Genomic DNA, 226759 nt, shown 5'->3' with positions numbered 1-226759 from the left:
GCAACAAGCGATAACCCGCCTTGCCGAGATAATTCGACACAGCCTGCCCCAGATAACCCGCCGCACCGGTCACGATGGCCACTTTGCCCAGCATACGCCCCTACTCCTTGCATGTGTGTGTTGCCGGTATTCTGACATGAAAGCCCCATGACCAAACGGGTACCCCCGACAAGTTGCACCCCTATTCAGGCCATCGATAAAGCGGGCCTTGCGACCGTCAAACCTGACAAGCACAGTCAGGAGACACATCATGGTCAGCGGTTTGATATTTGGATTGGCAAGCTTGTTTGCGCCACAGGCAGACCTTCCACAAGTGGCCTCGGTCCAGCATGAACTGGCCATCTACGCACAGGATTTTTCACTGGACCCGCAACGGGTGTATGTGCGCAACGCCTCTTTCAAAAATCCGAGCCCGTTTCTGACCAGTGGTGCCAGCGCGTCTTGTGTGGTCTACATCAATGACAACGGCGATTCAAGGCGTGTGTGGTCACACATGCTCGATGGCGCAGATTCAAGTCTTCAACAGGCGTTTGCCACCTTTTCGACCGGGCATGAGCTGACCCATTGCCTATTGGCAGAACCAGGCCAACGCGTGGCCAAGCGGGAATCGCTTGAACGGTTTCTGGGCGTTCGGTTCAAAAACAACGTGCAATTTGAGGAAACCTATGGAGACTTGGTGGGCCTGGCTTTTTTGAAGCAGCAAGACCCGGAGCACTATCAGGCTGTGTTTGACCGGTTGAAAGACATTCGCCAGGAATTTGCAGACCGCGACCCGGAACACGACAGTTCCGCCTTTTTGAGCGAGGAAAACAGCGTATTTGCCAGTCAGCTGGCAGCCAGAAAAACCACGGTGGCGGTGGCAAGCAACCCCTGAGGGTTTGAATAACAGCCACAGAAAACAGAAAAGGCACCCCGAAGGGTGCCTTTTTTTCGCCCAAGGGGTCGGAGGCCCCTGAACAAAAATAAACTTACACTGGCAGACCACCTGTGGGTGGGTGCAGCAATACGTCTGTAACAGGCGACAACGCACTGCTGGAAATCGGCAGATGGGCCGAATTCACTGCTGACAGCAATTGATCAGCCACAGGAGTCAAGCTAGGCAGGTTGGACAAAGGCAAGGAGCCCAGCGCCGATGGATCCGTTGGCAAGCCACCTGCGGCCAGATTGGTCACCGTGTTGATAACGGGATCCAGCGGGAAGGTTGGTGCTGAGCCGCCGACTGAACCCGTCAACAGATCGCCAACGGGTTGCAGAACCGCATCCAGTGGCGTACCAGTGGTTGGCAGGTGACCAAAGTCGGGCAAACCAGACGGCAAACCGCCTGACAAGCCCCCACCCAGCGAGCTGGAAACCGTGGCCAGTACACCATCCAACGGTGTGCCGGTGGTAGGAAGATGACCAAAATCGGGCAGACCAGATGGAAGACCTGAAGGCAGACCACCACCGAGCGCGCCAGTCACTTGCGACAACACACCATCCAGCGGTGTGCCAGTGCTAGGGATAGAGCCGAAGTCGGGCAAGCCGGATGGAAGACCTGAAGGCAGACCACCACCGAGCGCGCCAGTGACTTGTGACAGCACGCCATCCAGCGGTGTGCCAGTGGAAGGCAGACCGTCGGTGGGCAGTCCGGATGGCAGACCACCGCCCAGTGCATCAGTAACCTGGGCCAAAACACCGTCCAGAGGGGTGCCAGTAGCGGGCAGACCACCCGTGGGCAGGCCAGAAGGCAAACCGCCGTCCAAAGCAGCAATCAAAGGATCGGTCACAGGATGCAGAGCCGTGAACACCTGATCAAGGCCTGCCGCCAAGGGCTGGCTTGCCTGTGGCAGCATGGATTCGCCGGTGGCCAGTGCTTGCATGACGGGGTCCAAAACGGGTGCCAGTGCCTCGGAACCCTGTACCAAACCAGCATGCAACTGGCTTAGCACTGGATCCAGTGCGGTAACCGCCTGATTGACGCCAGAGGCCAGTTGCGGGCTGACCATGTCGAGGCCTGAGGCCACGTTTTGAGCAATCACAGACAGATTGACCGGCAGGTCGGGCAAACCGGCGGCCACCATGGCTGTGCTTGAAGTACCGATCAGCGGATCAAGCACGGGCTGAAGCGCATTGTCAACCGCAGTGGTTACTGGTGTCAGGCCAGAATCCAGAGAATTGGTCACTGGGGCCAGACCGTTCAGTGTGGCGGTCAGGTTGTCGTTGACAGGCTGGGTGACGGGATCAAGTGCAGAGGTCACGGGTGCGGTTTGAGCCAACACGGGGTCGAGACTGCTTGCAATGGGATTTAATGCGGTCAAAGGCTGATTTGTTACCGCGTTTACAGGGGCCAACGCACTGTAGGTTTGATTCACGGTGGGCGACGTGGCACCTGTTGTGTCAGCGAGCGAGCTCACAACGCCCGGAGTCGCAGACGAACCGCTGGTTGAAGAGTTGGTGGAGCTGCCACCACTGGAGCCATTGCTTCCGGACAGTACGAATGCCGCGCCGGCCAACGCACCCAATGGGCCGGCTGCGCCGCCACCGGCCAGTGCTGCAGCGCCGAACAGGCCAAACATGCCGCCACTGGCCACTGCCACTGCTGGATTGTCGCCCTGTTGAGTCACCTCAAAATTGCCTTCGGCCACGTTGAACTGGCCACCCTGTGCACCATCGGCCAAAGTGGCTGTCGAGTTGGGCTGGAGAATGCCTTCTGTGGCGGACTTGCCATTTGTGGCAGGGAATTCGATGTAGGCTGAGCCGTCTGCCCCGGTGTGAACCGTGTCTCCGGGCAGAATTTTGTCGCCTTCTTTCAGTACTGCTTTTTCTCCGTTGGCGTGGGTCACTGTGACCTCGCCCAATACGCTTTTGATTGTTCCAGTAATATTAGCCACAGTGCATTCTCCGACAATGGTGTGTGATTTTCAAAAGTTGGCAATTTGCCCTTGTGAGAGTTTTACCGACAACGCTAGCGCTTTGGATGCAAAAAAAAGCCTTTATTTAACTATTGTTAACAATAAATGTAGGCACTTTTCTGCTGGTCTTTTCAAACCATTTTCTTGACGCAAGCCCTACCTGCTCTTTTTTTGTAGGGGATCACCATTTTGAGTGATGGATTGTAACTCTTTTGAGGGGGAAATTAGAGCAAACCTACCACTTCAATTGGCGAATCGCGAGTTCTTTCATGATTTCCTCTGCGCCACCCCCAATGCTCATGACTTTGGTTTCGCGGTAAATCCGTTCCGACTTGGTACCGCGCATAAAGCCCATCCCGCCTAGAATCTGCACCGCTTCACCGGCGCAATGCTGCATGGTTTGGGTTGCCATGTTTTTAAGCAGACAGATGTCAGCGATCAATTGGTCAGAGATGTCACCCCGATCAATCCGGGCCAGCGTGTCGTCAAACCAGGCCTCGGTCGCGCGAATTCGCATGCGCATGTCGGCCAGTTTGTGTGCGATGACCTGATGATCCATCAGGCGTTTGCCAAAAGTCTGACGGTTCTGGGCCCAATCCAGTGCCTCTTCAAAACAGACACGGGCAAAGCCGACGCTGGCGCCACTCAACATCAGCCGTTCGGTGTTGAAGTTTTCCATCACAATGCGAAAGCCCTTGTTTTCAACACCCACCAGGTTGCTGGCTGGCACCAGCACATCCTGAAAATGCAGGGCAGCCGTGTCAGACATCCACCAACCCATTTTCTTCAATGGGGTGCGCGTAAGGCCTTTGCTGTTGCCCGGTACCATGATGACCGAAATGCCTTTGGCACCCGGCTCGCCCGTGCGAACGGCCACGGTCAGCCAATCTGCCCGCACGCCACTGGTGATAAACACCTTTTCGCCATTGATGCGGTAATGGGGCTGGCCCTCCACCTGCACCAGGTCGGCGCGGGTTTTCAGGTTGGCCACATCCGAGCCACCGGTCGGCTCGGTGATCGCAAGGGCACTGATCAACTCGCCCCGCAACACAGCAGGCGCGATGGACTGCACCAAGGCCTCACTGCCATGGTTGATCAAAGGGGGCAGGCCAATGTTGTGAGAAAAAAGCCCCGCCAGCAAACCACCCGAGCCGGCCTTGCAAATCAAGTTGCTCAGTTTCAGTCGATCTGCCAGCGAACACTCAAAGCCCCCCAATTCTTCCGGATAGCCCAAGCCAAGCAGGCCAAGCTCTCCGGCAGTGCGGTACAGCGACTTGGGAAATTCACCCGCCTCATCCCAATCATTGATGTGGGGGGTAATTTGTTCTTTGACGAACCGCTCCACGGAGTTGAAGAAGTCTTCCATCATTTCACCTCGACGAGTTGAGCCAGTGTTTGACCCATGTTCATTTGTTGACCCACCTCAACCAGAATTGAATCCACTGTTGCATCCGAACGCGCAGCGATGCGGTGCTCCATCTTCATCGCCTCCAGGCAGAACAGCACGTCGCCGGCTTGTACGGGCTGACCAGGCTGCACCAGAATCTGAGTGATCTTGCCATTCATGGGGCTTTTGACCAGGGGCTGAAACTGCCCCTGAGACGCGGCCGAATCGGTTTGAAGCGTGTGATCAGCGACCAGCAATGCCCGGGCTTGACCGGAAAGCCGCACCCATGCGCCCTCTGCGCACGGCCACACCGTGGCGCGCACAGGTTGTGTGCCCATGGTTGCGGCGTAATGCACGCCACCCTCGACGACCTGCCATTGCAGAGTGGACAAAGTCACGGACTCCGTGCTTTTCTCTGTGAAAATGCGAGCCTCATTGAGCGAGTCTTGCTCGAGGCTGACCCTGTGCAACGCCCCCCCGAAATGCAGACGCAGATTGCGCCGCATGGCGCGGGTGCTGCTGTAGGCGGCCAGCGGTGCGGGCCATGTGCGTGCCAGATCGGGCCGGTTCGCAAAATACAGACTGGCGATCAAAGCCTCTGCGGGCAATTCGGCCTGTTCATCCACGAACAACAAGCTGTCGGCCTGTTCTGCCAGAAACGCAGTGCTGAATTGCCCCGCCACAAACACAGGGTGCAGGGCGATTCGAGCCAGGTAAGCGGCGTTGTGTTCGAAGCCGATCAGCACCGTCTGGTTCAAGGCGTTTGCAAGCGCCTGACAAGCCAACTCACGCGTGGGTGCGTGGGCAATGACTTTGGCCAGCAGGCTGTCGTACCAAGGGCTGACCTCCAGACCGGCCTGCAAGGCATCGTCACAGCGGGCAAGCGAAGGGGCAGACCAAGCCAGAACCGGGCCTGTTTGTGGCATGAAATCCTTTGCGGGGTCCTCGGCACACAGTCGACCTTGAATGGCATGGCCCGTAAAAGCAATGTCGTGCTGCTGAAGCGTCAATGGCTCGCCACCGGCGATGCGCAATTGCCACTGAACCAGATCCACACCGGTGATCGCTTCCGTCACGCCATGCTCAACCTGCAGGCGCGTGTTCATCTCGATGAAATAAAACTCGCCCCGGCTGTCCAGCAAAAACTCAACGGTGCCTGCGCCCACATAACCTGTGGCATGCACCAACTTCAGCGCCGCCTCGCCCATGGTTTTGCGCAGGGCGACATCCACCGCCGGGCTGGGGGCTTCCTCCACAATTTTCTGGTGTCGGCGTTGCACTGTGCAGTCGCGCTCGCCAAGGTGGATGGCGTGTCCATATTGGTCTGCCAGCACCTGAATTTCAATGTGGCGAGGGGCCACAATGGCCTTTTCCAGCATCACTCGGTCGTCATTGAACGCGTTCTTGGACTCCAGCCGCGCTGAATGCAGTTGCGCCGCGAATTCAGCCTCGTCTAGAACCAGACGCATGCCCCGCCCGCCACCACCGGCCAGCGCCTTGATCATCACCGGAAAGCCGATGTCGCGCGCGGCCTGCAACAAGTCCATGTCGGTGGCCTGGTCGAAATTAAAGCCGGGAATGCAGGGCAACCCGGCCTGGCGTGCAATCTCCTTGGCACGGGCCTTGTCGGCCATGTCGGCAATCGCTTGCGAGGTCGGCCCCACCAGGCGAATGCCTGCAGCTTCACACGCTTTGGCAAAGTCGGGGCTTTCTGACACAAACCCGTAGCCAGGGTGAATGGCGTCAGCCCCACTGGCCTTGGCCACCTCAATTAATTGGTCAATTCGCAAATACGATTCAAGTGAGGGAGCCGGGCCAATGCACCAGGCTTCATCGGCCTCCCGGACGTGCAAAGCCTTCGCGTCCGCTTCGGAATACACGGCCACGGTCTGAATGCCCAGCGCCGTGGCAGCCCGCTGAATGCGGCGCGCTATTTCGTTGCGGTTGGCGATTAGCAGCTTGCGAATGGGTTGAATGGTCACGCCCATGTCAGCTGGACTTCTTCTTGCTGGGCAATGTGCCCATGAATTTGCAAATGATGCCCAACATCACTTCGTCTGCACCACCACCGATCGAGATCAAGCGGCCATCGCGATACAACTGCGAGGCGGGGTTTTCCCAGGTAAAGCCCATGCCACCCCAGAACTGCAGGCACTTGTCTGCCACTTCGCGCACCAAGCGACCACTTTTCAGTTTGCACATGCTGGCAAGCTCGGTCACATCGCTGCCATCGACATACGTTTCAGTGGCCTGCCACACCAGGGCGCGCAGGGCCTCCACTTCTGTTTTCAGTTCAGCCAGCGTGAAATGCACCACTTGCTGATCCAGCACGGTGCTGCCAAACAACTGGCGCTGACGGGTGTAGTCGATCGTTTCGTTGATGACGCGCATCATGCCCTCGATGCTGTTGGCAGCACCCCAAAGGCGTTCTTCCTGAAACTGCAGCATTTGGTACATGAAGCCCGCACCTTCCATGCCGATCAGGTTGCGCTGCGGCACCCGCACGTTGTCAAAGTGAATCAGGCCTGTGTCTGAACTCCACATGCCGATCTTGTGAATCTTTTTTTCGATCGTGATGCCGGGCGTCTTCATGGGCACGATGATCAGGCTTTTGTTCTGGTGGGGCTTGCCCTCGCTGGTGTTGGCAAGCAGGCACATCCAGTCTGCCTGCAGGCTGTTGGTGATCCACATCTTGCTGCCATTGATGATGTAATCGCTGCCGTCTTTGCGGGCGGTGGTTTTCACACCCGCCACGTCTGACCCGGCGCCGGGTTCGGACACACCAATACAGGCCACTGCATCACCAGCGACCGCTGGTGCCAGAAATTCCTTGCGCAATTCGTCAGACCCGAATCGGGCCAAGGCAGGTGTGGCCATGTCAGTTTGCACACCAATCGCCATGGGCACGCCACCGCAATGAATTTTGCCCAGGGCTTGGGCAGCCACCACGGCGTAGCTGTAATCCAGCCCGGCACCACCAAAGGCCTCGGGCTTGGTCAGGCCCAGCAGGCCCAGGTCGCCCATTTTTTTAAACAGATCATGGGCAGGAAACATTTGCTCCTTTTCCCAAGTGGCGACATGGGGATTGATCTCATTGTCCACAAACCGCTCAATGGTTCGCTGCAATTCTTTGTGTTCTTGCGTCAGTCTCAAAATGGTCTCCTCAATGGTGTCTTTAGGGTTTGGTCAGTCTCATGGCCTTGCCACGCCAAACTGCATGGGCTGAACGCTGCGTTCAGCCTGCAGGCTTGCGGCAAGGGCCATGGCCAATACCTGTCGGGTGTCTCTGGGGTCGATCACGCCGTCGTCAAGCAGCAGGCCACTGGTGTAAAAGGCGCTGGTTTGCGATTCGAAGGTGTCGACGATCTGTTTTTTCATGTTGTCCAGCATGAATTCAGGCACTTCCATGCCCTTGCGCGCTGCGCTGGCCTGCATCACGGTGGCCATGGTGCCTGCGGCTTGCTCAGCGCCCATGACCGCCGTCTTGCTGTTGGGCCATGCAAACACGAAGCGAGGGCCAAAGGCACGGCCACACATGCCGTAGTTGCCAGCACCAAAGCTGGCCCCACACAGCACAGTAATTTGCGGCACGGTGGCGTTGCTGACAGCCTGAATCATTTTTGAGCCATGCTTGATGATGCCGCCCTGTTCTGCGTCTTTGCCCACCATGTAACCCGTGGTGTTTTGCAGGTAAATGATGGGGGTCCGGGTTTGACAGCAGCTTTGAATGAAGTGGGTGGCTTTGGTTGCGCCTGCGGTGTCAATCGGACCCAGGTTGGTGATGATGCCGATGCTGACACCCATCAGTTTGGCGTAGCCGCACAGTGTGGCCGAGCCATAACCGGCCTTGAACTCCAGAAAATCGGAGGCGTCGACAATCCGAGCAATCACCTCGCGCATGTCCACGGGCGTCTTGATGTCTGCTGGCATGATGCCCAGCAGCTCATCGGCGCTGTACGCGGGTGCAGGGGCATCCGGATTCAAGCGGGGGATGGCATGACGGTCACTGCCGTTCCAGTCCATTTTCTCCATCACCTCACGCGCGATGGCAATCGCATGTCGGTCGTCTTCAGCCAGGTAATCGCCCAGTCCTGAAATGGCGCAATGCATTTCAGCGCCACCGAGTTCCTCATCGGTGGCAATTTCACCCGTGGCGGCCTTCAGCAAGGGCGGCCCGGCCAGAAAGGCCCGCGCCCGCTCACGCACCATGATGACCACGTCGCTTAAGCCAGGAATGTACGCCCCGCCGGCGGTGGATGAGCCATGCAACACATTGACCACCGGCAAGCCGGCCGCGCTTAACTTGGCAAGGCGATAAAAGTTGCCCCCACCCAGGACAAAGTGCTCGACCTTGTACTTCAGCAGATTTGCGCCTGCGGATTCGCCCAAATTAATAAACGGCAGGCGGTTTTCAAGGGCGATGTCTTGCGCACGCTGCATTTTTTCAATGCCCATGGCCTGCAACGCGCCTGCTTCAATGCCGGAATCGCTGGCCACCACCATGCACAAGGTGTTTGCAACATAGGCCAGCCCGGCGATGATGCCTCCACCCGGAATGCTTTTCTCGGGCTTTTGTCCGTCCTGCATGTACCCAGCGAGCGTACTCAACTCCAAAAAAGGCGAGCCCGGATCGATCAGCAAAGCCAAACGCTCACGCGGCATCAATTGACCACGCTTGGCAAATGAAGGTGCCGACTTTGCTGAGGCCTCGCGGGTTCGCCTTTCGAGCTCACGAAGCGTGGCCAAGGCTTGTTCCATGTGCTGGGCGTTGGTCTTGAATGCCTCACTGCTGGCAGCAATCGCGGTGTCAAGTTTGGGCATGGCGCATCAATCCTTTTTCTGCTTGGCCGCAGCGCGTTCAGCGTCCCGCCGTTTGACCACTTCCGGCACGCCACCCAAGTGAAAGCTGTTGAATGCAGGGTTTTGTTGGCCATTTCCAACCACGGGCCACACGCGCTTGGCATTGGGTGCTGCGCCATCCACCCGAATGCAGCTGCCTGAAATAAACGAAGCCGCTGGGCTGCACAAGAAAGTCAACACGCCAGACACTTCCGCTTCCAGCCCCAAACGCTGCAGGGGGATGGTCTTGTCCAGTTGCATGATGGTCTGCTTCATGGGCTCGGGGTAGGTGTCCATCCCGCTAGACGCGATGAAGCCGGGGGCGACTGCATTGACGCGCACGGGTGCCCATTCCAGTGAGGCGGTTTCCGAGAAATTCAACATGCCCGCACGCGCCGCACCGGAATGACCCATGCCGGGCATGCCGTTCCACATGTCTGCAATGATGTTGGTGATCGACATGTCCTTTTTCCCCAACTGGCGGATCATGTACTGGTTAAACACCTCGCGGGCCATCAGGAAGCCGCCAGTCAGGTTGTTGCGAACCACGGTTTCCCAGCCTTTCGCGCTGATGGCCGATAAGGGGGAGGGAAACTGCCCACCGGCGTTGTTGATCAGGTGATCAATCTTGCCGTGTGCACCCAGAATGTCTGCAACCGTGGCCACCACTCGCTCTTCTTCGCGAATGTCACAGCTGTGCAGCGTGATCTTCACAGGACAAGTCTGCTCAATTTCAGCCTTGACGGTTTCAAGCTTGTCCAGCTTGCGCCCAACCAGCGCGAGATCGGCGCCCAGACTGGCCAGCTCATGCGCGGTGCAACGGCCAATGCCGGACCCGCCGCCCGTGACGACGATTGTTTGACCGGCAAACAAGCCGGGTATGAATACAGAGTTAAATGCGTTCAAGATGGGTATTCCAATTATTCAATCAAACGTTTGATTGTTAACTTTCCTTTGCTATCATGTCAAGCGGAAGTCACCTTTCAACCTGAATAATCGAGGAAACACGCCATGAACATGCCCACCCAAAAAACGGTCCGCATTGGGGGCGCCTGCGGCTTCTGGGGCGACAGCAGCCTGGGAGCCCACCAACTGGTCAACACGCCCGGCATGCAGTACATCACCTTCGATTACCTGGCTGAACTGACGCTGGCCATCATGGCGGGCATGCGCATGAAAAATCCGGAGCAAGGCTATGCGCTGGACTTTGTCGATTTGATGAAGCAGGTGCTGCCAAAGGCCAAAGCACAGGGCATACGCATCATTGCCAATGCGGGTGGCTTAAACCCCGGGGCCTGCGCGCAGGCCCTTTCGCAAGCCATGGAAGCGCTCGGCCAACCCGTTAAAATCGGAGTGGTCAGTGGCGACGACGCAAGCGGTGTGCTGCAAAATTTGCGCAAGCAGGGCAATGAGCTCAAAGACATGCAGTCGGGCCAGCCCGCCCCTGCCTTTGTGTTGACTGCGAACGCCTATCTCGGAGCCTTTCCGATTGCGGCGGCCCTTGGAGCCGGTGCCGACATCGTGATTACTGGCCGAGTGGTCGACAGCGCCATGGTGCTGGGCGCGCTGATTCATGAATTCAAATGGACCCCGACACAACTGGATGAACTGGCGCAAGGCAGCCTGGCCGGGCACATTGTGGAATGCGGCGCCCAGGCCACTGGCGGGCTGTTTACCGACTGGCAGGTGGTGCCCGACTGGGCCAACATTGGCTATCCGTTTGTGGACGTTACTGCCGATGGATCCTTCACACTTGGCAAGCCCGACCACACGGGCGGGCTGATCAACAAAGCGGTGGCCAGCGAACAGCTGCTGTATGAAATTGGCGACCCCGCAAACTATCAATTGCCCGATGTGGTCTGCGACTTCACCCAGGTCCACATTGAAAATTCAGGCGACAACCGAGTCAGAATTTCTGGTGCAAAAGGCAAAGCACCCTCCGGCCAGTACAAAGTGTGCGCCACCTACCCCGATGGCTTTCGGTGCATCGGCCTGTTGTCCATCGTCGGCTTTGACGCGGCAGAAAAGGCCAAACGCACAGCCGAAGCCATACTGGAGCGCACCCGAACGCAGTTTAAACAACTGGATCTGGCCGATTACACGCGTGCACACTATGAAGTGATCGGCACTGAAACAGACTTCGGCCCCCATGCACAGGTTTTGAACGCGCGTGAGGCCATGCTGCGCATCGCCATTCACCACGCAGACAAAAAGGCGGCCACGCTGTTCTCCAAGGAGATTGCACCCGCCGGCACCAGTTTTGCACCGGGCACCAGCGGCAACTTTGGCATGGGCCGACCCAACGTCGTGCCCCTGGTGCGCTTGTTCAGCACCCTGATCGACAAGTCGCTGGTTCAAGCCAAAGTCAGCATCAACGGTGAGGTGGTGGAGTACACAGAACCCGAGCATCCCTTGGCAGCGCCCCCAGGCCAAACAAGCCAAAATCAAGCCAGCGCAAACGTTTACACACCGATCGGCAGATTGCTGATCGACATTGCCCACGGCAGAAGTGGCGACAAAGGCAACACCAGCAATGTAGGGCTTGTGGCACGAAGCGATACTGACTGGGCCCTGCTAAAGGCCGCCATTACCCCCGAACGGGTAAAGGCCTATCTGGGTCATCTTGTTCAAGGGTCTGTCACCGTTTATCCATTGCCAGGCATTAACGCGCTCAATGTCGTGATGGATCAAGCCCTGGATGGCGGTGGCATGACCTCCATGCGCAACGACCCCCTGGGTAAGGGCATGGCCCAATTGATGCTGACCATGCCAATCTGACAGTCCTTCAAGCATGCAAAGGGGGCCCTTTTGGTGCCCCCTGACTGTGTAGACCCCTAAGTTAGTTATCTTTTTCCTACACGCTGTCTCCGTAGTACCGATGTAAGGCAAAAAATTCGATGCCCTATCTTTCGCTACTCAGGAGAACACCATGACTTTGAACAAACTGTTGATTGCCTCTTCCATCGCCTTTGCATTTGCCGCCCCAACAAGCGGTCAAGCCGCCACCAGCAGCCTGGATGGATGGGGTTCAGCTTTCGCAGCAGCCCATGCAGCCAGCCAGCAAGGCAGCCTGTCAGGCGGCGGCCAGGGACAAGGCGAACTGCACCTGGCCTTCGGTTCTGCACCGGCGGCACAACCCGCCCCGGCACCCGCCGCGCCTGCTGCGCCTTCAGCACCCGCCGCTCAGCAACCCGCGCCAGCCGCTCCCGCAGCACCCAGCGCACCAGCCGCGCAACCTGCCCCGCCCGCTGACAACAGCACAGCCATGAACGATCAGCCCTCAACCCCAGCCGCACAAAGTGCCGAGGCCCCCGCAGCACCAGGCGCGGACCAGGGCAATTCAGCCATGGCGTCTGTCAGTGGCAGCCTGAGCGCCTCTGTGACTCCCAACACGGAAGCACTGGGACAAACACTTGCCAAGGTGGATGCGGTGTACCAAATGGGAGGCAATGCCGTCGCTTCTGTTGCCAAAACAGCATTGGATCAGGTGCAAGGAATCGCCGATCAAACCTCTGGCACGCAAACCATGTCCCTGAGCCAAAGCCAAAGCGGTAATATGAATGTCGCCGGATTGGCCACAGTGGCCATGGAAGGCAATATGGCTGCGACTGCCAGCATGGCCAACTCAGGCCAACTGGCTGCGCTCACCGCCATGACAAGCTCCATCGTGCAAAATGCGATTGCTGCTCGCCCAGCTTCACTGATCGGCCTGCTGCACTGAAATGGGTTTTGCAAGAAAAACAGCCGCTTTCGAGCGGCTGTTTTTTTATGAACACAGGCAGAACTGAACCACTTTGTCTGCCAGGGTTTCCAGGCTGTCGCCCGGCCTTTGCTTGTACCAAGTCACCATAAAATTCATGGAACCCAATATCATCAGCCGGGCAAACTTGGGCTCAGATTGAATCAGGCCGTCCTTGGCCAGCGCATTGATCGCATCTTGCCAGATCGCGTCGTACTCGTCTTTGGTGGCAATCAACCGCCTTTGATGCATGTCATCCAGGCAACGCCAGTTGTACAACATCACGGGGATGAAATCATTGCCTTCTTCGAGAATGATAGAAAGGTGCACTTTCACGAGTGCCAGAAATTGTTCACGCGCAATCAAGCTTGGTGAGATCACCGCCCTGGTTTTCTCAAGCCCTTGGCGCAGGCCCTCCTCAACCACGGCAACCAGAATGTCCTGCTTGCTGGCGAAATGATAAAACGGACTGCCGCACTGCATGCCGACCGCATTGGCAATGGCGCGCATGCTGGCACCGTCGTAACCTTTGTCGCGAAACAGCCTAGCCGCTGCCCGCACAATGTCACCCCTTCGACCGTCATCGGGTCCTTTTGATTCTTTTGTTGCCTTCAACACGGTTGAAACCTTTTTAATTCAATTCCAGACACATCCACTGATGCGCAATGCCCACTTCTTCATGAGCTGGCCCAACGGGCACAAATCCCCAGTGTTCATAAAATCCAATGGCAGCCGCTTGGGCACTCAAAGTGACTCTGTCATGTCCCTGCTGCCGGGCCAATTCAATCAATGTGTTCAGAATGGCTGCGCCGACTCCTTTACCACGGTAGTTCTTGTGCACAGCCATACGGCCAATTTTTCCATCGACCAACAAACGCCCGGTGCCCACCGCCTGATCGTTCAACCAGGCAATTGCGTGCACCGCAGTGGCGTCCGCCTCATCCCATTCCTCAGATTCATCGATGCCCTGCTCTTGCACGAAAACCGCCTTCCGAATGGGCTTTGCCCACACGGAACACAGGTGCCAGGCCGCGCAATCGACATGAACCATTTAACCGAGCGCAGACAGTTCAGTGTCCACCGCGTCGAGCATGTCCTGGGTGATCATGCCGCCAGAGAAGTTGGCAACCACTGCCAGGGGAAAGCCGCGACCCATCGCAATTTGCGGGTGGGTGGAAATGCCAGGCATGTGCTTTTCAAGAATGGCCTTGGTCTGGTCGTTGTCGAGCAGATCGCCCAGTTTGGACTGCGTAGAAAATCCCATCATTGTCTCCATGAAGATGTGGTGTTCAATATTCAAACGTTTGTTTGAATATCAATCTTCATTCTAGACCACAAATTTTTATTTGTAACGCGCTTTCAGCGCTTCAATGGCTTTGGCATGCACAATTTCAATGTCACTTTCGGCCGAGGTAGTGGCGTGCATATTGCGCACCAAACCATCTTTGAGGCTGTAAATCCAGCCGTGAACAGTCAAGCTCTGCCCCCGGTCCCAAGCGTCTTCAATCAAGGTGCTCTCGCAAAGCCTGCGCACCTGCTCGATCACGTTCAATTCACACAACTCATCCATACAGCGGGATTCCGTCTCCGGCGTCAGGCGGCTTAATATGCCATGGTGTTTGGCAAGCTGGTGAATGGGCCTGATCCAGGCGTCCGCCAAACCCAGCCTTTCACCATGCATGGCTGCACGTACGCCACCGCAGCCGTAATGGCCCACGATCATGATGTGCTTGACCTTTAACACCTCCACGGCGTACTGCGTGGCCGACTGGGCGTTCAGATCGCCATGAAAAACCTGATTGGCCACATTGCGATGCACAAACACTTCACCGGGGTCCAGGTTCACGATCGTGTTGGCGGGCACACGGCTGTCCGAGCAACCGATCCAGAAAAATTCGGGGGTTTGCTGATTCTCGAGGCGACTGAAAAATTCGGGATCGCGGTCAAGCTGGGCAGTCGCCCACACTTTGTTGGCATCCAGCAGATGCTGCAATTGGTCGGGCACAGCCCACCTGTTTTAAAAGTAACAAGCCCGCATTCTAAACCTGAATGCGGGTTTGCGTCTTAAAAATCAGATCTGTTCGGTTCGGTGATTACTGCTGAAAAATCAGGCTAGCCGAAAATGCCTTGTCCGGGCTGGCCTGGCTGTAACCCTTGGTGTAGCCGACTTGCAAGGCCGAGGTCGGGCCAAAAGCGTACACACCTGAAATGGTTCGTTCTTTGCGGTCTTGGCCACCGGCCACAATCGCATCCCGCTTTGTTGCATTGAAATTCAGGTTCAACTCATTGCTCAAGGCCAGGCCAAAGCCCAGCCCATAATAGTTGCCGTCCTTCAATTGAACCGTTGCACTTTTTCCATAAATTTGCCGACCGTAGTTGCCGTTCAAGGAAAATCCATCCTTGAATCGATAGGCAAAGTCGCCTTGAGCAGCGTAGTCGGTTTTACCTGTGCCCAAGCCTTTGTCCTCGTTGCCCACGGGCAACTTCAGCAAACCTGTTGCACCCACGGTCCAACCCAAGGCAGTGGGCCCGCCGATGAAATCGGTGGACAAGGTCGTCAATACGTCACCCAAACCACTTTCTTTGCGGGTGGACTGATTGGTGGAGTTGGTTACGGTGCCGTTCACGAAAGTGCCGGGGCCTTCCAGCGAAATATAGGGCACGAAAATTGAAGCGCGATAACTCGGCGTTACGTAAGTGGCACCCAAGGTAAATGCCTTGGCTTTCGTTTCCTGCGTTTGCCCGAACTTGCCCTTCAGGCTGTCAAAACTGTAGGTCATCAACAGGCTGTCTGTATCCGCATGCGCACTGGCTACACAACACACCAGCAGACCCGCGGCCGCGCCTTTCAAAAAAATTTGCCCCATGGCTGTCTCCTCTGAATTTGAGTGACAGTATAGGGGCAAAAAGGCAACAAGAAGAGTACGCCAAAAGGTGAATGGAAAACTACCTACAAGCCAAACCGATTAACCATTGATCGGTGGTGGGGGCGGCATGTGGTCACGCATTTGTTGTTCATGCTCGGTGCGCAATGTGTGCGCCTTGGCGCGTTGCTCGGGGGTCAGCACCATGTAGATCTGGTGGCGGGCCTCCAGCATTTTCAGTTGATTCAATCGTTCGCTGTCCTGCATGTTTCGAATCAATTGATCTGCCTTGGCCTTGTCAAACTCTGGCGCCTCGGTCAACTGATCGAGCTGCTTGCGCATGTCTTTTCGAGCCTTCCAGCTCTCGCGAATGTCCGCCTTTTGAGACGCCATGATTTGCTTGACCTGCGCCTTCTGTGCATCCGTCAAATTCAGTTGCTCAAGCATCTTCATGCCTGGTTCACGACCATGATGACCATGATGGCCCCTGGGCTGCTGCTGTTCAGTGCCCTGGCGGTCGCCAATCGAGTCGTCGCTGGCCGCGTTGGACACCATCGGAATGGCCATGGCCATGGCAGTCACTGCCAACATTTGCTTGATGTAACGGGCCGTCGTCTTGTTTGCATTCATTTGAGTCTCCTTGGGATCAATTCAACCAACGCCTTCATCGTAGGGTAGGGCTCCGTAAAGAGGGTTGCAGTTTTTGTAAAGAAGGGTAAAGGCGGAAAAGGGACTTTCACGACATTGACGGGTTTCAGCTAAGATTCCGACATGGCAAAAATACTTCACATCGACGACGACATTGAACTGGGCGACATGCTGTGCCAGTACCTGCAAGGCGAAGGCTTTGAGGCGGAGCATTGCCCAAGCCCCGTTGAGGGCCTGAAAAAACTCGAAGCGGGCAGCTACAACCTCGTGATTCTCGACGTCATGATGCCGGAGCAGAGCGGGCTGGACACCCTGAAGGCCATCCGCGCCAAAATGAACATCCCCGTCATTATGCTGACGGCCAAAGGCGACAACATTGATCGCATCATCGGGCTTGAATTGGGCTCCGATGACTATGTCCCCAAACCCTGCATGCCCCGTGAGATTGTTGCTCGCGTGCGCGCTGTACTTCGCCGCATTTCCGAACCCGCCAACCCCAACCAAAGCCTTGAATTGGGACCACTGGTGGTCAATCCGGGCAAACGAAAGGTCATTCTGGATGGCCAGGACATCGATTTGACCAGCGCCGAATTCAACCTGCTGACCTTGCTGGTCAGACAGGCCGGTCAAGTGGTCAGCAAAGAAACCCTGAGCGAAGAAGGGCTGGGCAAGAAGCTTGAGCGCTTTGACCGCAGCGTGGACGTGCACCTGAGCAACATTCGCAACAAACTCGGACTCAGCGGAGAGTCGCCTTCTGCGCTGGTACTGCACACCATCCGTGGCAAGGGTTACCAACTCAGCCTGGTGTAACCATGGGAAAACTGTTTTGGAAATTCTTTTTCGGATTCTGGCTTTGCTTGATTCTAGCTGCGGGCGCTACAGGGGCCGTGCTGTATTTGTTGCGCGAAAAGCCGCACAGCACCGATCTCGCAGAAGGCCCGCGCGCCCAATTCCTGCTTGAAACCGCACAAGAAATCATTGAGGGAAAAGGCCCGAAAGCCCTTGAAAGGGTACTCGTCAAAGGTCGGAGCCGAACAGGGCAAACCATGCCCATTTTCGCGGTGTCACAAGACGGCAAAGAACTGCTCGGCAGAGGCATTCCAGACAACATCAATGAACGGATCAAAAATCTGGGAACCGAAAAGTCTGATGAAGACGGCATCATTCAGGTGACCGCAGTGGATGGCAGTCAATGGGTTCTGTTCATTCCCAAGCCACCTCGCGTGCCTCAAAAGCGCATCCACAAAGACCCTGAGAAGGCGTTGGAACCCCCATTGCCCCCCTTTCCAACGCTGGGGGTGGTGGTTGCCATGCTGGCCAGCGTGCTGTTTGCCGGTGGCCTGGCCTACAACTTCAGCAGCCCCTTGCGCAAACTGAAGCGGGCCTTTGAGCAGGCTGGTCGCGGTGAACTGGGTATTCGCATTGCACCTGATTCACCACGCAAAGACGAAATGGGCGAGCTGCTCAGCGGATTTGACGCCATGGCTGAGCAGATCGAAAGGCACATCAAACAGCATCAAACCCTGTTGCATGATGTGTCGCATGAACTGCGTTCACCTTTGGCGCGCTTGAACATGGCGACGGGCCTGGCGCGTCAAAGCCCGGCGAATCTTGAAAAAAGCCTGTCCAGAATCGAACTTGAGGCCGAACGACTGGATCGCCTGATCGGAGAGTTGCTCAACCTGTCGCGACTGGAAACGGGCATCAACTCAGGCAGCTTCAGCACGCACAATGTGATTGATCTTTTGAATGCTGTAATTGATGACGCCCAGTTTGAAGCACAGAACTGCAATCGACGCGTCGTCGTCAATTGCGCCCTTCAAAAATGGCTGTCCAGATGCGATCCTGAAGCCCTTCAGGGCGCGTTTGAAAACCTGCTTCGCAACGCCCTGCGATACACCCCCGAGGGCAGCGCTGTCACAGTCGATTGCTACCCCGACAACCAACAGCGACTTCAAATCCACATTCGCGATGAGGGCCCAGGTGTTCCGGCCGACGCCATTGACAAGCTGTTTACCCCCTTTTTCAAGATCGGCCCGCTGGCTGGCAACGGCCTTGGCCTGGCCATCGTGAAAAAAACCGTCGAAGTTCACAAAGGCACGCTAGAAGCCACCAATCTACAACCACATGGATTGAAGATCAGTTTAAGTTTGCCTAAACTGAGTTGACCGATCACCCGCACAAGGCCATACATGCCCAACTCAGGCAACACCAAAACCCTTATTCTTGCCGGTGCCACAGGCGTCGTCGGCCAGGCCGTCATGAAGCTTGCGCTGGCCCATCCGCAGGTCGGCAAAGTGGTGGCATTAACCCGAAAGCCCCTGCCACCTCAGCCCAAGCTGCTCGACCAGCTCATCGATTTTGATCAAATGCCTGAGACCGCACCCTGGTGGGAAAATGCCGATGCGGTCATTTGCACACTGGGCACCACCATCAAGATTGCAAAAACAGCCGAGGCATTTCGGCGGGTTGACCTGCATTACCCCGCCCAGCTGGCTCGAATTGCCAGTTTGAATGGCGTTCACACCTTCGTTCTGAATTCAGCCATGATGGCCAATCCGAAGGCCAGAGGCCTTTATCTTCGAACCAAGGGCGAAGCTGAAAAAGCCGTGGTAGAAGCCGGATTTGAGTCGGTAACACTGGCCAGACCAGGACTGCTGGATGGCAATCGATCGGAGAAACGCCCCGGCGAAGAACTTGGCCTGCTTGTCAGCCGAATCGCCAAACCCCTTCTGCCAAAGCGCATGCGCAGCGTGCCTGTTGAAAACCTGGCCCGCATCATGCTCGAATGTGCTTTGCGTGCCAGGCCGGGCGTAGAAGTGCTTGAATCAGAAGTCTTTCAATCAACTACGCTGAGCTAGCCAGGCCGACGTTTTGGCCCAAATGGTGCCTGCGGCCTCTTTGCCGCTCACGATGCCAATGTGTCCGCCGGGGCCGATAAAAAATTCTTTGTCGGCACTGCCCACCACCTTCATCATGCCCTTTGAACAAGGCACATTCGAAAGGGCGTCGCTTTTGCCAGCCACACAAAGCAAGGGGCAAGTCACCTGGCTTAAATGCACCTGCTCGTGCCCCACAGTGAATTGTCCGTGGGCCGTTTCGTTCTCCATCCAGATGCTGCAAAACCAGTCGCGCAGCGCGCCGCCTGGATATGCCTCCAATTTCTCGATGAAAGCCGCTTGGTTGGCGTGTTGCTCCACAAACGCACGATCATGCAATTGCTTGACCAGGCCCACATAGCCTTTCACCGCGCTGGCGGGGTCCAACAACTTGAAGCCGATCACATTGGCCCAACCCGGGGTGTAAAACAGGCGGGCCGGAAACTTGCGCAAGTTAATGCGCGCTGCCTTCAACAGGCCCGACAATCGCTTGTACTGCCGCCCGGCTGCACCGTTGGCATGGCCATCAATCGGGGTGCCCAGCGTAATCAGGTTCTTGATGCCTTTGCAATTCACCTTGGCGGCGTGAACGGCCGCCATGCCACCGCCCATGCTCCAGCCGTGCAGGCTCAGTTCGGCTTGCCCTGAATGTTCGCGCACGGCATCCAGGCATTTCGGTAAAAACTGGTCAATGTAAGTTTCAAGCGTGTAAGCGGCGTGTTTGCGCGTCGGCTTGCCCCAATCGATCAGGTACACATCAAAACCCTGATCACACAAATATTTCACAAAACTGCGCTCAGGGTGAATGTCATACACCAGCATGTTCACCGCCAGTGGCGACACGATGACCAGGGGTGTGGCGTACCGCTTTTTTGCAGCATCCAACGCATAGTGCCGCACGCTGTAAAGGTCGTCGGAAAACACCACTTCGTAAGGGGTTGATCCAGCCGCCACCATGGATTGGGCATTCAGGGTGCGGTCTTTCAGGTTTTTGGTGACAGACAAAATTCTGCCCACCGGAGCGGTCATGCGCATACAAAAATCCAGCAAATTCCATTGAAGGATCAAAGCATAACTGACGGGTAACTTAAATGCATCTGAAAGGCTGGAGGATGGGCTCGAAACTCGCGACAAAGGAACTTTTAATCCCAGGTGTGCGACCTAGCTATGGAGTTATTCCCAGCCAATCCAATGCCGGATTAACAAATTCTTGTTTTCCTGCGCCATACGAGGAGTTCAACCCGTGGAACATTCAGGTACTAGCTTTGTGCAAATGCTGCCACCGACCGTCGTAATTTGTCTGTTGCTGACTGCGGGCTTTTTCTTTTACACACGTTACGTGCGAACAGCCGCAGCACTTTGCAGCGCCTTGCAAAAAATCAGCGGCACAGTACGATCAATGGCCGATGGCGACGAAATGATCCGAAAGACCGGACTTTCCCGCGTCTTTCAGGGTACACAGTTCGAATTCATCTGGCGCGATTTTTCAAAAACACTGCACACGCAAACCAACCTGGTCAACGGGGCTCTCGTTGAAGCCATTGGCAGCCTGTTTGAAGCAGGCGTGGGCGAAGAATATCTTGCAGCGCTCGTCAAGCAAACATCCGACTCCAGTGATCAGGCAAAAAGCCTAAAAGATGAACTGATTCAGGCTATGGTGCCGGTCATCAAACAGTTGGAAAGCATTCAAGTCGATCAAGCCAATTGCATAGGCCAGGCACTGGAACAGGCACTGATTGAGGCCAATCGCAGACTGGCCTCACAGCTTGAAACCGCGTTGGTTCGACAGGTCAAAACACCGCTCGAAGAAATGGGCAAAAAAATGGACGCCCGGTTAAGCCATATCAAGAGTGATCCACAAGACCTGGCCCGTAAAGTGATTCGAGCCAGAATGCAGGACGGACATTTCGAAAGCACACCGGAGGCCCTATGAGCCTCGCCCATTACGGACCATCTTCACGCCGATCTGTAGATGATGCGGAGCGACCTTTCTGGATCTCTTACGCAGATCTCATGACAGCGCTGATGATTCTCTTCCTGGTCATCATGGTAGCCGCGTTGTCATCGATCACCAAAAAAGCTGAGCAAATAAATTTGGACAGCCAAAAAATTTCCAAGGTCATCACGGATCGAGACGAACCCAATCCGCTAAAAGTGACAGATGCAGAAAAGCGGGTTCAAGAAATTGCCAGCATCTGCAAATACTTGTCAGACAAAGTTGCCGGCAGCGGCCAACCGGTGTTCGTGGACTGCAAGCTGAATCGCATCAACTTTGGAGAAGCGGGTCGATTTGCGACCGACGACTACAAACTGGACGCCAAAGGTGACCTGTTACAAAACACGGCAATGAGAGTAAGCGAGAGTGAACAAACCACCTCCGCCATACAACGTGACATTGCCATCGTGCTTGACAGCATCTTTTTCTGTCACATATTCAAGTGCTTCGAGTGCATCAAGCTTTTCGGGGCTCGACAGCAACATGAGTCTTTTTTCAGAGACGGGTAAGGCCAGACAAGGCACGCCAAAAACCAAGAATTCGATTTGCTCTTCCTGATGCTGGGTAAACTCAAACAGTGGTAGCAATATCCCCAAATGTTCAACAGTCCGGTTTCTAGCCACCCTGCAAATATTCTGAATCTGATTGGCTGAGGTTGGCTCCATAGAAATGGGCAAACGCACCTCAATTTCGGAAAATGTTTTTGTATGCACAACATCGTCCATCTGGACATTGTTTTCCAGATTCAGCATGTCACTGAACTGCGACGCCACATCCACCGAGGGTGTCACATCCTTGACCTTGGACATAAAAAACCAGGCCGTAAAAAGTGCAACGGCTGCCGCCAGAAACACGAGGCGAGGCATTCCCGGTACGAATGAAAAGAGAATACAAAAAATGCCACTGATTTGAAGCGCGTAAGAATTGCGACCCAAGTCACGAAGCATGTCCTGTGCGGCGTTCGAGCCGTCGGCCTCGCCCTTGGTGACACGTGTAACAATCAATCCTGCGGCAATTGAAATCATGAGCGATGGAATGATACCCACCAAGCCGTCGCCTACAGACAAAATGGTGTACACCGCGCCGGCCTTGGAAAAACTCATGTCCTTCTGAAGCATGCCGACTGTCAAGCCGCCCAGCAAGTTGACGACTGTAATGACCAGCCCAGCGATGGCGTCGTTTTTCACAAACTTGATGGCACCATCCATGGCGCCAAACAGCTGTGACTCCCTTTCAAGGTCTGAACGACGCTTCTTGGCCATGATCTGATTAATCAATCCTGCGCGCAAATCGCTGTCAATCGACATTTGTTTGCCTGGCATTCCATCTAGTGAAAATCGGGCAGCAACCTCTGCCACGCGCTCCGAACCCTTGGTCACGACCAAAAAATTAACCACAGAGATGATCAGGAAAATAACCAGGCCTACTGCAACATTGCCGCCCACAACGAACTCGCCAAAAGTTTGCACAATGTGGCCAGCGTCTGCCTCAAGCAGAATTTGCCGTGTGGTCGAAATGGTCAGGGAAAGCCTGAACAAGGTGGTCATCAACAAGATGGCCGGGAAAGAAGAAAATGACAGAGGGGATTCAAGCAGAACGGCGCTAATTACCAAAAGGATCGCTGCAGATATGTTGACGGCGATTAGCACATCAAGCAAGGCAGGCTGCAGGGGTACAACCATCATGGTGATCATCAGCAACACCAGGGATGCACCCACAACCTCGGATCGTGCCGACGCGAGCCTTGCAAATTTGTTCAGTACTGCGATCATGCCGCCTACCCCTCAATAACAACGTGGAATTTAAATTCCTGCTGTTCGTTGTGTGGTCGCAGCCTTGAACAAAGTTCACTTTGGGAACTTTAAAAAAAGAGGGCCTGAAAGCCCTATTGAATCAACTCAAAACGGTAACAAGTGCTCGCTTCAAATCGGCCTGGTCGCGTCCGGAAAACGCCTTCAGATCTTCGAACTGATCCTGCCCGATGGTACCCACGTTGAAATAATCGCTCTGCGGGTTGCTGAAGTAAAAACCGCTGACACTGGCGGCCGGGCTCATGGCCAGGCTTTCGGTCAGGGTCATGCCGATTTCACCGGCCTGAAGCACTTCAAACATGGCGCGTTTGATGGTGTGCTCGGGGCAGGCAGGGTAGCCAGGAGCGGGGCGAATGCCCTGGTATTTCTCGGCAATCAGGTCCTCATTGCTCAACGCCTCTGCGGGCACATAGCCCCACAAATCAGTGCGCACGCGGCGGTGCAGACACTCCGCGAAGGCCTCGGCCAGACGGTCAGCAATCGCCTTGAACATGATGCTGCTGTAGTCGTCGTGTGCCTTGAGAAATTCCTGTTCTTTCTTGTCAACGCCAATGCCGGCAGTGACGGCAAACAAGCCGATGTAGTCGTCACCTTGCCCTTTGGGTGCAATGAAATCGGCGAGTGATTTGTTGGCCACACCCTCGCGCTTTTCGCCCTGTTGGCGAAGCGGGCTGTAGGTGAACAACACGTTGCTGCGGGTGTCGTCTTCATAGACTTCAATGTGGTCGTCACCCACGGTGTTGGCGGGGTAGAAAGCCACTGCAGCATTCGCTTGCAGCCAACGGCCTTCGATGCACTTTTTCAGCATGGCTTGACCGTCTTCAAACACGCGGCGTGCCGCCTCGCCCACCACCTCGTCTTGAAGAATGCGAGGGTAGCCCCCGTGCAAATCCCAGGTCTGGAAGAAGGGGGTCCAATCAATGTACTGAGCCAGGTCGGCCAAGTCGTAGTTCTTGAAATGGCGGCGACCAATGAACTTCGGCTTGGGTGGTGTGTAGTTGGCCCAGTCCACGTTCAACTTGTTGGCGCGCGCGGCTTCCAGGCTGATGAGGGGCTGTGCCTTTTTGTTGGCGTGTTGCTCGCGCACCCGCTGGTACTCGGCTTGCAGGTCAGATTTGAACTGATCTGCGGCTTCTTCGGACAACAGGTTGGAAGCCACGCCCACCGAGCGGCTGGCATCACTCACATACACCGTGGGGCCGTCGTAATGCGGTGCAATTTTCACCGCGGTGTGCACACGGCTGGTGGTGGCACCGCCGATCAGCAAGGGAATGCCACGGTCGCGGAAATAGGGGTCACGCTGCATTTCACTGGCCACGTAGGCCATTTCTTCCAGCGACGGGGTGATCAGGCCGGACAAGCCAATGATGTCGGCGTTGATCTCTTTGGCCTTGGCGAGAATTTGCTCGGCAGGCACCATCACGCCCATGTTTTCCACTTCAAAGTTATTGCATTGCAGAACGACCGTGACGATGTTTTTGCCGATGTCGTGCACGTCGCCCTTCACGGTGGCAATCAAGATTTTGCCCTTGGCTTTGGCATCGCCGCCAGCGGCCACCAACTGCTTTTTCTCTTCTTCAATGAAGGGGATGAGGTGGGCCACCGCCTGCTTCATCACGCGGGCACTTTTCACCACTTGGGGCAGGAACATTTTGCCCGCGCCAAAAAGGTCGCCAACCACGTTCATGCCGTCCATAAGTGGCCCCTCAATGACATGCAGCGGGCGACCGCCTTTGGCGGCAATGGCGGCACGACATTCTTCAGTGTCTTCCACGATGAAATTGGTAATGCCGTGCACCAGCGCATGGGCCAAGCGCTTTTCAACGGGCTGGTTGCGCCATTCCAGATTCTCCTCGGCCTTTTTGCCACCAGCTTTGAGCGTGGCGGCAAATTCGATCATGCGCTCAGTGGCGGTTTTACCGAAGTCGGGGTCGTTGGCAGGCAGCTCGGGCTTGCGGTTCAGCACAATGTCTTCGACCCGCTTTTTCAGCTCGGGCTCTAGCTCGTCGTACACGCCCATCATGCCGGCGTTCACAATGCCCATGGTCATGCCGTTTTTAATGGCGTGGTAGAGGAACACGGTGTGGATGGCTTCACGCGCAGGTTCATTGCCGCGGAATGAAAAACTGACGTTGGACACGCCACCGGAAATTTTGGCATGCGGCAGGTTTTTCTTGATCCAGCCGGTGGCCTCGATGAAGTCGTTGCCGTAGTTGTCGTGTTCTTCAATGCCGGTGGCGATGGCGAAAATATTGGGGTCGAAAATAATGTCTTCGGCCGGAAAGCCCACCTCATTCACCAGAATGTTGTAGGCCCGTTCACAAATTTCGATTTTGCGCTGATAGGTGTCAGCCTGGCCCTGTTCGTCAAAGGCCATCACGATGACAGCAGCACCATAGCGTTTGCACAGCCTGGCCTGGCGCTTGAATTCGTCAACACCTTCCTTCATGGAAATAGAGTTGACCACGGCCTTGCCCTGCACACATTTCAGACCGGCCTCAATCACCTCCCATTTGGAGGAGTCAATCATCACCGGCACGCGCGAAATGTCTGGCTCGGAGGCCATCAGGTTCAGGAAACGAACCATGGCAGCCTTGCTGTCCAACATGGCTTCGTCCATGTTGACGTCGACAATTTGCGCACCGTTTTCAACTTGCTGACGGGCCACACTGAGGGCCTCGTCGTACTGTTCGTTCAAAATCATTCGGGCAAAGGCTTTGGAACCCGTGACGTTGGTGCGTTCGCCCACGTTAATGAACAGGCTGTTGTCGTCGATGTTCAAGGGCTCAAGGCCTGACAGTCGGCACTTGGGCTCGACCACGGGTATGACACGTGGCTTTTGCCCTTCCAGGGCCTTGGCAATGGCGGCAATGTGGTCGGGCGTGGTACCACAACACCCGCCGGCAATATTCAAAAACCCGGCTTGCGCAAATTCTTTCACCAGGCTGCTGGTGATGTCGGGCGTTTCATCGAAGCCCGTGTCGCTCATCGGATTGGGCAAGCCCGCGTTGGGGTATACACAGATGGGCGCATCGCAAATTTTGGACAGCTCGGCCACGTAGGGGCGCATCAATGTCGCACCCAGCGCACAGTTCAAACCAATGGTGATGGGCTTGGCATGGCGCACAGAGTTCCAGAAGGCTTCCACGGTTTGGCCCGACAAAATACGGCCCGAGGCGTCAGTCACCGTGCCGGAAATCATGATGGGCAGGCGGTTACCTGAATCCTCAAAATACTGGTCGATGGCAAACAGTGCGGCCTTGGCATTCAAGGTGTCGAAAATGGTCTCAACCAGCAGCAGATCCACCCCGCCTTCTACCAGGCACTTGGTTTGCTGGTAATAAGTGGCCACCAGTTCATCAAAAGTGATGTTGCGCGCGCCGGGGTCGTTCACATCGGGGCTGATGGACGCGGTTTTGGGCGTAGGGCCCAGTGCACCGGCCGCAAAGCGGGGTTTGTCGGGGGTGGAGTATTTGACACAAGCAGCCTTGCACAGACGAGCCGCTTCGCGGTTCATTTCGTCCACAAGATGTTCCATCTCGTAATCGGCCTGGGCCACGGTGGTGGCACCAAAGGTGTTCGTCTCCAGAATGTCAGCGCCCGCAGCCAGATACTGCTCGTGAATTTCGGTCATGATCTGCGGCTGCGTTAGCACCAACAGTTCATTGTTGCCTTTGACATCGCGATGAAAATCGGCAAAGCGGTCGCCCCGATACTGGGCCTCGGTGAGCTTGTAACGTTGAATCATCGTGCCGGTGGCACCATCCAGAATCAGGATGCGCTTGGCGAGCAGGTCACGGAGTTGGGCTTCGACTGCAGCACCATTGACCACCGGTGAGGGGGCGGAGGCAGACGAAGAAGCGGAGCGCGTGTTCATCGCGGGGCCTCTTACGGGAGTGGATATGAAACTAAACAATATTTTAGCAGGATTAACAGGCGATCCATTCCCGTGGCACACTTGAAAGCGGTGAGTGACCCACTCTAATCGCATGGAGACGCTTGTGTTGGACAAATTGGGTGAAGCAATTCCCGGATTGCTGGGTTTTGTGGCATCGGGACTTGTGCTGGGTGCAGCACTTTGGGCAGCTTATCGAGTGCTGCTGGGCAATCGGCCAGATCTCGACCCCGACAAAAAGCTGTCTCGTCAGCTGTTCATGGTGTTTTTTGCCTTAGTCGCCCTGGTGTTGCTGACTTTGGCGCTGCCGGTTGACGAAACAATCCGCAATCAGATACTCAGCCTGATCGGCATTGTGTTGTCTGGCCTGGTGGCTTTTTCATCCACCGCCATTGTGGGCAACCTGATGGCCGGGCTGATGATGCGGTTCACAAAGCCGTTCAGGGTCGGTGATTTTGTACAGGTCGAGGAATTCTTCGGCCGGGTCACTGAGACAGGCCTGCTGGACACTGAATTTCAGACCGAGCATCGGGAGCTGATCGCCTTTCCCAACAGTTATCTCATCAGCCACCCCGTGACGGTCACCCGCAGTTCCGGCACCATTGTGTCTGCGCAGCTTTCGTTGGGTTTTGACGTGCATCACCTGACCATTGAAAAGCTTCTGCTCGAAGCTGTCAAAAAGACGGAACTCGAAGATGGCTTTGTGCAAATCATTCAAATTGGCGACTTCTCGGTCAGTTACCGTGTCAGCGGGTTGCTGACGGAGGTCAAAAGCCTGATCAGCACTCGATCCAGGCTGTTGGGGCACGTTCTGGACACGCTTCATGAGGCTGGGGTGGAAATACTCTCACCGAATTTCATGGCTCAGCGACCCCAGCCGGATGGGCTCAAAATGATCCCGGTTGCCTCTGAAAAGCAAGCCCCAGTGAAGAAAAAGCACGAAGAGTCGCCAGAGTCTGTCATTTTTGACAAAGCCGAAGAAGCCGAGGCGGTTCATGAACAAATCCAGACGATTCAGAAAAGCATTCAAGACCTGCGTGATCAGCGGGAGACTTGCGAGAATGCCGAGAAGGACCGGATAGACCAAGAACTTGAAACACTAAACGAACGACTGGAAGCCCTCCAGAACAGCAAAAACAAGGACGAAGGTGCAAGCTCCAATCACTGATTCACGGCAGCCACCACTGCGTCTTTCCCTGGGCATCTGGTCTTTGGCGGCCAGCTTCTACCTGTTTGGGTTTTTCCACCGGGTCACGCCCGGTGTGCTGACAGACGAGTTGAGTCAAAGTTTTCACTTGAGCCATGCTGGACTGGGCAACCTGTCTGCGTTTTATTTTTATTTTTACGCGGCCATGCAGGTGCCGGTCGGCCTGTTGGTTGACCGAATTGGCCCCAGGGCCGTGCTGACGGCTGGCTGCTTGCTGGGTGGCCTTGGTGCAGCCCTGTTTGGGCTTGCGCCAAACCTTGCGTGGGCGGCTGCAGGGCGCGGCCTGGTCGGCGGGTCTGGGGCTGTTTCCGGGCATGTCTGCGACACTTGCCATTTTGCTGCTGTTGCTGGGTGCCCTGGGCAGCGGCGTGATGGGCCTTGGATTTGTGTATGTCAAAGAGTCTGTGCCACGCTCACTGGCGGCGGCAGTCGGCTTTGTAAATTTGGGGGTGATGGTGGGGCCGCTGATTCAACAGCCCCTGCTGGGTGCTGTGCTCGACCATTATTCGATCGCAGGTTTTCAGGGCTATTCAAAGGCGGGAATGACGACTTGCATGCTCATATTGGCAGTTTGGGTAGCCAGCGCCATTGCGGCGCTGGCAGCCACGCGTGAAACCCATGCGCAAGCCAGGTACGCTGATTGAAGGCCTAGTGCAAAGTCACTGGTGTTTGCATCCAGGGTTTGTATCGCTCAATGAACGCTTCAATGTCATCCACATCGGGCTGCTGTGCCGCCAGGTAATACACTTCCTGACGAAAGCGCTCGGCTGCCTCACCCTGCAGAAACAGTTCACGCTGGTTGTTTTTATCCACAATTTCAATGCCTGAGCTGGGTTCGCCGGTTTTCATCACCAGGTCAACCACACAGTAGTAGGGGCTATCGATCATCATCAACATCACTGAACCTCCCGAGTAAAACTCTTCATCTGCCAGATGGTGATGAAGCAGGCAATTTCAAGATCAGGAATCTGTCGGAATCCACAACCTCAGAATAACGCGTCTGATGAGTGTTTTACGGCAATCGAGACAAAAAGCTTACGCCTGCTTGGGGGTAAACACTTCAATGGATGAAAACCAGCGCTGCCATTGATCCGTAGACAACCACTGCATCAAGGTGTCCACATGTCCGCCTGAATCAACCTCAAGAATGAGCACATCCGGCGGATTCAGCCTCAGTGTTCGGCCAAGATGCGTCTGAATGACCAATCGGGAAGAACAGCAGGCACAGCCTGGGGCCATCCTGAGCCAATGCACACCCAAGCCCCGGTAATGTTGTTCGTCCTTTAACAGCTGGGCCTGAAGGTCGGGTTCAACAATCGAAAACACCTCGCCACTGGCAAACACCGTGATCTTTTGAGATTGGTGAAGTTGCTGCTCCAGGCACTGCTTGAGATGCGCCGCACGCAAAATCATGTTGGTGTGATGAATCAGGATCAAACGGGTGGCCATGACTACTTGCGCCAAAAAGTTGGGGTAAACAAGACCAGCAGTGGAAACATTTCAAGTCGACCCAACAGCATGGCAAACGTACACACCCAGGTCTGAAAATCGTTGAAAGCCGCGAAGTTGTGAGAAGGACCCACCTCGCCCAAACCAGGCCCCGTGCAGTTGATGGTTGCCAATGCGGCCGTTGCAGCGGTCAGGGGGTCCAGACCCGAAAACATCAGGGTCATGGTGATCGCGATCACACTCATGCCGTACAAGAGCATGAACGCCAAAATGCCGAAAATCACGGGGTTTTCAACAGCGGTGTTGTGCACCCGAACCGGATTGACCGCCCTTGGGTGCAAAATGCGAGACAACTCGCGTGAGGCTTGCTTGACCAGAATAACAGCGCGCATCATTTTGATGCCGCCACCTGTTGAGCCCGCCGCAGTGGTGAAAATACTCAATAGAATCATCAAAGACGGTGCAAACAAAGGCCATTGTGCAAAGTCCGTGTTGGCATAACCGGTGGTTGACGCCATAGACACCGTGTTGAACAGCGCGTATCGAAACGCCTCGGAAAAAGAGGCGTATTGGTGATTCACCACCAAATACACACTGATCAACAACACCGAGAAAGCAAGTACCGCAAAAATCCAACGGGTTTCGGGGCAGGTCAGATAAGGTCGTATCGAGCGGCCACGCCAGGCCAGAAAATGGATGCCGAAGTTGATCGATGCCAGCAGCATGAAAACCACGGCCACACCTTCAATGGCGGGTGAGTTGAAATAGCCAAAACTGGCGTCGTGCGATGAGAAACCCGACAGTGACATGGTTGTGCCAGTGTGAATGAATGCATCCACCCAGGTCATGCCTGCAAGCCGATAGCCCAGCACGCAGGCCGCCGAAATGCCCAAGTACACCAGATATAGCGACTTCGCAGTCTCTGTAATGCGTGGAGTCAGCTTGCTGTCTTTCATGGGGCCGGGTGTTTCAGCCTTGAATACCTGTGAGCCACCGACGCCCAACAAAGGCAGAATGGCCACAGCCAAAACCAGAATGCCCATCCCGCCCATCCAGGCCAACAAACCCCGCCAAATATTGATGCTGGCGGGCAGGGTGTCCAGCCCCGACAACACCGTGGCGCCGGTCGTCGTCAGGCCTGACACGGTTTCGAAATAGGCGTCAGTAAAAGACAGGCCGGGCAAATGAAGCATCAGGGGAATGGCAGAAAATGCCGGCAGGGTAGACCACACGGCAGAAACCAGCAGAAAGCCGTCTCTGACCTGCAATTCACGCCGGAACTGCCGCGTGACCAGATGCATGCCCGCACCCACCGAAAAGGCCAACAAAAAACCGATTGCAAAGGACCTGGTCGTGGGTTCATGGTTCCACCAAGCGTAGGCCAATGGCACCAGAAATGACATCGAAAACAGCGCCAGGGCAAAGCCCAGCACGGTCAGTACTGGAAACAGCGAGCGTTGCATATCAGCCCAATACCCCTAGATAAATCCCACTTCGACCTGGAACAGCTTTTCAACACTGGGCACCAGTTTTCGGTTTTCCACAAAAATAATCACATGGTCTTCGGGCTCAATTCGAGAATCGTGATGCGCCATGATGACCTCGTCACCCCGCACCAAACCACCGATGACAGTGCCCTTGGGCATGCCGATTTCCTCCACGGTTCGGCCCACCACTTTCGACGATTTGCGATCACCGTGAACCACAATTTCAATGGCCTCGGCGATGCCTCGCCGCAGGCGATAAACCGCAACCACATCACCCCGACGAATGTGCCTGAGCAACTCACTCAGCGTTGCATTCGAAGGTGCGATGGCCACATCAATTTGGCCGCCCTGCACCAGCTCCGCATACACCTTGCGCTGAATCAACGAGACCACCCGTCGCGCGCCCATGCGCTTGGCCAATAGCGAAGACATGATGTTGTTCTCGTCGTCGCTGGTCAGGGCAACAAAGGTGTCCACTTCCTGCACGTATTCATCGGCCAGCAAATCCTCATCGGTGGCATCGCCATGCAACACCAAGGTGCGCGAATCCAGTTGATTGGCCAGTTCATCGCAGCGACGGCGATCCGACTCAATGAGCTTGACCTGATAGTCACGCTCAAGGGCACGGGCCAGGCGCAAACCAATGTTGCCACCCCCTGCAATCATGACTTTCGAGACTGGTTTGTACAGACGACGCAATTCCGCCATGACTGTGCGAATGTGGCGCGTGGCAGCCATACAAAAGACTTCATCACCAGGCTGAATCAAGGTGTAGCCATCCACCGCCACAGGCTGGTTTTCGCGAAACAGTGCCACCACTCGCAAATCGATGTCAGGCAGATGCTTTTTGAAATCTTCAATCGGGCAGGACACCATGCGCCCACCCGCGAACGCCTTGACAGAGACCAGGGTGACCCGCCCGGCGGCGAATTGCAACACCTGCAGTGCCTCTGGAAATTCGATGAGCCGTTCCAGATGTTCAGTCACACTTTGCTCGGGACAAATGACATGATCAACATTGAAACCGGCATCGCCATGCAATTCGGCCTGTCCAGCCAGCTCAGGCGAACGCACTCTGGCGATTCGGCGGGGCACATTGAACATGCTGGCCGCAATTCGACAGGCCACCAGGTTGGTTTCATCACTGCGGGTCACGGCCACCAACATGTCTGCGTCTTCTGCACCCGCGTCTTTCAACACGCGGGGCAAGATGCCATTGCCTTGCACCGTGCGCAAATCGTATCGGTCCTGCAAGTCGGCAAGCACCGTGGGGTCGGGGTCAATCAGAGTGATGTCATTGTGCTCGGACACAAGGCTTTCGGCCAGACTTGCACCGACCCGCCCTGCGCCAACAATGATGATTTTCATGAGCTGGAGCGTCGGCTCGAGCGCCCGACGTCAACGCCAAGCTGTTTGAGTTTACGGTAAAGGTGCGTGCGTTCAATGCCTGTGCGCTCGGCTAGGCGGGTCATGCTGCCGTTTTCGAGACGCAAATGGTATTCAAAATAAATGCGCTCAAAGGCATCGCGCGCGTCGCGCAATGGCTCGTCCAGTTTGAGTTTTGACAGCTCTAGCAGGGCACGCCCAGAAGGACTTTCATCCACTTCAATGACCGACGTTTCACCGGGATTTTGCTCAGAGGATGGCGGGTTGCCATTGCTTTTGGGCTGTGCCTGCATCAACGCACGTGCTGACTGAACCATCTTGCCCCGTGCAAGGCCTTTTTCGACGGCGCCCAGCAGCTTCTGCAAAGAGATCGGTTTTTCAAGAAAATCAAGCGCGCCAATTCGCGTGGCTTCAACCGCAGTGTCAATGGTGGCGTGGCCAGACATCATGATCACCGGCATCGTCAGCAAACCTTTAACACTCCATTCTTTCAGGAGGGTAACCCCGTCTGTGTCGGGCATCCAGATGTCGAGCAATACCAGGTCGGGTTGTTCCTGTTCTCTCAGGGCACGCGCCTGGCCGGCGTTTTCAGCCAACAACACAGCGTGTCCTTCATCACCCAGGATTTCGGAGAGCAGTTCCCTGATCCCGATTTCATCATCCACAACGAGAATCGTTGCCATCTTTGCAGTATCCCTTTTCGTTATGCAGCTCGTATCTGGTCTGTTTCGCCTTCAGCCGTCTCTGACGTGACCGGGAACGTGATTTCTACCACGGCCCCCGTGACGTCGCCCTCGCCATCGGTCCGGTTGCGCAATGAAATGCGCGCTTTGTGTTCGTCCACTATTTTACGGACAATCGCCAAACCCAGTCCGGTACCCTTGGTTTTGGTGGTCACATAGGGCTCAAAAGCTTTGGCCAGCAAATCCGGAGAAAAGCCGGCGCCATTGTCGCCAATGACCAGTTTGACCCCAAGCGGCTTGGTCTGTTCAGCCTCAGGAGACATCAATGCCTCCGTCCGAACTTCAACCAAGGGTTGCGGGTTGTCAGCACAGGCATCCAATGCATTTTGCAACAAATTATGGATCACTTGACGCAATTGCGACGAATCTCCCGCAACTGGGGGCAAATTTTCTGACAATTTTGGCAAGAAGCGGCTGTCGGTGCTGTCTTGCACATCCACATGCACACCGTAAAGCGCCAAAACGTCTTCGACGACGTCATTCAGGTCGAGGGTCTTGAGGTCGGCTGGTGGCAGGCGTGCGTAATCCCTGAAGTCGTTGACCATGCGCTTCAAGGCTTCCACTTGATTGACAATCGTCTTGGTCGATCGATTCAGGATGCCGAGGTCCGGCTCGTCCAGCTTGGGCTCAAGCTTCATCTGCAAACGCTCGGCAGACAACTGGATCGGCGTCAGTGGGTTTTTGATCTCATGCGCGAGACGACGGGCCACTTCCCCCCAGGCCACCGTGCGTTGAGCCGAGATCAGCGCGGTGATGTCGTCGCACACCATGACGTAACCCGCTTTTTCACCGGGCAACTTGGAACCTCGAACCAAAATCGATTTCGAGGTTTGTGAATCGTAAGCCCTCGGAATTTCAAGCTGCTTTTGCCAGGTGCCATCGCTGGTTTCAGCGCCTTCTGCATCGGCCACACTGGCGCGTATGGCCATGGCAAAGCCGGCCAAACCTTCCACATCGTCCAGGGTTTGATTGGTTTTGTCCGCCAATGTGCGATCAAAAATTCGCAGTGCCCCTGCGTTGTACATTTTCAAACGCAATTTGTGATCAAAAACCAGCACCCCGGCCGAGAGGTTGGCCAACAGGCTTTTCAAGAAATCGTGGTTTTGTGCGAGTTGGGCCTGGTTGGCTTGAAGGCGGCGCTGCGCTTCCGACAACTGTTGCGTCATGATGTTGAACGAGTCGGTCAGCTCGCGCAACTCATCGTCGGCATTGACTGGCTGCATGGTTTTAAAGTCTCCACTGGCCAGCGCCTTGGTGCCTTCAGCCAGCCAAAGCAAAGGCGCCGAAAGTCTGGAGGACAGCCAGAAACCGGCCGCAACCGAGACAAACACAGTCAGCAGCAATGCGAGCGTGAGTGTGATGCCGTAGATCTTTCGAAGGCCGGAACGGGACAGCGACAACTCTTGGTAATCCCGATACACGCTTTGAACGGCGTTGGCCCGCTGGGAAAGTCCAGACGGAACCGGCTGAAGAATCTGGACATAGCGTTGGCCCTGCTCAAAACTGGCCAGCGCGGGCGTCACGGGCACTACCACGCGCATACGCAGCAGATTTTTGGGGTCTTCCGGGTCGGGCTCGATTTGCTGAAACGGACGAGTCAACAGGGACTGGCGAAGCATGGACTGGGTCGGCAGACTCGGAATCAGCGTGTCCAGCTGGCCGCCCGCATTGCCCAACACCTGACCTGTTTCTGACAGCAGGGTGAGCTCTTGAACGTTCGCAGCTTCGCGTAGGCGGGAAAGCTCCAGCACTTGCTGGCTGGAGGTGGACTTGGAAAGTTCCAGCGAAATGGACTGGGCCTTCTGGCTGAGGTCGCCAATCAGGCTGTCCAGCGCCGACTGGCCGAGATTCAAACCGGACTCCAGCGCCCCATCGACCCGAACATCAAACCAGCTGTCGATACTTTTGGCCAGAAACTGAACAGACACCACGTACAGAATGACGCCGGGAATCAGGCCCATCAACGCGAACGACAGCGACATTCTGAGCATCAGCCGGGAACCAAACACCCCGGCACGATAACGCTTGACCATTCGCACCACCAAGAGCAGCACAATGGAGAACAAACCCAAGGCAATAATGCCGTTGAGCGTGATCAGAAGCGGGTAATTGCTTTCAAAGAAGTCGGTGTTGGAAGAGGCAGAGGCCAGCAAAAACAGAAACACGCCGCCCAGTCCAGCCAACAGCGAAAGGCTGTAGCGTATCCAACGGGTGTTCTCGAGCCATGGATTCAACGAAGGATCTCACTGTGCGGGGTAAATTCGAATTCCAGCCACTCCGTGCTGAGATCCCATTCAGTATTTACCAAGGCACTGATTTGAAAGGGTTTTGGCATCTCTGTGAGCACCAGTCTGAAACGTACTTTTGCATTGTACTTTTCACCCACCGAGATTGCATCTTTTTGTATGACAGGCCACTGAGAGACCTTGGACATCGCTTCCACCGCGTCTTCAAGCCGGTTGAATGTCAACGTTTGGGAAGGCGTCACCAGCCTGTATGTTCTTGTCAGCGCATGGTAACTCAGATTAAACGGGTAACTCGCGGAGACCACTTCTTCATCAGACCAGTACCAGCGGGGTTTGAGCAATTTGAAGTCGACCGCGAACTGCAAGGGCAGACCGCGTTCAACGGCCTCTCGCAATTTGTCACCCAAGCCAAGCCCGAATTCGGCAGACAAGGTCCAGCCTTTGGGCAGGGGCGGTTTCGCAGGTTCCAGTTTGACAGCCCGTACCTGGGCTGAGGACTGCTGAGCCAATGCAAGTGTCGAGGTCCATAGCAACAAGCAGCACAAGATCGCCTGTGTTACTGCCTGCCACCATCTGGAGCTACTGGAATGCATCTCGACCGAACCGCCTCAAATGGATTGTTTTTTGATGAACTTCGCGTAAAAAAATCCGTCTGGTGACGTCTGGTAGGGCTGATCCAGGGATGGATCTGGCTGAGGCAACACCACGCCAGGCGCTGCAAGCGCTTGCGCATCCGGGTGTCTGTCTAAAAATGCCTTGGCCAAATCAGGACCCTCTTCCGAAAAAACCGAACAAGTAACCAACAAAAGTGTACCGTTCACGGCCAAGGTAGACCAAAGCGTATCGAGTATTTTGTGTTGAATCTGCGACAACTGCGCAACATCGGATTCACGCCTTAGCCATCGAATGTCCGGGTGGCGTCGAACCACACCCGATCCTGAGCAGGGCAGATCGAGCAAAATGGCGTCAAAGGGTTTGCCGCCCCACCATTGGTCCAGATTTTCGGCCGCAGCGGCCTTGCACACCACCCGGGGAATAAATCCCAGCCCCCGGGCAAGTCGGGCGATGTTTTCCTCCACCCGCTGAAGTCTTGGCTGACTGGAATCCAGTGCAAGAACATCGACATCGGCCAACTCAAGCATGTGGCCTGTCTTGCCTCCCGGGGCGGCGCAGGCGTCCAGCACGCGCATGCCGTCTTTCAAATCCATCAGGGGTGCGGCCATTTGGGCGGCCAAGTCTTGAACCGACACGTGACCTTGCTCGAACCCTGGCAATTCATGCACCGGCACCGGCTTGGCCAGCAACACGGTCGACTTGCCAAGCACGGTGGCAGCCAATCCGGCGGCCGCAAGACGTTCGGCGTATTCAGCAGCCGAGCAAACCCTTTGGTTGACCCTCAGGGTCATGGGTGGATGCGTGTTGGCTTGCTCCAAAAGTTGTTGCCAGTGTGCAGGATGTTGTGCCTTGACCTTTTTGACCCACCATTGCGGAAACCCGGTGGCGGCAACCACATCCTTTTCGGCACGGGTCTTCCAGTTGGCCTTGTCGCGCAAAAAGCTTCTCAAGCAGGCATTGACCAGGCCCTTTGCCTTGACCCAGTCCGGATTGGCCTGAGCAGCACAAACCGCCTGATCCACCACAGTGTGGGCGCTGTATTTGGGATGTTCGTCGTCCCAAAGCAAAGCCAGGCACAGCGCCATCAAATCATTCAGGGAAGCGGGGTTCAGGCGTGGCTTGTTGGTCAGAAACCGGGTCAGCACCGCACCTCGCCCATACCAGCGCAGGCCGAAATAAGCCAAGTCCTGCACTGCACCCTGGGCTTGGGCGGCTCGGTCTTTACTGCTGACCGACGCAATTGCCCGGTCCAGCGACATGCCTTGGTCCATGACCAGACCCACCACCTTCGCGGCGTGTAGCAGGGCGTACGCCAAGTCTGTTTGCTTGAGGGGGGCGCTCAAAACGATTGGCCCGAACGTGCCATTTCCCGCAGGCGAGCCACCCGTTCCTGCGTGGGCGGATGGGTCGAAAACAGGCTGGCCAGCCCCCGACCTGACAAGGGATTCAAGATCATCATCTGTGCAGTCTCGGGATGAGCCTCTGTGGTGTGAAAAGGGATGCCTGCGGCATATCGTTCAATTTTTTCAAGGGCGCTGGCCAGGGATGCGGGGTCTTTGCTGATTAGCGCACCGCCACGGTCAGCCTCAAATTCCCGCGCGCGGGAAATGGCCATCTGAATGAGCGAGGCCGCCAAGGGCGCAAGTATGGCCACGGCGATGCCCGCCAGTGGGTTTGCGGGGCGCCCTTCCGAATCGCGACCACCGAAAAACAGCGCAAAGTTGGCCAAGGCCGAGATGGCACCTGCCATGGTGGCGGACACGGTGGAAATCAGAATGTCCCTGTGCTGCACATGCGCCAGTTCATGGGCCATCACACCCCGAAGCTCACGCGCAGACAGCAACCGCAAGATGCCTGTGGTGGCAGCCACCGCGGCGTGCTCAGGGTTGCGCCCAGTGGCAAACGCGTTGGGCGAATTTTCATCAATCAGATACACCCTGGGCATGGGAAGCCCAGCATTGGAAGCCAGCTCGCCAATCATTCGATAAAACTCGGGGGCAGACTGCGCATCCACCTGCCGGGCGTTGTACATGCGCAGAACCATCTGGTCGGAAAACCAGTACGCGCCAAAATTCATGACGACGGCAAACACGAGCGCCAGCATCATGCCGGAGCGCCCACCCAACATACCGCCTATCACCACAAACAGGGCCGCAATGGCCGCCATCAGTACCAGCGTTTTAAACCAGTTGAACATGTTCTTTCTCCTGATTATCCCAGACGTTGACCAGGCTGCAGCCCAAGCGCCTGCGCCACGGCCTGCGCCGGTCCGCGCCTTGAACCCGGCCGCTGCATCTGGCCGACCCGCAGCGCACCCTGGCCACATTGAATAACCACACCTTCGGCATCGATGGCGAGCACAGTTCCGGCTTCAGCCGACGGTGCAGCCTCAGGCGCCAGCGTGGGGGAAAAGCATTTGACGGCCGTTTCACCGGCCTGTGTGTGACAACCCGGAAACGGATCAAAGGCACGCAGACGGCGCTGAAGCACCATGGCCGGCTGCTGCCAGTCAATCAAGCCTTCCGCTTTGCTGATTTTTTCAGCGTAGGTGACCCCGTGCTCAGGTTGCGGACTCAAAGGCAACTTGCTCATCACGAGCGCATCCAACGCCTCGACCAGTGCGCGTCCGCCCAACTCAGCCAGTTTGTCATGCAGGGTGCTGGCGGTGTCGTCGTCGGCAATGGCAATTTCCCGAGTCAATCGCACAGGGCCTGTGTCCAGCCCCGCTTCCATCTGCATGATGCAGACACCGGTTGACGAGTCGCCTGCTTCAATGGCCCGCTGAATGGGTGCGGCGCCACGCCAGCGTGGCAGCAAGCTGGCGTGAATGTTCAGGCAACCCAGCCGGGGTGCGTCCAGCACCGCCTGCGGCAAAATCAGCCCATAGGCCGCCACAATCAGCAAATCCAGCGGTTTGCCGCCACAGGCGGTTCGAATTTGCAATAGGGCGTCAGCGCCGTCCTCGCCCTTTTTCAGGCTGACGGGTTGCAACACAGGGATGTGGTGCTTCAATGCGGATTCTTTGACGGGGGACGCGGTCAGTTTCATGCCTCGACCAGCAGGCCGGTCGGGCTGCGTCAAAACCAGCTTGACCGGGTAGCCGGCCGCCAGTAAGGCTTCCAGCGCCACTTTTGCAAACTCTGGGGTGCCAGCAAAACCCAAATTCAAGGTACGGCTCATAAATTGGATCAAATTCCGGGGGGTTTACGCGCCTTCGCGCTCATGCTTTTTGAGCTTGGTCTTGATGCGGGTTTGCTTGAGCTGCGAGAGGTATTCCACAAAAACTTTCCCGTTCAGGTGGTCGATTTCATGCTGAATACAAACCGCCATCAATTCGTCGCAATCCAGTTCAAAAAACTCGCCTTTGACGTTCTGGGCACGCACTCGCACTGAGGCGGGGCGATCCACTTTGTCGTAGATGCCCGGCACGGACAGGCAACCTTCCTCGTAAACCTTGTGTTCTTCACTGGCCTGAATGATTTCCGGATTGACGAAAACGATCAACTCGTCTTTGTTTTCAGAGACATCCATCACGATGACGCGTTTGTGCACATCCACTTGCGTGGCCGCCAGACCAACGCCAACCGCCTCGTACATGGTTTCGCCCATGTCTTTGGCCAGCTTGGCAAGCTGGTCATCAAACTGGGTGACCGGTGAGGCCACCTTTTTCAGACGCGGATCGGGATAGCGCAAAATGGGAAGCAACGCCATGACTTGATTCATTTTTTAACAGACACCCTCTAAGGATAACTCGTCTGACCCTTGAATGGGTCAAATCGCCAGTGCCCCTTCCCACACCCGTTTACTTCTGACAACACATGATCGACGACGCTGACCACGCAGAACCCACTCTTTTGGACGCTGTCAATCTGGCTTACAACCCCCTGTTGAAACCCGCCCAAAGGCTGGCCTGCTCCTCGCCTTCTGGCAAGGCCTTGCTGCCACCTGCCTGCGACAAGGTGCTTGAATGGCACCAACTTGCCACACACTGGCTGGGCAACGACCCCCAGCGAAACTGGATTCCGATTCACCACCCGCTGTACCCCGCCTCACTTCTGAACCTCAAAGATCCGCCGTTGCTGTTGTTTGCCATGGGCGACCTGAGTGTGCTTGCCTTACGCAGCATTGGCATGGTGGTAAGTCGAAGCGCGTCGAGACAAGGCTTGCAAACAGCGCGCGACTTTGCCAAGGCATTCGCACTGTCTGGCTGGGCCGTTGTGAGCGGTCTCGCGGAGGGGATCGATGGCGCATCGCATCGGGGTGCCTTGCAGGGCGAAGGCCCCACGATCGCCGTGCTGGGTGGGGCCATCGACTCGCTTTACCCCAGGTGCCATGAACCATTGGCCCATGACATTGTTCAACATGGGGGGTTATTGCTTTCGGAATATCCACCAGGCACTGCCCCGCAGCCCGCGTTCTTCCCGAGACGCAACCGGATCATTGCCGCCCTGTCTGACGGCTTGCTGGTGGTGGAGGCGGCACTTCGCTCGGGTTCACTGATCACTGCCCGCGTCGCCAGTGAACTCGGAAAGCCCGTGATGGCCATACCAGGGTCCATCCAGAGCACCCATGCCAAAGGCTGCCACGCCATGATCAAGAAGGGCGCTTTGCTGGTTGAAACGGCAAACGAAGTGATCGACGAAACTTCAGCCACGCTGGCGCCGGGGCGCAAGTCCTTTGACGTGCTGCCCCTGCCGACCGAGGAAATTGCTGACAGTGGTGTGTCCGAAGGCGCACTCAGCGAGGAATGTAGACAGGTCTTGTCCGTGCTGGATTTCGAGCGATGCGGCTTCGATTCCTTGGTTCAACGCCTTCAAAAGCCCGCCGATTGGGTTTTGTCAGCCTTGACCGAGCTGGAGCTGGAGGGCTGGGTTTTCAACGAAGCCGGAAACCACTGGATTCGGGCCAAATAAGGTCATAAACGTCCGTTTTTAAAGACTGATCCGGTGCAGCACACGCACTAACGCTTGATTTGTAGTGGCTTAGCCACTTACACTTCGGCGCAAGTGTCAAGTTTTTCCACATCTTATCGAGTCCAGTAATTGAGCAGCGAAACCCCAAAGAAACTGATCATCGCCGAAAAGCCATCCGTGGCAGCAGACATCGCACGTTCGCTGGGTGGCTTTGCGAAAAAAGACGATTATTTCGAAAGCGACGACTACCTGATTTCGTCTGCCGTGGGCCATTTGCTTGAGATCAAGGCACCGGAAGAATTTGAAGTCAAGCGCGGCAAGTGGAGTTTTGCAAACCTGCCCGTGCTGCCCACTCACTTCGACTTGAATCCGATAGCGAAAACGGAATCACGTCTGAAAGTGCTGAACAAGTTAATCAAGCGCAAAGACGTGGTCGGCCTGATCAATGCCTGTGACGCGGGGCGCGAGGGCGAACTGATTTTCCGCTTGATCGAGCAGCACGCCAAATCAAAAAAGCCGGTTGAGCGACTGTGGCTTCAGTCCATGACGCCCGCGGCCATTCGGGACGCATTCAAACACCTGCGCAGCAATGAAGAACTGATGCCCTTGGCCGACGCGGCACGCTGTCGAAGCGAGGCTGACTGGCTGGTGGGCATCAACGGCACGCGCGCCATGACAGCTTTTAACAGCAAGGAAGGCGGTTTTTACCTGACCACCGTGGGGCGAGTGCAGACACCCACCCTGGCCATCGTGGTTGAACGGGAAGAAAAAATCCGCAAGTTTGTGGCACGCACGTATTTTGAAGTGAAAGCCAGCTTTGGCGCGAAAGCCGGCGCCTACGAAGGCAAGTGGTTTGATCCAGACTTCAAGAAGACCGACGATCCGGAACAGCGGGCAGACCGCTTGTGGGATGAATCCAAAGCCAATGCCATTGTGACCGCCTGTGAGGGCAAAGTCGGCACTGTCACGGAAGAATCCAAGCCCACAACCCAGATTGCGCCGCAGCTGTTCGACCTGACCAGCCTGCAACGCGAGGCGAACAGCCGCTTTGGCTTTTCAGCCAAAAACACCTTGGGTCTTGCGCAGGCGCTGTATGAAAAGCACAAGGTACTGACCTACCCGCGAACCGATTCCAAAGCCTTGCCGGAAGACTACCTGCCCACCGTGAAGCAGACCCTCGAAAATTTCGTGGCGCTGGACAGTGGTCACATTGCCGGACACTACGCCCCGTTTTGCAAGCAGATCCTGAAAAATCAATGGGTAAAGCCCAACAAGCGGGTGTTCGACAACTCCAAGATTTCAGATCACTTTGCGATCATCCCGACCCTTCAGGCACCAAAGTCGCTCTCCGAGCCTGAACAGAAGCTGTATGACCTGGTGGTCAAACGCTTCCTGGCGGTGTTTTTCCCCGCAGCTGAATTCAATGTCACCACCCGGATCACCACGGTTGAGAAACATCAATTCAAGACCGAAGGCAAGGTGCTGGTGAACCCTGGCTGGCTGGCCATTTATGGGCGTCAGTCCGCCGCAGCAGGGGAAGACACCCTGGTGCAGCTGGAGCCGGGCGAAAAGGTCAACACCGACGAAATTGCGGTGCAAACGCTGCAGACCAAACCGCCTGCGCGCTACAGTGAAGCCACCTTGCTGTCTGCCATGGAAGGGGCTGGAAAGCTGGTTGACGACGATGAATTGCGCGGCGCCATGGGCGCCAAAGGGCTGGGTACGCCAGCCACCCGCGCCGCAATCATTGAAGGGTTGCTGACTGAAAAGTACCTGATTCGGGAAGAGCGCGCTCTTATGCCCACCGCCAAGGCCTTCCAGCTGCTGACACTGCTGCGTGGCTTGGGTGTGCAAGAACTGACCATGCCCGAGCTGACCGGGGAATGGGAATACAAGCTTTCCCAGATGGAAAAGGGCGCACTGACCCGTGACGAGTTCATGTGCGAGATCAAGAAGATCGCCGAAACCATCGTTGACCGGGCAAAGAATTACGATCAGGACACAGTGCCCGGAGACTATGCCACCCTGAAGACACCTTGCCCACAGTGCGGCGGTGTGGTGAAAGAAAATTACCGTCGTTTTGCCTGCACCCAATGTGAATTTTCAATCACCAAAGTGCCAGGCGGACGCCAGTTTGAAGTGGAAGAGGTTGAAACGCTTCTTCAAGATCGGCAGTTGCCCATGCTGGATGGTTTTCGCAGCAAGATGGGGCGCCCGTTTTCAGCCGTGTTGCGCTTGACCGATGAACACAAACTGGAATTTGACTTTGGCCAATCCAGTGACGATGACGACGAAAGCAGCTTTGATTTTTCAAGCGACAAACGTGTAGGGCCCTGCCCGAAGTGCGCCTCCAGCGTGTATGAACAGGCCACCAACTACATTTGTGAGAAATCGATGGGCAAAGAAAAAAGCTGCGATTTCCGGTCTGGCAAAGTGATTTTGCAACAGCCCGTGGACCGCGAACAGATGGAAAAGCTGCTGCTCAATGGCAAAACCGATTTGCTGACCCGTTTTGTGTCTTCAAAAACAAAGCGCGCCTTCAAAGCGTTCTTGGTGAAAAAGCCCGACGGCAACATTGGCTTTGAATTTGAGCCGCGAGCGGAAAAGAAGCCCGCCGCCAAGGCAGGCGCCAAGGCCTCAAAGGCCACCAGCGGCTGATCAGGCATTGCGCAGCGGACTCAACCTTTCCCACAAGGCAAACAGCGGTTCGTCTTCAAGCAAGTAGTGGCTTAGTATCGGTGGTGCCACAGCGGCCCACAGCAAGCCACGCGATGCATAGGCTGTGGCCAGATAAACGTCGGGTGTGCCGGTGGGTCCGATGGCCGGAAGCCGGTCGGGCCACACCGCCCGCACCGAAGCGCGGTGATCCATGAATTCACCCAGTTTCAAACCGGGCATGGCTTGTCGAAATTTCTCAATGTTTTGAAGGTCTGCCTGCGCCGTGGGGTCAAGGTGCTCAACAGGCCTTTCATAGGTGGCACCCACCACAGTCCAGTTGTCTTGGCCACTGGCCGAGATTGCATAACTTTCGCCTGAGATCACACACGGCAATTCAGCACCCCGAACTTTCGTGATCTGCCCTTTGACCGCAGAAATGCGCCCGCCCTCCACAGGTACCAGGTTCAGGCTGTTTTCTGCACAAGCCACCACAGTGGCGTCAAACCCATCGGGCAAACCTGGGCCTGAATAGCCATAGTGGGTGGTCAGCCGCCCTGCACAGGCCTGCAGACTGGCTTGAACCCACCGATGCGGCTTCACCCAGCCCCCACTGGGAAAGAAGTACCCACCTTGACTGGCAGCCAACCCCTGATGGCTGCTTTTCCACTGCACCACGTCCTCTGGAAAAGCAAGGTGTTCCAGGGTTTGCCGGGCTTTTTCGGCCTGAGCTGCGTCAAAAGTCATCCAGTGCCCGGGCAATGCCCAATCCTCTCCTTCTTGAAGAAGCCCCTTGGCGCTCAATTCGCGCAAGCGTCGAACCGTGCAAGCGTGACCGAACCGGGACAAGCGGGACAGGGGGGTGTCGTCTTTGGTCAGGTGCGGATGAAACGCGCCCAGCCAGTTGCCCGACGCACCCTGTGCAGGACCCGCCGCACGGTCAAACAAGTGCACATCAAGCCCTTTTTGGCACAGCGCATAGGCCATTTGGCTGCCTGCAATTCCCGCCCCCAACACCGCCACCCGATGAACAGGCTTTGGCCCAAGGTCGGCAGGGTGTGCAGGCTGACGCAGCTGCAAGCCTTGTTCGTCAATGCGCACCAAGGGGCGGCTTTTCAATTGCCGTCTGCCGGCGTCCATCGCACCAAACCACAGGTGGAGCACCACGCCAAGGGCAGGCATTTCAAGGCGATGCAAGCCTGGGGTCAACGGCGGCCACTCCGCACAGGCTTTGTCAATTACCGTTTGGGGCACGCCACTGGTCTGCGCAAGCATGCCCCATTGATCAGCTGTTGGAACTTGTTCGCAAATCAGGTAAAAATGAAGGGTTTTGCCTTGTTTTAAAGGCCTTTCGTGCCACAATCTGAAAACCTGAAACAGCAGCAGACTGCTCAGGCCGTGCTGCACAACCAGGACAAGGCCATCTTTGGTGTAGTGTCCGAGATGATCGACGATCTGGCCGGCCTGCGCCTGCAGTTCCGCCGGGTTGGCTGTGTCGACCAAGGCGGCCAGATCATTGCTGTTGCAGGTCTTCAAACGTTGATAGTTGTTCATCCGTAAACCCAAACCCGCAGTCTGAACGCCAAAAAGGACATGAAATGAAACGCTCAAAGCTATTGCTGACGGGTTTGATTGTAGTCGCGATCGTTGCCTTTTTTGCATCGGGCCTGCAGCACCAGTTTACGCTGGCCAATTTCAAGGCCCAACAGGCCCATTTTTCGGAATTGAACCACACCCATCCGGTTGTCACTGCTGGGGTGTTTTTCATCTTGTATGTGCTGGTCACAGCCCTGTCGCTGCCGGGCGCGGCCATCATGACTTTGGTCGGTGGCGCCCTGTTCGGCCTTCTGGAAGGGTTTTTGCTGGTCAGTTTTGCATCCTCTCTGGGCGCAACGCTGGCGTTTCTGGCCAGTCGGTTTTTATTAAAAGACTGGGTTCAAAGCCGGTTTGGCGAACGGTTGAAAGCAATCAATCAGGGCGTTGAGAAAGAAGGGGGTTTTTACCTGTTCACTTTGCGGCTCGTTCCCGCTTTTCCGTTCTTTGTCATCAATTTGGTGATGGGTTTGACACCCATCAAACCGTTCACCTTTTATTGGGTCAGTCAGCTTGGCATGCTGGCGGGCACCTTTGTGTACGTCAATGCGGGCACGCAGCTCGGCGAGATCAATACACTGGCCGGCGTGGTGTCACCCGGTCTTCTGGCCTCCTTTGCGCTGCTGGGCCTGTTTCCCCTGATCGCCAAAAAGGCACTGGATCAACTCAAGAAGGCCAAAGTCTACAAGGGCTTCAAAAAGCCCAAAACCTTTGATCGCAACATGGTGGTAATCGGCGCTGGATCTGCCGGCTTGGTTACCAGTTACATTGCGGCGGCGGTGCGCGCCAAGGTCACTCTGGTGGAGAAGCACCGAATGGGTGGCGATTGCCTGAACACCGGATGTGTGCCCTCCAAGGCCCTGATACGTTCGGCCCGGTTTCTGTCCCAGATCGAGAATGCAAAATCGCTGGGTATTCGTGACGCCACGGCCACGTTCGCGTTTTCTGAGGTCATGGAACGTGTTCAGCGAGTGGTTAAAACGGTGGAACCTCACGATTCCATTGCGCGTTACAACGAACTGGGTGTGGATGTGCGCGTAGGCTCTGCACGCATCGTGAGCCCCTGGGCGGTGGAAATTGAAGCGCCAGACGGCACGCGCGAGACCCTGACCACCCGGAACATCACGATTGCGACGGGGGCCAGGCCTTTCGTGCCCAACATACCGGGCATTGAACACACCGGCTATTACACCTCGGACACCATTTGGGAGTTGCGTGAGCAACCCGAAACGCTTTTGGTGCTTGGGGCGGGGCCCATCGGATGTGAGCTGGCCCAAGCCTTTTCACGTCTTGAAAGCAAGGTGGTGCAAATCCAGCAGGGGGATCGAATCATGCCCCGTGAAGATCAGGAAGTGTCGCAATACGTGCTCGAACGCTTTCAGGCCGAAGGCATTCAGGTTCTGCTGAATTCTGAAGTGGTTCGGTTCGCTCTGGAGGGCGATCAAAAGGTGGCATTCGTGCAAACCAACGGCTCCAGCCAGATGCAAAAAATTGAATTTGACACGCTGTTGGTTGCCGTCGGCCGTGCAGCAAACCTGACGGGGTTTGGTCTGGAAGAATTGGGGATCGAAACGGGCAAAACCGTCATCACCAACGAATACCTGCAAACCAAATACCCCAATATTTTTGCAGCGGGCGATGTTGCCGGACCCTATCAGTTTACCCACACCGCCGCACACCAGGCCTGGTACGCGGCCGTCAACGGATTGTTTGGCCAGTTCAAGCGCTTTAAGGCCGACTATTCGGTCATCCCTTGGGCCACCTTCACCGATCCGGAAGTGGCCAGGGTTGGCCTGAACGAGCAGGAGGCCATCGCGCAGGGCATCGCGCATGAGGTGACACGTTACGGTCTGGATGATCTGGACCGGGCCATTGCAGATGAAGCAGCCCATGGCTGGGTCAAGGTTTTAACACCACCGGGCAGCGATCGAATTTTGGGCGCAACCATCGTGGGCGATCACGCAGGCGATCTGATCGCCGAGTTTGTGCTGGCCATGCGTCACGGTTTGGGGCTGAACAAAATTCTTGGGACGATCCACATCTACCCCACCTGGACAGAGGCCAACAAGTACGCGGCTGGCGTCTGGAAGAAAGCGAATGCGCCTGAAACGGTTTTGAAATGGGTTGAGCGTTTTCACCGCTGGCAACGCAAATCAAAGTAGGGCGTTAAACGGTCTGGCCTTGCCTTTTGAGCAATCGCGACAGGGTTTTTGCGATCTTGACGATTTCAACCGGCTTGGTCAGAAAGTCATTCATTCCGGCCAAGCGACACGCTTCCTCTTCTTCGATTGATGCGCAGGCCGTCAGGGCAACCACTGGCAATTTCGATGTAGGCCCAGGCAACATCCTGATCCGGCGGGTGGCTTCAACGCCCGTCATCACAGGCATGTGAAGATCCATCAACACCAGGTCAATGCTCTCATCGGACTGAATGGTCTCCAGCGCTTTCAAACCGTTTTCAACCACAGTAATCCGCATGCCCAGACGCATGAGAATGCTTTCAATCACCTTCTGGTTGAATGCATTGTCCTCAACGACCAGCACATGTCTGCTTTTCAGGTCCTTCGAATAGCCAACCGCCCTTTCGATTGCACTGCGATTGTCAATTGCAAGGGCAGGGCTGGATTTGCATCGAAGCTTCACCGTGAAAGACACGGCAGTTCCTCGGCCGGCTGCCTGCTCAATGGTCAGTTCTCCACCCATCAACCCCGTTAGTCGGTTGGCAATCGGTAAGCCAAGTCCGACGCTGCCAGGTGCACGGGCAGGACCGAGATCCGTTTGTTCGAATGGCTGCAAAAGGTGATTAACCTGCTGTTGCTCAATGCCTGGGCCCTGATCGATAACTTCCGTTTGCAGGGTGCATTGCGTGTCATCCCTTTCAGGCACACACAGACGCACCAGCACTTCACCTTGATCCGAGAACTTCAAGGCGTTGGACAACAGGTTGGACAGCACCTGCCGATAGCGCAGTGAATCGCCTTGCACTTGGGCAGGAATCAGGGCATCCGCTTCCATGCGGATTGACATTCTCTTTCGCTCCGCTTGAGCCCGGAAGCTGTCGATCACCTGACCAGCCACCTGCGTGGCGGAAAAATCATCGTCATGAATTTCCACCGTACCCGACTCGATTTTTGCAAAGCATAAAACATCGTCCAGAACCGCCAGAAGGTGTTCGGAGGCGTCCTGGATGCGCGACAACTTCTGGAGCTGATCCGGATCTCGAACCTCGTCAATCAGCAATGCATTCAAGCCAATGATGCTGTTCAGCGGTGTTCGAATCTCATGGCTCATATTGGCCAGGAAAAGGCTCTTGGCCTGATTGGCGTTCAAGGCTTTGTCGTTTGAATTGCGCAAAGCCTGCACGGACTCCGCCTTCAACAAAATACGCACCAAATCTTCCATATACAGCCTGCACTGCAATTCGTCTGAATTGGAGAATCGGGACTCCGCGTCAGCCAAGCCCAGCACGTAGACTTTGCCAAATGCCTCGCTAGACGGGCAAATCAGCAAGTTCTGGCATTCCGAAAAAACAGGATATTCGGTGCCCAACACATTGAATTGAGGCGTGTTTCTGCGCAAGGTGATTTGATCTTTGGCCGCATTCTGAATCAGGGACATCGCGCCATTTTCAGCTTCAATTGGCAACACTTCGCAGCGCGTGTAATCACTGCCGGGCATGTAGGTCCAAACCTTGTGGTGCTCACAGGCATTGGTCAATTCCACCAGAAACAGCTTTTTGACCAAAAACAATCTTACAAGATCCGCAAACGCCTGGCTTAGCACGTCCTGGAGTGAGGCTTCCTGAGGCATTTTGGCCAATTCAATCAGCGCCATCATGCGACGATCGCTGATTTTCAAGCGTTCCTGCGCTTCCTCCAGGCGCCGTGTGCGTTCGGCAACCAGCTCTTCAAGACCATCTCTGTAACGCTCCAGCTCCATTTCGTTGCGCCGACGTGGAGACACATCCTGAACCACACCTTCGATAGACATCAATTGGTGTTGGTCGTCGAGCACCACGCAATTGGATCCGGTGATGATCAAGCCACCGTCGTCAGTCACACATTGAAACTCTTGCGTGAATGCGCTGTTATGCCGGTTTTGAATGGAACGCGCCAGCGCTTCCGACACGTCTGAAGCTGGATGCGAACTGTTCAACAGCTGAACCAGATTTTCACCTTCTGACAACGCCGGCAATTGTAGCAATCTGGGCAGAGAGGGGCTTGCATACCTCAAAACGCCATCGGCGTCGCAACTGTAAAAGGCATATTGGCCTTTCAAGGCGTCCATCAAGCCTGAACGGCGGGCCTGGGCCAGCGCCAGACTCTGATTCACCGCAGCCAGCTTCTTTCGCTGGTTGGCCATGTTCCAGATAATCAAAAACAGCAACAAATCGATGACAAAACCCGCCACCAGGATGGCGTTGGACTCAGTTCGGTTAAAACTCTCTTCAAACGCGGGTGTGGAACGAAACACCACAGTCCACTGACGACCTTTCAAAGGCAATTCATCCACGTATTCGCGAACGCCTGACTTTTCACCAGCGTTCAAGGATGAGTACAACAGGCGCGCTGGATCAGGCGAAGAGGAATCGTAAATTTCAAAAGTCAGGGGCACGTTGTAATCCCCCAAAACACCCTGCATCAAATCGCGCACTCGAAATGGGCTATATAGCACGCCTCGAACAGCGGCTCTGCGTTGGGTAATCGTGAGGATCGATTTTTGCGGATCGTACACGGGCAAATACATCAGGAATCCGGGCTGCACGTCACTCTCTGTTTCCTGCACGAGTTTGACCGTACCGGAAATAACGGTATCCCCCCGATCAATGGCGAGATCAATGGCCTCACGTCGAACAGGCTCCGAGTACATGTCGTAACCGAAGGCGCGGCGGTTTCGCTCGTCGAAAGGTTCCAGAAAAAGGATGGGGGCATACAAGGCGCGCTTGCCCGGCGGATTGACCTCAAAGCCACTGAACCCTTCGCTTTGAACGCCCTGTTCAAATTTTGGCAGCTGACTTTCAGTGACGATTTTGGCGTAGCCAAAGCCCTGTAGCCCTGGAAATGTTTTCTGCAGGCGCAAGTCTGCAACGTATTGCTTCCAGGCCTGGCGTGAAGGTGTGTTTTGCGTATTCAGGAATGCCACGCCGCCACGAAGGGCCTGTTCATACAGGCCCATGCGGTACAGAATTTTTTGATGCGCTTCCTGCGTGTCGTGCGCGAAGTGTTCCTGCGCACGTCTTTCAATGTATTGGTTCGAAAACATCCAGCTGGCGAATGTCACCAGCGTAGACAGAACAAGAACAACCCACGCAGAGAGTTCAGTGCGAAAAAATCCCGCCTTCAATGAAAAAGGCTGCTTGATCATGGACAACCCAAATGGGGGAGAAATAACCCAACCAGTGTAGTGGGTCAGGGCTGATTCAGAACCAGTGAATTAAAGCTTAATAGGAGTCCTATTTGAATCTTATCTCGATCGGCCAATGCTTTCAGATGACTGGCCGTGGTCGTCATGTTGTCAATCAAGAGAGGAAAGGGCTTCAAAGGCAGCAACTGTCCGTTCGCCATCAAAGGTTGCGTAAAGTCATCCCAATGAATCAAATAAACCTGTCGGGCGTGTGTCTTTTCAACGATCTCAGACCAATACTGATCCATGTAGCCTTCGGACAGCTTTCCCAAACCGCCAACCCCGAGAAAGACAACCGAGCAGGTCACCCCGTCTGATTGACCGGGAATGAACCCCGCCGTGGATTGCAGACAAGCCAATGGTTTGCGATCTGACCCATATGAAATGACATAGGTGTAGCTGGTGCCCTCTTTCATTTCAAGGGCGTGAACCGGAAGCTCAATGGGCTTGGCAATGACGCCACCTGTGAAGCCGGTGGGCGCATGCCGTGTTGGAATGGCCTGAATGTGAAAATCGCCCACATTTTCAACCTGTCCACCCCTCAAATCAATCAGTTTGTCATCGGGTACATCCTGACCTTTGGCGAAATTCAGGGTTGAGCTGGATCCAAACAACATGGCCTTGTATCGTCGGGCAATGTAGGGGGAATCCAGCAGATGGTCAAAATGGGAATGCGTTACGAACACCGCAGAAATGGCTGGCTTGACCTGCAGCTTTTGAAACATCAGGTTCAGTGCATCGTCAATTCGAGGTTCGTCTTCGCGCAGTCTACCAAACGCAACCCGCATTTTCGAAGGGCGTGAAAAGAAACCATCGAAGACAATCGTGTGTCGGCCATCCGAAACACCGAATGAGGAAACACCCAGAAAAACGGCCCTGACGACGCCCTGGCCAAATGCGCCAATGTGCTCAGGTGGATTTGGTAAATCAGGCACTGGCGGATATCTGTTCACCATGGTGAGGACGTAAGCCGTCACCCCCAGGCAAATCAATACCAACAAGCCCGCCAATTTTTTGAGAATATTGAAAAACATTCACAGCCCTCCCCGATCATATTGTCACGTGGCTGTGAATGTTTTGTGGCGATTTTGACCGGAACTGGTCAAAAATCAACGCTGATTAACGGATGTAGTTGCTTACTTTGCCGAAGTCTTGCGCATTCATGGCAACCAGACCTGCGTGCTGCTTCATCAACTCGCCGTAACTTGGACCGTCTAGGCTGGCCCTGGTGTCGAAGTACTTGTCATAGTGAAACATGAAGTCTTTGTCGCTCAAAGGCATGTGGCAACCCCGGCAGGTGTTGTAATCCACTTTCAACGGCTGACCATTGGCCGAAAATGCACCGAAAACCCAGTCGCCAGTTTTCATGCCTTCCGGTGCGGATGCACCCCAGCCCTTGCCTTTGTACATCACAAACACTTTTTCCAGCTCGGTCTTTTGCAGCTTGCCGCTGCCGTCTTTGCTGGCCTTGTAAATTTCCATCACGCTAACCGTGCCATTTGCAAACGCCTGGCCCTTCTGTGCCTTTGCGCCTGTCTCGTTGATGTAAATGTCACGAATGTGGCCATCCGGCTTTTCAATACCCGTCAGATAAGTCGGCCAGCTTTTGTAATTGGGCATGGCCATTTCGCCATCTTTAGGCGCTGGCCCAAACATGGAGCCTGCCGCACAGCCCGCCAATATGGATGCAGCACCCGCAGTAATCAAAAGTTTCTTCATAATCTCCCCCGAAAATGGACGTCAGCGTATGCGACCCCAACAATCAAGATAACCAGTCCCCTGAAAACTCACAAGGATTCAAATTTTAAGCGCTTGGATGCAAGGGTTTACCCTAATCATTTGTGACAATTTGAATAGCTGTCATGTTGAGTCCCCTGTCAAAACCAAAGCGCACTGACCACAGGTAACAGTCAGACATACAACATTTCTGGAATCCGCTCATGTCAGCCCCAAAACGCAAGCGAACCCGCGCAATTCGACGATCCGGTGTCAACCGGCGGCTGTTTCTCAAGGGGCTTGGACTGGGCGGTGCAACGCTGGGCAGCGGGCTGGGTTTAAGTGCGTGTTCCGGATCAGGCAACAGCGATGCGTCTTCCACGGTCAACACAGGCACCGGGGCACCGGTGGGTGCCAATCAGTCCAATGGCGTACAGCCCGTCCGTTTTTTACACGGCGTTGCATCCGGAGACCCCACGGCCTCTGCCGTTGTCTTCTGGACGCGGGTTACTGTGCCAAATACGGAACAACGGGTTGCAGTGCGTCTGGATGTGTTTGAAGACGACGCATTACAGACCTTCGTCAAGTCTGAAGAATTTGTGACCGACGCCAGTCGCGACTTCACGGTCAAAATTGATTGTGGCGGTCTTCAGGCAGACCGTTTTTATTTTTATCGTTTTTTAAGCAATGGCGTCAGCAGTGAAATCGGGCGCACCAAAACAGCCCCCGCAGACACCAGCACGCGCGCCCTGAACTTCGGGCTGGTCAGCTGTTCCAGCCTGGGTCATGGTTATTTCAACGCCTATGGTCAACTTGCAAAGCGAAACGATCTGGACGCCATTGTTCATCTTGGCGATTACATTTACGAGTACGGAAACGGCGAATACGGTGGCATTCGGCCTTACCAGCCCAGCCATGAAATTCTGACCTTGAGCGACTACCGAACACGTCACGCCCAATACAAACAGGACGCAGACCTTCGTCAACTTCACCTGCGCTATCCCTTCATTACCATTTGGGACGACCACGAATCGGCTGACAACTCCTATCACGATGGTGCGGCCAATCACACCGAAGGCGTGGAAGGCAAATGGGTGGACCGAAAAGCTTACTCGCAACAAGCCTATGACGAATGGATGCCGATCCGGCTGCCAGAGCCCGGAAACCGAAACCGCATCTTCAGAACCTTGAAATTTGGTCAAACTGCCGAATGGATTCTGCTGGACACCCGGCTGTATGACCGCGACGTGCAAGCAGCAACGCCCATCAACCCGCTGGACCCATCCACCGCCAATGCCGATCGCCACATGATTGGGGACGAACAACGCGCCTTCCTGATCAACAACATGCGGCAATCCACGTCACAGTGGAAACTGATCGGCAATCAAGTGGTGTTTCATCAATGGATCATCAAGCCGGGGCTAAACAACCCTGCACCCAACCCAGTGCAGACGCTGGTTGCGCCTTCGGGGCTGAATGGCGATTCCTGGGATGGTTACAGCGCTGAGCGTCAAAAGATCATCAATGCGATCCGTGGCGAGAACGGTCAGGCACCAGTCAACAACGTCGTGTTTTTGACTGGCGATGTACACAGCGCCTGGGTTGCCGACATCACAGACAATCCAGAGTTGCCGATCAGTCAGGCAGGTGGCTACAACCCGTTGACCGGCCAGGGCAGTGTTGCCACCGAATTTGTGGTCACATCCGTCACTTCACCCGGATTGCCATTGCCTGATCAGGTCATTCAAGCCATTCGACTTTCCAGCCCACACATCAAGCACGTCAAGATGTCAGAACGGGGCTACAGTGTGTTGCGCGTCGGTGCAGACAAGACCACCTGCGAGTACTGGGCCGTCAGTACCATTCTGGAACGGGGCGGCACTGAATACTTGTCTGCCTCTTTCGATGTGCTGAAAAATGCCAACCACATCGACCAAGGCTTGCCGGGTTTGATCTGAGGGCGTGTAATATCCGTTCAGTGCAAACCCCCTGAGTGAATCCCGTGCCACTGTCCCGATTCCTGCCCCCCGTTGTTGTTGGTGTACTAACTGTCACAATCATGACGCTGTGCATCACCATGTGGTTCATCATCATGCTGCCGTTCATTGTTTTGCGGCTTGTGCCCGTGCACGCCATACAACGGTTTGCCTCTGCTTGCTGCGTCAAAATCGCCACCTGGTGGGTTGCATCTGATCACCTGATTTACCGGGTCATGCACAGCCAGCAAGGCGAATGGACCATCAAAGGCAGCTTCAAGCCGAACAGCAGCTACCTGGTTGTCAGCAATCACGCCGCCTGGGCCGACATTGTTGTGCTTTTTGATGTGCTACATGGCAAAGCACCCTTTGGCCGTTTTTTCCTGAAAAAAGAACTGATCTGGGTGCCCATCATTGGTGTGGTGTGCTGGGCCATGGATTTTCCGTTCATGAAACGGCACAGCCGCCAGGCCATTGCAGCCAACCCTGCACTGGCCACCCAAGACATGGAAACCACCCGAAAGGCCTGTGAGGTTTACAAAGCCAACCCGGTGACTGTCATCAATTTTATGGAAGGCACGCGTTTCACAGAAGCCAAGCGCGAAAAAACCCGCTCAAGGTACAAACACCTGCTGAATCCGAAATACGCAGGGCTGGCCACTTCCCTGAATGCCATGGGCGAACAGTTTGCCGGACTGGTCAATGTGACCATTCGCTATCAACCCGTGAAAGGAAATGTCACCTGGTCATGGCTGTGTGGGAAGCAACCCCACATGCAAATTCAGCTTGAAGTGGTCGACATTCCCAAGGACATGATTCAGGGCGACTATCAGCAAGACGCCAACTACAAAGCGGCATTCAAAAACTGGGTCAACGCCCTGTGGGACGACAAAGACGCTTTGTTGTCGGCCCAGCAATCGAGAATTGACGAATTAATGCGCCATTGAGGCCATGGGTGGCTGATCGGCCACAGTGGCTTTGACCGGAATTTCCAGCTTTTCACCGGCTGCGGTTTCAATGAACAGCTGCAGATTGACCGTCTGGCCCACTGTCAACGGGCCTTTCAGATCCATCAACATGATGTGATAGTCATTGGGTTTGAAATCAAATTCCATACCCTTCTTCAGGGGCACAGAATCCACCTTGCGCATGCGCATCACATCACCATCCATGGTCATGCTGTGAATTTCGGCCACGCCGGCCGCGTCAGAAATAACACCCACCAGATTGCCGTCTACAAAGGGTTCCAGCGTCAAATAAGCGGCGGAGGTCTTTAATTCCGGACCGGCCGAACGCACCCACACATTGCTGACCTTGCAAGGCATGGTCATGTCTTGGGTGTGCATGGCAGCACCCGCCTGACCACCCATGGCCATTGCCGGGTGCTCTTCGTGTTTGGAACACGCCTGAAGGGCAGCTACTGCAAGCCCGGCCACAAGTAGTGTGCGCACATGTTTCATGACTGTCTCCTTATTTTGAGAATACTTTTTTCAACAACACATTGCCGGTTCCCGACGGGTTTGCACGTATCGCCTTTTCTTGCTGGGCAACCACCAAATAAAGCCCTTTGAGCGCCCTTTCGGTCACATACCCGTCCAGATTAGATTGCTTTGCGTCTTGTAAACCCAGGCGAATGCCTTTCTGTGCAATCAAGTCATACTGCGCGCCTAGCCCCAGCTCCTCACTCTTCTTTTTCACCAAGGGCAACAACTGTTTGTACAGCTCTTTTTCGGTCTTGTTCTTGAAAAACGAACTCAGTGCATTGTCCCCACCGGCCAGCAATTGCCGCGCGTCTTTTGCGCTCAATGATCGAATGCTTTTTTTAAACAGGGTTTTTGCCAGGGGCAGGGCCTGTTCGGCAGCGCGGTTCATCGACAGCTCAACCGTGTCCAGCTCTTTGCCCATGCCGATCATCTTCAGCAAGTGTTTGTTGTCATCCAGGCCCACAGGCAAAGGAATGTGAACTTGCGCATTGTTCATGAATCCGTTTTCCTGACCCAATTGCTGCACCGCTGCTTCAGTGGCCTTGTCCAGGGTAATTCTTAATACACTGTTCGCCCGCCAGTTGCTTAGCCCACTGACATTGGCAGCGTGTGCATTGAAAGCGCATGCCAGACACAGCAAACCGAGCAATTGCTTTACTAAATTCTTCACAAGGAAACCTCACGGGTAAAAATTTTTTACTGTTTCTAGTCTATCGTTGAACCATTGCCATTTCTGGTTTTGAGGTCTGGTTCATGCGTATCCACCATTTGAATTGTGGCACCCTCTGCCCCTACTGTGAAAGACTGATCAATGGCAAGGGTTCATGGACCAAACCCGGCAAGATGATATGTCATTGCATGCTCATTGAAACGAACCAAGGGTTGGTTTTGGTTGACACAGGCTTCGGAACTTCAGATATTGAGAACCCTGGGCAGCTTGGAAAACCATTCTTGGCCCTGACTGGCGCACAACTCAACCCATCCGACACCGCCCTTGCGCAAATCACGGCCTTGGGCTTTCAGCGCGAAGACGTTCAACACATTGTTCTGACCCACCTCGATCTTGATCACGCCGGCGGTATTTCTGATTTTCCAAACGCCAAAGTCCACGTGTATCGGCCTGAACACGAGGCCGCCATGCATCCTTCATGGCGAGAGAAGAGCCGCTATCGCCCGGCTCATTTTAAACACAATCCGAAATGGGTTTTGCACGATTCCGGGGGCGACCAATGGTTCGGCTTTTCCGGCATTCAAGTGATTGAGGGGCTCGGCGATGACGTTGCTTTGATTCCATTAACCGGGCACACACAAGGTCACTGCGGTGTTGCGGTGCGTTCTGCAGGTGGATGGAAGTTGCATGCCGGAGACGCCTATTTCTACCATGGCCAAATGGAAGCGCAGCCACATCAACCCGTGGGCCTGAAAATCTTCGAAAACCTGGTGCAAATCAACAAACGGCAACGCCTTGAGAATCAGCTTCGCCTGCGTGAACTGGCGTTGGAACACCGGGGGCAGGTGGAAGTGTTTTGCGCGCACGACCCCGTCGAGTTTGAACGATACGCCTAGTTTATTGCGCCGCGTTTGCGGCCAAAGTCAGTTTCGCTTTAGCTTGCGCAATGGCCTGCTGAATAAGCGGCAGTTTTTGAATGGTGCTTCGCTCGCCTTCCAGAATCAGATCGTGTTTCTGATCAAGATTCAACAGGTCTGCGCGTTGCACATTGGGCTGAATCACCACATCCGCCTGCGCAAGCTCCATCTTGATGGCCTGTAAACTCAAGATGTTGATGCTTTGATCCAGCATTCCCCAAAAACTCAGGGCAGATGCGCTTTTTTTGGGTCGGGCAGAAATGTCCACCGCAATCACAACATCAGCGCCCATGTCTTTGGCAGTCAGCACCGGCACCGGGCTGACCAAACCACCGTCTACGTATTTTTTACCATTGATAACCGTAGGCAAAAACACATTCGGAATGCTGCAAGAGGCACGCACGGCCTGGCCGGCATCTCCGTAATTGAAATTGACCTTTTCACCCGTTTGCAAATTGGTGGCCACCGCAGCAAACCGAATCGGAAAATTTTGAATGGGTTTGTTGTTGACCTGCTTGTCGATGAACGACTGAAGTTTTTCGCCCTGCAAAAACCCTTGCGATGACAAGGTGAGGTCTCGAAGATCCGATTCCTGCAGATTCAACGCTGTTTTTTGAAGATCAAACGCGGACATGCCGCTGGCGTACAAGGCGCCCACAAAACTTCCCGCGCTGGTACCCACCACAATGGTGGGCTTGATGCCATGTGATTCAAGCACTTTGATCACACCGACATGCGCAAAACCCTTGACCCCACCCCCACCGAGTACCAAAGCAACCACGGGCTCACGCACCTGCACAACAGGCGGAGGAGCTGACGCCGTTTTGTCGTTTGATTTGGGTAGAAATGAACAGGCACCGAGGGAAAGGGCCACAAGACCCAGACAGGTGCGCAGCAAAGACTTCATGGTAAAAACTCGAAAGGGAATTGCGCGGTGCAGCAATTCTACTCCGAATTGCTGACCGTGCTTAGATGGAATCTTCGAGTTGTCTAAACGTCAATGTTGCTGGCCTTCAACGCATTGCTTTCAATGAAGTGGCGTCTTGGTTCCACTTCGTCGCCCATCAGGCAGGTAAATATCTGGTCAGCCCCAATGGCATCTTCAATCTGCACACGCAACAAACGACGGGTATTGGGGTCCATGGTGGTTTCCCAAAGCTGCTCGGGGTTCATTTCACCAAGGCCTTTGTACCGCTGTTTGCTGATGGATCTTTCAGCTTGATCGCGCAACCACTCCATGGCCTCGCGGAAGCCGACAATGGCCTGCGCTTTTTGACGCTCGCCTTCACCGCGCTGAATTTCAGCGCCATCGCGAATCAAACCCTTGAAGGTCAGTGCTGCTGTGTTCAACACGGGGTAATCTGCACCGTGCACGAAATCCTGATCAATCAAAGTGACCCGAATGTTGCCATGGTGACGGCGGTGAATGAGCAGCTGGTTTTTGTCTGTTCGTTCGTCGATTTGGGCAAACACCTGAACATGTTCAGAATCGAGTACTGCATTCAGGGCTTCGGCGGTTGTCTTCGTGTTTTCAGGGGTGTCCAGGTTCAGCACCACACCTTCAACAATCGCATTCAGCACATCCGGGTCGATCACTTTGGACAAGCGGCGAACAACAGCCTGTACAGTGGTGTATTGGCGCGCCAGTTCCTGAAGGGCTTCGCCTTCGATGGCGTCCAACCCGTCGCCAGGAATCAGGCGGGCTTTGTCCAGCGCAATCGACAGCATGTACTGGGCTTCTTCCTGATCGTCCTTCAGATAGCGTTCTTCTTTGCCGTGTTTGACTTTGTACAAAGGTGGCTGGGCGATGTACACATGGCCATGCTCAACCAGTTCAGGCATCTGGCGGTACAGAAGGGTCAGCAACAGTGTCCGAATGTGGGCGCCATCCACGTCCGCGTCGGTCATGATGATGATGCGGTGGTAACGCAACTTTTCCAGATTAAAGTCGTCTTTGCCAATGCTGGTGCCTAGCGCAGTAATCAAAGTGGTGATCTGTTCACTTTGCAGCAGTTTGTCGAATCGCGCCTTTTCAACGTTCAGCACCTTGCCGCGCAAAGGCAAAATTGCCTGAAACTTGCGATCACGGCCCTGTTTGGCCGAACCACCCGCAGAGTCACCCTCCACAATGTAAAGCTCGCACTTGGCAGGGTCACGTTCTTGACAGTCTGCCAGCTTGCCCGGCAGCCCCACGCCATCCAGAACACCTTTGCGACGGGTCATTTCCCGGGCGCGGCGTGCAGCTTCCCGTGCACGGGCAGCATCAATCACTTTTTGACAAATGATTTTTGCGTCGGTTGGGTTTTCAAGCAAAAAGGTTTCCAGCGTGCGGGCAACAATGTCCTCAACCGCCGGCCTTACCTCTGAGCTCACCAACTTGTCTTTGGTTTGCGAACTGAATTTGGGCTCAGGCACTTTGACAGACAGCACGCAGGTCAAGCCCTCGCGCATGTCGTCGCCACTGGTGGCCACTTTCGCCTTTTTACTCAGTTCATTGTCTTCAATGTATTTGTTCATCACGCGGGTCATGGCCGCGCGCAAACCGGTCAGGTGGGTACCACCGTCCCGCTGTGGAATGTTGTTCGTGAAGCAAAGCACAGATTCGTTGTAGGAATCGTTCCATTGCATGGCAATGTCAACGGATACATCAATACCGCCTACCGCTGAATCACCCGTGGCTTGAAACACCTTGGGATGCAGAACAGTTTTAGACTTGTTGATGTATTGCACAAACCCAGAAACACCGCCTGAAAACGCAAAATCTTCTTCTTTGTTTTCACGCTGATCAACCAGCTTGATTTTTACACCATTGTTCAGAAATGAAAGTTCTCTGAGACGCTTTGACAGCACCTCGTAATGAAATTCCACTTTGCCGAAAATATCGGGGTCTGCCAAGAAGTGAACTTCAGTGCCCCGTTTTTCCGTTTCACCGATTTCTTTCAAGGGTTCAACGCGCTCGCCCTTTCGAAACTCCATGTGGTGCACTTTGCCAGCGCGTCGAACGGTCAAACGCAACCACTGTGACAGGGCGTTCACGCAGGACACACCCACGCCGTGCAAACCACCAGAGACCTTGTAGCTGTTCTGGTCGAATTTACCGCCGGCGTGCAATTCAGTCATCACGATTTCAGCGGCACTTCGTTGAAACTCGTCATCTTTGTGGATGTCGGTCGGAATGCCACGGCCATTGTCGGTGACCGAAATCGAATTGTCTGTGTGGATGGTGACGACGATTTCATCGCAATGCCCGGCCAAGGCCTCGTCAATCGAGTTGTCCACCACTTCAAACACCATGTGGTGCAGACCGGTACCATCGCTGGTGTCACCAATGTACATGCCAGGGCGTTTGCGAACTGCTTCCAGTCCTTTGAGCATGCGAATTGAACCGGAACCGTAATCTTCAGAGGATTCCGGCGTGGCGGGCATTTGATTGTCGGTTGTCATAAGGTATTGATTTTTCTCTTATTAAATACGCATTGGCATGACGACGTATTTGAAATCGTCTTCACCTGGTTTGGTCACCAGCGCACTGCTGTTGTTGTCCTGAAGGGCAAATTGAACCGTTTCGGCTTTGAGATTGTTCAACACATCCAACAGGTAGTTTACGTTAAATCCAATGTCGATCTCGGGCCCGGTGTAGTCGACTTCAATTTCGTCTCGCGCTTCTTCCTGATCGGAGTTGTTGGCCACCACGGTGAGCAGGCCAGGTGCCAGCACCCAACGGATGCCCCTGAATTTGTCGCTGGTCAAGATTGAGGCCCGTTGCAGCGACTTCAGCAAGGTTTCACGGTTGAGTGTCACCAGGTTTTGATGATTTTTGGGAATGACACGTTGAAAATCCGGGAACTTGCCCTCAACCAGCTTGGTGATCAACACGATGTCTGAAAATGAAAAACGAGCTTGATTGGAAGCCAGATCAATTTTGACCATGTCGTCCGTGTCGTTCAACAACCTGGACAATTCAAGCACTGTCTTTCTGGGAATGATCACTTCGTGCTGAGACTGCGCACCTTGTCCGCTGGCATCGCTGTAGGCAAGCCGGTGTCCATCGGTTGCCACGGCCTTGATCTTGGCAGAATCCACCACCAGCAACACGCCATTCAGGTAATAGCGCAAATCCTGCTGTGCCATTGAAAAGTGAACCATACTGAACAATTGCTTCAACGTATTCTGGGGCACGGTCAATTGAGCAATCCACTCTTTGGGTTCTTGCACCAGCGGAAAATCTTCCGCAGGCAGAGTCTGCAAGGCAAATCGGCTTTTGCCGGCTTGTACCGACATTTTTTTACTGTCCAGCTTGACCGACACATCTGCACTGTCTGGCAATAAACGCAGAATGTCCAAAAACTTTTTTGCCGCCACTGTGGTGGCCACATCGCCACCTTCGCCGCCCACTTCGGCTGAAGTCTGAATTTGCATTTCAATGTCAGACGACAACAAAGTCACCGTTCCACCTTCTTTTTTTAAAAGGATGTTTGCCAACACTGGCAGGGTGTTTCGTCGTTCAACAATGTTGCTCACAATCTGGAGTTTATGAACCAATGCATCGCGTGAGCTATGTATTAATTCCATCTAATAATTCCTTATAGGATTAGGTAATAGAGTTCATCCATTTCTGTGGATAAGTCATTTACCTTTTTATAAAACAGTCACTTAGGTTCTTTTAAAAGTGTTGTACAACTCAGGGGACTGAATCGGAACACTGTGGATAACTTTTTGCTTCAAAGTCAGGTTCTTTTTTTTCTGTGGATAAGTCGGTTTGTTGTGCACCATCTTTTCAGACTTTTCCACAATTCTAAATCAACCTTTGAGTGTTTGGTCCAATACGTGCAGGGCATGATTCAGTTCCGCAGACTGATTGCGCATTTCCGATATTTTGTTGACCGCATGCAGCACCGTGGTGTGGTCTCTACCGCCAAACAATTCACCTATTTCCACATAGCTTTTGTCGGTCAATTCTTTGGCCAGATACATGGCCACCTGCCGTGGCAGCACAATGTTGGCTTGTCTGCGTTTCGAAAACATGTCGGCAACTTTGATCTTGTAATAATCGGCCACTGTTTTTTGAATCGATTCCACGGACACCTGCCCGTGATGCACAGAGATCATGTCTCTCAACGCTTCTCTCACCAAATCCATGGTGACGGTTTTGTTGTGAAACGAGGCAAAGGCCATGATGCGTCTTAAAGCGCCTTCCAGCTCGCGCACGTTGGATCGCATGTGCTTGGCCACAAAGAAGGCAACATCTTCACCGAATTTGACCTGTTGCTGTTCTGCCTTTTTCAGCAGAATCGCCACGCGCATTTCCAGCTCGGGGGGTTCAATGGCCACTGTTAACCCACTGTTGAACCTTGAAATCAGTCGGTCTTCAATGCCTTGAATTTCTTTGGGGTAGGTGTCACTGGTGATGATGATTTGCTTTTTGGCAGCAATCAGCTGTTCGAACGCGTAGAAGAATTCTTCCTGGGTTCTGCTTTTGCCTGCAAAAAACTGAATGTCGTCAATCAACAGCAGATCAAGCGAATAATACGAACGTTTGAATTCTTCGAACGCCTTTTTTTGATAGGCCTTCACCACATCGCTGACATATTGTTCGGCGTGAATGTATCGGATGGAGGCTTGGGGATTGCGTTCCAGCAGTTTGTTCCCGATGGAATGGATCAGGTGGGTTTTACCCAAGCCGACCCCACCGTACAAAAACAAAGGGTTGTAAGACACGCCGGGGTTGTTGGCCACTTGTTCAGCGGCGGCGCGCGCAAGCTGGTTGGCACGCCCCGACACAAAATTGCTGAAGCAGAGGTCTTTGTTCAGGCGGCTGCGCTCATAGACGCTGGCGGCAATTTCCTCTTGCCGAATGCTTTCCAGCTTCGGAGAAACCGATTCAGAAGAGGTTTTTCCGGGCTGAGGCGTTTGCCGCATTGGACTGGCGGGGGTGGTTTTACTGGCCACTTGCCATTCAATGGCCATGTCACAGCCGAAATAGTCACTTGCCATCTGATTGAACCTGCCCCCGTAGTTGTTGACCACCCAGTCCAGTTTGAAGCGGTTTGGCGCCGCCATCACAAGCCTGGCCTGGTCTTCGTCAAACTCAACAATACTCAGGGGATCAATCCACAGTTTGATTTGCTGGGCTGGAATTTCCTTCTTGAGCGCCTCAACACAGTGGGTCCAAAATTGTTCAATCACAATACAAATTCGCCTTCTTTCTGATTGCCTGAAGAAACCGGATCGTTCTCCTCGGGTGCTCCATTGTATCGAAAGCCCTACGAATTGAGAGGCTTTCTCTCAGTGTTCTTTGCAATACGTAGATTTTTCTATGATTTTTCAAATAAAACCAATATAATTTCGGGTTTCCTCGTTGTCTTTGCAGAGTGTGCGTGTTGCATCTGCTTGGCGCGATTTGTCATTTGTTTGCCCCATCCGGGTAAGAGGCTTAGTTATGAAACGCACTTATCAACCATCCAAGGTACGTCGCCAAAGAACCCACGGCTTCCTGGTCCGCCAGCGCACCCGCGGTGGTCGCGCAGTCATTCGTGCACGTCGCGCCAAAGGCCGCGCCCGTTTGTCTGTTTAATCACAGTCAAATGGCACTGGCTGTTTGCCGACACATTCTGCATTGAAAATCAGCAGGCAAGAGGGTTTTTCCCGGCTTTTGAAAACAAGGCCGGTGTCTAAAACCCCTCGCCTGTTCCTCCATGTCCTGAATACGGCAACGCCACTGGCTTGCGGAGCCCTTGTTCCAAAAAGGTTTGCGAAACGCGCTGTCGATCGCAATGCTTTAAAAAGGATGTTTCGCGAAGCCTGTCGCCATCAAACTGTGTACACGCAAGGTCGGTTGTTGATTCGTTTGGTCAAGCCAGCCGGGCAAGTACATCCACAAAACAGGGCAGACTGGTGGAACGAAATCGAACAGTTATTCAACGTTCAATCGAAGGCTTGATCAAAGCCTACCAGCTCTCGCTTAGTCCTCTTTTGCCGCCATCCTGCCGTTTTTACCCAAGCTGCTCAGAATACGCAATCCAAGCGGTTAGAATTCATGGCGCACTGCGCGGTTCTGCGCTTGCTGCCAAGCGGTTGTGCAGATGTCACCCCTGGAACGAGGGTGGTTACGACCCCGTCCCGGACAGTCAGGCGTACTCGCCAGATCTACAGAATTAAAGGAATTCAATGGAAACGCGCAAGCTCATCCTACTGATGGTATTCAGCTTATCGCTGGTCATGCTTTGGGACAATTACCAGGTCTCAGTGGGCAAGCCGCCGCTGTTTGGGCTGGGCACCGCTCAACCAGTGGCCCAGGACAAATCGTCTGACCAAAGCAAACAAGCTGCTTCTGACAAGCCAGCCACCGATCTTCCCAGCGCGGTGAGTGCATCTGAAGGCAATCCTGCTGCTCAACTGAAAAGTGTTGCTGCAGCGCCTGCCGACGAAAAAGGCCAAATCATCGTGGCCAAAACCGATGTAATGCAGCTTGATTTTTCGACACTCGGTGCGCAAATTGTCGGGTCAGAGCTTCTGAAGCAGCCCGACTCTCAAGACAAATCCAAACCCATGCAGCTGTTTTCAAACACAGCAAGCAACACGTACCTGGGTCAAGTGGGTGTTGTCGGTGTAGCGGATGCGCCCAATCATCGGTCACTTTTCCAGTTTGAAGGTGGTCCCACCACACTGGGTCCGAATCAGGATTCGCTGGATTTGAAATTCAAAGCCTCCAGCGGTGGTGTGAACGTTGAATACACGTACACGCTCTACAAAGACCGGTACGACATTGGCTTCAAGGCCACGGTCACCAACACCACACAAGCGGTGGTTGACCCCAGTGTCTACATGCAGATCACCCGGGATGGAAATCCGCTGTCAGATGCTTCAAAGTTCTATCACACCTTCACCGGCCCAGCCATTTACTCGCCTGAAGGCAAATATCAGAAAATCAAGTTTTCCAACATCGACGACAACAGCGCAAGCTTCGTAAAAAGCGCTGAATCCGGTTGGGTGGCCATGGTTCAACACTATTTTGTGTCTGCAATCATTCCTGAAAAAGGCAGTCGCCAAAACTACACGCTGCTGATCAAACCCAATCTGTATGCTGTCGGCATGAAAAGTGCTATTGGCGCAATTCAGCCCGGGCAATCCGCAACCTACAATGCGACGCTTTATAGCGGTCCGCAGAATCAGCGCGCACTTGCCAAATTGTCAGAAGGACTTGATCTGGTGGTTGACTACGGTTGGCTGACCGTGATCGCCAAGCCCATCCACTGGTTGCTTGACCACATTCACGGTATTGTGCACAACTGGGGTTGGTCAATCATCATTCTGACCTGCCTGATCAAATTGCTGTTTTTCCCCCTGTCCGCAACCAGCTACAAGTCCATGGCAAAAATGCGGCAGGTGGGTCCGCGCATGCAAAAGCTCAAAGAGCAATATGGCGACGACAAGGCAGGCTTCCAGCGGGCCATGATGGAGATGTACAAACGGGAAAAGATCAATCCGCTGGGTGGCTGTATGCCCATCGTTGTTCAAATTCCGGTGTTCATCTCGTTGTACTGGGTGCTGTTGGCCAGCGTCGAGATGCGCGGCGCTCCCTGGTTGGGTTGGGTAAGTGATCTGGCTCAACCAGACCCGTATTACATTTTGCCGATCATCATGGCGGTCACCATGTTTGTTCAAACCCGATTGAACCCGACACCGCCCGATCCCGTTCAGGCAAAACTGATGATGGTTATGCCTTTGGTGTTTTCCTTCATGTTCTTGTTCTTCCCCTCGGGGCTGGTGCTGTACTGGGTTGTGAACAACATGCTGTCAATTACTCAGCAGTGGGTGATTACGCGTAAATTGATGAAAAGCTGAAATTGGGAAATTGGACTGATCCCATAGTTGCCATTGCGACTGCACCTGGCAAAGGTGGTGTAGGGATCGTCCGATTTTCATTTCCAGGCCGCGCTGAATTTGAACGATTTTGCGCGGCCTTTTGTCATTTTCAGCCAGTCTCGCGTTCTGCGTATTTTCACCGCTTGCACAACATCGATGGTCAACTAATCGATGAAGGGTTGATACTTGCCTTTCATGCACCAGGTTCTTACACCGGCGAGCATGTGCTGGAATTTCAGGGGCATGGTGGCCCAGCCGTGTTGCAAGCTGTGCTTCAAACAGCCTTTGAGGTGGCTCGATCGATTCAGGTGCCACTGCGTCAGGCTGAGGCGGGTGAATTCACGCAGCGTGCTTTTATGAATGACAAACTTGATCTTGCGCAGGCCGAGGCGGTTGCCGATCTGATTGACGCTGGTTCAGTGCAGGCGGCAAAAGCCGCTGCAAATTCGCTCAGTGGTGCATTTTCCAAAGAAGTGAATGCGCTTGCTGATCGAATTACCCATTTGAGGCTTTTGCTGGAAGCCACACTCGATTTTCCCGAAGAAGAAATTGATTTTCTGGAAAAGGCCAACGCAAAGGGCCAGTTGGACGGCATTTTAAGTCTCCAGCGGGCCTTGTTGATCAAGGCCCAGGAAGGTGTTCGATTCAACGACGGATTGCAACTGGTTCTGGTGGGTGCGCCCAACGTGGGCAAATCAAGTCTGTTGAACGCGCTGGCTGGTGAAGAAATTGCGATTGTGACGGAAGTCGCTGGAACGACCCGTGACCGGATCAAGCAGCAAATCAGTGTGCGTGGCGTTCCGATCGTGGTGGTTGACACAGCGGGTCTTCGAGAAACAGACGATCATGTTGAAAAAATCGGAATTGAGCGGACGCGTCAGTCCATACAAGAGGCAGACCTGTTGCTGCACCTTGTCGACGCGACCGATGCCAATTCTCTGACCAATCTGGACATTGAGCGTGAGTTTTCCTCAAGCCTTCCGGTTTTGCGTGTGTTGAACAAGGTGGATCTGGTCGATTCAATAGAAAGCCCACGGGCGGACGATGTGCTCATTTCTGCCAAAACCGGGCGGGGCCTGGACAATCTGAAAGATCGAATACTGGACACGGCAGGCCTGAATCATTCGTTTGAACACAGCTTTACAGCCAGACAGCGACATGTGGATGCCTTGCATGTGTGTCAGGCCCATCTGGAACTGGCCGCTGAATACGCCAAACAAGACGATCGAATTCTGGATTTATTCGCAGAAGAATTGAGATTGGCTCACGATGCTTTGGGAGAAATCACGGGGAGAATGTTGCCCGACGACCTTTTGGGTCTGATTTTCAGTCGTTTCTGCATCGGCAAGTAATTACCGTGGTTTGTACTGCGTGGGGCAGTGGCTGCGCTTGACCTCACTGCTGCGCAACATCTTGTGTTTGGTTGACCGACTGCTTACGCGGGCTCGCCACATGTTGAACGAACTTTTCTTCATTTCCCGTCGCATCAAGCCAATTACGTCGGATTCATTCAATCCATACAAGGTCTCGATGGCCTCGAAAGGCGTTCGGTCCTCCCAGGCCATCTCGACAATGCGTGAAACATCAGCCTCTTCGAGTTGTTCAATTTTAGCTGTGGTGCGGCTTTTCATTGCTGGCTACTGCTTTGGTGGTCAATTCTTTGATGGTCTCGCGAAGTGCCTCAACGCGCTTTCGGTTGGCGCCGAAATCGCTGTAGCCCACCCGCGACGAAGAGCGTACGTGAATCAGTTTGGAGGCATTGTCGATCCGGAATTCGACGTCGTCGACGAAACCGAACAGGTCACTTGTGAATGTGGCAGCCAGGTAATTGTCATCGGATGTGGAGACATCCCCACCCAGATTTTCAACAGCCTGTTTGATAATCAGCATCGGTTCTCCGCCCATTTCCGGGGTCAGCTCGATGGCTGCTACGGCATGGCTGTTGCTGGGCGCGCTTTCACTGCTGACGCAATTGGGTTTGTCCGGGCAGGGGGTTAGCTTGCCATTTTGAAGACCTGGCGCTTGGCCGGTTTGTGAATACAATCCCAGTCCGAAAAACGCGACCAATGTTGAAAGCCCCAATGCACCGATAATCATGATTGCTCTTTTCACCCTCTTGCCCCAACTGTGATAGTGTTTGAGTTTGCGTACTGCATTAAGTTCGCTTCATTGTCCATCAAATTTCAGCCAAATCACGGTATTACATGGCTAAAAGTTCTGAAAAAAGTGGAGGGGTGTCTCCAGCAGGCGATTCTGGAGAGTTTTCTTCTCTGGCCTCAGAATCGGGCGTGCGTTGGTTGCAATGGTTTTCGCAGGCGGCCTCTGGCATGTCTGAGTTTCAACGGGCACTGAAATTTCTAGACAGCGTGTATGCCCTGTTGAATGCCAACGTCGATGAGCGAGACGGTGTGGTGCTGGCTCGCAAACTGGGTCAATTGATGGTTCGTTTTACCGGGCAAGGGCGTTGCCCGTCTGCCCAAGCCTGCGACAAATTGGCCAGCCGAATTTTGGTGCTGAATGGATGGCTTCATGCCATTGAGCAGGATCCAGAGAGAGCCTATGCCTGGCAATCGGCATTGGTGGCAGGCACGCATGCACTTGACAAGTTGTTCACCACTTCAGAAGGCGCCGACGATCGCCATGGCGTCCTCGTTCGGGCGTTGCGGGAATTCAGCAAACATTGGTTGAAGTCCGTGGAATCCGCCAGTTTTTCAGGATCAGACCGCGCCAATCTGGTCTTCAAGGTGGCGCTCAATGATCGCTCGGGCCTTGTTCCCCAAGACTGGTGGTGGAGGTCTCTTGCTGACACGGATCGGCAAACCTTGCTGCTTTTAATCGATCAGGAAATTGCGCAGCTGCCGCAGACTCAGCCCAGCTTGGCGGTTTCCTGGAAAAGTTACGATCAGCGATGGCGTCGTTTGCGCCTGAAGGGGCTCTTGGAGCATCTTCACGAAACGTCGCTTTTGGCGGACTTGTTGAAAAAGTCGGCTGTGGACGATTTTGAGGCGGTGTCGGCCATTCAGGCACTGAGAACGGCAGGGCGTCACCGAGACGCGATTTATCAGGCGGAGCAATGGCATCGCATGATGCCCCGCAGTGCTGTGCTTGCCGAGGCCCTGTACGCACTTTATGTGGAAGATGGTTGGGACGACGAGGCGTGCGAATTGGCGCTTGCCCAGTTTGAGATGGATCCAAATCCACTCTGGATTGACCTGTTGCGCAAGCAGGGTTCAAGCAAAGCGGATTTGCTGGTTAAAGACTTGTGTCAGCGTGTGCATCTGAACTAATTTGGCTCACAGCAAGTCCATCTGTCCTTTTCGGGTCAAAAACCGAAATTGGTCCAACACAGATTTGGGGTGGCTTGAAGGGGTGTGAATCAGTGGTTCGCCCGCCGCAATTTCACCGGTTTCAATCACACTCAAATACCAGCCGCAGTTTCCTGCCTGAACCATCTGTTTGGGTGCCGCACCGTAGCCCATGCGAATCGCGAATTTGTAGCAAGGTTGTCTAGGTTGCGTAACGCGCATCAGTACTTCGCCAATTCGAATTTCGTCACCCAGTTTTACCTGATCTTCACTCAAGCCCTCGACGACCAGGTTTTCGCCCAAAAATCCCCAGGGAAGATTCGCCTCCAGTCCTTTGGCCAGTCGCTGCGCATTCCAGAATTCGTAGTGTTGTGCCGGCATCATGTAAACCGCCTTGTCCAGTCCCCCGTGCACGGTCAAGTCACATTGTTCGTCGCCTGTCAGGCCGAGTTTTCCCACGGGCACGGGTGCGGGATTTTGAACGTCACTGACCACCTGCTTTTTGATGCCCGAGGTCACGGTTTTCAGCTCGCCAGAAGCGGTCCTGAACATCAATGGCGCCACGGCACCTGTGCACACTGCAATGAGTTTCATGGAATATTCACATCGTTTGAGACGGGGATGACCTTCAGTGTACGTCACTGCAGATCTTCGTTGGCGGCTTTCATTTGAACTTGTGGGAATCCACCAAAAAAAAGGTATTTCCGTTTGCTTACAACATGTTAAACTGAAAGGCTATTTAGCGGTTTTTACGCGATACACCCCCTTCGCACCCGCCATGTCAAGTACCGGTCAACCGCCGTTGAACTTCATGCGCCAATCCGCTTCAAAGAATTACATTTTATCTACCTGGAGGTTTTAGCATGAGTGCAGTGCTGTCTATGGTCAGCCAGACCGTGCCGTCATACGTGAAGCACAAAAAACTGGTGGCATGGGTGCAGGAAATTGCGTCCCTGACACAGCCGGATTCCATTGTGTGGTGTGATGGGTCACAAGAAGAATATGACCGTTTGTGCGAACAGATGGTTCAGGCAGGAACCCTGAGAAGGCTCAATCCAGCCAAGCGCCCGAATTCTTACCTGGCCTGGTCTGATCCCTCAGACGTTGCGCGTGTCGAAGACCGCACCTTCATCTGCTCTGAAAAGAAAGAAGACGCCGGTCCCACCAACAACTGGGAAGAACCCGCCAAAATGCGTGCAACCTTGAACGGTCTGTTCAAGGGCTCCATGCGTGGTCGCACACTGTACGTAATTCCGTTTTCAATGGGCCCTTTGGGTAGCCCCATTGCGCACATCGGTGTTGAGTTGTCTGACTCTGCTTACGTAGTGACCAACATGCGCATGATGACGCGCATGGGCAAGGCCGTGTACGACGTACTCGGAGAAGACGGCGGGTTTGTGCCCTGCGTACACACAGTGGGCGCACCGCTTGAGGCGGGTCAGAAAGACGTGGCCTGGCCTTGCAACCCAACGACCAAATACATCGTTCACTACCCAGAAACCCGCGAAATCTGGTCTTACGGTTCAGGTTACGGCGGCAACGCTTTGCTGGGTAAAAAATGTCTTGCCTTGCGCATTGCGTCCACGATGGGCCGTGACCAGGGCTGGTTGGCCGAGCACATGTTGATCCTGGGTGTTACAAACCCCGAAGGCAAGAAGTACCATGTGGCTGCAGCGTTCCCATCAGCTTGCGGCAAAACCAACTTTGCCATGTTGATTCCACCCGCTTCCATGAAGGGCTGGACCGTGTCCACGATTGGTGACGACATTGCCTGGATCAAGCCCGATGCCAACGGCAAGCTTCGCGCCATCAACCCTGAAGCGGGTTACTTCGGCGTGGCACCTGGCACCAACACCAAGACCAACTCCAATTGCATGGCTTCCTTGAATGCCAATGTGATTTTCACCAACGTGGCCCTCACGGATGATGGCGATGTGTGGTGGGAAGGCTTGACCAAAGAAGCACCTTCGCATTTGGTGGATTGGACCGGCCAGGACTGGACACCGGATTGTGGTCGCAAAGCGTCACACCCCAACGCACGTTTCACCGTGGCTGCTGAACAGAACCCTGTGATCGACAACAACTGGGACAACCCAGCCGGTGTTGAAATTGACGCATTTATTTTCGGTGGTCGTCGTTCTACCACTGTGCCTTTGGTAACAGAGGCGCGCAATTGGGTTGAAGGTGTGTACATGGCTGCAACCATGGGTTCCGAAACCACCGCTGCAGCCTTCGGCCAGCAAGGCGTGGTTCGTCGCGATCCATTCGCAATGCTGCCTTTCTGCGGTTACAACATGTCAGATTACTTCCAGCACTGGCTGAATCTTGGCAAGAAGCTGGAATCCTCTGGCGCAAAGTTGCCAGGCATTTTCTGCGTCAACTGGTTCCGTACTGACGAAAACGGCAAGTTCATTTGGCCGGGCTTTGGCGAAAACATGCGTGTTTTGAAATGGGTGCTTGAGCGTGTTGAAGGCAAGGGCAAGGGTGTTGAGCATGTGTTTGGCGTTTCTCCTGAATACGCTGATTTGTCATGGGACGGTCTGGATTTCTCTGAAGCGCAATTCAAGTCCATCACTGCCATCGACAAGGCTGCCTGGGTGAAAGAGCTGGAGTTGCATGCCGAGCTGTTTACGAAGCTAAGCCACAATCTCCCCAACGAGTTGGTTGAGACCAAGGCGAAAATTGCTGCGCAGCTGGCTGCCTGAGTTGGCTGATTAGGTTTTATCCGTTCTTTTGATTCGATTGGACGGTTTTATGGCGGGCGCTCACAAGGCGCCCGTTTTCTTTTGAGAGACTTCAATGATTCACGACATGGTGCCCACAGTGCTTGCCGGGTTGTTTGCTGCAGCGTTTGGTGCTGGCCTGATTGATGCGATGGTGGGTGGTGGGGGTTTGATTCAAATCCCCGCGCTGTTTGGTTTTTTACCTGGCATTGGCCATGCCTCTTTGCTGGGCACCAACAAGATTTCCAGTGTGGTGGGTACAACATTTGCCGCCCAGCGATATGCACGCGTCATTCAAATTCCATGGAACGCAGTTTGGCCTGCCACTTTGATGGCTTTGGTGGGGGCGTTCATCGGTGCTTACATCGTCACGCAAATTTCCACTGAAACGCTGCGTTTGCTTTTGCCCGTCTTGTTGTCTGCTGTGGCCTTGTACACGTTTTTGCGGAAGGATCTCGGTAGTGTTCACGCGCCCAAGTTGTCTCGTTCTCGGGAACGCTTTTTTGGTGCCTGCGTGGGTTTGGCCATTGGCTTGTACGATGGCTTTTTTGGGCCAGGAACAGGGTCCTTTTTAATGGTTGCGTTTGTTGTGTTCTTCGGCTTCGATTTTTTGGCGGCCACGGCTGGCGCCAAGGTCGTAAACGTGGCTTGCAATTTGGCGTCGCTTGCGTGGTTTGCACCGTCTGGCCACGTGATTGCCTGGTTGGGGTTCAGCATGGCTTTTTTCAACCTGTTGGGCGCGCAGGTGGGTGCTGCCATTGCAATCAAGCGTGGGGCTGGTTTTGTCAGACGTATTCTGCTGGGTGTGGTGTTGGTCTTGATCGTTAAAACCGGTTGGGACAGCTACAGTCCTTTTTTCCTGTGATGTTTCACGTGAAACACTGTTGTTTTTTGATTGAGTGTTTCACGTGGAACAATTAACGCAGTTCTTTGGTATTTGAAGTGAAAGACCTATAATTCGCTTTTGATGTCTATCTCTCTGTTTTCTCATGATTTATCCAGACACATTTGATGTGATCGTAGTGGGTGGTGGCCACGCAGGCACGGAAGCCGCTTTGGCCGCTGCACGGTCAGGTTCAAAAACGCTCCTTTTGACCCACAGCGTAGAAACCTTGGGGCAAATGTCCTGTAATCCTTCAATCGGGGGCATTGGAAAAGGGCATTTGGTTAAAGAGCTGGATGCAATGGGTGGGGCAATGGCCATTGCCACGGATGAGGCTGGCATTCAATTTAGAATCTTAAACAGCTCCAAGGGGCCAGCAGTTCGTGCTACCCGCGCACAGGCCGATCGTGTCCTTTATCGCCAGGCCATTCGCACTCGTCTGGAAAACCAGAAAAATCTCAGCATCTTTCAGCAGTCCGTCGAAGACCTTATTCTTGAAGGTGACAAAGTGTGCGGCGCAATCACTCAGGTCGGCTTGCGTTTTCAGGCCAGAGCCGTGGTGTTAACGGCGGGGACCTTCTTGAATGGCAAAATCCATGTGGGTTTGGAAAACTATTCAGGCGGCCGCGCAGGCGATCAGCCCTCAATCGGTCTGGCTCAGCGTTTGAAAGAAATGAAGTTGCCGCAGGGTAGGTTGAAAACGGGGACACCACCCCGGATCGATGGAAGAACCATCGATTTTTCTGCCATGCAAGAACAACCTGGTGATGACAATCCTGTGCCCGTGTTTTCTTACATGGGTTCGGCAGCCATGCACCCCAAGCAGTTGCCTTGCTGGATTACGCACACCAATGAAAGAACTCACGACATCATTCGGGCGGGTTTGGACCGAAGCCCCATGTACACAGGTGTGATCGAAGGGGTAGGGCCAAGATACTGCCCATCAATCGAAGACAAGATACATCGCTTTTCGGACAAGTCCTCTCACCAGGTGTTTTTGGAGCCAGAGGGCCTGACTACCCATGAGTTCTATCCAAACGGGGTGTCCACGTCGTTGCCTTTTGACGTTCAGTACGCATTGGTTCATTCCATTCGAGGCATGGAAAACGCTTACATTGTGAGGCCCGGTTATGCGATCGAATACGATTATTTCGATCCACGCGGCCTGAAAACCACGCTCGAAACGAAAGCCATTGAGGGGCTTTATTTTGCAGGCCAGATCAACGGCACTACCGGCTATGAAGAGGCCGCCGCGCAGGGGTTGCTGGCGGGCGTCAATGCGTCAATGAAGGCGCAGGGCAAAGAAGAGTGGGTGCCGCGGCGAGACGAGGCCTATCTTGGTGTGTTGGTGGATGATCTGACGACCAAGGGCGTGGCGGAGCCTTACCGCATGTTTACAAGTCGGGCTGAATATCGCCTTAGCCTGCGTGAAGACAACGCAGACCAGCGTCTGACCGAAATTGGTCGCAAATTGGGTCTTGTGGATGAAGTGCGCTGGGCGGCTTACTGCGCCAAACGAGAGGCTGTGGAAAGGGAGCAGCAGCGCCTTAGAAGCACCTGGATCAATCCGCGAATGGTTGCGCAGGAAGAAGCCATTCGGGTTCTCAGCAAGGGAATTGATCGGGAATACAACTTCTATGATTTGTTGAAGCGACCAGATGTGCACTATGCACAGTTGATGACCTTGCAAACCAATGCTGGGGAGCCAGTTTTACAAACGCCACTTGCGGATCAAACCTTGGTTGAGCAGTTGGAGATCGAGGTCAAATACTCGGGCTACGTCGATCGGCAAAAGGCCGAGGTCAGCCGGAGCGTTAATCAGGAATCGGTGCGTTTGCCAGCAGACATTGACTACACCAAGGTGACTGGCCTTAGCAAAGAAGTGCAGCAAAAGTTGAATCTGGCCAAACCTGAAACCATTGGCCAGGCTACGCGAATCCAGGGCATCACGCCTGCAGCAATTTCTCTGCTTATGGTGCATTTGAAGAAACGCAGTTTGATCAAGGGCAACACAGGTCAGGCGGAGAATGCGGCTTGAGTCAGACACTTGAAGAGGGTCTGCAAATACTGAAGCTCCCGTATTCCGAAGCTCAGCTTGACCAATTAACGCGTTATGCAGACCTGATCCTGAAATGGAACAAGGTGTACAACCTGACTGCAATTCGGCAGCGAGAGGAATTGATCACCCACCATTTGCTGGATTGCCTCGCAGTTTTGCCTGTGGTGGGCCAGTATGTCGACCCGCAGGAGCAGGGCGACCCTCGGGTCCTTGATGTGGGTGCAGGCGCAGGTCTGCCAGGGTTGGTGTGGGCTATCATGCGGCCGGCATGGCAGATCACAACCATAGACACCGTTCAAAAAAAGGCCGCGTTCATGCGACAGGCGGCGGCCAATCTGGGTTTGCACAACGTGAACGTCATTCATGACCGGGTAGAGCATCTGCAAGACGCCAGTGGATTTGATGTCATCTCCTCGCGCGCGTTTTCAAGCATGCAGTTGTTCGTGTCATTGAGTGAGCATCTGCTGGCGCCAAAGGGCCTGTACATGGCCTTAAAGGGACGAAAAGAGGTGGATTCGGACATTCCTTCTGGTTGGACATTGGCCGGGCTGGAAAAGATAGAGGTTCCGTTCTTGCCGGAAGAAAGGCATTTGTTCGTGATAAAGCGATAAAATCGAGCAATTCAAGATCCGGAATACAACCATGGCCAAAGTTTTTTGCATTGCCAATCAAAAAGGTGGGGTGGGCAAAACCACAACAGCCGTGAATCTGGCTGCCGGACTGGCCTTGACTGGCCAACGTGTGCTGCTGATTGATCTCGACCCCCAGGGCAACGCCACCATGGGCTGCGGCATTGACAAGCGCAATCTGAAAAGCAGCGTTTACCAGGTGCTGGTTGGTTTGAACAGTGTGGCGGAGTCCACCGTGCAAGCGCCGGAGGGTGGTTTTGATGTCTTGCCGGCCAATCGCGAGCTTGCGGGCGCCGAAGTGGAGATGGTTGGGTTTGAGGAGCGTGAAGTCAAGCTTCGTGAGGCGCTTGAAGAGGTCAATGGTCGCTACGATTTTGTACTGATCGATTGTCCGCCAGCATTGTCTCTTCTCACCTTGAATGCGCTGTGCTGTGCGCATGGTGTGGTTATTCCCATGCAGTGTGAATACTACGCGCTCGAGGGGCTCAGTGATTTGGTCAATACCATCAAGCAGGTTTGCAAGAACCTGAATCCCAATTTGACCATCATTGGATTGCTACGGGTCATGTACGATCCAAGAATGACGCTGGCTCAACAGGTTTCGGCCCAGCTTGAGAAGCACTTTGGCGACAAAGTGTTCAAAACCATCATTCCGCGCAACGTCCGCTTGGCCGAAGCGCCCAGTTATGGCGTGCCAGGTGTGCTGTTTGACCAAAGCAGCAAGGGTGCCAAGGCGTATATACGATTTGCTGAAGAAATGGCGGGTCGCGTTGGCCTGCCCGAAACAGTCTGACATTAAAAAGCACTATGAACGCAATTAAACGCACCAAGGGTCTTGGTCGGGGCCTTGAGGCTCTGCTTGGCCCATCCGCTTCAGAAGGTGAAAGCCAGACCACGGGTGAGCAGGTGCTCACTGTGCCGCTAGAAAAGCTGCAGGCCGGCAAATATCAGCCCAGGTCCCGCATGGATGAAACGTCCCTGTTGGAGCTGGCTGAATCCATCAAGAGCCAGGGCATCATGCAGCCCATTCTCGTCAGGCCGGTTGGTTCGGGCCGTTATGAGATCATCGCAGGTGAGCGACGCTTCAGGGCCTCGAAAATGGCAGGTCTCGGTGAGGTGCCTGTGCTGGTTCGGGCTGTGCCCGATGAGTCTGCCTTGGCTATGGCGCTGATCGAAAACATTCAGCGTGAAGACCTCAATCCGCTGGAAGAGGCGCAAGGTGTGCAGCGCCTGATCAAAGAATTCAACTTGACGCACGATGACGCCGCCCAGGCCATTGGGCGCTCTCGCAGTGCCACCAGCAATCTGCTTCGCCTGCTGAATCTTGTGGATTCCGTCCAGACCATGCTGTTGGCGGGTGACATCGAGATGGGACATGCTCGTGCCCTGTTGTCGCTGACTGCCGCCGAGCAGATTGCCTGCGCCAACGAGGTGGTCAACCGTCGATTGTCGGTGCGGGAAACTGAAAAGCTGGTCGCAGACTGGATGAAAGAGGGTGAACGGCTTGTTCCCAAGAGTCCTCAAAACGCCGATGTAAGGCGATTGGAAGAAAGTCTCGCCGATTGGATCGCCTGTGGCGTACAATTGAAAGCCAATCCCTCAGGCAAGGGAAGCTTGACCCTCAAATTCAGTAATCTGGACGAGTTGGACGGCATCCTTGAGAGAATTGGATATCCAAAAGAAGACCTTTAAAAAACAAGCGACAAGCCTTGAAAAAATAACGGTTTTAGTTTGACGCAGGGTTGAGCTAACCCCTATAATCTGCGGGTTTGTCAAAAACACTTGTGCGAATAAAATCAGCTCGATAAAGCTGGTCGCCAACAAGCCGTGGTGCATCAAAGTCATGTGGAAAATTGTAGGGCTGCAATGGGTGGCCGGTTCTTTGGTGTGCCTGCTCCTGCTCCTTGTTTCCAGGGAACATGCAACATCGGCTGCTTGGGGTGTGACATCTGTGGCGGTGCCCAGCACTCTGTTTGCTGCCCGGCTGTCTTTGGGTTCTCGCAACGCCATGTCTGGTGTTTTCGTGTTTTTGATCGGTGAATTTCTGAAGGTGATTGCCAGTGTCGCCATTTTATTTGTGGCGTACCGCCTTGACCCCTCCCTCATCTGGTGGTCGGTGGTTCTTGCGTGCGCGGTCACCCTCAAAAGCTATTTTTTGGCATTTTTCTTGAGATAAGTATGGCAACAACTGAACACGGGCCAACGGCCTCCGAGTACATCGTCCATCACTTGACCCACCTGTCTTCCGGTAAGCAGACGTTTATCGTGGACTTTTCGGTGATCAACCTGGACACCATGTTTTACTCAATCCTTTCCGGCTTGATCGTCATTCTTTTGCTGCGCATGGTCGCCAAGCGGGCAACTGCGGGCGTGCCGGGTCGGTTGCAGGGTTTTGTTGAAATGGTCATCGACATGGTCGAAACGCAATCGAAGTCGATTGTGCATGGAAATCGTGAATTCATTGCGCCACTGGCACTCACTGTGTTTTGTTGGATCGTTGTGATGAACACATGGGACCTCTTGCCGGTCGATTTGTTCCCGACAATTTGGGAAAAAGCTGCGCCTGCTTTGGGTCTGGTCTCCAATGAGCACGAAGCTTTCATGCGGATTGTGCCCACTGCCGACTTGAACGGCGCTTTGGGCATGTCATTGGGCGTGTTCTGTCTGATGATTTACTACAGCATCAAGATCAAAGGTGTAGGCGGGTTTGTGCACGAGCTGTTTTGCGCCCCGTTTGGTAACCACCCAGCGTTGTGGCTTCCCAACCTTGGTTTGAACATCATCGAGTTTGTTGCAAAAACAGTGTCACTGGGCATGCGGTTGTTCGGAAACATGTACGCAGGCGAACTGGTGTTCATGCTGATTGCTCTGCTGGGCAGTGCTGCCGCCTTGTCCATGGGTGGGGCCTTCCTGTTCCTGGGTCACATTCTGGCCGGTACGGTTTGGGCAATTTTCCACATTCTGATCGTGTTGCTGCAAGGCTTCATTTTCATGATGCTGACCCTCGTGTACATCGGTCAGGCGCATTCACATCACTGATGTGATGTGTGAAGGTTTTTAGAAAGAAGTAGTTTTTTGGTTTTTTAATTTTCACTTTAAAATAAAGGAGTTGTCATGACTAACGTTGCTCTTGTAGCCCTGGCTTGCGGTCTGATCATTGGTTTGGGTGCGATTGGTGCCTGTATCGGTATTGGTATCATGGGTGGCCGTTACCTCGAAGCTGCTGCTCGTCAGCCAGAACTGATGAACGAACTGCAGACCAAGATGTTCCTGCTGGCCGGTCTGATCGACGCTGCGTTCCTGATTGGCGTTGGTATCGCCATGATGTTTGCGTTCGCCAATCCGTTCGCTGGTTAATTTACTGCGCCTTCTTCGAATAACACCGTGCGGATGTTTTAAGTCGGTCCGCGCGCTTTAAGAGGAAACATGCCGTGAACTTAAACGCAACGCTGTTTGCTCAGCTCATCGTGTTTTTCATCCTCGCTTGGTTCACCATGAAATTTGTGTGGCCACCGATGATGAAGGCCATTGACGAGCGTGCAAAGAAAATCGCAGACGGCCTTGCCGCTGCCGAACGTGGGAAGCAGGCTTTGGCAGAAGCCAACCGCACCGTTGAACAGGAACTGGCGAAGACCCGTTCTGAAGCTCAACAGCGTCTGGCTGATGTTGAAAAACGTGCTCATCAAATCATTGAAGAAGCCAAGCAACAGGCTGAAGCAGAACGCAAACGCATTTTGGCGCAGGCGGAAGCAGAAGCTGCACAGGAAGCACAACGCGCTCGTGAAGCGCTGCGTGACCAGCTGGCAACTTTGGTTGTGCAAGGTGCAGAACAAATCCTGAAAAAGGAAATCAATGCGCAGGCACATGCTGATTTGTTGAATCAGTTGAAAGCTGAGCTGTAGTCCCAAAGCTGAAGGAAATTAACATGGTCGAACTATCCACCATTGCCCGTCCTTACGCTGAAGCCGCTTTTTCGGTTGCAAAAACCGGAACGGTGTCTCAGTGGAGCGATTGGCTGGAGTCCTGGTCAACCTTGGCAAGCAACGCTGAAGTGCAAGCACTGGTCAGCAACCCCAAACTGTCTCACGACGAAGTGTTGGGCTTGTTTGTCGAATTGAGCAAGACACAGGCGGACGCGCACGCAGTGAACTTTCTGCGGGCGCTTGTGGAAAATGGCCGTTTGCTGGCCCTGCCAGAAATCGCGCATCAGTATGCTGAACTGAAAAACGCACAGGAAGGTGCCTCAGAAGCGGTGATCGCTTCCGCCTTCCCGATGGCCGACAACGACGTTCAGGGCGTTGTGGCTGCGTTGGAAAAGAAATTCGGCACCAAACTCAAAGTGACCGTGGAAGTCAATCCTGCCTTGATCGGTGGGGTTTGTGTCACGGTCGGTGACCAGGTTCTGGATAGTTCGGTGCGTGGCAAATTGGACGCGATGAAAGTGGCTTTAACAGCCTGACTTGGCCCTCAAACGATATTGGAGCATAGAAAATGCAAATTAACCCCTCTGAGATCAGTGAACTGATCAAGAGCCGGATTGAAGGCCTCGGATCATCGGCCGACATCCGGACACAAGGTATTGTAGTGTCCGTGAGTGACGGCATTTGCCGCGTTCATGGTCTTTCTGACGTCATGCAGGGTGAGATGCTGGAGTTTCCCGGCAACACATTCGGTTTGGCGTTGAACCTGGAGCGCGACTCTGTGGGCGCGGTTATTCTGGGTGAATACGAACACATTTCTGAAGGCGACACCGTCAAGTGTACAGGTCGCATTCTGGAAGTGCCGGTTGGACCAGAACTGCTTGGCCGCGTGGTCAACGCACTGGGTCAGCCGATTGACGGCAAAGGCCCGATCAATGCCAAGATGACCGACGTGATCGAAAAAGTGGCACCTGGCGTGATTGATCGTAAGTCAGTGTCTCAGCCAGTTCAAACGGGTATCAAGGCGATTGACTCCATGGTTCCCGTCGGTCGTGGCCAGCGTGAATTGATCATTGGCGACCGTCAAACCGGTAAAACAGCGGTGGCCATTGACGCCATCATCAACCAGAAAGGCAAAGGCGTTTACTGCGTGTATGTGGCTGTGGGTCAAAAGGCCTCCTCCATTCAAAACGTGGTTCGCAAGCTGGAAGAATTCGGCGCCATGGACTACACCATTGTGGTTGTAGCCTCCGCCTCTGAATCTGCAGCATTGCAATACCTGGCACCTTACTCTGGTTGCACCATGGGCGAATACTTCCGCGACCGCGGTGAAGACGCCCTGATCGTGTATGACGACCTGTCCAAGCAGGCTGTTGCCTACCGCCAGATTTCCCTGTTGCTGCGTCGTCCTCCCGGTCGCGAAGCTTACCCAGGTGACGTGTTCTACCTGCACAGCCGCTTGCTTGAGCGCGCTGCCCGCGTGAACGAAGAGTACGTTGAGAAATTCACCAAGGGTGAAGTGAAAGGCAAAACCGGTTCATTGACTGCCCTGCCAGTGATTGAAACCCAGGCGGGTGACGTCACTGCGTTCGTTCCAACCAACGTGATTTCGATTACCGACGGTCAGATCTTCCTGGAAACCGACCTGTTTAACTCAGGTGTTCGCCCAGCGATCAACGCGGGTATTTCCGTGTCTCGCGTGGGTGGTGCGGCTCAGACCAAAGTGGTCAAGAAGCTGTCCGGTGGTATCCGTACCGACTTGGCCCAGTATCGTGAACTGGCTGCGTTTGCGCAGTTCGCTTCCGATCTGGACGAAGCAACACGCCGTCAGCTTGAGCGTGGTCGCCGTGTGGTTGAGCTGTTGAAGCAGCCCCAGTATGCACCTCTGCAAACTTGGGAAATGGCTTTGGCCCTGTTCTCAATCAACAACGGTTACCTGGATGATGTAGAAGTGACTCAGGTTCTGGGCTTTGAATCAGCATTGCGTCAGTACATGTTGACCAGCCACAAGGACCTGATCGATCGCATCGAGCAGACTCAGGAGTTGTCGAAAGACGACGAACCCAAGCTGCACGAAGCCGTCAAGTCATTCAAGAAAACTGGCGCGTATTAATCAGAGCAATCTGATTGTACCCACCGAATAACCGGGAAGGCCCGTGGCCTTCCTGAGTGACTGGAGGAAATACGATGTCAGGAATGAAGGAAATTCGCAACAAGATCAAGAGCGTTCAAAACACGCGAAAGATCACCAAGGCGATGGAAATGGTGGCCGCATCCAAGATGCGCAAGGCCCAGGACCGCATGCGTGCGGCCAGGCCTTACGCTGACAAGGTGCGCAACATTTGCGCCAACTTGGCCAAGGCGAATCCTGAATACCGTCACGAGTACATGGTTGCTCGTGAACAAGTGAAGTCTGCAGCCGCAATCGTGGTGACGACTGACAAGGGTCTGTGTGGTGGCTTGAACACCAACGTTCTGCGTCAGATCACCAACAAGTTTCAAGAGCTGCAGTCCAAAGGTGTGAAGGTTCGTGCAACAGCCATTGGCAGCAAGGGTGCCGGTTTCCTGAACCGAATTGGCGTTGAGGTCAGCTCCCGTGTTGTCCAGCTGGGCGATGTTCCCCATCTGGAAACACTGATTGGTGCGATCAAGGTGCAGTTGGATGCCTACGTGGCTGGCGAAGTGGATGTGGTCTATCTGGCTTACACCAAATTCGTCAACACCATGAAGCAGATTCCAGTGGTAGAGCAGTTGTTGCCACTGGGCGCAGACGATTTGAAGATGGAAGACGATGCAACGGCTTGGGATTATCTGTATGAGCCCGATGCACAGTCCGTCATCGATGATCTCTTGCTGCGCTACATTGAGGCGCTCGTGTATTCCGCTGTTGCGGAAAACATGGCCTCAGAACAATCTGCCCGTATGGTTGCGATGAAGGCTGCGTCAGACAACGCCAAGAATGTGATCAATGAGCTGCAACTTACCTACAACAAGGCCCGCCAGGCTGCGATTACCAAAGAACTGGCAGAAATTGTCGGCGGCGCAGCTGCGGTGTAAGTGAAGGTTCGGAACGATTTTGAATTAAGGAAAAAACGATGAGTACTGCGACTAACGAAGGAAAAATCGTACAGTGTATCGGTGCCGTGATTGACGTGGAATTTCCACGCGACCAACTGCCGAAAGTGTACGACGCGCTGATCATGGAAGGTTCCGAGTTGACACTCGAAGTTCAGCAGCAGCTGGGCGACGGTGTGGTTCGAACCATCTGTCTGGGTGCCTCAGACGGCCTGCGCCGCGGAATGAAAGTAAAGAACACCAAGGGCCCAATCTCTGTTCCAGTCGGACAGGGCACTTTGGGTCGAATCATGGACGTGCTGGGTCGCCCGATCGACGAAGCAGGCCCTGTTCAAACTGAAACAACACGTTCAATTCACCAGAAGGCCCCGGCTTTTGACGAGCTGTCACCTTCTTCTGAACTGCTCGAAACAGGCATCAAGGTGATTGACTTGATCTGCCCGTTTGCGAAGGGTGGTAAGGTGGGTCTGTTCGGTGGTGCCGGTGTGGGCAAGACCGTGAACATGATGGAACTGATTAACAACATCGCCAAACAACACGGTGGTTACTCCGTGTTTGCGGGTGTGGGTGAGCGTACTCGTGAGGGTAACGACTTCTACCACGAGATGAAAGACTCCAACGTGCTGGACAAGGTTGCCCTGGTTTACGGCCAGATGAACGAGCCTCCCGGCAACCGTCTGCGTGTAGCGTTGACTGGTTTGACCATGGCTGAGCACTTCCGTGACGAAGGCCGTGACGTTCTGCTGTTCGTGGACAACATCTACCGCTTTACACTGGCCGGTACAGAAGTGTCTGCGTTGCTTGGCCGTATGCCTTCAGCGGTGGGTTACCAGCCTACGCTGGCTGAAGAAATGGGTCGCCTGCAGGAACGCATTACTTCTACCAAGAAGGGTTCAATTACTTCCGTTCAGGCCGTGTACGTGCCAGCGGACGACTTGACCGACCCGTCACCAGCCACCACGTTCGCCCACTTGGACGCCACTGTGGTTCTGTCACGTGACATCGCTTCTCTGGGTATTTACCCAGCGGTGGATCCATTGGACTCCACATCACGTCAGGTTGACCCCAACGTGATTGGCGAAGAGCACTACAACACCACCCGTGCCGTGCAGCAGACACTGCAGCGCTACAAAGAATTGCGCGACATTATCGCGATTCTGGGTATGGACGAACTGAGCCCGGAAGACAAGCTGATTGTTGCCCGTGCCCGTAAGATCCAGCGTTTCCTGTCACAGCCATTCACGGTTGCTGAAGTGTTTACTGGCGCCCCAGGCAAGTACGTTCCACTGAAAGAAACCATTCGTGGTTTCAAGATGATCGTGAACGGCGAATGCGACAGTTTGCCAGAACAGGCTTTCTACATGGTAGGTACGATCGACGAAGCCTTCGAGAAGGCCAAGAAGATTCAGTAATCAGACTGGTGTGTAATGCGCAGGGCCTGGCGGCTGAACGACAGGCCTTGTGACAACCACAAAGGAAAATGTTATGTCTACGATTCATGTGGATGTGGTAAGTGCAGAAGAATCGGTATTCGACGGCGACGTTGAATTCGTGGCGCTGCCAGGTGAGCAAGGTGAACTGGGTATTTATCCCCGTCACGCGCCACTGATTACCCGAATCAAGCCAGGTACAGTGCGCATGAAAATCGCTGGTCAGGAAGACGAGGAAATCGTGTTCGTGAACGGTGGCATTCTTGAAGTGCAGCCCTACGCGGTTACCGTGTTGGCAGACACGGCAGTGCGCGCCAAGGATCTGGATGAAGCCAAGGCGGCAGAGGCCAAGCGCCTTGCTGAAGAGGCCATGCAGAACAAGGCCAGTGACGTGGATTACGCGCAGGTTCAGGCAGAGTTTGCTGCCGCTGTGGCGCAGCTGGCTGCAATCAAGCGTCTGCGCAAAATTCGCTGATCTGCAATTGAATTCCCGAAAGGGGGTTTTGAAAGCCACAACCCAGGTTGTGGCTTTTTTATTTGGAACCCTGCTTCTGCTGAGGACACTTAAAAGTGCCATTCTCAGGAGCACGCTACATGTACAAACAATTCGATCATTTGCTGGCCGATCTATCGAAAATCCGCCCCACGCAGCAGCGCAATGGTCAGCGGGTGTTTTTCTACAATGACCAGCCGGTGGTGCTAAAGGCCGGAACCATGGAAGACCTACACTGGGTTGACATTCACATTGAACTGCTGAGGTTTCACATTGCAAGTATTCCTGCAGCGCTGAAGGTGTTAAAGGCCAATGAGCAAATGGGCACTTCAACCCCTATCCCAACCTGGTTTGGCGTCAACGAAAAAGACAATGTGGTGTTTATCAACCGGCTGGATTGGCGGCACATCACAGCCAAAATTCTGGATGACCACATTGCACGTTGTGTCGATCAAATGTCTTCAGCCTTGCTGACCGAAGGGGTTTAAGCGCCAGTCTCGGCTTAAAATAAGGGCATGAGAATTGCCCTTTATTCAGACCTTCATCTTGAAACACTGGCTCGGTTTCCTGCCTTGCAGGAGGTGCCCAGTCCTGCTGCTGGTGCCGACCTTGTCGTTTTGGCGGGTGACATTCACCAAGGCACGCTCGGGCTGGACGCCTTGTCCAAGCTGGGCAAACAGCACGTCTACGTCAGCGGCAATCACGAATATTACAAGCACGACATCGAGATTCTCGACCAACAATTGGCCGAGCGGGCAGATCAACTGGGCTTGAACTTTCTACAGAGGCGTGCCGTCGTCATCCATGGCGTGCGGTTTCTGGGTTGCACGTTGTGGACAGACTTCAATATTCAGCCGGGTTGGCGTTTGGGGGCTGAGCTGGTTGCGAAAGCATTTTTGCCCGATTACAAGCTGATTCGGCTTCGCGGCAAACGATTCACACCGGTTGACAGCATTGACCTTCACCAACAAAACCTCGACTGGCTTGAGTCGGCCTTGGCTGTGCCATTTGATGGCAAAACAGTGGTCGTGACTCACCATGCACCCCATCCTCAGAGCATTCACCCAAGGTTCAATCTGAGTCCCATCAATGCTGCATTTGTTTCCGATCTCGGCCATCTGATGGGCAAGGCCGATGTGTGGTTGCATGGTCACATGCACGATTCATTTGACTACACGGTGCACGCTGGCGGCGGGCAAACTCGCGTGCTGGTCAATCCGCGCGGATATGTCCGCAAGAAAGGGAAGGCCAGAAAACTCGAGAAGCACGGACGGGTCACTCCTCAAGTGTTTGAAAATCCCTTCTTTAACCCTGCTCTGGTGTTTGAAGTATGAAGCTGGCAGCCAACATCAGCATGATGTTTACAGAACTCGCGTTTCCGGACCGAATTGCGGCAGCGGCCTCAGCGGGGTTTCGGTGGATTGAATGCATGTTCCCTTATGAATTCGAAGCGGAAGAATTGCTGGATTTGGCGCGGCGGCACAACGTGCAGTTTGTGCTGATCAATGCGCCTGCCGGTGACTGGGCTGCTGGCGATCGGGGGCTCGCCAGTGATCCCGATCGGGTGGAGGAATTTAAAAAATCCATCCCCTTGGCCTTGCACTATGCAAAAACTCTGGGAATAAACCAAGCGCATGTTTTGGCAGGTTGTTATCCCAAATCTGCAGATGCTGGCGATCTGCAACATTACTGGTCCACCTACCGAAGCAACTTGGAGTGGCTGGTTGAGCAGGAGGCACCGACCGGCTTCCATTGGTTGATCGAACCGATCAACACGCGCGATGTACCGGGTTATTTGTTGAATTACCAGGCACAAGCACATGATTTGATCACCGCGATTGGCTCCGACCGTCTGCGTGTGCAAATGGATCTGTACCATTGTCAAATCATGGAAGGCGACATTTTGACTCGTCTGAGGGCTGCACTCGCTTCAGGACGGCTTGGTCACATTCAGATTGCAGGTGTGCCTGAGCGCCATGAACCAAATGACAGTGAACTGAACTACCGAAAGGTGTTTGATTTGTTGGAGACCATGGCCTATCAAGGGGCAGTGGGTTGCGAGTATCGTCCAAGAGGCGACACCCTGGAAGGGTTGGGCTGGGTGCAGCAGCTGGGTCTGACTGCCCTGCTGAGAACACAAGGAGACAGGCGATGAACGACGACGACATGCGCGAACTGCTAGGACGATCCAAAACGATTGCGGTGGTTGGCTTTTCTGCACAAACCCACAAACCCAGCTTTTTCGTGTCGAAATACATGCAGAGCCAGGGCTACCGCATATTGCCCATTAACCCGGCGTTGGCAGGCAGGCCAAGCGGGCTGATGGGCGAAATCGCCTACCCCGACATTGACGCTGCCCGTCAGGCAACCGGTCTGGAAATCGACATTGTGAATGTCTTTAGAAGAGCCGAACACACTCCCCTGGTTGCAAAGCAGGCTGTGCATGCCAAAGCGGGTGTGCTGTGGCTTCAGCAGGGAATCGTCAGCGAAGAAGCCGCAAAGATTGCTTCAAATGCGGGTCTCCAGGTGATCATGGATCTCTGCTTGAAGCTTGAACACCAACGATTGATGTAATGACAGGGATAAGAATGAGCGCTTTTGTACCACCACGCAACGACACCTTTTTAAAAGCGCTGAACAGGCAGCAAACGGACTACACACCGGTCTGGTTGATGCGCCAGGCTGGCAGGTACCTGCCTGAGTACAGGGCCACCAGAGCCCTTGCAGGCAACTTCATGGGTTTGTGCACCAATCCTGAGCTGGCCTGCGAGGTGACCCTGCAACCTTTGGAGCGTTATCCATTGGACGCGGCCATCCTGTTTTCGGACATTTTGACCATTCCGGACGCCATGGGGCTGGGTTTGTACTTTGCGGAAGGTGAGGGGCCCAAGTTTGAGCGTCCGTTGGTCACAGAGGCCGATGTGATGCGCCTTGAGGTGCCAGTCATTGAGAACACGCTGCGTTATGTCACCGATGCGGTCAGTACGATCCGCACGGCATTGAACGGCAAAGTGCCTTTGATCGGATTTTCGGGCAGCCCTTGGACACTGGCGTGCTACATGGTCGAGGGGGGGTCAAGCAGTGACTTCAGAAAAGTCAAAACCATGATGTACCAGCGCCCCGATTTGATGCATCGCATTCTGGATGTCACATCGGATGCGGTGATTGCCTATTTGAATGCCCAGATTGATGCAGGTGCGCAAGCTGTGATGATTTTTGACAGTTGGGGCGGTGCACTGGCGGATGGCGCATTCCAGAAGTTCAGCCTGGCTTACATGAAAAAGATAGTGAAAGCTTTGCGCCTCGAAGTGGACCGTGGTGGCTTCAGGGAACGGATCCCCTCGATCGTTTTTACCAAAGGGGGTGGGCTGTGGTTGGAAGACATTGCCTCCACCGGTGCTTCGGCTGTTGGGGTGGATTGGACGGTGAATCTGGCTCAAGCCCGTACTCGCATTGGTGACCGTTGCGCGATTCAGGGCAATCTGGACCCCAATGCGCTGTTTGCCGAACCCGCTCAGATTGAAGGAGAGGTTGCCAAGGCCCTGGAGAGTTTTGGGGTGCCGCAACCTGGCTTTGGTCACGTTTTCAATCTGGGTCACGGCATTTCACAATTTACCAATCCAGAGAAGGTAAATGTAATGATTCATGCAGTGCACAATTACAGCCGAAAAATGCGGCAATCAATTCGCTGACTTATGCACATTTTTGGGGATACCGGAATCGATTTCTTTTTTGCAGTGCAAGAGCTTTGGAAATCCCCTGCTGTCCGATAACTTGTTGATCGGAAAAGGTTATTTGTAGAGTTAAACCTCCAAATCATTGGGGCGGGTCAAGTGACCCTGTAAAACGAGACCCTGTCAACCCCCGATGTCCACAAAGTTATCCACATTTTGGGTTTGCTGTTTTTGAAAGCCTTTCGCAATGGGCGACTACTCAAGGAACTTAAAGTAAGCTGTGAAGACTGATCAACCAGGATTGATTCGTTCTACCCAAAATGGGTGGGAGCTGAGGGCGGTGGATGTGCTGGTTGCTGCACCGCTCTATGGCACCTTCACCTACGCTTGGCCATTTTCAGACGACCCCATTGTGGGGCAACGGGTCATCGTTCCCTGGGGGCGTCAGAAGCGGGTGGGTTTGATTCACGGTCTTCGCGCGGTGGTTGATGGTGACACTGGATCAGATTACGACCTCAAGGCTGTAGAGCGCATTTTGGACGAAGGCCGATTGTTGTCGGCTCAGTGGCGACAACTGATCGAATTCGCAGCGCGCTATTATCACCATCCCCTTGGCACCGTGGCGCTGGAGTCTCTACCAAAGGCATTGCGGGTGCTCAATGCGAAGTCTGAAGAGCCAGTCATGGTGGAAAAGGCAAGGGCGCATGCGGATCGCCTTGCTGAGCACGTTCATAGCGAGCATGACTCACCGCCAATGAATGAAGCGCCGGCCTTGAACCCTGCGCAAAGCGCTGCGGTTGCCGCTTTGGTGGATGCACGTGGATTTGATCCGTATCTGTTGTATGGCGTCACCGGCAGTGGCAAAACAGAGGTCTATCTGCACGCCATTGCCCAGCGTTTGAGGCGCGGAGAGCAGGTTCTGGTGCTGTTGCCGGAGATCAATTTGACGCCACCCGCCATGGCCTTGTATCAAAAACGATTGACAGGCCATCGGGTTGTTGTCATGCACAGCAATTTGCCTGAATTGGCCAGAACCAAGGCGTGGTTTGAGGTTGCAAGTGGCAAGGCCGATGTGTTGATCGGGACACGTCTGGGGGTTTTGACGCCCATGCCAAGGCTGGGGTTTGTGGTGGTCGATGAAGAACACGATCCGTCCTACAAGCAACAAGACGGCATGCGTTATCAGGCGCGAGACTTGGCCTTGATGTTGGCCAAGCAGCGAAATTGCCCTGTGGTACTGGGCTCTGCCACACCCTCGCTTGAAAGTTGGTTGAAGTCTGAACAGAGCGCTTATAAACGACTTGATTTGACCCAGCGGGCCGTACCCGGAGCCAGTCTGCCCACGGTCGAGCTTGTGAACACGGCCAATTTTCCACCCAAAGAGGGATTGTCCGAGCCGGTGATACAGGCCTTGCGAGAGAATTTGGACGCGGGCAGGCAGGCCATTGTCTTTTTGAATCGGCGTGGTTACGCACCGCAGCTGGTGTGTAACGCCTGCGGTTGGGTCGCCAACTGTGAGCATTGCTCTGCACACATGGTCTGGCACAAGCGAGATATGTCACTGCGCTGTCACCATTGTGGTGCCGGGCAACGTGTGCCGCAGGCCTGCGTGTGTTGTGGCAATCAGGATCTGTCCGGGTTTGGGCGTGGCACTCAGCGTGTAGAAGAGGTGTTGGAAGGCCTTTTTCCCAGTGCGAGGGTGTTGCGTCTGGATGCTGACAGCACACGCAACAAAGGCCAAATGGAAGACCTGCTTGAGAAGGCCCATGCGGGCGAGGTGGATATTCTCGTGGGCACGCAAATGATTTCGAAGGGGCACGATTTTGCAAACATCGGCCTTGTGGTGGCGCTGAACGTGGACGCGTCACTGTATTCCCACGCGTACAGGGCCCCTGAACGCCTGTTCGCCCAGCTGATGCAGGTGGCGGGCCGTGCGGGGCGCAGGGCGGGCTCTGCACGCATGTTGGTGCAAACCCGTTACCCGCAACACCCACTGTTTTCTGCCTTGATGGCGCACGATTACGTCCGGTTTGCAGACTCTGAAATGCAGGGGCGCAGGGAGGCCCGAATGCCGCCCTTCTCTTATCAGGCCACCCTCAGGGCCGACCACCGTCACCTTGGCAATTGCATCGAGTTTTTGCGCAATGCCAAGGCCTTTGGTGAGGCCATTTGCGCTGCCGAAGGGACGGTTTTTCTGTGCGACCCGGTGCCGCTCAGTGTGGTTCGTGTTGGCGGCATTGAGCGGGCCCAGATGCTGGTGGAGTCGGAATCGCGCCCTTCCCTGCATGCATTTCTGAATGAATGGATGAATTGGTTGACCGCACAGAAAGGCGCTGTGAAGTGGTTTTTGGAAGTGGATCCGGTCGAGCTGTAAGTTGCCTTCTGTTAAAGTAAGGCCCGCCAAGTGAGAGTAAAACGCAATGTCTGGATTGAATGCTGCCCAAAAAGAAGCGGTTCACTATGTGGACGGCCCCAGCCTGGTGTTGGCGGGTGCAGGGTCTGGTAAAACACGGGTTATCACCCAAAAAATTGCCCACTTGATTCATGAAAAGGGCGTGCAGGCGCGCAACATTGCCGCTGTGACTTTCACCAACAAAGCCGCCCGCGAAATGGAAGAACGTGCGAACAAGTTGCTGGGCGATGGCCAAGGCAAGGGTTTGCTGGTGTGTACTTTCCATTCGCTGGGTATGCGACTGCTCCGCGAGGAGCACAAAGCCGCGGGCTTGAAGCAGCGGTTTTCCATCCTGGATTCCACCGACACGTTTGGCCTGGTTCAACAGTTGTATGGCACCACGGACAAGCAATTGATTCGCAAAGCACAGTCGGTGATGTCGCTTTGGAAGAATGGTCTGCTTGATCCGGAGCAGGCCTTGGCGCAGGCACAGTCCGAAGAGGACGCGCAAATTGCCCGTTTGTACCGAAGCTATGAGGCCACCTTGAAGGCCTATCAGGCGGTGGATTTCGATGACCTGATCCTCAAGCCTGCCCAACTGCTCAAGATGAATGCCGACATTCGCGACAAATGGCAAAACCGCTTGCGATATCTGTTGGTTGACGAAGTGCAGGACACCAACGCCTGTCAGTACGATTTGCTGAAGCTTTTGGCGGGCCCACGGGCCATGTTCACGGCTGTGGGGGACGACGATCAGGCCATTTACGCCTGGCGTGGTGCCACGCTGGAAAACTTGCGGCAGCTGACCGAAGATTACCCTCAACTCAAGGTCATCAAGCTGGAGCAGAATTACCGCTCGACCTTGCGAATATTGCAAGCGGCCAACCGGCTGATTGAGAACAACCCAAAGCTGTTTACAAAAACCCTGTGGTCGGAACATGGCGCTGGCGAACCCATCAAGGTGGTCAGCATGAACGATGAAGAGCATGAGGCTGAACAACTGGCCATGATGCTTAGCGGGCATCGGTTTGAGCGGCGAACGAAATACGGCGATTATGCCATTCTGTATCGCAGTAACTTTCAGGCGCGCGTGCTGGAACAGGCCCTGCGCAAGCACCGAATTCCCTATGTGCTGTCGGGTGGTCAAAGCTTTTTTGAACGGGCCGAGATCAAGGATGTGATGGCTTATCTGCGCCTGCTGGTCAATGCAGACGACGATCCGGCTTTCATTCGGGCCTTGACCACACCCAAACGCGGAATTGGTCAAAAGACCCTCGAAGCCTTGGGGGAATACGCTGGCGAAAGGGGTATTTCCCTGTTTGAAGCGGTGTTTGAAACCGGGGCGGAGAGCCGCTTGAATTCAGGCATGATGGACGCGTTGCGCACTTTCTGTACATTCATCAACAACCTGGAAGACCGCGCACAGCGCGAACCCGCTGGCGCATTGCTGACTGAGCTGCTGAAGACCATCAGTTACGAAGAATGGCTTTACGATCAAAACGATGAGCGCGGCGCACAGGCACGTTGGCAAAACGTTCTGGATTTTGTGAAATGGATGGGAGAAAAAGGCGAGGAAGACGGGCAGAACCTGCTGGATCTGACCCAGAAAGTGGCCTTGATCACCATGCTGGATCGGCAGAACGAGGACAGCGCACCCGATGCCGTTCAGTTAAGCACCTTGCACGCGGCCAAGGGGCTAGAGTTTCCACACGTTTACCTGATTGGCTGTGAGGAGTCCATATTGCCCAGTTTCTCGGATGGCGAAGGCCGTGAACTGACCGATGAGCGCCTGGAAGAAGAGCGTCGCTTGATGTACGTGGGTGTAACGCGCGCGCAGCGCAGCCTGACCATCACCCACTGTAAAAAGCGCAGAAAGGCGCGTGACATGGTGACCTGTTTTCCGTCCCGCTTCATCAAGGAACTGAAGCTGGAGGCGGACGATCACATGCCAGACGAAACACCCAACCTGAGCCCGAAGGACAGGTTGGGGGCCCTGAAGGACCTTTTGACCAAATCCAAGTCGGGATAAGCATCGAAGGCTTTTCGCCGGTGTTACCTGGCGTGCCGACCGTGGGCCTGATCTTCCAGATTGCGCAGTTGGTCTAAAAAGCTGTTGTTAAGGTCGTATTGGCAATACAACTGGCTGCCCTTGCCCAGGGTTGAATTGTGGAAAATTCTGGGGTAGTTGCCGCACAGAGTTTGCTCAAACGTGTTGAACTGCAACAGAACCTGATCGGCTTGAATGCCTTTGTAGGCCTGACTTTTCAGGCTGACGATGTGAGCCTGAATTTGACGTTGCTGTTGATCGACAAGGTCAGAAAAACACAGGTTGACAGCCAGTTGGCTGCTTGCGTTGGCACACAGCATGTCGGTTGAACCGACCGTGCTTTCGGGGTTGACTTGTGACCAGGCAGGCACACAGAACGACAGGGCCACGCTGAGCAGAATGCCTGCCAACCAGGTGCGTTTGCGCACAGCACAATGAGGAGAGTGAGTCATGGACAAGCGGATGCACCAGGCGGCAGGACTTGATCGAATGACTCTTTGGTAACGGTGTTGCTCAGATGGTTCCCGGAATCTGAAATTCAGATTCCGGCTTGAAAACAGATGGGGTTCTGTTCAGCGATCAGGCGGCTTTAACGGCGTTGCGCTTTTTGCGGGCCAGTTGTTTGTCGCGCATTTTCTTCATTTGGCCAACCACGATGGCCTGGTAGCTTTCAGGCAGGGTGCGCACCATGGCATCCATGGCCACTGCGTCTGGGCCCACCAGCACGCGACGCTTGTCTTTTTTGACCGCTTTCAGAATGATGTCAGCGGCCTTTTCAGCAGACGTGATGAAGAATTTCTCAAAGAATTCCTTACCAGCTTCGGCATCCGCACCTGTGAATTCCTCGATCTCGGGTGAGGCGACGCTTTTGCGGGCAATCGCAGTTTTGATGCCGCCGGGGTGTACGCTGGTGGCTGACACACCGCAGTTCATCATGTCCAGCTCTTGGCGCAGGCTTTCCGTGAAACCACGCACCGCAAATTTGGTGGAGTTGTAACAAGCCTGTGTGGGCTGTGCACACAGACCAAACAGGCTGGATGTGTTGATGATGTGGCCTTCGCCGGATGCCTTCAGGTGTGGCAGGAATGCCTTGGTGCCATACACCACGCCCCAGAAATTGATGCCCATGATCCAGTCGAATCGATCGTAGTCAATGTGTTCAATTGGGGTGGCGTAGGCAACGCCTGCGTTGTTGAAAATCAGGTTGACTTTGCCGTAGTCTTCAACGGTCTTGTCCGCCCAAGCGTACATGGCCTCACGGTTGGACACGTCCAGTTTCTGACTGGTGACTTTGATGCTCTGGCCCGCCTTTTCTGCGGCGTTTTGGGCCAGTTTCACGGTTTCAGTCAGGCCCTTGGTGTCGACGTCTGACAATGAAAGACTGCAGCCCTCGCCAGCCAGTTGTAGTGCCAGCGTACGTCCCATGCCAGAAGCTGCACCGGTGATTGCTGCGACTTTTCCGTGAAATGATTTCATCTGCTTGTCTCCAAAAGTTAGAATGGGGCCTTCACCTGGACGATGAGAGCTTGTTGATTTTGACAATAATGGTTGTCAATTTAATCGTGAGGCCACATACTGTCAATGGTATTTATTTGAGTTGTTATTCCAAACATGAACGTGAAATCGACAGAGCCTGATGTCAAGGAAAAAGGCCGCCGTTACCGTGGTGTCTCCAATGAGACCCGCAAGGCCGAGCGTCGTCTGAAACTGATTCAAGCAGGCATCAAGATTTTTGGTCGCGATGGATATCATGCGGCCACGGTCAAGGGACTCTGTCAGGAAGCCGGCTTGACCGAGCGCTATTTTTACGAATCATTCGCCAATGCAGAGGCGCTGTTTACAGCCTGTTATTTGCACATCACGGAAGCCATCAAGGTCGAGCTGCAGTCCGTTTTGCAAACCACCGACGAAGAAGATCTGGAGAGGGCCGCAGTGCGGGGCCTGACGGTGTTTTTCTCGCATTTCAAGGCGCGCCCTGAAGCCGCACGCATTTTGCTGGTGGAGGTGTTGACGGTGAACAAGCGGCTTGAAGAACTTTCGTTGCGCACGCTTTACAGCTTTGTGGACATGCTTGAAACGCTGGCCAAGCCGCTGATTGCACAACACAACAGGGACGACAGGCTGGATTCAGCCCTATTGGCATCCGGTTTGGTGGGGTCTGTGCTTTACATGGCGGCTCGCTGGTCACTTGAAGGATCCAGAAAACCCGTTGAACACGTGGTGGACAATGCCATGTTGATTTTCAGAGGGGTTGCGGTCAGCCTGGCGCTGCCCACCAACCCCGCTTAATGCTGTTTATTTGCTGGCTGCCGGCGCGGCTGCTGTGTCTGGCGCTGCCGCTGCGGCGGCTTCTGGGGCAGCAGGTTCAGGCGCCTTGAAGTTGGCACCCGCGTCGTTGGTCATGTACACCACCGCACGCGCCACTTCAATGTCATCAAGATCAGGATTGCCGCCTTTGGCGGGCATGGCGTTGTAGCCGGCCACGGCGTGTTTCCACAAGGTGTCGAAGCCCTTGGCGATGCGTGGGCCCCATTGGCCCTTGTCACCAAACATGGGGGCTCCGGCGGCACCCGTGGCATGGCAACCCGTGCAGACACCCTTGTACACTTCTTCCCCGGTTTTGAGCACCTTGGGTGCGTTCGCATCCACCAGGCTGAGCTGTGCGACAGGTTTGATGCGTTCCGCGATGGCCTGTTCGGTCATTGCATTACTGCCCGCAGCAGGCTTGTTACCCGTGGTGACGTAATTGGCAAGCAGAACAATGATGAAGATCGGAACAAGAAATGCTGCAACTATGGCGGCGATCAACTGCTTGGGTGTTTTGAAAGGTAGCTCGTGTTCTTGTGAATCGCTCATACAACGTCCTGAAAGAATGTCAAATGGGGCCGATGGGCTGCCTTGTTTGGTGCTGAAAGCCTGCACTCAGCTGCAAAACAGCGGTAAATTGTAGCCTGAAAAGGATTTTTACCCAAAGTCTACTGTCACATCATACTTAAACGGAACCAAAGAGGGTCGGCGTGAGAAGCGTTTTAACAGAAAATCGGCAGTATCGTCCATCGATGATTGCGCTGCACTGGCTCGTCGCCTTTGGCATTTTTACGGCTTTTGGGGTGGGTTTGTACATGACGGACATACCTGGCATTACGCCCGAGAAAATCCGCTTGATCAACTGGCACAAGTGGTTGGGGGTCACTCTCTTTTTGCTGATCAGCCTGCGCCTGTTCGTCAAGTTGTCCAACAAATCGCCGAAATACCCAGCGCACTGGGGCCACCGGTCTATTTTTCTGGCCAAGGCGGGTCATGTGGTTTTGTATCTCATGATGTTTGCAGTGCCAATTCTGGGGTATTTGAACAGTTTGACGGCGGGGTATCCTGTGGTTTGGTTTGGCGTGATTCCATTGCCCGTGATCATCGGAAAAGACCCTCACTTGAAAGAACTGTTTCATGAGTTGCACGAGTGGTTTGCATGGGGTTTGATGATTTTGGTGGCGGGTCATATTTTGATGGCTTTGAAACATCATTATCTGAATCGCGAGGGTATTCTGGGTCGAATGATTCCCGGAATGCGGGTGGAATAGTGTGGGGAAGGTGCAGTCAATGAGGCGTGAGTTTGGTGGTGTAGGGTTGGCCTTGATGTTGTTCGGGCTGGCCCCCGTTTCTTCAGTTCAGGCAGCCCCGGTGATCAGGGCTGACAGCTTTTTGAAGGCGACCTTCAAGCAATACAATGTGCCGGTGACTGGCGAATTCAAGCAGTTCTCGGGTGATGTGAATTTCAACTCCAAAGCGCCTGAAAAAATTCAGGCGAACCTGGACGTGCTTGCCAGCAGTTACGACCTCGGCGACGCGGAATACAACAAGGAACTGGCGGGGCCGGACTGGTTCGCTGCCAATCAGTTTCCCAAGGCAACCTTCAAGGTGACGTCTGTAAAACCGCAAGGCGATCATTATCAAGGTGAGGGCGAGCTGACGCTGAGGGGCAAGACTCGCAAGGTCCAGTTTCCGGTTAAGGTCATTCAATCCGCAGGCAAGCAGATTTTTACGGGCAAAGCGACCATTCAACGGCTGGATTATGGTGTCGGCCAGGGTGACTGGGGCGACACTTCTCTGGTGGACAATGCCGTGGTGGTTGAATTTCGCCTGGCGGTGGCCACACCGGGCCAGTCCAAATAAATCCAAAAGTACAAACAGTCAGGGAGTGTTCAATGAATTTAAAGCAGAAGAGTTGGGGTGCTGCACTGGTTCTTGCAGCAGCGCAGTTTGCCGCACTGCCGGCGCAAGCGGCTGTCGAGCATTATTTGGTGGACCCAGGCCACACTTATCCGTCGTTTGAAGCGGATCACATGGGCGGACTGTCGCTGTGGCGTGGCAAGTTCGAGAAATCAAGCGGGACTGTCAGCTTGGACCGGGCAGCAAAGACCGGCACTGTGGACATTACCATTCAGTCTGAAAGCCTGAATTTTGGCAATGCAAAGATGAATGAACGGGCCCGCAGCGCCGACATGTTCAATGTTGAAAAATATCCAACGATTCATTATGTCGGCAAGTCGATGCGCTTTGAAAATGGTCAACCCGTGGAGGTGATTGGCGAATTGACACTGCTGGGCGTCACCAAACCGGTGAACCTGAAGGTCAATCAGTTTCTGTGCAAGATGAACACCTTCATCAAAAGAATGGCCTGTGGCGCAGACGCAGAGGCGCATTTCAACCGAGGTGATTTCGGAATGACTTATGCGCTGGACAAGGGCTTCAAACCCGAAGTGAAGGTCTTGATTTCAATCGAGGCAGTCCAGCAGGACTAGGCTGCCGGACTTTCCAGGGTGGCTTCAGACGGAGGCCACCACCGCCTCAATTTCGGCAAATGTGCTGGCCCTGACCGGTGCGCTCAAGGGCACACCCATTTGCCGAGCGATCTGGGTTGCCGAAAAAAGACCAACCACCTGCATCTTGCCGGGCTGTTTGTCCACCACCAGCGCGTGTTGGCGGTTGTGTTCTTTCAGGGTGGCGACAATGTGCCCTATTTCAGCCCGTGCCACCGTTGAAAACTCCAAAAATTCAATGTCGGGCACTTCGGTCATCAGATCTGCCACAGTGAGTTCCGGCACCGTTCTTCCCGTGTTCTGGGCTTCCTGCATGGCGCGCTCGCCCGCAAGATCAGCCGCAGTCAACAAGCCACACAAATGGCCTTGCGCGTTTTTCACAAACAGAAGTTTGACGCCGCACACGATCATGGTGGAATGCGCTTCGTCGAGTGTCTCGGCCGGGGTCACGCTGACAGGGTGAACCTTTCGAAGATCGGTCATGGCGTCAAAGGCCGGAGAATCTGCCCTGAGTTTGACGGGGCGGGTGGGGTCGCTGATCCCGATGACGTCGCTGGCTTGTGCGCTGATGTGGTCAAGTGCCTGATAGTGTTCTCGGATCATGTTTTTTCCCTTGTTTTGTTCGACACAATTCAAGGTTTGAACCCGGTGTTCACCACGCAGCGCTGTTCACTTCAAAGGCGTTCCCAGCGCTTTGGGCAACAGCTGGATGACTTCCTTGCTGATACCCATTGCCAAATGGGGCGTCTGAATTTCAAGGTGTTCAACGTTGGGCGAGAACCGGTCTATACAGGCCTGCCAGCCAACGATGGAGTCACGCTTGGAATACATCGCCACAATCGGACAAACAATCGGATTTTCAAACCTTTTCAGGGTTTTTGACAAAATCTCGTCCAGATTGGTTCCCTTCAATTCATACAGGCGCTTCATGGCGGTGTACTTGGGGCCACCCAGTACCGGGCTTCCGATGGTGACAATGCGCGACACAGACTGTTGGGTGTCACGCGCAGCTTCGCGCGCCAGGTAGCCACCCAAGCTCCAGCCCACCAGCTTCACGGGGTTTCCGTGTTGGTCACTCAGCTTTTTGATGTCGTCGATGACCCCGGGAAGCAGGCCCGGCGTGTCACCGTTGTTGAAACCGGCAGACCAGTAAGCGGGTTTGTAGCCGATGGATTTCAGGTAGCGCGCAATCAACGCCATGCTGGCGGAATGGGTGCCAAACCCGGGTAACAACAATACTGGTTCACCTTGTCCAACGTTCTTGCGCGGCAAAAAATTCCAGCTCATCGCCAGTCGGGTCAATTCCAGCGGGGTGCGGGCCTCTGTGGTCAGCAGGCTCAACTTGGGCTTGGTGATGCCTGTACCGTATCTTTTTTCGAATTCCTGCAGGTTCATTTGACGTGTGCGAGTGGGCCATTGAGGCCTCAAAAATAAGCGATTGATGACGCTGATACAAAGAATAAACACTCTAAGTGTGCGCTGCCCCCGATCATCCAAACCCGTTGAATTCAAGTATCAGAAATTACATAAAGAAAATTAACGAACGTTTTTAGTAATAAAACGGCGAGGAGACAGGATATGAGATCAGGCTGGATATTCAGCACTGTGGCGGTTGTTGCTTTGGGTGGATGCCTGGGTGGCGGGTCTGACAATTCAGCCACGGGCAGTGCTGTGGGCCCAAGTGGCAGCGTGGTGACCGGCAGCGAGGCGGGCGGCAACAGCCTGTACAAAGTCAGCATTACCCGAACCCAATATGGCGTGCCTCACATCAAGGCGGCTGATTTCGGCAGCTTGGGCTATGGCCAGGGCTATGCCTTTGCGCAAGACAATCTCTGTGTGTTTCTGAACGATCTGATCACGATTCGTGGTGAGCGTTCGCGTTACTTCGGATCGACCGGCACCTACACCATTGAGCCCAACGGCTCTACGGCCGACAACTTGACCAGCGACTTCTTCTGGAAGAGCCTGTTTGCCTATCCGGAGAAGGGGCCAGACGGGGTGATGCGAAATGCCTGGGAACGAACCCGTGACAAAACCATTCCGGATTATCAGCAGGTCGTCAAAGGCTATGTGGCGGGTGTGAACCGGTACATTGCCGAGTTGAAGGCGGGTCAGCACACTTACAAGCAGCCTGATGGAAGCACCGTGTTGGCCAATTCAGCGTGCGCCAATTCAGACTGGTTGCAGCCCATCACTGAGGCGGACATGTATCGTCGCTTCGTGCGATTGGCGGTGCTTGCCAGCTCATCCGTGTTTGTCAATGAAATCGGCAATGCCCAGCCGCCCGCGGGGCTTCCTGTGACCGCCAGCCGTTTGAAGCCCTCTTCAGTCAAACCTGCGCAGATGGTGGCCTTGTTGAAAGCCAAACCCAACCCGCTGACCGAAATGCAGGAGAAGGACCGCTTCGGCAGCAACATGTACGCCTTCGGCAAAGACGCAACCACGGATGGGCAGTCGATTGTGTACGGCAATCCTCATTTTCCATGGCGAGGCACGGAGCGTTTGTATTTGAGCCATGCCACTTTGATCAACCAGGGGCAAAAGAAGCTCGACATCATGGGTGTTGGTTTGTACGGCGTGCCTGCTGTGTTGATTGGCTTTAACGAAAATGTGGCCTGGAGCCACACGGTCTCCACGGCTTATCGATTCACTTTTTATCAGTTGCAGTTGAATCCGCTGAACCCGACGCAGTACATGTACGACGGCAAGATGCGCGACATGACGGCCATGCCACTGGAAGTGCAGGTCAAGCAAGCCGATGGCTCACTGACCACGGTCAAGCGCACGCTGTATCGCTCGCATTTCGGGCCGATGTTGGTGTTAAAGGCCAGTGGTGTGCCTGTGCTTGGGTGGAACAACGCAACCGCCTTCACGCTTCGCGATGCGAATCTGGAAAACGACCGGCTGATCAACCAGTTTGCCCAGTGGAACATGGCCAAGTCGCTGGACGAGTTCATTCAGTTGCAGAAAACCGTGTTGGGCGTACCGTGGGTGAATACCGTGGCCAGCGGGCCCGGTCAACCGGTGTATTACGGGGATGTCACGGTGGTGCCCAATGTCACGGATCAAAAAGTGGCCCAATGCAAGTCTGAGCCTTTCAACACCGTGGTCGGTCAGCTTTCGCCAGGCTTGCCGGTGCTGGACGGCAGCAAGTCAAGCTGTGAATGGGACACGGATGCCGATGCACCCGCCCCCGGTATTTTTGGCGCCAGCCACTTGCCAACGCTGATGCGCACCGACTTTGTTCACAACTGCAATGACAGTTATTGGTTGACCAACCCAGCGCAACCACTGACCGGTTACAGCCGGATTATTGGTGATGAAAACACACAAAGAAGCTTGCGCACCCGGCTGTGTATTTTGCAGGCCCAGCGAAGGCTTGCCGGCACGGACGGCCTGCCCGGTAGCAAGATGGACCAGAAGACCCTGGAAAAGATTGTGTTGGGCAGCGAGTTGTACTCGGCCACGCTGGCAAAAACAACGGTGCTCAATACCATTTGCCAAAGTCCGATGTTGCTGACTTCCGGCTTGAAGCCAGTTCAAACCGCGCAGGCCTGTGCTGCGCTGGCTGCGTGGGATGGGCGGGCCAATCTGGACAGCAAAGGCGCCCATTTGTGGCAGGAGTTCTGGCTCCGCGCGATTCAGAACCCGGGCATTTCTGCCGGGGGGCAGTCGGTTCGGTCGCCTGTGGCTTTACCGCCGCTCAACCTGCCTGTTGCAAGCCCCTTGCCGGTTTCATTGCCGACTAACTTCTGGGTAAATGGCTTTGCGTCCAACGATCCAGTCAACACGCCCAACGGTTTGAATGTGGCCAATCCGCTGACCTTGACCGCGTTCGCTGATGCCATTGATGCGGTTCAGGCCTCAGGCTTTGCCATGGATGAGCCGCTGGGCAACATCCAGCATTCGGGGGTGCAGAAGGATTTGAACATTCCGATCTTTGGGGGTTCGGGTGCCGCTGGCGCGTTTACGGTGGTCAAAAACGAGCCCACCTTCCTCGACAAAACCGGCTATCACGTGGTTTACGGCAACAGTTATATTCAGGCCGTAACCTGGGGGGCAGATGGTGAACCCAAGGCGGATGCCCTGCTGACCTATTCGGAATCCACCGACCCGGGCAACCCGCACTTCGCGGATTACACTCGGGCGTATTCTGCCAAAAACTGGCTGACACTGCCCTTTACGCCAGCCCAGATCGAGGCTTCAAAAATTGAGCCAACGCTGGAACTGACAGGCAACTGAGCCTAAGGCTTCACCGGAATGCGTTCACCGTTGGCCGGGGCCACCGCGGTGATCGCATTTTTCGGACTGCCCGAGACCACCCTGTCGGAATAGGTGAGATAAACCAGCGCGTTGCGCTGAGTGTCCACAAACCGGACCACCTGCAGGGATTTGAAAACAAGGCTACGGCGTTCGGTGAACACCACTTCCTTCTTGGGCAGTGGGCTTTTGAACACCAGTGGGCCTGTTTGACGACAGGCAATGGACGCGTCGGAGGTGTCTTCAGCCACGCCAACGGCGCCTGAAAGTCCACCTGTTTTGGCTTTGGAGACGTAGCAAGTCACCCCGCCGACCAGTGGGTCGTCAAAGGCCTCCACGACGATTTTGTCGGAACCAAACAGTTTGAAGTTGGTGTTCACAGCGCCGATTTCTTCGGCACGAAGAGGCGAAGCGGCGAAAACGGACAACATCAACAACGGGACTGCAATTCGGAATGCGGCCATGGTGGGGTTCCTGTTCACTGTGTCTGGACATCTGACATGGCGTCGTCGTAGCGTTTTTCAAGTTCCTGTCGCAATTGCTTCCTGATCAGGGCTTTTTGGTGTCTGCGTTTTTCATCGTCGCTCTCGGGCCGGAAAGGGGGCACGCGCGCCGGGTTGCCTTCGTGATCGACCGCCACCATGGTGAAGAAGCAGCTGTTGGTGTGGGTCGCGATGCCTTGATGAATGTTTTCAGAAATGACCTTGATGCCGATTTCCATGGACGACTTGCCCGTGTAGTTGACACTGGCCAGAAAGGTCACCAGTTCGCCGACGTGAATGGGCTGGCGAAACAGCACGCGATCTACCGACAAGGTGACCACGTACATGCCTGCGTAACGGCTGGCACAGGCGTAGGCCACCTGATCAAGCAACTTCAGGATGTGACCGCCGTGCACCTTGCCGCTGAAGTTGGCCATGTCGGGTGTCATGAGAACCGTCATGCTGAGCTGATGATTCGGAAAGGGCATTTACAATCTCCTGAATTGTTCAATCTTCACCGGGAGCCGGAGTGGCCGCCTCGCTTACAAAATACTTGATTTGGATTCTAAGTCCTTTGGGTCTCTGGATCTTCCTGACAGTTCTGGCCTGCCTGGGTTTTTTGGGTCGCCGAAGGCTGAAGCTGTGGGTCATTGTATTGGCCAGCATGCAACTGTTTCTGTGTAGTCTTCCTGTGGTGTCAGACTGGCTGTTTGGTCATCTTGAAAAGGAGGCGATGGCCTTGCAGGTTCAACATCCTGTTTCCGGCAAGCTGGATGCGATTGTTGTTTTGGGGGGTGGGCTGGAACCTGCTTACGAAGGCGTCAGGGCCTTGCCAGACCTGGGGGACGGGGCAGACCGAATGTGGACTGCCGCCAATTTGTACCGTGCCGGTTTGGCCCCCATCGTTCTGGTCAGTGGCGGTGGTTTTAGCGTAGACCCACGCAAACACACCGAGGCCGAGGGCATGCGCGATTTTCTCATCGCCCTGGGTGTGCCGGCCGAACGCATCGTGCTTGAAGATCGATCTCGCACCACACTGGAAAATGCCTTTGACTCCATGCGTGTGCTTGAGGGTGTTTTGCATCGGGAGGTGGAGGCACGCACGCCGCTGAAGATTGCCTTGGTGACTTCTGGATTTCACATGGGTCGGTCGTATGTCCTTTTCAAAAAGGCCGAGTTTGAGGTGTACCCTGTGTGTTCAGACCTCCGAATCACGGGTGAAAAACGTCCCCTATGGGAATGGTTACCCCGGTCGCAGGCGCTGGATCGAAGCAGTCTCGCCATCAAGGAATACCTTGGGCGACTGCAGCAGTGGGTGCTTGGGCTCTATTTAGGCCGCTCATCGGATTCATCAGCATGAAACACCGCAACATGATTAAAGTGATTTTCAGTCTCCTGTGCTGTTTGCCCGGCATCGTCTGGGCCGGCAGCACGCTGGATGGTGTGCGCCAGCGCGGTGAGGTGCGTTGCGGGGTCAGCTCGGGCGTGGCGGGGTTTTCTGCCCTCGGCGAAGATGGCCAGTGGCACGGCTTGGACGTGGATGTTTGCCGAGCCGTGGCTGCGGCTGTGCTGGGCGATGCAAACAAGGTCCGCTACACGCCTTTGAGTTCCCAACAACGCTTTGCCGCCCTGCAAGCCAGGCAGATCGACATTCTGTCCAGAAACACCACGTGGACATTGAGTCGCGACGCAGGCCTGGGCATCGTCTTTACAGGCATTACCTATTTTGACGGGCAAGGCGTGTTGGTGCCCAAGTCGTTCCACTTGAAAAGCGCCAGGCAACTGAATGGCGCGGAAATTTGCGTGCAATCCGGTACCACCAACGAAAAAAACCTGGCCACGTTCCTGAAGGCCAATCGCATTAAAGCCAAGGCCATTGTGTACGACAACTTTGAAGCCGCTTACAAAGCGTTTTTTTCAGGGCGCTGTCAGGCCTTTTCAACCGATGTGTCCGCATTGATTGGCTTGAAGACCAAGCAAGCCCTGCACCCCGATGACTATGACGTGCTGCCCGAGGTTTTTTCGAAAGAGCCCTTGGGGCCCGCTGTACTGGACGGCGACACCGCCTGGTTTTTAATCGTTCGTTGGGTGGCTTTTGCCATGATTGAGGCCGAGGAGTTGGGCGTGGGGCAGGCCAACCTTCAGACCATGTTGAACAGTGACAACCCCGCCGTGGCGCGTCTGCTTGGTCAGAGTGAGGACCTCGGAAAACCGCTCGGTCTGCCCAAAAACTGGGTTCAGCAAATTCTTAAACAAGTCGGAAACTACGGCGAGGTGTTCGATCGCAATCTGGGGGCACATTCCCCCCTGGGGCTGAAGCGTGGTTTGAATGACCTTTGGACACGGGGCGGTTTGATGTACGCGCCACCGCTGAGGTAAGCCGGTGGATTTTCACTTTCTGCTTGACCCCGCAGGCTTCTCCCTCAGTGAGGGTTGGTTGGCCGTTGGCCTGAAATCGCCGTATTGGACGGTGTTGCTAGCGGGTTTGCTCAACACCCTGAAGGTGGCGTTGCCAGCCCTGTTGTTGGCCACCGTGCTGGGAACCCTGATCGGTCTGGGGCGGCGTTCCGATCATCCGCTGATTCGCCTTGTTGCGGACTCGTATGTGGGTCTGTTCAGGAACATTCCCTTGCTCATTCTTTTGCTGGCGGTTTATTTTCTGATTATTCAAGGGTTGCCGGTGGCCAGTCAGGCCTGGTCATTTCACGGGTGGATCTATCTCAGTAAGAGTGGACTCGCCATACCCGACCTGTGGAGTGGACAATGGCCGAGACAAGGTTATTTCTCGGTGGAAGGCGGCTGGGTGCTTAGCCCTGAATATTGTGCTGTGCTGTTGGCGCTGGTGCTCTACACGGCCGCGTTTATTGCTGAGGTCGTTCGCGCGGGTGTGCAATCGGTGCCCCGTGGCTTGGTGCAGGCCGGGCTTGCGCTTGGCTTTGGTCGCCTTCAGCTGAACCGCCTTGTCGTGTTGCCTGTCGCCTTGCGTGCCATCGTACCTGCGTTGGGCAACCAATACCTGAACTTGCTGAAAAATGCCTCCCTGGGGGTTGCAGTGGGTTATCCCGAACTGGTGTCTGTTTCCAACACCGCCATGAATCAGAGTGGTCAGGTCATTCAGTGTGTGGTGCTGATCCTGATCATTTATGCCTTGTTGAGCATACTGGCAAGTGCTTTGATGGGACGCTGGAACCGCGCAGTGAACAGGGGCAGCGCATGAGTCCCATTCTGGAAAAGCGTTCAGTCTTGGGTGGTTTGTGGCGCAGTCCCTCAAGAATTGCGGTCACCGCAATGACTGTGCTGCTGTTGGCCAAGCCCCTGTGGCTTTTGTTGTCCTGGGGCCTGTTGAACGCGGTGTTCCATGCCGATTTGCAGGCGTGCAACGCCGTTGCGGGCCATGGGGCCTGTTGGGGCGTTGTGGCCCAAAAATGGTCGCTGATCCTCATGGGGCGAATTCCAGAGGTCAACCAGCCTGCTGCCTGGGTGGCTGTTGGCATTCTGAGCATTTTGTTGTGGGTGTCGTTTCGCACCCGCTGGGCGATTCCCACCAAGGCCGTGGCTTGGGCAATCGGTCTGCCGCTTGCCTGCGCCCTGCTAAGCCCCATTCCGCTGGACAGAATGGGTGGGCTGCCCTTGACCCTCCTTCTGGCCATCTTTGGCTATGGTTTCGCCTTGCCGCTCGGCTTGTTGCTTGCAGTCGGAAGGCGCAGCGCCAATCGCGTGTTGTCAACACTGTGTGCGGTGTACATCGAAACCTGCCGCGCTTTGCCCTTGTTGACAGTGCTGTTTTTGGCGGCGTTTGTTGTGCCTCTGGTGGTGGCTGATCTGGGCGGCCCGCTTTTAATCAGGGTCGTTGTGATTGTGGCCATTTTTGAGGCGGCTTACCTCGCCGAGATATGGCGTGGCGGGCTTCAAGCGCTTTCCCAAGGGCAAACCGACGCAGGCCTGGCCTTGGGCATGAAAGGCCAACAGATATTCGTGTGGGTCGTTTTGCCGCAGGTGTTTCGAGTCACCGCACCGGCCTTGTTGAACAGTTTTGTAACCTTGCTCAAAGAGAGCTCGCTCGTCACTGTGGTCAGTTTGTTTGAGTTGTCCGGTTCGCTTAGCTTGGCGCTTTCCGGCGACGTCCAGTGGCGCCAGTACTATCTGGAAGGGTACCTTTTCATCGCACTGGTGTATTGGCTGTATTGTTATGGTTTGGCTAGAGGTCGGCTTCCAGAAAAAACGATTGATAATCAGTGAACACTTGTGCACTATAGCTTCATCGCAAACATCACTCCTCAAGGAGATGCGCCATGACAAACACCAAACCACCTGTCAATGAAGTGGGCAGTGCCATCGAAGGCGGCCTGAAGCTGGCCGGTGACACCTTCGAGCAGGCTGCAAGCCGCGTGCACGAATTTCATCGCGCCATCAGCGACATGCCTTTCAAGGCGGTGGGTACAGCCACCTTGTCATCAAGCAAGCCCATCGAGTCCGTTCACAATGAAATCACCGATCTGGTTTATTCAGCGGTGAAGGAAGTGGGCAAAGGCGTTTTTAACGGTGCAGCCTGGGCGGTCAAGCAGGCCAATCAGGGTTTGGCGACCCAGAACCGGCGACCAAGTCGCAGGGTGGCTGCCATCAACAGCGCCATCAACGGCCTGTTGGGAGATCATTTGTCCGCCACGCGCAACCCGATCGAGATCAAGACGGGCTTTTATCAAGACGGGCATTTGCTGGGTCTTGAGCAGGATGAGCTGATTCAAGCGTTTCCAGATGCGAAATCCAGCCTGGTCGTGTTTGTACACGGTCTGTGCTGCAATGAAGACAGCTGGTTTCTGTATCACAAGCCCGAGGCACTTCACACCGTTCCCTATGGCCCAAGATTGGCCCATCATTTCGACGTCACCCCGCTTTATTTGCGCTACAACACCGGTCGCAGCATTGAGGCCAACGCCCGACAGTTCAAACGCATCCTGACTCGGCTGTGTAAAAACTGGCCGGTGGCTATTGATCACGTCATTCTGGTCGGCCACAGCATGGGTGGGCTGGTCAGCCGGGCGCTGGTTGAAATGCTTGAACCCGAAGACCTCCTGTTGCAGCACGCCCTGAAAGATGTGGTGTGTTTGGGTTCGCCCCATGCGGGCGCACCTTTGGCTCGCCTGGCGGCGGCCGGGGAAGGTCTGTTGGATCGATTTGAACTGAGCAAACCGGTCAGCCGTGTATTGGGCGTGCGTTCCACGGGTATTCGAGATTTGCAGGGCGGACTCGGTCCGCTCATGACCTCCGATGGCCATCGTGTGCAATTCCACTTGATTGGATCAACCGTGGGTAAATCGACCGGTTCCTGGTTGAATGACACCGTGGGTGACGGTTTGGTGCAGATGTCGTCGGCGCTGGCTGACGAAACAGGCACCGCGCAGCGCGCTGCCTTTTCGCAGAAGCATCACATGCAGCTGCTTAATGATCCGGAAATTTACGTGCAGCTTGAGGCTGTGATTCGCCAGCATCTCAAGCCAATTTAAGTGCTTAATGGTTCAGCGGATATGTTTTTGACTCAGACGAGAACACGGATTGCGTGATGTTCAGGTATTCCGACAGCAGATCGGCGTAGGTTCCGCGGTGCTTCTCGCTGTTGAAACCTTGTTCGATCAAAGACATGGCTGAGAATTTGATCGCCATGTAAGCCCTTTGACAGCGAGGGTTCCAGCATTCAGCGTGCACCAAGACCTGTTCAACGGCGTCCTGAAAGCCCATGGAGAAGCTCAGGAAATCGGCGCGGTTCATTTCGCGCATCATGGCCATGGCATTGGTCTCCACAACACTTCGGCCGTGTGCGGGTTGCCCTGCAGGGCGCGATTGAAACAAAACCGTCAGCTTGTTCAAAAGCTCTTGGGGAAGATCTGCACTGGGAACGCCATAGAGCAGGTTGATTTTGCAAAGATCCAGGCGAAGTTGGATGGGGAACATGCCAGACACATTTCGGGCGCTCAATGCCCAGCAGGCACCCAGCGTTTCGAAGAAGATTTCACGCTCGTAGCAATGCTCAGGGTAAGCGTTGCAGTGCAAGGTTTGATAGGGCGAGCGAATGGTCATGGCATCGAACTCCAAAGTCAGTCTCTCGATTTTCCCGAAGGGTCGCCATTTTTTGCATCACATGTGTGAGTGGGCACTCGCTTAGGGGGGGGCTTGGTGTAATGTTTCGGACAAAACAAATAGATGGAGACTGACGCAATGCCAAATTCAATGCGCGCCAAGCTGACAGAAAACCTGCTGCGCCAAACTTTCAGACCCTTTTTCTCTCCGAAGGTACCGGTTCGGGTTCAACGCATGATGACCCGCGCCATGGAGCTCACGGCCCTGGTGCCGCGGGGCGTTCATGTCAGCGCCTATCAATCGGGTGGAGTCAAGGGCGAGCAACTGTTGCCGGATCATCCCGCTTCCAATCACCACGCCATTTTGTATTTGCATGGCGGAGGTTATGTGGTCTGCTCACCCGCCACACATCGGGCGTTTACCTCTCGCCTGTGCAAGGCGACCGGTTTGCCCGTGTACGTGCCACGTTACAGATTGGCCCCTGAGCATCCCTATCCTGCCCAGCTCGAAGACGCCTATGCCGCCATCTGCGATCTTGAGGCGTCAGGTTTTCAAATTTCAAATCTGATTGTCGCGGGCGACTCTGCGGGTGGAAACCTCACGCTGGCGCTGACCCAGAAATTGCGTGAAAGCGGCAAACCGATGCCGCGCGCGCTGGTGTTGGTGTCCCCTTGGACGGATGCCTCTTTCAGTCAGCTGCCCCAGCCGAACAACGACGCCCTGCTGACAACGACCTGGGTGCAATTCACCCGTGGCGGATTCGTCAGTGAGGCGCAATGGAAAGACCCGAAGGTGTCCCCGGTCTTTGCCGATTTCAACGGGTTTCCGCCCACATTGATTCAATCTTCATCGGCCGAGTTGTTGGCCAATGACGCCGCCCGTTTGAATGACGCCATGTCCCAGGCAAAGGTCAAGGTGGAATGGCAGGAATTTGAAGGCCTGTGGCACGATTTCCAGCTTAACGCGGGCCTGGTGCCGGAAGCGGATCAAGCCGTTGCCCAGATTGCCGATTTTTTAAAGACCGTGATTTAGCACAGTGCTTGGTGTACACTGTCGCCTTCTCGCGCGCCCGTAGCTCAGTGGATAGAGTATTGGCCTCCGAAGCCAAGGGTCGCAGGTTCGATTCCTGCCGGGCGCGCCACTCCTCTCTGGGTATGTTCTCGTTGCCTGGGTCAGAAAGTATTTCCTACATCCCTTTAATGTAATTAAGCCATTGAAACAAAAGGGTAAACCCTGATTTCTGTCGGATTTTGGTCGGTTGATTACACCTTTAGAGTGATGCAAATGCACCAGCTTTTGAAATTCGCTCCCGCATGTGCCAATTTAGTGCAAATACACAAATTCGAGCACACTCGAAGTCGGGGGCAAAATGTCTGGAATCTCGAAGTCAGATCCGGCGAACAAGGAATTCGTTCCCACGTCGGAATGGTTGAAATCCTCTGAAAAGCGCATCGCCAAAAAGGCGGGTCTGAAGGTCAAAGGCGGCAACACGTATGGCCGCAAAGGCTGGGGCACCAAAATCAGCCAGTTTCTTGGAGACGGTCGATCCGCCGCCGTGGTCGGCAAAGGGTTTCACGAATCCAACCACTACGTTCAGGCCGCCTTGTTACGTCGTCAATTTGAGGCAGGTGATGGCATTGACTTGTCGCAATGCATCGACGATCAGGGCGTAAAAGATCGAGTCTACCGCGAGGATTACATTCGTTTTCGGCCAGAATTGTTTAAGCACTCTGAAACCAATCCAGTGAGCAAGCGCAATGCCATGGCAAGCCGCCTGTCTCGCGCTGCACACAAATTTCACGGCGCGTGCGAGTTCATGGCTGCGCCAACTGGCTTTCTTCAAACCTCATTTAAAAACCTGACCACCCCCAATGCGAATGTCAAAGGAACGACCAACCGCATCGGCATGGTGATGTCGCTGCCATTGATCGGCGTGGTCACAACGTCGGTCACCATGGGGTTTAACAAAATACCGCACATGAAAGACAAGGCACTTGGCTTGACACTTGGCGGCACTGCCATCAATTACACCATCGGGGCGTTTGCAATGGCATACTCAGCGCTTTCGGCGGCGTTTGGTGGCTTGGGTGCCGTGTCTGCTCTGGCCAGTCAGGCGGTTCTTTCAAAAGACGCACTGACTGACTATCAGAAGGGTGAGGTCATCAAGGACCACGACACGCTCTTGAAAAAAATCGACGCCATTTTGAGCCACACTCGCCGTGGCTCACAAGGGCACTCTATGTTGTCTCAGGCATTGAACAGAAAAATCGGCGCTGATTTTCGAGATCCTAGAACTGGCGAACCTGCACTTCTGAAAGCGCTGACGCTGGCCTACGATTCCTCGGCCGATCAGGCCACTCGCCTCAGAACCATTCAGCGGGTCGTCGGGCAATATCTCGCTGCACCCCAAACCCCAAACGTTTCAAAGTCTGGGCCCATGGCGGTGCTGAGAGATTATCAGCATGCGAGGGCACTGCTTACCAAAGAATCCCACTTCGTGGCGCTCTGCGATTTGATTGATCATTCGGACATCAAGGCAGCACCAGACATCACGCTTGATGCGCGACGGACCGCAGAGGCCGGGGTTGAAAAACTCCATCGAAAGGGACTGGTTCCTGGCGCCCAAAAAGTACTGCGGTGGATGCCGGGTTTTCGAAACTCGAATTTTGACAAGCACCTCACTGAACGCCAAAGCGATGATTTCAAGAAAAATCAGGATAAAAAATTTAAAACGGAATGTTTGCAAGGGCGGCACATTACTAGCGTTCAACGCATTCTTGATTTGCATCATCAATACAGTAAACCCACGGTGACCTGTGCCCGATTCGGCGAAGCCCTGCGTCGCGTCAGTCTCGACGTTGTACTTGCCCAAAATGCCCAACTGTCGAGGGCGTTTTTCAATGTGTTTTACAGAATTAACAAAATGATCGGCACAAGCCCCGCCTCCAGAACGATCAACATGGCCCTTGGGCGCTTTGCAGGTGGTGCTGTTTTGACCGCGATCATGGCCACTCTCACTTTCGTCACTGGGGGTGCACTCCATGCGCTTCACGTGCCGGTTATTGCAGGCACTGGTCTGAAAATGGGCGCGACAACGTTCTCATTTTTGGCAGCAGGCGTGATGATGTTTGCCTGTAATCTGGTTGGGCTGGGTTTGACCCTGGCCGCAAAAACCATGGCGGCAACCGGAGGCTATAAAGGTGGCAGCGCCAAACCCAGACCGTCCAATTTTGAAGACCCCAAGGCGGCTGGTTGGAACCAGAACAGCCGATTAAGCATGGTTTAGTCGTCCAATTTGAAACCTGTTTATCGATTAATAACAGGAACCACCTAATATAAGGGGCTCAACCTGAAGAGGTGCCCCCTATGGCTTTGTCTGAATCTGAACTGGAGCAACTCGCGCAAGCCAAGGCTGTGCTCGAAAACCCTGGGCTGGCCGTCAAGTTCAGTCACACCCTTGGCGCCCCCATTGAAAAGGGCTTTTCGTTGCTTCCCGACAACTGGCAGTTGAAGGTGCGCGATGCCACACGCGATGCGCTAACACTGGCCTTGAGGGGCGCCCTTTTTACCATGAAGTCGGGCACTGGTGCGCCAGCGCAAGCCGCCTCCTCGCCACGATGGCACAAACTGGCGTCGGCGATTTCAGGCGGAGTCGGTGGCGCCATGGGTGTCGGCGCGCTTTTTCTCGAGCTCCCTTTGTCAACAACCATCATTTTGCGATCCATTGCCGACATTGCCAGAGCTCATGGGGAGGACCTTTCCGACCCCGAAGTGCAACTGGCCTGTCTCGAGGTGTTTGCGCTGGGCGGGCCCAAGCCCACGGATGACGCCAGTGAATCGGCTTATTTTGGGGTTCGCATGGCCTTGGCCAAAGCGATTACCGAAGCCACGGAGTTCATGGCCACACAGGCCATGGTGGACGGCTCTGCGCCCGCCATTGCCCGTTTAATCGCCTTGATCGCAACCCGGTTTCAAGTGCAAATTTCACAAAAGGCGGCGGCCATGGCAGTGCCCGTTATTGGCGCGGTCGGTGGTGCCAGCATCAACTTGTTGTTCATCGACCATTATCAAGACATGAGCCGTGGCCATTTCACGGTGCGCAAGCTGGAAAGGTTGCACGGTGCAGACACCGTGCGTGCGCTGTACAACGCTTTGTAGCGCCGTTCAGCCCAACAGCGCCAGTGTTTCGGGGTCGTCGTAGAAGCGTTGCAAATGCCGGCGAATCAATTGTTCGGCAATGCCCCTTTTGACCAGAATATTGGCCAGATCCGGCACGTAATTCAGTACGTCTGACACCACCATGTCCTCAGTCACGCCAATGTCGTTGAGCAAGGTCTCAAGGGTTTCATTGCCGTATTTGTCGAAAAAGAAATCCACCCCGGCTGAAATGCAATCCTGTAAATAAGGCGTGCTGCGCAGCTGTAGCCAGAATTCATAGCCCAGCACCAGCAATTCCTGCAAGTCCAGCGCCGTCACGTAATGCTGAAAATTGGAAACGGGCCATTCTTTGATTTTGTCCCACAGGTCCAACACGGCGTCTTTTGCACCCTCGCGGTATTGGTCCTTGGTCAGCACCTCATCCACCATGCTGAGCGACCCGTCGACACCCGAGCCCATCAACTCCCGAATTCGGGCTTCAATCAATTCCGAGACCTTCGGTGCCCGGTCTGAAATCAATCCCCGAACGAACTTCATGCTGCTGGCCACCGTGCCGATTTTAAGCAGCTGGTTTTGCTCCAGCGCATAGCCCTTCAGCACCGTGTACACCACGTCTGACAAAAAGGCCTTGAACGGTTCACTGCTGTGAATGTTCACCACAGCGTGATCGAAAACGCTGCCGTCCTCGAACACCTTGTCGATGAACTCGTGTGCAATGTCATCCGACACCAGATCGCCCACCAGGGTGTGCTGATTGCTTGGGAAGTTGTAAATGACATCGGCAATTTCACCAAAAAGCTCAGGAATGGCGCCGCCGATTTCCATTTCAACCGCATATCGTTGCGCGGTGGCTTTCACTTTCTCGCGTGAAACGGCTTGCTTCAACTTCAGCTTGCCCAGTTCACGGTGTAGAAAAGCCACCTCCTCCTTCAAGAGTGGGACCAATTGCTTTTTCGTCAGATTCTTCAGCCAATAGGCGGTTTGAGCTTCCAGTAATTGCTTGGCGCGGTCTTGGGCGGTCACTTTCATTGGGCTTTGCCTTTCAGTGCAGGTAAACTGCCCTGATCTTAACTGACTGTTTGTCACCTTGATCAGACAGTTGCGGTCGCTTAACAATTAAATGGTGAAATGCAATGATGAGTTCCGAAGAGCAGGGCATGCTCAGGCAATCAGTCACTCAGGTTCAGAAGGCTGCACAGGCCTATCTGGGCCAGAATCCAACGTTTCCAGAGGCCGTCGGGTTTGTGACACAAATCCACAGCGCGATCGACAAAGTGGTCGCCATTGCAGTCAGTGAAGGCACCCAGCTGGCCTGTCGGTCTGGCTGTAGCCACTGTTGCCATGTTCGGGTCGAGGCACTTGAGCCTGAAGTGTTCAAAATTGCCCGGTTTTTGCAAGGGTTGCCTCAAGCGGCCCTGGACCAGTTCACCGAACGCCTTGAAAAGCATGCCGCTGCTGTGGATGGCACCACCTTGACCACCCACAGGCAAGCCTGCCCGTTTCTTGAAAACCAGCGCTGCCTGATCTACCCCATCCGGCCAGCCGTATGCCGAAAGGGGCATTCGCTGGATGTTCAGCCTTGTGCGCAGGGGGCGGACACTTTGCCCCAAAATGTGGCAATCATTGCCCAGTCAGAAGCGATTATTCAAGGCGCAGCAAGTGCCTATCGGGCGGCTGGATTGCCAGCGGGGGGGCATGAATTGGGAAGTGCCGTGCTTGCCGTATTGAAAAACTCAGACGCGCCGAAGGAATGGCTTGCTGGAGATGTTAAACTCAAATGAGATTTATTATCATTAAGAAGGCTTAAGGATGACCCCCAGCACCCTGCAATGGATTGCCGCTTTGTTGTTTGCCGGCGCTCTGGTTCACACGTTTTCAACCAGCTGGTTTGAAAAGCGGGCTCACCACAGTGTTCATCACTCAGGGCTTTGGCATCTGTTGGGTGAGGTCGAGGCGGTGTTTGGTATTTGGGCCTTTTTCCTGGTGCTGGCCATGGCTGTGGTCGGGGGCATGGATCAGGCGGTGCAATACGTCGACACCCGCCAATACACAGAGCCACTGTTTGTATTCGTGATCATGGTGGTTGCAGCCAGCCGGCCCGTGCTTGAGGTCGCCCGGCTGCTTGTGCAAGGCATGGCCAAACTGCTGCCCATGAATGACAGCCTGGCAAAGGTCTGGTTGGGCTTGTTCATGGTGCCGCTGATGGGTAGCCTGATTACAGAACCCGCGGCCATGACCCTAGCCGCGCTGCTGCTGAAAGACACCTTGTTTGCCCCCAACAATCCCAAATGGGTGCGTTATGGCGGTTTGGGGGTGTTGTTTGTCAACGTGTCCATTGGTGGTGTACTAACCTCCTACGCTGCGCCGCCGGTGTTGATGGTGGCAGGCACCTGGAACTGGAACACCGCGTTCATGCTGGCCCAGTTTGGCTGGAAGGCTGCCTTGGGTGTGTTGATCAACGCCAGTGTCTTCGCATTTTTTGCGCGTCAGTCTTTGTCTTCGACCACAGCAGCCAGCCCAGTTCCTTCAGAGGACGCCCAACTGGCGCCGGTGCCCGCATGGGCCATGGGGGTGCACCTTTTGTTCTTGGTGGCGGTGGTCTTGTTTGCGCATCACCCCGCCGTCTTTATGGGTGTGTTTTTGTTCTTTTTGGGTTTTACGGCGGCCTACAGCGGTTTCCAGTCGCGGCTGTTGCTTAAAGAGGGCCTGCTGGTGGCCTTTTTCCTGGCGGGCCTCGTCGTGCTGGGCGGAATGCAGCAGTGGTGGCTCCAACCCGCGGTAAGCGGTCTGCATTCGGATGTGCTCTTTTTTGCGTCCATGTCGCTGACCGCGATCACCGACAACGCGGCACTCACCTACCTTGGATCGTTGATTGAGTCCACCACGCCTGAATTTCGATACGCTTTGGTGGCGGGGGCGGTTACTGGTGGTGGGCTGACTGTGATTGCAAATGCCCCCAATCCCGCTGGCTTGTCTTTGCTCAAAAGCCAGTTTGAAGACGAATCGGTGTCTGCACTTGGCCTACTGTCGGGTGCTTTATTGCCGACAGCCTGCGCGGCGGCTTGCTTTTATTGGTTGTGAATGTGGCCAGTCAGGCGTTTTCGGCCTGCTCGATGTCAAACACCTGATCAAGGTGAGACAGACGCATCAGCTTTTCGACCGAAGTGTGCAATTCGAGCAGGCGGATTTTTTCGTGGCTTTGCAAGGCCATCAGTTTGGCCAGGGTGACCAAACCCACCAAGCCGCTTGAATCAATCATGCGGACTGCCGCACAATCGATGTCGATGCGGGTAATTTTGTTCAAACGCGGACGGGTTTCCGATTCGAGAATGTAAGAACTGGCACCATCCAGACGCGGTACTTCCACCTTGACTTTCAAGACATTGTTTTCAGTGTTGAATGTGAAATCCACAATATTGCTCCTGGGCCGCAGCGCCATTGAATGTCATTACACTACAATAAATGCATGAAATTTCAAGGTTTAACTGACAGTTAAAACGTAATTTTTCCTATTTCACTCCTTTCTGGTCACTTTGGCAATTCCCTTTTTGCGCAAGGGCTTGCCTGTTCTGGTAATGTGGAGTGGTTTTAAAAAACTAGATGCACATGGTTTTGACAATTACCTGCCTTTGCGCAGACTGGTGCGGCCTCTGCCGCGATTTCTCATCGACTTTTCAGCACCTGGCGATGGAGCATCCGGAGCATCGTTTTGTCTGGCTGGACATCGAAGACAGCCAAATCTGGCAGGACGAGGTGGACATCGAAACTTTTCCGACCCTGCTGATTACGGACGATGCCAACAATTTCCGCTTTTTTGGTCCGGTGCTACCCGGCGTCAAACAGTTAAATCGCCTGCTGGAAGAGGCGCAACAAGCCGGTTTTCGCGCTGCCCCGCCCGCCGAGTTGCAGCCTTTCCTGCCTCGGCTGAAGGCGCATGTTGAGCACAAAGTCAAAACCCTGCAGGGCAATTTTATGGTGAGTGAATAAGCAAAATGAGCGACCAAACAGAATACGATCTTGTCGTTGTAGGCGGTGGATCTGGCGGCGTGGCTTGTGCCCGTCGTGCCGCTTCTTACGGGGCCAAAGTGGCCCTGGTCGAGGGCAGTCGCTTGGGCGGCACCTGTGTCATCCGAGGCTGCGTGCCCAAAAAGCTGCTGATGTATGCGTCGCAATTCGGTGCGCAGCTGCGCGATGGTCTGCAGCCGGGTTGGGTGGTTCATGAGGCGAGCTTCAGCATGCAGGCCTGGCAACAGGCCAAACAGACTGAGATTGACCGCTTGGAGGGCATTTACGCCAAGATGCTCCAGAACAGTGGCGTCGAGGTGTTGCGGGGTTGGGCAAGCCTGCCCGATGCCAACCATGTCCAGGTGGGTCAAACGGTGTTGGCAACGCGGCGCATCTTGATTGCGACCGGTGGCACGCCCAATCGCACAGCCTTTGAAGGGCTTGACATTGCGCCGACCTCCAATGAACTGCTGGATTTGACTGAATTGCCCGCGCACATCGGCATTGTGGGCGCAGGGTACATTGCGATGGAATTTGCCTGCATCATGCGGGGGTTGGGTGCTCGGGTGTCGGTCTACTATCGGGCAGATTTGCCGTTGCGGGGGTTCGATTTGTCCCTGCGGCAGCGCGCGGCAGAGGCCATGCAGGCGCAAGGCATTGAGCTTCATCCCCATTCAGATTGCAAAAAGCTGGAACGCGTTTCAGATCAATTTGTGCTGCACACCCAGACAGGCGCCCATCGATTTGATTGGATATTGAATGCCACAGGGAGATCGCCCAATACGGAGGGGCTTGGTCTCGACAGGTTGGGCGTGCGCCTGGGCGCAGCCGGCGAAGTGCTGGTGGACGAATGGAATCGCTCGTCAGTGCCGGGCCTGTTTGCGGTGGGCGACGTCACCAATCGCGTTAATTTGACGCCTGTTGCGATTGCTCAGGGCCGCGCACTGGCCGAGAATGAATTCAATGGAAAAAACCTGACGGTCGATCACAACGCGATCTCTTCAGCCGCTTTTACCAGCCCACCGATTGCAACAGTCGGGTTGACCGAGGAGCAAGCTGCAGCCAGCGGTCCCGTTCGAGTCTTCGAAACTGCATTCAGACCCATGAAGACCGCCTTTTCAGGCGGCAATCAGCAAACCTACATGAAGCTTGTGGTTGATGATCGCACAGATCGCATTTTGGGCATTCACATGCTTGGCGATGACGCACCTGAAATGATCCAGGTGTTGGGCATTACTTATGTCATGGGTGCGACCAAGGCAGATTTTGATCGCACGGTGGCTGTTCACCCCACCTCGGCAGAGGAGTGGGTGTTGATGCGAGAGATTAGTCGTCGAGTTTGATGGTCCAGGAAGCCCTCAGGACGGGTGATCCCCCCTGAGGGACGATTTTTCCCTTCGTCGCTTTACTTGTTATTTTCACGCCTTCGCTACCTGGTCAGAGCATCGCGTGTCCCATTCTGTTTCAGCCCGCCAGTCCCCTCATCGCTGGGCAACCGCCATCCGCAACAACACCGATTTTGGCATCGACCTCGAGTACGACAATGCCTGGCTGGCCTTGATGCAGGCTGCGCAGGGCAAACCCGAAACGCAATTTGAATCGGCCATTCCACCAGACTGGGTCGGCGTGATGAATCAGTCGGAGAAGTTGTTGGATGAAAGCCGCGATTTGCGGCTCGTTGCCCTTTGGGCTGAGGCTGCGCTGCGGCTTCACGGTTTGCAGAGCCTTCCCGAATCCCTTCATATACTTTGCGACATGATGGAATCAGGCTGGAATTTCATATTCCCAGCACTGGATCCCGACGATGCGGACCCTTACGCCCGGATCAATGTCATCGAGGGCCTAGGGCGGGGTGGTAGTTTCTATCAGTCGGTGCGTGAGTCCCGCATCTTTGAAATACCTGCCGTGGGCGTGGTCAACATACGTGCGCTAGAGGCTTTGCTGGATGCCGCAAGCTATCCTGACACACACATTCAATTTTCCCGCGAGCAGGTTCATCAATACCTGATTGAGCAGCCCGCATTGCTCGGCACCTTGCATCAACTGATTGAGGAAACCAGAGTTGCCTTGCAGCGATGCGGCAATTTGCTGAATTCCCTGGCGCAAGGGCATCAAGCCAGCAGCCTTGCCGATCTGGCTGGGTTGTTGGGTCGCTTGGGGCAGGTGTTGCCGCCCCCAGTCACCGACAGTGAAATTGCGCCGGTGCCTGTGGCTTCCGTCACTTCAATCACAGCGGCGCCGGCTGATTTCCCCCGCACAGCAACGCCCGACTCAAGCTGGGTGCCCGGTGGCATTCAATCCAGGCGGCAGGCGCTTCGTGCAATCGACGAAATATGCATTTATCTCGAAAACGCGGAACCAACCAACCCTGCCCAGTTACTACTCAAAAGGGCGCGGCGTCTGATCGACAAAAATTTTCTTGAACTGGTCAAAGATCTGGCCCCCGACGCACTGGTTGAGGTTGCCCGAATCATGGGTGTGGATCCCGAAGATTTGCAGGCAGGCTCCCAGTGATTTTTATTTTGAATGTTTACATCTTTGAGTGAGAGATTCCCATGAGCGGACAAAAATTCGTTGGTCGCAACCGGGCACCCCGGGTCCAGATCGAATACGACGTCGAGGTCTATGGTGCGCAGAAAAAGGTGCAGTTGCCGTTTGTCATGGGCGTCTTATCTGACCTGTCTGGCAAGCCTGTCGAGCCCCTGCCACCAGTTGCAGATCGTGAATTTCAGGAAATTGACGTCGACAACTTCGACAGCCGCATGAAAAGCATCAAGCCGCGCGTGGCTTTTCAGGTGCCCCCACCTTGGCCGATCACCATGGCGTGGTGCTGCTCGATGAGGCCGTGGGTGCAGCCGTCTCGCTGTCACATCGTTACATTCCTGCAAGGCAGTTGCCAGACAAGGCGGTCAGCCTGCTGGACACTGCGTGTGCCCGAGTTGCCATTTCCTTGCGGGCCACCCCTGCACCCATAGAAGCTCAGTGGGCAAAGCTCGCCGCCTTGCAGGCCGAGCGCCAGGTGCTGGAGGCTGAAGTGGCCTTGGGCCGGAATCACGAGGATCGACTTCAGGATTTGACCACTGAGCAGGAATGCGTTGAGGACGCGCTGAATGCGCTTTGTGCGCAATGGGCCAATGAAAAGGAGTGCATCGATGTGCTGACCAGGAATGCAGCCGATTCCGAGGCACAAGCGCGCTTGATGGCCGTGCAAGGTGAAACACCCTTGATGTTTCCCCGGGTGGATGCCCAGGCGGTGGCCAGCGTGGTGGCCGATTGGACGGGCATTCCGGTGGGTCGAATGGTCAAAAATGAGATTGACAGCATTCTGAAGTTGGCCGACACGCTGTCAGAGCGGGTGATCGGGCAGAACCATGCCCTGGAACTGATTGCACGGCGTATTCAGACCAGCCGTGCCAGACTGGATGATCCGAACAAGCCGGTTGGTGTGTTCATGCTGGCGGGCACTTCCGGAGTTGGAAAGACAGAAACTGCGCTGGCCTTGGCAGAGAGCCTGTATGGCGGTGAGCAGAATCTGGTGACCATCAACATGAGCGAGTACCAGGAGGCCCACACCGTATCTTCCTTGAAGGGTGCGCCACCGGGCTATGTCGGTTACGGCGAGGGTGGCGTGTTGACTGAGGCAGTTCGCCGCAAGCCGTACAGCGTGGTTCTGCTGGATGAGGTGGAAAAGGCCCATCCAGACGTGCACGAGCTGTTTTTTCAAGTGTTCGACAAAGGTGTGATGGAAGACGGAGAAGGTCGGCAAATTGATTTTCGCAACACATTGATCCTGCTGACCACCAATGTGGGCACCGACGAGTTGATGCATTTGTGTCGACGTGGCAACCACCGCCCCGCACAGGATGAAGTGGCGGCAGCCATTCGCCCTGCTTTGCTGAATGTCTTTCCTCCAGCCCTGCTGGGTCGTCTGGACGTGGTTCCGTTCTATCCACTCAATGACGCCATACTGGCGGGCATCGTGAAACTGCAGCTGGAACGAATTCGCAAACGAGTCACACTCAACCACCGCATTGACATGGTGGTTCAGTCTGCCGTGGTGGATTTGATCGTTGAGCGTTGCAATGAGAGCGATTCAGGGGGGCGAGTGGTGGGCTCCATTCTCAGCAACAAGCTTTTGCCAGAAATCAGTCGTCGCCTGTTGCAGGCCAGCCTGATTGGGGAAAAAATTGAAAAACTGGTGTTGTCCTGTGAAGACGGGGAATTTGTCTACGAATTTGCCTGAAGAGATGCCTGGATCGAGCGCACGCCGCCGCTTTCTCAAGCAGGTGGTGGCCGGGGTTGGCTTGCCGGGCGTTGCTTTGGCAAGCCGGCTGGCTTTCGGCCATGATATGCCCAGTAAGACACCAGACCGGCAGACGCGTTTTGCGTTGTTGGTCGGCAATGGGCTTTACCCTGCGCCCTATGATTTGCCCCCTGTGCATAAAAACGTGTTTGATTTGGCCCAGGCACTGGCCTACCGCGGTTTTGATGTCACTCAGGCGCTGGATCTGGATGCCGCTTCCTTTGAGCAAACCCTGACGGAATTTATTGCCCGAATCGCCAGTGTGCCGGATGCGCTAACCCTGTTTTACTACGCCGGTCATGGCATGCAGGTCAATGCAAGCAATTTGCTGCTGGGGTCCGGGTCCAGCCCAAAATTGGCCAAACCCGACTTGCTGGCGCAGTCAGTCATCCTGCAGAACAACCTGCTGGCCCGGTTGCCGCAGCGCGATTCTGCGGTCAACATCACCGTGATCGATGCCTGCAGAACGGACATTCGAGCCGCCGTGGGCGATGCCGACGGGCTGAATCAGGTGGAGGCTCCCCTGGGCAGCATGGTCTGCTTTTCAACAGCGGCAGGCCGGCCCGCCGTGTCGCCAGCCAGTCCTGATCAGAATACGTTTTACACCGCATCCCTGGTCAAAAAGCTGCGAGGGTTGCCCGATCACACCACGTTTGCCGAGTTGTTTCAGTTAGTGAAGGTGGATGTGGAACAGACCATGTTGAATTTTCCGGTGGAGGCCATACGACAGCTTGCACAGGTCCCGTTTATCGCAGACAACACCCGGCGCAAAGTGGCTTTGGCCTGGCACAAGCCAGGGGCGGGCGATCGTCTTGAACGGGTGCCAACGGATGAAGAGAAGACACGCTGGGCCGCCTTGCAGCCCATATTTTGGCCCGTTGATCTGATTCGAGACGCGCAGCAGTTTCTGAGCGATTACCCGGACAGTGCTTTGCGCGATCAGGTGGGGTTGGTGCTGGAAGGTGCAAAAAGGGCTTTGAGCATCCTGCGAAGCAACGAGGTCCACCTGTACAAAAGCAGCTTTACCACGCCTCAGAAGACGGACACCTCGCTTGAGGATTTAAGCCGGGCTGGCCGGGGTGACAAAGACGCCGCCGCCCGCATTGGTCATGGGTATCGACAACTGGGCGGTGAGGTGGCCTTGTTGCGTTTTGAGGGCTGGATGCAATTTGCGGCGGGCCTTGGCAATGGCATTGCAAGTTATGACCTCGCCCTGTATTACAGGGACACGGGCCAGGCGCTGCTTGCTGCGCAGGCTGAGGCCCGTGCGCGGGCCCTTGGATATGTCCCCCCGCGCAGCCTTGGCCATGAACGCAAGTAGTACAAACGGGGGATAGGGTCAAAATAGACCCCATTATCCGATTTCCTCGACCCATCGCTTCCTCAAAACCGGTGCAATATGACACCATGTAAACCAATGCAGTGCGGGTGTGCGAGGAGAATATCTTGAGTAGTCCAATGGAAAAAATGCTGGACAGTGTTCGTGTGTTGCCTTCCATTCCGAAGGCACTGCAGGAAATACTGTTGACGCTGAACAAAGAGAACACCGGCACCGCCGATGTGTGCGTGCCTTTGTCCGCAGACCCCGCCTTGACTGCAAAAGTGCTGCGCATGTCCAATTGTGCCCATTTTGGGCATTCCAGACAGATTGCCACGGTGGAAGAAGCCGTGTTGATGGTGGGTATGAGTGCCGTGCGCACCATGGTGATTGCCTCGGGTTTGATGGGATCTTTTTCGGACATTCCCGGCTTTGACATGCAGCGGTTTTGGCGACTGTCGCTGTTGTCTGGCAACCTGGCCCGTGAAATTGCCCGTAAAACCGATGTGCCCGCTGAAGAAGCCTACACGGCAGGTTTGATGCACGGTTTGGGCATTTTGGCCATCCATGGCGCATTTCCCGAACCCGCCTCTGAAATCGACAAGGTCTGCGGTGACCGAAGCCCGTGCGACCGTGCCGAGCTTGAGTTCGATCAACTGGGCTTTCATCATGGCGATGTGGGTGCTGAAATCGCCCACCGTTGGCACCTGCCCGATCAAATTGCCAATGCCCTGCGGTATTACGCTTACCCAAGGCGCAGTGGCGCATCCGACATGGCGGCCGTGGTGCATTGTGCAGTCGCTTTTGCCATGGATTTGGTGGATGAAGCGCCTCAGGATCAATGGGGTCATCGCATCCACCCGGCATTGTCTCAACGCCTGCACATCGATTGGGACAAGGTGTCCGATCGTGCCACCCTCTACCTCGCAATGCGGGACATGGTCAATGACATGGTGTCTTGAGCGCAGCTGTCGGGCATTGTGGTGCCTGATTGCTGTTGTGGCCCTGAGCGCCTGCAATCCGAATTCGGCCTTGACCAAGGACAACCTGCTGCGCGGCGCGCGCGCGGAGACCTTCATTCTGAATCATGGCGCCCTGTGCGCACGCCTGCCCTCGCTGGAGGCTGTTGACCTCTATTCCCGCGGTGTTCTGCCCGAACAAAGCGCCGCCGCTCGGCAGGTTCACGCCTGGGACATGTCGGGGCTTCTCAATATTTTCAAGACGGACGACAACCGGTGGGTGATGTTGCCTTCGGAAGGTCTCAAAAAACTGGGTCGGGTTCACTTTCGAACGGATGCCAAGGGTGACAATGACGCGCTGTGTTTTGGGCGCCTTTGGGTGGACGAGGTGATCAGCTACACCAAGAACAAGCCATTGGGCATTCCTGATGCGGTGACTGCCCGGGTTCGCGTCAGTTTGAAAGACGCGTTCATGTTGAACTACTTCAAGGGTCTGTTGGTGGAATCTTACGATCCATCCGCCTTTACGCTTGAAAACGGCAGTGCCTATGCAGAGACGCTGATTAACGGCTTTCAGGTGGACATGGCTTTGCGACCCACGGACGCTGGCTGGTATTTTGCGCGAAACCCTTTGCCCTGAATTTGGCATAATGGTTGCACTGGCAGTACAACAAAGGATCGAATTTGAGTCGCGGCAACAAAGGCAACACAGCGCCATCGCCTGAGAAAGGCAAGCAGGATGTCCAGAAAGTTCGCGTTGACAAATGGCTGTGGGCGGCCCGTTTTTTCAAGACCAGGTCGCTTGCCACCGACTGCGTGGAATCGGGCAAAGTTCGTTGCAACGACGAACGCATCAAGCCTGCCTATGGCGTGCAGGTGGGCGATGTCATCAAGCTGCCCGTTGTGTGGGATGAGATCGTCGTTCAGGTGACTGGGTTGGCGGACAAGCGCGGCAGTGCCGCCATTGCCCAAACCCTGTACCAGGAAACCGAAGAAAGTCGGCAGGAACGCAAACGCCGTGCTGAAAACCGCAAACTGATGAAAGACCCTTCGCTTGAAATCAAGGCGCGCCCCACCAAGCGGGATCGGCGTGCCATGGACAATTTCCGCTGGGGCGAGGCCGAATAGGCCAGTGCTGGTGTTTGTACCGGGCTCAGCCTTTGTCCGACAATGCCTGATCAATCAAGGCGTGTAGGGCTTTGAAATCAGGCTGCCCGACATAGGTTTTGATGATGTTGCCTTTTTTGTCCAGCAGATAGCTGGTGGGCGTAACCTGCACATTGTTGTAGGCCTTTGCTGCACTGCCATCCAGGTCGAGCGCGACGTCGAAAGGCAGATTCCTCGTTTTGGCGAAGTTCACAACGTAATCAGGTCGGTCGTAGCTCATGGCCACCGCAATCGTTTTGAATCCTCGGCCCTTGAACTGGTTGTAGGTGTCCACAACCCCCGGCATTTCCTGAACACAGGTGGTGCAACTGGTTGCCCAGAAATTCACAAACACCACCTTGCCCGCGTAATCCGCCGGTGTCAGGGTGGTTCCCTCAATGGTTTTGAAGGCAATTTTTGGGGCTGATTTGTCGAAACACCCGGTGAGCCCACTCATCAAAACCAGCAAAGCCAAAGTGCGGGCTGCCGTTTTAAGTTGTCTGTTCATCATGGTGTTTCAACTCCTTTTGTTTCAAACGCTTATCGAACGTTGCCCCCTGCATCGGGGTTCGAATTGGTGTTCGGTGTGGCGGTCATGGTTTTCAGTTCGGCCTCGGAAATAGGGTCGATCACCTTGACGACACGGGTTACACCGGACACCCCGGCTGCAATTTGCGCCGCCCGATCGGCTTCACGCTCGGTGACCAGGCCCATCAAATACACAGAACCTGCCTCTGTGGTCACTTTGAATGCGTTCCCGAATACGTCTTGCGCGTCCAGCAGAGACGCCTTCACCTTGGTGGTCAGCAGCGTGTCGTTGGTGCGCGAGGTCAGCGAACTGTTGCCCGCAATCTTGATGTCATTGGTCACCAGGTGCAGGTTGGCAATATTCGACACGGCGCCCTCAACCCGGCGACGCGTGGTTTCATCCGGGGCTTCACCCGTCAACAGCATGTGTCGATTGTACACGGTCACATTGACGTGCACAGTGTCGCCAAAATCGCCGCTGATGATGTTGGTGGCTTTCAGTTGAATGGTTCGATCTTCGACCTGTGTGCCGACCGTGCGGCGATCGCTGGCGGCCAGCGTGGAGGTGGTCAGTGCGGCGGCGGCGCCGAAAAAGCAACCGCTGAGCAGGGGCAGCGTGAGTGCAAGGGCAACGGTGGAGCTGATTGCGGCTTTTTTAATCTTCATCATTTTCTTCTCCAAGCAAAACCAGGTCGATGCCGTCGCAAATGCAATGGATCGACAAGAGGTGAATTTCCTGAATGCGCGCAGTTCGGTTGTGCGGCACGCAAATGTGTATGTCGTTTTCCTGAAGCAGGTTGGTGACCTGTCCGCCCCCTTTGCCGGTGAGCGCCACCACTTGCATTTCGCGCTGGTGGGCCGCTTCAATGGCCAGGGTGATGTTTTTCGAATTGCCGCTGGTGGTGATGGCCAGCAACACGTCGCCAGGTTGTCCAATGGCAGCAACCTGCTTTGAATACACTTCGTTGAAGCTGTAATCGTTGCCAATCGCGGTCAGCGCCGAGGTGTCTGTGGTCAGTGCGATCGCTGCAAGGCCGGGGCGTTCGCGCTCAAACCGGCCCACCAGTTCAGCGGCGAAGTGCTGACAATCAGCCGCTGAGCCTCCGTTGCCGCAGGCCAACACCTTGGACCCGTTGGTGAGCGCGCCCACCATCAGTTCGATGGCCTCTGCAATGGGCCCGGCCAGTTCTTCAGTGGCCTGCTGCTTGGCTGCAATGCTTTCGTCAAATTGGTGGGTTACCCGGGTAATCAGATCCATGTTGTAGGCCCTGTGTTTGTTTTTCAGATCGCCCTATTATAGGTGAGCGCCCTGTAGAACGCCTTACTCAGACAACAGCCACGCGTTTTGTATCCATTGCAAATCAGTATTTTCTGAGACGGCAACCACATCAAAACGCATCGACTTCCAGTTTTGTTGACCCCGGCGCACCCACCACAGCTTCGCGCATTGGCTGATGCGGTTCTGCTTGCTGTGCGTCACACTGCTGGCTGCGTTGCCATGGCTGTTGCCATTGCGAACCCGAACCTCAACCACCACGGCAGTTTGCCCGTCCTGCATGACAAGATCGAGTTCCCCACAGCGGCAACGGTAATTTTGCTCGATCAGTGTCAAGCCACTGGCCAGCAGGTATTCCAGTGCCCGTTCTTCGCCCCGTTGCCCACGCTGGTGTCTGACAGTCGCCTGATTGAGCCGGTGCTGGGCGGTTTCTGGGTCTTTAGCGCCGTCTTTCAACGCTTTGGCTTTCCAGGGAATGACCGGTTTTTTGCTGCGCTGTTTGCGCTGTCCCCACGGAATGGTCGACAATGCGGAGGCTTTGGATTTGGATTGGATGGACATGTCAGACACGGATGAATTGAATGCGGACTCGGTGATGCATTTTGCATTGCCCGATGCCCCCACCCTCTATGTGGTGGCGACGCCCATCGGCAATCTGGGGGATTTGACCCCGCGTGCGCGCGCTGTGCTGCAACGGGTTGACCGCATTGCCGCCGAAGACACGCGCAACACAGGCAAGCTTTTGAATGCGTTGGGCATTCGCAAGCCTTTGATGGCGCATCACGACCACAACGAGGCAGACAGCGCAGGCGGCATTGTGGCCTGCTTGCAGCGAGGTGAGTCCGTTGCCTTGGTCAGTGACGCCGGGACTCCCGCCGTGTCAGACCCGGGCGCCGTGCTGGTTCGAGCGGTTAGCGAGGCGGGCTTTGCCGTGGTGCCTGTGCCCGGGGCCAGCAGTGTTTTGGCGGTGGTGGCGGCCAGTGGACTGGTTGATGGACCCTTTACATTTCAGGGCTTTTTGCCGCCCAAGGGCAAGGCCCGGCTGGACAAACTTCAGGTTTGGCTCGCCAGGCCAGAGCCACAGGTGGTTTTTGAAGCGCCACATCGCATTTTGCAGTTGTTTGACGATCTGTTGACCGTGCAGGCCAGCGATCGCACGGTGTGTGCCGGCCGTGAAATGACCAAGCAGTTTGAAACGTTTTACCGTGGCACTGTCAGTGAAGTGTTTGAACGCGTGAAAGCCGATGCCTATGCCGAAAAGGGGGAGTGGGCGTTGGTGTTTGCCGGACAGGGAGAGAGCCAAGACACAGCGGAGGCTGCCGGGCAAACGGAAGAATGGATTAAAGCCCTTTTGGCACACTTGCCGCCCAAAACCATTGTTCAAATGGTGACGCAGGTCACGGGTTTGCCCAAAAACCAGGTGTACAGCCAGGTGCTTGAGCTGGCGAAGCAAAAAGACTGAGTGCAAACAAAAACGCAGAGCGCTGGGGCTCTGCGTGGGTGCTGTGCAGCTCGACGGTGCGGGATCAGTCGCCGTACATTCTCTGCTTGAGTTCCCGGCGCTGCTGGGCTTCAAGCGACAGCGTGGCCGTGGGGCGGGCGAGCAGACGGGCAACGCCGATGGGGTCGCCGGTTTCCTCACACCAACCGTATTCGCCATTGTCAATTTTGGCCAGGGCTTGTTGCAGCTTTTTCAGCAGCTTGCGCTCGCGGTCACGGGTGCGAAGTTCCAGCGCATGTTCTTCTTCAATGGTGGCGCGGTCTGCAGGATCAGGAACCACCACGGTTTCGCGCAGGTGTTCCGTGGTTTCATCGGCGTTGGCCAGAATTTCCTTTTCCATGTCCTGAAGCCGCTGCCGAAAGAAGGCCAGCTGCACGTCGTTCATGTAGTCCTCTTCTGGCATCGCGAGCAGCTCGGCTTCGCTGATAATGGGCGTCTTTTCCGTCGTCATAATTTGTAGAGCCTCTGATCAATCTGGTAATAACTGACCTTATACCAGTATATTGTTTAACGAGCTAGACATAGCTCCAACCCTTGGGTGATAAAGTCTTTGGGCAATTTCCTGCCAATAAAAACCACTTTGCTTTCTTTTTTTTCTTTGGGCTCCCATTTTCGCCCCCAGTCCAGCCCCATCAACATGTGAACCCCCTGGAAAAGCGCGCGTCTGTCGCTGCCTTTAATGTACAGGATTCCTTTATACCGCAACATGTCAGCGCCGTAAACTTGGGTGACGGAACCCATGAATTCTTCGAACTTTGCGCCGTCAAAGGGTTTGGTCTGCTTGAACACGAAGCTTTGAATTTCATCGTTGTGGGAGTGCTTGTCTTCGTCCAGAAAGTCAGGGACGATGTCAAGAATGGAGTTCAGGTTGAAACCGCGCACATTCAGCAGTTTGGCGATGGGGGCCACGCCAAAATTGCTTTCCATTTGCTCGGCACGGGCGTTCATCTTGGCCAGTCGCTTTTTCAGGGCATCCACTTCGCCGGGCTCGCAGAGGTCGATCTTGGACAACAAAATTCGGTCGGCAAAGCCCACCTGTTGTTGAATTTCGCGGTGCTCGTCCAGCTGTTGCATGCCATGCTTGGCGTCTACCACGGTGATGACGGCATCCAGAATGTAGCTTTCGGCCACCAGGTCATCCACAAAGAACGTTTGGGCAACAGGGCCCGGGTCTGCCATGCCGGTGGTTTCAATCACCACCTGATCGAAGTGAATTTCACCTTTTTTGCGCCGCGCTGCCATGTCGCCCAATATGCGCACCAGGTCGCCGCGCACGGTGCAGCACAAGCAGCCATTGTTCATTTCAACAATGTTTTCCTGCTCGTTTTGCATCAGCAGGTCATTGTCGACGCCTTCTTCACCAAATTCGTTTTCAATAACGGCGATTTTAAGGCCATGATTTTCTTTGAGAATTCGGTTCAGCAGGGTGGTTTTTCCGCTGCCCAGAAAGCCTGTGAGAATGGTGACCGGGATCAGGGGTTGGTTGTTGGCGCTCATGGTGTCTGCTTCACTGCAAAATTGGGAATTTCAGGTAAATGGGGGCGTTTGTTTGATTTTAAAGGGCTGAAAACGTCCAGACGCCCTCGATGGCTTTGCGTTGTACCAAGCCTTTGCGCCACAGGTAATGCAAGTGGGCGATGGCCTCGCCCATGGCGAAGCTGGTCTGATGGCCATCCATTTCACGTTTGAACAGCACGGAAATGGCCTGACGGGCAGACAGCCCGCCTTTTTCCCGCACCGCCTCAAGCAGTTCGTTCAGGCGGTGGTCGTGGTGGCGCAGCAATTGGTCGCACCGGTCGCGAAGGCCCTTGAAAGGAACGCCATGTGAGGGTAGCACTGTGAGTGAGTCGGGCAGGGTTCGCATGGTTTGAACCGATTGCAGAAAGCTGAGCAGGGGGTTGCCTTCGGGCTCGCTGCCGTACACGCTGACATTGGTTGAAATGGTCGGCAGCAGCATGTCGCCGCTGATCATCAGGTTCAGGCTGTCACAGATCAGGCTGATGTGTTCGGGGCAATGGCCGTAACCCGCCATGCAACGCCAGGTGTGACCGCCAATCTCAAGCGTATCGCCGTCCTGAATCCGCAGGAAGTTCAAAGGGGGCTCAGGAACCAGCCGCGCGAACAGCCCTCCACGCGCTTTCTGGGTTTCATCCGCTTTCTGGTCGTTCACCAGGCCGTGAGAACTCATGAACTCGGCCAGTGTGTGTGAATCAAAACCGGGCAAGTTGGCGCACAGTGCGCGCGCCGCGAAGTACTCGGAGGCCGACATCAGCACGGGTGCGCCGTGCTTGCGCGACAGCGGCCCGGCCATGCCGATGTGATCGGGGTGTGCATGGGTCACAACAATGCGCCCCAGCGGTTTGCGCGTAAAAAGCTGTTGCTCGATCTGTTCCCAGATGGCGGCCACATCGGGCAGGCCTGCGCCGCAATCAACCAAGGTGTATTGGGTGTCTTCTTCAATCAGCCACACGTTGATGTGGTCCAGCTGAAAGGGCAGAGGCAGGCGAAGCCACAACACGCCGGGGGCCACGGGGGTCAATTCGCCGATGGTTGGCGGCTCGTACAGTCTTTCAATACCCATTTGTGTTTTATTATCCTGTGCAACGTTGCTACTGATCAAACGATTGATTGTAGGGCATGATGATCAAAATACCAAAATGAAGGGCAGGAGACTTGAATGATGAATATTCCCGGTTTGCAGTTTGACCTTGGTGAAGACATAGACGCGCTGCGCGAGGCGGTGCAGGCCTTTGCCAGCAAGGAAATTGCACCTTTGGCCGCTGAAATCGACAAAACGGACCAGTTTCCAATGCAGTTGTGGAAAAAGTTCGGCGACATGGGCTTGCTGGGCCTGACGGTTGAAGAAGAGTTGGGCGGTGCCGGCATGGGCTATCTGGCCCACATTGTGGCCATGGAAGAAATTTCCCGCGCCAGTGGATCTGTGGCGCTCAGCTATGGTGCGCATTCCAATTTGTGTGTGAACCAGATCCGCCGCAACGGCAATGACTGGCAGCGCAAAACCTTCCTGCCCAAGCTGATCTCTGGCGAGCACGTGGGTGCCCTGGCCATGAGCGAACCGAATGCAGGATCAGACGTGGTTAGCATGCGCCTGCGTGCCGACAAGCAGGGCGACCGATATGTGCTCAACGGCAGCAAGATGTGGATCACCAACGGGCCTGACGCCGATGTGCTGGTGGTGTATGCCAAAACCGACATGGCTGCAGGCCCACACGGCATTACAGCGTTTTTGATCGAGAAGGGTTTCAAGGGTTTTTCAGTGGCGCAAAAGCTGGACAAGCTGGGCATGCGTGGCAGCCACACTGGTGAACTGGTATTTGAAAACTGCGAAGTGCCCGAAACCCACGTGCTGGGGCAGGTGGGGCGTGGTGTCAATGTGCTGATGAGTGGGCTGGACTTCGAGCGGGCGGTGTTGAGCGGCGGGCCGCTTGGCATCATGGCGGCAGCCATGGATGCAGTGGTTCCTTACGTGCACGATCGCAAGCAGTTCGGTCAAAGCATTGGTGAATTTCAACTGATTCAGGCCAAATTGGCCGACATGTATTCGACCATGATGGCCACGCGCGCCTATGTGTATCAGGTGGGCAAGGCCTGTGACAAAGCCACCAAAGACATCGTTCGCAGCTTGCGCAAAGACTGTGCGGGTGCCATTTTGTACAGCGCTGAAAAGGCGACCTGGATGGCGGGCGAGTCCATCCAGATTCTGGGCGGAAACGGCTACATCAACGATTACCCCACAGGCCGCTTGTGGCGCGATGCCAAATTGTATGAAATTGGCGCGGGCACCAGCGAAATTAGACGCATGCTGATTGGGCGTGAGCTGTTTGCCGAAACGATGTAAGCTAGTTCGACTTCATTCATTTGACCCGAACCCGCATGAAAAGAACCAGCCTTGACCTGATGACACTGGACGAAGACATGAGTGAACTGGTGGAAACCAGTGGCATGACGGAGGAAGAGGAGCGCGAGCTGTCCAAAAAGGTGGCGTCTGACATTCTGGCCGGGTTCGACAAACACTACCGGCTGTTCAGGTACTGTGCGCAGCAAGCCAAAAAGCTGTTCGAGGAGGGTGATTGGCACCTGATTCAACAGCTGGCTCGCGACCGGATTGATTTTTACGACGAACGCGTGCGTGAGGCGGTGGATGTACTGCGCCGCCACTATGGCAACAAACTCAGTTCGGAATCGGTATGGTCCAAGGTGAAAACCCGCTATGTGACCTACCTGGTGGATCACAAGCAGCCGGAATTGGCGGAAACGTTTTTCAATTCCGTGATCACCAAAATGCTGCACCGGGATTACTTCCACAACCGCTTTTTGTTTGTGCGCCCGGCGGTCAGCACCGAATACGTGGAAAGTGACCCACCCTCGTATCGCAGCTATTACCCGGCCAACCCCAAGAGCGGCGGCCTGCGCAAAACCTTGCGCAAGCTGATTCTGGATTTCAACCTGAAGTGTGAGTTTGTTGATCTTGAGCGTGACTTGCGTTACATCGTGCACGCAGCGCGTCAGGTGATCGCTCGGCCAGTCAAAGTGGACCAGGATTTGCAGATTCAGGTGTTGTCGAGTCTGTTTTTCCGCAACAAGGGCGCTTACATCATCGGCAAACTGATGAACGGCAACATGCCACAGCCGTTTACCATTCCCCTGTTGCGCGACTCGAATGGTCGCCTGTACGTGGACACAGTGCTGTTCAATGTGCAGCAAATTGCGACCCTGTTTTCATTCACGCGGGCGTACTTTCTGGTCGACATGGAAACGCCGGGTGCCTACGTGCAGTTTTTGCGTACCCTGCTGCCCAACAAGCCCAAAGCCGAGATGTACACCATGCTGGGCCTGCAAAAGCAGGGCAAGACCTTATTTTATCGAGACTTCTTGCACCACCTGAAGCACTCGCACGACGAGTTCATCGTAGCCCCGGGTATCAAGGGTTTGGTCATGGCGGTGTTTACCTTGCCCTCCTACCCGTATGTATTCAAGCTGATCAAAGACAAAATTGCACCCAGCAAGGAAATTGACCGGCAGGGTGTAATTCGCAAATACCGCTTGGTGAAAGAACACGATCGAGTGGGCCGCATGGCCGACACTTGGGAATATTCCTTTGTGGGCTTGCCATTGAACCGGTTCTCACAAGAATTGCTGGACCATTTGAAAGAAGAATGTGCCTCGTCACTGGAGTTTGAAGATGGCCTGGTGATTATCAAGCACCTGTACATTGAGCGTCGCATGACGCCGTTGAATATCTACCTGCAGACCGGTACCGAGGCGGAGGTGGAGCATGGCATCACGGAATACGGCAATGCCATCAAACAATTGGCCGCAGCGAACATTTTCCCGGGCGACATGCTGTTCAAGAACTTTGGTGTTACGCGCCTGGGCCGCGTGGTGTTTTATGACTACGATGAAATTGAGTACATGACAGACTGCAATTTCAGACGCATTCCGGAGGCGCCCAACCCCGAGGCTGAAATGTCATCCGAGCCTTGGTATTCCATCGGCCCGAAAGACGTGTTTCCCGAAGAATTCGGACACTTTTTGTTGGGCGACCGACGGGTTCGAGCCGCCTTTTTGGCGCGTCATGCCGACCTGCTTGAATACGAGTTCTGGCAAAACCGGAAAGAGCGCATCACGACGGGCCACATCGAGGACATCTTCCCTTACTCGGAAACGGTCAGATTCACCAATCGCTTCATTAAAAAAACAGCCCCGGCGGATTAACGCAGCGGCAGCAGCATTTCCTGGGTGGTGATTTTTTCAGGCTGAAACCGGTTAACAGGCAAGTCCGCCTCAAACCCCAGAGCCACACCACACAACAGCTTGTACTGAGGTGGAATGTCGAAGTGCTTGTCGAGCGGTGTCCGGTACAAGCCCAGTGCACCCTGCGCGCAACTGCCCAACCCGGCATTGGTGGCGGCCAGCATCAGGCTTTGCAGGTAAATGCCCGCATCCAGCGGGCCGTAGGGGCCGGTTTCACCGTGTACAAATACGAAAACGGCCGCCGGCGCGCCAAAAAACCGGAAGTTTTCAGCCATTTGGGCCTCGCGGGCGCGGATGTCTTTTCGGTCGATCCCCAGGGTGGCGTACAGGCCCAGGCCACATTCAAACCGGCGTTTTTGCAAGTCTTTGGGGTATTTCAGCATAGGCTTGAAATCGCCATCGGGAATGCCCGGGCTTTTGGTGATCAGGGCTTTCAATTTGCCCAGTGTGCCACTGCGTTGCAGTTTGGCACTTTCGATGTAGCGTGCGTACAGCGTTTTGCGCAAATCCTCCAAAACCTCGCCAGTGGCCACTGCAATTTTGTAAGGGTGGGTGTTGGACCAGCTGGGCGACAGGCAGGCCTGAGCCAATACATCGTTCAGGGTTTGGGGGTCGATTGGTCGTGGTAAAAACGCGCGGACGCTGTGGCGCTTTTGGAGTGCTTCCGTAAATTCCATGCTGATTCTCTGCCCATTGAATTGTTTTTTCAGAGTTTAGAGCCTTTCCTCGCAAACAGAGGTTGCCAGACTTCAAATCTTTGGTTTAATGTGACAATCAACAAAGTCAAATAACCCAAACAACAGGGGACAATCCATGAGTAACACACACGTTGATGTACTGATTATCGGCGCCGGTCTGTCTGGCATTGGCGCAGCCTGCCACCTGAAGCAGAAATGCCCGACCAAGCAGATTGCCATTCTTGAGCGTCGTCAGAACATCGGTGGCACGTGGGATTTGTTCCGCTACCCTGGCATTCGGTCTGATTCCGACATGTTCACGCTGGGTTACAGCTTCAAGCCCTGGAAGGGCGACAAAGTGCTGGCCGATGGCCCAGCCATCAAGAACTACGTCACCGAGGCTGCTGACGAGTTTGGCGTGACCCCCAACATTCACTTTGGCTTGAAAGTAATCAGCGCCGAATGGACCACCGAAAACAACCGCTGGACAGTCACTGCGCTGGAAGAAGCCACCGGAAAAACCAAAACATTCACAGCCGGGTTCTTGCTCGGTTGCACCGGTTACTACAATTACGACACGGGCTACACGCCCGATTTCCCGGGAATCAGCAAGTTCAAGGGCGAGGTGGTGCACCCCCAGAAATGGGACGAAAGCATCGATTACACCGACAAGCGTGTGGTGGTGATCGGCAGCGGCGCAACCGCCATTACCCTGGTGCCCGCCATGTCTGACAAGGCCAAGCATGTGACCATGCTGCAGCGTTCACCCACTTACATTGCGTCCATTCCCTCGGTTGACCCGGTCAGCACGCAATTGAAGAAGTTTTTGCCCGATTCGGTGGTGTACACCATGGGCCGCGTGCGCAACATCGGTTTGCAGCGCCTGATTTTCAAGCTGAGCAAGCAACGGCCTGAAACCATCAAGCGCCTGTTGCTGACCGCCACCAAGCGCCGCATGGGTCCCGATTTTGACATGAAGCATTTCACCCCCAGCTACAACCCTTGGGACCAGCGTTTGTGCGTGGTGCCAGACAGCGACCTGTTCAGGGTGCTGAAAAGGGGCAAGGCGTCGATTGTGACCGACCACATTGACCAGTTCACCGAGAAGGGCATTCAGCTCAAATCAGGCGAGACACTGGAAGCCGACATGGTGGTAACAGCCACCGGTCTTGAACTGTTGATCATGGGCGGCATTGCCATGAAAGTGGACGGCAAGGAAATGGGTGTCAACGAGAGCATGAGCTACAAAGGCGTGATGATCAGCAACATCCCGAACATGGCGATGGTGTTTGGTTACACCAATGCGTCTTGGACCTTGAAAGCCGACCTGGCCAGTGAATACGTGTGCCGCCTGCTGAATTACATGGATGAAAAGGGTTTTGGACGTGTGGTTCCACGCAATGACGGTGTCGAAGTGACTAAGGCCCCCTTGCTGGACCTGGAAGCCGGTTACGTAAAGCGCGCAGCCGACCGCCTGCCCAAGCAAGGCTCCGAAGCCCCTTGGAACATTTTCAACAACTACCTGAAAGACTTGCCTGTGCTGAAGTACGGCAAAATTGAAGACAAGGCGCTGGAATTTGGTGCACCCAAGCCCCCGGTCCGAAAGAGCCTGATCGGCCGTGTAACGGCACCTTTGCGTGCGGTAATGGGTTGATGTGACTTCCGGCAGTCATACTCGTACCTTGTTCGAGGTACGGGTTTGACCCTCTGAAAATACTTGGTCTAAGGTCGTGATTTTACTCGGGCCAAGAGAATGCTTAACGTCAATCTACAAGGCGGCGTGATCAACCGTCGCATTCGGCTACATCTTCTCCCGTCACTTGACCATGGCCCAATGCCGACGGTCCATGGCATCGTCGTTCATCAGACTGACAGTGACACCGCAACCAGCACGTTGAAAGCTTATGAGCATCAGGCCAGTGGCGCGCATTTTTTAATTGACAAAGATGGCAGTATTTTTCAGACCATTTCTGTGTACCGTAAGGCTCAGCATGTCGGTTGGCTGAAATCAAGGTGTCTGGCCACGCATGTTTGCAGTCCTACCGAGTTACACAATCTTCGTGGCAAGTCACCCGGTAAGGCCATTGGCCGTGTTGAAGCTGCAAAACCATGGCCGAGGCGCTACCCTTCAAATTCAGATTCCTTTGGCATCGAATTAGTGGGAAAAGCACTGCCCAACAGCATGGGTCAACTGATTTATGAAGCACTCACCGAGCTTCAGCAAGCGTCATTGAAATGGTTGGTAAGCGAGTTGCAAATAACGTTCAAGTTACCCACAGTGGAAGTATTTCGTCATCCCGTTGTGTCTTGGAAAAATGCCACAGAGGCGGAGTCCGCGCGATGGTAGGTGAAATTCGATTCAAATCGATCTCTCTTAAACGCATTTTTGTCTTTTGGATCGCTGTCTTCTTTTGCGCGAGTGCATCTGCAATTAACTCAACGGGTGTAAGCGAGGTCGAAAATACACCGCTTAATCTGGACACGGTGTTGAGCTGCGGGGAATGGAAGGAAGGAGATGCGTTTGGCTATTACCGACTTCTGGTTGTTGCTGTCAATCAAGGCGCCGGAGACGAGGTTTATCTCCAGAAAGTCAGAAGCAGTATTGAAAATACCCAAGCAGGGATTGTGTGGACTCAGGCCATCGTCGAACTGAACAATGAACACGATCAATATCAGCTTGATCATGCGAGTTGTGAAGCCTTGTCTCGTAATTCAACCTTTGTGCTTTCGATGACGCACGAGGATTCCCCCGTGGGAAAGTTTGAGCGATTTTTGATCATTCCGGATCAGAGAAAGCGGTATATTCTGCGAAAGAAGATGGGATCCAGATGAAACCTACTGTCGGATGGAAACCCGACTGACGCGGTTCGACACCATGCGAGTGTTGTTGCCTGGTCGGGTTCCCTGTCGCGCCGCAATTGTTTTTTGAAGATCCTCTCGCCTTGAGGAAATGCCCACCGGCTGCTCGAAGGTGTTGTACGACACAGCCGCGTCATAGGCACCTTCCAGTGGGTTTTGTTCGAAAGTGTTGGCGTTGAAGGCCACACCGGTCAGATCGGCCCGGCCGATGGTGGTCAGTTCTCGACCCAGTGGAAACATGCCTTCTGTGTCCACCCGATCCAGCAGGGTGGGTATTTGGTCCAGGCTGCCTCCGGCGGTTTGCTCGTAGGCGTCCATGGGGCGGGTTACCTCTTCAAAACGTGCGGCCTGAGCGGTGCTGGCAAGCATCATGGCGGCAGCCATCGTCAGCAAACTGGTCCATTGGGCTGTGCGCATGCTGATTACCCCCGTGGTTTTAGTCGATCAAAAGTTCCCTTTTATAGTGTCCCTCTGCAGAGGGCTTGTCCAGTGGGTTTACCCGTCACTCTGATGGGTGAATTCTGCCTGGGCAGAATGGAGCAAAGTGGCCTTTGGCCTGCCTGAACTCCGATAGAATCAAGGGCAAAGAGAACGACAGGAGACATTCGACATGGCAACCAAACAAACGATTGATTTCTATTACGACTTGACCAGCCCATACAGCTATGTGGCCGCCGAGTTGATTGAGGGCATCGCCCGTGAGGGCAACGCAGAGGTAAATTACCTGCCCACGCTGCTGGGCTTCGTGTTCAAGGCCACCGGCAATTCCGCGCCCATGATGAACCCCACCAAAGGCAAGTATTCCGCCAATGATTTTCTGCGCACTGCGCGTTATTACGACCTGCCCATTCAGTGGCCCAAACAGTTTCCGATCAACGCCACTTGCGCCACGCGCGCCTTGTTGAAGCTGAAGGACCAACAGCCCGACAAAATGGGTGAGCTCACGCGTGCGTTGTACCGCGCCTATTTTGTCGAGGGCAAAGACATCACGACCGTGGATGGCGTGGCGGCCGTGGCCGATGCCATCGGGCTGAATGGCGCAGACCTGGCCTTGGCCAATGACGATGAAGCCTACAAAGCCAAAACCCGTGACCTGGTGCAGCAGGCGGTTGACGCCGGCATGTTTGGTGCACCTTACTTTGTGGTGGGCAAAGAATGCTTCTGGGGTCAGGACCGCATGGAGCAGTTGCGCCGTTGGGTTGTGAAGGGGCCGTTCTGAACATGGCTGTACTCGATTCAAACAACGTCACTGCACGCCCCGATTACGCGTCCAATTTTTCGACCATGCAGGGGCTGGTGAAGGCGCTGCGTGGTCATCTGGACAAGGTTGCGCAGGGGGGTGGTGAAAAGGCGTTCGCCCGCCATGTGGCGCGTGGCAAATTGCTGCCGCGTGAGCGGGTGGCGGGTCTGCTGGACGCCGGTTCACCCTTTCTGGAAGTGGCCCCTCTGGCGGCCTTTGGCATGTATGGCGACGCGGCGCCCAGCGCGGGCGCAATCGCGGGTATCGGGCAGGTGGCCGGGGTCGATTGCATGATTGTCTGCAACGACGCCACTGTAAAAGGCGGCACCTACTACCCCCTGTCGGTGAAAAAACACCTGCGTGCCCAAGAAATTGCAGCCGAGAACAATCTGCCTTGCATTTACCTGGTGGATTCAGGCGGCGCAAACCTGCCCAATCAGGATGAGGTGTTCCCCGATCGCGACCATTTTGGTCGCATCTTCTTCAATCAGGCCAACATGAGTGCCCGTGGCATCGCGCAAATTGCGGTGGTGATGGGCAGCTGCACCGCGGGCGGCGCCTACGTGCCTGCCATGAGCGATGAAGCCATTATCGTCAAGAATCAGGCCACCATTTTTCTGGGTGGCCCCCCCTTGGTGAAAGCCGCCACGGGCGAAGACGTCAGCGCTGAAGAACTGGGCGGAGCCGATGTGCACACCCGTTTGTCCGGCGTGGCTGACCATTTTGCTGAAAACGACCAGCATGCGCTGGAAATTGCCCGCAACATCGTGAAAAACCTGGGGCGGCCCGCCAAGCAGTTTCCTTGGGCTGTGCTGGAACCTCGTGAGCCGCTGTACAACGCTGAAGAGATTTACGGCATCGTGCCCACCGACACCAAGAAGCCGTTTGATGTGCGTGACATCATTGCGCGCATGGTGGACGGCAGCGAATTCGACGAATTCAAGGCCCGCTTTGGCACCACGCTGGTGTGTGGTTTTGCACGGCTGTACGGCATGCCTGTGGGCATTGTGGCCAACAACGGCATTCTGTTTTCTGAATCAGCCCAAAAGGGCGCGCACTTCATCGAGTTGTGCTGTCAGCGCAAAATCCCCTTGGTGTTTTTACAGAACATCACTGGTTTCATGGTGGGCAAAAAATACGAAAACGAGGGCATTGCCCGACACGGGGCGAAGATGGTGATGGCCGTAAGTTGCGCCAAGGTGCCCAAATTCACCGTGGTGATTGGTGGTTCGTTTGGCGCTGGCAACTACGGCATGTGTGGCAGGGCTTACAGCCCGCGCTTCATGTGGATGTGGCCCAACGCCCGCATCAGCGTGATGGGTGGCGAACAGGCCGCTGGCGTGCTGGCCACCGTAAAACGCGCGCAGATTGAATCAAAGGGAGGCACCTGGTCCGCTGAGGAAGAAGCCGCCTTCAAAGCCCCCACGCTGGCTCAGTTTGAAGCGCAAAGCCAGCCCTATTACGCCACTGCGAGGCTGTGGGACGACGGCTTGATTGATCCTACCGACACACGCCGGGTACTGGGCATGGCCATCTCGGCCAGCCTGAACGCCGAGATCGGTGAAAGCCGGTTTGGCGTGTTCCGCATGTAAATATTCCGGAGACAAGACAATGACAGAACAGGCACCTGCAGTGCTGGAGAGCCGTGACGGCAAGGTGGTGACACTGACCCTGAACCGCCCACAGGTTAAAAACGCCATGAATGGCGAGATGGTGGAGCGCTTGATTGAATCGTTCAAGCGGCTTGGCCAAGACGAAGACACCCACGCCATCGTGTTGGCGGCCAATGGCGACGCGTTTTGCTCGGGTGCCGACCTGGGCTACATGCTGCAAATGGCACAAAATGCCGGAGCCAATGCCCAAAGCGGCCACACCCTGACCCACCTGTTTCGCGGCATTGCCGAGTGCCCCAAGCCTGTGGTGGCCAGAGTGCACGGCCTGTGCTTCGCTGGTGCAACCGGCTTGGTGTCGGCTTGTGACATCGTGGTGGCATCCAGCAACGTCACTTTCAGTCTGCCCGAAGTCAAGATCGGCTTGATTCCTGCGACCATCAGTCCGTTTGTGATTCAGGCCATGGGCGTGCAAGCGGCTCGTCGCTATTTCATCACCGGTGAGGTGTTTACTGCCCAAAAAGCCCACGCCTTGGGCATGGTGCATGAATTGTGTGAGCCCGATTCACTGGACCTCACGGTGCAGGCCATGGTGGACAATTTGCGCAAATGTGCGCCTCAGGCCATGGCCGAATGCAAGGCCCTGGTGCGCGAGGTCAGTCGAATGAACATCACGGCTGACGCCACGCACGCCCACCTGGCCGAGCGCCTGGCGCGAGTCCGATCTGGGGCTGAAGCCGCTGAGGGTATGCAGGCCTTTCTTGAAAAACGCAAACCGAAGTGGGTGGCTTGAGCATGTTTGACACCTTGTTGATTGCCAACCGCGGCGAAATAGCCCGACGAATCAATCGCACCGCGCAAGCGATGGGTATTCGCACCGTGGCCGTGTATTCGGAGGCGGATGCGCAAGCCCTCCATGTGCAGGAATGCGACCTGGCCGTCTGCCTGGGCGCGCCGGAAGCTGCAAAAAGCTATTTGAACATTGACGCCATTGTGAAGGCGGCTTTGGCCACAGGTGCGCAAGCTGTACACCCCGGCTATGGCTTTTTGTCAGAAAACGCAGCCTTTGCCAAGGCCTGCGCCGAGGCGGGCTTGATCTTCGTCGGGCCTGATGAACACGCCATCCGCGTGATGGGCAGCAAAAGCGAGGCCAAAGCCTGCGTTCAACAAGCCGGTGTGCCGTTGATTCCGGGGTATTTTGGTGACGATCAGTCTGTGGCAACCCTGCAGGCCGAAGCGGACAAGATGGGCTATCCGCTGATGATCAAAGCGGTGGCGGGCGGTGGGGGCAAAGGCATCCGCACCGTGCATGAAGCCTCCGGTTTTGTGGCGGCTCTGGAAAGTTGTCAGCGTGAAGCAAAAAATGCCTTTGCCGATCCAACCGTCATGCTTGAAAAGCTGATCGTGAACCCGCGCCATGTGGAAGTGCAGGTGTTTGCCGATCAGCATGGCAATGTGGTGCACTTGTTTGAGCGGGATTGCTCGGCCCAGCGCCGCCATCAAAAGGTGATCGAAGAAGCGCCTGCATTCGGTTTGACCGACGCACAGCGCAAAAGCATCGGCGACACGGCGGTGCAGGTGGCCCGCTCGGTGAACTATCGCGGGGCAGGGACGGTCGAGTTTTTAATGGACGCCAGCGGGGCGTTTTATTTCATGGAAATGAACACCCGCTTGCAGGTGGAGCACCCCGTGACCGAAATGGTGACCGGGTTTGACCTGGTGAGCTGGCAGTTGAAAATTGCCGCGGGCGAACCCTTGCCCGTTCAGCAGGCAGACATTCGATTGACCGGCCATGCCTTTGAGGCCCGGCTGTACGCTGAAAACCCCGACAACGGCTTTTTGCCCGCCATCGGCAAGGTTGCGCTATGGCGCGGGCCAGACCATGCGTCCGAATTTGCAGTGCCGACCTCGATGAATCAGGTCGCCGTGCGAATGGATGGCGCGATGCGAAGCGGCCTTGCCATCAGCCCGTATTACGACCCCATGGTCGGTAAGCTGATTGTGTGGGGTGCCACCCGCGACAAGGCACTGAACGCCTTGCAAGACCAGTTGTTAAAGCTGCGTTGTGTGGGCGTCAGAAGCAACATCGCCTGGTTGCACACCTTGAGCACCCATCCTGACTTTGCACGCGGTGGGTATGACACCGGTTTGATCGATCGCATGGAGGCGGCGCGAACACGCGCAGTTGAGCCTGATCAATCCATCGGTCTGGCGGCGTTGTGTGCCCTTGGGCGTTGGGCCAAGGGCGTTTGTGAGCAGCAAGGTGTGGGTGTGACAGATCCTCTGCTTTTGCGCGATGGTTTTGCAAGTGCATCGCCCCTGCTGCGCACGGATGTGTTCAGTGAGGCCGGCAAAAGTGAATCCAGTTGGCCAGTTCGCAGCCACTGCAGAAGACAGGGGGCTCGTGTGCAGGTGATTGGGGCGCTGGGTCCTGCCGGGAAGGCGACCTCTTTTGATCACGCCTTTGAATTGCCTCAAGAGCCCGTGTTGACTGGTGAAGTGTTACGAATTGTTGCCATTTCACCGGAGATGGGTGAAATAGAGCTTATCTGGAATGCGGACTTGCTTCACGTGTTCGGGCGGGACCACAGCGCTCTGTTGCTCTGGCATAATCCAGCTCATATTCGTGTTGACCAGGGCGATGCCGGCCACGGTGTGAATGCACCCATGCCGGGCAAGGTGTTTGCCGTGTTGGCAAAGCCCGGCGACACCGTGAAGAAGGGACAGCCCTTGATCGGACTTGAGGCCATGAAGATGGAGCACATGCTCTTGGCCCCGGCAGATGCAGTCGTCAAGGCCGTTCCGTTCGAGTTGGGGCAGCAGGTGAACGAGGGCGTTGCCCTTGTTTTGTTCGAAGAGTGATTTTTTAAAGCGACTTATGCAATTACGCAGCCTTCCCAAGCAGGTCAATCTCGTTGAAGTGGGCCCTCGGGATGGCCTTCAGAACGAAAAGCAGCACATTGAAACTGGCATCAAGGCTGAGTTGTGCAACCGTCTGCTTGCCGCGGGCGTGAGCCGTTTGGAGGCTGCTGCCTTTGTGTCGCCAAAATGGGTGCCGCAAATGGCCGATGGTGCGGCGGTGATTGCAAGCCTGAATCGCACGTTGTCGCCCAAGCCGCAGTCGGTGTCCGTTTCCGCCCTGGTGCCCAATCTGAAAGGCATGGAAGCGGCCATTGAAGCGGGTGTGGACGAGATTGTCGTGTTCACGGCGGCGTCCGAAGCGTTCGCACAAAAAAACATCAATTGCTCAATTGCCGAAAGCATCGAGCGATTCAAGCCCGTCATCGAGCTGGCTCGCCGCGCAGACATTCACATTCGAGGTTCGATCTCCTGCGCCTTGGGCTGCCCGTATCAGGGCGATGTGCCTGTTACTGCAGCCGCTGAAGTGGTTAAACGCTTGCATGGCATTGGCGTGCAGGAATTTGACGTGGCCGACACCATTGGTGTGGGCACTGCAGGGCGAGTGTCCGAGGTGTTCTCAGCGGTGGCCAAGGTCAGCCCCTTGAACCAGATTGCCGGGCATTTTCATGACACCTATGGGCAAGCGCTGGCCAACATACTGGCGGCCTTGCAAGTGGGTGTTCGCACCTTTCACAGTTCAGTGGCTGGTCTGGGTGGTTGCCCCTATGCCAAGGGTGCCACTGGCAATGTGGCCACGGAAGACGTGGTCTATCTGCTGCAGGGCTTGGGCATTGCCTGTGGAATTGATCTGGGTGAACTGGTCAAAACCGGCGCCTGGATTTCCGGGCAGATTGGCAAACCTTACGCCAGCCGCGCGGGCAAAGCGCTGTTGAACAAACAGCAAGCGGAAATGCTTACTGAATCAGCTGGTTGATTTCAATAATCGGCATCATCACGGCCAGCACAATCAACAGCACAATCAAGCCCATGACCAGAATCAGCAAGGGCTCCATGAGGCTGGTCAGCCACAATGCCTTTCGCTCCACCTCGGTTCGCTGGCTGTCAGACGCCCTTTGAAGCATGTCTGACAACTGCCCGGTGGCCTCGCCGCTGGCCACCAAGTGCGTCAACACGGGCGGAAACAAATTGCTTTTGCCCAAGGCTTTGCTCAGCCCGCTGCCTTCTTTCACCCGCTCTTGAACATCGTGCATGGCGTTTTGCAGCGCGCTGTTGCTGACCGTGCGGTTGGCTGCAGCCAGCGCCTTCAGGATGGGTACCCCGCTGCCCACCAAAATGGCCAGTGTGGAGGCCAGGCGCGCGGTGTTGACCGAGCGCACGAAAGGGCCGATCAGCGGCACGTTCAGCAAGCCCTCGTCAAAACGCAGTTTGAAGGCCTTGTTTTTCAGGGCGGTGCGCAGTGCATAAGCCGCCACGCCGATGGCCAGCAACAGCAACCAGCCCCAATTTCGCAGAAAATCGGAAATGGCAATCATGACGATGGTCAGTGTGGGCAACTGGTGATTGGTGTTCTCAAACACAGAGACCACTTGGGGCACCACATAGGTCAGCAGGCCTGTAACCACAGCCAGAGCAACGGCGGTGACAATGGCCGGGTAAATGAACGCGGCGCTGACCTTTTGAGCCAGGGCCTGCCGGGCCTCCAAGGCATCAGCCAGTTTGGCCAGCACAGTGCCCAGTTCCCCGGTGTTTTCACCCGCGGCCACGGTGGCCACGTACATTTCAGGAAAGGCTTTTGGAAAAGCGGCCAGCGCCTGAGAGAGGGCCGTACCCGCCACCACTTCGCTGCGAATGCTGTTGATCCGCTCGCGAATCAGTGGCTTTTCAGCCTGTTCCACCAATGCAGACAGGGCCTGGGCCAGGGCAAGCCGCGCTTGCAAAAGGCTGGCCAACTGGCGAGTGAAGAGCACCACCTCGTTGCTGGACAGTTCTCGCCCCCAGCGGCTCGCCTTGTGACTGCCGCCCTGGCGGGATTGCACCTCAGCAATGTCCAGCGGGGTCATGCCCTGCATGCGCAGGTTCTGGCGGGCCAGGCGGGCAGAATCGGCCTCCAGCGAGCCTTTGACGGCTTTGCCTTGTGCGTTGATTGCCTCGTACCTGAACACTGCCATGTTATGGGTCTACCTTGCTGTTGTCGGGTTTAATCGCGGGTCACGCGCATCACTTCTTCGGCGGTGGTCAGCCCCGCATCCACCCAGCGCTGCCCGTCTTCCCGCATGTTTTTCATGCCCTTGGCGTACGCGTATTCACGCATGCTGCTTTCGGCGGCTTCGTTGTGAATCATGGTGCGGATTTCATCGTCCACTGTGAACAGTTCATACACGCCAGAGCGACCCAGATAGCCCGTGTGGGCGCATTTCTCGCAGCCTTTGGCGTGCCAATGGGTGTGCCCATCGCTGTCGACCTCGCTGGTTTTGCAATGGGGGCAAAGGCGGCGCACAAGGCGCTGCGCCAGCACACCCAAAATGCTCGAACTGAGCAGGAAAGGCTCAACACCCATGTCCACCAGCCGCGTAACAGCACTGACCGAGTCGTTGGTGTGCAGGGTGGCCAGCACCAAGTGGCCCGTCAATGAGGCCTGCACCGCGATTTGTGCGGTTTCAAGGTCTCGGATTTCACCAATCATGATCACGTCGGGGTCTTGCCGCAAAATGGCGCGCAGTGCCTTGGCAAAGCTCATGTCGATTTTGGCATTGACGGGGGTCTGGCTGATGCCGGGCAGATCGTATTCCACCGGGTCTTCCACCGTCATCACGTTGGTGGTGCTTGAGTCGATTCGCGAAAGCGCCGCATACAAGGTGGTGGTCTTGCCCGAGCCTGTTGGGCCGGTCACCAGCACGATGCCATGTGGCATTCGGCAAAGCCGATCTACTTCCGCCAAGATGTTGGAAGGCATGCCCAGGCTGGTCAGTTCCAGTCGCCCGGCTTCTTTGTCCAGCAAACGCAGCACAGCCCGCTCGCCATGTCCGGTGGGTAGCGTTGAAACACGCACGTCCATGGGCTTTCCGCCAATGCGCAGCGTGATGCGACCATCTTGCGGCAGGCGCTTTTCGGCAATGTCCAGGCTGGCCATGATCTTGATTCGGGAAATAAGGGCAGAGTGCAATTCACGCCGTGGCTGCAAAATGTCGCGCAGCGTGCCGTCCACCCGAAAACGCACCAGCGAATGGGTCTCGAAAGCTTCAATGTGAATGTCCGAGGCCCCATCGCGCGAGGCTTGGGTCAGCAGGGCATTGATCATCCGGATGATCGGGGCGTCGTCTTCGGTTTCCAGCAGATCTTCCACCGCGGGAATATCTTGCATCAACTGGTCCAGATCAAGATCGCCCGCCACTTCATCGGCCACGGCCGCCGCGTTGGTTTCCTGGTTTGAATACGCCTGATTGATGGTTTTTTCCAGTGCGACCGGGTCTTCGCAAAACACCCAGTCAATCGGACAGGGGGCAACGCGTTGCGCTTCCGTGAAGGCGTGGCTCGGCGTTCTGGAGCCGAAAGCCAGACGCCATTGGTGAGTTCCGGCGTCCAGGCACAGCACCTGGTTTTGCCGTGCAAATCCGTAATTCAGACGCCCGATGGTTTGGGGGTTGAAGCTCAGATCGCTCAATTCATGCTCCCTGGGGGTGGTCCATCCGCCGGTGTGTTCTGCGGCCTGGGCACCACGATGACACTTTTGCCCTTGGGTTGTTGCTGGATCTGCAAATCACCCTGAGTGCGTTGTGTGGCCTGTGCATCGGGCATTTGCCGCATGGATCGCATCGGCGCAATCGGTTGGGCGGGCATGATCGGGGCCTGCATGTCGGGCAGTGCAAACCGCTTCTCAAGCTGGCCTGCTTTCTGGGCACTGCGCATGTAGTCATAGCGGTCGGTGACGATGTCCTGCAGGTCGTCTTCACTGCGGACGACCACGGGGCGCAAAAACACCATCAAATTGGTTTTGACGTGTCGGCGGTTGTCGTAGCGAAAGAAGTTGCCCAGCACCGGCAGATCGCCCAAGCCGGGCACTTTCTGTTCATTGCCAGTCACTTTGTCTTCCACCAGACCACCCAGCACAATGATGTTGCCACTTTGCACCAGCACATTGCTCTCGATTGAGCGCTTGTTGGTGATCAGGCCTGCCGCATTGGTGCTGTCTGCTACGGAAGACACTTCCTGATAAATGCCCATTTTGACGACATTGCCCTCGGTCACCTGGGGCTTGACGCGCAGTGTCAGGCCCACGTCTTTGCGCTCAATCGTTTGAAAGGGATTAACCGTGGCGCCGTTTCCGCCCGAGTTCGTGAACTGGCCTGTGATGAAGGGCACGTTCTGACCAATCACGATTTTGGCTTCTTCGTTGTCCAGGGTCAGCAGGTTTGGTGTGGACAGAATGTTGGCGTTGGCCTTGGATTCCAGTGCGCGGGCCAGAAAGCCCAGGTTGGCGATGGTGCCCACGCCCGGTATGTTGACCTGCCCATTGATGATGCCGATGTTCAGGCCCTGGCCGATGGACCCTAGATTGGTGGCCGCACCAATGATGTTGGTGCCGCTGCCCGTGGCGTTGAAATTGGTGCCGCCGATGAGCTGCGCGCTGTTGCCGGTGGCGCCCGAGAGCCCCTGGAACTGGATGCCGAATTCGGCCGCCTTGTCGGAGGACACCTCAACGATGAGCGATTCCACATACACCTGGGCCCGCCTGACATCCAGCTTCTCGATGATGGACCGCATGTTGCGATACACCGGCTCAGGTGCAGTAATGATCAGTGAATTGGTGGAGGTGTCAGCCTGAATGATGCCGCCGCCAGTGCTTTCGCCCCCGCCGGAGGCCGCTGTCAGCTGCGCACTGCCACCGGTCTCAGGGCTGCCCAGCGCGTTAGTGCTGCCGCTGGTGCTGCCCGTTGACCCACTCAATGTGTTCACGTTGCCAGTTGTGCTGCCCAGGCTGGGTGTGCTTAAGCCTGTGTTCGTGGCGCTTGCACTGTTGGTGTCTTTCGACAGAATGGCCTGCAGGGTTTTGGCCAGCTTGCTGGCGTCCGCATTTTTCAGATACACCACCCACACGTTTCCGGGTTGCTTGGTGGGTTGGTCGAGTTGCGCAATCAGGCGCTTGGCGAGGTTGATTCGTGCCCGGCTGGAGGCCCTGAGCAAAATGCTGTTGGTGCGGGGGTCTGCCAGTACGGTCAGGCGTTGGCCTGCGTCCACTGCAGCGCCGGTGCCCCGGCTGCCTTCATCCAGCATTTTGTTGACCATGGTGGCCACGTCTACAGCCAGCGCGTATTGCATGGGGACCACTTCCATGTCACCCGAGGAGGGGCCGTCAATGGCCGAAATAATTCTCGCAATGCGCTGCAGGTTGTCTGCGTAGTCGGTAATAACCAGCGTGTTGTTGTTCGGGTAGGCCGCAATGGTGTTGTTGGGGGCAATCAAAGGCCGCAACACGGGTACAAGGGCTGTGGCCGACTCGTAGTTCAGCTGAAAAACCTGGGTAACAATTGCGTTGTCACCCTGTTTCAGGGCCCGTTTGGGGTTGACATCGGCTGCCTGTATCTTGGCGTCATTTTCGGGCACAACCTTGGCGACACCGCCAGACTCTACAATCGTGAAACCTTGAAGTCTGAGGGCTGCCAGCAGCGCATTTTTGGCGTCTTGTCGGGACAATGGCGCGGGTGAAACCAGAGTAATGGTGCCACGCACGCGGGGGTCCACCACAAAGGTTTCATTGGTGAACGAACCCACCGCACGAACCACAGCGCCAATGTCGGCGTTCACGAAGTTCAGCGCAAACTTGTCAGTGGGGTCAATTGTCAGTTTGGTTGAGCCCTTCAAGTCGAGTGCTTGCGCAATTGCAGTTTGCGCAAACGTCGTACCCATTACGGCAGTCACCAGACAAGCCACCAGTTTTTTCTTCATGTTCATCCCATGCACATGCATATCAAAATACACCCAGGCGATACTTGTCGCCTTCCTGTCTTCCCATCTGGCTAAGCAAGCCTGTCAACGCAGGTCTGCTTTTTTCGTCGCTGTAGGCATAGCCCGAAAATGCCATTCGACGATTCGGCACCAGTTTGCCTTGCCCCTCGATAAACAAGGGGCCTTTGAGGGTTTGTATCGTCAAATTCATTTCTTTTTCCGGCATGCCCTTGAGCGACACCACATATTCTCCAAGTGGGCGAATGCTGGCCAACGCCGACTGGGCATCCACCCACTTCATCGTGACGTCGGCAGATTCGCCTGTCTGCCACCTCGCCCAGTCCAGCTTGAATACACCTTCAGGCTTGATGGTGTTGAACGGTGCGCCCAAACTACTCAACCAGCTTGCGGGTATTTCCATTTTGCCCGCCTGTAGGGTGATACCCCCCGAAGCCCAACCCAGATGCACGGGTTGCAGCATCGTAGGATGATTCACGGACAAACCCAACCACAGCCCGCCGCCAAGCACCAACACATGCCACTGCACATCGCCAGGCAGGGCGCGAACCGTTCCACCATCCGACAGGCCCAGCTGGGCTCGGCCATTCCAGACAGAGCCACTGCTGTTGATCAGTTGCAGCCGGCCACTGGTGGCATTCATGACCGCATTGTTCAGGCTACTGGCCGGCATTAAAACCACCCAGGCGACTATTCCGGTCAACAACAGACCCACCCAGGCCAATCGGCCTTTCATGGGGCTTTTCCGGGCGTCTCGCCCTTGCCTGCAAACATCAGGGACCCGCTGACAATGGCGGCTTCATTTTTTTCAATCTCGCCTTTGACCGGCGTCAGGGTTGCGATTGCCTGAACGTCGTCCAGCCAGGCCAGCACGCCGGCTGCGGGTGACTTGTCGAACTTCACCTCGTAATACCCTTCTTCGGTGCGCTGCAGGCTGGCGGTGTCTTTCAGACCATGCTCGGCCAGCATTTGCTGCAAACGCGGCTGAATGTCGCCGGCGGTCAGACGAACTTGCGACCGCGCGCCGCGCAGTTGCTGAAGGTCCGCCGTAGCCCGCAACACCTTGGCTGCTTTGTCGGTCAGGGCGGCCTGCTCGTCTGGGGCGGTTTGAATGGTCTGCAGCGCAGGCTGAATCAGAATTGACCACACCAGCGCAAGACCCAGCACCACAGCCCCTCCGATCACGAGGGTTCTCTCTCGCTGGTTTAACTCATCCAGTCGTTGTCGAATCCATTGAACGGCGGCAAGGCGATTCATGAGCGGCCTCCGTTGGGCAGGCTGACCTGAAGAAGCGGCAATTTGCTGGTGCCGCCGATCAGCCAGCGTGCCTCCAGGTTTCGCGCCTTGAGCTTCTGGACGGCCGCGTCCTGGTCGGCTTGCTGCACGTTGGCCTGAAAACGCAGGGTGAGTGTGTTGTCTTGCCAGGCAAACCCGGCCATGCTGTTGAACGGCGCTGTGTCCATGGCCAGGCCGACTTCATGCAACAGCCAGGCGATTGACCGGTTCTGACCAGACTGCTGACCCGAGTTCAGCTTGTTCTTTTCGCGTTCAATGAGCAACAATGGGTCTGCAATCATGGGGGTGTTAGGCAAGGCTTTCTGATAGGCCTGCTCAATTTGATCATTGATGGTTTCAAGCGTGTGTTTTTCCTGAAATGCCACCACGTTGAGGCTGACAATGGCGCATGTGGCCAACACCAAAAACGGCTTTTGAATGGCCTTCCAGGGGGATTCAATGGAGCTTTGGCCCCGAAATCCCAGTTTTCGCAGGTCTTCCGGTGTGGTGAGAAGGGATTCCATCAGGCTGATCAAAGGGCTGGTAACGCCAGCACCTTCGCTTTTTACCCGGTTTGGCCCGAGATGTTCAATGAACCAGTGGGCGTCGTGTTCGCTGACCAGAAGGTTGGTGTCTTGACCAAGCTTGGCTTTAATCAGCGAAAGTTGCCCTTTGGTGGCAATCAAAGGCGACGCCTGTGCGTCTGTAATCAACACAAAATCGCCCGACAGCCAGGCTGTCAGACCTTCGACCGTGGGTTTGCGCAAGCTCTCGCAACTCAGCCCCACAAGTTTCAGGCCCAGCTTCGTGCAGGAATCCAGCACCTCGCGCGCACGTCGCTTTTCAAGCACGCTGGCCAATTGCCTGGGTTCGTCACCGCGAAGGTATTTGGGCCAGATTGAGACCAGGTTTTCTTCGGGCTCATTCAAGATGAAAGGTTCAACCAGAAAGGGCAGGGCGTCTTTCAATTTTCGCCCCGAGATCCGGGGTGTTTCAATGGCAAACAAGCCCACATCGGTGGGGGCAAGCAGCACCAAAACCGGCATGTCTTTGGGCAGTCTATGGGCAGGTTCTACGCCACCGTGCAGCTTTTGTCCAAGGCGCGAGTGCACCTCGTAGCGGATCATCAGGCTTCGGCCCTGGTCTTCAGCGTCTTTCTGTTCGTAGGCGGTGGGCCACCAGGCGATGACCAAAGGCTGCGAGCTGCTCAATTACTGTCTCCACATGACATACACGCGCTGGTTCTTCCTTTCCAGCAAGGCTTGGGTTCGCACCAGGGCCTCATCGATTCGGGCGCTTCCTTCCACCAGAAAATAATCACTTTTTACACCAAGCATGCTGCTTTGGATTTCGATGTCCGGGTTTAGGGCTGCACGCAAGTCAGACAAGTCTTTGAAGGGTACCCGTTCCCGGCGGGCGACCACCTGCTGGGCATCCGGAAACCCCAATTTTTCAATGCAAGCATACAACAGCTCTGCGCTGGCGGTGTTGGCATTCAACGGGGTGATGTCGGGCAGAATGACCACATAGGGCCTGAGTTGTGACCAGGTGTTTTCATCCACGCCATCGTTGTTGTCAAACTCTTGCCATCGCTTGGCGGGCAGCAGGCGCACCTGGTTCTGGCTGACCTGTTTGTCGGGGGGGCTGGCAGGTGCCGGTGGATACATTGCCCCCAAGGTGTCCACCAGGGCTTTCTGTTGGGCCCCACTGACACCCAGCAGGTCGCAGAGTTTGGCAAAGGCCAGCAGCCAAACCGCCCTATTGCTGTTGTCCAGTCCCAGGTTGCGCAAGTTAAACCGCCCCTGTGCGTCTTCAATCCGCCCGGTCACCACCGCTTCTTTGTCCGTCAGGTTGCTGCTCGATTCGTTGGGCCGCATCAAGCCTTCGCTTAAACGGCTTTCTGCCAGAGGCACTGCCCACGGCTCGGTCAGGTTGTCGGTGGCGGACACGCGCGCGTCTTCACGCAAAATCACCCGCGCCCAGTCCACTGCACTTTGGGTGACTTCCAGCGTTTGGTCTCGGGCGGCAGACACACTCACGGTTTTGGCGGTGGCAAACAGGTTCCAGATCAGCGGGCTGATTGCGAGCGTGCACAACACGACAATGAACAGGGCCATGATGACGGCGGCGCCACGTTGTTTCATTGAATCGTTCCTGTGATGAACAACTGCCGAACAGCCTGAGCGTTGGGCTGGGTCAGCGTCACTTCCACGGCGCGAATCAGCGGCTGACTTTGTGTATCCGGGCCAGTGGGGGCCGCAGGTGCATTGCTGCCGCTGCCAACCTGGGTGGTGCTCAACTCCAGCGTGTTTGCCACGCCTTGAAAGTCCACCTGAAAACCGCCAAGGTCGGCATTCTGGCCAAAGGAAGTCAGTGCGCTCCAGCCACCGGGCTCCAGCCAGAACCGAATCGCCATTCCCTTCATGGCAATGGGTGCGCTTTGCACGGTGGGGGCTGGGTCGGTTTGATTTTGAACCTGACTGGTGCGGATCAGTGCGCCATTGTTCAAGGTCCATTGAATGCGTTCTTGATAGGCCGGTTTTTCGGCGGGGCGTTGCGTCACCAGCAGGGTCAGGCCGGTTTGATCCACTTGAACTGCGTCGTTCGGAAAGTAGCGTCTTTGATCCGACAACTCCGCGTGTGAAAGATCCGTTTTGAACTGCGAAAAAATCGCCGCCGTGGTTTGCAACTGGCCGTCCACCTCGTTGACCCGCCGTGCAGACCGAAGCACCTCTTCAAGGCCCCGCCAGGCCAAGAGCGCCAATATGGCCACAATGGCCAGTGCGATCAGCATCTCGATCAGGGTGAAGCCGACAGCGCGTCGTTTGTTGAAACTCATGGCGCGCTGCTCAGAAACACCACCAGTCGCGCAAGCTGATTGCCCTTGTCGCCCTGAAAGGCGTCGCGCACGGTGATCTCAACCCGGCGAAAGTTGGGGTTCGGCGTGGTGCTGATGTTGAAGGAACAGACAAAACGGAAGTGGCCCTGATTGCAGTTGGTTTGGAGCACTTTCGGGCCGTCCGGAAATACACCGGACACTCGCAGGTAGGTGGCCGCGCTGTCGGCACTCCATTGTGCGTACTGGCGTTTGATCAAATCGTCCTGTTGCAGATTCAGGTTGCCTGCCGCTTTCAGGCAGGCCATTAAAGCCACTGCGATGATCGTCATGGCCACCAGGGCTTCAATCAGTGTGAAACCACGTTGAGGCCTCATGCGCCACTCCGGTTTTGCACCGCTTTTTGCACTGGCCCCAGTACAAACTGCCCACTGGTCTGGCTGGTGAGCGCCATGATCGAGTTGTTTTTCTGAAGAACAACACTTTTGGTGATCAGCCCCGGTGTCGGGCTGATGATCAAAAACCGCACAGCCTGGCCCTGATTCAACAGGGTTGCCTTGATCGGCCCGTTGTCCCAAACGCGGGTGCGAAGCATGGGCTCTTCAGTGACTGGTTGCCAGGTCAGGCCATTGAATTCTTCAAACGAATAGCCCTGACTGCCCGCCACAAAGCGGATCTCTTGAGACTTCAACAGGGCCTGTTGTTGGGCGATGCGGAGAATTTGAGAAAGTTTTTGCCCTTCGGCCTGCAGGTAACGGCTGTCACCGGGTGTGCCCCGGATGGTAATCAGGCCGGCGGCGATCGACATCACCACCAGCACCACCAGGATTTCAAGCAGACTGAAGCCGTTTGGCCCGTAAGCTGAAACCCCCGGTTTCTTAGAGTTGCCAGGAGCCAATGTCGGCATTCACGCCTTCTCCGCCCGGCTTGCCGTCCGCCCCCAGGCTCATCACGTCTACCTCACCTTTCAAACCAGGGCTGAGGTATTGGTATTTGTTGCCCCAGGGGTCTTTGGGCAACTTGGACAGGTAACCCCCTTCCTTGTAATTGCTGGGAACGGGTTCCGTGGTGGGTGCCTTCACCAACGCATCCAGACCTTGTTCCGTGGTGGGGTAACGTCCGTTGTCCAGGTGGTAAAGGTTCAGGGCTTGCATGATCGACGCGATGTCTTGCTTCGCCGCCACTTTGCGCGCCTCGTCTGGGCGCCCCATCAATTTGGGGACCACCAGCGTGGCCAAAATACCCATGATGACCACCACCACCATGATCTCGATCAGGGTGAGGCCTTTTTGAAGCGGGCGACGTGTCAGTGAAAGCGTGTGGTTGAGGTTTTGCATAAACAGGTCAGAAAACAGAGAAGTCCCATTGTAGGATTTTTTGTGTTCAGATTCCTTGACACCGGTTAATATCAGGCTCCGGATGCCACAATTTACAACACCATGAAGCTTGCTTTGCCCAGCATGAATCCACACGCACTAAGCCCCTTCACAAAGGCGCTGCCTTGGCTCATGTACGCTTTGTCTGTGGTTATCGTGGTGGCAGCGGTGCAGCGGCTTCGTGTGCCCGCCCCACGCATTGTGCCTGCCATGTCGGCTACGCAGTCCGACAAGTTTCAGGTGGATCAAAGTCCCGAGGCCCGTTTGCTCGGCGTTGAAACCACCGGCGGATTGACGCCGCCTTCCTTGGTCCTCAACGGCGTGTTTGCCAACAGCAAGGGTTTGGGGGCAGCTGTGCTTTCAATCGAGGGCCAGCCGGCGGTGTCAGTGGCCGTGGGCGAGGAAGTGGCCAATGGCTGGAAATTGGTGCAGGTGGACCCCGCCTTTGCCGTGATTGAGCGCAGCGGACAGCGCAGCAAAATTGCCCTGCCCGAGCAGCAGACAGATCCCAATCAGTTCCGGATCATCAAGCAAAACCCCTGATTACTGCAGTCCGACCAGCGTTTGGGTCAGCTGCGCACCCTTGTGGTCTTCAACTTGAATCTGGGCTGCAGTCCAGTTCAGCTCAGGCGCAAACCACAATCTGACTGTGTCGTCGTCGGCCTCTTGCGGCGCCAGTTCAAACAGGTAGGTTTTGACCGTTTTGGACTCTTTGCCCAGGTTCAGTTCAAGATTTTCTGATTTTTTGAATGTGAAGGGTTCTGTGTCCAGGGCGCCGGTCGTCATGACGCGCATTTTCATGACATCGCCTTGGTCCACTTTCCCTTTACAGCGCAGCAGGGCGACCATTTCATAGATCATGCTGAGCCGGTCTTGCAGGCGGCTTTCCAGTGCGGCTTTTTCACCATTCTTCTTGAAAACGACCTGTTTGTGTTCAGTGTCGATCACGGTTTCTTGAAGTGGTTTTTTGCCGCGCTGCTCGCTGTAATAAATCGGTACGAGACCAATGCCGGGTTCGATGACCCCCTCGCTTTTCTGGTTGAGCGTGCCGGAGTACAGCATCGCCAAAAAACCAGTGGCCTTCGAGGTGGAGCTGAGCTTGTACTGGTTGCCCGACACCACAAACTCATGTGTGGTGATCGCAATCTGCCCGGGGATCTGGCTGTAGCTCAGTGAATATCGGGCCGTTCCGCCCGTCAGATAGTCCGCAATGTTTCGGCAGGTTTTCAGTTCACCCGCCTGTACAGGCTGTTGGATTGCGGACAGAGCCAGCACACTGCTCAGTGCAAGAGTTACAAAATACTTCATCGTTCAATCAATCCTTCCAGATAACCTTCATCTGCGTTGAAAATGCTCAGGCATTGCCGCCTGGCGGGCTGTTCTGCGGACGGCACTGAAACATGCACCCACCGGTTGAATTCGATGATGAGTTGATCAAATTCCAGTCCTGAGTCTCGAATGGCGCAGGCCAGGCTGTAGGGCGTGCCATAGGCTGGGCAAGCAATGTCGGCGGCTTGGCCCAGCGTGTGCTGGGAATTCTCGACCCCGCCTACCTTTTCGTTCAGCGCGGTGCTTCGAAAACCGCTGGTGATGCAAAGCCTTGCGCTGTCTGGTAACAGGCTTTCAATTTGACCCAGCAATCGGGAAAGTCGTCTCAGATTGTCTTTCAGGGGCGCAGGGCAGACATTGTCTAGACCGCATCGCTTTGCAGTGTCAGAATGGCAAAGTATCGCTTCACCAAATGCGGGGTGAAAGTCGTCGTGGTCAACATCCGGATTCAACATTTTGCAAGTCAAGTATCACCTTCGTCCCAATGCGGGCACACCCAAACAAGTTTACCTTCTGGATCTCGACAACACTCTGCACGCCGCATCCAGATTCATTTTGCCTGAAATCAACCGGCAAATGACCCGTTACATTGAAGAGCAACTCGACCTGTCCGCCCCCCAGGCCAGTGCGCTGCGCACCCAGTACTGGATGCGCTATGGCGCCACCTTGCTCGGGCTGATCAAACATCACGGCGTTGATCCGCATCACTTTCTGGCCGAAACCCATCGGCTTCAGGATTTTCCACAGATCAGTGGCCGCCACGCCAGCGTACCCCGCAGACTGGCCCGTTTAAACGGCATTCGCATTCTCTTTACAAACGCGCCCAGGGCCTATGCTGTTGACCTGTGCAGGGCGCTTGGCTTGTATCGCTATTTTCACGCCATTGTGGCCATCGAAGACATGCAGATACACCGCCAATGGCGACCCAAGCCGTCTGACTGGCTTTGGGCCAATGTCCGGGCGCAATTGAAAACGCGAAGGCTGATGTTGGTGGATGACACCCTCGGGCACCTGAATGCCGCCTCCCGACGCGGCATTCAAACCGCCTGGATCACCAGCCCTGGCCTGGGCTTTAAGCCCTTGCTGCCCACTGGGCGCGTGAAAAAGCGGATCAGGCAGTTTGACCAGATTCGCCGGCACGCTTTTTAGTCGCCTTGTTGCACACCGGGCAGTCGGGGTCTTTGGGCACTCGCATGCGGGTGAAATCGCCGTTGCGTGCGTCGTAAATTTGCAGGACCCCAAACAAGGGTGAACCAAAACCCGCAATAATTTTCAGCGCTTCAGTGGCTTGAAGGGTGCCTATGACGCCAGTCACCGGGGCGAGCACGCCCATGGTTGCGCAATTGATTTCGCTGACGTCTTGGCCGTCTGGAAACAGGCAGTGGTAGCAGGGGGCCTCCGAATTGCCCAAATCAAAACAGGCCAATTGCCCGTCCAGTCGAATGGCGGCACCCGACACCAGCGGTTTGCCGTGTTCAACACAGGCCGCATTCACCGCATGGCGGGTTTTGAAGTTGTCACAACAATCCAGCACCAAATCTGCGTTTTGAACGGCATCCGACAGCGCTTTGCCGGTCAGGCGCTGCTGAACGGCATTGACTCGAATGGTGGGGTTGAGTGCCAGCATCTGCACTTTGGCCGACTCTACTTTTGGCATGCCCACACGGTCGGTGGTGTGCAGCACTTGCCTTTGAAGGTTGGTGAGATCAACCTCATCGTCGTCGGCAATGGTGATTTCGCCGACCCCAGCTGCGGCCATGTAGAGCCCCACTGGGCAGCCCAGTCCACCTGCGCCCACAATCAGCACCTTGGCATTTGAAATGCGCGATTGACCCTCAATGCCGATGTCGTCCAGCAGAATGTGCCGGGAATACCTCAGCAACTCGTCGTCGCTGAGGTCACGCAGGGCGTGGGCGCCCTGCTGCACAGGGTTCGTCATGCCAGCATCACTTCTTCTTGTCGGCCTTCGCGGTTTCCTCAGGTGGCCGCTTGTTTTGTGCGACAGGCTTGCCTTTCAGGTAATTCAGGGCCTGTTGAAGCTGGTAGTCGTCGGCCGATCCAAACAGGATTGGCTTGAGGTCTTTCGCATCGGGGGCAAGCTCCACTTTGCGCTCATCGGGCGGGGGTGTTTCTTGGCCACCTTTGTCATTGTTCAGGTGGTGGCTCAGGTCCGCTTCACGAATGCGCCCCACAACGTCGCCTTCCGGGGTTTCAGCCACATAGAAGTCGGGCACAATGCCGCGCGCTTGAATGCTGGCGCCAGAAGGCGTGTAGTAACGGGCCGTGGTCAGCTTGATGGCCGTGTTGTTGTTCAGCGGCAGAATCGTTTGTACGGAGCCCTTGCCGAAGGTCTGTGTGCCCAGAATTTTGGCGCGGCCATTGTCTTGCAGTGCACCCGACACAATTTCAGAGGCTGAGGCGGAACCGCCGTTGACCACCACCACCATGGGCAGCTTTTTGGCCACTGCAGTCAAATCAGACAGATAGTCTTTTTCCTGGCCGCGCAGGTAGTCTGAAGGAGTCACCACCAGCTTGCGATGAGAGTCTTCAGTTCGGCCGTCCGTGGAAACCACCAGGGCATTTTTGGGCAGGAACGCGCCCGCCACACCCACCGCGGCATTCAGCAAACCACCGGGGTTGTTGCGCAGGTCCAGCACGATGCCCTTCATTGGCTTTTCAGCTTCAAGCTTGTTTAAGGCCTTGGCCAGATACTCGCCGGTGTGTTCCTGGAATTGGGTAATGCGAACGTAACCGTAGCCGTCGTCCAGCATTTTGAATTTCACGGACTGCACTTTGATGATGTCACGCATGATCGTGACGTCGATTGGCTTGTCGACCGATTTCCGCAGCAGCGTCAGTTTGATGGTTGTTTTGGGTTTGCCACGCATCAGGTTGACCGCGTCTGACAGGCTCATGCCCTTGGTGGGCTTGTTGTCGATCTTGATGATCAGGTCACCGGCCTTCACGCCTGCGCGCTGGGCAGGTGTGTCTTCAATCGGAGAAATCACCTTCACAAATCCATCTTCAGTGCCGACTTCAATGCCCAGGCCGCCAAATTGACCTTGCGTGCCAACGCGCAGCTCTTTGAAGGCGTCCTGATCCAGGTAAGCCGAGTGCGGATCCAGGTTGGACACCATGCCACTGATGGCACCCTCAAACAGCTTCTGATCGGTGACAGGTTCCACATAGAAGTTCTTGATCGCGCCGTACACTTCGGTGAACTCGCGGAGTTCACTCAGCGGAAGCGGATCTGAAGGCTGCTTCTGGGCAACAGCGCTGATGCCGATGCTGACGCACACGCCGGCCACCAGGCCAACTGAAACCAGACTGATTTGACGTACTTTGTGATGCATAGTAATTAGTGACCTTTGGTCCAGGAAATCGGATCGAAGGGTTGTCCTTGATGCCTAAGCTCAAAATATAACCCAGTTTCAAGATTACCACTGCTGTTTCCCGTTTCTGCAATGGTGTCTCCCGCCTTGACTAAATCTCCTGCCGATTTCAACAGCTTGGAGTTGTTGCCATACACGCTGAGGTATTGGTCGCCGTGGTCAATAATGACCAATTCGCCGAATCCGCGCAGCCACTCGGCAAACACCACCTTGCCTGAGCCCACCGCCCGCACTGGTTGACCAGCCTCGGTTTTGATAAATATACCCTTCCAGGACGGCCCCTGACCGTCCTTGGAGCGCGTTTCACCAAATCGGCCCACCACAGACCCCTGCACTGGCAACTGTAAGCGGCCTTTGAGCTTCGCAAAATCACCAGTGTCAGGTATGGGTGGCGACTCCACCTCGCGATTGGGCGTTTTGCGTCCAGACGGTGGGCTGCCCGGGTTTTCCTGTTCGCGTTTGCGGCGCGCGGCCTGCTCGCGCTTGGCTTGTTCGATGGCACGGGTCAGGTCGGCGATCACACCGGTCAATCGCTTGTCATCTCGTTCCAGCCGTTTTTTTTCAAGTTCCTGGCCCTTCAGTTTCGAGCTCAGGTCCTCCACCAGCTGCTGGCGCTCTTCTTTCTGGGATTTCAGTTCCCGTTGTTTTTGGTCCTGACTTTTAATGGTTTTTTCCAGCCGTTCGCGCTTTTTTTCCATGCCTTCGCGAATGGACTGCAATTGACTGGCCTGCGCTGCCTGCGTGTCGCCCAGCTGCTTTTCGGCGCTGGATATTCGTTGATACCAGTAACCCTCACGGGCGGCCTGGCTGGCAGACTGGCCCGCGAGCCAAGCTTGGGTGGGGTTGATGTCGCTGCGTCGGTACTGGTTACGAATGACACTGGCCAGCCGCTTTTCGGTGTCCGCCAGCGCAGCTTCCACCGCAGCTTGTTTGGTCTTCAGGTCGGCAATGTCGTCCTCAAGAGCCTTTCGGTCTTTGGACAATTGGGCAAGTCGACTTTCCGTGTTTGCAAGCTGCTTGTCCAGCTGCTTGATGGCGTTGCTGACTTTTTGTTTCTCACCCGAGGTTTGGGTGATCGCCTTCTTGATGTCCTGCAGCTTTTTGCGCACATCCTCGCGCTCTTGCTTGACCCCCGCGGGGTCACGAATGGCGGCTACACCCGCGAGGCCATGCGTCAGCAGGGCCACTGCGAGCGAGTACAGCACAGCAGCACGGGCTGCCGATGATTTGCGCGCAAAAAAGGACATTCGACCTTACTTGGCCTTGCCTTGATTGGCCACTGCCGCCATGGCTGCCTCAATTTCCGCCTGATCGCCCAGGTAATAGTGCTTGATTGGACGCAACTCGGCGTCCAGCTCGTACACCAGCGGACGGGCTGTTGGAATGTTGACCTTGAGAATGTCGTCTTCGCTGAGGTTGTCCAGGTACTTGATTAGCGCGCGCAGGGAATTGCCGTGCGCAGCCACCAGCACCTGCTTGCCAGCCTTGATGGCGGGCGCAATGCCGTCTTTCCAGACCGGTATCACACGATCCACGGTGTCTTTCAGGCACTCGGTCAGAGGAATTTCCTCGGGTTTGAGCTTTTTGTACCGTGGGTCGTTGCCGGCAAAACGGGGGTCGTCCACTTTCATGGGGTTGGGTGCAATTGCATAAGCCCTGCGCCAGATCAGCACTTGCTCCTCACCAAACTTGGCAGCGGTCTCTGCCTTGTTCAACCCTTGCAGGTCGCCATAATGGCGCTCGTTCAGGCGCCAGGAATGAACGATTGGCAGATACATCTGATCCATCGTGTCCAGTGCAATCCACAAGGTTCGGATGGCGCGCTTCAGCACAGAGGTGTAGGCCACGTCAAACGAAAATCCTTCCGATTTCAGCAACTCGCCTGCCTTTCGTGCTTCTTCGCGACCTTTGTCAGTCAGATCCACGTCGGCCCAGCCTGTGAACCGGTTTTCAAGGTTCCACTGGCTTTCGCCGTGGCGCATCAGAACAAGTTTGTACATAAAAACTCCACCTTCGGGGCAGGATAAATAAGCGATGCCGTATTTTAGCCCCGAAACGTGCGGATATAATGGTGGATTGAACCAGTTTTTGAAAAGCCCTCACATGACACAAGAATTTCTTTTGCACAACAGCTGGCTGATTGTTCTGGCTGTCGGCTCGGGCATGATGCTTTTTTGGCCCATGCTCAATCGTGGAGGTGGCAACCGCATTTCCGTGGCGCAGGCCACTTTGCTGATCAACCAGAAAAAGGCCGTGCTGCTGGACGTGCGTGAACCCGATGTGGCCCAGAAAATGGGGCAAGTGGTCAACGCCAAGCCCGTTGAAATCAAAGACCTGAAAGACAAAGCCCCCACGCTGGTCAAGAACAAGGCGCATCCGATTGTGGTCTTGTGCCAAACCGGCCAGCGTTCCGGTGCCGCATCGGCAGTGCTGAAGGCCACCGGTTACACCGAGGTGTATGTGCTGGACGGCGGTATCAACGCTTGGGTTGAAGCCGGCATGCCCATCAAAAAGTCGAAGGCGGCCTGACATGAGCAAACCCGTGACCATGTACACCACGGCGGTGTGCCCTTACTGCATGCGGGCTGAACGCCTGCTGACCGAACGAGGCGTGGCGCACATTGACAAAATTCATGTCGACCTGGACCCCGGCGTGCGCCAGCAGATGATGGAAAAAACCGGCCGCCGCACCGTGCCTCAAATTTACATCGGCGACGTGCATGTGGGCGGCTTTGACGACCTGGCTGCGCTCGATCAGGCCGGCAAGCTGCTACCCTTGCTCAACGGTCAGGGCGACTGACTCCGTTTTAAAAGCAAACCCACCCAACAGGAAGGAACAAGATGTCCGAACAAGCCCAAGAAGCAGTCTTTCAAATGCAGCGTGTTTACCTCAAAGACGCTTCTCTGGAAATGCCAAACGCACCCCAGGCCTTTCTGGAAAAATCCAATCCTCAAATCGAAGTGTCCGTTGACGTTGGTGCGCAACGGCTGGGCGAAACCGTGTTTGAGTCTGAAGTGACCGTCACCGTCACCGCCAAAGTGGAAGACCGTGTGTCTTTTCTGGTTGAAGCCAAACAGGCCGGCATTTTTGAGATTTCCGGTGTGCCTGAAGAGCAGTACGACCCGCTGCTGGGCATTCTTTGCCCCAACATGATTTACCCCTATCTTCGCGCCAACGTGGCCGACCTGATTACCCGCACCGGTTTCCCGCCCGTGCATTTGTCTGACATCAACTTCGAGCAGTTTTATCAGCAGCGCCTTGCCGCTGCTCAAGAGCAGGCCAACCAGGCCTGAGCGGCTGCATGATGAAGATCACGGTGTTTGGCGCGGGGGCATGGGGCACGGCTGTTGCCTCGCACATGGCCCGGTGTCATCAAGTGGTGCTTTGGGGTCGTCGGGCGTCCGATCTTGACGATATCCGGTCCCATGGTGAAAACACCCGGTATTTGAAGGGCATTCCCTTGGCGTCCGGGCTCCAGGTGGAACCCGATTTCGAACTGGCCGCCCGTCACGCCCTGAGTCACCCCGACCCCGATCAGCGTCTGTGGGTCATTGGCACGCCCATGGGTGCCCTTCGATCCACCTTGACCCAGTTGTTGGCCATTTGCCCGATTGACCAATGGCCCTCGGTTGTCTGGTTGTGCAAGGGCTTTGAGTCAGACACCGGCTTGATGCCGCACCAGGTGGTTGAATCGGTGCTCGGTCAAACCTACGGGGGTGCGCTTACCGGGCCTTCATTTGCTGCAGAGGTGGCCATGGGTCTTCCCTGCGCTCTCACCGCGGCCTCGGCTTGCCCCAAAACGCGCCAAGCCATATTGGCGGCTGCACATCATTCCAGCATGCGGGTTTACGCACTCGACGACATCATCGGTGCCGAAGTGGGCGGCGCGGTCAAAAACATCATGGCGGTGGCCACTGGCATCTGCGATGGCTTGCGGCTTGGTTTGAATGCCCGTGCCGCCTTGATTACCCGTGGCATGGCTGAAATCCGAAGGTTGGCACTGAGTTTGGGTGCGCAATCGGAAACCCTGAATGGTCTGTCTGGTTTTGGCGACCTCATTCTGACCTGTACGGGCGATTTGTCGCGCAACCGTCGGGTTGGCCTGATGCTGGCCCAGGGCAAAAGCCTGTCTGACATCCTGGCCGAGTTGGGCCAGGTGGCTGAAGGTGTGCGCTGCGTGTCTGTCGTTACCCAGCTTGCCCAAAAACTGAACATTGAAATGCCGATTACCGAAGCGGTGTCTGCCATTGTTCACGATGGCAAATCCATACAGGCTGTTCTTCAAGACCTTCTGGCGCGGGAATCAAAGCTAGAAAGTTGACGGGCCAATTGCCCGTCACGTTCACATGCCGCCCATGAAATTCAGTTGGCGCCACGCCTCATAGACCATTACTGCCACTGCATTGGACAGGTTCATTGATCGACTTTCGGGGCGCATGGGCAGTCTGAGTTTGTTGGTGTCTGAAAACCACCCTCTGATCTCATCCGACAAGCCCCGTGTTTCGCTGCCAAACACCAGGTAATCCTGGTCCTGAAACTGGACCGAGTAAGGGGACTGCGTGCCTTTGGTGGTCAAGGCAAAGCAGCGCGCCGGATCGGGTTGCTCGTTCTGAACAAACGTCTCCCAGCTGGCGTGCACGCGAATGGATGCAAATTCATGGTAATCCAGGCCGGCGCGGCGCATGCGCGCATCGTCCAGCGGAAATCCGAGTGGTTCCACCAAATGCAACGCTGCGCCCGTGTTGGCGCACAGGCGAATAATGTTGCCAGTGTTGGGCGGAATCTCCGGTTCAACCAATACAATTTGAATCATTCTGGGGTCCTGCATACGGCCATTAAAGTAAATTGCGTGGCACCCGCCTTGCGCAGTGCGTCTACACACGCCTGCATGGTGGCCTGCGTGGTTATGACATCGTCCACCAATCCGATTCGCAGCTCGGCCGGAATGGCTTTTTGGCATCGAAAAGGGTTGTCCGTTTTGGCCATTCGAGCCTGCCGGCCTTTGCGGCTTTGGCTGGAAACCGAAGGCCTTGCACGCTGCAGCAAGGTGGTGTTCAGGGCAATGCCGGTGTGTCTGGCCACAGCCCTGGCCAGCAATTCGGCCTGATTATAGCCGCGTTGTCGCTGTTTGTCGGGGTGCATGGGCACCGGCACGATGACATCAGGCTGGGCATGGTCACCTGCCTGCTTCAGCGCCAGCGCCAGCCAGGCCCCCAGCAGTCTGGCCAATTCAGGCCGCCCCCCGTATTTCATCTGCAGCAGCCAAAGGTCAGCGGGCGTCGCGTAATTGTGGCAGGCCACGCTGACAATGGCTGCATTGGGTGTGGCCCGGCAGTGTCGGCATCGTGTCCAGCCAAAGGCTTGGGGGCGTGGGCCCAGCGGCAAGGCGCATTGCACGCATCGAACTTGGGGCTTGGCCAATAAAGCGTCAGCGCAGGTTGTGCAGCAGGGCAGGCCAGCTTGATGGCCCACGCAGCTCACGTTGCAGCTACAGGCCAGACAGCGCACCGGAAGCAGGGCATTGCGCAAACGCTCCAATCCGTGTGCGCATCTTCTATACAATGCAAGGGTTGTATTCAAAGTGTGTTTCATTATGGTATCTGCATTCATGGCGCAGGCGCGCAGCGCCAACGCACTGGCCCGGCAATGGGGTCGGCGTGCAGGTCGTGCCCAGCCCTTCATTCTTCAGGAAGTGGAATCCCGCATGATCGCCCGAGCGCAAATCATGCGCCCGGTCGAGGGAGGTGTGTTGCACCATGGCTGGTTACACCCTGCCAGCGTGTCCGCAGTGCACAATCTGTTCATGGATCGCGAGATGATTGCGCTGGCCCCCTTACCAGGGGTGGTCGCCTTGGAGGTCGAGGCGGTGTCGCCGGTGACGGCGCTGTTGAACCGGTTCAGAAACAAGCCCGGCAAGCCTCAAATCAAGTCGCATGAATGGCTCAATCAGGCCGCTTTTCCTGTGCCGGCGGAATCCATCGGCATGGTGTGGTCACCGTTGTGGCTGCATGCGCACCCTGAGCCAGAACAATGCCTGCAACACTGGAATGAATCGCTGAAACCGGAAGGGGGGCTGTTTTTCTCGGTGTTCGGGCCGGACACGCTGCGCGAGCTCGCCCCGTTCGCCGCCCTGTTGGGCGCTGAGCTGCCGCAATTCCCCGACATGCACGATTGGGGTGATCTGCTCGGGCGTCAGGGGTTTTCAGATCCAGTCATGGAAATGGAGCGCATTACGCTGACTTATCAAACCCCTCAAACCTTGTTGGCGGATTGTCGCGCCTTGTTTGGCAATTACCTTCACAATGCCCGGCCTGGCTTGCTGGGTAAAAGGCGCCACAAGGCTGCCATGGCCACGCTTGAGGACCTTCGTGACCCTCAAAACGGGCGTCTGAACCTCACCCTGGAGTTGGTTTATGGTCACGCTTGGAAGGTACGCAAGAATATGTCACCCAAAGAAGTGACCGTGCCGTTGAGCTCAATTGGCGGAAGAAAGCCATTAAAATGAATGAATTAGCTTTCGGTTGCTCTTGAAGGTCTTGATTCAACAAGGCCTGTTCACGTTTTTTGGCAATTTCCTAGCGCATTTTGTATTGCTTGCCTAGAGGGGTTGTGCCTATAATTCTCGAGTTTGAATTCTACTTTCCGTGGAGTTCAGCTGGGTCTAAAGACTGCTCCTTGAGAGGTAAAGAGGATGCTTGCGGAAGATTCAATGGATTCACAGGTGGTACCAGTGAGCCATGCGGTCAGGTCTGAAGGTGTCGTTCGTTGGGTATTCAAACGAAATTGCTCCCTCAGCCCAGGGCAGTTGTCGCTGTGGTATTTCAGTTTGTGTTCTGTCAGTCTGTTGATCGCATTTGGTTTTTGGATTGCAGGCTATTGGGTAGTACTCCCCTTTGCCGGTTTTGAGTTGCTCGTGGTGGGCGCAGCCTTCCTGCTGTACGCGCGCCATGCAGCCGACTATGAAATGATCGAGCTCAGCCGAACTGAATTGCGGCTGGTTCTGGCAGAGGGAAGCCGGTTGACCGAGACACGTTTTGTGCCTCAGTGGGCCCGGGTGCGATACGATGGCAGGTACAAGGCACCAGTGGTGTTGAGTCAGCGAGACAAGCAGGTCTTTCTCGGAAAATTCATCAACGAGCAGGACAAACCTTTGCTGCACAAGGAATTGCGTGTGGCACTGGCTCAGGCGGCGCACTAGTTGCGTTGTTGAACAATATAATTATTTTAAATAGAGGATCGCCATGTTGAAGACGTCCTTGGGTCAACGTCAATGTGCGGCAGCTACCTTGGCCGCAGCGTTAACCACCTTCGGAGGAGTTGCCGTCGCGGCAGAAGGGGGGCCTCAGCCTCTTCAGCTGAATCTCGCACCACCCGTGACCGAGATTGCACGCCAAATTTATGACCTGCATTCCATGATGCTGATCATCTGCCTGGTTATTTTTGTGGCGGTGTTCGGCGTGATGTTTTATTCAATTTTTGCGCACCGCAAGTCAAAAGGTGCCAAGCCCGCAACCTTTCATGAAAGTACAACAGTCGAGATTATCTGGACGGTGGTGCCTTTCCTGATCGTGATCGGCATGGCCCTACCCGCCACCAAAACAGTGGTGGCCATGAAAGACACGTCCAACGCGGACCTGACCATCAAGGCCACTGGTTACCAGTGGAAGTGGGGCTACGATTATCTCGCCGGGGAAGGCGAGGGCATCAGCTTTCTGTCAAACCTGTCTACCCCGCGTGACGAAATCAACAACCACGACGGTCAGGGAAAGCCCAAAGACGACGCTTACCTGATGGAAGTGGACCAGCCTCTGGTGGTGCCCGTTGACAAGAAAATCCGCATCGTGACCACCGCCAGCGACGTGATTCACAGCTGGTCTGTGCCCGCCTTCGGCGTCAAGCAAGACGCCATTCCCGGTTTTGTACGCGACACCTGGTTCAAGGCCGACAAGCCCGGCACCTACCGGGGCTTCTGTTCCGAGCTGTGTGGCAAAGAGCACGCCTTCATGCCCATCGTCGTGATTGTCAAAACGCAACCTGAATACGACGCCTGGGTGAAAACCAAGCTGACCGAGATGCAGGCCAAAATGGACGATCCCACCAAGGTGTGGACCAAAGAGGACCTCGTCGCCCGTGGAGAAAAGGTGTTCAACTCCAATTGTGCAGCCTGCCACCAGGCCAGCGGTCAGGGCATTCCTGGCGCATTCCCGGCCCTGGTGGGCTCGCAGGTTGTGCTGGGGCCTGAGGCCGAACAGATCCACATTCTGTTGAATGGCCGCAACGGCAAGATGCCAGCTTGGAAGCAGTTGTCGGACGTTGAAATTGCGTCCGTCATCACCTACACACGCAACGCCTGGACCAATGCGGGCCAGGGTAAAGACCCGGTTGTACAGCCAAGTGCTGTAACGGCTGCACGTTAAATTGCTTGGGAGACACACATGAGCACTACCGCGGCAGATTTGGCACACGGTCACCATCACGACCACGCCCATGACACCCCACACGGCTGGCGGCGCTGGCTGTTTGCCACCAACCACAAAGACATCGGCACGATGTACCTGATTTTTGCGTTTGTGATGCTGCTGGAAGGCGGCACACTGGCGCTGATGTTGCGTGCCGAGCTGTTCAAACCGGGCTTGCAACTGTTCAACCCGGAATTTTTTAACCAGTTGACCACCATGCACGGCCTGGTGATGGTGTTCGGCGCGATCATGCCCGCCTTCGTGGGCTTCGCCAACTGGATGATTCCGCTGCAGATCGGTTGTTCAGACATGGCGTTTGCCCGCATGAACAACTTCAGCTTCTGGCTGATGGTGCCCGCTGCCATCATGTTGACTGCGTCGTTTTTCCTGCCCGGCGGTGCCACCGCCGCAGGCTGGACGCTGTATGCGCCCTTGTCTGTCCAGATGGGCCCCGGCATGGACGCCGCCATTTTCTCGCTGCACATTCTGGGCGCGTCTTCCATTATGGGGTCGATCAACATCATCACCACCATTTTGAACATGCGCGCACCTGGCATGACCCTGATGAAAATGCCGATGTTTGCGTGGACCTGGCTGATTACCGCCTACCTGCTGATCGCTGTGATGCCAGTTCTGGCCGGTGCCATCACCATGGTGCTGACCGACCGTCACTTTGGCACTTCATTCTTCAACGCCGCTGGTGGCGGTGACCCAGTGATGTACCAGCACATTTTCTGGTTCTTCGGTCACCCCGAGGTGTACATCATGATTTTGCCGGCCTTCGGCATCATCAGCCACATCGTGCCTGCTTTCGCCCGCAAGCCCCTGTTTGGTTACAGCTCCATGGTGTACGCCACTTCGTCCATTGCGATCCTGTCGTTCATCGTGTGGGCGCACCACATGTTCACCACCGGCATGCCAGTTACAGGCCAGTTGTTCTTCATGTACTCCACCATGCTGATTGCCGTACCCACCGGGGTGAAGGTGTTCAACTGGCTGGCCACCATGTGGAAAGGCTCCATGACCTTTGAAACCCCCATGCTGTTTGCTGTGGGCTTTATCTTCGTGTTCACCATGGGCGGCTTCACCGGCTTGATTCTGGCCGTGGCTCCGGTGGACATTCAGCTGCAAGACACCTATTACGTGGTGGCGCACTTCCATTACGTGCTGGTGGCTGGCTCACTGTTTGCCTTGTTCGCTGGTTCTTATTTCTGGCTGCCCAAGTGGTCTGGTCGCATGTACAACGAAGGTCTGGGCAAGCTGCATTTCTGGTCCAGCCTGATCAGCTTCAACGTGACTTTCTTCCCGATGCACTTCTTGGGTCTGGCTGGTATGCCACGCCGCTACGCCGACTACGCAACCCAGTTCACCGATTTCCATGAAATCGCCACCATAGGTGCGTTCTGGTTTGGCCTGTCGCAGTTGATCTTCCTGTACAACGTGCTTCAAACCTGGGCCGGTCAGAAAGGCGAGCCCGCGCCAGCCAAGCCCTGGGATGGCGCTGAAGGTCTGGAGTGGACAGTGCCTTCACCTGCACCGCACCACACGTTTGAAGAACCTCCTATGGTGAAGTAATGACACCTGAGCAGAAAAGGGAAATTCAGAAGAAAAACCGTCGCACCGGGTTGATTTTACTGAGTGTGGCGGTGGCCTTCTTCGTGGGTATCATGATCCGCAAGATGATGGTGCCCGGTTTGTTCAGTTGATAGACGCTTGACCCCATGACTCAGCCACAGCCCAAAAAGACCGGCATTCACAAACAGATGGTGTTCCGTTTGTTTGTGATTGTGCTGGGCATGTTTGGGTTTGGTTATGGCTTGGTGCCCATTTACAAAGCCGTGTGTGCAGTCACAGGTGTGAATGTGTTGAGTCGCCAGGAAGCGCAGGCCGAACCGATGGCCAAGCGCAACACCCAGGTGGACACCAGCCGCACGGTGGAAGTGGTGTTTGACGCCAACAACCGGGGTACCTGGCAGTTCAAGCCGGAAAAGCGTTCAATCCTTGTTCATCCGGGCGAGGTGGTGTCTGTCAAGTACGACATCCACAACATGGCCAACCGCGACGTGGAAGGGCAGGCAATACCCAGTTATCTGCCCAAAAAGGCAGCAGCGCACTTCCACAAGCTGGAATGTTTCTGTTTCAAGCAGCAGCCTTTCAAGGCCAACGAGGTCAAGGCCCTGCCGGTTGTGTTTGTGGTCGATTCCGATCTGCCAAAAGATGTAAAAACGATCACGCTGTCCTACACGTTTTTTGAAGTGGGTTTGCCGAGCGCCAAAGCGGATTGAGGGGCTGGCTTGTGACAGACGATTTGAAGAAAGCAATACGCAGGAAGGCCGACAGGTCGACCTTTCTGCAAACCGTGTCCGCAGTGCTGTGGTCTTTTTTTGGCGTTCGCAAAGGGGCCAGCCACACCAAAGACATGGAGAAGTTAAACCCGGTGCACGTTATTGTGGTCGGGTTGCTGGCAGCGGCATTGTTTGTAGTCACGCTGGTGCTGGTGGTTCATTGGGTTGTGAAGTAAAAGACAAACAGCAATAAAAAAACAGGAGAAACCAACATGCGTGCGAATGCACCTTATTACTTTGTGCCCGCCTTGTCGCGCTGGCCCGCCCTGGCGGCGTTGGCCATGTTCTTTTTCGTGCTCGGGGCTTCAAACTGGGTCAATGACGTTTCATGGGCACCCTACGCCTTCGCACTCAGCCTGCTGATTCTGTTCAGTGTGTTGATCGGCTGGTTCCGTCATGTGATCGGTGAATCCGAAGGCGGCCAGTACAGCGCGAATGTGGACACCTCGTTTCGCTGGAGCATGGGCTGGTTCATCTTTTCAGAGGTGATGTTTTTTGCCGCGTTTTTTGGTGCCTTGTTTTACGCCCGGGAAATTGCAATGCCCTGGCTCGGCGACCTGAACAACAAAACCTTCTTGTGGCCTGATTTCACAGCTGCCTGGCCCAACACTGGCCCCGCGGGCACCATTGAAAAGTTTGAGACCATGGGCCCGTGGCCCATTCCAACCATTAACACGGCACTGCTGTTGACCTCGGGTTTGACACTGACTTACGCGCATCACGCCTTGATTGCCAATCACCGCCCGAAGGTTATTCTTGGCCTGGCCGTGACCGTGCTGCTTGGTGTGCTCTTTCTGATTTGCCAAGCCTACGAATATCACCACGCCTACACTGAATTGAACCTAAAGCTGACATCCGGCATCTTCGGCTCAACCTTCTTCATGTTGACCGGCTTTCACGGTTTCCACGTCACCATCGGCGCCATCATGCTGTTTTGCATCATGCTGCGCTGTATCAAGGGCCACTTCAAGCCAGACAGTCACTTTGCATTTGAGGCGGCTGCGTGGTACTGGCACTTTGTGGATGTGGTTTGGCTGGGCTTGTACATTGTGGTGTACTGGTTGTAATCAGCGGGCATCCATCTGATTTGAATGTATGCTGTAAGGCCACTGGCTAAGCAAGCCGGTGGCTTTTTTTTTGCCTGAGTGTCAGCGAAGGCCCGTCGACTCAATCCACCCCATGTGATGGGCGAATAAAATAAACAAAAACAGGGTGATCGACAGGGTAATTCGCACGGTCAGGGCGTTCACTGTGCGGCTGGAACGGCTTTTGTCCTTCATCAAAAAGAAAAAGGCTGAACCAAGGCTTGCCAGAATGATCAAAAGGGCAACGCCTACAAAAATCTTCATGAGTGTGTCTTTGAAAATGCAGGGTGTCATGAGTATGTCACGGATGGAGAAGTTGTGAAACGCTCACCAGTCAGGTTGTTGTTGTCTGTGGTTCTGGGGCTGGGCCTTGCAGCCGTTACCTTCTCGATGGGCAATTGGCAGGTGCGCCGGGCGGCTGAAAAAACGGCCTTGCACCAGCAGCAGGCCGAGCGATTGCATGCGCCTGCAATTGATCACCCGGAAGAGTTACTCGATCTGCAGAAACTCGCCTATCGTCGATTAAAATTGCAGGGGCATTTTGTGCTCAATGCCGTGGTTTACATCGACAACCGGCAGATCGACGGACGGCCCGCTGTTCAGGTGATTCAGGCGTTTCAACCCGAGGGTGCGAATTACGTGGTGCCTTTGGACAGGGGTTTGTTGCCCCGCAATCCGGATCAACCCAGAATGCCGCCACCCCTGCCGATGCAAGCTGCCGGGGCAGACGCCAATGACCTTCTGGTGACTGTTTTGCCTGGTTTTGCGCGATCGGCCGAATTGTGGGGCTTGACGCTTGGTGGCTCAAAAAAGATCCACCGTGAGACTGATGAGGGCAGGCAAGTGTGGTCCAACTTTGATGCAACCGAATTCGGCGAGTGGCTGGGCCGCCCAGTCAGCAATTACGTGGCCACAGTGGAGCCGGTGCTGCCAGAGGCGCAGGACATGCAGACGTCTGGGCAGGCCACTGCCAGTGGCTTTTACATGGATCAGGTTTCACTGCCTGACCAAGTGGCCCGCCACCGTGGGTACGCCATTCAGTGGTACGCAATGACAGCCATGTTGCTGTTGTTCAGCGGCTATTTCGTGTTTAAGGAATTTAAAAGCAGGAACGATTGAAGTGAACAAGTCCAGAGCAACCCTGATTGCCGTTTTTGTGGTGTGTGCCGTGCCTATTTTGGCGGCTGCTTATTTGCACCTGTTCAGCAAGCCTCAGCGTTTCAACAACTACGGCACCTTGATCGAGCCGCAGGTGGATGCCAGTTCAACGGCTTTTCGCAATATCAATGGCGACGCCTTCTCGATGAGCCAGCTCAAGGGCAAATGGGTGCTGATTCAAACCATTCGCAGCCAATGCGACAAAGTGTGTCAGCAAACCATGTTTTACCTCCGTCAGGCCCGAAAAACCAAAGGGCAAGATGCTGATCGAATTGAAAGGGTGGCTTTTGTCACCGACGATGGCCCCTTGGACACGCTCTTGCTAAGGCAGTTTCCCGAGGTGCATTTTGTGCGCACCAGTGGTCTTGGACGCCTGCAAGGCTGGCTGCCGCTTGAGCAAGGCATTGTCGGTTCCAAGGGCAGCACCGAAATTGGCACCCTGTATGACCACGTGTTTGTCGTAGACCCACTGGGCCACGTCATGATGAGATTTCCCGAAAATCAAACCCTGCAGTTCGAGCCGCTGAGACGAGACATTTCGCGCTTGCTGTGGGCGTCGAACATCGGCTGATGCAAGATACACAACTTGAGATGAGGCAGTAGCAATGAATTACAAACGACTGGTGATTTTTGCCACCGTGTTGACCTTTGGGTTGATCATGTTGGGCGCTTACGTGCGTCTGTCGGACGCTGGGCTGGGGTGTCCGGATTGGCCGGGTTGTTACGGCAAGCTCACGCCCCACCTGGCCGCCCCTGAAATTGCCAAGGCTGTGGCCGAGCAAGGCGGTACACACGGGCCAGTTTCCGAGCCCAAGGCCTGGAAGGAAATGATTCACCGCTACATCGCCACGTTTTTGGGGCTGCTGATTTTGACCATTGCTGCAACCGCATGGATCAAGCGCAAAACCCTGAACCAGTCGCCCTGGTTGGCCACCTCGCTGGTGGGTGTGGTGTGCCTGCAAGGGGCTTTTGGGGCGTGGACGGTCACGAAGTTATTGAAGCCGGCCATTGTGACGGGGCACCTGATCGGCGGGTTGACCACGCTGGCCTTGCTGATGTGGCTCTCGTTGAGGCAAACCTCGCCGGTTAGAACGGTTGCGCCACCGCAGGACCAGAAACACCTTCGAATTCTTGCGCGCATCGGTTTGGTGGCTGTGGCTTGCCAGATCATTCTGGGCGGCTGGGTCAGCACCAATTATGCGTCAGTGGCCTGTACCGACTTTCCGACCTGCCAGGGCAGCATGTGGCCGCAGATGGAGTTTGATCACGCTTTTCACATTGTGCGCAACCTGGGTGAAACGGCCGATGGCCAGTTGCTGAGTCAAGCTTCACTGACCGCCATTCACATGGTCCACCGCATGGGTGCGGTGGTGGTCATTGCCGCGCTGCTGAGCCTGATCGTGGCCTTGTGGCGCAACGCAGGCACGCAATTGCTGGCAGTGGGGCTGACGGCCGTGTTGACGCTTCAGGTCTTGATGGGCATTGGCAATGTGGTCATGCATTTGCCATTGTGGCTTGCCGTGCTTCACAATGGAGGGGCAGCTCTTTTGCTGATCACCCTGGTGTTGGTAAACTATCGAGTTGCCAGCAAAGTACATCGGGCCTGAAAGCCATGCAAACTACCGTCACCGCAGTGAATTCAATCAGCCATATCGCCAAGCAGTACTGGACCCTCACGAAACCCCGTGTTGTGGCCCTGATTGTATTTTGTGCGGTCATCGGCATGTTTCTGGCCACGCCGGGCCTGCCCGGGGCCAATGCCCTGGTTGCAGGCACGCTCGGCATCTGGCTGGTGGCGGGGGCTGCTGCTGCATTCAATTGTCTGGTTGAGCAGCAAATTGACGCCGTCATGGCACGCACCCGTGCAAGGCCGCTGCCGCGTGGCGAGCTGAATTCGGTGCAAACGCTGGTGTTTTCTGCGCTGGTGGGTGGCTTGGGTGTGTGGATTCTGTACACCTTTGTGAATCCGCTGACCATGTGGCTCACCGTGGCCACGTTTATCGGCTATGCGGTCATCTACACGCTGCTGCTGAAGCCCAATACCCCACAAAACATCGTCATCGGCGGGGCCTCAGGCGCCATGCCGCCGGTGTTGGGCTGGACGGCCGTCACCAATTCGGTGTCTGCAGAGGCGCTGGTGTTGTTCCTGATCATTTTTGTGTGGACTCCGCCGCATTTCTGGTCATTGGCCCTGTACCGCACGCAAGAATATGCCAAGGCCGGTTTGCCCATGCTGCCGGTCACGCATGGCCCCGAGTTCACCCGGTTCCATGTGTTTTTGTACACCATCATGCTGGCGGCCACCACGGCCATTCCGTACGCCATGAAAATGAGCGGGCTGATTTACCTGTTGTCGGCTGTGGTGCTGAATGCCATTTTCATCGCTTACGGCTACCGGCTCTGGAAGAACTACAGCGACGCGCTGGCCAAACGCGCGTTTGCGTTTTCGATTGCATATCTGTCTTTCCTGTTTGCAGCCCTTCTGGTCGATCACTACTTTTATTTCTAAAGGTTTTTGCATGCTCAGTACCCAGTTGAAAAGGGCGTCCATCGGCGGTGCTTTTGTGTTGGCCCTGTTGGGGCTTTCTGGCTGCGACACCAAACCCCAATTCAACAGCACTGACATCACCGGTGCGTCTTTGACGGCCCCGTTCGAGCTGAAAGACCTGGAAGGTCAAACCCGCACGCTGGCCAGTTACAAAGGCAAGGTGGTCGCCATTTTCTTCGGTTACACCCACTGCCCGGATGTGTGCCCCACCACACTGGCTGAGTGGGCCCAAGTGAAGCAAAAGCTGGGTAGCAAGGGCGACAAGCTGAAGGTGCTGTTTGTGTCCGTCGACCCTGAGCGTGACACGCCCGAGTTGCTGAAACAGTATGTTCCCAAATTTGACCCCAGTTTCGACGCGCTGACTGGCTCTGAGGATCAGCTCAAGCCTTTGCTGGCGGGTTTGAAGGTGTATGCAGCCAAGGTGCCGCAGGGCGACAAGCCCGGTGACTACTTGATGGACCACACCGCTTCAAGCTACGTGTTTGATCAAACCGGGGCCATCCGTTTGCTGGTGCGTTACAACACCCCTGTGAAAGACATCGCCAGTGATGTCGAGCAGATTATTGACGGAAAATAGGTCAGCCAGGGCAGTTCCCTTATTTTGCGGCGGTAATCAGCGTGCGGTTGCAGCCCGGGATGCTGTTGCACAGCAATCTGCCGAAGTCGCTTTTGCTCCATTGTTGCGTGTGGTTTCTTGCTTCAGATGACTTCGTGTAGATCGAATGTGCATCCATTTGAAACACGACCTGCCATTCCAGCCTGTTGGAATGCGTGAGAGGGGTGTAGTCCAGCAATACAATCACGGGTCTGTGATTCAGTAGCTCAAGTCGGATAAATTCCAGGGTGTCTTCTTCGGTGCCACCCACATACCAGCAAGCCTCAAGTTCAGCCTTTTGCAGGCCTTCCAGCATTTTGGCGGGTGAGGTGCCCCACACGCCGCCCAGTAAATCTGGCGCGCCGCTCCAGCGCATCACCTCCAGTATGAAATCATCATTGGCCGCGTGACCGTCGCTGGCTTTTGGAATGTGACTCCAGCCTATCTGATAGTAATCCAGCACGCAGGCCAGGGAACAAGGACCACTGACGTTGTGGAGGCCCGACGGCGCGGCAAAGCCGAATACTTTGCAAAAAGGATTTTTTTGAAGCAGTGATTCCGGTGTGGGCGTGCGTGGCATGGGCAAATGCCGTCTGCCTGAAGTGTCCAATCCGAGTGCTGGCAACTCATCCAACATGAAGTCTCCTGGGTGGGGCGATCAAGATGGGGTTTGCAGCAATCAGTCTAGGCCGGGTTAGTGCGGTTCTGCCTTTTCAGAGTGGTTTGATACGGTTTGAAGGTCCGTTCTGTAATGCGTTTGGGTGTTAAGCCTGTGTGTGCTGGCCCAACAGGCTGTGCAACAGGTCGTTGAGGTTTGCGTTGTGGCTGGCGGTGCTGCTGACACCCGGGCTTTGCTGAAGGTGCAGCAGGTCGGTCAGTGCGTTTCCCCCGCTGCTTGTTCCGCCATTGCTGGGCACCCCGCCACTGGGGTCGGGCTGTGGAGCTGGCTGAGGGGCCGGTTGGGCACTGTTGCTGCCCGCTGCGTCGTTGCCAGCTGGGCTCAACGTGGGGTCGGCGCTGGCTGAAGATGAACTGCCGCCGCTGTCAGCTGCAACAAACGCGGCTGCACCCAAACCAAGCAGCGCATCGCCCCAGTGGTGGCTGCTGGTGTCAGCCGGTGTGGCGGTTGCGCTGCTGTGCTCACCTGGCTCACCAACCAGGCCCTGCAGGCTGGCGTGCTCAGTGGCATGTTGCTTGGCGTGGGCGGTGTGAGCGGTGTGGGTGGCGTCTTCCATAAACACATGTGCGCCTTCAAGATCGATGACCACCCATTGGGCGGGCTGATCCAGTTGCACGGTTTGCAAGGCCATGGTGGCGGCTGAGCCGTGTTCAATCACCACGTGTTCGGTTACGCCCGTGAACTGCACTTCGGCGTGACCACTGTTGCCTGCAATAAGGCGGTCTCCCGGCAGCAGTTGCATGCCGGGTTCGCAGGCAATCGTTTGCCCGTTGCGCACCAGCTTTACATTGCCGTTGCACGCCGCCAGTGTGGCGGTTTGTACGGGCATGGGCAGGGTGGCTTGCATGGTTTACGCTGGCCTTCAGGCGTAGTCGTAGGGGCCACCCACTTCCAGCGCCTTCTTGTAGGCGGGGCGGGCGTGAATTCGGTCCACGAATTCCCGAATTTTCGGGAACTGGGCGATGGCCTCGGCTCGGCTGCAGGCCGCCTCCAGCGGAAAGCTCATCATGATGTCGGCGGCGGTCATGTCGGCCCCGCAGAACCAGGCGTTTTGCGTCAGCACGTCGTTGATGTACTTGAATTGGCGCGCCAGGTTGGGGTCGATGAAGCTGCTTTTAACTTGTTTTGAAATGCCGCGTGCAATGGGCAAAACCAGCGGTTTGAGCAGCAGTGGCAGCGGCGCGTTTTCAATTTTGTTGAAAATCAGCGTCATGACCAGAAAGGGCATGGCTGAGCCTTCGGCAAAGTGCATCCAGTAGGTGAAATCGCGAGCGGCTTGTGTGCCAGCCTCGGGGCGCAGTTTGCCCCCCGCTTTGTCCACCAGGTATTCAACAATGGCACCCGATTCAGCCACTGTGATGTCGCCATCGGTGATGACTGGCGACTTGCCCAGTGGATGAACCTTGAACAGTTCGGGTGGTGCAAGGTAGGTAATCGGATCGCGACTGTAGCGCTTCACGGTGTAAGGCAGGCCGAGTTCTTCAAGCAGCCACAGAATGCGCTGCGAGCGCGAATGTTCCAGATGATGAACGACGATCATGCCCTGCAAAGCCCCATTGAAGTGAAGATAACTACAAACGGCCTTGGTCAGGCCGCTTCGTTCTCGTACTTTAACAGAGCCTGCTTCATTTTTTTCATGGCCTGCACTTCAATTTGGCGCACCCGTTCAGCAGACACACCCAATTCAGCGGCCAGGTCATGCAGGGTTTTGGATTGATCACCCGCCAGCCAGCGGCTGGAGATGATGCGCTGGCTGCGCTCGTCCAGGCTGGACAAAGCCAGTTCAAGCCCTTCGGTGTGCAGGCGTTCCTGGTTGGACATGTCGATCACTTCAGAGGGTTCAGCACCCTCAGCGGCCAGGTATTGCACCGGGTTGTAGCTGCTCTCTTCGCTGTCGGCGTTGACGACGGGGTCGAGGCTGAACTCGTGGCCAGCCATGCGGCGTTCCATGTCAGACACGTCTTCAGGGCGAACATTCAGTTCGTCGGCCACCTCGCGGATTTGGGCCTGCGACAGGGTTTGACCGAACTTCTTGAAGCTGTTCAGGTTGAAAAACAGCTTGCGGTGCGCCTTGGTGGTGATCATTTTGACCATGCGCCAGTTGCGGATGATGTATTCGTGAATTTCGGCCTTGATCCAGTGCATGGCAAAGCTGACCAAACGCACGCCGCGTGTGGGGTCGTAGCGCTTAACCGCTTTCATCAGGCCGATGTTGCCCTCTTGAATGAGGTCGGCGTGGGGCAGGCCATAGCCCAGGTACTGGCGCGCCACGGCCACCACCAAACGCAGGTGGCTAAGCACCAGGCGGCGGGCGGCTTCCAGGTCGTTGTCTTTTTGCAGGCGCTCGGCCAAATCTTGTTCTTCTTCCGCCGACAGCATCGGAATTTGATGCGTGGCAGAAATGTAGGCATCCAGATTTCCGAGTGGACCTTTGGCCACCAGGGCCCAAGGGTCGCGCACAGCCACAGCACGGCTGCTGGCTGCAGTGGGGGAAAGTGTCAATGCAGTGGTGGTCATGTTTGCTTGAATTCTCCGTAAAGAAGCAATTTCGCAATGCTATTTTAGCACTCCTGCAATAAGAGTGCTAATCCCCCGAAAAGTTCGGGAGGTCGTTTCGACACGATTCGAAACGCAGGCGTTGAATGAAGTTCGTTCCTGCACTCAGCGTCCACAAATCTAAATTCAAGTCGTCTTGCGATGTGATCAGTACAACCTTCAACACATTCAAAATAGTGGTACACATCTCCAAAAATAGTGGGCGGTGTAGATTTCGCAATGTATTTGACTGAACCAAATGCGCTACCAGCCTCTCCCCGACAAGTCATGGTCTTGAAATGCCATTCCAGCGTGGTGTTCTTTGATGAGTTTAAATAACAGGTGGCGACTTTGGTTAAGGGTTCAAAAGGTGTTGTTGAATATTGCTCAAGTTCAATGACAAAAACCACCTGACCATTCTTTCGACAGGGTTCATCAGAAATCTGGTCTTTGGGGCAAAGGTATCGCCATTTGTCCATCATAGTCTGAAAGGTTTTGCCGTCTCGACTGTCACCGATCAACATCGAAAAGTAGGTGGCGTTGTCTTGCTCCATGTTGTGAGCCGAGGCAAACCCGCTAACGAGCAGGGCCAGTGAAAATACAAGCCACCTTTTCATGATCACCCCTTTAATCTTCACCATTCATGATCGAATATTAACCTTAGGCGATTGATTAAAAGAAGATTTACACATGGGCTTAGACGCAATCGAAACAACAATTCAGGCCGCAGGCCTGACCTTTCCGGCCTTGCGTGCTGGCACCACCGGGCCGCTGGTGGTCTGTCTGCACGGCTTTCCGGACAATTACGAGGGTTATCGCAGCATTGCCACCACGCTGGCCGCACAGGGTTATCAGGTGGTGTGCCCGCTGTTGCCGGGTTACAGCCCGGCCAACCAACGCCAGGGCGGTACGCACAACGCTTTGTATGTGCGCGATGTGCTGACCGAGCTGGTGGAAGTGCTGCTTAAGGAAACCGGGCAGGTGCGTTGCCATTTGGTGGGGCACGATTGGGGTTGTGTGGTGGCCTGTTTGATGGCCGAGCACCGGCCCAACCTGTACTTCAGTCTGTGTGCCATGGGCGTGCCCTACGGCATGAGCTGGGCCAAAATGGTTGTGCGCTGCCCGTCTTATTTGCTGCACGCTTGGTACATTTTGTTTTTTCAGTTCAGGGGCTTGGCCGACTGGCTGATTCGCCGCAGGCGTTTTGCCTTTTTGGCCTGGTTGATGAAACACTGGAGCCCGAATTATGCCGGCATGCAAACCATGCAGCAGTCGGTGATTCAAACTTTCGAAAAGCCAGGGGTGTTGAAGGCGGCGCTGGACTATTACCGCACTTCGATGTTCTCAATGACGCCCCAGGGTTTTGAAATACGTGCCCTGCTGAACAAAACCATCCATGTACCCACCCTGGCCTTGCGTGGGCAACACGACGTCTGTCTGCCCGAATCAGTGTGGGAAGTGACCAGCCCAAGGGCCTTTCCAAACGGCCTTACTTTGGAGGTGCTGGCTGGCGCTGGGCATTTCATTCAATACGAGCAGCCGGACGCCATCGCCCAACGCCTTTTGCGCTGGTTCAAGCAGGCGGGGTTAGGTGCTTGAAAGCCCAGTTACACGCGCAGCCAAAGTGGCCGCGCGCGGGGCAAGGTGGTTGCGAGGCTTTAGTCTTCCAGCATGTCCAGGTTGCGCACTGCACCCTTGTCGGCGCTGGTGGCCAGCATGGCGTAGGCCTTCAACGCAGCTGACACTTTGCGTGGGCGTGGCTTGACTGGCTTCCAGCCCAGCTTGTCTTGCTCGGCGCGGCGCTTGGCGAGTTCTTCCTCGCCGACCAGTACGTTGATGCTGCGGTTGGGAATGTCGATGCGGATGCGGTCGCCATTTTTGACCAAACCGATTGCGCCACCGGCTGCTGCTTCAGGCGAGCAGTGGCCGATTGACAAGCCCGATGTGCCGCCTGAAAAGCGGCCGTCTGTCAGTAGCGCACACGCTTTGCCCAAACCTTTGGATTTGATGTAGCTGGTGGGGTAGAGCATTTCCTGCATGCCGGGGCCACCTTTGGGGCCTTCATAGCGCACCACCACGATGTCGCCAGCCTTGACCTGGTCGTTCAGAATGTTTTCAACGGCTTCGTCCTGGCTTTCAACCACGTGGGCCGGGCCTTCAAACACCAGCAGGCTGTCGTCTACGCCAGCGGTTTTGACCACACAGCCGTCCAGCGCAATGTTGCCGTGAAGCACGGCCAGGCCGCCTTCCTTGCTGTAAGCGTGTTCGAGAGAGCGGATGCAACCTTCGGCGCGGTCCACATCCAGACTGGGCCAGCGGCTGTTCTGGCTGAAAGCCACTTGGGTGGGAATGCCGCCCGGACCCGCCATGTAGAAGTGTTTGACGGCGTCGCTGGGGTTGCGTGCGATGTCCCACTGGTCGAGTGCGTCTTTCATGGTTTTGGCGTGCACGGTGGGCACGTCGGTGTGCAGGTTGCCGGCGCGGTCCAGCTCGCCAAGAATTGCCATCACGCCGCCAGCGCGGTGCACATCTTCAATGTGGTATTTGTTGGTGTTGGGCGCTACTTTGCACAGCTGGGGCACCACGCGTGACATGCGGTCGATGTCGGCCATGGTGAAGTTGATGTTGGCCTCTTGTGCGGCGGCCAGCAGGTGCAAAATGGTGTTGGTGGAGCCGCCCATGGCAATGTCCAGTGCAATGGCGTTTTCAAAGGCTTTGAAGCCGACAGAACGCGGCAGAACGCTTTCGTCTTCCTGTTCGTAGTAGCGCTTGCACAGCTCGACGATTTGCCGGCCGGCTTTTTTGAACAGTTGCTCGCGGTCGGCGTGGGTGGCCACCACGGTGCCGTTGCCGGGCAGTGAAAGACCCAGTGCCTCGGTCAGACAGTTCATGGAGTTGGCGGTGAACATGCCAGAGCATGAGCCACAGGTTGGGCAGGCGGAGCGCTCTACTTCGGCCAGGTCGGCGTCGCTGACCTTGTCGTCAGCGGCCATGACCATGGCGTCGATCAGGTCGAGTTTTTTGAACTGAACGGTTTTGGTTTCCGGATTGGCCAGCTTGACCTTGCCCGCTTCCATGGGGCCGCCGGATACAAAAATCACGGGGATGTTCAGGCGCATGGCGGCCATCAACATGCCGGGGGTGATTTTGTCGCAGTTGGAAATGCACACCAGTGCGTCGGCGCAGTGGGCGTTGGCCATGTATTCAACCGAGTCGGCGATGATGTCGCGGCTGGGCAGCGAATACAGCATGCCGTCGTGACCCATGGCGATGCCGTCGTCCACCGCAATGGTGTTGAATTCTTTGGCGACGCCGCCGGCGGCTTCAATTTCACGGGCCACAAGTTGGCCTAGGTCTTTCAGGTGCACGTGCCCGGGTACGAACTGGGTGAAGGAGTTGGCCACAGCAATGATGGACTTGCTGAAGTCGTCGTCTTTCATGCCGGTGGCGCGCCACAGCGAGCGTGCACCCGCCATGTTGCGGCCAGCGGTGGAGGTTTTTGAGCGGTATGCGGGCATGGCAATGCTTCCTGCGAGTGTTGGTGTGTAGCCCTCTATTCTAACGGACTTTGCCTGCGCCTGTGGAGGGCTTGTTGGTTGGCTTGTTGGTCAGATAGACCCCCAGCGCCGTGATGGCACCACCCACCCCCATCGACACCAGAATGGTCTCGCGCAGTATGAGTGCCGACAGGGCAATGCCGAACACCGGCACAAGGTTGGTGAACACAGCTGTGCGCGAGGGGCCGAGAATTTGTACACCCTGATAGAACCACAGGAAAGCCACCACGGTTCCGATTGCGCCCAGGTACACCAGGCATGCCCAGACCACCCAAGGTTGTTCAGCCCAGGCAATGGTGGGCAGTTCATGCGCGGCACCCGCGCCCATGAACAGCAGGCCCCACAGCGTGGCCCAGGTGATGGCGGCCACTGGGCTCATGGTTTGGCCTGCCTTGCGCAAAATCAGCGTGTAGGTGGCCCAGCCCAGCACGGCCATGACCATCAGCAGTTCACCGGGCCCCAGTGACTGGCTGACATCGTGCAGGGTGCCCAGCAGGTCGCCCCGCGTGATCACGATGCCTGCGCCAAACAGGGCCAGTGCAATGCCGGTCCAGCGCCTGCTGCCCAGCCTTTCGCTGAAGACCACGCTGGCCAGCAGGGCAGTCATGATGGGGTTCAGGCTGACGATCAAGGCGGTGCGCCCGGCTGGAATGTGGGCCAGTGCTGCAAAAAAGCAAATGTTGTACAGCGCAATGCCGGTGGCCCCCATGGCGGCGGTGGTCAGCAACTGGCTGCGGGTCAGCCTTTGCAGGCCGCCTTCCATTTTGAAAGCGGCGGCCACCAGAAACACGGCCGCCACCAGATACCGCAGGAAAGCGGCTGTCATGGCGGGCAGGTGTTGAGACACCGTTCGACCAGCGACAAAGGTGCCACCCCAGAACAAGGCGACCAGCGTGAGTTTCAGCATCAAAATGCCGTGGTGGTGGGGGCGGTGCTGCATGTGGTTTGATTTTTAGAGGGTGCCCAGACGAAGGTGGATGGGCCAGCGCACAGGGCGCACGGTGGATGGGTCGCCCCAGGCGTGGGCAAGGTCGTCTGCAAAGCGGGTCAGAATGGCGTCGCCCTGGGCTTCTCGCGCGGCGCGAATGGCAGACCACGTGGACACATAGCCCAGAAACTGGGGCAGGGTCCATTCATGCTGAATGTGGAGTGCTGGCGCTTGCTGTTCATCAAAAGGAAATGGCAGGGTGGCGTAACCGGAGTCGACCAAAGCGCGTTCTGGCGGCCAGTGGGGTCCGATTTCGTCGGTGTAAAACTGCTGAAAGCGCGCGTTGAGGGCCGCCTCGAGCGTTAAAACCCCGTAGGTGATCAGTGCCAGCACGGCTCCGGGTTTGGCAATGCGCCGCACTTCATCGTAAAACGCGGGCAGCTGGAACCAATGGGCGGCCTGGGCGGCGGTGATCAAGCTGGCGCAACGGTCGTCCACAGGCAGTTGCTCAGCGGGTGCGCACAGGTAGCTGACGTTGGCCAGGGGCGTTGCATGGGCGATCTGGCTTTGACTGGGGTCGATGCCTAAAACCTGTTTGAACGATTTTGCCAACAGGGTCGTGAATTGGCCCGTGCCGCAACCCACGTCCACAGCAAGGTCAAGGTCCGGGACCAGCCCGGCAAGCCAAGTGGCCAATTCGGCCGGGTACTCGGGCCGGAAATGGGCGTAGTGCTGGCCGCCCTGGTCGAACCAGTTTTTGGGTGCTTCGTTCATGCCGGGTATTTCAAGGCGTTGCTCTTCATTTTTTGCTCAACTGCCTCATTCAGGTCGATGCCCAGCACCGATGCCAGCCTGACCAGGTAAAGCAGCACATCCGCCACCTCGTCGCGCACGGCGCGGGCGGTGGCTGGATTGTTGGCCACTTGGGTGGATTCTTCCTCGGTCAGCCATTGAAAGAGTTCCACGAGTTCACCCACTTCACCAGTCAATGCCATGGCCAGGTTTTTGGGCGAGTGAAAGGAGTTCCAGTCTCGTTCATCGGCAAACTGTTGCAGGGTCTGTTCTAGCGCCTGGGTGTCTAACAAGGGGGTGTTCATGGTTAAGCCTTATTCGTGTCGCTGTGCGCCACACACTATAATGCGGATTCCAGTTCACAACCAGACGCATCATGAACGACTACGCTACTTTGCTGAAAACCCTGAATGAGACCCATGATCTGGTTTTAAGCATGCTGGAGGGCCTGACTGACGAGCAATTGAATGTTCCTTGCGTCCCCGGGATCAACCCGCCCTTGTGGGAAGTGGGGCATGCCGCATTTTTTTATGAGCGATTTGTGCTGCAGTGGCTTGATGGTGGCACCACCTACAACCCCGCGATGGACGAAATATGGGATTCGTTTGAGCTGGCCCACGAGGACCGTTGGCTGCCGGGGCTGTTTCCAGATCAGCAAGAAACGTTGACCTATTTTTCAGAGGTGTATCGGCGGGTGGCTGCGCGAATTCAGGCCAAGCCGCTGACAGATCAGGCGCATTACCTGGTCAAATACGCGATTTTTCATCAGCACATGCATCTGGAATCGATGACCTGGTGCCGTCAGACCCTCGCGTATTCACCGCCCCCGGGTGCTGTGATGCCCGCACAGGCCACACACCACGGCAAACTGGGCGACGTGCAGGTGCCAGGCGGCGTGTACCGGTTTGGCATGCCTGCCAACTCCCCTGATTTTGCGACCACGGGGTTCAGCTTCGACAATGAAAAACCCGGTTTTAGCCGAGAGATTGCGCCTTTTTCCGTGTCGGCCACGCTGGTGTCGAACGCCGAGTTTCTGGATTTTGTGCTGGCTGGGGGGTATCAGAACGACCTGTTCTGGAGCATGGGTGGTCTGCGCTGGCGCGATCGAAACAAGGCCCGTAACCCGGCTTACTGGCGGCAAGTGGACGGGCAATGGCAGGAAAAACATTTTGACCGCTGGCTGCCTCTGCAGCCTGAATTTGCAGTTCGCCATGTGTCATTCTGGGAGGCGCAGGCTTACTGCAAGTTTGCGGGGCGACGCCTGCCCACCGAGCTTGAATGGGAGGCCGCCGCTTTGGGCAATCTGGAAGGTCGGCCCTTCCGGCTATTTCCGTGGGGCAACACCATGGACTCAAACCAGGTGGACATGGACCGCAAACAACTGGGTCGACTGCCCGTGAGTGCGCTGCCTGAGGGCGCAAGCCCTTGGGGGTGTCGGCAAATGATCGGCACAGTGTGGGAATGGACGGCAGACCAGTTCATGCCGTATGACGGGTTCTGTATGGACATGTACCCTTTTATGTCGACCTTGCAATTTGGAGATCACAAAGTGGTGCGCGGTGGATCGTGCGCCACCTCTTCGCTGCTGATTCGCGGCACATACAGGCAGGCTTACCTGCCTGATCGCAATGATGTATTTGTGGGTTTCAGAACCTGCGCCATTTAACCAAACAGGCAACTTTACTGCATGAGCAACCCTTACGAAACCGACGAGCTGGTCAACCAGTACCTGGCATTTCATTACGGCCCCACTTATTTTGAGGTGCCCAATTACGCGGTGCATTGTGCAGACATTTGTCTGGGCTTGATGCAGGGCAGATCAACGCGGCGCGCGCTGGACCTGGGCTGTGCGGTGGGCCGCAGCACCTTCGAGTTAGCGCGAGGGTTTGAGTCGGTGGTGGGCATAGACCTGTCCAGCCGATTTGTAGAGTCAGCACGCGCGCTGCAGGAAGGCGCTGTGCTGCCTTATTTTCTGCACGACGAGGGCGTGTTGGGTCATGCAGCCAAAGCCAGCCTGTCAGACCTCGGTTTGATCGACATGGGGCGCAAGGTGCGTTTTGAACAGGGCGATGCCTGCCAACTGAGGGCGGGCCTGGGTCAGTTTGATTTGGTGTTTGCCGGCAACCTGATTGACCGGGTGGCAAACCCGGCTGCGTTTCTGGACACGTTGCAGGATGTGGTCAACCCCGGCGGTTTACTGGTTATCAGTTCACCTTACACCCTGCTGGATGAATACACGCCCCGTGAAAACTGGTTGGGCGGTGTGGTGGTTGACGGGCAAAGCCGAACCATGCTGCAGGGCATGACCCAGGCGCTGGCCCCAGCATTTGTGCCCCTAGGCAGCCCGCAAGATGTGCCTTTCGTGATTCGCGAAACCGCCCGCAAGTATCAGCACAGCATTGCGCAGCTGACCGTTTGGGCGCGTGTTTGACGGACGAAGTTGTCAGGCGATCAAAGTAGAGAATAACGAGCCTTGAGCCTTGATTGACTGCCCGGCTTGAAGTTGATGCGATTGGCCTGATGCCCCACCGCGTTCACCAAGCGCGGGTTCATTACTGCAAACCACAGAGGCGGTACATAAGCGATCAAAAACATCGCAAAGTAACCCGACGGCAGGCTGGGCAGGTCCGGAAAATCCCGCAGCGACTGATAGCTGCGTGCCGGGTTGGCGTGGTGGTCGGAGTGGCGCTGCAGTTGAAACACAATCAGGTTGGACACCAAGTGATTGCTGTTCCAGGAGTGATGGGGGGCGCAACGTTCGTACTCGCCATTGGGCAGTTTTTGACGAAGCAGGCCGTAATGCTCAATGTAATTGGCGCTGGTCAGCTGAAACGCGCCCCAAAAGGCAACCACGGCCAGTACGGGCACCATGGGCCAGCCAAAGAGGGCAATCAGCGCCGTGTACAGAATGACGGTCATCGCCGTGGTTTGCAGCATTTCATTGCTGACATGCCACTTCGACAAAGCGGCACGCGCCAGGCGCTCGGTTTCCAGCGTCCAGGCCCGCTTGAAGCCGCCAGGAATTTCACGCAGCATGAATTCGTAGATGTGTTCACCCATTCTTGAGGTGGCCGGGTCTTCGGGCGTGGCCACATGGCGGTGGTGGCCCCGGTTGTGCTCAATCGAGAAGTGGCCGTAGCCACCCAACGACAAGGTAAGCAGCGCCAAAAAGCGGTCAAGCCCGCGTTTCTTGTGGCCCATTTCATGCCCCAGGTTCAGACCAAACCCCAGCAGTGAACCGGTGGTGATGGCCACGGCCAGCCAATACAGTGGGGCCAGGTGGTGCGTGGCCAGAAAGATCACATTGAAAAAGAAGCCAAAGGCGATGACCGGCACCAGCAAGTAGGTGATCCAGCGGTAATAGGGGTCATTTTCCAGTGCGGGCACGGCCGATTCAGGCGGATTTTGGCGGTCTTGCCCAAATGCCACGTCCAGCAGTGGCACCCCCACGTAGAAGAAGGCCAGAAACAGCCACAACCACAGCGTTTGGCCCGTCAACAAATACAGAATGGGTCCGAGTGGGGCCGCGAACGGTGACACCAGTGACAGCAGCCACAGGTGCTTTTTGGTGTCCACATAGTGTTGCGTGGGCAATGCGCTGGATGGGGTGCTCATGGCTTTTACCAAAGTGGTTGTCTCAAGTTCGAGCATAGGCCCGAGTCGGCATGGACAACACCGCAGAAGCTGGCATAAGATCGTCAAAAACTGACAAACCCTACGCAGATTCAGGAGACAAACCCCTTGCGCGTCAACGCCCTCGATTCATTTCAGGATCTGCAACCCGCCTTGCACCCGGTGTACGCCCGCGTGCTGTGCACCGAATTGCAAGCGCGGGGCTTTGATCGAGACACCATTTTGGCGGGCACCCGCCTGAACTGGCAGACGCTGCACGACAGCAATCAGTTTTTGAATTTCGACCAGATGCGCAGGCTGATCCTGCACGCGCTCGGCTTAACCGCATGCCCGTGGTTGGGGCTGGATGTGGGGTTCAGAACACAGGCCTCGGCCCACGGCATGCTGGGCGCAGCCATGATTGCCAGCAAAGACTTGCCCCAGGCGATGCTGTTGCTCAAACGCTTTGCCGGGTTGCGCCAGAACCTGGCGGACCTGCACATTGAGGATCGCGGGGGGCTGTGTGTGGTGTTGGTCGAAAAGGTCAAGTTGGGTGATCTGCGTGAGTATTTGTATGGCCAGCTACTTGGGGGCTTGGCACAACTGCTGACGGCATTGACAGGGCTTGAGTTGCCGCCGCGCCTGCGGATTGAATGGCCATTTGACGAACCCGCTTGGGCCAATCAATATGCGCGCATTGCTGCCCACAACAGCTTTGGCCATGCGCAACTGGTGGTGCATTTGGACCCTGACTTGCTGTGCTGCCCCAGCATTGGTTCTGATTCGGACGCCTTGCAGCGGCTGGTTCGTGACTGTGAATTGCAACTGAATCGACTTGAGCATGGCGCTGGCCTGTCTGATCGTGTTCGCTTACGCCTGCAGGCCACGCAAGGGCGCATGCCCACCTTGCTTGAAATGGCCCATCTGGAAAACCTGACTGAGCGGACCTTGATCCGCCACCTGAAGGCGGAGGGGCACAGCTACAAGCAACTGGTGGATGCCGTGCGAGTGGAGCGTGCCTGCTGGCTGCTGGAGCAGACGGAGCTGACGGTCGAGCAGGTGTCCGACGCTTTGGGTTACGAAGACCCTTCCAACTTCAGCCGCACCTTCAGGCGCTGGACAGGATTGATTCCAAGCCATTACCGACAAGGTGACAAGGGTGTAGGATGAAAGATCAATCCACTCCAAGGGGCAACCATGATTGAACTGATGGAAGATTTGCCAGACCACGTGCTGGGTTTCAAGGTGTCAGGCCTGGTGACCGCCGACGAATACGAAAGTGTGGTCATTCCGGCGGTGGAGGCGTTCTTTCTGGTTCAGCCCAAGGCCCATTTCATGTATTGCTTCAGCCCTGAGTTTGAGGGGTTTGAGGCCGGCGCTGTGTGGGATGACGTTCGCTTGGGTTTGCGGCACATCAGCGGCTGGGAAAAGGTGGCCGTGGTGGCCGATCAGGACTGGCTGCGCGGTGCAGTCAAACTGTTCAGGCTGGGTATTCCGGGAGATTTGCGGGTGTACACCACGCAGGAGATGCCCCAAGCCAAAGCCTGGGTTGAATCGTAAGGCTTACTCGGTGAAAGACAGGCTGGTGCTGGTCAGCATGGGCGAGCCCTCGGGCGGTACCCGTCGAACTTCGATCAGCCGCTTGTTCCAGAATCCGTCGGTCAGGCTGGAGTACACCACGCCTTCGCTGGTGGATGCATGCAGAAAGGTGCCGTTGCCCGCGTAAATGCCCACATGGCCGTGACGGCCGCGGAACTTGAAAAACAGCAGATCGCCGATTTCAGGTTCGCTTTTCTTGACGCGGGTGCCCTCTTGGCGCAGTTCTTTCACGGTTCTGGGCAGAATCATTTGGTAGGCGGTGCGATAAAAGCGATCCACCAGGCCCGAACAATCAATGCCTGCCAAGGTGTGTCCACCCAGCTTGTAGGGCGTGCCCAGCATTTGTTCGGCAAAAGTCACCAGAATGTTTTGTGGAGCCTGGCGATCGGCCACGGTGTCGTCACCGGCGTACGCAGGCATGGCGCTTGCGGCAAGCAAGGCCAACACACTGAAAAACTTCAACAAATTGTGAAAACTGCCTTTCATTTTGGCTCCGGCAAGGGGATGCTGCTTCGGTCAAAGAGGGGCTACCAGCGGCGATAGTAATTCGAAAATCCGCCGTGTGTTGCACTTGGGGTACAAAAATGAAATATTTTTGATGAAAGGCTTGACGCAGTTTTTGATGGATTTCAGCTGCGTCGGTTCCTAGATTTGAATGATGGTGTCACTGTAAAGGGCTACCGTGGCATCGTGTGTGATGAGACGCATGGGTTCGACCAGCGCTTGTGCAATCAGGATTCGGTCAAATGGATCCTGGTGATGTGCGGGAAGAGATTCAACTGCCACCGCGTGTTCTGCCTCAATGGACAGCAGGCCATAGCCAGATTCTCTGAAGTAGTTCAGGGCTTCTGCGCCTGAAAGGGGCATGCCACCTTTTCCGAGTGCATGTTTAATGGAAATTTCCCAGACGCTGGCGGCGCTTACCCACAATGAGGCTCTGGGTGATTGAAGCAGGCCCCGTGCTTGCTGGCTGAGTTTGGGGCTGTCGGTGATAGCCCAGAGTGCCACATGCGTGTCCAGCAACAGGTTCATTCAGCCGGCTTCCCTTGAAACAGAGCAGCCACAACGTCGTTCAGGTCATCAATAGACTCTGGCACTTCGAACTTGCCCTTTGCCACACCCAATCTTGGTTTGGCATTCGCTGAGGCATTCAAGGGCACAAGTTTTGCGACTGGCCGACCATTCCGTGCAATCAGAATCTCACTTTCCTGGCCCAGTTCGATGGCTTCTACAAGGCGTGAAAGTGTCGACTTGGCTTGCAGCATATTAACGGTTTGCATGGAATCGCCCTTGTGTCATATTGGCTTAGTCTAGTCTGGCTAATTCAAAAACACAAGCCCTATGACGGGCTGCCTGTGTTTAACGCAGTGGCGGGGTCAGGTACCGCGCACCCTGGCCAAGGGTGGCTTGGCTGGCTTTGATCTCCATGCGGGCAATGGATTGCAAATGCACCTCGTCGGGCCCGTCGGCGTAGCGCAGGCATCGGCCCCAGGTGTAGTGGTCGGCCAGTGGTGTGTCGGGGGTCAGACCCATCGCGCCAAACACTTGCATGGCCCGGTCCACCACGGTGGTGTGCACGGTGGGCACCAGTGCCTTGATCATCGAAATTTCCTTGCGGGCGGCTTTGGCGCCCACGTTGTCGATCATCCAGGCGGTTTTCAGCACCAGCAAGCGGGCCTGGTCAATTTCAATGCGTGATTTGGCGATCCACTCACCGATGGTGCCGTGTTGGTACAAAAATTTGCCGAAGGTTTTGCGTTGCTGGCTGCGTTCAATCATCAGCTCCAGCGCCAGTTCGGCTGCGCCGATGGACCGCATGCAGTGGTGAATGCGGCCAGGGCCAAGCCGGGCCTGGGCCAGTGCAAAGCCGCTGCCTTCTTCACCCAGCAGGTTGCTGGCGGGCACGCGGACGTTCGTGAACGTGATTTCGCAGTGCCCTTCGTGGTGCTGCGCGTTCAGCACGCTAGGGTTGCGCACAATTTCAACCCCCGGCGTGTTTTTGGGCACAAGGATCATGCTTTGCTGGTGGTGCGTGTCGGCGTTGGGGTCTGTTTTGCCCATCACAATGAAAATTTTGCAGTTGGGGTGACCGGAATTGGTGATGAACCACTTGCGGCCGTTGATGACGTAGTCGCCGCCCTCACGCTGAATCAGGGTGGTCACATTGGTGGCATCTGATGATGCCACGTCGGGCTCGGTCATGCAAAAAGCAGAGCGGATTTCGCCGCGCAGCAGGGGCATCAGCCATTGTTCTCGCTGCTCGGGCGTGGCAAACATGTGCAGCAGTTCCATGTTGCCGGTGTCGGGGGCGTTGCAGTTGAACACCTCGGATGCCCAGCCGATGCGTCCCATGATTTCTGCCAGCGGGGCGTATTCCAGGTTGCTCAGGCCCATGCCGGGTTCGTCCTCACGCAGGCTCGGCAAAAACAGGTTCCACAAGCCTTCGGCTTTGGCCCTGGCTTTCAGTTCTTCCATGAAGCTGACCGGAAAAGTGCCTGCGCGGGTTTCTTCGTTGTACTGGCGCACGCGCGGCACGATGTGCTCGTCCATGAACTGGCTGACGCGTTGTCGCAGTGCTTCCACGTTGGGTGAGTATCCGAAATCCATGTTCAATCCCTCTTCAAAATCGTTGCGTTTTAATAAGCAGACACACCGCCGTCCACGGCGATGGCCTGGCCTGTCATGTAGGTGTTGTCGGGCGAAATGATGCCCAGCATGGCGGCCACCATTTCTTCAGGTTGGCCCAGGCGCTTCATGGGCGAAGCCTCGGCCAGAAAGTCCAGGCCCACGCCAATGCCCTCGGTGACCAACGGGGTGGGGCTGTAAAACGGGCATACCGCATTCACACGAATGTTTTTGCGCGCGTACTCCACCGCTGCGGTTTTGGTCATGCCGACCACGGCGTGTTTGGCCGCGCAGTAGGCCGTCAGTTTGGGTGCGCCCCCAATGCCCGCCATGGAGGCCACGTTCAGGATGGCCCCCCCGCCTTGCGCCAGCATCTGGCGAATTTGGTGCTTCATGCCAAAAAACACGCCCTTGGCGTTGACGGCAAAATTCAGGTTGAATTCCCATTCTTCGGTGTCGATCAGCGCTTTCATGGGGGTGGACATGCCCGCGTTGTTGATGCCGATGTCCAGCCGCCCGAAATGTTGCACGGCGGTGGCCACCATGGCTTGCACCTGGCTTTCCACAGTGACATCACAGGGCACGGCCTGCACTTGTGCGCCGCCCTCGGTCAACGCTGTGGCCACCGCATCCAGCCCGGCCACATTGCGGTCGCCCAGCACCAGCTTTGCGCCGCCTGCGGCAAGGCGCTCGGCCAACAGCTTGCCGAAACCACTGGCTGCACCCGTGATCATGACCACTTGGCCTTTGAAAGTGTCGGTCTGCATGGTGATCTCCTTCACAGGGTCAGGCCGCCGTCGACCACGATGCATTCACCGTTGGTGTAGCTGGCTGCGTCAGACACCAGGTAAAGCACTGTGCCTGCCATTTCGTCGGGCATGGCGTGGCGCTTGAGCGGAATTTTGGCAATCCATTCGTTGCAGATTTTCTCGTTGGCGAACAAGGCACCTGCAAACTTGGTTTTGGTCAGGCCGGGCAGCAGAGCGTTGACGCGGATGCCGAACTGGCCACATTCTTTGGCAAAGGCTTTGGTCATGTTGACTACGGCAGCCTTGGTGATGGAATAAATGCCTTGCCATTCGCCGGGTTGCAGGGCGTTCACCGAGGCTGTGTTGACGATGGCACCGCCACCCTGTGCGCGCATCATGCGGCCTGCTTCGACCGACATGAAAAAATAACCGCGAATGTTCACTTCCACGGTTTTGTTGTAGGCGGCCAGGTCGGTGTCCAGAATGTGGCCGAAGTAGGGGTTGGCGGCGGCGTTGTTGACCAAAATGTCGAGCCGGCCGTGTTTGCTTTTGATGTGCGCAAAAATGGCGGCAATGTCGTCCATGTTGCCCACGTGGCAGGCAAAGGCCTCGGCACTGCCACCCGCCTCAGAAATGGAATGGGCCACGGTTTGGCAGTCGTCGATTTTTCGGCTGGACACAATCACGTGCGCGCCCTGTTCCGCCAACAGCCGTGCAATGGATTCGCCAATGCCACGGCTTGCGCCGGTCACGAGTGCAATTTTTCCGCTCAGATCAAACAGCTTGGTACTCATCAATGTCTCCTCTTTGTTGTGTAGGTCAAGGCAGCAAAACCACTTTGCCTTTGACCTGTCGATTCATGACTTTTTGCAGCGCAGGCACGGCTTGCGCCAAGGGCAGTTGCTCGTCCAGCACCAGGCGCACTTTGCCTTGTTCATACCAGCTGAACATTTCGGTCATGTTGCTGGCAAACACCTTGGGTTCGTGCACCACAAAGCTGCCCCAGAACACGCCCAGCACGGCGTACTCTTTCACCAGCGCCAGATTGACCGGGAATTTTGGAATCTGCCCGGACGCAAAGCCCACCACCAGGAGGCGACCATTGCGGGCCATGCAGCGTGTGACCGCGTCAAAGGCCTCGCCACCCACCGGGTCGTACACCACGTCCACGCCCTTGCCGCCAGTCAACTCTTTCAGGGCTGTTTTCAGGTCTTGCTGGCTGTAATTGATCAGCTCATCGGTGCCGTTGGCTTTGGCAATATCCAGCTTTTCAGCGCTGGAACAAGCGGCGATTACCCGGGCACCCATGGCCTTGCCGATTTGCACGGCCGCCAGGCCGGTGCCCCCGGCTGCGCCCAGCACCAGCAGTGTTTCACCGGCTTGAAGTTTGGCGCGTTGGCGCAGGGCATGATGCGCTGTGCCATGGGCGCACAAAATGCAGGCGGCGTCGGCAAAAGGCATGCTGTCGGGTATCCGGATGGCGCAATTGGCGTACAGCACCACCTGTTCAGCCCAGGCCCCACAGTTTGGGGTGTAACAGGCCACCCGGTCGCCCACTTCAAACCCGGTGGTGCCGGGGCCAATGGCCTCCACCACGCCTGCGAATTCACAGCCGGGTACAAACGGCGTGTCGGGGCGGGCCTGGTATAGCCCTTGCACCAACAGCCCGTCCGGAAAGTTCACGCCAATGGCGTGGTTGCGTACCCGCAATTGCCCTTTGCCAGGCACGGGTGGGGCTTGATCGGCAAGCCGCAAGTTTTCAATGGGGCCGTAGTCGTCGCACACAATGGCTTTCATTCGACTTTTCCTTCCACAATGTTCATGGCCATCTGGGCCAAGGGTTCGGTCATCTTGCCCACTGCCATGGCCTTGTCGCTGGCGGCATTGCCGTCCAGCGCGCGCTTCAGCACGCCTTGTGCAATGGCCGCCAACCTGAAAAAGCTGAATGCCAGGTAAAAGGACCAGTTCGGAATGTGATCGATGCCGCGCAGTTTGCAATACAGGGCAACAATGTGGTCTTCATCCGGAATGCCCAGCTCGGCCCGGTCGAGGCCCGCCAAACCGGGAATCAAACCCTTGCCCGGCAATCGAAGGCACATGCAGAAATAGGCCAAGTCTGCCAGCGGGTTGCCCAGTGTCGACAATTCCCAGTCCAGCACGGCGCGCCCATGTGGGCTGCCTTGGTCAAACATGATGTTGTCCAGCCGGAAGTCGCCGTGCACCAGGCTGACTTTGCCGTCGTCTGCTGGGCAGTGGGCGGGTAGCCAGGCCAGCAGGGCCTCCATCGCGGGCAGTTCGCCCGTCTGGCTTGCGCGGTACTGGCTGGTCCACATGTTGATTTGGCGCTCGAAATAGTTGCCGGGTTTGCCGTAATCGCCCAGGCCCACGGCATTCACGTCCACCTTGTGCAGGTCGGCCAGAATGCGAATCAGCTCCTGGAAGTAGGCCACCCGGTGGGCGGGTTCCAGTTCGGGCAAGGCCGGGTTCCAGAAAATATGCCCGTCCTCGAAGCTCATGATGTAAAACATCGAGCCGATGATGTCTTTGTTTTCACACAGGTGGATGGCGCGCGCCACGGGCACCGGGGTGTTGGCCAGCGCTTTCAGCACTCGAAATTCACGGTCCACCGCGTGGGCCGATTTCAGCAATTGCCCCGGGGGTTGCCTGCGCAGCACGTACTTGCCACTGGCGGCCTCCAGCAAAAAGGTGGGGTTCGATTGCCCGCCCGAAAACTTGGTTGCCTTCAAGGGGCCGCGAAAGCCCTCAATGGCGGACTCCAGGTACGGCGTTAATGCTTCAGTGTTCAGGTGTTGAACATCGGTGCTCATGTCGTCCTCTTTTTGTCGTGTTTATCCGTAGGTGATGGCGTTCAGCCTGTCGGGGTGGTCCAGGTGCCCCAACGTGTTGAAGGTGGCCAAACGCAGCGTGGTGTCGTTGAAATAAAAATGCGACAGGCTGCTGTTGCGGATCTGCAGGTTCAACTCGACCCCCATCTCGGGTGGCGCTTGCAGGGCCATGCCCGTCACGGTGCCGATCGGGCCGCCCGAGCTGACGACCAACACCCGGCGGGCCGACGGGCGCGTGGCAAAGGTGGTGGCATCCTGCACCCGTTTGTAAAAGTCGTCCCAGTGCTCTGGCAAAGGGCCTGTCAGTTGTTTGTTCATCCACAGCTTCAGCACTTGTTTCAATGCCGAATAAAAGGCCCTGCGATCGCCTTTGGCGCTGGCTTTCAGGCTGGCGTGTTCGTCGCCCAGCGCGGCAAAAAGACCGTAAAAGTCGTATTCGTTAAAGCCGGGGTGGGTTTGCGCATCCACCGTGATGCCCATGCCCTGCGCAATGCCTTCCAGTGTTTGGTGGTGGCGAAGTTGCGTGCCGGTGACCACCCGGTCAAATCGCAGGTTGCGCTGTTTGAAATAGTCGCCCAGCCACACTGCTTGCTGGTGGCCCAGTGGGGAAAGCTGGTCGTAATTGTCGCTGCCGAACGAGGCCTGCCCGTGCCGCACAAGATACAGTTCTGCCATGGTGTCTAGGTGTGTCGTACTCAAACAAGAACCCACAGGCTAAATGCAGAACAGTTATTATTGAAGTTGATTGTATGAATGCTAAGGTATTCATTGATTGAATACTTGGCCGGAGGAGACCATGCGTTTAACCCAGGTGGATTTGAACCTGTTTGTGGTGTTTGAAGCCATTTACACCCGCCGAAACCTGACCCGCGCCGCTGAGGTGTTGTGCATCACCCAGCCAGCAGTCAGCAATGCCCTGGCCCGCATGCGCAAAACCTTCAACGACCAGCTGTTTGTCAGCACCTCACGAGGCATGGTGCCCACCCCCGTGGCTGAAAACATCTACAGCCGGGTCAGTGAAGCCTTGCTGCTGCTCGACAGCAGTGTGCAGGAAAGTGAATTGTTTGTGCCCCAGCAAGCCCGCAAGGTGTTTCGCCTCAGTATGAATGACCTGACAGAAAGCCTGGTGTTGCCCCGGCTGACTGCCATGCTGGAGCAAGAGGCCCCAGGCGTGCAGATTGAAAGCTACTTCACTGCGCGACGAGACCTTGCCACTGAACTGGAAGCCGGTGCGATCGATCTGGCCATTGACGCCCCTTTGGTGAATGACCCCAAGCTGCGCCACAGCCCTTTGCTGCCGGTGAAATATGTGTGCATGCTGCGCAAAGATCACCCGTTCAAGGGCGACACCATGACCATGCAGCAATACCTGGGCCTTGCGCATTTGCACATTTCAAGCCGTCGCAAAGGCCTCGGGGTGGTGGACACTGAGTTGTTGAAGCTGGGCCACAAGCGCAACATCCAGATGCGGGTTCAGCATTATCTGGTTGCCCCCCTGATCGCCATGCGCAGTGATCTGGCCTTGAGCGGCCCTGAACATTTGCTGCAAGACTACGATGCACGCCTGATCGAATTGCCTTTTGAGTTGCCCTTGATGGAATGGCACCTGTATTGGCACCGTTCCAGCGATCAGGACCAGGCCAACCGCTGGCTGAGGTCCCGAATTGCAGCGGCCTTGCAGCTTATTTGAAGGGCTTCAGGAACAGGCCGACAGTCAACGCCAGGCCAAGAATCACGATGGCGATTCGCAACCATTTTTCATTGACGCGGTGCAGTGCCCAAGCGCCTGCCAAACCGCCCAGAATGGCACCTGTGCCCAAGGCCAACGCGCTCAGCATGTGCAGTTGCGGGGCGCGCAGAAACACCACCACGGCAGAGGCATTCATGACCCCGGCCAGCACGTTTTTGGTGGCACCCGCGTTGCGGGTTGGCAAGCCGGCCACAGTCAGTGCGGCAATCATCAAAAACCCGATGCCGCCGCCAAAATAGCCGCCGTAAACCGCAATCAGAAATTGCGCCACACCAGTGCTGAAGGCACCCAACCGAACCTGAGCCTCGCCGGGTTTCTTGAAAAAGTTGCCCCAAGTAAACACACCGGTTGCAAACAGCACCAGCCAGGGCACCAGGTCAGCGAACACGGTTTCCGGGGTGTTGAGCAGCAAAAATGCGCCCGCTGCACCACCGATCAGGCTGAGGATGAACAAGGCTTTGAAAGACAGTTCACCCGCGTCGGACACCAGTTTGCGGCCCGCAAGGCCCGACAGTACCTGCCCCGGAAACAGTGCCACGGTGGACGTGATGTTGGCCGCCAGCGGAGTCAGGCCGCTGAAGATCAGTACGGGCAAAGTGACGAATGAACCGCCACCCGCCAGTGCGTTCTGCAGCCCGGCCCAGCAACCTGCTGCAAATATGAAAAAGTACATCAACACGATGCGTCCGCCCGTTTCTTAAGAATTGCAAGCCGGCTATCGTATCACCCGCATTGCACTGGCACAGGCTAGGGTAAACGCGGGTGTTTTTTTGACTCAGCGCCTGCGCCGCATGAGGCGATAGGCCGCCGGAATCAAAAACATCGACAACAAGGGGGCTGTCACCATACCGCCCACCATAGGCGCGGCAATGCGCTGCATGATCTCGCTGCCCGTGCCGCTGCCCAGCATGATCGGGAACAAGCCCGCCAAAATGACCGCCACCGTCATGGCTTTGGGGCGAACCCGCAACACGGCCCCTTCCTCAATGGCGTCCAGCAGGTCTTCATCGCTTGTTTTGCCGAGGTCCACACGGGCGAACCAGGCTTGCTTGAGGTACAGCAGCATGATGACGCCAAATTCTGCCGCCACACCGGCCAGGGCAATAAAGCCGACCGCGCCTGCAATCGACAGGTTGTAACCCAGCAGATACAGCAGCCAGATGCCACCCGTCAGCGCGAAGGGCAGGGTTGCCATGATCAGCAAAGCCTCGCCGAAATCCTTGAAGGTGAGGTAAAGCAGCACAAAGATGATCATGAGGGTGAATGGCACCACCAGTTTGAGCTGCGCGGTGGCCCGCTCCAGAAATTCAAACTGCCCAGACCACGACAGCGAGTAGCCAGCGGGCAAGGTCACCTGTTGCGCCACTGCACTTTGCATGTCGCGCACCGCCGAGCCCAGGTCGCGGTCGCGGATGTCCACGTAGACATACCCGGCAAGCCGCGCGTTTTCACTGCGCAGCATGGGTGGGCCGTCGGTCACGCGGATTTTTGCCACGTCTGACAGCACCAGCTGTTGACCCGACGGGCTGTAGATCGGCAAAGCCTGCAGCTTGTCCAGTGAATCCCGAATTTCGCGCGGATAGCGCACATTGATCGGGAAGCGCTGCAAACCCTCCACAGTTTCGCCCACGTTCATGCCGCCCACAGCCGAGGACACAATGGCCTGCACATCCGCAATGTTCAGGCCGTAACTGGCCGCCCGCGCCCGGTCGATGTCCACGTCGATGTAACGCCCGCCGGTCAGTCGTTCAGCAAAGGCGCTGCTGACGCCAGGCACCTTTTTGACCACCTGCTCGATTTGCCCGCTGATCTTGTCGATGGTGGCCAGGCTGGGGCCCAGTACTTTGATGCCCACCGGGCTTTTGATGCCGGTGGCCAGCATGTCCAGCCGGTTTCGAATGGGTGGAATCCAGATGTTGGTCAGCCCCGGCACGCGAACCGTTTTGTCCAGCTCTTCCACCAGCTTGTCCATCGTCATGCCGGGCCGCCATTGGTCTTGCGGTTTGAACTGAATGGTGGTCTCAAACATCTCCAGCGGGGCCGGGTCGGTGGCTGTGTTGGCCCGCCCGGCTTTGCCATACACGCTGTCCACCTCGGGGATGGTTTTGATCAGTCGGTCAGTTTGCTGCAACAATTCAGCCGCCTTGCTGGCGGAAAGGCCGGGCAGGGCGGTGGGCATGTACAGCAAATCGCCTTCGTTCAACTGCGGCATGAACTCTGTACCAATGCGCTGCAGGGGCCAAAGGCTGGTGGCCAGCAAAAGCAACGCAACCCCAAGCGTGGTTTTGGGGCGCTTCAGCACGGCCAGCAGCAGTGGGCGATACACCCTTATCAAAAACCGGTTCAGGGGGTTTTGCTGTTCTCCCGGTATTTTGCCCCGAATCAGATAACCCATCAGCACCGGAATGAGGCTGATCGCCAAACCTGCTGCCGCAGCCATGGAATAGGTTTTGGTGAAGGCAAGGGGGGCAAACATGCGCCCCTCTTGCGCTTGCAGCGTAAACACCGGGATGAACGACAGGGTAATGATCAACAGGCTGAAAAACAGGGCCGGGCCAACCTCGGCGGCTGCATCGCCAATGACCCGCCAGCGTTGTTCGCCTTGTAGTTTGCCGCCCGGGTTGTCGTGGGCCCAGGCCTCCAGGTGTTTGTGGGCGTTTTCAATCATGACAATGGCGGCGTCCACCATTGCCCCCACCGCAATGGCCAGGCCCCCCAGCGACATGATGTTGGCATTCACGCCTTGGTAATGCATCACGATGAAGGCCGCCAGAATGCCGATCGGCAAAGACACAATGGCCACCAGTGCCGAGCGCAGATGGAACAGAAACAGCGCGCACACCAGCGCCACCACGATGAATTCCTCAAGCAGCTTGTGACTGAGGTTGTCGATGGACCGCTGAATCAAGCCGGACCGGTCGTACACCGGCACCACCTCAACGCCCGCAGGCAGGCTTTTTTTCAGTTCGTCCAGCTTGTGCTTCACGGCAGCAATCGTTTGCAGGGCATTTTTGCCGCTGCGCATGATCACCACCCCGCCCACTGCTTCGCCCTGTCCATTCAACTCACCAATGCCACGCCGCATTTCGGGGCCGACCTGAATGGTGGCGACGTCGCCCAGCTTGACCGACACCCCGGCGGGTGTGGTGTACAGCGGAATGTTCTGAAAGTCCGCAAGCGTCTTCAAATAACCACTGGCGCGCACCATGTATTCGGCCTCACCCATCTCCAGCACCGATCCGCCCGCCTCCTGATTGGCTTTGCCGATGGCGTCAATCACTTGGTTTTGGGTGATGCGAAACGCCGCCAGCTTGTCGGGGTTCAGCACCACCTGGTATTGGCGCACCAAACCGCCGACGCTGGCCACTTCGGCTACATCGGGCACTGTTTTCAGCTCGAACCGCAAAAACCAGTCTTGCAGGGCACGCAATTGCGAGATGTCCTGTTGGCCCGTTTTGTCCACCAGTGCATACTCGTAAATCCAGCCGACCCCGGTTGCGTCGGGCCCCAATGCCGACTGGGCGCCAGGCGGTAGCCTGGACTGCGCCTGGTTCAGGTATTCCAGCACGCGTGAACGCGCCCAGTACAGGTCGGTGCCATCTTCAAACAGCACATACACATAGCTGTCGCCAAAAAACGAATAGCCCCGCACCACCTTGGCACCCGGCACAGCCAGCATGGTTGTGGTCAGGGGGTAAGTCACCTGGTTTTCAACCAGTTGTGGCGCCTGGCCTGGCCAGGTGGTTCGAATGATGACCTGCACATCCGACAGGTCTGGCAGGGCATCCAGCGGTGTACGCAGCAGTGAAACAACCCCCCAAGCCGTGACCATCACGGTGGCCAGCAGCACCAGAAAGCGGTTGGCAATCGACCAGCGAATGAAGCGTGCAATCATGGTGTGCCTCCGGGGGCTGGATTGGGCACTGGCAAGCGGGCCTCAAGGCCTTTCAGGCTGGCCTCTGAGTCAAGCAGAAACTGGCCTGACACCACCACCTGTTGGCCTGCCTTCAAACCAGCCAGAATTTCGGTTTTGTCTGCCGTGCTTTCGCCGGTTGTCACTTCCACCGGCCTGTATTGCCCTTGTTGTTCCGCCACCATCACCAGCGTGCGTTGGCCAGTCTGAATCAAGGCCTGGGTGGGCACCAACAGGGCTTCGTGCCCCTGCTGGTCGGCAAAGGTCATGTTCACAAACATGCCGGGCACCAGTGTGTGTGCCGTGTTGTCCAGTTCAAGCCTGGCTTTCAGGGTTCGGGTTTTGGCGTCCACCTGGGGCAGAATGGCCTGCACCTTGCCGGTGAAGGTTTGCCCGGGCAGCGCAGGGGTGGTGGCCGCAACCGTTTGCCCCACGCGTAATAGCGGGGCCTGGTTTTCAGGCACCTCGGCGTAAGACCACACTTTGTCCAGCCCGTTGAGTTGCATCAAGTTGCTGCCGGGCATTACGGTCATGCCCTCACGGGCGTTCAGCTCGGTGATCACACCATTTTGCGGTGAATACACGGTGACACGCGCCTGCACCTTGCCTGCTTTTTTAACCTGTGCAATCTGCTGATCGTCCATGCCGGCCTGCCGCATGCGGGCCAGCGCAGCCTCGCGCAATGTGGCCAGGTTGTCGCCTTGCATGTGCTGCAAGGTCAAGTAATCTTCTTGCACGGCCACCCAGTCGGGCACATACAGGTCAAGCAGCGCTTGCCCTTTGCGCACCGGGTCGAGGGTGGCTTTTACGTACAGCTTTTCCACGTAGCCGCTGGCCCTGGCCTGCAGGGTGGTCAGTTCACGTTCATTCCAGGCGATGGCACCCACTGTGCTGACCTTGCTTTCAAGTCGGCCCGCCTGAACCAACGCCGTGCGCATGCCCAGGTTTTGTTCGATGCGCGGGCTGATGGTCACTGTGCCAGTGTCGCTGCTGCCACCCCCGTAGGCGGGCACCAGCATCATGTCCATGAAGGGCGATTTACCGGGGCTGTCAAAGTTTTTGCCCGGCACCATGGGGTCGTGGTAGTACAGAATTTTCTGCCCGGTCACCGGGTCGGTGTCGCCAGCCTTCAGGCCTTCCTGAATGTGGCGGCGGGTGGCCGCTTCGCCCTCTGGAATGCCCCAAGTGGACGGGTCTTTGGGATTGGTCTGACCGGATGTTGCGGGTGACCCCCCCGCGGCCGTCATGTTCATACCCTGATGCATGCCGAACTCGTAAAAGCCGAAGCCGGTGCCTGCCAGCAGGCCGGCTGCCAGCAGGGCTGTCAAAATGGTTTTCTGTTTCATGGGTTGGTGTCCTCGGGCAGCAGATATTCAAGCTTCAGCCATTGCAAAGCCGTTTCCTGTGCAAGTTGCAGTCGATCCAGTTGCGCTTGCAGTTCACGACTGCGCGCGTCCAGCACGTCATTCAAGCTGGAATGGCCGGCCCGGTAGGCCGCCATCGTCAGCTCAACATCCTGCTTGCTCAGGGGGAGTACTTTTTCATCGAATACGGCGAGTTGCTTCAAGTCGCCTTGCCATTGCGCCCACCACTGCTCGGTTTGCGCAAGGTGTTCACGCGTGGCCTCCATGCGTTGCCTTTCGGCTTTTCTGGCCAGTGCCTCACGCGCCTGTACAAGCTTGTCTTGCCGGTTTTCAGGGTCAATCTGCAGGGGGACCGAGACCCCGAAGGACAGCATGTTGGAGTAAGCCGGCCCTCGCAGGCTGTACATCACTGAATAACTGACATCGGCCGACTTGTCTTCCTCCGCGGTCACCACCTCGGCCCTGGCCTTTTGTTCCAGTGCATTCATCAAGGCGATGTCGGGGTGTTTGTCAATGTGTTGTGCCAGGTGATCCAGCTTAAAGCGGGTTTTGGCAAGGTCGGGTTCGTCAGCCGGGTTTGCAGGCAGGCTTTGGCCGGTCCACCGTTTCAGCTCGAGATTGTCTTCTTCCAGCTGTGTTTGTGCGGCAATGGTTCTTGCCTCCAGCCTGGCCAGCGCGTTTTGCAAGGTCAGCACCTTGTTGGCAGTGCCCCGATCTGCCCTGTACTGGGCGGATTCAGCCTGTATTTGGCGGGTAATTTCAGCGTGCAGCCGGTTCATCCATTCCACCCGCTGCGCCGAGAAATGGCTTTTGAACCAAGCGCTCGCCGTGGCCTGTCGCAGCTCCGTCAAGGTCATCAATCGCCTTGCCTTGGCCACATCTTCATCACGGTTGAAGGCGCTGGTAGCGGCTGCGCGCTTGCTGCCTTTGACCCAGGTTTGTGACATGCCGACCGACCGCATGGTCATGAAGTCTTGGGCCGCGCTGTATTGCATCGGGCCGTCGACCGGCAAGTTGTCAATCGAGAGTTTGAGTGTTGGGTCGGGCAATTGACCCGCCAGGTCGGCCCTGCTTTTTGCGGCTTCTGCGGCAGATTCTTCTGCCTTCAGCGCAAGGCTGTATTGTTCGGCTGCGTCCAGCGCCGCCTTTAGCGTGAGTTGGCTTTGCGGCTCTGCCGTGGCAAGGCTTGCCAAGGCCGTTGTGGCTGCGCAAACCAGCAAGCCACGCGCAAGCGCGATTGCAATTGATTGCATGGTAAATCCGTTTGAATTGGCGTGTTGAAACAAGCCGCACCACGTGGGTGCGGATCAATGGCGTTTCAGGCCAGCAACGGAGGTCGCCACACATCGCGCAGCAAGGTATTGCGCGGGGCGCTTTCCACATGGGCCACCAGCAGATTGCGGGCGGCGCCAAGCGGCAGCAGGGTTTTGAATGGATTGACTGCCAAATTGGCACTGCTTTCGCAGTTTACGGGGTGTTTGCAACAGGTTTTGCAAGCGGTGCTTGCCTGTTTGGAGTCCATGTCGCAATGGGAAAAGCGGGTGTGTTCCTGCATCGGGCATGGCAACGCGGTACCGGTCGCGTAAACAAGCGACTGACACTGTATGGCCAAGCAAACCAGAACAAGAAGCAATCTTTTCATCGCCGAAGGGTAACCTAAATTCAGGATTAGCACAACATGCAGCCCACCAACTATTTTCGGGAGTAATCAAGCAATAACTGCATCGCCAAGCCGGGTTTGGTCTGGAAGAGGGCTGCATCGAACCCTTTTTGGGTTAGCCAAAAATAATCGCTTTCGGCAGAACGCCAGTTCACGGGTGGCTGGACGTGTCGAAAACCCATGGACCAGTTTGAAAAGTGTCGTTTATGCAGCGGGCCATCAAGTATGTGCTGAATATTACCGTGTCGAGGGTCCGTGGCTATGATTGCAAATCTCTCCAAGACCATATCCCGCGGCCCTTCCAGCACCTGAATAAAAGAGCCTTTGGCATATAAAAGCATGCCGGTCACATCCACTTTCTGGTTGTTGGTAGAAGACTGAATTGCAATTTCGGCGAGATCGAACTGATTCAGATCGGCGGCGGCAGTGCTCACGTAAATCAAATTATAAAGTGACATAAAGTTGACCGTAAACCATATCCAAAAGCGCAAACAGGCTGTTGTTCATCCCTTTGATTTGCTGACTCATTCGACTGGTATAAATTATCATGAAACGTAAACAAGTGTGAATTGTCACAAAGAGGGTTCAGGTGCAGCATAACAATTTTTTGAAGTTTTTGACGATCATGGCAGGGGTGTTTTTGCCTGCTGTGCTCGCTCTGTGGCTTGCTGTACCAAGCGCTGGTGTAGTGTACATCTGGCCACCTGCTGGATTTGCAGTGGCCATTGGCCTGAGCGTTTCTTTGGGTCGACCGGCCTGGGGGGCCCTGCTCGCTGGGGTTCTGCTGGCCCCCCTGATGGTAATGCCCTCGTTGCATGGGTTGTTTTTCGGAATGTTGCTGCTCACGTCGATGGTGGTCCTGGGTTTGCTGGGAAAGTGGCTCAGCCGGAGTTTTTTGAAGCGACTTAACAAAAGGACAGATCAGGATATCCTGGTCTGGTTGGTCAAAGTAGGTCTTTGTGCCAGCATCGTACCTGCTGCAATCTGTGCGGTTGGAGAAAGGCTGCTTTTAGGCAACACCGCACAACCTGTTTGGTTTCTTTTTACAAGCTGGTGGCTTGCAAATGCGCAGGGCGTTTTGCTTTTCTCTCCGATAGTACTTATCTTGAATCGAAGCGCCCATATCAAGCTTGCAGGTCGTCAGGACACCAACCGCGCGCTGGTCGTCCTCGGCGCTTTGGTTCTGTTGTTGGCGCTTGGTGCTTACTCCTTGGTCCGGCTGGAATCCTCGCGCATCCAGCGCAATCAGCTTTTAGCAATGGACCAACTGGCCAGCGAAAAATTTGAATCCATCCCTTCTTCGCTGAATGCCATAGATGCCATGCGATATTACATCTATGCAAGCAAAGATGTGTCAGAGATCGAGTTCAATCAGTTCGCCCGTTTTGTAGCCAATTACCAGGCAGTCATTTCGCTCGATTGGGCCCCACAGGTTACCCAAAGGAATTTGGCCGCATACACCCGAGACGTGCGAGCCCGATCATTCAAAAACTACTCGGTTTATACCTATCGGGACCAGGCGGTGCCTGCTGATCCCGACGAGGTAGCCTATCCTGTTTACTACAGTGTTTCAAACCACGCCGAAACGACTGGGCTTGGAATGGATCATTACTCTGATCCTGCTCGCCGTTCGATCATGAATAAAGCGGCCGCCGATGATCAAATACTCATTGCGCCAATTGACAAAGCCAGACGAACACAAAGACGCGCTTTGATAGCCGTGGCCCCGGTTTTCAAGTCGCCGGATTACGACAGCGCCGAGTGGCCATACGGTCAAACCAATTCCCGACTGCGGGGGTACGTGGTAGCCCTGCTGGATACCGATGTGTTGCTGGCGCCGATTGTCCAGGCCGCCAAAGCCCACAATTTTTCAGTAGCCATCACCAACCTGACGGTGCCAGATCGTCCGGTTCAACTGTTGGCGGCCGGTCAATTCCCAGCCGCCGGATCGGGGCTAGATAAAACCATTCAGTTTGGTGGGCAGACCTGGCAGCTTCAGTTGACATCGACTGCATCTGCACAACTGGTGCAATCGAGCGACATTCTTGTGCTGTATCGTTTTTTATCGATTCTCATCTCATTGGGTGTTGTGGTAACAGTGCTTGGCGGCCTGGGCCGAACCGTGTCGGTTTTAAGGACAGTCCAGGCCAGAACTATTGAACTCGAAGAACGATTGAGTCAACAGTTGCTGACCGAGGCTGCACTGAAACAGCAAGAAGAAAACCTCAGCGTCACGTTACAAATCCTCGGGGAAGCCGTAATCATCACAGACGAGATCGGCAATGTCGTCAAAATGAACCCCGTTGCAGAGTCACTGACGGGTTGGAGTCAATCCCAATCCATTGGTGAAAGATCAAGCGCGATTTTCTGTATTCAGGGCTACATGTCAAGGGACAGTTCTCGGGAGCCCCTTTTTCCGCTGACTGAAGCCCTAAGCCACAAGGAAATCGTGAAAGACGAGGCACCAGTGTGGATTGTTTCGCGCTCGGGTTCTCGACATCTGGTCAGTTACGTGGCAGCACCGCTTCTTGAAAAAAGCCGCTGGTTGAGAGGTGGCGTTCTGGTGTTTCGTGAGGTCTCGGATGTTGAAAGGCATCATGCAAAAGTTGCCGATGACGAACGCCTGTTCAGAAGCATTGTGGAGCGCACACCGAATGCGATTGCACTACTCAACGAAGACACCATTGAGTTTGTGAATCCGAGGGGCTTGCGTTTACTGGGCTTAAATCCCAACGGCGGTGAACAACGCGTCATCGGCACAAAAGTGCTTCAGTGGTTTGCCCCGGGGGACCATGACGCATTACTTGAATTCCGGGCCCAAAGTGACGAGTATTACCAGCAAAATGAATTGGTTCTGACACTTAAGCGATATGACGAAGAAGACCTCATGGTGCGAGTCAGTGTGGGTAACCTCAGCGTAGAGGGCCGCCACCAGTTCCTCGTCATCAAACCGATCACGCCTGATTCCGGCAGTCATTTCGACAGAAACGGGTTTTTTCACATATCTCCCGATTTGATTTGTATTGCAGACAATTCGGGTTTTCTCAGACAAGTCAATCCCGTTTTCGTGAGAACCCTTGGATGGTCCGAAAGGGAACTGATTTCACAGCCATTGCTTGGTTTTGTGCACCCAGATGACGTGGAGAAATCAAGGCAGGAGATCCGGAAGCTGGAAGATGGGGTAGGCGTCCAATGCTTCCGCAATCGATGTCAATGTAAAAATGGCAATTACCTGTGGCTGGAATGGAAGGCCAGGGTGGCTGAAAGGGGCAAAGTATTTGCAACCGCGCGAGATGTGACGGAGCAAGTTGAGACTTTGGAGAAATTGAAAACACAAAATGACCAGTTGGCACGTGAATTGCGTTTGAAAGAGTTTGCAATAAAAGCCAAAAACACTGGGTAGTAGGGGTAGCTCACAGAGATTCCCGGTAATCTCAACGTGTAGGTAGTTGCTGGAGTCGCGTGACAGACGCTTCACGGTTTTGACTCTGGAGGATTCAAATTGGTAAACACATCCACACCAAAAGTCACCAATCCAGGCTGAGCGGCAAAGCCCAGGTAATCCAGCCCGAAGCCGTTTTCAATGCTTTTCAACATGGCGTAGTGGTTGTAGGCCACATTGCTGACCGTGCCCGGTTTGATGAAGGGGCTCAGCATGACGGCACCCACCTGCCCGCCACCAAAGCCCACAATACCGGGCAGGGGGCTGTTCAGCGACACATTGGGTGTGCTTGCGCAACAGGCACCCGCCTTGTCCAGAATGGGAAGCTGATTCAGCGCACCCTGCAAATCCTGATTCTGCAGGTCGCTGGCAATGGTCGTGAATGTGCTGGCGCTGGGGGCTGTGGGTGTGCTTTGCAGTTCGGCCTCATCGAACGTCACAATCAACAGGCCATCTTGCATGTAAGCCGGTGAATTCAGGATCATCGGCACCACGCGCTTCAGAAAGTCATTGATCGACACCAGGCCGCCGGCGTCGCCATTGGCGCAGCCCGTGTCATGCCCGTCGTTGCACAGGTTGGGCACAATCATGTTGTAGTTGGCCGTGGTGCTGGCACTGGCCAGGTCGCCTTCCAGTTTGTCCAGCGCCACCACGCGCTGGTCGCAATTGGCCTGGTCATCAATAATGCTGTGAAAGTACACAAAGGGGTTGTGGCGTGTGGCGTACTGGTCGGTGGCCGTGGCGCTCTGGGTGTTGTCACGGCTGTTGATGGCTGGGTGCCCGCAGGTGGCAGCCTCACGGGTGGGGTCTTTGCCCATGTCTTCCATGTAGCCCTTCCAGTTCAAGCCTTTGTCTTGTAGCTGATTGGCCACGGTTTTCACGAAGCTGGGGTAGACACAGCCCTGGCCCAAGGCCTGGCCATTGGGGTCCACGGCGGTCGGGTTGCCAATAAAGTCTGAGTAAATCTGGCAATCGGCCTGGGTTTGGATATTTGGGCCTTGGCCACTGATCATCGCCAGGTAATTGGGGTTGCTGTTGTGGGCCACACCATAATAATTCGGCACAAATGCGCCCATGCTGACCAGGTCTTTGGCCAGGTAGGGGGCGGGGCTGTTCGCGCCAAAAGTCTGGCTGAAATTCTTGTTCTCCAACACGATCACAAACACATGGCCGATGTTTTTCATCGGCTCAGTGGTGTTTTGGGCCGCTTGCGACGGGGTAATGGCACTGCCATTGCCTGTTTGAGAGGCAGTCACCGTGCCACCTGCCGCATTGGCCGTGTCGTTGCTGCCCGAGTTACAGGCTGCAAGCGTTAAGGCCAGAACAACACCAAGGGTGGCGAATTTGAATGTACTAAAAGTGCGTGCGAGTGTCATGCAATGAACCTGTAAACGTCTGTGTGTCACCCAGTAATACTGTTTAGTACTCACTTTGGTTTTAGGTTCGCCCTGCTAAATGAACTGTCTAATATTTGTCACAATGTAAAAGTTTGTAAATACCTGATTTGAATAGGCTTGTTTGGTCTTTTTGGTGCATTGTTTCAGCAGTGCTACCGTAAAATGACACTCAGTATCAAGACCTGTCACCCGGCTGTCACATCATGCAAAAGTACATTTCGCCACAACGTCAAAAATGGATGCCCAAAGTGGCTTACTCCGCTTCCATGGGGTTTGCGGCGTACTGGGCGTATTTGTACCTCAGCCAGACCAAACACATCTTCAGCCCCAAGTGCTCTGAAACGGGTCAAACCCTTGCGTCAACTCCGCACCCGGAAATCACGCCCGTGCGCTTGCCGGTTGGCAAGGGCATCGAACTGGAAGGGTGGGTGCGCCTGCCAGCTGGCTTTCAAGGTGGAAACCAAGGTTGCGCCATTTATTTCGGTGGCCGCAGTGAAGACGTGCGTTGGCTGATCTCCGAGATGGACGGTTTCGGCGATTTGCCTTTGGTGTTTTTCAACTACCGGGGGTACGGCCAATCGGGCGGTCGCCCGGATGAAAAACGTCTTGTGGCCGATGCGCACGCCATTTACAACTGGGTCAGCAATCAGCCTTGGTGCAAAAAGGGTCAAATCTCGGTGATCGGGCGCAGCCTGGGCACCGGTGTGGCCGTTCAGCTGGCTGCCAGTCAGCCCGTTCACAAGCTGGTGTTGTTGACGCCTTACGACAGTTTGGTCAATCTGGCCAAGGCCCGGGTGCCTTTGGCCCCGGTCTCTCTGCTGCTGCGCAGCCAGTTCAAAAGTGCCGACAAAGTGGATCAAATTCACAGCCCCACTTTCGTGTTGCTGGCCGAGCAAGACGAGGTGGTGCCTCACGATTCAACGGCCCGTTTGCTCGCCAATTTTGTCGTCAAACCCCTTGTGGCCACCGTCAAAGGCAGCAATCACGTCAGTTTGCCCCACCATCGCAGTGCGCAAGCGCTGATTGAACACTTTTTATCCGATGCGCCGTAAAACCCCGTCCTTCAGGGTGGGGATATAAGGCGCAAGGTAATTGGGTATTTTTCTCCTTTGAATCCTGAATTCTTGTATGATGTACTGTATGGATAAACAGTATTTCACCAAAACGCTCAAGCTACGCATCAAAGACAAGCATGCGTCGTTTCTGCTTGCGCAAAGTAAAGAGGTGAACTTGTGCTGGAATTTCGTCAATGACCTGAGCCAACAGATCTTGCGACGCGAACACCGGTTCTGCTCCGCATACGATCTGGCTCAATACACCTGCGGTGCAACCAAAGAAGGACTGTCTCTGCACAGTCAAACGGTTCAGGCGATCAATGAAGAATATGTGCTTCGAAGAAAGCAATTTCGCAAGGCCAAGTTGCGATGGAGGAAATCAGGAGGGTCTCGCAGAAGCCTGGGGTGGATTCCCATTAAATCCAGCGCGATTAAGTACCACAACGGTCAAATCAAATACTGTGGCAGGTTCATCTCCCTTTGGGACTCCTATGGATTGGCCCGCTATGAACTGGGCACCGGTTCGTTTTCTGAGGATGCCCGTGGTCGGTGGTATTTCAATGTCACGGTGAAAGTAAAATCCAAAATCGAATCAGGCACAGAACTGATCGGTGTTGATCTGGGCTGCAAGGCGGCCGCAACCGCCAGCAATGGCAACAAAGTGATTGGCCGCCGGTACCAAGAACTGGAAAAGAAGCTCGGGGTTGCGCAGCGTGCCAGAAACAAAGCTCGCGTGAAATCCATTCACGCCAAAATAGCGAATCGCCGACAGGACGATCATCATAAGTTCAGTTCTGCTTTGGTCAAACAAAGTGGAGCAATCTTTGTTGGCAACGTATCTTCTCCAGCCATGCGCAAAACCAAACTGGCCAAGTCCAGTTCGGATGCAGGCTGGGGGTTGCTCAAAACCATGTTGGAATACAAGTGCCGTTGGGCAAACATAGTGTTTGAAGAAGTCAATGAAGCGTACACCACCCAGACCTGCTCGTGCTGTGGCTGCATAAGCCCCAGTAGTCCGAAGGGTAGAGCAGGTCTTGGAATAAGGCATTGGAATTGCATGGTCTGTGGTGCAGATCATGATCGTGACGTCAACGCAGCTATCAACATAGCCAAGCGTGGCGAAGCTCAATTCTTGGCCGGGGCAGGACATTGCCCTCTGGTAGCAGGAATCCCCGTCCTTACCGCAAAAGCGGCAGCCGCAGGCTGAGGGCGGGGAGGATGTCAAGCAGAACGAGTCCTATTGTTGCGTAATATTTGTGATGATGTAATGATGCGCAGTACAACGAGATGTACCTACAATGACGCTCAAAAAAATTGACCTTCGCGACCTGACCGGTCTGATCCGCCTACGGCGGCGTGAACTTGGCCTGACCCAAAAGCAACTGGGCGACAAGCTGGGCATCGACCAGCGCACCGTGTCCGCACTTGAAAAGAACCCTGGTTCAATCAGTGTCAGCCGCCTGTTCAATGTGCTGGCTGCGCTTGAAATTCAGCTGTACGCGAATTCCAGCAATGAGGCCGAGCAGTCGCCCGGCGCCATCAGCATCGAGCAGTTCTTCAAAAACGCCGGAATTCTGTAAGTCAGGCTGGTTTATTCAATCGAAAACGACGATCCGCAGCCGCAGGTGGAAGTGGCCTGGGGGTTGTTGAACACAAAGCGCGCACTCAGGGTGTGCTGTTCATAGTCCACCGTGGTGCCCTCCAGGTAAGGTGCGCTAAAGGGGTCAACATACAGCGTGATGTAAGGGTTCACCTCAATCACAATGTCGTCGTCGCTGACCTCACGCACCATCTCGATCCGGTATTCAAACCCCGAGCAACCGCCACCCTGCACATACAGGCGAATCATGGCGGGTTTGTGCATGTTGTCGCGCAAATCGAGAATGCGTTCTTGAGCGGCATCCGTCAGTGTGATCTGGCAAGTGGGTTGGTTCAGCGTGGTGTCCATGAATCTTAAATAAGTTCGCCCTGTACTTTTTCAATCTGGCAGCTTGAAATTTTCCACTGGCCTTTGTCATTGCGGGTCAGCACGTAGTATACATTCCACAGGGTCTGATCCTGATCGGTCATTTGAAGGGTGTGTCGCGCAACATCGCCCTGCAGGCTGAACGCCAAGAACTGCACCGACGCCGGGTGGTACACCACTGGGTAGTTGCGCTCTACCATGGTGACAAAGATGACGGCATTTTGAAACATGGCCTTGATGTCGTCAGAGGCATACGAATAAGCCTTTTCAGCGTCGTGCTGCGCAAAAGCGTCCAGCTGGGCCTGAATCACTGCCCGGGTGGCGGCCTGGTCTGCCTCATTACTGCTTTTGGCCTGCGCCAACCCAAACCACAAACACCACACCAGTAAAACCCATTTGAACGTGCGTGCCATTGCCGTGCCCCTATGCTGCAACACAGCACGAGTGTGCCATGCGCCACGGGGGCGGGCAAGGCCCATTTTCTGGCCGACCTTGAATCCACAGCGGGCCAATACGAGTAATACCTACAAACCATCCATCTGCCGATCGGGAGAATCCGTGCGACGTCTCGTCTTTGCCCTGTGTTTGTTTTTCTCAGTAGTGCAATCGTCATTCGCAGCGCCAGTGTCCACTCGGTGGATCATTCACATACCCGCAGCGGCCAATGTGCAACAGGTGCTGGGCGCCGCCACTCAGCGTTTGGGAGTGCCTGTCCGCGTTGTGCGGCCCTTGTTGCAACCCAACAGTTGGCTTGTCCAGCTGGACAGTTTGCCGGTGCTGTCTACGCTGGCAACCCAGCCTGCGGTGTCGGCCCTGCTAAACGCCATTCCAGGTGTGGGTTTTGCCAGCCCAGACATTGAATTCAAGCCCGTGGCCATTGCCCCACCCGATGACCCCTTGTACGGCAGCAATCAAGCCGATTACATGGGCAACGGCACCTATGCCGGCATGAACATGCCTGCCGTTTGGGAGCAGACCCGTGGCAGTGCCAGCAAGATCATCGCCGTGCTGGACACGGGCGTGCTGTTTGATCACCCCGAATTGCGCGGCCGCCTCTTGCGCGGTTACGACTTCGTCAGTCAGGTCACGCCTCCCACCGGCACCCCTGAAACCGCGCCTGTTGCGGCGTCTGGCTCGAACGACGGCAATGGCAGAGACCCCGATGCCTCCGACCCGGGCGATGCGCCACCTCCTGGCTTTGTGTGTTCAGATGGCAGCACCACCAGTTCATTTCACGGCACGGCGGTGGCCTCGGTTGCCGTGGCCCAAGCCAACAACAGCGCATTTCTGGCCGGGATGGACTGGAATGCCAAGGTACTGCCGGTGCGTATTTCGGGCCGTTGCGGCACCGCCACCACGTCCGACATTGTGGATGGCATGTATTGGGCCACGGGTTCGGGTCGGGTGGACCCAGCCATTGGCGTGAACCCCAACCCGGCCAATGTGATCAATCTGAGTTTTGCAACCAGCGCCACGCTGGGGTCCAATTGCACAGACGCGGGAACAGCTGCCGTGCGCCTTGCCATCAGTGACGCCCGCGCGCGCGGAGTGGCTGTGGTCATTGCCGCGGGCAACAACAACGGCGGGCCGGTGGAATTTCCAGCGTCTTGCCCGGGTGTGATTGCCGCTGGCGCCGTGCAAAGCAATGGTGCTTTGGCCAGCTACAGCGCGCAAGGCACAACAACCAACGCCTTGACGCTGATGGCCCCCGGTGACGCCAAGGGGCAGTTTGTGGCGGCCTACAACCCCGGCATTCTGGGCGGCGGCCACAACGGCGCACCAGACCCCACGAAAAACGGCGCAGCCTTGTTTGCCGGCACCAGTTTTGCAGCGCCCATGTTGTCTGCCGTGGTTACTTTGATTGAATCGGCCGCCCCAAGCCTGTCGGTCGATCAAATCATCAACGTGTTGAAAACATCCGCCTTGCCTTATCCCTCGGGGGCAAGCTGCTCGGCTGGCAACCTGTTTGGAGTTGGTGGTTGCTCCTGCGGCAGCAACAGCTGTGGCGCGGGCATCGTCAACCCCTTGCAGGCGCTTAACCAGGCCCGTGCATTGGCGGGGTTGCCTGTGGCGAATGTGCCGCAATCGCGCGTGGTGTCGGGCGACAGCACCACACTGGATGCCGGCATTTCAAGCTCCGCAAGCGGATCAAACACTGGCCTGACCTACCAATGGACCCAGGTCTACGGCAACCCGACCACGCTGGTTGGCACCGTGTCACCCATTCTTCAAGTCACGGCGGGATTGACCAACAACCTGGCCGAATACCAATTGCAAGTGACTGATTCCAATGGCAACCAGGTGGGCGAGTCTACCGTTCGGGTGCTGTCGGCAGGCGTTGATGAACGCAACTTCACCCCCTCTGGCCAGTCTGCCCCGGTGGTCACTCAACCGGCGCAAAGCAGCGGTTCCGCTACCACAGTGAGTACTGCGGATGGCGCGTCCTCCGGTGGTTCTGGCGGGGGTGGCGGCGGCGGTGGTTTGGCACCGCTGGGGCTAATGGGTTTGTTCGCGTTGTTGCGCTTCTATCGCAGGGGTGGCCGGGCACTTTAGGTGGCATTTCGGGATAGAATCCGAAGCTATGACCACACAAAACCGCCAGTCACCCTCGCCCATGCATTGGGAATACGCCTCCGTGGCAGCGTTGCTGCTGGTGTGGGCGTTCATGATGTCAGCCAAACTGGGTGCCGGGCTGATTGCGGGCTTGGCCGTGTATTCGCTAACGCGGTTTACGCTGCGCTGGATCACCGCCCTGTGCCTGGCCAAGGGGCGCCACCTGCGCAGCCCGACGGTTCAGCGAATGCTGGCCTGGATGCCCACCGTATTGACGTCCGTCATTGTGGCGGCCACTCTGGTTTTGATTGGTCTGGGTTTGACCTCAGGCGTCAAATTCACGATTCGCACCATTGTGTCGCAAGGCCCGCAGTTGATCGACGAGGCCATTGCCAACCTGAACTCGATTACGGGCAGCCTGCCCGACACCGTGCGGCAGCAAGTGCCGGGCAACCCCGCCGATTTTTTTCGCATGATCAAGGCCAGTTCGGGCGACTTTACGGGGTATTTGAAGAACTTTGGCGGGGCCAGCTTTTTTGTGGCGGTGCAACTGGTGTTCGCGCTTATTCTGGGCACCTCGGCCGCCTTGCTGAAGTCGCAAGGTGAGCGCAAGCCCCTTTCAGCCGCCTGGCTGGGCGCGCTTGAGCACTACGTGGAATGCTTCACCCTGCTGATGGGCGCGCAGGTCTACGTCAGTCTGTGGAACACCTTCTGCACCGCTGTGTTTTTGTTTGCCATCATGCCGGCGTTTAACATCGTGCTGCCTTTTCGCGAGCTGCTGTTGATGTTCACAGCGGTGGCCAGCCTGATTCCTGCGGCTGGCAACATCATGTCCAACACCCTGATTTTGATACTCAGCATCAAATTCGGCCCCATGGTGGCGGCCGGTTCGCTGGTGTATCTGTTTGTTATTCACAAGCTTGAGTACTTCGTGAACGGCTACATCATTGGCCGCAAGGTCAGCGCCAGCGTGCCTGAAATGCTGATCGCCATTATTTTGGGCGAAACCGCGTTTGGTCTGCCCGGGTTGATTACCGCACCGGTGACGTATGCGTTTCTGAAAATGCACTGGAAGAATTGGGGTTGGGTGTGAAGGCAGACCTGCTTAGGCGACCTGCATTCTGGCTGGCGCTGTCCGCCTTTTTTTTGCCGATCAAGCCCGCGCCGGTTAATTTGTTTTTGCTGGTGGCTGTGGTGTTGGTGTTGGGGCAGGAAGCTTACCGAAAAGCAATTGCCAGTTGCCTGTTTAGCCCTGTGGGGTATTCCATTCTGGCGCTGGTGGCCTGGTTGATGGCTTCCACACTGCTGCCTGACAGCAGTTGGCAATCGGCGAACCTTTATTTGGTCAAATACCTCAGACTGATGCTGATTCCAGTCTTGGCGACCGCCGTTCAACAAGATTCTGATCGCTGGAAAATTCTGGATGCATTTGCGCTCGGTGTTTTGGTCAGTGTGCTGGCCAGCTATGCTGTTGCAGTCGGGCTTTTGCCTTGGCCTGCAGACGCCACCTCTCCGGTGTATTTTAAGCTGCACATTACCCACAACTTCTTCATTGCATTGGCTGCACCTTATGTGGTTTGGCGCCTGTTCGAGCGTTGGTCATGTTGGTCCGCCCCAGTCCGGTTCTTGGCACTATCCGGTCTGACGATCTCTCTTTACAACTTTCTGTTCATGGTAGAGGGTCGCTCTGGTTGGCTCGCAATTGCATGCATCCCTGCAGTTGTTGCGCTTCGTAAGCTGGGTTTGAAAAAGGGCGGTGTCGTCGCTTTGGCACTGGCTTTGGGGGCTCTTGCAATTGTTGCGTTTTCGCCGTTTGTCCACGAACGGGTTGCCACGGCTTTGCATGAGGTTCAGCAATGGCATGATGGGCTCAGTGTCGCGCAAGACACCAGCATGGGTCGCCGTCTTATTTTTTGGTCCTATTCGATTCGTGCCATTGAGCACGCCCCCCTGTTTGGTCACGGTTTAGGGGGATTTGAATTGGCAATTACGCCGTACGCCATGGCTGATCATTTTTTCATATTCAACAACCCACACAATCAGTACTTGTTATTCACTGTGCAGGGTGGTTTGCTGGCACTTTTTCTCTATTTCACAGTGCTCTGGGCTTTGCTTTGCCGATCAGAGGGCCCAGCACCGCTGGTACTCACCTGTCTGGTGGCCAGCTATGCCTTGTTGAATCTTTTGAATTCTTTTCACTTCGATTTTGCCGAGGGCTTGTTGTTCATCATTGCCACAGCAGCGCTGGCCTTCCGTGCAAACGCAAGCTCTGAAAAAGCGCATGAACGGCCCTGACCTGCTCATCCTGACTCAATGGTTTCCACCTGAGCATGCACCTATCGGGCACATGCTGAGTGAGCTGGCGCAATACATGCAGAATCAGGGGCGACAGGTGGAAGTGGTCACCGGGTTTCCAAATCACCCTGGTGGAGTGGTCATACCACCTTACAAGAAGCGCTGGCTGCTTCGAGAAACCCTCTTCGGCATTCCCGTCACACGGCTTTGGCTGTTCACTTCACCGAAGCGAAGTTTTCTGACGCGTGCTCTTAATTTTCTGAGTTTTGTAGCAAGAACAACGATTTACCTCTTGTTTTGCAAGCGGCCCACTGTCGTCTTTGCAGTACTTCAGCCGCTTCCCTTGGGTTTCACACTGGTTTTGCTGTCGAAAATACGTGGCTTCAAGGTGATCTTCAATGTTCAGGACCTTCACCCCGATGTCATGATCGAACTGGGATTGATCAAGAACACTGTGGTCAAACGCATGTTGCTGGGTATTGAGCGCTTCGCTTACCGGAATTCAGACGCGCTCTCCGTGATTTGTAAGGGATTCGATGCCCATGTCCGTAGCCGAGGCGCGCGGGGCAGCGTAGCCATCATTCCGAACTGGATTGATGTCGATGAAATCAAACCTGCCAAACCAGCAGGCACTTTGTTGGCTACGGCGCATATTCCTGCAGACGCAAAAGTCGTGTTGTATGCAGGTACTTTGGGCCATGTGTCGGGCGCTGTGGTAACCCTGCGTGCTGCGCGGCTTGCCCGCCAGCGGTCAGACGTTTTCTGGTTAATTGTGGGTGAAGGGCCGGTTTTGCCGCAGCTGCTGGAACAAGCCAAGGCCGAGGGATTGAATCAAGTTCGATTTTTGCCTTTTCAGCCCAGGGCTATGCTTGCAGAGCTGCAAAACTCAGCCACTGTGTCTATGGTGACTTTGCTGCCGGGCAAAGGACTCTTTTCAGTGCCTAGCAAAGTGCTTGGTTACATGGCGGCAGGCAAACCCGTGGTTGCCAGTGTTGATGCCGACAGCGAAACAGCGCGTCTGGTTCGTGTCTCAAATTGTGGGAAGGTGGTTTCAGCGGGTGACGAACTGCAGTTGTGGCAAGCTTTGGAGTCTTACCTCGACAACCCTTCTGAGGCCAGTGTTGCCGGTCAGCAGGGGCGTCTCTATCTGGAAGGCCATTTCAGCCGACAAGTGGTTTGCAAGCAATACAGTCAATTTTTCAATCAATTTCTTGACTCATCAGAGATTGCGCCATGACTTCCGGATTTTTTATTCGTGCAGCCCAGCCGATGGATATTCCCGCCGTGGTGTCTGTTCATCAAAGTGCATTCAAAGGTTTTTTTCTGACTCGCATGGGGCCTGCGTTTTTGCGAGTGCTTTATCGGGGGTTTCTGAATGATCCCACGGGTGTCTTTCTGGTGGCTTGTCGAGTTGCCAGTCCAGATGAGGCGGTGGGGTTTGTAGCCGGTACGACTGCGCCTGCCACTTTTTTTCGAGATCAATTGCGCAAGCATTGGATACGTTATTTGGCGGCGGCATTTTTTCCTTTGTTGATGAGTCCTTCGCTCGTCATTCAAAAGCTTTGGTCTGCATTGTTTTACCGGGGTGAAACACTGCCCGAACTTCCCAACGCTGCGTTGTTAAGCAGCTTGGGTGTTTTACCCCAACTTCAAGGGGCTGGGCTCGGTAATCAGCTGGTCAAATCTTTTCTAAACGTTTGCAAAGAGAAGGGCCTTCCAGCGGTCTATCTCACCACCGATCAATCAGACAATGACAAGGCCAATGCCTTTTATCAGCGTTGCGGCTTTCGACTGGCTGGGGCTTGCAAACGACCACCGCAACGTATACTCAACCGATATTTGATAGAGCTTTAATCATGAGTGAACTGCCATTTTTACCCTTTGCCCTGCCTGAAATCGGTGAGGAAGAAGTTCAGGAAGTCGCGCAGTGCCTTCGATCTGGCTGGCTCACGACCGGTCCAAAGACACGGCAGTTCGAAACTGATTTTGAGGCCATGCTTGCCAATCAACTGAATACTGACCAGGAACCAGTCAGCGCAATCGCTGTGAATTCAGCCACTGCAGGTCTTCACCTTGCGCTTGAGGCTTTGGGTATTGGGCCTGGGGACGAGGTGATCGTACCGACGCACACGTTTACCGCAACCGCTGAAGTCGTTCGTTACATGGGGGCCGACCCCGTGTTTGTCGACGTGCTGCCCGATAGTTTGAACCTGAACCCTGTTTTGGTGGAAAAGGCCATCACGCCCAAAACGCGGATGATCATGCCAGTGCACTTTGCGGGTCTGGCTGCGCCCATGCATGAAATCATGCAAATCGCGAAAACGCATGGCTTAAAGGTGGTTGAAGACGCCGCACATGCACTTCCCACCAGCCTTCATGATGGCCAGTGGATCGGTAATCTGGGCACAGACGCCACGGTGTTCAGCTTCTATGCCAACAAAACCATGACCACAGGTGAGGGGGGGATGCTGGTCTCGCGTAATCCGGACCTGATCAAGCGTGTTAAAACCATGCGCCTGCACGGCATTAATCGAGATGTTTTTGACCGGTTTACATCCAAAGCGCCAAGCTGGTATTACGAGGTGGTGGCACCTGGCTTTAAGTACAACCTGACCGACATTGCCTCAGCCATCGGCATTCATCAGCTTCAAAAAGCCGCCGGATTTCAAAAGCGCCGTCAGGCGATTGCGCAGTACTACCACCGTGAGTTGGCCAATTTGCCGGTTGTTTTGCCTCAGGTTGCCGATGCAGATGCACTTCATTCCTGGCATTTGTATGTGCTCCGCCTGGCGGACAATTGCCCGATTGACCGCGACACCTTTGTGGATCAGCTCTACGCACAGGGCATTGGCTGCAGTGTGCATTACATTCCATTGCACCTCCAACCCTATTGGCGCGACACCTACAATTTGCGCGCTGAACACTTTCCCGTTAGCCAGCATGCCTACGAGCGCATGGTGTCTATCCCGCTCTACTCAAAAATGACTGACATCGATGCAGAGCGGGTAGTGAACGCGATTAAAAAGGCCCTGTCAGGTGCTTAAGCGTGCTTTTGATGTCATTGCCAGTGCAAGCGGGTTGCTGTTGCTGTCTCCGCTTCTGGTGCTTATTGCGCTTTGGGTCAAGTTCGATTCGCCAGGGCCCGTTTTTTTCCGCCAAGAAAGGGTGGGGCGCAATGGCAAACACTTCAGGATTCACAAGTTCAGAACCATGACGCAACTGCAGGCCACCTCCAGTCTGCAGATTACTGTCGGCGGAGACGCCCGAATTACCAGATCCGGTCATTTTCTGCGGCATTACAAGCTGGATGAGTTGCCGCAGCTGATCGATGTGTTGCGTGGTGCCATGAGCATCGTAGGCCCCCGGCCCGAGGTGCCTCGTTATGTCGCTATGTATCCTGCGGATGTTCGGTCGATTGTGCTGTCCGTAAGGCCCGGAATAACCGATTTGGCCTCGATTGAATATCGAAGTGAAAGTGAATTGCTGGCTCAAAGCGACAACCCTGAACACACCTATATTCACGAAGTGATGCCAGCAAAGCTTGCGTACTGTGTCCAGTATGTTCAACGTCAAAGCCTATGGCTTGATCTTCAAATCGTGTTCAGGACTTTTCTGGCCATTGTCCGTTAGCACATCAAACGACTCCTGCTCTGGTTGATAACCGTCAACCAGCTTGAGTAATAAAGTCTTCAGGGCAGGAATATCTCTTTCGCTCATGATTTGCTTGAAGCGCGCGGTTTCCAACTCCACGCTTTCATCATCCAGCCAGCTTTCGTTGGCTTTCATGATTCTGGGGTGCTCCGTGGGTTTCGGGTTGTTTCCAATCAACAGCTCTTCATACAGCTTTTCGCCCGGCCTCAGCCCAGTTATCTTGATCTCGATGTCGCCATTGGGCGTTTGTTCGTCTTTGACCGAGTAGCCGGCCAGTTTGATCATGCGTTTGGCCAAATCAATGATACGAATCGGCTCACCCATGTCCAACACGAAAACTTCCCCACCCTCCGCCATGGCGCCCGCCTGAATTACCAGTTGCGCTGCCTCGGGAATGGTCATGAAATACCGAGTGACTTCTGCGTGAGTAATGGTGACGGGCCCCCGTTTGGCAATCTGGTCTCTGAACAGGGGCACCACCGACCCGCTAGACCCCAGTACATTGCCAAAACGCACCATGCTGAATCGCGTGGTCATGCCCGGCTTGTGGGCCAAGGCCTGCAAAGCCAGTTCGGCCAAGCGTTTACTGGCCCCCATAATATTCGTTGGGCGCACGGCCTTGTCGGTGCTGATCAGCACAAAGTCGGATACGCCAACTTCGGCTGCCACCTTCGCACAGCAACGTGTTCCCACAAAGTTGTTCCTCACCCCTTCAAACGGGTTCAGTTCAACCAACGGAACGTGTTTGTAAGCCGCCGCGTGATAAATCGTTTCAGGCTGGGTGTGGCTGAATACCTCGCGAAGGCGATTCTCATCGCGTACATCGCCCAACACCGGGGTAAGCACCACACCCGGATAGAATGAGGCTACCATCTGGCTCAATTCATGATGAATGGCGTACAAAGCGTATTCATTGTTCTCAAGCAAAATCAGTTTGATGGGGCGTGCTGCCAGCACTTGCCGACACAATTCCGATCCGATGCTGCCCCCTGCACCCGTCACCAGCACCACCTTGTTGTGGTTGCGCTTGTTCAGAAGTTCGACGTTGGGCGGCACGTGCTCCCGGCCCAACAGGTCGTCAATGTCCAACTCTTTGATGGAGGCATGCTGCCCGCCAAGGGTAAGGCTTGCCGTTTGAATGTGCACCGGCAAACCCTCGCATTGCGAGATGATGTCCTTCCGGGTTTGTTCTTGCCCGGTTTCAAGTGCCAGAACCAGATCGGACACTTCGTAGTTCTGAATGATCGATTTCAATTGATTTACGCCGAATACGCGGTGCCCCATCATGTTCCGACCCAACAAGGTTTGATCGTCACTGACAAAACCGAGCTGAACGTATTCAGGTGAATTTTGCAAGGCGCTGGACAATTGCACTGCAGATTGCCCCGACCCCGCGATCAGCAATCTGCGTCGCAGTATGCGCAAACGAGGATCGATGGCACCCGAGAGCAGCCAGAAACGGGCGAACAGTCTTGAACTGATGATGAACGCGCACAGAATGAGCGGTTGGGTCAGACCCAAAGACCGGGGTAGAGGATTGATGTGAAACACGACCAGAAGCACCGTGTATACTACGGCGTAAACCGCAGTGCCCTTAACGATTTGCTTGATGGCAGCAAGATCGGTGTACCGAAATATTGCCCGGTACAAGCCGTAATGGATGAATATTGGCAATGCCAACAGTGGACCAAACCAGTACGGAATCCATTCGTTGCCTGATGGGCTGTGGAAGCCGTCGATGCGGATGCTGAAGGCGAGCCATGTAGCAACCAGGCTCATTGTGATATCGATAGACATCACGATGCCTTGTTTCAGCATTCTTGGGAGGCTTATTACCTGTTGAGAGTTCACTGCGGCTTCGTCCGCCTTCGATAGATTGAATCTTGAGTGAATGTTAATGCAGCCAACCAGCGAAAAATGCGGATGACTTCAGCAAATGAGGAATTCTTGGCCATCCTGTCCCCAGGCTGACGCCTCAAGGCGTTGATAGCAGATCATTATCGAATATTCTCGAGATATTTAATTGACAACAGAAAACCCGATTTTAATGCTGGTCTTCAACAGGCCTCATCTGACTCAAAAGGTGTTTGAACAGGTTCGAAAGGCTCAACCTTCAAGGCTTTATGTGTCTGCTGATGGCCCAAGGTCAGGCAATTCCACTGATGTCGCCTTGACACAGCAAACCCGCGCTATTTTTAATCAAATTGACTGGCCCTGTGAACTGCATACCCGCTTCCTAGACAATAATCTGGGCTGCCGTCTCGGCGTTTCATCTGGCATTACCTGGTTTTTCGAGCAAGAGGAGCGGGGCATCGTGCTGGAAGACGATGTTTTGCCGATACCAGCATTTTTTGATTTTTGTGACCTGATGCTTGATCGTTATGAACAAGACGAAAAGGTGATGTCGATTTCAGGATGTAACTTGGTTCGACCTTGGTATCAAATGAATGGTGAATACGCCTTTTCTCGTTACATGTGTGTTTGGGGTTGGGCGTCCTGGAGAAGAGCTTGGCACGCTTACGACGAGAAGATCGCAAATTGGCCTGTTCAAAGGGTAAATCCAAAATCTGAGTTTATGAATTTGAAGGGGCTTGGAAGGTTATTTTGGAGACTCGTATACGATCTGGTCTACACCGGCAAGATTGGAACATGGGATCATCAGTGGGTCTATGCGCATTGGATCAACGATGCGCTAACGGTTATTCCCCGCGAAAGTTTGGTCGTAAATTTGGGGTTTGGAAAAGACGCCACACACACATCCAGCCGACCACCAGAATATGTGACCAGAATGCGGGCGCTCCCGTTTACCTGCACGGAGTCTATCAGTCGATTACCGGTAGTTGAAGACACCATTCTGTCTAAGTCCATTGCAGAGAAGGCAATCCGTGTTAACTGGTTGACGTATTCAAAATTGCTGATTCGACGGTTTGATATTCTGTTCAGGGCAGCCAAGAAACTGCAAGTTATGGTTAATGGCAGATGATGATTCAACCAAAAATTTCGATTGTTATGCCGGCCTGGAATGCCGAGCGCTATCTTACTGATGCCCTGGAAAGTGTATTCAATCAAACCTACCCCAATTTCGAGCTTTTGGTATGCGACGGAGGGTCGACAGATTCGACCCTGGAGATATTTAAAGGTGTATCTGACGTCCGCCTGAAGATTGTCTCGCAGTCCGATAAAGGTTTACCCGATGCTCTTAACAAAGGTTTTTCATTTGCGTCTGGTGACATCTACTGTTGGCTGAACTCCGATGATGTGTATCTCAGTGCTGATGCTATTAAATCGGCGGTTCATGAGTTTGTCTCTGAAGGCTCCACGGATTTCCTGCTCGGTCTATGTGCCACCCTCACAGAAGAGGGTTCAGTTTCCAGATATTTGCTGCCTTGGGTGACTCGTTCTCCGTTTGCGTATCAAGGGTATTCAAATGTTTTTACTGGGGCCCTATTTTTTAGAGCGACCACTTGGCGTCAGTTCGGTGGCTTTGATCCTCAATTCGGCCTTGCATTTGAGTACCAATTACTTCGGTTTCTCTTCTCATCTGGAGCAATTGGCCGTGTCTCCTCTTCTGTCGCATATGCAGGATTTCGTCAACGTCCAGATTCCTTGAGTGGTGCAAACGCCGATAAAATGCGAGCGCAGCTTGCCGCAATATTGGGAGGGAAATTTAACCCCTCTATGAATATGAGTGAAAAGATCGCAAGAGTGATTGGCCATATGAGAGACGGTCAACTACAGCAGTTTCTGACACTCAGTAAAATGAACAAGGCACTACCCAGACCATGGCGATCAGTATTCTATTAAGGCTTAAGCTGTATCTCAGGCTTAAGCCATTCGACATATCGACGCCTGTTGGCCTCGATATGGAAAGAAATCGCATTGCTCTCGTCACGATGATAGCTAGCGCCATGAACAAGGCGATGGCCATGCTAACCGTATTGGCGGGTATATCCTGGACTCTTCCCTACCTTGGTTCCGAGCGGTTTGGCGGATGGATGACACTTCTCAGCATGGCTGCATTGTTGTCGGTCCTTGACTTGGGTGCAGGCAATGCCTTGGTGAATCATCTGGCAAAGCATAGACATGAAGGCAAGCAATCTACAGCCAGTGCTCTAAGCGGCGGGCTCGGGGTCGTGGCTTTGTTGGCGATCGTAATGTGGATCCTATTGAATTTGATACATCCGATTTTGCCTTGGGCTTCAATTTTAAAAGTCAAAGATCCTGAAAATTTGATCGAATTGACTTCGGCTTTTCGTATTTTTTATACCCTGTTTGCACTGCAATTGTTTGCAAATGCGGTGGGCAAAGCTGCTACGGGTATGCAACAGGCACACCAATTCGGTTTTTTGAGTTTGGTAATTTCAGTGTTTGGACTGGCTTTGCTCTACATGGCCTCCATCAATCATCTTGGCATCGCCTGGTTATTGTCCATCACCTTAGGTGCTCCTGTTTCCTCGGGATTTGTCTATTTTTTGTTGTTATGGAAGAGGGGTCTTTTTCAGTTCAAGGGCCTACCAAAGCAGGTCATTCTCCATTGGCGCGATGTGCTGTCAGTAGGCGGTTTGTTTTTTATTCTTCAAATTGCGGTCATTGTAGGCTGGGGGGCCGATTCCCTTGTTATTGCGTCTACTCTGGGGGTCGGAAGTGTCACCATGTATGCGGTGGCGCAGCGCATGTACCAACTCGCTACACAACCTTTCTCTATCGTTAATTCTTCGTTGTGGGCTGCTTATGCCGATGCACACGTTAAAAACAACCGGGTGTATGTTCGACAGTTATTTTCAAGAAGCTTTATGACTTCGCTGATTTTGGGTGGCCTGATTGTTGGCGTCATATACGTAGCAAGCCCCGTCATTTTGAAATTTATCAGTAAATCCCATTTGTCTCCTGATCCACTGTTCTTCGCTATTTTTGCGGTTTGGGCATTGATTGAAATTGTCGGTAACAGCCTGGGTACGATGCTTAATGGCATCGGGGTCGTTCGTTATCAGGTCATTGTTTCTGGCTTATTCGCTGTCTGTGTGATGCCGTTCAAATTCGTACTGATCAATCGCTATGGATTGAACGGCTTGATGTTAGCAAACGTGGTCTGCTACCTGTTTCTAATTGCAGTGCCCTACGCTATGTTGTTCAAGCTAAGGAAAATTTCTCTCTAGTGGGGCTGGTCTAAAGGCTCACTCGCAAAAAACTGCCATGCAAGCATCCGGTATACTGCAGTGGAAATTGAATCGACTATGACAATGCACGTTATCTGCTTAAAAAACCAAACCAAATTCGAGGCTTCTAGTGAAGCCACAATTCTGGATGCCGCACTGGCTAAGGAAGTTGTACTTAACCACAGCTGTAAAACGGGCCGCTGCGGTGTGTGCAAAGTTCTCGTTTTGCAAGGGGAAACTCGAGTCAGTCAGCCCGAAGTGGCGCTTAGTGATGCAGAGTTGGAAGACGGCTATATCCTGACCTGCTGCAGATTGGCAAGCAGCAATCTGACTCTAAATGTAGAAGATCTGCCGCAGTTAAACGGGATTAGATCAGCCACGCACCCCGCAAAAATAGACTCGATTGAACCTCTCTCACCAGAGGTCATGCAAGTGGCTTTGCGTTTCCCGCCCGCTTTAAAAATTAAATACTTGGCGGGGCAGTACGTCAACATCATTATTCCTGGCGGAGAAAGGCGTTCTTATTCAATTGCCAACGCACCGCGTGATGACGGTAAGATGTTTTTTCAAATCAAAAAAGTGTCTGACGGTGTACTGAGTCAGTATTGGTTCGAAAAAGCCAAAATGGGTGATTTGCTGCGTGTTGAGGCGCCTTTGGGCACTTTTTTTCTTCGCGACACGAACATAAAACATCTTGTATTTTTAGCAACAGGTACCGGAATAGCCCCGGTGCAGGCACTGCTTCAGGGCTTGTTCAAGTCTTGCGAGCCGCAATCTCAGAAACCCCACGTGCACGTTTATTGGGGTAACAGGTCGTTCCAAGATATTTATTCTCTGCAGCTAGACAATCAGATTGAGGGTGTGTCCTGGAACAATGTTTTATCAAAGCCAGACAAGAACTGGCATGGTCTCACTGGCTATGTGCAAGACGCTTTTTTTTCAACTCAAATTCCGTTGGACGAAGTGGCCATTTACGCCTGCGGTTCAATGAACATGATCAACACAGTCGCTAGCCTGCTTGCTGAAAAATCGTTTGACATGGGGCGTTTTTACTCCGATGCGTTTGTCAGCTCAAATGAATCTAAAAAAACCGGGAAATAAGGATGAAAGCTATTATTTTGGCGGGTGGATTGGGTACACGCCTAAGCGAAGAAACTTCGGTACGCCCCAAGCCGATGGTTGAAATTGGCGGCAAGCCCATCTTGTGGCACATCTTGAAGATGTACTCACACCATGGCATTAATGATTTCATCATTTGCTGTGGCTACAAGGGTTATGTCATCAAAGAATACTTTGCCAACTATTTTCTGCACATGTCAGACGTTACCTTCGACATGCGAAGTAACACCATGGAAGTGCACCACAAGCGGGCTGAGCCTTGGACCGTCACCTTGGTCGACACGGGCGACAACTCGATGACCGGCGGGCGCCTAAGGCGCGTGGCCAAGTATGTGGAAAACGAATCCGCGTTTTGCTTCACCTACGGAGATGGGGTGGGCGACATCAATATTACCGAGACA

At 55.3% G+C, this 226759-nt stretch carries 227 protein-coding genes, 1 tRNA gene and 3 pseudogenes (1 of these 231 cut by a window edge); 123 read left to right on the top strand and 108 right to left on the bottom strand.

Features of this window, described 5'->3' with window-relative positions; genetic code table 11:
* Window positions 1-94: the 5' portion of an SDR family NAD(P)-dependent oxidoreductase gene (locus QQJ87_RS02555; RefSeq protein WP_284279758.1), read on the bottom strand. Its footprint begins 590 nt before the window's first position; 94 of the gene's 684 nt are visible here — the first part of the coding sequence; its start codon is at window positions 92-94; its stop codon lies off the left edge, out of view.
* 156 nt (window positions 95-250) lie between these two features.
* Between QQJ87_RS02555 and QQJ87_RS02550 the strand changes: the two genes are divergently transcribed.
* Window positions 251-874, top strand: a complete 624-nt coding sequence (locus QQJ87_RS02550) for a hypothetical protein (protein ID WP_284279757.1) — start codon at window positions 251-253, stop codon at window positions 872-874.
* 94 nt (window positions 875-968) lie between these two features.
* On the opposite strand, the gene QQJ87_RS02545 is transcribed toward QQJ87_RS02550, so the two are convergent.
* The 6 genes from QQJ87_RS02545 to QQJ87_RS02520 all read right to left on the bottom strand — a co-directional run bounded on the left by QQJ87_RS02545 (window position 969) and on the right by QQJ87_RS02520 (window position 10023).
* Window positions 969-2870, bottom strand: coding sequence for a FecR family protein (locus QQJ87_RS02545; RefSeq protein ID WP_284279756.1), 1902 nt, complete (start codon window positions 2868-2870; stop codon window positions 969-971).
* A gap of 256 nt (window positions 2871-3126) precedes the next feature.
* Window positions 3127-4257: an acyl-CoA dehydrogenase family protein gene (locus QQJ87_RS02540; protein WP_284280077.1), complete on the bottom strand. Its 1131-nt coding sequence runs from the start codon at window positions 4255-4257 to the stop codon at window positions 3127-3129.
* The gene (locus tag QQJ87_RS02535; protein WP_284279755.1) at window positions 4257-6266 is read right to left on the bottom strand and encodes an acetyl/propionyl/methylcrotonyl-CoA carboxylase subunit alpha; all 2010 of its coding nucleotides are present in this window, start codon (window positions 6264-6266) and stop codon (window positions 4257-4259) included. The genes QQJ87_RS02540 and QQJ87_RS02535 overlap by 1 nt, the downstream gene beginning before the upstream one ends.
* 1 nt (window position 6267) lies before the next feature.
* Complete coding sequence (locus QQJ87_RS02530; RefSeq protein WP_284279754.1) at window positions 6268-7431, bottom strand: acyl-CoA dehydrogenase family protein; 1164 nt, start codon at window positions 7429-7431, stop codon at window positions 6268-6270.
* Between the two features lie 39 nt (window positions 7432-7470).
* Window positions 7471-9099 carry an acyl-CoA carboxylase subunit beta gene (locus QQJ87_RS02525; protein ID WP_284279753.1) on the bottom strand — a complete coding sequence of 543 codons (1629 nt, stop codon included), beginning with the start codon at window positions 9097-9099 and terminating at the stop codon, window positions 7471-7473.
* A gap of 6 nt (window positions 9100-9105) precedes the next feature.
* A complete protein-coding gene (locus tag QQJ87_RS02520; RefSeq protein ID WP_284279752.1) occupies window positions 9106-10023 on the bottom strand; it encodes an SDR family oxidoreductase in 918 nt (305 codons plus the stop codon).
* 105 nt (window positions 10024-10128) lie between these two features.
* Here QQJ87_RS02520 and QQJ87_RS02515 point away from each other — a divergent pair, with 105 nt between their 5' ends.
* Complete coding sequence (locus QQJ87_RS02515; protein WP_284279751.1) at window positions 10129-11895, top strand: acyclic terpene utilization AtuA family protein; 1767 nt, start codon at window positions 10129-10131, stop codon at window positions 11893-11895.
* A gap of 151 nt (window positions 11896-12046) precedes the next feature.
* On the top strand, window positions 12047-12838 hold the full coding sequence (locus QQJ87_RS02510; protein WP_284279750.1) for a hypothetical protein: 792 nt from the start codon (window positions 12047-12049) through the stop codon (window positions 12836-12838).
* A 45-nt stretch (window positions 12839-12883) separates the two neighbouring features.
* On the opposite strand, the gene QQJ87_RS02505 is transcribed toward QQJ87_RS02510, so the two are convergent.
* The 6 genes from QQJ87_RS02505 to QQJ87_RS02480 form a co-directional block, all read right to left on the bottom strand.
* Window positions 12884-13474 (bottom strand): TetR/AcrR family transcriptional regulator, encoded by a 591-nt coding sequence (locus QQJ87_RS02505; RefSeq protein WP_284279749.1) that lies wholly within the window; start codon window positions 13472-13474, stop codon window positions 12884-12886.
* Between the two features lie 13 nt (window positions 13475-13487).
* Window positions 13488-13907, bottom strand: a complete 420-nt coding sequence (locus tag QQJ87_RS02500; RefSeq protein ID WP_284279748.1) for a GNAT family N-acetyltransferase — start codon at window positions 13905-13907, stop codon at window positions 13488-13490.
* Window positions 13908-14120: a hypothetical protein gene (locus QQJ87_RS02495; RefSeq protein ID WP_284279747.1), complete on the bottom strand. Its 213-nt coding sequence runs from the start codon at window positions 14118-14120 to the stop codon at window positions 13908-13910. It lies immediately after the preceding gene.
* A 78-nt stretch (window positions 14121-14198) separates the two neighbouring features.
* The gene (locus tag QQJ87_RS02490; protein WP_284280076.1) at window positions 14199-14849 is read right to left on the bottom strand and encodes a carbonic anhydrase; all 651 of its coding nucleotides are present in this window, start codon (window positions 14847-14849) and stop codon (window positions 14199-14201) included.
* 100 nt (window positions 14850-14949) lie between these two features.
* Window positions 14950-15723, bottom strand: a complete 774-nt coding sequence (locus QQJ87_RS02485; RefSeq protein WP_284279746.1) for a transporter family protein — start codon at window positions 15721-15723, stop codon at window positions 14950-14952.
* A 99-nt stretch (window positions 15724-15822) separates the two neighbouring features.
* Window positions 15823-16350, bottom strand: a complete 528-nt coding sequence (locus QQJ87_RS02480) for a Spy/CpxP family protein refolding chaperone (RefSeq protein WP_284279745.1) — start codon at window positions 16348-16350, stop codon at window positions 15823-15825.
* 141 nt (window positions 16351-16491) lie between these two features.
* Here QQJ87_RS02480 and QQJ87_RS02475 point away from each other — a divergent pair, with 141 nt between their 5' ends.
* The 3 genes from QQJ87_RS02475 to QQJ87_RS02465 are packed head-to-tail and all read left to right on the top strand — an operon-like array spanning window position 16492 to window position 19229.
* Complete coding sequence (locus tag QQJ87_RS02475; RefSeq protein WP_284279744.1) at window positions 16492-17178, top strand: response regulator transcription factor; 687 nt, start codon at window positions 16492-16494, stop codon at window positions 17176-17178.
* A gap of 2 nt (window positions 17179-17180) precedes the next feature.
* The gene (locus QQJ87_RS02470; protein WP_284279743.1) at window positions 17181-18536 is read left to right on the top strand and encodes an ATP-binding protein; all 1356 of its coding nucleotides are present in this window, start codon (window positions 17181-17183) and stop codon (window positions 18534-18536) included.
* 24 nt (window positions 18537-18560) lie between these two features.
* On the top strand, window positions 18561-19229 hold the full coding sequence (locus tag QQJ87_RS02465; RefSeq protein ID WP_284279742.1) for an NAD(P)H-binding protein: 669 nt from the start codon (window positions 18561-18563) through the stop codon (window positions 19227-19229).
* Here the strand turns inward: QQJ87_RS02465 and QQJ87_RS02460 are convergent.
* Entirely contained in the window at window positions 19212-20282 is a 1071-nt protein-coding gene (locus QQJ87_RS02460; protein WP_284279741.1) for an alpha/beta fold hydrolase, read from the bottom strand. The two genes, QQJ87_RS02465 and QQJ87_RS02460, sit on opposite strands and share 18 nt — an antisense overlap.
* Before the next feature lie 208 nt (window positions 20283-20490).
* Here QQJ87_RS02460 and QQJ87_RS02455 point away from each other — a divergent pair, with 208 nt between their 5' ends.
* Both QQJ87_RS02455 and QQJ87_RS02450 read left to right on the top strand, forming a co-directional pair.
* Complete coding sequence (locus QQJ87_RS02455) at window positions 20491-21180, top strand: hypothetical protein (protein ID WP_284279740.1); 690 nt, start codon at window positions 20491-20493, stop codon at window positions 21178-21180.
* A pseudogene (locus QQJ87_RS02450) lies at window positions 21177-21284 on the top strand (flagellar motor protein MotB); the annotation flags it as partial. The gene QQJ87_RS02455 and the pseudogene QQJ87_RS02450, both read left to right, overlap by 4 nt.
* 294 nt (window positions 21285-21578) lie before the next feature.
* Here QQJ87_RS02450 and QQJ87_RS02445 read toward each other — a convergent pair.
* A complete protein-coding gene (locus tag QQJ87_RS02445; RefSeq protein ID WP_284279739.1) occupies window positions 21579-23015 on the bottom strand; it encodes a flagellar biosynthesis protein FlhA in 1437 nt (478 codons plus the stop codon).
* A 121-nt stretch (window positions 23016-23136) separates the two neighbouring features.
* Complete coding sequence (gene metH / locus QQJ87_RS02440; RefSeq protein WP_284279738.1) at window positions 23137-26931, bottom strand: methionine synthase; 3795 nt, start codon at window positions 26929-26931, stop codon at window positions 23137-23139.
* A gap of 94 nt (window positions 26932-27025) precedes the next feature.
* Here metH and QQJ87_RS02435 point away from each other — a divergent pair, with 94 nt between their 5' ends.
* The 3 genes and pseudogenes from QQJ87_RS02435 (at window position 27026) to QQJ87_RS02425 (ending at window position 28800) form a co-directional block, all read left to right on the top strand.
* Window positions 27026-28117 carry a mechanosensitive ion channel domain-containing protein gene (locus QQJ87_RS02435; protein WP_284279737.1) on the top strand — a complete coding sequence of 364 codons (1092 nt, stop codon included), beginning with the start codon at window positions 27026-27028 and terminating at the stop codon, window positions 28115-28117.
* Window positions 28098-28403 (top strand): annotated as a pseudogene (locus tag QQJ87_RS14665) (MFS transporter); the annotation flags it as partial. The gene QQJ87_RS02435 and the pseudogene QQJ87_RS14665, both read left to right, overlap by 20 nt.
* A 67-nt stretch (window positions 28404-28470) precedes the next feature.
* The gene (locus tag QQJ87_RS02425; protein WP_284279735.1) at window positions 28471-28800 is read left to right on the top strand and encodes a hypothetical protein; all 330 of its coding nucleotides are present in this window, start codon (window positions 28471-28473) and stop codon (window positions 28798-28800) included.
* A gap of 4 nt (window positions 28801-28804) precedes the next feature.
* Here QQJ87_RS02425 and QQJ87_RS02420 read toward each other — a convergent pair whose 3' ends face one another.
* The 11 genes from QQJ87_RS02420 to def form a co-directional block, all read right to left on the bottom strand.
* A complete protein-coding gene (locus tag QQJ87_RS02420) occupies window positions 28805-29053 on the bottom strand; it encodes a BTH_I0359 family protein (RefSeq protein WP_284279734.1) in 249 nt (82 codons plus the stop codon).
* A gap of 138 nt (window positions 29054-29191) precedes the next feature.
* A complete protein-coding gene (locus QQJ87_RS02415; protein ID WP_284279732.1) occupies window positions 29192-29605 on the bottom strand; it encodes a GTP-binding protein in 414 nt (137 codons plus the stop codon).
* Window positions 29606-29607: 2 nt separating this feature from the next.
* Window positions 29608-31068: a TrkH family potassium uptake protein gene (locus QQJ87_RS02410; protein WP_284279731.1), complete on the bottom strand. Its 1461-nt coding sequence runs from the start codon at window positions 31066-31068 to the stop codon at window positions 29608-29610.
* A gap of 15 nt (window positions 31069-31083) precedes the next feature.
* Window positions 31084-32460 carry a Trk system potassium transporter TrkA gene (gene trkA, locus QQJ87_RS02405; protein WP_284279730.1) on the bottom strand — a complete coding sequence of 459 codons (1377 nt, stop codon included), beginning with the start codon at window positions 32458-32460 and terminating at the stop codon, window positions 31084-31086.
* Window positions 32457-33161, bottom strand: coding sequence for a response regulator (locus QQJ87_RS02400; protein ID WP_284279729.1), 705 nt, complete (start codon window positions 33159-33161; stop codon window positions 32457-32459). Before QQJ87_RS02400 ends, trkA begins: the two co-directional genes overlap by 4 nt.
* A gap of 20 nt (window positions 33162-33181) precedes the next feature.
* Window positions 33182-35455: a sensor histidine kinase gene (locus tag QQJ87_RS02395; protein WP_284279728.1), complete on the bottom strand. Its 2274-nt coding sequence runs from the start codon at window positions 35453-35455 to the stop codon at window positions 33182-33184.
* Window positions 35452-36060 (bottom strand): DUF4390 domain-containing protein, encoded by a 609-nt coding sequence (locus QQJ87_RS02390; protein WP_284279727.1) that lies wholly within the window; start codon window positions 36058-36060, stop codon window positions 35452-35454. Before QQJ87_RS02390 ends, QQJ87_RS02395 begins: the two co-directional genes overlap by 4 nt.
* Before the next feature lie 15 nt (window positions 36061-36075).
* Complete coding sequence (gene rsmB, locus QQJ87_RS02385) at window positions 36076-37425, bottom strand: 16S rRNA (cytosine(967)-C(5))-methyltransferase RsmB (protein WP_284279726.1); 1350 nt, start codon at window positions 37423-37425, stop codon at window positions 36076-36078.
* On the bottom strand, window positions 37422-38279 hold the full coding sequence (gene htpX, locus QQJ87_RS02380) for a zinc metalloprotease HtpX (protein ID WP_284279725.1): 858 nt from the start codon (window positions 38277-38279) through the stop codon (window positions 37422-37424). Before htpX ends, rsmB begins: the two co-directional genes overlap by 4 nt.
* Before the next feature lie 14 nt (window positions 38280-38293).
* The gene (gene fmt / locus QQJ87_RS02375; protein ID WP_284280074.1) at window positions 38294-39250 is read right to left on the bottom strand and encodes a methionyl-tRNA formyltransferase; all 957 of its coding nucleotides are present in this window, start codon (window positions 39248-39250) and stop codon (window positions 38294-38296) included.
* Between the two features lie 36 nt (window positions 39251-39286).
* Complete coding sequence (gene def / locus QQJ87_RS02370; RefSeq protein WP_284280073.1) at window positions 39287-39793, bottom strand: peptide deformylase; 507 nt, start codon at window positions 39791-39793, stop codon at window positions 39287-39289.
* A gap of 107 nt (window positions 39794-39900) precedes the next feature.
* Here def and dprA point away from each other — a divergent pair, with 107 nt between their 5' ends.
* Window positions 39901-40995 (top strand): DNA-processing protein DprA, encoded by a 1095-nt coding sequence (dprA, locus tag QQJ87_RS02365; RefSeq protein WP_284279724.1) that lies wholly within the window; start codon window positions 39901-39903, stop codon window positions 40993-40995.
* Window positions 40996-41124: 129 nt separating this feature from the next.
* Window positions 41125-43653 carry a DNA topoisomerase III gene (locus tag QQJ87_RS02360; RefSeq protein ID WP_284279723.1) on the top strand — a complete coding sequence of 843 codons (2529 nt, stop codon included), beginning with the start codon at window positions 41125-41127 and terminating at the stop codon, window positions 43651-43653.
* Here the strand turns inward: QQJ87_RS02360 and mnmC1 are convergent, their stop codons facing one another.
* Window positions 43654-45204, bottom strand: coding sequence for an FAD-dependent 5-carboxymethylaminomethyl-2-thiouridine(34) oxidoreductase MnmC1 (gene mnmC1, locus QQJ87_RS02355; protein WP_284279722.1), 1551 nt, complete (start codon window positions 45202-45204; stop codon window positions 43654-43656).
* Window positions 45205-45248: 44 nt separating this feature from the next.
* Between mnmC1 and QQJ87_RS02350 the strand changes: the two genes are divergently transcribed.
* A complete protein-coding gene (locus QQJ87_RS02350; protein WP_284279721.1) occupies window positions 45249-47405 on the top strand; it encodes a dihydrolipoyl dehydrogenase family protein in 2157 nt (718 codons plus the stop codon).
* Between the two features lie 4 nt (window positions 47406-47409).
* Here the strand turns inward: QQJ87_RS02350 and QQJ87_RS02345 are convergent, their stop codons facing one another.
* The 3 genes from QQJ87_RS02345 to QQJ87_RS02335 all read right to left on the bottom strand — a co-directional run bounded on the left by QQJ87_RS02345 (window position 47410) and on the right by QQJ87_RS02335 (window position 52365).
* A complete protein-coding gene (locus QQJ87_RS02345; protein WP_284279720.1) occupies window positions 47410-50607 on the bottom strand; it encodes a CHASE domain-containing protein in 3198 nt (1065 codons plus the stop codon).
* Between the two features lie 44 nt (window positions 50608-50651).
* On the bottom strand, window positions 50652-51680 hold the full coding sequence (locus QQJ87_RS02340; RefSeq protein ID WP_284279719.1) for an MBL fold metallo-hydrolase: 1029 nt from the start codon (window positions 51678-51680) through the stop codon (window positions 50652-50654).
* 85 nt (window positions 51681-51765) lie between these two features.
* Complete coding sequence (locus QQJ87_RS02335; protein WP_284279718.1) at window positions 51766-52365, bottom strand: cytochrome P460 family protein; 600 nt, start codon at window positions 52363-52365, stop codon at window positions 51766-51768.
* A 221-nt stretch (window positions 52366-52586) separates the two neighbouring features.
* Here QQJ87_RS02335 and QQJ87_RS02330 point away from each other — a divergent pair, with 221 nt between their 5' ends.
* Both QQJ87_RS02330 and yihG read left to right on the top strand, forming a co-directional pair.
* Window positions 52587-54320, top strand: a complete 1734-nt coding sequence (locus tag QQJ87_RS02330; protein WP_284279717.1) for an alkaline phosphatase D family protein — start codon at window positions 52587-52589, stop codon at window positions 54318-54320.
* A gap of 35 nt (window positions 54321-54355) precedes the next feature.
* Complete coding sequence (gene yihG, locus QQJ87_RS02325) at window positions 54356-55285, top strand: 1-acylglycerol-3-phosphate O-acyltransferase, YihG family (protein ID WP_284279716.1); 930 nt, start codon at window positions 54356-54358, stop codon at window positions 55283-55285.
* On the opposite strand, the gene QQJ87_RS02320 is transcribed toward yihG, so the two are convergent.
* Window positions 55271-55798 carry a copper chaperone PCu(A)C gene (locus QQJ87_RS02320; RefSeq protein WP_284279715.1) on the bottom strand — a complete coding sequence of 176 codons (528 nt, stop codon included), beginning with the start codon at window positions 55796-55798 and terminating at the stop codon, window positions 55271-55273. The genes yihG and QQJ87_RS02320 overlap by 15 nt on opposite strands.
* A 10-nt stretch (window positions 55799-55808) precedes the next feature.
* Window positions 55809-56492, bottom strand: a complete 684-nt coding sequence (locus tag QQJ87_RS02315) for a DUF4197 domain-containing protein (protein WP_284279714.1) — start codon at window positions 56490-56492, stop codon at window positions 55809-55811.
* A gap of 83 nt (window positions 56493-56575) precedes the next feature.
* Here QQJ87_RS02315 and QQJ87_RS02310 point away from each other — a divergent pair, with 83 nt between their 5' ends.
* Window positions 56576-57388, top strand: coding sequence for an MBL fold metallo-hydrolase (locus tag QQJ87_RS02310; protein ID WP_348534570.1), 813 nt, complete (start codon window positions 56576-56578; stop codon window positions 57386-57388).
* Between the two features lies 1 nt (window position 57389).
* On the opposite strand, the gene QQJ87_RS02305 is transcribed toward QQJ87_RS02310, so the two are convergent.
* From QQJ87_RS02305 to dnaA, 4 genes are all read right to left on the bottom strand, one after another.
* Window positions 57390-58316 carry a patatin-like phospholipase family protein gene (locus tag QQJ87_RS02305; RefSeq protein WP_284279712.1) on the bottom strand — a complete coding sequence of 309 codons (927 nt, stop codon included), beginning with the start codon at window positions 58314-58316 and terminating at the stop codon, window positions 57390-57392.
* Window positions 58317-58399: 83 nt separating this feature from the next.
* Window positions 58400-60853, bottom strand: coding sequence for a DNA topoisomerase (ATP-hydrolyzing) subunit B (gyrB, locus tag QQJ87_RS02300; protein ID WP_284279711.1), 2454 nt, complete (start codon window positions 60851-60853; stop codon window positions 58400-58402).
* Window positions 60854-60874: 21 nt separating this feature from the next.
* Window positions 60875-61981 (bottom strand): DNA polymerase III subunit beta, encoded by a 1107-nt coding sequence (gene dnaN / locus QQJ87_RS02295; RefSeq protein WP_284279710.1) that lies wholly within the window; start codon window positions 61979-61981, stop codon window positions 60875-60877.
* A gap of 228 nt (window positions 61982-62209) precedes the next feature.
* On the bottom strand, window positions 62210-63592 hold the full coding sequence (gene dnaA / locus QQJ87_RS02290; RefSeq protein WP_284280071.1) for a chromosomal replication initiator protein DnaA: 1383 nt from the start codon (window positions 63590-63592) through the stop codon (window positions 62210-62212).
* Between the two features lie 256 nt (window positions 63593-63848).
* On the opposite strand from dnaA, the gene rpmH reads away from it, so the two are divergent.
* The 5 genes from rpmH to mnmE all read left to right on the top strand — a co-directional run bounded on the left by rpmH (window position 63849) and on the right by mnmE (window position 67626).
* On the top strand, window positions 63849-63983 hold the full coding sequence (rpmH, locus tag QQJ87_RS02285; RefSeq protein WP_284279709.1) for a 50S ribosomal protein L34: 135 nt from the start codon (window positions 63849-63851) through the stop codon (window positions 63981-63983).
* A 93-nt stretch (window positions 63984-64076) separates the two neighbouring features.
* Complete coding sequence (locus tag QQJ87_RS14660; RefSeq protein ID WP_353738388.1) at window positions 64077-64349, top strand: ribonuclease P protein component; 273 nt, start codon at window positions 64077-64079, stop codon at window positions 64347-64349.
* Window positions 64325-64567 carry a membrane protein insertion efficiency factor YidD gene (gene yidD / locus QQJ87_RS02280; protein ID WP_284280070.1) on the top strand — a complete coding sequence of 81 codons (243 nt, stop codon included), beginning with the start codon at window positions 64325-64327 and terminating at the stop codon, window positions 64565-64567. Before QQJ87_RS14660 ends, yidD begins: the two co-directional genes overlap by 25 nt.
* A 9-nt stretch (window positions 64568-64576) precedes the next feature.
* Window positions 64577-66253, top strand: coding sequence for a membrane protein insertase YidC (gene yidC / locus QQJ87_RS02275; protein WP_284279708.1), 1677 nt, complete (start codon window positions 64577-64579; stop codon window positions 66251-66253).
* 2 nt (window positions 66254-66255) lie between these two features.
* Entirely contained in the window at window positions 66256-67626 is a 1371-nt protein-coding gene (gene mnmE / locus QQJ87_RS02270; RefSeq protein WP_284279707.1) for a tRNA uridine-5-carboxymethylaminomethyl(34) synthesis GTPase MnmE, read from the top strand.
* Here the strand turns inward: mnmE and QQJ87_RS02265 are convergent, their stop codons facing one another.
* Entirely contained in the window at window positions 67627-67905 is a 279-nt protein-coding gene (locus tag QQJ87_RS02265; RefSeq protein ID WP_284279705.1) for a TIGR03643 family protein, read from the bottom strand.
* Window positions 67883-68371, bottom strand: coding sequence for a DUF1499 domain-containing protein (locus QQJ87_RS02260; protein WP_284279704.1), 489 nt, complete (start codon window positions 68369-68371; stop codon window positions 67883-67885). The genes QQJ87_RS02265 and QQJ87_RS02260 overlap by 23 nt, the downstream gene beginning before the upstream one ends.
* Before the next feature lie 107 nt (window positions 68372-68478).
* Here QQJ87_RS02260 and QQJ87_RS02255 point away from each other — a divergent pair, with 107 nt between their 5' ends.
* Entirely contained in the window at window positions 68479-69561 is a 1083-nt protein-coding gene (locus QQJ87_RS02255) for a hypothetical protein (RefSeq protein ID WP_284279703.1), read from the top strand.
* A 6-nt stretch (window positions 69562-69567) separates the two neighbouring features.
* Here QQJ87_RS02255 and QQJ87_RS02250 read toward each other — a convergent pair whose 3' ends face one another.
* The gene (locus tag QQJ87_RS02250) at window positions 69568-70173 is read right to left on the bottom strand and encodes an MOSC domain-containing protein (protein ID WP_284279701.1); all 606 of its coding nucleotides are present in this window, start codon (window positions 70171-70173) and stop codon (window positions 69568-69570) included.
* Window positions 70174-70442: 269 nt separating this feature from the next.
* Between QQJ87_RS02250 and QQJ87_RS02245 the strand changes: the two genes are divergently transcribed.
* From QQJ87_RS02245 to QQJ87_RS02140, 22 genes are all read left to right on the top strand, one after another.
* Window positions 70443-72284, top strand: a complete 1842-nt coding sequence (locus QQJ87_RS02245; RefSeq protein ID WP_284279700.1) for a phosphoenolpyruvate carboxykinase (GTP) — start codon at window positions 70443-70445, stop codon at window positions 72282-72284.
* 94 nt (window positions 72285-72378) lie between these two features.
* Entirely contained in the window at window positions 72379-73167 is a 789-nt protein-coding gene (locus QQJ87_RS02240) for a sulfite exporter TauE/SafE family protein (protein ID WP_284279699.1), read from the top strand.
* A gap of 124 nt (window positions 73168-73291) precedes the next feature.
* Window positions 73292-75223, top strand: a complete 1932-nt coding sequence (gene mnmG / locus QQJ87_RS02235; protein ID WP_284279698.1) for a tRNA uridine-5-carboxymethylaminomethyl(34) synthesis enzyme MnmG — start codon at window positions 73292-73294, stop codon at window positions 75221-75223.
* Window positions 75220-75855 carry a 16S rRNA (guanine(527)-N(7))-methyltransferase RsmG gene (rsmG, locus tag QQJ87_RS02230; protein WP_284279697.1) on the top strand — a complete coding sequence of 212 codons (636 nt, stop codon included), beginning with the start codon at window positions 75220-75222 and terminating at the stop codon, window positions 75853-75855. The genes mnmG and rsmG overlap by 4 nt, the downstream gene beginning before the upstream one ends.
* 31 nt (window positions 75856-75886) lie before the next feature.
* A complete protein-coding gene (locus QQJ87_RS02225; RefSeq protein ID WP_284279696.1) occupies window positions 75887-76666 on the top strand; it encodes a ParA family protein in 780 nt (259 codons plus the stop codon).
* 14 nt (window positions 76667-76680) lie between these two features.
* Window positions 76681-77565: a ParB/RepB/Spo0J family partition protein gene (locus QQJ87_RS02220; protein WP_284279695.1), complete on the top strand. Its 885-nt coding sequence runs from the start codon at window positions 76681-76683 to the stop codon at window positions 77563-77565.
* Window positions 77566-77716: 151 nt separating this feature from the next.
* Window positions 77717-78049 carry an ATP synthase subunit I gene (locus QQJ87_RS02215; protein WP_284279694.1) on the top strand — a complete coding sequence of 111 codons (333 nt, stop codon included), beginning with the start codon at window positions 77717-77719 and terminating at the stop codon, window positions 78047-78049.
* A 2-nt stretch (window positions 78050-78051) separates the two neighbouring features.
* On the top strand, window positions 78052-78912 hold the full coding sequence (atpB, locus tag QQJ87_RS02210) for a F0F1 ATP synthase subunit A (protein WP_284279693.1): 861 nt from the start codon (window positions 78052-78054) through the stop codon (window positions 78910-78912).
* A 75-nt stretch (window positions 78913-78987) separates the two neighbouring features.
* Complete coding sequence (gene atpE / locus QQJ87_RS02205) at window positions 78988-79230, top strand: F0F1 ATP synthase subunit C (protein ID WP_284279692.1); 243 nt, start codon at window positions 78988-78990, stop codon at window positions 79228-79230.
* Window positions 79231-79304: 74 nt separating this feature from the next.
* Window positions 79305-79775, top strand: coding sequence for a F0F1 ATP synthase subunit B (locus QQJ87_RS02200; protein ID WP_284279691.1), 471 nt, complete (start codon window positions 79305-79307; stop codon window positions 79773-79775).
* Between the two features lie 23 nt (window positions 79776-79798).
* Complete coding sequence (locus QQJ87_RS02195) at window positions 79799-80332, top strand: F0F1 ATP synthase subunit delta (RefSeq protein ID WP_284279689.1); 534 nt, start codon at window positions 79799-79801, stop codon at window positions 80330-80332.
* A gap of 32 nt (window positions 80333-80364) precedes the next feature.
* Window positions 80365-81906 carry a F0F1 ATP synthase subunit alpha gene (atpA, locus tag QQJ87_RS02190; protein WP_284279688.1) on the top strand — a complete coding sequence of 514 codons (1542 nt, stop codon included), beginning with the start codon at window positions 80365-80367 and terminating at the stop codon, window positions 81904-81906.
* Between the two features lie 74 nt (window positions 81907-81980).
* Complete coding sequence (gene atpG, locus QQJ87_RS02185) at window positions 81981-82850, top strand: F0F1 ATP synthase subunit gamma (protein ID WP_284279687.1); 870 nt, start codon at window positions 81981-81983, stop codon at window positions 82848-82850.
* A gap of 38 nt (window positions 82851-82888) precedes the next feature.
* Window positions 82889-84280, top strand: coding sequence for a F0F1 ATP synthase subunit beta (gene atpD / locus QQJ87_RS02180; RefSeq protein ID WP_284279686.1), 1392 nt, complete (start codon window positions 82889-82891; stop codon window positions 84278-84280).
* 73 nt (window positions 84281-84353) lie between these two features.
* On the top strand, window positions 84354-84773 hold the full coding sequence (locus QQJ87_RS02175; protein WP_284279685.1) for a F0F1 ATP synthase subunit epsilon: 420 nt from the start codon (window positions 84354-84356) through the stop codon (window positions 84771-84773).
* Between the two features lie 119 nt (window positions 84774-84892).
* Entirely contained in the window at window positions 84893-85279 is a 387-nt protein-coding gene (locus QQJ87_RS02170; RefSeq protein WP_284279683.1) for a hypothetical protein, read from the top strand.
* A gap of 27 nt (window positions 85280-85306) precedes the next feature.
* Window positions 85307-86125: a metallophosphoesterase gene (locus QQJ87_RS02165; protein ID WP_284279682.1), complete on the top strand. Its 819-nt coding sequence runs from the start codon at window positions 85307-85309 to the stop codon at window positions 86123-86125.
* Entirely contained in the window at window positions 86122-86946 is an 825-nt protein-coding gene (locus tag QQJ87_RS02160) for a hydroxypyruvate isomerase family protein (protein ID WP_284279681.1), read from the top strand. Before QQJ87_RS02165 ends, QQJ87_RS02160 begins: the two co-directional genes overlap by 4 nt.
* Window positions 86943-87365 (top strand): CoA-binding protein, encoded by a 423-nt coding sequence (locus tag QQJ87_RS02155; RefSeq protein WP_284279679.1) that lies wholly within the window; start codon window positions 86943-86945, stop codon window positions 87363-87365. Before QQJ87_RS02160 ends, QQJ87_RS02155 begins: the two co-directional genes overlap by 4 nt.
* A gap of 14 nt (window positions 87366-87379) precedes the next feature.
* The gene (hemE, locus tag QQJ87_RS02150; protein ID WP_284279677.1) at window positions 87380-88483 is read left to right on the top strand and encodes a uroporphyrinogen decarboxylase; all 1104 of its coding nucleotides are present in this window, start codon (window positions 87380-87382) and stop codon (window positions 88481-88483) included.
* Window positions 88484-88766: 283 nt separating this feature from the next.
* Window positions 88767-90839, top strand: a complete 2073-nt coding sequence (locus QQJ87_RS02145) for a primosomal protein N' (protein WP_284279676.1) — start codon at window positions 88767-88769, stop codon at window positions 90837-90839.
* A 46-nt stretch (window positions 90840-90885) separates the two neighbouring features.
* The gene (locus tag QQJ87_RS02140) at window positions 90886-92886 is read left to right on the top strand and encodes a UvrD-helicase domain-containing protein (protein WP_284279675.1); all 2001 of its coding nucleotides are present in this window, start codon (window positions 90886-90888) and stop codon (window positions 92884-92886) included.
* A 23-nt stretch (window positions 92887-92909) separates the two neighbouring features.
* On the opposite strand, the gene QQJ87_RS02135 is transcribed toward QQJ87_RS02140, so the two are convergent.
* On the bottom strand, window positions 92910-93356 hold the full coding sequence (locus QQJ87_RS02135; RefSeq protein ID WP_284279674.1) for a hypothetical protein: 447 nt from the start codon (window positions 93354-93356) through the stop codon (window positions 92910-92912).
* A gap of 127 nt (window positions 93357-93483) precedes the next feature.
* A complete protein-coding gene (locus QQJ87_RS02130; protein ID WP_284279672.1) occupies window positions 93484-94380 on the bottom strand; it encodes an SDR family NAD(P)-dependent oxidoreductase in 897 nt (298 codons plus the stop codon).
* Window positions 94381-94515: 135 nt separating this feature from the next.
* Here QQJ87_RS02130 and QQJ87_RS02125 point away from each other — a divergent pair, with 135 nt between their 5' ends.
* Window positions 94516-95193, top strand: a complete 678-nt coding sequence (locus QQJ87_RS02125) for a TetR/AcrR family transcriptional regulator (protein ID WP_284279671.1) — start codon at window positions 94516-94518, stop codon at window positions 95191-95193.
* A 6-nt stretch (window positions 95194-95199) separates the two neighbouring features.
* On the opposite strand, the gene QQJ87_RS02120 is transcribed toward QQJ87_RS02125, so the two are convergent.
* On the bottom strand, window positions 95200-95760 hold the full coding sequence (locus QQJ87_RS02120; protein WP_284279669.1) for a c-type cytochrome: 561 nt from the start codon (window positions 95758-95760) through the stop codon (window positions 95200-95202).
* 161 nt (window positions 95761-95921) lie between these two features.
* On the opposite strand from QQJ87_RS02120, the gene QQJ87_RS02115 reads away from it, so the two are divergent.
* The 3 genes from QQJ87_RS02115 to QQJ87_RS02105 are packed head-to-tail and all read left to right on the top strand — an operon-like array spanning window position 95922 to window position 97703.
* Window positions 95922-96482, top strand: a complete 561-nt coding sequence (locus tag QQJ87_RS02115) for a cytochrome b (protein ID WP_284279668.1) — start codon at window positions 95922-95924, stop codon at window positions 96480-96482.
* 19 nt (window positions 96483-96501) lie between these two features.
* A complete protein-coding gene (locus QQJ87_RS02110; RefSeq protein ID WP_284279667.1) occupies window positions 96502-97074 on the top strand; it encodes a YceI family protein in 573 nt (190 codons plus the stop codon).
* A 32-nt stretch (window positions 97075-97106) separates the two neighbouring features.
* Window positions 97107-97703 carry a YceI family protein gene (locus QQJ87_RS02105; RefSeq protein ID WP_284279666.1) on the top strand — a complete coding sequence of 199 codons (597 nt, stop codon included), beginning with the start codon at window positions 97107-97109 and terminating at the stop codon, window positions 97701-97703.
* Between the two features lie 24 nt (window positions 97704-97727).
* Here the strand turns inward: QQJ87_RS02105 and QQJ87_RS02100 are convergent, their stop codons facing one another.
* Window positions 97728-98324 (bottom strand): CBS domain-containing protein, encoded by a 597-nt coding sequence (locus tag QQJ87_RS02100; RefSeq protein WP_284279665.1) that lies wholly within the window; start codon window positions 98322-98324, stop codon window positions 97728-97730.
* A 66-nt stretch (window positions 98325-98390) separates the two neighbouring features.
* Entirely contained in the window at window positions 98391-99116 is a 726-nt protein-coding gene (locus tag QQJ87_RS02095) for an esterase/lipase family protein (RefSeq protein ID WP_284279664.1), read from the bottom strand.
* Window positions 99117-99299: 183 nt separating this feature from the next.
* Here QQJ87_RS02095 and QQJ87_RS02090 point away from each other — a divergent pair, with 183 nt between their 5' ends.
* On the top strand, window positions 99300-101963 hold the full coding sequence (locus QQJ87_RS02090) for a penicillin acylase family protein (RefSeq protein WP_284279663.1): 2664 nt from the start codon (window positions 99300-99302) through the stop codon (window positions 101961-101963).
* Between the two features lie 2 nt (window positions 101964-101965).
* Here QQJ87_RS02090 and QQJ87_RS02085 read toward each other — a convergent pair whose 3' ends face one another.
* Window positions 101966-102445, bottom strand: coding sequence for a CreA family protein (locus QQJ87_RS02085; protein WP_284279661.1), 480 nt, complete (start codon window positions 102443-102445; stop codon window positions 101966-101968).
* Window positions 102446-102459: 14 nt separating this feature from the next.
* A complete protein-coding gene (locus QQJ87_RS02080; protein WP_284279660.1) occupies window positions 102460-102951 on the bottom strand; it encodes an acyl-CoA thioesterase in 492 nt (163 codons plus the stop codon).
* Window positions 102952-103016: 65 nt separating this feature from the next.
* Between QQJ87_RS02080 and QQJ87_RS02075 the strand changes: the two genes are divergently transcribed.
* The 5 genes from QQJ87_RS02075 to QQJ87_RS02055 are packed head-to-tail and all read left to right on the top strand — an operon-like array spanning window position 103017 to window position 107967.
* Window positions 103017-103823 (top strand): YdcF family protein, encoded by an 807-nt coding sequence (locus tag QQJ87_RS02075; protein ID WP_284279659.1) that lies wholly within the window; start codon window positions 103017-103019, stop codon window positions 103821-103823.
* Window positions 103820-104842 carry an amino acid ABC transporter substrate-binding protein gene (locus QQJ87_RS02070; RefSeq protein WP_284279658.1) on the top strand — a complete coding sequence of 341 codons (1023 nt, stop codon included), beginning with the start codon at window positions 103820-103822 and terminating at the stop codon, window positions 104840-104842. Before QQJ87_RS02075 ends, QQJ87_RS02070 begins: the two co-directional genes overlap by 4 nt.
* Window positions 104843-104846: 4 nt before the next feature.
* Entirely contained in the window at window positions 104847-105680 is an 834-nt protein-coding gene (locus tag QQJ87_RS02065; protein WP_284279657.1) for an ABC transporter permease subunit, read from the top strand.
* Entirely contained in the window at window positions 105677-106702 is a 1026-nt protein-coding gene (locus QQJ87_RS02060; protein WP_284279656.1) for an amino acid ABC transporter permease, read from the top strand. The genes QQJ87_RS02065 and QQJ87_RS02060 overlap by 4 nt, the downstream gene beginning before the upstream one ends.
* Window positions 106703-106755: 53 nt before the next feature.
* A complete protein-coding gene (locus QQJ87_RS02055) occupies window positions 106756-107967 on the top strand; it encodes an esterase/lipase family protein (protein WP_284279655.1) in 1212 nt (403 codons plus the stop codon).
* Between the two features lie 4 nt (window positions 107968-107971).
* Here QQJ87_RS02055 and QQJ87_RS02050 read toward each other — a convergent pair whose 3' ends face one another.
* Window positions 107972-108538: a hypothetical protein gene (locus QQJ87_RS02050; protein WP_284279654.1), complete on the bottom strand. Its 567-nt coding sequence runs from the start codon at window positions 108536-108538 to the stop codon at window positions 107972-107974.
* Window positions 108539-108676: 138 nt separating this feature from the next.
* Between QQJ87_RS02050 and QQJ87_RS02045 the strand changes: the two genes are divergently transcribed.
* The 4 genes from QQJ87_RS02045 to QQJ87_RS02030 all read left to right on the top strand — a co-directional run bounded on the left by QQJ87_RS02045 (window position 108677) and on the right by QQJ87_RS02030 (window position 112696).
* On the top strand, window positions 108677-109570 hold the full coding sequence (locus QQJ87_RS02045; protein ID WP_284279653.1) for an alpha/beta hydrolase: 894 nt from the start codon (window positions 108677-108679) through the stop codon (window positions 109568-109570).
* 33 nt (window positions 109571-109603) lie between these two features.
* Window positions 109604-109679: transfer RNA gene (locus tag QQJ87_RS02040), tRNA-Arg, on the top strand.
* Between the two features lie 228 nt (window positions 109680-109907).
* Window positions 109908-111824 carry a hypothetical protein gene (locus QQJ87_RS02035; RefSeq protein WP_284279652.1) on the top strand — a complete coding sequence of 639 codons (1917 nt, stop codon included), beginning with the start codon at window positions 109908-109910 and terminating at the stop codon, window positions 111822-111824.
* Window positions 111825-111904: 80 nt separating this feature from the next.
* Window positions 111905-112696, top strand: a complete 792-nt coding sequence (locus tag QQJ87_RS02030; RefSeq protein WP_284279651.1) for an EcsC family protein — start codon at window positions 111905-111907, stop codon at window positions 112694-112696.
* Window positions 112697-112702: 6 nt separating this feature from the next.
* Here the strand turns inward: QQJ87_RS02030 and QQJ87_RS02025 are convergent, their stop codons facing one another.
* Window positions 112703-113725 (bottom strand): hypothetical protein, encoded by a 1023-nt coding sequence (locus QQJ87_RS02025; protein ID WP_284279650.1) that lies wholly within the window; start codon window positions 113723-113725, stop codon window positions 112703-112705.
* Between the two features lie 104 nt (window positions 113726-113829).
* Between QQJ87_RS02025 and QQJ87_RS02020 the strand changes: the two genes are divergently transcribed.
* Both QQJ87_RS02020 and QQJ87_RS02015 read left to right on the top strand, forming a co-directional pair.
* A complete protein-coding gene (locus tag QQJ87_RS02020) occupies window positions 113830-114477 on the top strand; it encodes a YkgJ family cysteine cluster protein (protein ID WP_284279649.1) in 648 nt (215 codons plus the stop codon).
* Between the two features lie 28 nt (window positions 114478-114505).
* A complete protein-coding gene (locus QQJ87_RS02015) occupies window positions 114506-115777 on the top strand; it encodes a putative Na+/H+ antiporter (RefSeq protein WP_284279648.1) in 1272 nt (423 codons plus the stop codon).
* 10 nt (window positions 115778-115787) lie between these two features.
* Here the strand turns inward: QQJ87_RS02015 and QQJ87_RS02010 are convergent, their stop codons facing one another.
* Window positions 115788-116108, bottom strand: a complete 321-nt coding sequence (locus QQJ87_RS02010; RefSeq protein WP_284279646.1) for an STAS domain-containing protein — start codon at window positions 116106-116108, stop codon at window positions 115788-115790.
* A 194-nt stretch (window positions 116109-116302) separates the two neighbouring features.
* Here QQJ87_RS02010 and QQJ87_RS02005 point away from each other — a divergent pair, with 194 nt between their 5' ends.
* The 10 genes and pseudogenes from QQJ87_RS02005 (at window position 116303) to QQJ87_RS01965 (ending at window position 124409) form a co-directional block, all read left to right on the top strand.
* A complete protein-coding gene (locus QQJ87_RS02005; RefSeq protein WP_284279645.1) occupies window positions 116303-116683 on the top strand; it encodes a thioredoxin family protein in 381 nt (126 codons plus the stop codon).
* A gap of 5 nt (window positions 116684-116688) precedes the next feature.
* A complete protein-coding gene (gene gorA, locus QQJ87_RS02000; protein ID WP_284279644.1) occupies window positions 116689-118044 on the top strand; it encodes a glutathione-disulfide reductase in 1356 nt (451 codons plus the stop codon).
* 106 nt (window positions 118045-118150) lie between these two features.
* A complete protein-coding gene (locus tag QQJ87_RS01995; protein ID WP_284279643.1) occupies window positions 118151-119215 on the top strand; it encodes a type VI secretion system protein TssA in 1065 nt (354 codons plus the stop codon).
* A gap of 41 nt (window positions 119216-119256) precedes the next feature.
* Window positions 119257-119676 carry a type VI secretion system contractile sheath small subunit gene (gene tssB / locus QQJ87_RS01990; protein ID WP_284279642.1) on the top strand — a complete coding sequence of 140 codons (420 nt, stop codon included), beginning with the start codon at window positions 119257-119259 and terminating at the stop codon, window positions 119674-119676.
* Window positions 119562-120578, top strand: a pseudogene (locus QQJ87_RS01985) (AAA family ATPase); the annotation flags it as partial. The gene tssB and the pseudogene QQJ87_RS01985, both read left to right, overlap by 115 nt.
* Window positions 120570-120944 (top strand): hypothetical protein, encoded by a 375-nt coding sequence (locus QQJ87_RS14630; protein WP_348534575.1) that lies wholly within the window; start codon window positions 120570-120572, stop codon window positions 120942-120944. The pseudogene QQJ87_RS01985 and the gene QQJ87_RS14630, both read left to right, overlap by 9 nt.
* Window positions 120925-122325 (top strand): caspase family protein, encoded by a 1401-nt coding sequence (locus tag QQJ87_RS01980; protein WP_284279641.1) that lies wholly within the window; start codon window positions 120925-120927, stop codon window positions 122323-122325. Before QQJ87_RS14630 ends, QQJ87_RS01980 begins: the two co-directional genes overlap by 20 nt.
* Before the next feature lie 125 nt (window positions 122326-122450).
* Window positions 122451-123284, top strand: a complete 834-nt coding sequence (locus tag QQJ87_RS01975) for an HDOD domain-containing protein (RefSeq protein ID WP_284279640.1) — start codon at window positions 122451-122453, stop codon at window positions 123282-123284.
* The gene (locus QQJ87_RS01970; RefSeq protein WP_284279639.1) at window positions 123268-123921 is read left to right on the top strand and encodes a hypothetical protein; all 654 of its coding nucleotides are present in this window, start codon (window positions 123268-123270) and stop codon (window positions 123919-123921) included. The genes QQJ87_RS01975 and QQJ87_RS01970 overlap by 17 nt, the downstream gene beginning before the upstream one ends.
* A gap of 44 nt (window positions 123922-123965) precedes the next feature.
* Window positions 123966-124409, top strand: a complete 444-nt coding sequence (locus tag QQJ87_RS01965) for an RNA-binding S4 domain-containing protein (protein WP_284279638.1) — start codon at window positions 123966-123968, stop codon at window positions 124407-124409.
* A 25-nt stretch (window positions 124410-124434) separates the two neighbouring features.
* On the opposite strand, the gene QQJ87_RS01960 is transcribed toward QQJ87_RS01965, so the two are convergent.
* From QQJ87_RS01960 to QQJ87_RS01945, 4 genes are all read right to left on the bottom strand, one after another.
* Window positions 124435-124938: a peroxiredoxin family protein gene (locus QQJ87_RS01960; protein ID WP_284279637.1), complete on the bottom strand. Its 504-nt coding sequence runs from the start codon at window positions 124936-124938 to the stop codon at window positions 124435-124437.
* A gap of 29 nt (window positions 124939-124967) precedes the next feature.
* Complete coding sequence (locus tag QQJ87_RS01955; RefSeq protein WP_284279635.1) at window positions 124968-125624, bottom strand: BON domain-containing protein; 657 nt, start codon at window positions 125622-125624, stop codon at window positions 124968-124970.
* Entirely contained in the window at window positions 125611-126213 is a 603-nt protein-coding gene (locus QQJ87_RS01950; RefSeq protein ID WP_284279634.1) for a phosphoheptose isomerase, read from the bottom strand. Before QQJ87_RS01950 ends, QQJ87_RS01955 begins: the two co-directional genes overlap by 14 nt.
* 63 nt (window positions 126214-126276) lie before the next feature.
* Window positions 126277-126792 carry a YraN family protein gene (locus tag QQJ87_RS01945; protein ID WP_284279633.1) on the bottom strand — a complete coding sequence of 172 codons (516 nt, stop codon included), beginning with the start codon at window positions 126790-126792 and terminating at the stop codon, window positions 126277-126279.
* On the opposite strand from QQJ87_RS01945, the gene rsmI reads away from it, so the two are divergent.
* Window positions 126791-127693, top strand: a complete 903-nt coding sequence (rsmI, locus tag QQJ87_RS01940; RefSeq protein ID WP_284279632.1) for a 16S rRNA (cytidine(1402)-2'-O)-methyltransferase — start codon at window positions 126791-126793, stop codon at window positions 127691-127693. The two genes, QQJ87_RS01945 and rsmI, sit on opposite strands and share 2 nt — an antisense overlap.
* Before the next feature lie 64 nt (window positions 127694-127757).
* Here rsmI and dksA read toward each other — a convergent pair whose 3' ends face one another.
* Genes dksA through QQJ87_RS01925 form a run of 3 tightly spaced genes read right to left on the bottom strand, consistent with a single transcriptional unit; the run spans window position 127758 to window position 130313 of the window.
* Complete coding sequence (gene dksA / locus QQJ87_RS01935) at window positions 127758-128183, bottom strand: RNA polymerase-binding protein DksA (protein WP_284279631.1); 426 nt, start codon at window positions 128181-128183, stop codon at window positions 127758-127760.
* 56 nt (window positions 128184-128239) lie between these two features.
* Entirely contained in the window at window positions 128240-129229 is a 990-nt protein-coding gene (locus QQJ87_RS01930; RefSeq protein ID WP_284279630.1) for a CobW family GTP-binding protein, read from the bottom strand.
* A 58-nt stretch (window positions 129230-129287) separates the two neighbouring features.
* Window positions 129288-130313, bottom strand: a complete 1026-nt coding sequence (locus QQJ87_RS01925; RefSeq protein WP_284279629.1) for an MBL fold metallo-hydrolase — start codon at window positions 130311-130313, stop codon at window positions 129288-129290.
* A 96-nt stretch (window positions 130314-130409) separates the two neighbouring features.
* On the opposite strand from QQJ87_RS01925, the gene QQJ87_RS01920 reads away from it, so the two are divergent.
* Both QQJ87_RS01920 and aceK read left to right on the top strand, forming a co-directional pair.
* Window positions 130410-131591, top strand: a complete 1182-nt coding sequence (locus tag QQJ87_RS01920; protein ID WP_284279628.1) for an isovaleryl-CoA dehydrogenase — start codon at window positions 130410-130412, stop codon at window positions 131589-131591.
* 35 nt (window positions 131592-131626) lie between these two features.
* The gene (gene aceK / locus QQJ87_RS01915) at window positions 131627-133468 is read left to right on the top strand and encodes a bifunctional isocitrate dehydrogenase kinase/phosphatase (protein ID WP_431310064.1); all 1842 of its coding nucleotides are present in this window, start codon (window positions 131627-131629) and stop codon (window positions 133466-133468) included.
* On the opposite strand, the gene QQJ87_RS01910 is transcribed toward aceK, so the two are convergent.
* Window positions 133465-134184, bottom strand: a complete 720-nt coding sequence (locus tag QQJ87_RS01910) for a nitroreductase (protein ID WP_284279627.1) — start codon at window positions 134182-134184, stop codon at window positions 133465-133467. The two genes, aceK and QQJ87_RS01910, sit on opposite strands and share 4 nt — an antisense overlap.
* Window positions 134185-134320: 136 nt before the next feature.
* Here QQJ87_RS01910 and QQJ87_RS01905 point away from each other — a divergent pair, with 136 nt between their 5' ends.
* The 3 genes from QQJ87_RS01905 (at window position 134321) to QQJ87_RS01895 (ending at window position 137016) form a co-directional block, all read left to right on the top strand.
* Window positions 134321-135838: a flavin-containing monooxygenase gene (locus tag QQJ87_RS01905; protein WP_284279625.1), complete on the top strand. Its 1518-nt coding sequence runs from the start codon at window positions 134321-134323 to the stop codon at window positions 135836-135838.
* Window positions 135839-135937: 99 nt separating this feature from the next.
* A complete protein-coding gene (locus QQJ87_RS01900; protein WP_284279624.1) occupies window positions 135938-136531 on the top strand; it encodes an N-acetylmuramoyl-L-alanine amidase in 594 nt (197 codons plus the stop codon).
* On the top strand, window positions 136525-137016 hold the full coding sequence (locus tag QQJ87_RS01895) for a hypothetical protein (RefSeq protein WP_284279623.1): 492 nt from the start codon (window positions 136525-136527) through the stop codon (window positions 137014-137016). Before QQJ87_RS01900 ends, QQJ87_RS01895 begins: the two co-directional genes overlap by 7 nt.
* A 3-nt stretch (window positions 137017-137019) precedes the next feature.
* On the opposite strand, the gene QQJ87_RS01890 is transcribed toward QQJ87_RS01895, so the two are convergent.
* Window positions 137020-137460, bottom strand: coding sequence for a hypothetical protein (locus QQJ87_RS01890; RefSeq protein ID WP_284279622.1), 441 nt, complete (start codon window positions 137458-137460; stop codon window positions 137020-137022).
* 193 nt (window positions 137461-137653) lie between these two features.
* Between QQJ87_RS01890 and QQJ87_RS01885 the strand changes: the two genes are divergently transcribed.
* Genes QQJ87_RS01885 through QQJ87_RS01865 form a run of 5 tightly spaced genes read left to right on the top strand, consistent with a single transcriptional unit; the run spans window position 137654 to window position 143728 of the window.
* Window positions 137654-138262: a 2-hydroxychromene-2-carboxylate isomerase gene (locus QQJ87_RS01885; RefSeq protein WP_284279621.1), complete on the top strand. Its 609-nt coding sequence runs from the start codon at window positions 137654-137656 to the stop codon at window positions 138260-138262.
* Between the two features lie 2 nt (window positions 138263-138264).
* Window positions 138265-139875 carry a carboxyl transferase domain-containing protein gene (locus tag QQJ87_RS01880; RefSeq protein ID WP_284279620.1) on the top strand — a complete coding sequence of 537 codons (1611 nt, stop codon included), beginning with the start codon at window positions 138265-138267 and terminating at the stop codon, window positions 139873-139875.
* Between the two features lie 19 nt (window positions 139876-139894).
* Entirely contained in the window at window positions 139895-140686 is a 792-nt protein-coding gene (locus tag QQJ87_RS01875; RefSeq protein ID WP_284279619.1) for an enoyl-CoA hydratase-related protein, read from the top strand.
* 2 nt (window positions 140687-140688) lie between these two features.
* Entirely contained in the window at window positions 140689-142755 is a 2067-nt protein-coding gene (locus QQJ87_RS01870) for an ATP-binding protein (RefSeq protein WP_284279618.1), read from the top strand.
* A gap of 16 nt (window positions 142756-142771) precedes the next feature.
* Complete coding sequence (locus QQJ87_RS01865) at window positions 142772-143728, top strand: hydroxymethylglutaryl-CoA lyase (RefSeq protein WP_284279617.1); 957 nt, start codon at window positions 142772-142774, stop codon at window positions 143726-143728.
* Here the strand turns inward: QQJ87_RS01865 and gspF are convergent.
* From gspF to gspG, 11 genes are read right to left on the bottom strand one after another with little or no spacing between them, the layout of a single operon-like run.
* Window positions 143709-144923, bottom strand: a complete 1215-nt coding sequence (gene gspF, locus QQJ87_RS01860; protein ID WP_284279616.1) for a type II secretion system inner membrane protein GspF — start codon at window positions 144921-144923, stop codon at window positions 143709-143711. The genes QQJ87_RS01865 and gspF overlap by 20 nt on opposite strands.
* A gap of 29 nt (window positions 144924-144952) precedes the next feature.
* Window positions 144953-146416: a type II secretion system ATPase GspE gene (gspE, locus tag QQJ87_RS01855; protein ID WP_284279615.1), complete on the bottom strand. Its 1464-nt coding sequence runs from the start codon at window positions 146414-146416 to the stop codon at window positions 144953-144955.
* Entirely contained in the window at window positions 146413-148698 is a 2286-nt protein-coding gene (gspD, locus tag QQJ87_RS01850) for a type II secretion system secretin GspD (RefSeq protein WP_284279614.1), read from the bottom strand. The genes gspE and gspD overlap by 4 nt, the downstream gene beginning before the upstream one ends.
* 22 nt (window positions 148699-148720) lie before the next feature.
* Window positions 148721-149452: a type II secretion system protein N gene (gene gspN / locus QQJ87_RS01845; protein ID WP_284279613.1), complete on the bottom strand. Its 732-nt coding sequence runs from the start codon at window positions 149450-149452 to the stop codon at window positions 148721-148723.
* The gene (locus QQJ87_RS01840; RefSeq protein ID WP_284279612.1) at window positions 149449-149973 is read right to left on the bottom strand and encodes a type II secretion system protein M; all 525 of its coding nucleotides are present in this window, start codon (window positions 149971-149973) and stop codon (window positions 149449-149451) included. Before QQJ87_RS01840 ends, gspN begins: the two co-directional genes overlap by 4 nt.
* Entirely contained in the window at window positions 149970-151202 is a 1233-nt protein-coding gene (gspL, locus tag QQJ87_RS01835; protein WP_284279610.1) for a type II secretion system protein GspL, read from the bottom strand. The genes QQJ87_RS01840 and gspL overlap by 4 nt, the downstream gene beginning before the upstream one ends.
* Entirely contained in the window at window positions 151203-152135 is a 933-nt protein-coding gene (gene gspK, locus QQJ87_RS01830) for a type II secretion system minor pseudopilin GspK (protein ID WP_284279609.1), read from the bottom strand.
* Entirely contained in the window at window positions 152132-152830 is a 699-nt protein-coding gene (locus QQJ87_RS01825; protein ID WP_284279608.1) for a PulJ/GspJ family protein, read from the bottom strand. Before QQJ87_RS01825 ends, gspK begins: the two co-directional genes overlap by 4 nt.
* Window positions 152827-153204: a type II secretion system minor pseudopilin GspI gene (gene gspI, locus QQJ87_RS01820; protein WP_284279607.1), complete on the bottom strand. Its 378-nt coding sequence runs from the start codon at window positions 153202-153204 to the stop codon at window positions 152827-152829. The genes QQJ87_RS01825 and gspI overlap by 4 nt, the downstream gene beginning before the upstream one ends.
* Window positions 153201-153734, bottom strand: coding sequence for a prepilin-type N-terminal cleavage/methylation domain-containing protein (locus tag QQJ87_RS01815; protein ID WP_284279606.1), 534 nt, complete (start codon window positions 153732-153734; stop codon window positions 153201-153203). The genes gspI and QQJ87_RS01815 overlap by 4 nt, the downstream gene beginning before the upstream one ends.
* Window positions 153706-154164 carry a type II secretion system major pseudopilin GspG gene (gene gspG / locus QQJ87_RS01810; protein ID WP_284279605.1) on the bottom strand — a complete coding sequence of 153 codons (459 nt, stop codon included), beginning with the start codon at window positions 154162-154164 and terminating at the stop codon, window positions 153706-153708. Before gspG ends, QQJ87_RS01815 begins: the two co-directional genes overlap by 29 nt.
* Before the next feature lie 123 nt (window positions 154165-154287).
* On the opposite strand from gspG, the gene QQJ87_RS01805 reads away from it, so the two are divergent.
* The gene (locus QQJ87_RS01805; protein ID WP_284279604.1) at window positions 154288-154746 is read left to right on the top strand and encodes a type II secretion system protein N; all 459 of its coding nucleotides are present in this window, start codon (window positions 154288-154290) and stop codon (window positions 154744-154746) included.
* Here the strand turns inward: QQJ87_RS01805 and QQJ87_RS01800 are convergent, their stop codons facing one another.
* Both QQJ87_RS01800 and QQJ87_RS01795 read right to left on the bottom strand, forming a co-directional pair.
* Window positions 154747-155511, bottom strand: a complete 765-nt coding sequence (locus QQJ87_RS01800; protein ID WP_284279603.1) for a DUF3108 domain-containing protein — start codon at window positions 155509-155511, stop codon at window positions 154747-154749. It lies immediately after the preceding gene.
* Complete coding sequence (locus QQJ87_RS01795) at window positions 155508-155987, bottom strand: D-Ala-D-Ala carboxypeptidase family metallohydrolase (protein ID WP_284279602.1); 480 nt, start codon at window positions 155985-155987, stop codon at window positions 155508-155510. The genes QQJ87_RS01800 and QQJ87_RS01795 overlap by 4 nt, the downstream gene beginning before the upstream one ends.
* A 1-nt stretch (window position 155988) precedes the next feature.
* On the opposite strand from QQJ87_RS01795, the gene QQJ87_RS01790 reads away from it, so the two are divergent.
* Window positions 155989-156681 (top strand): HAD family hydrolase, encoded by a 693-nt coding sequence (locus QQJ87_RS01790; protein WP_284279601.1) that lies wholly within the window; start codon window positions 155989-155991, stop codon window positions 156679-156681.
* On the opposite strand, the gene QQJ87_RS01785 is transcribed toward QQJ87_RS01790, so the two are convergent.
* The 4 genes from QQJ87_RS01785 to gpmA are packed head-to-tail and all read right to left on the bottom strand — an operon-like array spanning window position 156644 to window position 160924.
* Window positions 156644-157471 (bottom strand): HesA/MoeB/ThiF family protein, encoded by an 828-nt coding sequence (locus QQJ87_RS01785; protein WP_284279600.1) that lies wholly within the window; start codon window positions 157469-157471, stop codon window positions 156644-156646. The two genes, QQJ87_RS01790 and QQJ87_RS01785, sit on opposite strands and share 38 nt — an antisense overlap.
* A gap of 7 nt (window positions 157472-157478) precedes the next feature.
* Window positions 157479-158885: a S41 family peptidase gene (locus QQJ87_RS01780; protein WP_284279599.1), complete on the bottom strand. Its 1407-nt coding sequence runs from the start codon at window positions 158883-158885 to the stop codon at window positions 157479-157481.
* Between the two features lie 5 nt (window positions 158886-158890).
* Entirely contained in the window at window positions 158891-160171 is a 1281-nt protein-coding gene (locus tag QQJ87_RS01775) for a murein hydrolase activator EnvC family protein (protein WP_284279598.1), read from the bottom strand.
* A gap of 6 nt (window positions 160172-160177) precedes the next feature.
* Window positions 160178-160924: a 2,3-diphosphoglycerate-dependent phosphoglycerate mutase gene (gene gpmA, locus QQJ87_RS01770; protein ID WP_284279597.1), complete on the bottom strand. Its 747-nt coding sequence runs from the start codon at window positions 160922-160924 to the stop codon at window positions 160178-160180.
* 103 nt (window positions 160925-161027) lie between these two features.
* Between gpmA and QQJ87_RS01765 the strand changes: the two genes are divergently transcribed.
* The 4 genes from QQJ87_RS01765 to QQJ87_RS01750 are packed head-to-tail and all read left to right on the top strand — an operon-like array spanning window position 161028 to window position 163246.
* A complete protein-coding gene (locus tag QQJ87_RS01765; RefSeq protein ID WP_284279596.1) occupies window positions 161028-161453 on the top strand; it encodes a rhodanese-like domain-containing protein in 426 nt (141 codons plus the stop codon).
* Window position 161454: 1 nt separating this feature from the next.
* Window positions 161455-161724 (top strand): glutaredoxin 3, encoded by a 270-nt coding sequence (gene grxC / locus QQJ87_RS01760; protein WP_284279595.1) that lies wholly within the window; start codon window positions 161455-161457, stop codon window positions 161722-161724.
* A gap of 41 nt (window positions 161725-161765) precedes the next feature.
* On the top strand, window positions 161766-162218 hold the full coding sequence (gene secB, locus QQJ87_RS01755; RefSeq protein ID WP_284279594.1) for a protein-export chaperone SecB: 453 nt from the start codon (window positions 161766-161768) through the stop codon (window positions 162216-162218).
* Between the two features lie 11 nt (window positions 162219-162229).
* Window positions 162230-163246: an NAD(P)H-dependent glycerol-3-phosphate dehydrogenase gene (locus tag QQJ87_RS01750; RefSeq protein WP_284280067.1), complete on the top strand. Its 1017-nt coding sequence runs from the start codon at window positions 162230-162232 to the stop codon at window positions 163244-163246.
* Window positions 163247-163267: 21 nt separating this feature from the next.
* On the opposite strand, the gene trmL is transcribed toward QQJ87_RS01750, so the two are convergent.
* Together trmL and QQJ87_RS01740 are read right to left on the bottom strand one after the other, a co-directional pair.
* Complete coding sequence (gene trmL, locus QQJ87_RS01745; protein WP_284279593.1) at window positions 163268-163738, bottom strand: tRNA (uridine(34)/cytosine(34)/5-carboxymethylaminomethyluridine(34)-2'-O)-methyltransferase TrmL; 471 nt, start codon at window positions 163736-163738, stop codon at window positions 163268-163270.
* On the bottom strand, window positions 163735-164463 hold the full coding sequence (locus QQJ87_RS01740; protein WP_284279592.1) for a ComF family protein: 729 nt from the start codon (window positions 164461-164463) through the stop codon (window positions 163735-163737). Before QQJ87_RS01740 ends, trmL begins: the two co-directional genes overlap by 4 nt.
* Before the next feature lie 55 nt (window positions 164464-164518).
* On the opposite strand from QQJ87_RS01740, the gene QQJ87_RS01735 reads away from it, so the two are divergent.
* The 8 genes from QQJ87_RS01735 (at window position 164519) to QQJ87_RS01700 (ending at window position 170796) form a co-directional block, all read left to right on the top strand.
* Window positions 164519-165430 (top strand): methyltransferase domain-containing protein, encoded by a 912-nt coding sequence (locus QQJ87_RS01735; RefSeq protein WP_284279591.1) that lies wholly within the window; start codon window positions 164519-164521, stop codon window positions 165428-165430.
* Window positions 165431-165634: 204 nt separating this feature from the next.
* Window positions 165635-166123, top strand: coding sequence for a DUF2244 domain-containing protein (locus tag QQJ87_RS01730; protein ID WP_284279590.1), 489 nt, complete (start codon window positions 165635-165637; stop codon window positions 166121-166123).
* Window positions 166124-166166: 43 nt separating this feature from the next.
* A complete protein-coding gene (coxB, locus tag QQJ87_RS01725) occupies window positions 166167-167342 on the top strand; it encodes a cytochrome c oxidase subunit II (protein ID WP_284279589.1) in 1176 nt (391 codons plus the stop codon).
* An 18-nt stretch (window positions 167343-167360) separates the two neighbouring features.
* Complete coding sequence (gene ctaD, locus QQJ87_RS01720) at window positions 167361-168959, top strand: cytochrome c oxidase subunit I (protein ID WP_284279588.1); 1599 nt, start codon at window positions 167361-167363, stop codon at window positions 168957-168959.
* Window positions 168959-169090 (top strand): cytochrome oxidase small assembly protein, encoded by a 132-nt coding sequence (locus tag QQJ87_RS01715; RefSeq protein WP_284279587.1) that lies wholly within the window; start codon window positions 168959-168961, stop codon window positions 169088-169090. Before ctaD ends, QQJ87_RS01715 begins: the two co-directional genes overlap by 1 nt.
* A 15-nt stretch (window positions 169091-169105) precedes the next feature.
* On the top strand, window positions 169106-169669 hold the full coding sequence (locus tag QQJ87_RS01710; protein WP_284279586.1) for a cytochrome c oxidase assembly protein: 564 nt from the start codon (window positions 169106-169108) through the stop codon (window positions 169667-169669).
* A gap of 11 nt (window positions 169670-169680) precedes the next feature.
* On the top strand, window positions 169681-169905 hold the full coding sequence (locus QQJ87_RS01705; RefSeq protein WP_284279584.1) for a DUF2970 domain-containing protein: 225 nt from the start codon (window positions 169681-169683) through the stop codon (window positions 169903-169905).
* 36 nt (window positions 169906-169941) lie between these two features.
* Entirely contained in the window at window positions 169942-170796 is an 855-nt protein-coding gene (locus QQJ87_RS01700; protein WP_284279583.1) for a cytochrome c oxidase subunit 3, read from the top strand.
* Window positions 170797-170877: 81 nt separating this feature from the next.
* On the opposite strand, the gene QQJ87_RS01695 is transcribed toward QQJ87_RS01700, so the two are convergent.
* On the bottom strand, window positions 170878-171078 hold the full coding sequence (locus QQJ87_RS01695) for a twin transmembrane helix small protein (RefSeq protein WP_284279582.1): 201 nt from the start codon (window positions 171076-171078) through the stop codon (window positions 170878-170880).
* Window positions 171079-171132: 54 nt separating this feature from the next.
* On the opposite strand from QQJ87_RS01695, the gene QQJ87_RS01690 reads away from it, so the two are divergent.
* Genes QQJ87_RS01690 through QQJ87_RS01670 form a run of 5 tightly spaced genes read left to right on the top strand, consistent with a single transcriptional unit; the run spans window position 171133 to window position 175097 of the window.
* Window positions 171133-171933, top strand: coding sequence for an SURF1 family protein (locus QQJ87_RS01690; protein ID WP_284279581.1), 801 nt, complete (start codon window positions 171133-171135; stop codon window positions 171931-171933).
* A gap of 1 nt (window position 171934) precedes the next feature.
* Window positions 171935-172543: an SCO family protein gene (locus QQJ87_RS01685; protein WP_284279580.1), complete on the top strand. Its 609-nt coding sequence runs from the start codon at window positions 171935-171937 to the stop codon at window positions 172541-172543.
* Window positions 172544-172577: 34 nt separating this feature from the next.
* Entirely contained in the window at window positions 172578-173579 is a 1002-nt protein-coding gene (locus QQJ87_RS01680; protein ID WP_284279579.1) for a COX15/CtaA family protein, read from the top strand.
* Window positions 173580-173584: 5 nt separating this feature from the next.
* Window positions 173585-174481, top strand: a complete 897-nt coding sequence (gene cyoE, locus QQJ87_RS01675; protein WP_284279578.1) for a heme o synthase — start codon at window positions 173585-173587, stop codon at window positions 174479-174481.
* Window positions 174482-174491: 10 nt separating this feature from the next.
* Window positions 174492-175097, top strand: a complete 606-nt coding sequence (locus QQJ87_RS01670; RefSeq protein ID WP_284279576.1) for an SCO family protein — start codon at window positions 174492-174494, stop codon at window positions 175095-175097.
* A 19-nt stretch (window positions 175098-175116) separates the two neighbouring features.
* Here the strand turns inward: QQJ87_RS01670 and QQJ87_RS01665 are convergent, their stop codons facing one another.
* The 5 genes from QQJ87_RS01665 to QQJ87_RS01645 all read right to left on the bottom strand — a co-directional run bounded on the left by QQJ87_RS01665 (window position 175117) and on the right by QQJ87_RS01645 (window position 178946).
* Window positions 175117-175752 (bottom strand): hypothetical protein, encoded by a 636-nt coding sequence (locus QQJ87_RS01665; protein ID WP_284279575.1) that lies wholly within the window; start codon window positions 175750-175752, stop codon window positions 175117-175119.
* Between the two features lie 127 nt (window positions 175753-175879).
* Entirely contained in the window at window positions 175880-176641 is a 762-nt protein-coding gene (locus tag QQJ87_RS01660; RefSeq protein ID WP_284279574.1) for a FecR family protein, read from the bottom strand.
* 15 nt (window positions 176642-176656) lie between these two features.
* Window positions 176657-177334 (bottom strand): glutathione S-transferase, encoded by a 678-nt coding sequence (locus tag QQJ87_RS01655; RefSeq protein ID WP_284279573.1) that lies wholly within the window; start codon window positions 177332-177334, stop codon window positions 176657-176659.
* A 47-nt stretch (window positions 177335-177381) separates the two neighbouring features.
* Window positions 177382-178311: an RNA polymerase sigma factor RpoH gene (gene rpoH, locus QQJ87_RS01650; protein WP_284279572.1), complete on the bottom strand. Its 930-nt coding sequence runs from the start codon at window positions 178309-178311 to the stop codon at window positions 177382-177384.
* Between the two features lie 44 nt (window positions 178312-178355).
* A complete protein-coding gene (locus QQJ87_RS01645; protein ID WP_284279571.1) occupies window positions 178356-178946 on the bottom strand; it encodes a hypothetical protein in 591 nt (196 codons plus the stop codon).
* A gap of 73 nt (window positions 178947-179019) precedes the next feature.
* Here QQJ87_RS01645 and QQJ87_RS01640 point away from each other — a divergent pair, with 73 nt between their 5' ends.
* Window positions 179020-179928, top strand: a complete 909-nt coding sequence (locus tag QQJ87_RS01640) for an alpha/beta fold hydrolase (protein ID WP_284279570.1) — start codon at window positions 179020-179022, stop codon at window positions 179926-179928.
* A gap of 59 nt (window positions 179929-179987) precedes the next feature.
* On the opposite strand, the gene ilvD is transcribed toward QQJ87_RS01640, so the two are convergent.
* From ilvD to QQJ87_RS01620, 4 genes are read right to left on the bottom strand one after another with little or no spacing between them, the layout of a single operon-like run.
* On the bottom strand, window positions 179988-181847 hold the full coding sequence (gene ilvD, locus QQJ87_RS01635; RefSeq protein WP_284279569.1) for a dihydroxy-acid dehydratase: 1860 nt from the start codon (window positions 181845-181847) through the stop codon (window positions 179988-179990).
* 40 nt (window positions 181848-181887) lie between these two features.
* Window positions 181888-182826, bottom strand: a complete 939-nt coding sequence (locus QQJ87_RS01630) for a DMT family transporter (protein ID WP_284279568.1) — start codon at window positions 182824-182826, stop codon at window positions 181888-181890.
* 12 nt (window positions 182827-182838) lie between these two features.
* Window positions 182839-183588, bottom strand: coding sequence for a class I SAM-dependent methyltransferase (locus QQJ87_RS01625; protein ID WP_284279567.1), 750 nt, complete (start codon window positions 183586-183588; stop codon window positions 182839-182841).
* A complete protein-coding gene (locus QQJ87_RS01620; protein ID WP_284279566.1) occupies window positions 183585-183911 on the bottom strand; it encodes a nucleotide pyrophosphohydrolase in 327 nt (108 codons plus the stop codon). Before QQJ87_RS01620 ends, QQJ87_RS01625 begins: the two co-directional genes overlap by 4 nt.
* A 71-nt stretch (window positions 183912-183982) precedes the next feature.
* On the opposite strand from QQJ87_RS01620, the gene senA reads away from it, so the two are divergent.
* Together senA and QQJ87_RS01610 are read left to right on the top strand one after the other, a co-directional pair.
* A complete protein-coding gene (gene senA, locus QQJ87_RS01615) occupies window positions 183983-185272 on the top strand; it encodes a selenoneine synthase SenA (RefSeq protein WP_284279565.1) in 1290 nt (429 codons plus the stop codon).
* A 21-nt stretch (window positions 185273-185293) separates the two neighbouring features.
* Complete coding sequence (locus QQJ87_RS01610) at window positions 185294-186037, top strand: putative 4-mercaptohistidine N1-methyltransferase (protein WP_284279564.1); 744 nt, start codon at window positions 185294-185296, stop codon at window positions 186035-186037.
* A 20-nt stretch (window positions 186038-186057) separates the two neighbouring features.
* Here QQJ87_RS01610 and QQJ87_RS01605 read toward each other — a convergent pair whose 3' ends face one another.
* Window positions 186058-187221, bottom strand: coding sequence for an alkane 1-monooxygenase (locus tag QQJ87_RS01605; RefSeq protein ID WP_284279563.1), 1164 nt, complete (start codon window positions 187219-187221; stop codon window positions 186058-186060).
* A gap of 126 nt (window positions 187222-187347) precedes the next feature.
* Between QQJ87_RS01605 and QQJ87_RS01600 the strand changes: the two genes are divergently transcribed.
* Together QQJ87_RS01600 and QQJ87_RS01595 are read left to right on the top strand one after the other, a co-directional pair.
* Window positions 187348-188388, top strand: a complete 1041-nt coding sequence (locus QQJ87_RS01600; RefSeq protein ID WP_284279562.1) for a helix-turn-helix domain-containing protein — start codon at window positions 187348-187350, stop codon at window positions 188386-188388.
* Window positions 188389-188415: 27 nt separating this feature from the next.
* Window positions 188416-188778, top strand: coding sequence for a SpoIIAA family protein (locus QQJ87_RS01595; RefSeq protein WP_284279561.1), 363 nt, complete (start codon window positions 188416-188418; stop codon window positions 188776-188778).
* 3 nt (window positions 188779-188781) lie between these two features.
* On the opposite strand, the gene QQJ87_RS01590 is transcribed toward QQJ87_RS01595, so the two are convergent.
* The 9 genes from QQJ87_RS01590 to QQJ87_RS01550 all read right to left on the bottom strand — a co-directional run bounded on the left by QQJ87_RS01590 (window position 188782) and on the right by QQJ87_RS01550 (window position 195712).
* Complete coding sequence (locus QQJ87_RS01590) at window positions 188782-189303, bottom strand: C40 family peptidase (protein ID WP_284279560.1); 522 nt, start codon at window positions 189301-189303, stop codon at window positions 188782-188784.
* Window positions 189304-189462: 159 nt separating this feature from the next.
* Window positions 189463-189849 carry a type II toxin-antitoxin system VapC family toxin gene (locus tag QQJ87_RS01585; protein ID WP_284279559.1) on the bottom strand — a complete coding sequence of 129 codons (387 nt, stop codon included), beginning with the start codon at window positions 189847-189849 and terminating at the stop codon, window positions 189463-189465.
* Complete coding sequence (locus QQJ87_RS01580) at window positions 189846-190097, bottom strand: type II toxin-antitoxin system Phd/YefM family antitoxin (protein ID WP_284279557.1); 252 nt, start codon at window positions 190095-190097, stop codon at window positions 189846-189848. Before QQJ87_RS01580 ends, QQJ87_RS01585 begins: the two co-directional genes overlap by 4 nt.
* A 79-nt stretch (window positions 190098-190176) precedes the next feature.
* On the bottom strand, window positions 190177-191424 hold the full coding sequence (locus QQJ87_RS01575; protein WP_284279555.1) for an acyl-CoA dehydrogenase family protein: 1248 nt from the start codon (window positions 191422-191424) through the stop codon (window positions 190177-190179).
* A gap of 29 nt (window positions 191425-191453) precedes the next feature.
* Window positions 191454-192209 (bottom strand): SDR family NAD(P)-dependent oxidoreductase, encoded by a 756-nt coding sequence (locus QQJ87_RS01570; RefSeq protein WP_284279554.1) that lies wholly within the window; start codon window positions 192207-192209, stop codon window positions 191454-191456.
* An 11-nt stretch (window positions 192210-192220) separates the two neighbouring features.
* Window positions 192221-192985 (bottom strand): SDR family oxidoreductase, encoded by a 765-nt coding sequence (locus tag QQJ87_RS01565; protein ID WP_284279553.1) that lies wholly within the window; start codon window positions 192983-192985, stop codon window positions 192221-192223.
* A 25-nt stretch (window positions 192986-193010) separates the two neighbouring features.
* The gene (locus QQJ87_RS01560; RefSeq protein WP_284279552.1) at window positions 193011-193988 is read right to left on the bottom strand and encodes an NADPH:quinone oxidoreductase family protein; all 978 of its coding nucleotides are present in this window, start codon (window positions 193986-193988) and stop codon (window positions 193011-193013) included.
* On the bottom strand, window positions 193985-195019 hold the full coding sequence (locus QQJ87_RS01555; protein ID WP_284279551.1) for a phosphotransferase family protein: 1035 nt from the start codon (window positions 195017-195019) through the stop codon (window positions 193985-193987). The genes QQJ87_RS01560 and QQJ87_RS01555 overlap by 4 nt, the downstream gene beginning before the upstream one ends.
* Window positions 195020-195040: 21 nt before the next feature.
* The gene (locus tag QQJ87_RS01550) at window positions 195041-195712 is read right to left on the bottom strand and encodes a histidine phosphatase family protein (protein WP_284280066.1); all 672 of its coding nucleotides are present in this window, start codon (window positions 195710-195712) and stop codon (window positions 195041-195043) included.
* Between the two features lie 121 nt (window positions 195713-195833).
* Here QQJ87_RS01550 and QQJ87_RS01545 point away from each other — a divergent pair, with 121 nt between their 5' ends.
* Window positions 195834-196727, top strand: a complete 894-nt coding sequence (locus tag QQJ87_RS01545; protein ID WP_284279550.1) for a LysR family transcriptional regulator — start codon at window positions 195834-195836, stop codon at window positions 196725-196727.
* Here QQJ87_RS01545 and QQJ87_RS01540 read toward each other — a convergent pair.
* From QQJ87_RS01540 to QQJ87_RS01515, 6 genes are all read right to left on the bottom strand, one after another.
* Window positions 196720-197460, bottom strand: a complete 741-nt coding sequence (locus QQJ87_RS01540; protein WP_284279549.1) for a sulfite exporter TauE/SafE family protein — start codon at window positions 197458-197460, stop codon at window positions 196720-196722. The genes QQJ87_RS01545 and QQJ87_RS01540 overlap by 8 nt on opposite strands.
* A gap of 102 nt (window positions 197461-197562) precedes the next feature.
* Entirely contained in the window at window positions 197563-200682 is a 3120-nt protein-coding gene (locus tag QQJ87_RS01535; protein WP_284279547.1) for an efflux RND transporter permease subunit, read from the bottom strand.
* Window positions 200679-202046, bottom strand: coding sequence for an efflux RND transporter periplasmic adaptor subunit (locus tag QQJ87_RS01530; RefSeq protein WP_284279546.1), 1368 nt, complete (start codon window positions 202044-202046; stop codon window positions 200679-200681). Before QQJ87_RS01530 ends, QQJ87_RS01535 begins: the two co-directional genes overlap by 4 nt.
* Window positions 202043-203317, bottom strand: coding sequence for a TolC family protein (locus QQJ87_RS01525; protein WP_284279545.1), 1275 nt, complete (start codon window positions 203315-203317; stop codon window positions 202043-202045). The genes QQJ87_RS01530 and QQJ87_RS01525 overlap by 4 nt, the downstream gene beginning before the upstream one ends.
* A 65-nt stretch (window positions 203318-203382) precedes the next feature.
* Window positions 203383-203706, bottom strand: coding sequence for a hypothetical protein (locus QQJ87_RS01520; protein ID WP_284279543.1), 324 nt, complete (start codon window positions 203704-203706; stop codon window positions 203383-203385).
* Between the two features lie 50 nt (window positions 203707-203756).
* A complete protein-coding gene (locus tag QQJ87_RS01515) occupies window positions 203757-204182 on the bottom strand; it encodes a BLUF domain-containing protein (RefSeq protein WP_284279542.1) in 426 nt (141 codons plus the stop codon).
* A gap of 647 nt (window positions 204183-204829) precedes the next feature.
* On the opposite strand from QQJ87_RS01515, the gene QQJ87_RS01510 reads away from it, so the two are divergent.
* On the top strand, window positions 204830-207127 hold the full coding sequence (locus QQJ87_RS01510; protein WP_284279541.1) for a PAS domain S-box protein: 2298 nt from the start codon (window positions 204830-204832) through the stop codon (window positions 207125-207127).
* A 71-nt stretch (window positions 207128-207198) separates the two neighbouring features.
* Here QQJ87_RS01510 and QQJ87_RS01505 read toward each other — a convergent pair whose 3' ends face one another.
* On the bottom strand, window positions 207199-208542 hold the full coding sequence (locus QQJ87_RS01505) for an alkaline phosphatase family protein (protein WP_284279540.1): 1344 nt from the start codon (window positions 208540-208542) through the stop codon (window positions 207199-207201).
* Between the two features lie 224 nt (window positions 208543-208766).
* On the opposite strand from QQJ87_RS01505, the gene QQJ87_RS01500 reads away from it, so the two are divergent.
* From QQJ87_RS01500 to QQJ87_RS01490, 3 genes are all read left to right on the top strand, one after another.
* Entirely contained in the window at window positions 208767-209615 is an 849-nt protein-coding gene (locus QQJ87_RS01500) for an alpha/beta hydrolase (RefSeq protein ID WP_284279539.1), read from the top strand.
* An 88-nt stretch (window positions 209616-209703) separates the two neighbouring features.
* Window positions 209704-210825, top strand: a complete 1122-nt coding sequence (locus tag QQJ87_RS01495; protein ID WP_284279538.1) for an RNA-guided endonuclease InsQ/TnpB family protein — start codon at window positions 209704-209706, stop codon at window positions 210823-210825.
* A gap of 91 nt (window positions 210826-210916) precedes the next feature.
* A complete protein-coding gene (locus tag QQJ87_RS01490) occupies window positions 210917-211198 on the top strand; it encodes a helix-turn-helix domain-containing protein (RefSeq protein WP_284279536.1) in 282 nt (93 codons plus the stop codon).
* 11 nt (window positions 211199-211209) lie between these two features.
* Here QQJ87_RS01490 and QQJ87_RS01485 read toward each other — a convergent pair whose 3' ends face one another.
* Both QQJ87_RS01485 and QQJ87_RS01480 read right to left on the bottom strand, forming a co-directional pair.
* Complete coding sequence (locus tag QQJ87_RS01485) at window positions 211210-211566, bottom strand: HesB/IscA family protein (RefSeq protein ID WP_284279535.1); 357 nt, start codon at window positions 211564-211566, stop codon at window positions 211210-211212.
* Between the two features lie 5 nt (window positions 211567-211571).
* A complete protein-coding gene (locus QQJ87_RS01480; protein ID WP_284279534.1) occupies window positions 211572-211997 on the bottom strand; it encodes a DUF4864 domain-containing protein in 426 nt (141 codons plus the stop codon).
* Window positions 211998-212142: 145 nt separating this feature from the next.
* Here QQJ87_RS01480 and QQJ87_RS01475 point away from each other — a divergent pair, with 145 nt between their 5' ends.
* The 7 genes from QQJ87_RS01475 to QQJ87_RS01445 are packed head-to-tail and all read left to right on the top strand — an operon-like array spanning window position 212143 to window position 220062.
* A complete protein-coding gene (locus tag QQJ87_RS01475; RefSeq protein ID WP_284279533.1) occupies window positions 212143-214137 on the top strand; it encodes a S8 family serine peptidase in 1995 nt (664 codons plus the stop codon).
* 28 nt (window positions 214138-214165) lie between these two features.
* A complete protein-coding gene (locus QQJ87_RS01470) occupies window positions 214166-215230 on the top strand; it encodes an AI-2E family transporter (RefSeq protein ID WP_284279532.1) in 1065 nt (354 codons plus the stop codon).
* Window positions 215227-216432 carry an O-antigen ligase family protein gene (locus QQJ87_RS01465; RefSeq protein ID WP_284279531.1) on the top strand — a complete coding sequence of 402 codons (1206 nt, stop codon included), beginning with the start codon at window positions 215227-215229 and terminating at the stop codon, window positions 216430-216432. The genes QQJ87_RS01470 and QQJ87_RS01465 overlap by 4 nt, the downstream gene beginning before the upstream one ends.
* Window positions 216419-217669, top strand: a complete 1251-nt coding sequence (locus tag QQJ87_RS01460) for a glycosyltransferase family 4 protein (RefSeq protein WP_284279530.1) — start codon at window positions 216419-216421, stop codon at window positions 217667-217669. Before QQJ87_RS01465 ends, QQJ87_RS01460 begins: the two co-directional genes overlap by 14 nt.
* Window positions 217666-218286: a GNAT family N-acetyltransferase gene (locus tag QQJ87_RS01455; RefSeq protein WP_284279529.1), complete on the top strand. Its 621-nt coding sequence runs from the start codon at window positions 217666-217668 to the stop codon at window positions 218284-218286. Before QQJ87_RS01460 ends, QQJ87_RS01455 begins: the two co-directional genes overlap by 4 nt.
* A 2-nt stretch (window positions 218287-218288) precedes the next feature.
* Window positions 218289-219476: a DegT/DnrJ/EryC1/StrS family aminotransferase gene (locus tag QQJ87_RS01450; RefSeq protein ID WP_284279528.1), complete on the top strand. Its 1188-nt coding sequence runs from the start codon at window positions 218289-218291 to the stop codon at window positions 219474-219476.
* On the top strand, window positions 219469-220062 hold the full coding sequence (locus tag QQJ87_RS01445; RefSeq protein ID WP_284279527.1) for a sugar transferase: 594 nt from the start codon (window positions 219469-219471) through the stop codon (window positions 220060-220062). Before QQJ87_RS01450 ends, QQJ87_RS01445 begins: the two co-directional genes overlap by 8 nt.
* Here the strand turns inward: QQJ87_RS01445 and QQJ87_RS01440 are convergent.
* Window positions 220009-221880: a polysaccharide biosynthesis protein gene (locus QQJ87_RS01440; RefSeq protein ID WP_284279526.1), complete on the bottom strand. Its 1872-nt coding sequence runs from the start codon at window positions 221878-221880 to the stop codon at window positions 220009-220011. The two genes, QQJ87_RS01445 and QQJ87_RS01440, sit on opposite strands and share 54 nt — an antisense overlap.
* 226 nt (window positions 221881-222106) lie before the next feature.
* Here QQJ87_RS01440 and QQJ87_RS01435 point away from each other — a divergent pair, with 226 nt between their 5' ends.
* From QQJ87_RS01435 to QQJ87_RS01415, 5 genes are all read left to right on the top strand, one after another.
* Entirely contained in the window at window positions 222107-223066 is a 960-nt protein-coding gene (locus tag QQJ87_RS01435) for a hypothetical protein (RefSeq protein ID WP_284279525.1), read from the top strand.
* Complete coding sequence (locus QQJ87_RS01430) at window positions 223063-223887, top strand: glycosyltransferase (RefSeq protein WP_284279523.1); 825 nt, start codon at window positions 223063-223065, stop codon at window positions 223885-223887. Before QQJ87_RS01435 ends, QQJ87_RS01430 begins: the two co-directional genes overlap by 4 nt.
* A complete protein-coding gene (locus QQJ87_RS01425; protein ID WP_284279522.1) occupies window positions 223866-225239 on the top strand; it encodes an oligosaccharide flippase family protein in 1374 nt (457 codons plus the stop codon). Before QQJ87_RS01430 ends, QQJ87_RS01425 begins: the two co-directional genes overlap by 22 nt.
* 60 nt (window positions 225240-225299) lie before the next feature.
* Window positions 225300-226340 (top strand): FAD-binding oxidoreductase, encoded by a 1041-nt coding sequence (locus tag QQJ87_RS01420; RefSeq protein WP_284279520.1) that lies wholly within the window; start codon window positions 225300-225302, stop codon window positions 226338-226340.
* Window positions 226341-226342: 2 nt separating this feature from the next.
* The coding region (locus QQJ87_RS01415; protein WP_284279519.1) for a sugar phosphate nucleotidyltransferase at window positions 226343-226759 on the top strand (417 nt) is incomplete at its 3' end.

This window comes from Limnobacter litoralis, from assembly GCF_030160455.1.
In the GTDB taxonomy this organism is placed as follows: Bacteria; Pseudomonadota; Gammaproteobacteria; order Burkholderiales; family Burkholderiaceae_B; genus Limnobacter; species Limnobacter litoralis.
Note: the sequence above shows the minus strand (reverse complement) of the source record. Positions and strands in the feature narration are given on the sequence as shown.

Excerpts from the sequence above, each read along its gene's own strand:
- htpX (WP_284279725.1), bottom strand. The coding sequence starts at position 38,279 with ATGTTCAACTGGTTTAAAACGCTGGTACTGATGGCGGCCATTGCGGCC.
- QQJ87_RS02060 (WP_284279656.1), top strand. The coding sequence starts at position 105,677 with ATGAGTCCCATTCTGGAAAAGCGTTCAGTCTTGGGTGGTTTGTGGCGC.
- QQJ87_RS01440 (WP_284279526.1), bottom strand. The coding sequence starts at position 221,880 with ATGTCTATCGATATCACAATGAGCCTGGTTGCTACATGGCTCGCCTTC.
- QQJ87_RS02100 (WP_284279665.1), bottom strand. The coding sequence starts at position 98,324 with ATGATCCGAGAACACTATCAGGCACTTGACCACATCAGCGCACAAGCC.
- QQJ87_RS02215 (WP_284279694.1), top strand. The coding sequence starts at position 77,717 with ATGTGGAAAATTGTAGGGCTGCAATGGGTGGCCGGTTCTTTGGTGTGC.
- QQJ87_RS02415 (WP_284279732.1), bottom strand. The coding sequence starts at position 29,605 with ATGGCCACCCGTTTGATCCTGATTCATCACACCAACATGATTTTGCGT.
- QQJ87_RS02350 (WP_284279721.1), top strand. The coding sequence starts at position 45,249 with ATGAAACGCTCAAAGCTATTGCTGACGGGTTTGATTGTAGTCGCGATC.
- QQJ87_RS02320 (WP_284279715.1), bottom strand. The coding sequence starts at position 55,798 with ATGAAACATGTGCGCACACTACTTGTGGCCGGGCTTGCAGTAGCTGCC.
- QQJ87_RS01925 (WP_284279629.1), bottom strand. The coding sequence starts at position 130,313 with ATGGGTATTGAAAGACTGTACGAGCCGCCAACCATCGGCGAATTGACC.
- QQJ87_RS01865 (WP_284279617.1), top strand. The coding sequence starts at position 142,772 with ATGCAATTACGCAGCCTTCCCAAGCAGGTCAATCTCGTTGAAGTGGGC.
- secB (WP_284279594.1), top strand. The coding sequence starts at position 161,766 with ATGTCCGAACAAGCCCAAGAAGCAGTCTTTCAAATGCAGCGTGTTTAC.
- QQJ87_RS01490 (WP_284279536.1), top strand. The coding sequence starts at position 210,917 with ATGACGCTCAAAAAAATTGACCTTCGCGACCTGACCGGTCTGATCCGC.
- QQJ87_RS02500 (WP_284279748.1), bottom strand. The coding sequence starts at position 13,907 with ATGGTTCATGTCGATTGCGCGGCCTGGCACCTGTGTTCCGTGTGGGCA.
- QQJ87_RS01565 (WP_284279553.1), bottom strand. The coding sequence starts at position 192,985 with ATGAGTACCAAGCTGTTTGATCTGAGCGGAAAAATTGCACTCGTGACC.
- QQJ87_RS01800 (WP_284279603.1), bottom strand. The coding sequence starts at position 155,511 with ATGAAGTATTTTGTAACTCTTGCACTGAGCAGTGTGCTGGCTCTGTCC.
- QQJ87_RS02255 (WP_284279703.1), top strand. The coding sequence starts at position 68,479 with ATGGCTAAAAGTTCTGAAAAAAGTGGAGGGGTGTCTCCAGCAGGCGAT.
- QQJ87_RS01575 (WP_284279555.1), bottom strand. The coding sequence starts at position 191,424 with ATGGATTTCGGATACTCACCCAACGTGGAAGCACTGCGACAACGCGTC.
- QQJ87_RS02130 (WP_284279672.1), bottom strand. The coding sequence starts at position 94,380 with ATGAAATCATTTCACGGAAAAGTCGCAGCAATCACCGGTGCAGCTTCT.
- QQJ87_RS02330 (WP_284279717.1), top strand. The coding sequence starts at position 52,587 with ATGTCAGCCCCAAAACGCAAGCGAACCCGCGCAATTCGACGATCCGGT.
- QQJ87_RS02310 (WP_348534570.1), top strand. The coding sequence starts at position 56,576 with ATGCGTATCCACCATTTGAATTGTGGCACCCTCTGCCCCTACTGTGAA.
- senA (WP_284279565.1), top strand. The coding sequence starts at position 183,983 with ATGAACGACTACGCTACTTTGCTGAAAACCCTGAATGAGACCCATGAT.
- QQJ87_RS01425 (WP_284279522.1), top strand. The coding sequence starts at position 223,866 with ATGGCGATCAGTATTCTATTAAGGCTTAAGCTGTATCTCAGGCTTAAG.
- QQJ87_RS01590 (WP_284279560.1), bottom strand. The coding sequence starts at position 189,303 with ATGAAAGGCAGTTTTCACAATTTGTTGAAGTTTTTCAGTGTGTTGGCC.
- QQJ87_RS02425 (WP_284279735.1), top strand. The coding sequence starts at position 28,471 with ATGTCTGCGACACTTGCCATTTTGCTGCTGTTGCTGGGTGCCCTGGGC.
- atpE (WP_284279692.1), top strand. The coding sequence starts at position 78,988 with ATGACTAACGTTGCTCTTGTAGCCCTGGCTTGCGGTCTGATCATTGGT.
- QQJ87_RS01540 (WP_284279549.1), bottom strand. The coding sequence starts at position 197,460 with ATGTACTTTTTCATATTTGCAGCAGGTTGCTGGGCCGGGCTGCAGAAC.
- QQJ87_RS01970 (WP_284279639.1), top strand. The coding sequence starts at position 123,268 with ATGACATGGTGTCTTGAGCGCAGCTGTCGGGCATTGTGGTGCCTGATT.
- QQJ87_RS01900 (WP_284279624.1), top strand. The coding sequence starts at position 135,938 with ATGCTTAACGTCAATCTACAAGGCGGCGTGATCAACCGTCGCATTCGG.
- ctaD (WP_284279588.1), top strand. The coding sequence starts at position 167,361 with ATGAGCACTACCGCGGCAGATTTGGCACACGGTCACCATCACGACCAC.
- QQJ87_RS01430 (WP_284279523.1), top strand. The coding sequence starts at position 223,063 with ATGATGATTCAACCAAAAATTTCGATTGTTATGCCGGCCTGGAATGCC.
- QQJ87_RS01620 (WP_284279566.1), bottom strand. The coding sequence starts at position 183,911 with ATGAACACCCCCTTGTTAGACACCCAGGCGCTAGAACAGACCCTGCAA.
- QQJ87_RS02305 (WP_284279712.1), bottom strand. The coding sequence starts at position 58,316 with ATGAAGTCTTTGCTGCGCACCTGTCTGGGTCTTGTGGCCCTTTCCCTC.
- QQJ87_RS01515 (WP_284279542.1), bottom strand. The coding sequence starts at position 204,182 with ATGTCACTTTATAATTTGATTTACGTGAGCACTGCCGCCGCCGATCTG.
- QQJ87_RS01625 (WP_284279567.1), bottom strand. The coding sequence starts at position 183,588 with ATGAACGAAGCACCCAAAAACTGGTTCGACCAGGGCGGCCAGCACTAC.
- QQJ87_RS02025 (WP_284279650.1), bottom strand. The coding sequence starts at position 113,725 with ATGAAAGTGACCGCCCAAGACCGCGCCAAGCAATTACTGGAAGCTCAA.
- QQJ87_RS01535 (WP_284279547.1), bottom strand. The coding sequence starts at position 200,682 with ATGATTGCACGCTTCATTCGCTGGTCGATTGCCAACCGCTTTCTGGTG.
- QQJ87_RS02340 (WP_284279719.1), bottom strand. The coding sequence starts at position 51,680 with ATGTTTTTCAATATTCTCAAAAAATTGGCGGGCTTGTTGGTATTGATT.
- QQJ87_RS02445 (WP_284279739.1), bottom strand. The coding sequence starts at position 23,015 with ATGATCGCAGTACTGAACAAATTTGCAAGGCTCGCGTCGGCACGATCC.
- QQJ87_RS01785 (WP_284279600.1), bottom strand. The coding sequence starts at position 157,471 with ATGACGAACCCTGTGCAGCAGGGCGCCCACGCCCTGCGTGACCTCAGC.
- QQJ87_RS01805 (WP_284279604.1), top strand. The coding sequence starts at position 154,288 with ATGAATCCACACGCACTAAGCCCCTTCACAAAGGCGCTGCCTTGGCTC.
- QQJ87_RS01455 (WP_284279529.1), top strand. The coding sequence starts at position 217,666 with ATGACTTCCGGATTTTTTATTCGTGCAGCCCAGCCGATGGATATTCCC.
- QQJ87_RS02240 (WP_284279699.1), top strand. The coding sequence starts at position 72,379 with ATGATTCACGACATGGTGCCCACAGTGCTTGCCGGGTTGTTTGCTGCA.
- QQJ87_RS02160 (WP_284279681.1), top strand. The coding sequence starts at position 86,122 with ATGAAGCTGGCAGCCAACATCAGCATGATGTTTACAGAACTCGCGTTT.
- dnaN (WP_284279710.1), bottom strand. The coding sequence starts at position 61,981 with ATGGAATTAATACATAGCTCACGCGATGCATTGGTTCATAAACTCCAG.
- QQJ87_RS01495 (WP_284279538.1), top strand. The coding sequence starts at position 209,704 with ATGGATAAACAGTATTTCACCAAAACGCTCAAGCTACGCATCAAAGAC.
- QQJ87_RS01695 (WP_284279582.1), bottom strand. The coding sequence starts at position 171,078 with ATGAAGATTTTTGTAGGCGTTGCCCTTTTGATCATTCTGGCAAGCCTT.
- QQJ87_RS02510 (WP_284279750.1), top strand. The coding sequence starts at position 12,047 with ATGACTTTGAACAAACTGTTGATTGCCTCTTCCATCGCCTTTGCATTT.
- gorA (WP_284279644.1), top strand. The coding sequence starts at position 116,689 with ATGAGCGACCAAACAGAATACGATCTTGTCGTTGTAGGCGGTGGATCT.
- QQJ87_RS02135 (WP_284279674.1), bottom strand. The coding sequence starts at position 93,356 with ATGACTCACTCTCCTCATTGTGCTGTGCGCAAACGCACCTGGTTGGCA.
- QQJ87_RS02030 (WP_284279651.1), top strand. The coding sequence starts at position 111,905 with ATGGCTTTGTCTGAATCTGAACTGGAGCAACTCGCGCAAGCCAAGGCT.
- rpmH (WP_284279709.1), top strand. The coding sequence starts at position 63,849 with ATGAAACGCACTTATCAACCATCCAAGGTACGTCGCCAAAGAACCCAC.
- QQJ87_RS01545 (WP_284279550.1), top strand. The coding sequence starts at position 195,834 with ATGCGTTTAACCCAGGTGGATTTGAACCTGTTTGTGGTGTTTGAAGCC.
- QQJ87_RS01550 (WP_284280066.1), bottom strand. The coding sequence starts at position 195,712 with ATGGCAGAACTGTATCTTGTGCGGCACGGGCAGGCCTCGTTCGGCAGC.
- QQJ87_RS01775 (WP_284279598.1), bottom strand. The coding sequence starts at position 160,171 with ATGTCCTTTTTTGCGCGCAAATCATCGGCAGCCCGTGCTGCTGTGCTG.
- QQJ87_RS01945 (WP_284279633.1), bottom strand. The coding sequence starts at position 126,792 with ATGTCCATCCAATCCAAATCCAAAGCCTCCGCATTGTCGACCATTCCG.
- QQJ87_RS02220 (WP_284279695.1), top strand. The coding sequence starts at position 76,681 with ATGAACGCAATTAAACGCACCAAGGGTCTTGGTCGGGGCCTTGAGGCT.
- QQJ87_RS02465 (WP_284279742.1), top strand. The coding sequence starts at position 18,561 with ATGCCCAACTCAGGCAACACCAAAACCCTTATTCTTGCCGGTGCCACA.
- QQJ87_RS01640 (WP_284279570.1), top strand. The coding sequence starts at position 179,020 with ATGGGCTTAGACGCAATCGAAACAACAATTCAGGCCGCAGGCCTGACC.
- QQJ87_RS01930 (WP_284279630.1), bottom strand. The coding sequence starts at position 129,229 with ATGAGCGCCAACAACCAACCCCTGATCCCGGTCACCATTCTCACAGGC.
- QQJ87_RS01680 (WP_284279579.1), top strand. The coding sequence starts at position 172,578 with ATGAATTACAAACGACTGGTGATTTTTGCCACCGTGTTGACCTTTGGG.
- gyrB (WP_284279711.1), bottom strand. The coding sequence starts at position 60,853 with ATGACAACCGACAATCAAATGCCCGCCACGCCGGAATCCTCTGAAGAT.
- QQJ87_RS02095 (WP_284279664.1), bottom strand. The coding sequence starts at position 99,116 with ATGAACCTGCAGGAATTCGAAAAAAGATACGGTACAGGCATCACCAAG.
- atpG (WP_284279687.1), top strand. The coding sequence starts at position 81,981 with ATGTCAGGAATGAAGGAAATTCGCAACAAGATCAAGAGCGTTCAAAAC.
- QQJ87_RS02495 (WP_284279747.1), bottom strand. The coding sequence starts at position 14,120 with ATGGGATTTTCTACGCAGTCCAAACTGGGCGATCTGCTCGACAACGAC.
- QQJ87_RS01700 (WP_284279583.1), top strand. The coding sequence starts at position 169,942 with ATGCGTGCGAATGCACCTTATTACTTTGTGCCCGCCTTGTCGCGCTGG.
- QQJ87_RS01555 (WP_284279551.1), bottom strand. The coding sequence starts at position 195,019 with ATGAGCACCGATGTTCAACACCTGAACACTGAAGCATTAACGCCGTAC.
- QQJ87_RS02420 (WP_284279734.1), bottom strand. The coding sequence starts at position 29,053 with ATGTTGATGATGATCGATAGCCCCTACTACTGTGTGGTTGACCTGGTG.
- QQJ87_RS02390 (WP_284279727.1), bottom strand. The coding sequence starts at position 36,060 with ATGCATTCCAGTAGCTCCAGATGGTGGCAGGCAGTAACACAGGCGATC.
- gspF (WP_284279616.1), bottom strand. The coding sequence starts at position 144,923 with ATGGCAGTGTTCAGGTACGAGGCAATCAACGCACAAGGCAAAGCCGTC.
- QQJ87_RS02195 (WP_284279689.1), top strand. The coding sequence starts at position 79,799 with ATGGTCGAACTATCCACCATTGCCCGTCCTTACGCTGAAGCCGCTTTT.
- QQJ87_RS02155 (WP_284279679.1), top strand. The coding sequence starts at position 86,943 with ATGAACGACGACGACATGCGCGAACTGCTAGGACGATCCAAAACGATT.
- atpB (WP_284279693.1), top strand. The coding sequence starts at position 78,052 with ATGGCAACAACTGAACACGGGCCAACGGCCTCCGAGTACATCGTCCAT.
- atpD (WP_284279686.1), top strand. The coding sequence starts at position 82,889 with ATGAGTACTGCGACTAACGAAGGAAAAATCGTACAGTGTATCGGTGCC.
- QQJ87_RS01530 (WP_284279546.1), bottom strand. The coding sequence starts at position 202,046 with ATGAAACAGAAAACCATTTTGACAGCCCTGCTGGCAGCCGGCCTGCTG.
- QQJ87_RS01870 (WP_284279618.1), top strand. The coding sequence starts at position 140,689 with ATGTTTGACACCTTGTTGATTGCCAACCGCGGCGAAATAGCCCGACGA.
- gspN (WP_284279613.1), bottom strand. The coding sequence starts at position 149,452 with ATGAAAGGCCGATTGGCCTGGGTGGGTCTGTTGTTGACCGGAATAGTC.
- mnmC1 (WP_284279722.1), bottom strand. The coding sequence starts at position 45,204 with ATGAACAACTATCAACGTTTGAAGACCTGCAACAGCAATGATCTGGCC.
- QQJ87_RS02475 (WP_284279744.1), top strand. The coding sequence starts at position 16,492 with ATGGCAAAAATACTTCACATCGACGACGACATTGAACTGGGCGACATG.
- QQJ87_RS01585 (WP_284279559.1), bottom strand. The coding sequence starts at position 189,849 with ATGAACCTGTTGCTGGACACGCATGTGGCACTCTGGGCTATCACCGAC.
- QQJ87_RS02050 (WP_284279654.1), bottom strand. The coding sequence starts at position 108,538 with ATGACCATTCGCTCGCCCTATCAAACCTTGCACTGCAACGCTTACCCT.
- QQJ87_RS02105 (WP_284279666.1), top strand. The coding sequence starts at position 97,107 with ATGAATTTAAAGCAGAAGAGTTGGGGTGCTGCACTGGTTCTTGCAGCA.
- QQJ87_RS02125 (WP_284279671.1), top strand. The coding sequence starts at position 94,516 with ATGAACGTGAAATCGACAGAGCCTGATGTCAAGGAAAAAGGCCGCCGT.
- cyoE (WP_284279578.1), top strand. The coding sequence starts at position 173,585 with ATGCAAACTACCGTCACCGCAGTGAATTCAATCAGCCATATCGCCAAG.
- QQJ87_RS01645 (WP_284279571.1), bottom strand. The coding sequence starts at position 178,946 with ATGAAAAGGTGGCTTGTATTTTCACTGGCCCTGCTCGTTAGCGGGTTT.
- QQJ87_RS01795 (WP_284279602.1), bottom strand. The coding sequence starts at position 155,987 with ATGTTGAATCCGGATGTTGACCACGACGACTTTCACCCCGCATTTGGT.
- QQJ87_RS02345 (WP_284279720.1), bottom strand. The coding sequence starts at position 50,607 with ATGATCAAGCAGCCTTTTTCATTGAAGGCGGGATTTTTTCGCACTGAA.
- QQJ87_RS02550 (WP_284279757.1), top strand. The coding sequence starts at position 251 with ATGGTCAGCGGTTTGATATTTGGATTGGCAAGCTTGTTTGCGCCACAG.
- dprA (WP_284279724.1), top strand. The coding sequence starts at position 39,901 with ATGATCGACGACGCTGACCACGCAGAACCCACTCTTTTGGACGCTGTC.
- gpmA (WP_284279597.1), bottom strand. The coding sequence starts at position 160,924 with ATGTACAAACTTGTTCTGATGCGCCACGGCGAAAGCCAGTGGAACCTT.
- QQJ87_RS02085 (WP_284279661.1), bottom strand. The coding sequence starts at position 102,445 with ATGGCCGCATTCCGAATTGCAGTCCCGTTGTTGATGTTGTCCGTTTTC.
- QQJ87_RS01610 (WP_284279564.1), top strand. The coding sequence starts at position 185,294 with ATGAGCAACCCTTACGAAACCGACGAGCTGGTCAACCAGTACCTGGCA.
- dksA (WP_284279631.1), bottom strand. The coding sequence starts at position 128,183 with ATGACGACGGAAAAGACGCCCATTATCAGCGAAGCCGAGCTGCTCGCG.
- QQJ87_RS01710 (WP_284279586.1), top strand. The coding sequence starts at position 169,106 with ATGACTCAGCCACAGCCCAAAAAGACCGGCATTCACAAACAGATGGTG.
- QQJ87_RS01815 (WP_284279606.1), bottom strand. The coding sequence starts at position 153,734 with ATGCCGACATTGGCTCCTGGCAACTCTAAGAAACCGGGGGTTTCAGCT.
- QQJ87_RS01485 (WP_284279535.1), bottom strand. The coding sequence starts at position 211,566 with ATGGACACCACGCTGAACCAACCCACTTGCCAGATCACACTGACGGAT.
- QQJ87_RS02140 (WP_284279675.1), top strand. The coding sequence starts at position 90,886 with ATGTCTGGATTGAATGCTGCCCAAAAAGAAGCGGTTCACTATGTGGAC.
- QQJ87_RS01910 (WP_284279627.1), bottom strand. The coding sequence starts at position 134,184 with ATGGAATTTACGGAAGCACTCCAAAAGCGCCACAGCGTCCGCGCGTTT.
- QQJ87_RS01580 (WP_284279557.1), bottom strand. The coding sequence starts at position 190,097 with ATGCAAACCGTTAATATGCTGCAAGCCAAGTCGACACTTTCACGCCTT.
- metH (WP_284279738.1), bottom strand. The coding sequence starts at position 26,931 with ATGAACACGCGCTCCGCTTCTTCGTCTGCCTCCGCCCCCTCACCGGTG.
- QQJ87_RS01520 (WP_284279543.1), bottom strand. The coding sequence starts at position 203,706 with ATGAAAAGATTGCTTCTTGTTCTGGTTTGCTTGGCCATACAGTGTCAG.
- QQJ87_RS01750 (WP_284280067.1), top strand. The coding sequence starts at position 162,230 with ATGAAGATCACGGTGTTTGGCGCGGGGGCATGGGGCACGGCTGTTGCC.
- QQJ87_RS02535 (WP_284279755.1), bottom strand. The coding sequence starts at position 6,266 with ATGGGCGTGACCATTCAACCCATTCGCAAGCTGCTAATCGCCAACCGC.
- QQJ87_RS02410 (WP_284279731.1), bottom strand. The coding sequence starts at position 31,068 with ATGCAACGCTCGCTGTTTCCAGTACTGACCGTGCTGGGCTTTGCCCTG.
- QQJ87_RS02525 (WP_284279753.1), bottom strand. The coding sequence starts at position 9,099 with ATGCCCAAACTTGACACCGCGATTGCTGCCAGCAGTGAGGCATTCAAG.
- rpoH (WP_284279572.1), bottom strand. The coding sequence starts at position 178,311 with ATGACCACCACTGCATTGACACTTTCCCCCACTGCAGCCAGCAGCCGT.
- QQJ87_RS01595 (WP_284279561.1), top strand. The coding sequence starts at position 188,416 with ATGATTGAACTGATGGAAGATTTGCCAGACCACGTGCTGGGTTTCAAG.
- QQJ87_RS02225 (WP_284279696.1), top strand. The coding sequence starts at position 75,887 with ATGGCCAAAGTTTTTTGCATTGCCAATCAAAAAGGTGGGGTGGGCAAA.
- def (WP_284280073.1), bottom strand. The coding sequence starts at position 39,793 with ATGGCGTTGCTTCCCATTTTGCGCTATCCCGATCCGCGTCTGAAAAAG.
- gspI (WP_284279607.1), bottom strand. The coding sequence starts at position 153,204 with ATGAGGCCTCAACGTGGTTTCACACTGATTGAAGCCCTGGTGGCCATG.
- QQJ87_RS02090 (WP_284279663.1), top strand. The coding sequence starts at position 99,300 with ATGAGATCAGGCTGGATATTCAGCACTGTGGCGGTTGTTGCTTTGGGT.
- QQJ87_RS02015 (WP_284279648.1), top strand. The coding sequence starts at position 114,506 with ATGACCCCCAGCACCCTGCAATGGATTGCCGCTTTGTTGTTTGCCGGC.
- ilvD (WP_284279569.1), bottom strand. The coding sequence starts at position 181,847 with ATGCCCGCATACCGCTCAAAAACCTCCACCGCTGGCCGCAACATGGCG.
- QQJ87_RS01765 (WP_284279596.1), top strand. The coding sequence starts at position 161,028 with ATGACACAAGAATTTCTTTTGCACAACAGCTGGCTGATTGTTCTGGCT.
- QQJ87_RS02080 (WP_284279660.1), bottom strand. The coding sequence starts at position 102,951 with ATGCCCTTTCCGAATCATCAGCTCAGCATGACGGTTCTCATGACACCC.
- QQJ87_RS02020 (WP_284279649.1), top strand. The coding sequence starts at position 113,830 with ATGATGAGTTCCGAAGAGCAGGGCATGCTCAGGCAATCAGTCACTCAG.
- QQJ87_RS02070 (WP_284279658.1), top strand. The coding sequence starts at position 103,820 with ATGAAACACCGCAACATGATTAAAGTGATTTTCAGTCTCCTGTGCTGT.
- QQJ87_RS01840 (WP_284279612.1), bottom strand. The coding sequence starts at position 149,973 with ATGAATCGCCTTGCCGCCGTTCAATGGATTCGACAACGACTGGATGAG.
- QQJ87_RS01735 (WP_284279591.1), top strand. The coding sequence starts at position 164,519 with ATGGTATCTGCATTCATGGCGCAGGCGCGCAGCGCCAACGCACTGGCC.
- QQJ87_RS01895 (WP_284279623.1), top strand. The coding sequence starts at position 136,525 with ATGGTAGGTGAAATTCGATTCAAATCGATCTCTCTTAAACGCATTTTT.
- QQJ87_RS01660 (WP_284279574.1), bottom strand. The coding sequence starts at position 176,641 with ATGCAAGCCACCCTGCCCATGCCCGTACAAACCGCCACACTGGCGGCG.
- QQJ87_RS01560 (WP_284279552.1), bottom strand. The coding sequence starts at position 193,988 with ATGAAAGCCATTGTGTGCGACGACTACGGCCCCATTGAAAACTTGCGG.
- QQJ87_RS01920 (WP_284279628.1), top strand. The coding sequence starts at position 130,410 with ATGATGAATATTCCCGGTTTGCAGTTTGACCTTGGTGAAGACATAGAC.
- QQJ87_RS01905 (WP_284279625.1), top strand. The coding sequence starts at position 134,321 with ATGAGTAACACACACGTTGATGTACTGATTATCGGCGCCGGTCTGTCT.
- QQJ87_RS01825 (WP_284279608.1), bottom strand. The coding sequence starts at position 152,830 with ATGAGTTTCAACAAACGACGCGCTGTCGGCTTCACCCTGATCGAGATG.
- QQJ87_RS01955 (WP_284279635.1), bottom strand. The coding sequence starts at position 125,624 with ATGATGAAGATTAAAAAAGCCGCAATCAGCTCCACCGTTGCCCTTGCA.
- QQJ87_RS01875 (WP_284279619.1), top strand. The coding sequence starts at position 139,895 with ATGACAGAACAGGCACCTGCAGTGCTGGAGAGCCGTGACGGCAAGGTG.
- QQJ87_RS01460 (WP_284279530.1), top strand. The coding sequence starts at position 216,419 with ATGAACGGCCCTGACCTGCTCATCCTGACTCAATGGTTTCCACCTGAG.
- gspD (WP_284279614.1), bottom strand. The coding sequence starts at position 148,698 with ATGAAGAAAAAACTGGTGGCTTGTCTGGTGACTGCCGTAATGGGTACG.
- QQJ87_RS01630 (WP_284279568.1), bottom strand. The coding sequence starts at position 182,826 with ATGCAGCACCGCCCCCACCACCACGGCATTTTGATGCTGAAACTCACG.
- QQJ87_RS02460 (WP_284279741.1), bottom strand. The coding sequence starts at position 20,282 with ATGCGCATGACCGCTCCGGTGGGCAGAATTTTGTCTGTCACCAAAAAC.
- QQJ87_RS02035 (WP_284279652.1), top strand. The coding sequence starts at position 109,908 with ATGTCTGGAATCTCGAAGTCAGATCCGGCGAACAAGGAATTCGTTCCC.
- coxB (WP_284279589.1), top strand. The coding sequence starts at position 166,167 with ATGTTGAAGACGTCCTTGGGTCAACGTCAATGTGCGGCAGCTACCTTG.
- trmL (WP_284279593.1), bottom strand. The coding sequence starts at position 163,738 with ATGATTCAAATTGTATTGGTTGAACCGGAGATTCCGCCCAACACTGGC.
- QQJ87_RS01525 (WP_284279545.1), bottom strand. The coding sequence starts at position 203,317 with ATGCAATCAATTGCAATCGCGCTTGCGCGTGGCTTGCTGGTTTGCGCA.
- QQJ87_RS02400 (WP_284279729.1), bottom strand. The coding sequence starts at position 33,161 with ATGGCAACGATTCTCGTTGTGGATGATGAAATCGGGATCAGGGAACTG.
- QQJ87_RS02245 (WP_284279700.1), top strand. The coding sequence starts at position 70,443 with ATGAGTGCAGTGCTGTCTATGGTCAGCCAGACCGTGCCGTCATACGTG.
- QQJ87_RS01655 (WP_284279573.1), bottom strand. The coding sequence starts at position 177,334 with ATGATCGTCGTTCATCATCTGGAACATTCGCGCTCGCAGCGCATTCTG.
- QQJ87_RS01885 (WP_284279621.1), top strand. The coding sequence starts at position 137,654 with ATGGCAACCAAACAAACGATTGATTTCTATTACGACTTGACCAGCCCA.
- gspG (WP_284279605.1), bottom strand. The coding sequence starts at position 154,164 with ATGCAAAACCTCAACCACACGCTTTCACTGACACGTCGCCCGCTTCAA.
- QQJ87_RS01890 (WP_284279622.1), bottom strand. The coding sequence starts at position 137,460 with ATGCGCACAGCCCAATGGACCAGTTTGCTGACGATGGCTGCCGCCATG.
- rsmI (WP_284279632.1), top strand. The coding sequence starts at position 126,791 with ATGTCAGACACGGATGAATTGAATGCGGACTCGGTGATGCATTTTGCA.
- trkA (WP_284279730.1), bottom strand. The coding sequence starts at position 32,460 with ATGAAAATCATCATTGTTGGCGCAGGGCGGGTCGGTGCAAGTCTGGCC.
- QQJ87_RS02055 (WP_284279655.1), top strand. The coding sequence starts at position 106,756 with ATGACAAACACCAAACCACCTGTCAATGAAGTGGGCAGTGCCATCGAA.
- QQJ87_RS01960 (WP_284279637.1), bottom strand. The coding sequence starts at position 124,938 with ATGATGAACAGACAACTTAAAACGGCAGCCCGCACTTTGGCTTTGCTG.
- QQJ87_RS01480 (WP_284279534.1), bottom strand. The coding sequence starts at position 211,997 with ATGGCACGCACGTTCAAATGGGTTTTACTGGTGTGGTGTTTGTGGTTT.
- QQJ87_RS02175 (WP_284279685.1), top strand. The coding sequence starts at position 84,354 with ATGTCTACGATTCATGTGGATGTGGTAAGTGCAGAAGAATCGGTATTC.
- QQJ87_RS01665 (WP_284279575.1), bottom strand. The coding sequence starts at position 175,752 with ATGTTGGATGAGTTGCCAGCACTCGGATTGGACACTTCAGGCAGACGG.
- QQJ87_RS01880 (WP_284279620.1), top strand. The coding sequence starts at position 138,265 with ATGGCTGTACTCGATTCAAACAACGTCACTGCACGCCCCGATTACGCG.
- QQJ87_RS02045 (WP_284279653.1), top strand. The coding sequence starts at position 108,677 with ATGCCAAATTCAATGCGCGCCAAGCTGACAGAAAACCTGCTGCGCCAA.
- QQJ87_RS01470 (WP_284279532.1), top strand. The coding sequence starts at position 214,166 with ATGACCACACAAAACCGCCAGTCACCCTCGCCCATGCATTGGGAATAC.
- QQJ87_RS02005 (WP_284279645.1), top strand. The coding sequence starts at position 116,303 with ATGGTTTTGACAATTACCTGCCTTTGCGCAGACTGGTGCGGCCTCTGC.
- tssB (WP_284279642.1), top strand. The coding sequence starts at position 119,257 with ATGAGCGGACAAAAATTCGTTGGTCGCAACCGGGCACCCCGGGTCCAG.
- QQJ87_RS01715 (WP_284279587.1), top strand. The coding sequence starts at position 168,959 with ATGACACCTGAGCAGAAAAGGGAAATTCAGAAGAAAAACCGTCGCACC.
- QQJ87_RS01505 (WP_284279540.1), bottom strand. The coding sequence starts at position 208,542 with ATGACACTCGCACGCACTTTTAGTACATTCAAATTCGCCACCCTTGGT.
- QQJ87_RS02470 (WP_284279743.1), top strand. The coding sequence starts at position 17,181 with ATGGGAAAACTGTTTTGGAAATTCTTTTTCGGATTCTGGCTTTGCTTG.
- QQJ87_RS01605 (WP_284279563.1), bottom strand. The coding sequence starts at position 187,221 with ATGAGCACCCCATCCAGCGCATTGCCCACGCAACACTATGTGGACACC.
- hemE (WP_284279677.1), top strand. The coding sequence starts at position 87,380 with ATGAGCGCTTTTGTACCACCACGCAACGACACCTTTTTAAAAGCGCTG.
- yidC (WP_284279708.1), top strand. The coding sequence starts at position 64,577 with ATGGAAACGCGCAAGCTCATCCTACTGATGGTATTCAGCTTATCGCTG.
- gspK (WP_284279609.1), bottom strand. The coding sequence starts at position 152,135 with ATGAAACAACGTGGCGCCGCCGTCATCATGGCCCTGTTCATTGTCGTG.
- atpA (WP_284279688.1), top strand. The coding sequence starts at position 80,365 with ATGCAAATTAACCCCTCTGAGATCAGTGAACTGATCAAGAGCCGGATT.
- QQJ87_RS02165 (WP_284279682.1), top strand. The coding sequence starts at position 85,307 with ATGAGAATTGCCCTTTATTCAGACCTTCATCTTGAAACACTGGCTCGG.
- QQJ87_RS02250 (WP_284279701.1), bottom strand. The coding sequence starts at position 70,173 with ATGAAACTCATTGCAGTGTGCACAGGTGCCGTGGCGCCATTGATGTTC.
- QQJ87_RS02110 (WP_284279667.1), top strand. The coding sequence starts at position 96,502 with ATGAGGCGTGAGTTTGGTGGTGTAGGGTTGGCCTTGATGTTGTTCGGG.
- QQJ87_RS01450 (WP_284279528.1), top strand. The coding sequence starts at position 218,289 with ATGAGTGAACTGCCATTTTTACCCTTTGCCCTGCCTGAAATCGGTGAG.
- QQJ87_RS01780 (WP_284279599.1), bottom strand. The coding sequence starts at position 158,885 with ATGCATCACAAAGTACGTCAAATCAGTCTGGTTTCAGTTGGCCTGGTG.
- mnmG (WP_284279698.1), top strand. The coding sequence starts at position 73,292 with ATGATTTATCCAGACACATTTGATGTGATCGTAGTGGGTGGTGGCCAC.
- QQJ87_RS01570 (WP_284279554.1), bottom strand. The coding sequence starts at position 192,209 with ATGCAGACCGACACTTTCAAAGGCCAAGTGGTCATGATCACGGGTGCA.
- QQJ87_RS01950 (WP_284279634.1), bottom strand. The coding sequence starts at position 126,213 with ATGGATCTGATTACCCGGGTAACCCACCAATTTGACGAAAGCATTGCA.
- QQJ87_RS01670 (WP_284279576.1), top strand. The coding sequence starts at position 174,492 with ATGCTCAGTACCCAGTTGAAAAGGGCGTCCATCGGCGGTGCTTTTGTG.
- grxC (WP_284279595.1), top strand. The coding sequence starts at position 161,455 with ATGAGCAAACCCGTGACCATGTACACCACGGCGGTGTGCCCTTACTGC.
- QQJ87_RS02335 (WP_284279718.1), bottom strand. The coding sequence starts at position 52,365 with ATGAAGAAACTTTTGATTACTGCGGGTGCTGCATCCATATTGGCGGGC.
- QQJ87_RS02170 (WP_284279683.1), top strand. The coding sequence starts at position 84,893 with ATGTACAAACAATTCGATCATTTGCTGGCCGATCTATCGAAAATCCGC.
- QQJ87_RS02265 (WP_284279705.1), bottom strand. The coding sequence starts at position 67,905 with ATGAAAAGCCGCACCACAGCTAAAATTGAACAACTCGAAGAGGCTGAT.
- QQJ87_RS02485 (WP_284279746.1), bottom strand. The coding sequence starts at position 15,723 with ATGGGGCAAATTTTTTTGAAAGGCGCGGCCGCGGGTCTGCTGGTGTGT.
- QQJ87_RS02540 (WP_284280077.1), bottom strand. The coding sequence starts at position 4,257 with ATGGAAGACTTCTTCAACTCCGTGGAGCGGTTCGTCAAAGAACAAATT.
- QQJ87_RS01730 (WP_284279590.1), top strand. The coding sequence starts at position 165,635 with ATGGATTCACAGGTGGTACCAGTGAGCCATGCGGTCAGGTCTGAAGGT.
- QQJ87_RS02480 (WP_284279745.1), bottom strand. The coding sequence starts at position 16,350 with ATGAATGCAAACAAGACGACGGCCCGTTACATCAAGCAAATGTTGGCA.
- QQJ87_RS02260 (WP_284279704.1), bottom strand. The coding sequence starts at position 68,371 with ATGATTATCGGTGCATTGGGGCTTTCAACATTGGTCGCGTTTTTCGGA.
- QQJ87_RS01500 (WP_284279539.1), top strand. The coding sequence starts at position 208,767 with ATGCAAAAGTACATTTCGCCACAACGTCAAAAATGGATGCCCAAAGTG.
- QQJ87_RS02120 (WP_284279669.1), bottom strand. The coding sequence starts at position 95,760 with ATGAGCGATTCACAAGAACACGAGCTACCTTTCAAAACACCCAAGCAG.
- aceK (WP_431310064.1), top strand. The coding sequence starts at position 131,627 with ATGAAAAGAACCAGCCTTGACCTGATGACACTGGACGAAGACATGAGT.
- QQJ87_RS02515 (WP_284279751.1), top strand. The coding sequence starts at position 10,129 with ATGAACATGCCCACCCAAAAAACGGTCCGCATTGGGGGCGCCTGCGGC.